Below are 230,686 nucleotides of genomic sequence, written 5' to 3' on the forward strand. Positions count from 1 at the left end.
CTTAGCTGTCATCGATCCAGTGACAAGGATGGGTACTTTTTGTATTCCATGGGCTTCAAACAGCTCTGTCATAGATTCAAAGTGCTGTTTTGCTAATACTTCCGTAGGCACCATAAGAGCTCCTTGATAGCCGTTATAAGCTGCCTGGAGAAGAGCAAGGATTGCAATGATGGTCTTACCAGATCCAACATCACCCTGAACCAGACGGTTCATTACCTGTCCACCGGAAATATCTCCATACACTTCTTTCAGTACCTTTTCCTGAGCCGTTGTAAGGGAATAGGGAAGACCTTTCTTTATCTCTTCTACATCAGGAGAAAGCTGCAAGGAATATTTGCTTTCTTTATCCTCTCTTTGCTCCTTAAGCCTCCTGACTGCCATCAGAAACAGGAAAAACTCTTCAAATACCAGACGTTTTCTTGCAAATAAAAGTTCCTTTCGGTCCTCCGGAAAATGTATATGATCAATGGCAAAATTATATTCAGCCAGCTCATGCTTTTTTCTTAAATCTGCCGGCATAAAATCCCGGATCATCTTGCGATTCTCCAGCGCCTGCTTTACAGCTCTTACCACCGTTTTATTACTAAGACCTTTCGTTTGCCCATAAACCGGCTGCATAGAATGAACAATCTGTTCATAGGCCTCTTCTGTAAATACCTCCGGCTGTTCCATGGTGAGACGTCCGCTTTTCTTTACAATTCTTCCTCGAAAGACAGCTCGCATACCAGCCTTAAGCGTCGAGTGGAGATAAGGCATGTTATACCAAGTTAAAGCAACAGATCCAGTGGGATCCGATAAAGTTGTAGTAATTACCTGGATATGGCTATAACGTTTTACATCCGGCGTTTTATGGAGCATTCCCACCACGGTCATAACTTGGTCCGGTTTTAAATCTCCCATTGGAGACGGTTCTTCATAGGTATCATATGCTCTTGGATAGTATTCCAGTAGATCTTCTATTGTCTCTACCCCAACTTTATAAAATAATTTTCCGGTTTTTTCCCCAATTCCCTTTAGTGTATCAATGGGTTCGCGGTTCATGAAAACATTCACCTCCAGGTTCCTTTTTAAATAGCAAAAATCCGGCCAGGCGGAATCCCGTCTGGCCGGGAAATAAAGTGTTTTTATTCTACTGAAATCAAATAATAATAAATGGGCTGCCCGCCAGAATGAAGTTCAACTTCACAGGCAGAGAACTTTTCCTCTGCTTTCTCTTTCAGGACATTCGCATCATCTTCGTTTACATCTTTTCCGTAGTATATAGTCACCAGTTCAGATTCTTCCTCTACCATTGAAACAAGAGAATGAAGGACTGTGGATTCTATATCCTTTCCAACTGCAAGAATACCTTGGTCTCCCAAAGCCATGATATCGCCTTCCTGGATCTCTATGTCATCAATCACAGTGTTGCGTACCGCATAAGTAATCTGTCCTGTCTTCACTCTGGACATCTCTTCTATCATGTTTCTCTCATTGTCTTCCGGAGAAAGTTCCGTTGCAAAATTTATAATTGCAGTAATTCCCTGAGGAATGGTCTTTGAAGGAATAACAATAACTTTTTTATCCTCTACCAGCCCTCTGGCCTGCTCAGCCGCCAGGATGATATTCTTGTTATTCGGGAAAATATAAACGGTATCCGCATTCACACGGTCAATGGCGTTTAACATATCTTCCGTACTTGGATTCATGGTCTGACCACCTTCAATCAAGTAATCTGTTCCGATACCACGGAATATCTCATCCAACCCTTCGCCTGCAGAAACAGAAATGAAGCCATAAGGTTTTCTTGGCTCTTCTTTCTTTTGTCTTTCTGCTTTTTGTTGCTCTGCCAGTTTTTCTGATTCTTTAATTAATTTCTCCTGGTGTTCTTCTCTCATATTGTCAATCTTCATTCGAGACAAAGAACCATATGTGAGAGCCCTTTGAATGGCAAGGCCAGGGTCATTGGTATGAACATGAACTTTTATCAGGTCATCGTCTGAAACAACCACCAAAGAATCACCTATGGTCTCCAGATAGTCCTTAAATTCAAGTTCTGCCTTTTCGTCGTATGATTTTTCCAAATTAACAATGAATTCAGTACAATAACCGAATTTGATGTCAATATCTCCCAGGTGTGCCGTCTCTGATCTAGTTTGGAACAGCTGGCCGCTTCCTTCTACAGATAAATCAATTTCTTTTCCCATAAGGGAATCAAGAGCTCCCTTAACTACCTGCATAAGTCCCTGCCCGCCGGAATCTACAACTCCAGCTTGTTTTAAAACAGGCAGCATCTCAGGAGTCTGACTCAGAACATAATCTCCGTGTTCAATCACCTTCTGACAAAATTCGATGATATCTTCTGTCTCAGTTACCAGTTCAGATGCTTTATCAGCCATCCCCTTAGCAACGGTAAGAATCGTACCTTCCTTCGGCTTCATAACTGCTTTATAAGCAGTTTCTGTTGCTCTTACAAAGGAATTGGCTAAAACGGTTGTCGTCACCTGCTCTGTACCGGAGATCTCTTTTGTAAAGCCTCGAAACAACTGGGATAAAATTACCCCTGAGTTTCCTCTAGCTCCTCTTAAAGAACCGGAAGAAATAGCTTTTGCCAATGTCTCCATGGTAGGATCTTCAATGGCGGCAACTTCTTTGGCCGCTGACATAATTGTCATGGTCATATTGGTTCCGGTATCTCCATCCGGCACTGGAAACACATTTAATTCATTAATCCATTCTTTCTTTGCTTCCAGTCCTTTTGCACCTGCCAAAAATGCTTTCTGCAGCATCTTAGCGTCTATATACTTCATACCCACAGGTAGTTTCCTCCTTAATCAATCACTCTTACGCCTTCAACATAGATGTTAATTTTATCTACTGTCATTCCAGTGAATTCTTCTACTTTGTATTTTACACTGTCAATCAGATTATCAGCCACTGCAGAAATACTGACCCCATATGCAACGATTACATGAAAATCAATCGTAATATGGTTGTCCTGGATGTTCACATTGATTCCGTGAGTCAGGCCTTCTCGCTTTAAAAGCTTAACGAGTCCATCTTTCATGCTGACGGCCGCCATACCGACAATACCGAAGCATTCTACCGCAGTAGTTCCGGCATACATAGCGATAACATCAGGGCTTACCTGGATTTCGCCCAGTTTATTATTGATATAACCCTTCATAGTCTCTACCTCCGTTCTTTCTGTCTCTTTTGATTATACATTATTTTTCCAAAAAAAGAAACAAATTTTTATTTTTCACTTGCAAATCAATGTGTTTTCTGTTATTATACACTTGTTGTGGATTTTTCAATAAAAAAAGTCCAAGTTACTTTTAAGGAGGTGCAATCATGGCTAAATGTACTATTTGTGAAAAAGCTGCTCACTTTGGCAACGCAGTGAGCCATTCCCATAGAAGATCCAACAAGATGTGGAAAGCAAATGTAAAGTCCGTTAAAGTAAAGGTTACAGGCGGTACTAAGAAGATGTACGTATGTACTTCCTGCTTAAGATCCGGATTAGTAGAAAGAGCTTAATCGAGGGAAACTCCTGACTGTTTCAGTCAGGGGTATTTTTTTATTTAAAAGATATAATTTTTAAAGGGGGATGGTTTGTATTTAAACCAAGCCCCCTTTTATATTTTATGGCAATGTTCTCTCAACAACAGAACAGGTTATATCCCAATACCAGACATCCAATGATAAACAAAATCGTAACAATTGTTGCCGGGATAAAAAGCAGGATCGCCATACCTGCTCCGAAGCAGAACAGCATAAGTCCGCATACTCTTCTCATATCATCCCTCAATTCATTCAGCTATATGATATCCTATGCGGCTTATCCCCTACTTATGACTCTTCGTTTTCTTTCTCCTGTGCAGCGGCCATTTCCTCTGCAACTTTTAATGCATCTGAAGAAACTTCTTTTGATCCTCCGGTAAACTTATTCACAAAATCAGGAACCATGTCCAAAATCTTTGTTACTGCATCCTGCTGTTTAATATTCACCAGCTTTGTTACTCCATTTTGAATAATAAGAACCGCACTAGGGCTCATCTTTGCATGCATTCCACCTGCACCACGCTGTTTTGCGTTCTCTGCAAAGGAACCAGCAGCCATACCGCAGGTCACATCCACCAAAGGAAGAATAATTGCGTCATCCACCTTTACTGCATCTCCTACTACTGTTTTCGTTGCTACAAAGGCATCCATCCCTTTAAACAGGGCCTCTACCGTAGATGTAAAATTATTCTCTGCCATCGAAAGCAATTCCTCCTTTATCGAAGCCATTTCTTCAACATCATCCTGAAATTTTTATCCATCAACATACGTGATCCTATCAACAGTGCTGTGCCTATTCGAATTCTTCCACGGAACGTTCCTTCCGCCTGAAAAATAGCCTGGTCAAACATAGGATACAAATTAAGATGTTTATGGACGAATGGATATATTACGCTGGAATACATCAGCACTTGACCAGTCAAATACGGGTCATCAAAACCAAATGTAATGCTGCCTTTTCCCTTTAGGGGGAGAATGTGACGAATTAGTTTTTTCCCTTGTCTCAGAAATAGTTTAACGGTTTTCTGGTTCTCCTTGCTGGAAATCCAGGAAAAAATTTCATTTTTTTTCTCTTTTACTGTCTTTAGTGTATCACAGACTCTACGAAAAAAAAACTTAAGTTTTGTAAAAAAACGAAGTATTCTCCTCTTTCCTTTTTCCCATAAGGAAGTAAAAAAGAGGGGCTTCTTTGTCTTCTCTTCATCATCAATCGATTCAAACATCTCCGGAAGCTTCTGGATTTCACTCTGAACCTTTTCCTTTGCCTCTTTGGCATCTTTTAGCGGTTCTGGTTCGATTCTCTCCATAGCATGAACCAAGATATCTTCTGCTTCTTCTAGTTCTCGATCCAACTTTTTAGGTTTCATAATACGAAATCCAAATAATCGTACGGTCATCGTTAAGTCTTCTTCATACCGAAACCGTATAGAAAGGATATGTAGCAACCAAGAGATGCCGGCGCTTCCCCTTCCTTTCTCGTAATAAGAACCAGATCCATGATATCTTACAGGTACAAAAAGCACAGCCAGAAGAACTGCCAAAAGAAGTCCCAGTATGACCAGTAAAATAAGTCCTAATATTTTTAATATCAATAAAATTATATGAAGCATGGACACCTCACACCTTACCGGCTTCCTCATCTAAAAAGGCAGATAAATCGAAGCCACCTGTTATCCGGTACATGTCATGAACCATACGTCCGGCCACCTCCAATGCCTCCCAATAATCAGCTGCTATGCCTAATATAAAAACCTCTTCTTGTCTGAAAAAAGGGGCAAATAATTCCGCAGTGGGGTAGATATCAAGTATATTATTCCCATTTGAAGCGGGCATAATCACATAAATATCTGATTTTGGCTTTGATTTTCGAATTCCCTGTATGATTTTATACCGTTTCTTCTTGGCCTTTTCGCCTACGTACAGACGGTCAAACCAGCTTATTTTCATCATCCATCAGCTCTTCCAATAATTCCTTGCAGGTTTCTTTTTCCGCCTCGTCCAAACAGCTTGTAAGGCTTCCTGTGATATACGATTGAATTTCATCAATAGAACCGAAATACACGGGAAGGTCTGATAAAACCTTCGCCATTATGGCACGTACCACCTGTTTTGAAGATCCGGCAAAAACATCTTCCAGTTCCTTTAAATACGCACCTGCTTCTTTTTCCAGAGAAAGACGATCTACTAAAACTTCTTCCTCTGTCTTTTCAGACTCTTCCTTAGAAGATAAGCATTTTAATTCAGCAAAACTGCTCCCAGACATAAGAATGTCTACGTTTGCTGATTTTATATAATGGGGATTGGAATACCATTCCTCATCCGCCTGCGGAAGTTCAATCTTTAGATACTTCTCATATAAAGTTTCCTGTCTGCCTTCCATCTGGGTGAGCTTAAGGAAAATTTCATCAGAACCAAAAGAATCCTCTTCTTTAGAAAAATTATGAAGAATCTCCTTTACAACGGAAGAATATAATTCCTCTTCTTTTACATCCACAACCGCTTCCGAACCTGACAAAATTAGGACACAAAAATCATTGACGATCTCCTGAAGCATCACGTAAAATCCAGATTCTTTCGTAAGTCCTTCTGAAACAGTTCCCAGATTATCTATTGCATTTTCATAGCTTTCAGCTGTCATTTTCTTATAGTCAATACTACGCAGCTGCTCCAAAAGTTTATAAAACTCCTGGTATCCATGATCCATATCTTTTGGAAGTCGAGTCATAGATTCAGTACGAAGTGTATACATCATATCTTTAAGGCTTTCCATGGGGGAGCCAATATATACCGAAAGGCCCTCCATTACAAGGCTGAAAAACTTCTGCTTTGTAAGTCGAACGGGTAGCTGTCCTATCACTTCTTTGATTCTTCCATTCATAACAGCTGTCTCACTGGATCCTGTAATATACTCCAATAGACGTTTTGCGAATGCATCATCATGAATTGAGCTTGCAGGCATTACTTTAAACTTTCTTTCCAGACGGTTTAATACGTACTCAAAAATCTGAAAACAATCCGCATAGGAAGTCATCACTTCAACTTTACGGGTAATATCTTCTCTAAGAGCTAGCACTCCCTCTAAAACATCTTTACCGGAATAATAATCAGAAAGAAGCTCATTTAGTCGTGTGCTGCAATCAGAAACATGTTCAGAAACACGAGGTTCCTCAGCGATAGATTCAAATAGAGTATAATAATTTAGCACTAGCCTTACATAAGAGTATTGATATGCTGTAGTCATCTGTTTTTTCAGTAATCGGGTATCCAAATTTTATCTCCTCTCGGATTTTATCAGGTATTGTAATTGGAAAGGATGGAACGCCGTAATAAATCTAGAGCCTTTACAACAGACTGTTCTCTGATTTTTTCACGGTTTCCTTTAAAGTGATATTCTTCTACTTTCACTTTATCCTTCAGATAGCAAGCAATATATACCAGACCAACAGGCTTTTCACCTTCGGAAATCGGTCCTGCAATTCCTGTTACTGCAATGCAAACATCTGCACCAGTAGCAAAAACTCCGCCCAGTGCCATTTCTTTCGCGGTCTGCTTGCTGACGGCACCGTATTGTTTCAGAGTGCTTTTATTAACATTCAAACGTTTTCTCTTTGCCTTATTGGAATAAGTCACAAATCCCTCTCGAAACACCTCGGAAGCTCCTGATACATTGACAATACGGCCTGAAATCAATCCTCCTGTACAGGATTCTGCTGTTGTCACGGTTAACTCATGCTTTTTAAGAAGACGAACTACCGCCATTTCGATGGTTTCCTCTTCTTTCGTGGTAAACACATCGTTGCCAAAGCGATTTTTAATCTCTTTTACAACGGGTTTTAAAAGTTCCTTTGCTTCCTCTTCATTAGAAGCTTTGGCAGTGATCCGTAAGTGGACCTCTGCCGTCTTCGCATAGGTTGCAATGGTGGGATTTGACTGTCCATTAATAAGATCTAAAAGCTTGTCTTCTACTTGACTCTCTCCCTGACCACATAGCTTGATCATCTGAGAGCGAATCACTTCCGGCTGACGTTCCTGCAAATAAGGAAATACCTGTTCTTCAAAGAGTGGCTTCAACTCACCGGGAGGTCCAGGAAGTAATATTGCTGTCTTTCCATCTTTTTCAAGAATGAGTCCAGGAGCTGTTCCATTATGGTTTTCTAATACTTTGGCCCCCTGAGGAACCAAGGCCTGTTTCCAGTTATTATCCGGTATTTCTTTATAAATACTGTTCTTAAAATATTCTGTGATGAGGTCTCTTGTGTGATCATCCTCTTCCAAGGAAGATCCCATGACCTCTGCACAAACTTCTTTTGTCAGATCATCCTCCGTAGGTCCAAGACCACCGGTTAGAATCACGACATCTGAACGGTCCAGGGCAGTTTTTAACACCTGGGACAAACGCTCCCTGTTGTCTCCGACTGTCACCTGATGATACATGGATAAACCTAAAAGAGCACACTTTTCTGCTAGATACTGGGTGTTCGTATTTACAATATTACCGAGCAAAAGCTCTGTTCCAACTGAAACCAGTTCGACAACCATAATGATTACATACTCCCTTCTGTAAGAACCTTATAATTCTTTACGATATAATCAATGAGTGATACGATCGTAAGGATGACTGCCAGCCAGACAAATACAACTGTTACCGGCGTTAACAACGGTATATTCACCATAAGAAGAACGGACATGATCATCTGGGAGGCCGTTTTAAACTTACCCCATTTGCTTGCTGCAATGACAATTCCATTATCAGAAGCTACCAATCGAAATCCACTAATGATAAATTCCCTACTTATGATAACAATAACGACCCATGCCGAAAGCTGATTTAACGCCGTAAAACAGATAAGTCCTGAACAAACTAAAAGCTTATCCGCTAACGGATCCATAAACTTTCCGAAATTTGTTACCAGTCCATATTTTCTTGCAATCATTCCATCCAACAAATCCGTAAAACTTGCGACAATAAATATAGCAGCTGCAATCCAACGGTAATTGACATTGGTACCACCCTCTAGCAGAAGAAATAAAACAAAAAACGGAATCATGATAACCCTTAAAATCGTTAGCTTATTCGGTAAATTCATCTTCCAACTCCCCCATCAAATCATATTCCATAGCTCCGGTAACCCGAACCTTGGCAAAATCACCTGACATCAATTCCACACCTGTCTGGACAAATATCATTCCATCCACGCCAGGGCAATCCATATAAGTACGCCCTACATAAGCATTTTCATCTGCTACTTTGCCTTCAATCATAACTTCTACCGTCTTTCCGACCATAGACTCAGAATGATCTAAGGAAATTTCCTGCTGAAGTTCCATGATTGCATCACGGCGTTCTTCTTTCACTTCTTGATCTACGTGATTAGCAAAACCTGCCGCTGGTGTATCTTCTTCTGCTGAATAAGCAAATACTCCTAAACGCTCAAATTCCAACTCATCTACGAATTCCATAAGCTCCTCGTGATCTTCCTCTGTTTCACCTGGGAAACCAGAGATTAAAGTGGTACGAAGTGCAATATCAGGTATCTCTTTGCGAAGCTTCCCTACAATTTCTCTAAGCTGATTTTTCGTAGTTCTCCGTCCCATGAGCTTTAAGATACGATCGCTGGCATGCTGGATAGGCAAATCAAGATAATGACATATTTTTTCTTCTTCTTTTATTGTCTGAATCATCTCATCTGTAATTTCCTCAGGATAGCAATACTGAACTCTAATCCACTGAATCCCTGAGATACGGCAAAGTTTCTTTAACAGTTCAGGAAGAGATTTCTTGCCATATAAATCCACGCCATAAAGTGTAGTTTCCTGGGCAACTAAAATAAGTTCCTTTACGCCCTTACTTGCCAATTCCTCTGCTTCTTTTAAAAGTCGTTCCATCGGAACACTGCGGTAATTGCCACGCAAAGTAGGAATGATACAGTAAGTACAATGCTTATCACAGCCTTCTGCAATTTTCAGGAATGCATAATGCCCTCCAGTAGTAAGAACTCGTCCTGTTTCCATCTCAGGAATCCCCTGAAGATCGTGGAAACGCTGAACATGTTCTACGCCGCTTAAAGCTTCTCTTAATACATTGGAGATCTCATCATAGGTGGAGGTACCAAGAATTCCATCGACTTCTGGTATCTCATCAATAATCTCCTGTTTATATCTCTGAGCAAGGCAACCAGTTACAATAAGTGCCTTACAATTTCCGTCTATCTTTCTTTGAGCCATCTCTAAAATGGTATTAATGCTCTCTTCCTTCGCATCTCCGATAAAACAACAGGTATTAATTACAATAACATCTGCCTCATGTTCATCGTCAGTAAAGGTATATCCGTCTTTATTTAAAAGGCCCAGCATCATCTCGGTATCAACCAGATTCTTATCACAGCCCAGTGAAATACATAATAATTTCATCTTAAAACTCCCGTCGTAAATATTTGTATATGAGAAAAGCCATCTTCCAAAAGGGAGACGGCCTTTCTCTTAATTATCGTCTTCTTCTGTTGCGTCCGCTTCGCTTAAAATCTTTACTTGGCCTTCGTACAACTCCTCAACGGCAATAGAAAGCGGTTTTTTACCGTAACCTGGTACGCAGGGCTCTGAACCAGCGATAATCTGTCTTGCTCTTTTTGCAGCTGCGATCACAATAGAATAACGGCTCTGTACGACAGGAGCATCTCCTGGTACAACCTCACTGTTTATTACATTAATTAAATCTGAATAAGATGGATGTAACATCTTTGTTCCCCTCTCTAAATCACTATATTTTCTTCAATTCTTCCCGAATCTGAGATAAAAACGCACCATTATTGGATGCCCGGTTATGCTGGACCTGTATCATCTGGTGCATTGCTTCTACACAAGTTTCTATTTTTTCGTTAATAAGGATATAGTCATAAGCCTCCATACCCTCCGCTTCTTCCGCAGCCCTGCGAAGTCTGGCATTTATTACTTCCATACTCTCTGTGCCTCGACCGATAAGCCTGCGTTTGAGTTCCTCTGCGCTAGGAGGCATCACAAAAATTAAAATAGTCTCAGGAAAACGTTCTTTTATTTTAAGTGCTCCCTGTATTTCAATTTCCAGAATTACATCCTTGCCCTTTTTCATCTGATTTAAAACATATTCTTTGGGAGTTCCATAAAAATGTTTTACATACTGAGCATACTCAATCAGGGCATCTTTTTCAATCATATCCCGGAAGTTTTCTTCTGTCACGAAAAAATATTCACGTCCATCCGTCTCCCCTTCTCTTGGGTTTCTGGTGGTTGCAGATATAGACAGTGCATAATTATCGTACCGTTTCAGAAGCTCTTTCATAAGAGTTCCTTTTCCTGCTCCTGAAAACCCAGATACAACTGCCAACATTCCTTGCTCATTCATGAGTCTGTTACACTCCCTATTCAATATTCTGGATCTGTTCTCTGACCTTTTCAATCTCGGTCTTTAATGTAATGGCTTTGTCAGAAATCTCCAAATCATTGGCCTTAGAAAGAATGGTATTGGCTTCTCTGTTCATCTCTTGTGCAATGAAATCCAACTTTCTTCCCACACTTGTGCCAACTCCCAGTTCAGACCTGGTATTCTCAATGTGGCTTCTTAACCGGACGGTTTCTTCATCCACACAAATTTTATCAGCAAATATCGTAACCTCTGTGGCAATTCTTCCTTCATCAATGGAAGCGCCTGACAGCAGTTCCTTTACCTTGTCCTCAAGCTTTCCACGATACTCTTGCAAAATCCTTGGGGAGCGTTCTTCAATAAAGTCCAGTATCTCCAGCATATTACCCAGCTTTTTCATCAAATCATTACAAAGGGTCTCCCCTTCGGTAATCCTGGTCTCTACAAAACGCTTTGCAGCCTCTTCAATGGTTTCAGAAAGAAGTTTCCACATCTGATCTTCATCTTCTGTCACTTCATCCATGGTAAGAACCTCTGGGCATTTAGCCAGGGTAGATACCTTAATATCATTTTGGATTCCAAACTCTTTCTCCATCTTTGTAAAATGATCCATATATTCAGCAGCTAGAGCGCTGTTATACTTTAAACACAGCTTATTCTCTGTATAATCCTCATAGCTGATAAAAACATCAACCTTACCCCGCTGTATATAATTCTTTAACAGATTTCTAATTCCTGTTTCAAAGAAATTAAACTTTTTCGGCATCTTTACGCTTAAATCCAAATATCTGTGATTTACAGCTTTCATCTCGACGGAAATTTTATATTCATCCGTGACGGTTTCATACCTGCCGAAACCTGTCATGCTCTTAATCATTGCAAATGCCTCTCTTTCGCCATAGATATAATCCATTATAAGTCATATTAAAAAACAAGTCAATTGGTTTTAAATTTTACACAACAGTGTTTTTGTGGTATACTATCTATATTTTAATCAGACTTTCACCGGAGGAAATAATACAATGGCTTTAGACGGAATTGTAATGGCTAATCTTGCAGCAGAAATGAAAAACCGGCTGGAAGGCGGAAAAATCGCTAAAATCGCCCAGCCGGAAAAGGATGAACTGCTGTTTACTATTAAAAATCAGAAAAATACATGGAGGCTCCTAATTTCAGCTAGTGCCAGCCTTCCACTTGTTTATTTTACAGAATCCAATAAGCAAAGCCCCATGACTGCGCCTAATTTTTGCATGCTTTTACGCAAGCATATTGGAAACGGTCGAATTCTAGGCGTAAGCCAACCCGGTCTAGAACGTATTCTATGCATGGAAATCGAACATTTAGACGAACTTGGAGATAAACGGGTTAAAAAGTTAATAATAGAGATTATGGGAAAGCACAGCAATATTATCTTCTGCAATGAGGAGGGAATAATCTTAGACAGCATCAAGCACATATCTGCTCAGGTGAGTTCCGTTAGAGAAGTCCTTCCCGGCAGAACTTATTTTATCCCTCAAACTACAGAAAAAAAAGACCCACTGTCCATTACCCAAGAAGAGTTTCAGGAGGCAATGAGCAGCACGCCTGCCCCCATACAAAAAGCACTGTATCTAAAACTCACTGGCTTTAGTCCAATTATGGGACATGAACTTTGTCACATGGCCTCCATTGATGCGGACCATTCTGCGAATGAGATGACCGAAATGGAGATGGTTCACTTATATCGTACCCTTTCTCATGTAGTTTCAGATATTCATCAGGCGAATTTTTCACCTAATATCATTTACCGTAATGAGGAGCCAGTTGAATTTTCCGCCCTCCCTATGTCATGCTTTCAAAGTGATGAGTATCAGGCAACTCCCTTTGAATCCATCAGTTTACTTTTAGAAACTTATTACGCCACTAAAAATACGATTACAAGAATTCGCCAGAAATCAGTGGATCTTCGTAAAATTGTCCAGACCGCATTAGAGCGAAACTATAAAAAGTTCGACTTGCAGGAAAAACAGCTTAAGGATACAGAAAAAAAGGATAAATACAAGGTCTATGGAGAGCTTCTAAATACCTACGGATATGAACTGTCCGGTGGAGAGAAAAAGCTGACCTGCCTCAATTACTATACCAATGAAGATATTACTATCCCTTTAGATGATCAACTATCCGCAAAAGAAAATGCAAAGAAATATTTTGATAAATATAACAAGTTAAAACGTACCTTTGAAGCCGTCACAGAACAGATTCGCGAAACCAAACAAGAAATTGATCATCTGGAATCCGTAAGTGCTGCTCTTGACATTGCATTAAAAGAAGAAGATTTAGTGCAAATTAAAGAGGAACTGATGGAGTACGGCTATGTTAAACACCGCCGTGCAGGTGACAAAAAGCCCAAGGTAACCAGTAAACCATTTCACTATATTTCCTCTGACGGCTTCCACATCTATGTAGGAAAGAATAATTACCAGAACGAAGAACTTACCTTTAAGGTTGCAACCGGCAATGACTGGTGGTTCCACGCAAAAGGCATTCCAGGTTCCCATGTCATCGTAAAATCTGAAGGCAAGGAGATACCAGACAGATTATACGAAGAAGCCGGAGCCCTAGCCGCCTATTATTCCAAAGGCCGGGACGGCGATAAGGTAGAAGTGGATTATATTCAGAAGAAACAAATTAAAAAAGTAACCGGAGCGGCACCTGGTTTCGTGATTTACCACACCAATTACTCTATGGTCGCAGAACCCAAATTAATTTTGGAGGAAGTTTAATATACGGAATGTAACACTCCAAAACCAAAAGAAGCGCTTGAATGTCTTATTTCTCATTCAAGCGCTTCTTGTTTCATTCTTCTTGGGTTTCATTCTTCTTGGTATTGCTTAGTTACATCATTTTTCTATTTCGTCTTCCCCGTAACCTGGAATGATTGAAAGGAAGGAACATCATCAACAATTGCAGCTACTTTATAACGGTATTCTACTGCCGATGATAATTCTGAATCCTGATAGGATCGAGCGCTTCCCTCAAGTGTTTTAATCTGTTTAAAGCTTTGTCCTGGCTCTGCCCTATATACGGCGTAGCCAGACACCTCGTGACCATATTTACCATCGCTAGCTGCATTCCATTCTAATTGAATAGTCTGAGCATTAACTCCTTTTGCAGTCACTTCTGGTACTTTGATTCCACCCGATAACAAATAACTTAAATTAGCAGGCTGATTATAAGCAGTATTCTGCCATGCAACACCCTCCCGGTAAGCACGATCGGTCAAAAGACAGGGAACCCGATAGGTGGTTTCTATGGGTGTGCTGTAAATCCTTACCTTATTCTTATCTTGTGCATCCCTTACAATGATTTCTTCTCTCCAGTCTCCAATTATATCTGCCACAAGACACGCATTGCCTTTTGTCCCATTGTTTAGCATAGTGCCATTCATTTGTATCAGGATATCTGATTTTTGATTCTCATAATCCCACTTCTGAACTTGAGGAATTAACTGTGTGGAGTTATTGGAATCAAAGAGCTCCATCAGTAGATCCCCATCCCAAAAAATGGAGAAATTCTGACTTGGCTTTTTGCCTTCTTCATAAATCTGCTGTCCTTTGACATTGTAAGTGATTGCCTTAATCGACGCCCACATCTCTGCACCGGGATACCTAGGATCTATATCTGCGGCAACGCCTCGTCCGGTGTCCTGACCATATTGATACCCCCATAAAATCTGACCTGTTTCCGCATCATGAAGCTCCACGTGGTACCTGGCATTTTTTTCTTCATGCACTTGAAATACTTCCAGCTTGCCGTCGTCATTCCAGTCACTGACATGCATGGCATCTCCATGGCCTAGTCCTGTGGTATATTTCGGTTTTCCATTATGATCAACCGTCAAAGAACCATATATGATTTCGTCCTTTCCCTCCCCATCCACATCATTAATAGAAAGATTGTGATTTCCCTGACCAGCATATTTATCTCCTGTTGGGACGTCAAACAACCACTTCTTCGTAAGCTTACCATTTTTTAAATCCCAAGCGGCAATGGCTGTTCTTCCGTAATATCCTCGGCAAAATACAGCGCTGGGATTGGTACCATCAAGATAAGCAGTCGCTGCCAGAAACCGATCCGGTCGGTTTGCATATCCCTGTGGCTCTGGATTTCCTTTGCTGTCCAGTCCCCACATAGAAGTGTCCCAGGTCCCTGTTGCTGCATTATAAATTCCCCGGGAAGGCAAATAAGCAGTCGTATCAATAATCATACCTGTTCTGCCGTCAAAAGCAGTTAAGAACTCTTCTCCTTTTACAATGCGTCCGATTCTTCCGCTAAAACTACGAAAGTCATATTTGTCACTAATTTTATTAGTAGGAAGAGCTTTTGAATTGACAGCTCCTACGTGTCCGGTTTCTTTCAGATTACCATTCACATTCTGGTATGAAGTAGAACCATCAGCAGTCTTTAATAATACCTCAGCACATCCGTCTCCGTCATAATCCCATACTTGAAACTGGGTATAATGAGCGCCAGAACGGATATTGACTCCTAAGTCAATTCTCCACATCATGGTTGCTACCCCAGTACTTGTATCAATATCGTAGGCATCTAGAAAGGTCGTTCCTGTATACCCATCAATTGAGTTATCCTGAGCATTATCCGGATACCATTTAACAATGAGCTCCAAACGTCCATCTCCATCCAAATCTCCTACGGACATATCATTTGCTGAATAATTTGTAATAGAGCCGTCTGGCATGGTTTGTGATTCCGGAGCCTTAAGACTTAATTCTATGTATTCCTGATTCCAAGCCAGAGCTGTTTGACCTATACTGAATTTCCCGGTGTTGTCCTGTAATTCGTAACTGTCTCCTGCTTTTCCCTGCTGATCAAAATAATTCGTAATAACACCACGATATATCTCCTGGCCATTTCTCTTTAGTATAAACTCCGCTCCCGCCCCATCTTCTTGGTAAAACCGCCAACTCACCAGAACTCCTTGATTGGTTGTCACTGCTGTAAGTGCCCTGTCTGAAGTATTTTCCAATCCTCCGTGCTGCTTTGCTGGAAATAAGCCTTCTGCATTTGCATCCATTCCAGATGATGCACTTACAATAAACAAAACACCGGCCAATACGATGAATCCTTTTTTTAATTTCTTCTTTAAATACATCTCTTCCCCTCCATAATCATTATTTTCCCCTTACCACGATTTGAATAAGAAGTATCCCCGATACACCTTCCCCTCCTCCTTTCACTATTGTAACTATAACTTGGGAATCTCCTGGAATAATTCTAACATTATGGCGAAATATCTGTAAATAATCATTATGTAACGCAATAAATGTGCGTATATATCAGGTTAGAAAGAGTCAGTTATCATAATAAGAACCTAAAAAAATCCCTAACAAGTAGCCTTACCAAGGATACACTTGTTTGGAACAATAAAATAAGCAGGCCACAAGAAAGAAATCACCATTCTTTCTGTACCTGCTTTATATCGTCCCGAACTATCAAACCTTCTTTATTAATTATCAAAGTATTCTACAATAGCCTGTCTCCCGGGAACGTTGGTTATCACCTCAATATAGTATTTCTCTGGAATCAAAATTTTCCCTTTGCGTTTGGACAAGATTTTCTTCTCCGCAGAGGTAACATTCTTTTTATCTTCCAATCTGAGAATTTTCCGAAATAAAGACCTTCTCATTAATACGTTCTCCTAATCCCTTTTACCCTATGTACCCAAAGCAAAAATCCTAACAATATCTTGATCCAGCAAATTCATACAGCCATAATCAGCGGTACGAAACAATGGATACAATTACGATTACACGAAATAACTTATAAAATAATGTTAACATTGACTTAATGTCAATCTAACATTCATTTCCCCCTTAGTTATTCCGTGTAATCTAAAATTTCACATCAAACGGCTACTCACACCGTTTGAGATAATCAAGCTTTTTCATCATTCATGGTCTTCACCACTTTTTACATACTCATACCGAACATTTGCCTATACAAACTTTTACCGCTTCTGAAATCCGTTTAAATCCATTATTTTGCATCTTTAGCTTTTAATACTACTTCCGGGATTTTTCTTTCATAAATTCCAGCAGGAATACTTCTTCCTACAGAATTTAAGGACACCTTTACTAAAGCCTTCTGAACTCTTTCAATCAATGTTTTCTTCATCCCTTGTATTCTCCTTCTAAATTATTTTTATTTTGGGGAAGCAATGTCAATACTTCCAAAATAACTGGAATCATAATCAGTTCTCTCAATGATGGGAAAAATGTGGATAGAGCCATCAAAACGATCAATATTACAAAAGAGAAAATCTTTTTTTGTAAGATATCCTGAGAACTGAAATATTCAATGTTAATGGTACGAGGAACACAAAGCCATATAATCAATACAGAGGCTGCAAAAATGAGAGGCAGCACGGAAATATGCATATTTATGTAAGTATCCGCCAAAAGCGAAGTTGCCCATATCAGCATCATACTGAAACCGCAGCCTAGCCCCGTTCTGGCATGAATTCCGCCAGCCTGAAGTCTCAGACCACAAAAGGACGATAATATAATAAATGTATCAAAGCCTTTGCCAATTAGGATACCCATTAATTGAATCAGCGCAAACTTTAAAATATTATCCAGCAATAATTCCATTCCATATTGAATCACTTTGTTTTCGTCCTGACTTTTTGGATTTATTTTGTTCATCCAATTACAAAATCCGACAGCAATTCCTGTAATACTCATAATGATCACCACCACTAGATGATATAGTATCATATTTTCGTTTGAATGAATGTTTTTGAAGTTTTCGTTGGTTTTTTCTTCTTAAGCGTTAGATGTATACTTTGTGCAAACAATTTCCTTTACTTTCCAATTACAACAGAGTAAAATATATATACTTACTAGCGAGGGGAAACATTATGACTTATTTAATCTATACGCTTACCGGCGGCTTATGTATTTATTTTTCCAGTGTGCATTTGCTTCCTAACAAATTGACGAACGCCAGAAAACTTTGTATATTTATGTACGCTTTTGGCAGCCTGTTTTTATTCAATAGAATCTACGGACAGGCCAGTACATACATTACCTTTGTGGGGATCTTATTGCTGATTTATATCTTTGCAAAAGAGCCTTATTTAAACATGGCATTTTATTTGTTTGGTTATCTTTATACCATAGCATTCAATTATCTGTTTATGTGGGCGGCTGGCTTTATCCTTCAGATGGATATGCAGGATCTTCTGACTCATGATATGCTAAATGTTATTTTTTCTATCACCTACAGCATATACTGCGGCATTTCCACAAAATTCATTGGCTGGTACATACACAAAAAGCTGAATATAACTCAATACTTAACAAATCCGCATTTGTTAAAGGCCATTTTCATTGACCTTTTTATTTTAGTGTTCTTTTATATTTTCAATTTCTCCTATGGAGAATACTTAGGTTATAACTTTGGTGTCATTGCATTAAACGGAATCATCTTTCTTTTACTCTTTGCAATCACGGTTTATCTTATGTATTCCATCTATAAGGCCACTATGGGAGAACAGGCTAACAAACATCGTATGGCACAGTTTGAAAGCCTTCGCCTTTATACGGAACGTTTGGAAACTTCTTATGGAATCATGAGAAAATTCAAGCATGATTATATGAATATTTTAAGCACAATGTCAGGATATATGGAAGAAGATAATATGGATGGACTGATGAAATATTATGGAGACCGAGTTCTTCCCATAAGCCACGCATTTGCCGAATCAGATACAAAGCTTGGGGCATTGTCTAATATTAAAAATACCGCATTAAAAAGCCTACTTTCTTCAAAATTCATATATTCCATGGAAATTGGAATAAAAGCAGAAATCGAATTGACGGAATCAATCGAAACAATTCCCATAGATGCTTTGGATCTTTCCCGAATCATTGGGATCTTTATGGATAACGCCATTGAAGCGGCTACGGAAACAAAAGAAAAAGAGCTGATTTTTTGTATGTTTCGCAAGGATGAGGATCTTTACATCATCATAAGAAACACTTCTCCTGCACTGGATCATCCCGTATCGGCACTTCCCGGCCAGGGGGTCTCTTCTAAAGGCATGAACCGGGGAATTGGCCTTTATAATGTGGCAATGATTTTAGGTAACTATGATAATGCCAACTGGAACACAACATATGAGGAACCTTATTTCACACAGGAGATAATCCTAAAGCCAAATGTTACATAGGGAGTAAAAAATGATACATATATATCTTTGTGAAGATGATAATAGACAATTAACACGTTGGAAAAATACAGTGGAAAAGTATTTGTTGATGAACTCTACTGAATCTCAACTTTACTGTGCTGCCTCAAGTCCTGCCGAACTTCTTTCTATCCGCAAAAAATCCACGGTTATCGGACTATATTTTTTAGACATTGACTTGCAGTCCGATAAAAATGGAATCGAACTTGCTCAGGAAATACGCAAATACGATCCCAGAGGGTATATTGTTTTCGTCACAACACACAGCGAAATGGCGGTTCTTACCTTTCGTTATAAAGTGGAAGCTATGGATTTTATAGTAAAAGATGAAATCAAAACACTTCCTGACCGAATCTGTGACTGCATTAAAAATGCAGAAAACAACTACAAGACTCAATTAAACGCTTCCAATCGCCTGCTCTCTGTAAAAGTGGATAAAACGTCTCTGATTTTCGATCAGGATGATATTGTTGCAATTACAACCTGCGAGGAAAACCATAAGATAATGATTCATACGAAAAATGGTGTCCGTCAGATGGCCGGATCCCTAAAAGAGTTAAACGCTATTTTAAACTCTACCTTCTTCCAATGCAGCCGCTCTGTCATTGTGAATCTAAGGCATGTACTAAAATATTCAAAGGAAGATGCCGTTTTAACCATGGATAACAAAGAAACTTATAATGTTTCCATACGTATGATGGGCAAACTACAAAAGGCTTTAAAGCAGATTTAGATAAATCAAAAGGGCACCCCTATAAGTCAACTAAACTTGTAGGGAGTGCCCTTCTGTATTTCTATCTTTTCCTTACCGAAATGTATCTATTAATTCGAATGCATTAACAGCCATCGCCATATGTGCCCTTAGACTTCACTAACTTTGGACGATATCCTTCAGCTGTCAAAGCGGCCATAATAGTATTTTTATGATCTGTTCCAAACGCCTCCAAGGTGATGCGAAGTTCCACAGCCGAATTTCTGTTAATTGTAATAAACTGGTTATGCTCCAGGCGGATTACATTGCCTTGTTCCTTTGCAAGAAGAGCGGACACTTTTGCAAGTTCTCCTGGCTTGTCCGGAAGAAGAATGGACACTGTAAAGATTCGATCCCTCTGAATTAAACCTAATTGAACGATGGAAGCCATTGTGATCACATCCATATTTCCACCGCTTAAAATGGAGACGATTTTCTTATTTTCTACCTTCATATGCTTTAAAGCTGCAACCGTAAGAAGTCCTGAGTTCTCCACTATCATTTTATGATTCTCAACCATATCAAGGAATGATACGATGAGCTCAGAATCCTCTATGCTGATGATTTCATCTACATTATCCTGGATATATGGGAAAAGCTTATCTCCTGGACATTTTACAGCGGTACCATCAGCAATTGTATTGACATTGGGAAGGGAAACTACCTTACCCTGGCGTATGGATTCCTGCATGCAATTAGCCCCTGCAGGTTCTACCCCGATAATCTTGATTTTTGGATTTAACATTTTAGCCAAGGTGGAAACACCGGCGCATAAACCGCCGCCTCCAATGGGAACCAAAATATAATCAACGGTAGGAAGCTCTTTGACTATTTCCATAGCAATGCTTCCCTGTCCGGCAGCAACATCTAGATCATTAAATGGATGGACAAATGTCAGTCCACGCTCATCCGCCAGCTTGTAAGCGTAATCACAAGCTTCGTCGAAAACATCACCTTCTAATATAACTTCTGCACCATACCCCTTGGTTCTGTTCACCTTCATAAGAGGAGTGGTAGTCGGCATAACGATGGTAGCAGGGATTCCAGCTAATTTTGCCGCATAGGCAACTCCCTGTGCATGATTACCGGCAGAAGCAGTAATTAATCCTTTGGCTTTTTCTTCCTCGGATAAGGTGCTAATCTTATAATAAGCTCCACGCACCTTATATGCACCTGTATACTGCATATTTTCCGGTTTAAAATACACTTTATTGCCGGTCTGAGCAGAGAAATATTCACTGTGTACCAGCTTGGTTTCCAAGGTTACCTTACTTACGACTTCTGATGCTTCTTCGAACTTTTCCAATGTCAACATATTTAAGCCTCTACTTTCTCATCTGCGTGAAACAATGCATTCACAAATTCGTTTGCATTAAATTTCTGTAAGTCATCGATTTTCTCCCCAACCCCAATGTATTTCACAGGAATGCCAAGTTCCGACTGAATGGCAACGGCAATTCCTCCCTTAGCAGTGCCATCAAGCTTCGTAAGAATAATTCCAGTAATATCTGCAACTTCCATAAACTGTTTTGCCTGGACAAGGGCATTCTGGCCGGTAGTTCCATCTAAGACCACCAGAGTTTCTCTATAGGCATCTGGATATTCCTTGTCGATAATCCGGTTTATCTTCTTAAGCTCCTCCATCAAGTTCTTCTTGTTGTGGAGACGTCCTGCTGTATCACAGATGAGCACATCTGCCTGTCTTGATTTTGCTGCCGCTACAGCATCAAAAACCACCGCTGCTGGGTCTGAACCCTCCTGCTGTGCAATAATATCCACTCCGGCTCTTCTGGCCCATTCTGTCAGCTGCTCAATGGCTGCCGCGCGGAAGGTATCTGCAGCTGCTACAATCACTTTTTTTCCGTCGTCTTTCATCTGCCCTGCAAGTTTTCCAACAGAAGTTGTCTTTCCTACTCCATTGACACCGATTATAAGTAAAACGGATTTGCGATTCTCAAATTCGTAAGCATTTTCACCAAGATCCATCTGTTCTCTGATGCTATCCATAAGGAGCTGTTTGCATTCGGATGGATCTTTGATTCCCTGCTCTTTTACCTTTTTCTTTAGATCTTCTACAATGGACATGGTCGTCTGGATTCCCAGATCGCCCATGATGAGAATCTCTTCAATTTCTTCATAAAACTCTTCATCAATAGCCGAGAAGCCGCTGAAAATGGAATCCACGCCGGCGATAATGTTATCCCTTGTCTTTTGAAGTCCAGCAACCAGCTTCCCAAAAAATCCCTTTTTCTCATTCATAGTCGGTCTCCTTAACTTTCTAAATCTTCTTCAATCAGATTTACTGATACAAGCGTTGAAACGCCTTTCTCCTGCATGGTAATACCATACAGGCGGTCCGCAGATACCATGGTACCACGTCTGTGTGTAATTACGATGAACTGTGTGTTTTTTGTAAGCTTATGCAGGTATTTTGCAAAACGGTCTACGTTAGAATCATCTAGAGCCGCCTCAATCTCATCCAAAAGACAAAATGGGGATGGCTTTAAGTTCTGAATGGAAAAGAGTAATGCAATGGCAGTAAGCGCCTTTTCTCCACCCGAAAGCTGCATCATGTTTTGAAGTTTTTTACCTGGTGGCTGAGATATGATCTGGATTCCCGCCTCCAGAATGTCTTCGTCCTCAACCAGTTCTAGCGTTCCACGACCGCCACCAAACAATTCTTTGAATACCTTATCAAATTCTGCCCGGATTTCTCGGAATTTTTCTTCGAATTGCTTTCTCATTCCTGAATCTAATTCATCAATGATCTTTAACAAGGTTCCTTCCGCTGATACAAGATCATCGTACTGGGTCTTCATAAACTCATATCGCTCAGAAACTTCCTTGTAATCCTCAATTGCATTGACATTGACATTGCCTAGTCCTCGGATTTCATCCTTTAAAGATGCAATTGCACGCCTAATGTCTGGAAGAGACGTCCATTCATGATTCCTTAAAACTTCCGCAGAGGAAAAGGTTAACTCATATTCATTCCACATATAGTTTACGTGGCCTTCCATGCGTTCATTCAATTTTTCTTTCTGGCTTTGAAGACGGAATAATTCCTTATCCAAAAGACTAATATTGTTGGTCATTTCCTCTCGTTTTTGGAATAATTCCTTTTGCTCTTTTGTTTTGGCTTCTTTTTTTGCAGTGTTTTGATTGATGGACTGCTCCAATTCTTCCCCACTCGCTTTTACTTTATCAATTTGACCTTTTAATAGCTGAATTTCTTTTTCTTTTTCTTCAATAATAAGCTGGGAATCTTCGGATCCACCAGAAAGCCCTGAAAGTTCTTCCTCCAGACGATGAGTCTCTTCTTTGATACGTCTTAAGTTTTCCTTTTCAAAGTCATCCTTTTGTTTTAGGCCCGAAGTTTCAAGCTGAATAGCTGATAAATCCTTATAAAACTGCTCTCTATCTAACCTTGCTTTTTCAAGTCCCGAATTGAGCACTTCTAGGTTATCACCGGTATCTCGGTTTTGCTTCTCTACTGTCTCTACAGCAACAAGAAGTTCCTGTTGGTTCACTCCGATTTCCCGAATCTGTACTTCTAGCTGTATATTCTCTCGTTCCAGATCTCCGTAGGATTCCCGGATTTCCAACTTTTTATCTTCAATCCTTTTTAGATTAATCCGAACCGTGTTCTGCTTTAAGTAAAGATTCTGCTTTTCTACACGAATTAGATTTAGCTCTTCCTTGCTTTCAGAAAGCAAGCCTTCATTCATGACCAGTTCCTTCTCGAGATGCTCTACATCAGTAAGAGCCTTACTGCAGCGTTCTTCTAGCTCTTCGATTTCTCTTTTTCTACCAAGAAGATTGCTGGTATTTTTAAATGCACCACCGGTCATGGAACCGCCTGCGCTTAATAACTCACCTTCTAAAGTAACAATACGAAGAGAATACTGGAACTTTTTCGCAAGAGAAATGGCATGATCTATGGTGTCTACAACTACGACACGACCCAGAAGATAATTCATGAGGCCTTCATACTGCTTATCCGCTTCCACTAGGGTACTGGCAAGTCCCAGGACACCGGGTTCCAATAGAGCCTTTTCTTGTTGCGCAGAATTTTTATTAGATATATTAGTAAGAGGTAAAAAGGTAGCTCGCCCAAAACGATTCTTTTTTAAATATTCGATTAACTGCTTTGCAGTCTGGTCAGAATCTGTAACTATATTTTGTATGCTTCCACCCAAAGCGGTTTCTATGGCAATCTCATATTCCTTAGGAACTGTGATTAAATCTGCCACTACTCCGTGAATTCCCTTGATCCGGTCTCTGACTTCCATCACCTTTCGGATGCTTCCGCCATAACCTTCATACCGTTCTGCAAGGTTTCTTAAAGATTCCAGTTTGGAGTAGCTGGTATGATACTCCTGCTGTTTATCGTTTAAGTTTTTATTCAGCCTTTTAACCTGGATTTCTAATTCCTCGGTCTTAGTCTCACATAGAGACTGGGCTTCTTCTCGCTTAATAATTCCTTCATCGATCTCATCCGCTTCTTTTTGCAGATTTATAAGCAGCTCGTCCTGCTCTGATTCATCACTTTTGAATTTTAAAAGCTTCTGACATACTTCGGAACGACGGACATTCACCTGCTCAAGCATTGCCTCATAGCGCTGCTGTCTGGCTGTGAGAGATCCTTTATCACTTAAAAGATCCATCATGCGGCTTTTACCTAATTCCATCTGATGTTCAAGTGACTTAATTTCCTCATCCTCGGCTGCAAGAACACGTTCTGCTTCCTTTAGCTTCTCCATGGCGGAAAGAACCTGACTGGCAATTTCTGTACGTGCTTGCAGGTAGGATGCTTCTTGCTCCTGTCTTGAAGTTATCTCTGCATGGATGGATTTGATTCGACCTGCGATATGCTCGGTATTCATATGTTCCGTATTGATCTGTTCCTTCAATACGTTAATTCGCCCTTCCAGACCACTAATCTCAATATCGGAACTATTTTTATCATTCCTCAGTTCAGTGATGGATTGGTCTAACTCTGATAAATATGTATCCAGGGCATCATATTGTTCTCGTATTCCCTGGGAAATCTGTTTCACATCTTCTAAATCTTTGGCAACAATGGTTTCCTTGTCTTCATTTTCCTTAATCTGAATACGAAGTCCTTCCGTTTCCATTAAAAACTGGTTCACATCATATTTCTTTAATTCTTCTTTCAGACGCAGATATTCTCTGGCAGCTTCTGATTGCTTTGCCAGCGGGCCTACTTGTTTTTCAAGCTCAATAAGGATATCATTGAGTCGGACCAAGTTTTGTTTTTCGTCTTCAAGCTTCTTCTGAGCAATTGCTTTTCGTCGCTTGAATTTAACGATACCTGCAGCCTCATCAAATAATTCCCTACGTTCTTCCGGTTTTCCGCTTAAAATCTTATCGATCTGTCCCTGTCCGATGATGGAGTATCCTTCTTTACCGATTCCGGTATCATAAAACAGCTCATAGATATCCTTTAGTCGACAGGCACTGCCGTTAATCATATATTCACTTTCACCAGAACGATAAACTCTTCTAGACACCGTCACCTGATCATAATCAATGGCCAGTTGCTTATCCGAGTTATCCAGAGTAATGGCGACATAAGCAAACCCTTGTGGCTTACGGGTTTCAGTTCCAGAAAAGATTACATCCTGCATACTGGAACTTCGAAGCTGCTTTACCTTCTGCTCACCAAAAACCCAGCGCACCGCATCGGCAACATTGCTTTTCCCACTCCCGTTAGGTCCAACAATGCCGGTAATCCCATTATGGAAATCAAATATGATTTTATTGGCAAATGATTTAAAACCCTGTATCTCAATACTTTTTAAATACATAGTTCACGCCGACAAACTTAAAAAAGCCTGCCCTTTCTTTGTTTTTTGGACAAATGTATTGTCCTTAACGCGCCTTATCCTTTTTTAGTGCGAGAATACCATGGTAAGCAGCTACCTGTTCTGCCGCTTTTTTGGTTCTGCCAATTCCTTGTCCAATCGATTGATTTCCAACGAGAACCTGCGCCTCAAATAATTTGTTATGATCTGGTCCTTCTTCCCGTAACAGTCTATAAGTCAACGGTTCCTCCGTCTGACTTTGTACGATTTCCTGCAAGATAGTTTTGCTATCATAAAAGAGCTGCTTGTGTTCCAGATCATTCATAATAAAACGCAAAATGAACTCTTTTGCATTAGCAAAACCACCGTCCAGGTAAATAGCTCCTATGAGAGCTTCCATTGCATCAGACACGATTGAAGCACGTCCTCTTCCTCCGGTCGCCTCTTCTCCTTTTCCTAAGAGCAGATATTCTCCCAGCTTTAATTCCTCTGCGCAGTATGCCAGAGTGGGTTCACAGACTATGCTCGCCCGTATCTTGGTTAAATCCCCTTCTGGCTTGTTGGGATACTTGATGTAGAGACAGTCACTGGAGAATAATTCCAGAACCGAATCTCCCAAAAACTCTAACCGCTCGTTGCATTCCAGCTTATTTAGGCGGTGCTCATTGGCATAGGAACTGTGGGTCATGGCCTGTGTCATCAGATGCTTGTCTGAAAAACGATAGCCGATCCGTTCCTCCAAATCTTTTAAATTCCTACTCATATTTATCCCTCTTTCCCAATTATGAAAGAAGGTGCTGCGGACAGACCCTACGGTCCCAGCAGCACCCACATCTATTAATTTAAAGCATTCTTGATCTGATCTACTGCATCGCTGACACTAACAATGTTTTCTGCTACTTCAGTTGGAATCTCAATATCAAATTCCTCCTCAATGCCCATAATGATCTGGAACACATCAAGGGAATCAGCTCCAAGATCATCCACGAATGTGGAGTTAATGGAAACCTCTTCCGGCTCAATATTTAATACCTCTGCAATAATTTTCTGTAACTTCTCAAATTCCATTTCTTTTCCTTCCTCTCTCCTATTCTTGACTTCCTTCATTCACCGATTTAAGACTTTCTCTTATCTTATCATTAATTCCCTGTTCTTTGAAGGCTACACACTGAAGTATGGAGTTTTTTACTTCTACCGCTTTAGAATTTCCGTGGGTCTTTACAACCAGACCATTAAGCCCCAACAGCGGTGCTCCGCCGTATTGGGAGGCATCAAATGATTTCAATGTTTCCTTCAAAGCGGGCTTTACAAGCAAAGCTCCAATCTTGCTTCTTAAGCTTCCCATCATACCGCTCTTTACCTTGTTAATTAAGGTTGCGCCCACTCCTTCATAAAGCTTAAGGATTACATTTCCTACAAATGCTTCGCAGACGATGACATCTGCTCCGCCATGCGGAATTTCTCTGGCTTCGATGCTTCCGGTAAAATGGATGTCTTCGCATTGTTTTAACAGCGGAAAGGTTTCTTTCACAAGCGCGTTTCCCTTATCTTCCTCTGCGCCAATATTGACGATAGCAACTCTCGGATTCTTAACCCCCATAACGTGTTCCATATAAATGGAACCCATTCTTGCAAACTGTACCAAATGGGAGGCCCTTGCATCTACGTTCGCTCCGCAGTCAATCAGCAGGGAAACACCTTTTTCTGTAGGAATCAGCGGGGCTAACGGCGGTCTTTCCACACCTTTAATCCGGCCAACAATCACTTGGCCGCCAACCAGTATGGCGCCTGAGCTACCTGCCGATACAAATGCGTCCGCTTCCTTTTGTTTTACCAGATTCATTCCCACAACTATAGAAGAATCTTTCTTCTTTCGTATGGCATTAACCGGAGCTTCTTCCGTCTCGATTACCTCTGTCGCATTTACTATCTGTATCTGATCTTTCTCATACGTATGCTTTGAAAGTTCTTCCGATACAATATGCTCTATCCCTACTAAGAGAACCTGGATCCCTTTATTCGCATTCACAGCTGCCACAGCACCTGCTACCATCTCTGCTGGCGCATGATCACCACCCATGGCATCTACAGCTACTTTAATCATCATGATTCCCCTTTCAAGTCTTCCTAAGATAATCTATTACATAATATACTAAATATTATTCTATAAATCAATAATAAATTGAGAAATTTAAAAGCTGTTATTAAAACTTAGAAAATATAGAATTTAAATATAGGTTTCCAGGCCTTAACAAATGGTTTTAAACTTTTAAGAAGACATCTTTTTTTCTACTTTTTTCATTACAATTATATATGCAATCCCCGTAAATAAAGCCGCACTGACCCAGGCTGCAGGATCACCAGCACAGGATAAGGGAAAGCTTACAAAACGAATTGCAAATACTGCCATTACCAGGCGGGCAATCAGTTCCACGACACCACCCATCATCGGAAGGAATCCATAACCGCAGCCCTGCATGGTATTTCGAAAGATGAAAATGGTACTAAGAGGAATATAAAACACCGCACATAAATAAATGTAGGTCTTTGCCCAAGGAAGCATTGCTGAAACATCAACATCTCCAGAAAAGAACAATAAAAGAGCATGAGGCAAGGCTAAGCATACTACAATCGAACCTACAATCGCATAAATAAATTCTGTACCCAGAGCCAGGCGTACCCCCTTCTTGATTCTTTTGATATCTCCTTTACCATAATTCTGGCCGGTATAGGTTGCCATCGTCTGGCCCATTGCCATCATTCCCTGCATGGCAATATTTTGGAACTTGCTTGCAGCCGTAAATGAAGCAACTGCCGTAGAACCAAATAAATTAATGGCAGACTGCATGATCATCGTACCGGAAGCTGTAATTCCAAACTGTAGTGCCATTGGGATACCCACAGAAAGCTGATGCCTTGTATCGGTCCAGTTAAGCCTCCAGTGATGCTTTAAAGGAGCCAGCCCAGGGGCTTTCTTAAAGATATAATACAAGCATAGAATTGCAGATATAGCCTGTGATATATTGGTTGCCCAGGCTGACCCTGCTACCCCCCATTGAAAGGTAATTACAAAGAGCAAATTAAGCAAAAGATTCAGTGCGGAAGAAAAGGCAAGGAAATAAAGGGGAACTCTGCTGTTTCCCACTGCCCGAAGAAAGGAGGAGAACAAATTATAAAATACGTTTGCAACAATACCTATGCAGATGATTGATATATATGTCAACGCGTCTGAAAAAATATCATCCGGAGTGTTCATAAGCCTTAAAAGAGGCTTCATAAAGAGCAGACTAATACCTGTCATAAATACAACTACAAACAAGGACAAAATAGTTCCATTCGCCACAGAATGTTTGGTTCCTTCTCCATCGCCAGCTCCAAATCGTTGGCTGGTTAGAACCGTAAATCCGGTACTCATTCCCTGAGAAAAACCAATCACTAAAAACATAATGGTTCCTGTTGATCCAACCGCCGCAAGTGCTCCTGGGCCTACAAAACGACCAACAATAATGGTATCCACCATATTATAAAGCTGTTGAAAGATGTTGCCTAAAAAAAGTGGCAGCGTGAATTTTAGAATAATAGGGAGCGGGCTGCCTTTTGTCATATCTGTTTCCATTGTTTTTCATCCTCTTTAATAAAAAGTACTCTATTTTTAGCAGTGCTAACGTATTTTACCACGTTCCAATCTGCTTGTCACCGTTATTTTAGAAATAGCGAAAAAACAGTCACATTGCTTACTGATTAAGCCATGTAACTGTCTTTTTCTGCCTCTGTTTTAACTCTTTAACGCTTGTGACTCTTTGTCATATATAGAGCGAAACCATGCTCCAAAGCGTTTGTTTATAAAATGAATGATATTACCTATGGTAAAGAAAGCTACCACAGTTCCAATTCCGATACCGATGATCTTACCTGTGGTCATCATACTGATCACAACAGTTATAGCTAGCATAATGCCATCATAAAGCCATTTTGCCCGTCCAAAGGGAAGATTTGTAATCGAGGACAAAGCTTGTACTCCACCATCTGGAGGATTTGGTACGAAGTCCATATTAACTACCATGCTGATTCCAACTGCGATACAGAGAATAGCCAATACCAAAAGAGTAATTTTCATGGTCATATTAGGATTTGTTATAATGATAAATTTATTATAAAAATCTACGATCCAACCAAACACGAAAGAAAATGGAAATTGAAGAATTACTTTAATTTTTATTTTACGATAAATAATGCATTGAAATAGTACATCTGCAAGATAAACTACGGTACAAGCGGTTCCAAGTGACATGGTACTGATCTTACTAATAACAAACGGAACCGAATTGGTTGTAGAAACTCCCAGAAAACATTTTGTATTTAATACAACTCCCAGTGCCAGTAAAAGAACACCAATTACATAGATCGCTATACGCTGCGCCAACTTATTATAATTCATAGGAATACCCCTTCAATTTTAATGATTTGAAATTCATTTCATATGTGATAGATTTATGACTGTTTGTGCTTAGACTGGCGCAGTTTTCGGTGATCTGCCCATATTGTTTCAAACCAGTCGTTTTTTTGTGGAACAGGAGAGACTACTTGCGTAAAGCTGACGAAGCGATTTTCTTGCTTCTTTGTAATAAGACGATAATTTTGGTCTAAGGACATAGTCGGCAGATATCCATCCGAATCTCCTTTTACCAGACAACTACCCCTGCTGCCAAAAATCGCTGCCGACTGTTCCATTGCCTCTAATACAGCGCACTGGGTCACAATCATATCATATGTTTTTAATAAGATAGGAAGGGTTCGGACACTTGGAACCTTGACCATTTCTTTAAAGTGAGTCCGATAGGTTTCCACCTTTCCTCGAAGATCAATCAAATCTCTTAGATTACGAACCTGGGCCGCCACCCGAGACATGGCATTTTGAAGATCTTCTTTCACTTCCAGGGCGTTGTTTTCCTCTCCTATCATGCTTAAGAGGCTGTTGCCAATCTCTTCTACCAGCTTACCCGGTGATACCTTCCATAACGATGGATCTGGAATACATTCCTCACTGGTAAAGGAAATGTACTGTGCTGCCCTCATAGACCCTACCTGAGTGGAATTTAACGCAGAGCCACCTGGTCGGTGTACCCCAAACGTTCCTGCTGCCTCTCCTGCCGCAAACAGCCCTTTAATAGAAGTCTCCCAATTGGCATCTACCTGTATGCCACCATTATGATGCTGGGCACAAACACTGATCTCCAGCATTTCTTTTCCTAAATCAATATGGTGATTTTTATAAAGTTCAATGGCAAGAGGATTCATATGATTTAACCTCTCAATTGGGGTACCAAACAGCGCATTAGATTTTTCCAGGTATGAATGCGCCTCCTCTGATAGAATATCAAAGCCGCCTTCTAACCCAGAAGGATTATGCATAAAATCCAGATACACTTTGCGACCCTTCATTGCAGTCTCTTCATAGACACACAAATCAATTCTTGACGATGCATCCTTTTTGCTGGCATCAAATGGCCATTGATATCCTTTTAAAAACACCAGATTCATTGCCTCTTCACGGCTCATATAATCGGTCAAAAACTCTCGTTCCACGCCATCCTTATCTATGGATACATAACGTGGCAACACCTGCTGATACGTTCCTGATACATTCCAGCGAAACTTAATGGAGGCAAGTCCATACTGCCATTCCTGAAGATTTGCACCCCAGGCTCCTACATCAAGGAGTGCTCCTGACATGCCGGTATGACCTGCCGGATACACCACATTTTTATAACAGGCACTTGGTCCTCCCGTACACCAGATCACATGATTGGCGGCAACGACCACAAGTTCCAGTTGGTTATCCGAAAGCTTTTCTTTATTTAAGCAGACAATTCCGCGTATCTTATTGTCTTCTTCATAAATTTGAAATGCCAACAATTCATTTAATATAGGAATTTTCTTTCTCTTTACCGACTCCTCCAGTGCTTCTGTCATATAGCGGGAGGTAAGGGGACCTGCGGAGGTCGCACGCTGCCGTGGATCATGATCTGTCTTGTAGCCGGTAAATACCCCGTATTCATCTGTGGGGAAATCTACTCCCAAGTTAGCCAGCTTATAGAAACAGCGTAAGGAATTGGCAGCTTCCGCTAACGCAATCTCTCCATCTACCCCTTCGCCATCGTATAAGGTCTGTGCCATCTCATGTACAGAATCATTTTCATGAAAGCCTACCGAAAGCTTATAATAGGTTTGCTTGTCACTTCCCGTATTCCGGGAGGTCCCCATGCGGATTCCTTCTGTTAACAGGGCAATACTCCCCCGTCCCAAATCATATAACCAGTCAACTGCATTGTAAGCTGCTGCACCGCTTCCCACTACGACTGTATCGTATTGTAAGAATTTATAACTTGCTTTCTCCATTGTGCACCTCTGCTTAAAGTCGTTTGATGTGAAAGCCTCCATCCACATCAATGTAGTTTCCTGTGGTGTATGGGAATTTCCCTCCTGCAAACGCGCTTACTGCCAATGCCACATCCTCCGGCACTCCCCAGCGGCGGATTGGAAATACGCCATCCTCAATCATCTTCTCGTATTTTGATTGTACTGTACTTGTCATATCGGTTAAAATGACACCTGGTCTCACTTCATAGACAAGAATTCCTTCACTGGAGAGACGGTCTGCATACAGCTTAGTCAGCATGCTGACACCTGCTTTGGAAACACAGTATTCCCCGCGATTAACAGAGCTTACTTCTGCGGAACAGGAAGAAACATTAATTATGATCCCTTTTTCCTCCTGCTGGGTCATCTGATTTGCGACAAGCTGAGTCAAAAACATATTTCCCCGAAGATTGATACCCAGCACATAATCAAAGCTTTCCTCGCTCATCGTCAGTAAATCCGCTCTTACTTTAGGCGCAACTCCTGCATTGTTGACCAGTAAATTAATTTTCCCATAATGGGAGACACTCATCTTTACGATATGAATTCTGTCTTCCTTGTTGGAGATATCTCCTGTCACATAAAGGTAATCTCTTTCATTTTCATCAAACCATTTTAATTGTTCTGCATACGCTTCTTTTTCACGCGTTCCAACAATTACCACGGAAAAACCATCTTCTGAAAGCTGCTTCGCAATGGCTAGTCCAATTCCACGGGTTCCTCCGGTTACGATTGCTGTCCTTGTCATCTGACTCCTCCTGTTACCTTATTGCTGTTGCCAAAGCTTCTGCCGCTTCTCTAGCTTCTCTAGCTTCTCTAGCTTCTCTATACTTAGGAACGTAAACTTTTGAATCTCGAACAACACATCCGGTACTTCCATGATCTCTCATGATCTGAGTACATTTGCTGCAGCTTACGCAAACTTTTTTAGAATCCATCTCACCCGTTGTTAAAATGTCATGAGCTGCATCTGGATATGCGAAACTAGAACGGCCAAGACCAACCATACTACAGGAATGGGACTTAATATTGGCTGCGGCTACATTTGGGATATACTTGCGAAGCCAGCTATAGCCATTTCCGATTATTGGTACATCACCTGCTGCCTCTTGGGCTATCCTGGTGTATTCAAATATTTTTTCAAGGATTGAAAGCTGTGATTCCTCCGGTTCTGGTACACCTAGACTTGGGATATCAAATGGCCGTCCAAACTGAGGATAAACAAAGTAAGGATTGCTGGATGAAAGCGCAAACACATTGACACCGGCTTTTACCAGCATCTTAATCAGCGCCACTGGCTCTGTACTGTCAAACTTATAAATATCTTCTTTGTCACATCCAAATCCGTATGGGTATGGATGAACATCAAACACATTTAGCCGACATCCAATAATAAAGTCACTTCCAACGGCTTTGCGTACTGCTTCCACCGTCTGAACCAGAAAACGGCTGCGGTTTTCCAAACTTTCACCGCCGTATTTCCCTTCTCGGGTAAATCCTCCAAGTAGTTCACTTAACAGGTATTTGTGGCATGCCTTAATGTCAACACCGTCATATCCAGCTTCCTTGGCAAGCAAGGCAGATGTAACATACTTTTCTGTCAGAGCATCCAGATATTCATCTGTAACGACCTGATCATCGCTAAATACCCCGCTTCGTTCATCTAAGAGAGGATCACGGAAAGCCACCATTGGGGCTCTTGCATCACCTGGACGACTATAACGACCGGAATGAGTTAACTGAAGAATATGAATCAGGGATATATCATTTGCTTCTTTTGCAGCTTCTCTGCTTTCTTTTAAAAATTCCTTAAAAGAGTCCAAATTTTCATTTGTAAGCATTAAGGATTGTGGGTTTGCTTTTCCTTCTTCTACGACTGCATTGGCTTCCCACCAAATTAAACTAGATCCACCTGTTGAAAATCTCATATAACGACGTTTGGTAAGCTCAGACATAGAACCATCTGGATTGCTGTCACAACCTTCCATTGGCAAGATTGCCATTGCATTTGCTGTTTTTAGATGACCTACTGTAACATTGTTCTTAAGGGGGGATAGGTCCTGTGTTAATTCGATGTTTACATTTTGACTTTCAATATCCTGTTTGAATTCTTCCAATGACTTGTACCGAAACATTTTGTGCTTTGCCATGCTTGCAACCTCCAAAGTTTAACTATTTATGTGGCTTAATTATAAAAAATTTCATTCACATTAGCTAGACAATAAATTGTTCCATAATACACTTTTCTTGTTTACTTGTTGCATTAATACATTTTTTTAGTTGACTTCCTTTAAAAAATGGTTATAATTTACAAACAGCCTATATCATCTTTGACGATATATTTTGCTGATGGTATTATCTACTAATGTTATCTGTAGCAATCATTGTATAAAAGGAGGATGCTGGTATGGGAGAGAATAATTCCACAACACAAATCGGAACCATTCATTCTAAGGATTTCGCTCATGCCTATTATGATGAAAGCCATCGTAATGCAGCACTTACAAGACACCACCACACCCAAAATGAAGTCATATTTGTAAAAGAAGGACAATGTACGTTTGACATAGCAGGTGAATCATACACCATTAGAAAGAATCAAATTTTACTAATCAGCGCACTGGAAAATCACTCTACCCATTCCATGTGCAGACCTTACCATCGATACGTATTTGTATCATCTATGGACTTATGTTCTGACTATATTCATGATCCAGTAATGGCTTCTGCCTTTATTCGCAGCAATCATTATCGCGGCGTAATTGATCTTACTCAAGAAACTGCCGATGAAATTGAGGGTTATTTTAAAATCCTGGTATCGGAAACAGCCAATCATAAAATAAAGTGGAAAGAACGATGTGCTACCACTCTTTTTAATATATTAATTTTACTATACCGCGACAATCCAGAACTGTTTATAATCGAGAAAAATCCGGAGGATTTAAATGTTATATTTTCCATCAAGGATTACATTGACCATAACTACAGCCAGCCATTAAGCCTGGAATCTGTTGCACAGCATTTTTATATCAATAAATATTATCTTTCTCATCAGTTTAAGGAGATTGTTGGATACGGATTTAAGAAATATATTCAGCTTATTCGTATTAATAAAGCGAAAATACTTTTGCAGAATACAAATCTTACGGTTAATGAGATCTGTACTAAAATCGGATATGATAATATCAATTATTTTATCCGTTTATTTAAAGAAAAAGAAGAATTGACGCCATACCAGTACCACAAGATGTATTATAAAAATTATTCTTTGTAGAAAATTCATTCAGACATTGCAGCCAAACACGAATAGTGATAAAATATAGTTAACCCACTCACATATTAACCATATCACACAAATCAGAAAGGCAAAAAGATGTCAGATGATTATATACGGGTATCTGGCGCTAGAGAGCGGAATCTCAAAAAAATAAATGTCATGATACCCAAAAAGAAAATCACTGTTTTTACAGGCGTATCTGGTTCTGGTAAGTCATCTCTAGTATTTGATACAATAGCGGCGGAATCACAAAGACAATTAAACGAAACTTACTCCAGTTTTATTCGTCATCGGATGCCTCACTACGGAAATCCTGATGTAGATATTATTGAAAATTTATCCGTGGCCTTTGTTATTAATCAAAAACGTTTAGGCGGCAATTCCAGGTCAACGGTAGGAACTGTCACTGATATTTATTCATTATTACGACTTTTATTTTCACGAATTGGAGAACCCTTTGTTGGTTATTCTGATGCTTTTTCATTTAATAATCCTGCTGGCATGTGCAATGGCTGTCAAGGGCTAGGCAACATTGAAGCTGTTGATATTAAACGGCTGTTAGACTGGAATAAATCATTAAACGAAGGGGCTGTCCGCTTTCCCACATTTGAACCTGGTGGCTGGAGGCTGACTCGCTATATTCATTCAGGTTTTTTTGATAATGACAAAAAAATATCAGACTATTCTGATAAAGAAATGGAACTACTGCTTTATGCTGATGGCATTAAGGTGAAAAGTCCCGCTCCACAATGGCATAAAACCTCATTATATGAGGGGTTGATTCCTCGTATTGAACGAAGCTTTCTTAAAAAAGAAGATGGTGAAAAAGTCAAATACAACAAAGAAATTGAATGGTATGTTATAAAACAGGATTGTCCCCATTGCCATGGAACACGTCTAAATGAAAACGTTTTGTCCTGCAAAGTAAATGGTAAAAACATTGCTGAATGCGCAGATATGCAGATAAACGAACTTTTGCATTTTATCCAATCCGTCCATGCTCTTGTTGCCCTACCAATTGTATCTGAATTGGAGAACCGACTTAAGCACATGGTATCTATTGGACTAGACTATTTGAGTTTAAGCAGAGAAACCTCTACCCTTTCAGGCGGAGAATCTCAAAGAATTAAAATGGTCTGTCAATTGGGCAGCAGTCTGACAGATCTTACTTATATTTTTGATGAACCGAGTATAGGACTTCACCCCCACGATATCAGTAAAATCAATGACCTTATGAAACTGCTTCGCAACAAGGGCAATACAGTTCTTATTGTAGAGCATGATCCTGATATGATTAAAATTGCAGACCATATTATCGACATGGGGCCAGGAGCCGGAGCACTTGGAGGTGAAATCGTATACCAGGGAGATTTAAGGGGCCTAAAAACTTCGGCCACACTGACAGGAAAGTATTTATCACACCAATCTCAGTTAAAACTTCACAAACGAATTCCAAAAGGCTGGCTCTCCATTTATAACGCAGCGCTGCACAATCTAAAAAATGTTTCCGTTGATATCCCCAGAGGGGTATTGACTGTGGTAACTGGTGTTGCCGGATCAGGAAAAAGTACACTTATCAATGAAATACTCCCCCAGTTTTATCCTGAGACCATTTTTATAGACCAGAAAGGAATTCAAGGGTCAAAACGTTCCAACTTAGCAACCTACACTGGCATTTTTGATACCATCCGTAAACTATTTGCAAAAAAGAACGGTGTCAGCGCAGCTCTGTTCAGCTTCAATTCACAAGGCGCCTGTCCTGGCTGTAAAGGTCTTGGGGTTGTCTATACTGATCTGGCATTTATGGATACAATAGCTTCGGAATGTGAAGTATGCCATGGAAACCGCTACACGAATAAAGTACTAACTTATCAGCTAAGAGGCAAAAGCATAGGCGATGTACTTGGTATGACGGTATTAGAAGCCTTGGATTTTTTTCAGGAAAAGGAAATTGTTACGGTACTAAAACGGCTTTTGGATGTTGGTATTCCCTATATTACTTTAGGGCAGCCACTCAGCACTCTTTCCGGTGGTGAACTGCAGCGTATAAAGCTTGCTTCTGAGCTTGAGAACGGCGGGCAAATTTATGTTCTGGACGAACCATCAACGGGTCTGCATATGGCTGATATAAAACAGTTGACCGAAACAATGAACCGTCTTGTAGAACAAAATGCTACCCTTATTGTCATTGAACACAATTTAGATATTATCTGTCAGGCCGACTGGATTATTGATATGGGACCATATGCAGGACAACATGGTGGTAAGATTATGTTTTCAGGTTTGCCGGAGGATTTAATTCATTGTAACGATTCCTTGACAGGGAAATACCTGAAAGATTATATCAAAAAATGATAGGAGGTAAGTTTCATGTCAATAAAAGAATTAGAGGAAGGTTATATTCCCTTTCAATGTATGATTGTATCAGATTCAAATCGTTTTAATGTGGAAGGCGTTTCAACTGCACAATACAATATACTTGATCTTTTAAATAAACAAGGCCCTAAAACCGCTAAAGAGCTTGCTGAGATAAGGGGTATTTCACAATCCGGCATATCAAAATTAACAAAGCGCCTGTTAGAAAAAGATTATATTGTCCAGGAAAGGCAGTCCAATGACCGACGTTCCTACAATATTATGCTTACCAGCCAGGGAAGTGCCTTTTTGAGCCGTGTTGAAGACTTCGGAAAAGAAATTATGAATTTAATAGAAGAAGCTTTGACACCGGAAGAGGTTCACTCCTTTTCTGAGATGTGCAAAAGGATTACCAATTTGTACGCCAAAAAGCAATAAACATTCTAGTCAATACGTAAACAGGCGTAAGAATGGCGTAGCTTTACGCTGTGCCATTCTTACGCCTGTTATCTGTTTTAATCCTCTTTTGTCACTAATTTATCCACGTTCTCAGCAGTAACCAACTCATTATCCAAGATCACATATTTTTCTACCGGTTTTCCTTCTAGATAGTCGTAAGCAGCATTCATAATTGCTTTTCCAAGAAAGAAAGGCGGTTCCGCAATCGTAGCTTCTACCTTATCAGCTTTAATGGCTTTGATCGTGTCGTCAATGGCATCACAGCCAATCATTGTAATCTCATCAAGTCTTCCTGCTGCCTCCACAGCTTCTAATGCCCCAAGAAGCATTTCATCGTTAGCCGCATACAATCCGTCGATATGGTCATTGGCCTGCAATATATTTTCCATTACACTCATTCCCTTGGCTCGGTCAAAATCTGCCACCTGGCAGGCAACGATTTTCATATCAGGGTTCTGGCTAATAATCTCATTAAAACCTTTTGAACGGTTCTGAGCCACATTGGTTCCCATAATACCCTGAATCTCAACAATAGTTCCTTTCCCTTTCAACGTATCAACAAGATACTGGCCTGCAAGCTTGCCTGACTTTACGGCATCGTAACCAATATGGGAAACCACCTCTCCACCACTGGCCTCCCGGTCCATGGTAAGCACTGGGATACCAGCCTCATTGCAAGCTTCAATGGAAGATACAATGGCATCGGAATCACAGGTGTCAATGATGATGCAGTCTGGCTTTTTGGTAATCAGATTTTCCACATCCTTCATCTGTATCGTAGGATCATCTTGAGCATCCGTAATATAAAGCTCTACCCCAAGCTCATCGGCGGCCTTTTGTACACCACTCTTCACGTCTACGAAAAACGGATTTGTCTGGGTATTCATAGCAAGTCCCACCACATACTTTTTATCCCCTGACTTTGATCCTGTTTTTGCTTTTAATTCATCTGCCTTTCCAGCAGTCGTATCCGTTACCGCTGTTTCCGTTTTGGTAACAGCCGTTTTTTCTGTACTGCATCCCCCTAGTGAAACAAGGGCCATTCCTAAGAGTATTGCTGCTGCCACATAATTTCTTTTCATCATAGCGCTTCCTTCCCTTCTCCATACATTATAATAGTTTTATTTACCCTGCTTTCGCAGATAAATCCTTCACCTTCTTATCCACCAAAACTGCAATAAGTACGACTGCACCTTTTACGATATTGGTCGCATGTGGATTTACATTCATGAGAGTAAGAATATTGTCAATGATACCCATAATCATGGCGCCAATTACCGTTGGAAGAACAAACCCGGTTCCTCCACTTAAACTGGTTCCCCCAAGAATAACTGCTGCAATGGCATCCATTTCAATTCCCTGTCCACTGGTGGACTGGGCAGATGAAAGCCTGGCTGTTAATACCACTGCTGCGATACCGCTTAAAAATCCATTCATTACATAAGCCATCCATTCTGTTCTTTTCACAGAAATACCAGATAGTCTAGCCACCTCCCTATTCCCCCCAAAGGCGTATATGCTGCGGCCAAAGCTTGTCTGCGTCAAGACATAGTGAGCCAACAAAAATAAAAGTATAAGAATGATAACAGGCACCGGAACCCCAAGAACCGATCCCTTTCCTATAAATTTATAAGAATCCACCTTAACCGGAATGGGTGATCCTTTTGTATAGATTAAAACACAGCCTCGAAGCAAGGTCATCATGCCCAAGGTCGCAATAAACGGAGGAATTCCGCACTGAGAGATGAAAAATCCATTGACTGCCCCGCAAGCGATTCCAATGGCCATCGCCGTAACTACAGCCAAAGCAGTATTACCAGTAGACGCAAGTACACCGGAAGCCACCACGCCAGAAAGTCCTAGTATCGAACCAACGGACAAATCAATGCCTCCCGTCAGGATTACAAATGTCATGCCACATGCAATAATTCCAGCAACCGTAACCTGCTTGAACACATTAAATAAATTAGACACACTTAGAAAGCTTTCCGATAAAAGTGAAGCGAAAATACAGATTACAACCAATATCAATAGTGACCGATAGATATTAACCTGATTGACTAACCTTTTTTTAATTTCCTGATTCATGTTTATTTACCCCCCCAGACGCATGCGCTAATATTTTTTCCTGATTTATCTCCTGCTTGGAGACATTCAAAACCAGTTGTCCCTCTCGCATGACTAGAATCCGGTCGCTGATTCCGATTAATTCCGGAAGGTCTGTGGAAATCATAAGGATACTTTTTCCGCATTCCGTCAGCTTGTTTATTATGCTGTAAATCTCTGCCTTCGCACCTACATCTACCCCTCGTGTTGGTTCTGCCAAAATCAGGATATCAGAATCAGCCTCCAGTACCTTTGCAAAAACTACCTTCTGTTGATTTCCACCACTTAACTTTCCGGTTAGCTGCTGGTCAGAGCTGATTTTAATATTAAGTGCCTTCACCTGCTCCTGTACGCATTTCACTTCAAGCTTTTTATTGAGAGAAAATCCCCTTGTCAGCTTTTTTAAGGAAGACATGGAAATGTTCTCTCTGATGCTCCTAATTAAGACAAGTCCCTCTTGTTTTCTATCATCAGAAACAAATCCAATCCCTTCCTTTAATGCCTTTTTAGGGGAAGTGCAATCCTTTTTATCTCCGTTTATGTAGATCTCGCCACTCTCCATAGGAATTGCCCCATATATTAATTTGGAAAGTTCAATAGCACCGGCCCCCAATAAACCAGTGATTCCTAAGATTTCTCCTTTATGAAGCTTTAAGCTGACTCCATGGACACCAGGACCATTTATATTCCTGGCTTCAAAGACCACTTCCTTTGGAACATAATCTCGTGTCGGATATAAATTTGATACCTTTCGCCCCACCATCATGGATACCACGTCCTCATAGTCCGTCTGCCCAATTTCTTTTGTTGCCACAAATTTTCCATCCCGGAATACGGTGAGTCGATCTGAGATCTGAAAGATCTCATCCATGCGGTGAGATATGTATATAACAGAAATTCCTTTTTTCTTCAGTTCCCCAATTGTTTGAAATAAAATCCGGATTTCTTCTTCAGCCAGGGCCGCGGTAGGCTCATCCATTATAATGATTTTTGCTCCAATGGTCAGGCATTTTGCAATTTCTGTCATCTGAGCCTCTGCCACGGAAAGAGACTTCACCTTTGCTCTCGCTGAAAATGACAAACCCAACCGCTCTAAATGCTCCTGTGCCTCCTGGTTTAGGCGTTTCCAGTCCACCTTCCCTGCCCGGTTGACTGGCAGCCTCCCAAGATACATGTTCTCAGCCACTGTCAGTTCCGGGATCATATTGAATTCCTGATATATCATAGCAATTCCATGTCTTTTTGCATCCTTTGCAGAATGAAACACAACTTCTTTCCCATTTAGATACATGGCACCGGAAGTATATGGCTGCGCCCCTGCAATAATTTTCATTAAAGTGGATTTTCCCGCCCCATTTTCTCCACATAGGGCGTGAACCTCCCCTTCCCTGATTTCTAGATGCACTCCATCTAATGCTCTGACACCAGGAAAGGTTTTAACAATGTTTTCCAGTTTTAAAACGTACCCTTCTCCCATTTAACGTCACCAATCCCCTTTGCTTTTTCTTAATATGCGCAGCCAGAAATTAAGATTACATTGGTATACCCGGTAAATTCTCCTGTCAAAACAATGGCTTTGGCTTCCTCCGTCATCTTTTTTAATTCCTTATGAGGAATATATTCCACGGGGATGCCCTTAGGTAAAAGAGCTAGGGATTTTTCATGAAGCTCAGGGCTTACGATTAAAGCTTCTTTTGCAAAGATAGCTTTTTCCGTGATCATATATTTTTCAATTTCTTCTAGTACCTCCAGATACTTTGGACATCCCGGCTTCCAGCCCAAATCCACCCGCTCGACTCCTTTTGGTATGGGCAGCCCTGCGTCTGCAATTACAAGCATATCCATATGACGAAGCTCTGCCATCACCCTTGCAAGTTGTGGGTGGAGTATTCCTGTTTTTAGCATAAGATCCACTCTCCCTTTCCCCGCTCCTTCATAAAGGCATCCACCTCTTCCCTTTCAGGCATAGACAATGTAGTTCCCAGCCTCTGTACTGAAATAGCGGCAAGTGCATTGGCAAATTGTGAGGCTTCCCATAAGTCCTTTCCTTCTGACAGTGCTGCCGTCAGCCCTCCATTAAAAGCATCTCCAGCTCCAGTGGTATCCAGTGCCGTTACCTTGTAGGCCGGAAGAAAACCTCTCTTATGAGGGGTAGCAAGGAATACACCACTGCCTCCCATGGTGATCAGTACATTCTTGACACCTTTTTTAAAGAAATAGTCTGATGCTGTGCTGGCGCTTTCCACACCATGGACTTTCGTGCCCGTTAAGATTTCAGCCTCTACCTCATTGGGTGTAATCAAGTCCACCCGACTTAAAACGAAATCACTTACTGGCTGAACAGGTGCCGTATTTAAAATGATGCTTACCCCTCTTTCGTAAGCCATATCTACGATTTTCTCTACGGCTGAAACATTTGTCTCAAGCTGGGTTAACAAGTATTTCGATTCTTCCAACAGATCAGCCAGGGATTCCACCTCCTGATCTGTAATCTTACCGCAGGCTCCCAGTACTACTACGATTTGATTCTGCCCCGTATTTTCATCTACCAGGATTAGTGCGCTGCCGGTTTCTGTTTCATCGGTATGAAAAATCCGCTCTTCATTCATTCCCAGATTTTTCATGGTGCTTAAGGCTAACTCTGCAAAAGCGTCACTGCCTAGCTTTGTTACCATGGTAACGTCTGCCCCTGCTTTATGAGCTGCTACTCCCTGGTTAAACCCCTTTCCCCCAGGCCCCATCTGAAAGACACTTCCCTTTACAGTCTCTCCAGGTGCTGGAAGATGAGGACACCTTCCCATGAGATCTACTACGAAACTACCAAAAACTGTAACCTTATTCCCCATACCTTTTCTCCTTTTTAGAGCAGCAAGATACCATTCCCCGCTCCAATTCTATCTGCGCCTGCTTCTATCATTGCCAGCGCTTCTTCTCTTGTGCGGATTCCTCCACTGGCCTTTACCTTTGCTCTTGTACCTACGGTTTGCTTCATCAAAGCCACATCTTCAACCACTGCACCATTTGTGCTAAAGCCTGTAGAGGTTTTCACAAAATCTGCACCAGCCTCAACGGAAAGTTCACAGACCTTTACAATCTCTTCTTTTGTTAAGAGACAGGTTTCCAAAATGACTTTTACAACTCTTCCCTGAGAAGCCTCTACTACCCCTTTGATATCGTCTCTTACCAAATCATAATTCTGATCTTTCAATGCCCCGATGTCGATCACCATATCCACTTCAGTGGCACCAGCGTTTACCGCTTCCATGGCCTCATAAGCTTTTGCCTTGGCAATCATAGCACCAAGAGGAAATCCTACCACACAACAGACTCCCACTTCACTGCCCTTTAATTCCTCCGCTGCAAGGGGAACCTGACAGGTGTTGACGCAAACCGATGCAAAGCCGTATTCTCTGGCTTCTTTGCAATATTTTTTAATGGTATCTGTGGTAGTATCCGCCTTTAACATGGTGTGGTCTATCATACTTGCTAAATTCATCATCTTTCTCCTAACGTTTCAGTCATTGGTTTATAGTATCCTCCAATATGTAACCGGTTACATATTGGAGGAAAAATAAACTGCTTCATGCAGCTTATTTTATGGTTTCAGATCCGCGCAGTACCACTTGATATGGAACGTACATCTTTTCTCCGGTACTTTTGCTTTCTTTGCGAGATAACTTGTCAATGAGCATGCTCATAGCCTCATACCCCTGCCTTTTTGCATCTCGCTCTATGGTGGAAAGTTTGTAATCAATGATTTTAAGGGATTCTATCTGATCAAACCCAACGATGGAAATATCCCTTCCAAGTTTCAGTTTATGTTCTGTTAGATATTTAAGGACTCCAAGACTTGTCTGGTTATTGGAAGCAAAGATTGCAGTTGGCGGATCAGGCAGCTCTAACAAAACCCTGGTCTGTTCGTAGGCTTTCATAATCTTAAAATCTCCGGAGACCACATATTCCTTATTAAGCTTTATGCCGTGATCTTGTAAGGCAGCTTTATAACCTTTAAAGCGATCCTTTCCAGGCATGGAAGAGCTTGGGCCTTTGATAATAGCAATTTTTTTATGTCCAGCGCCAATGAGTGCCTCCACTCCCTTGTATGCCGCTTCGACATTTTCAACAAATACACCATCAAAGTTGGAATTTTTAATATTTCGGTCAACTAAGACTACAGGAATCCCCTTATCTTCAAATTGAACCAGCTTATCTCTGGTCTCCATATCAAGCTCAGATACCGGAGTAATAAGAAGTCCGGAAAGCCTCTGCCGTTCTGCAAACTGCAGGCATTGATGCTCTCTTTCTAGCATCTCACCAGTATCATACAAAACAATGTTATACTGAGAACCGGAAGCCATCTCTCCCATTCCGCTGATAATGCTTGAAAAAAACTCATTGGCAATATCCGGGACAATCACTCCTATGCTGGAAGAATCATTGATGCTTAAACTTCTAGCGATTGCGTTAGGGACAAAGTTGGTTTCTTCAATGGCGGCCAATACTTTCTGCTTTGTTTCCTCCTTTACATATCCAGACTCGTTAATTACTCTGGAAACTGTTGCAGAGGAAACTCCTGCCTTCTTTGCTATATCCCGTATGTTCATGTATGACTCTCCTTTGTGTAACCGGTTACACATATAACATTACCATATATTATTTCTGATGTAAAGTATTTTTGTGCAATATTGCAGATGGTTTCAAATCAAGCCATACCTGACATACAATTAACGCAAGCACAAATATTTTATTCGTAAATGCTTAAATCCTTTTAACATTAATAACCCACCTTAACGGCTACTAGAATAATTTTTTCTTGTATAAAACAAACCCAACTATGCTACTAATAATTACTGAGAACCCAACTATAATCCAAAACGAATATTGTAGTGTTAGTGGCATAACAACATTCATACCAAAGAAACTCGATATCATAGTAGGTATTGCCATTACTATTGTTATTGATGTTAATACTTTCATAACTATATTTAAATTATTTGAAATCAACGAAGCAACAGTACCCATAGTCCCAGATAGTACATTACTATATATATGTGCCATCTCTATCGCCTGCTTGTTCTCGATCATTACATCTTCTAAAAGTTCTTCATCTTCTGGATAATATTTCACATATTCATACTTCATCAACTTCTCTAAGACCATTTCATTTGATTTCAATGATGTTGAGAAATAAACTAAACTCTTTTCTAATTGTAGCATCTTTATTAGCTCATTGTTTTTCATTGATTGATATAAATGTTGCTCCAAATCACTACTTGTTTTGTCGATGTTACGTAAATAGTATAAATAACAATTTGCGTTTTTAAGTAGAATTTGCAAAACAAATCTTGTTTTAAATTGCGTACAAAATGTTGTAATCCTGTTATTTTTAAAATCATTAAGTAGGATGTTATCTTTGAGACATACCGTAATTATCAAATGATTCTTTAAAATAATTGCAAGAGGAATGGTAATATATAATACTTTTCCAGCTACACTTTCAACAATTGGTATATCTATTGTTATCAATGTTTGATCATTCAAAGTTTCAATTCTTGCTCTTTCTTCTTCATCCAATGCTGCTTTTAAAAAATCCATTTCAACGTTTAAGCTACTACTTACTCTATCCAGTTCCGCACCACTTGGATTCACTAGATTTACCCAAGAGCCTTCCTCAAACTGATTCGTAAGTAGTATTTTTTTATTTACAGTTTTTAAAATTTCAAGCATTAAAGAACACCTCCTTAATTTCTATACTGAAGGAATCCTTTCTTATACTCCTATAAAACGAGCAGAATGGAAAGTTCCTTCAATTATGTTATACGTGATTTTATTACTACTATCTGCGTCACTTTCCATTTTCTCATCTCCATTAATATGCATGATAGGATTTCTTATAAGGAGTTACCAACGTCCATATGTTAATCCTAACTTTTTAATTAATTTAAGCATTTAAAATGCTCTCAAATTCGCTTCTTGTTTTATTCATGCTCTTGAATCACCAACAAATGCTTCAATATCTTTTCTCTGATTCCGATCCAAAGGACGATTCCTACCACAGCAGTTATTCCTTCTGATAGGGTCATAGCCCAAATAACGCCATTCACAGCAAATAGCATATTTCCAATAATAAGAATTGGTATAAAAATTAAACCACGAAGGATTGACATTACGGTTGCTTGAACAGCCGTTCCAAACGCCTGGAATATTCCTGTAAATATACCTGATAATGCAGCAAAGACGGTAGAACAAAGCTGTGCCATCAGAATTCGTTGTCCAATACCAATTACCTTTGGATCAATGCTAAAGATTCCAATAACCTGTGATTTCAAAGCTAGCAAAATTACTGACATTGTTATTATAATACCAAGCATATACATGATAGTTTTCTTAATAATTTCCATTAATCTCTTGTTGTTTTGCGAAGAATATGCATAAGCAATTAAGGGAACAGTTCCCATGGCAAAGCTCATGCTAATAAAATCAATAATCTGAATGATTCTCTGAGAGATACCAAATCCAGCCACAACACTATCCCCATAAATCATCGAATAATTGTTATATAATAGACTGGTGATTACCATAAACCCATCTAATAAAAATGCTGAAATACCAACTTTGAGGATATTCGCAAAAATCTCCTTACTAGGCTTAAATTCTTTTATTGATATACTCTGAACACTACTTTTTTTCTGAAGGTAATACATATACCAGCCTACTGATGTAACGTTACCCAGAACTGTAGCTAATGCAGATCCCATAACATTCATGTGAAGTACAAAAATAAAAATCGGATTCAATACAATATTGATTACAACTCCTGATATCATACCGATCATCGATGCTGTGGATGCTCCCTCAGCCCTAACTGCTTCTTCGAGAGATATACTGGCAATGACAAAAGGTGAACCAATTACGAACATCAAGAGATAGTTCTTCGTATGAACAAACGTCTCTCCGTCAGCTCCTAATATTCCCAAAATGGAGGATAAAAATGGGAGACAAATTGCCATAAAAACAACACCAATAATCATTGATGACCATAAATTAATGGAACTGACTTGTTTGGCACGGTCAATGTTCTTTTCACCTAAAAGTCTTGAAATGAATGTACCTGAACCAACACCAAACAAATGTCCAAATGCCATCAAAACACATGAAAACGGTAATGCCAAAGTCACGGAAGCCATCATTGCAGTATTATTCAGCTTTCCAATAAAATAAGCATCTGTAATATTATAAATGATGGTAGCAATAAAGCTTAACATCATTGGGATTACCATGTGCATAATCGCTTTTGAAACAGGTGCCTTCTCTAAATAATAAAGTGATTTTTCATCTATATTTTCCATAATAAAAACTCCTTTCTAATCATTTTGCGCAAAAATTGGCGCAAAAAAATAAAGGCGCTGACCTTATATGTCATTTGCGCAACGCCTTTACATCGTATGCTACTAAACTGATTACTCGTAATCTGATTCTCTTCATTGTCCGGCAGGATTATATCCATAATTATGATTCATCTCATGCCGCGAATCAAATTGACTATTCCTTTTTCTTCTACCTTAGAATCGAGGATCACCTAATCCTTCAAACGGATTTCTACCTCGCGCGCGAAGATCAAAATCGGGCTCTGAATTTTCATCCTCCACCTGTGTCTCTAAAGTCATAATAATTCTATCCAAATAACAACTCAAATTTTGTTGTTCTTCCTCATTTAAACATTCAAACACCTGGTCGAAGCTAAATTCCGGTTCAGATGATTCTGCTGTTGCTTCTTCTCCTTCTTTTGTCAGCTTGATGTTTAATACTCTACGATCTGTTTCCGATGGTGTCCTACTTATATATCCCTTCTTTTCAAGTTTTGTGAGAAGCTCCCCCATTGATTGTGGCCTCATTTCAAGTAAATATGATAATTCCTTTTGGCTGATTTCAGGTTTCATTTTAAGGATGCTTAAAATTCTTCCCTGTCCTTTACGAGGATCTGCCATCGGTCCAAAATTCATATGGTTTTGTTGGTGATATTTATGAAGTAGCCACTCAACACGTGTTAATTGCATAATTAGATCAAATTTCTTTTCTTGCATATACACTCCTCTTTTATTACATAAAATTTTAAAAAGGTACCTTACATATCTGTATTATACGGGTACCTTACTAATTTGTCAACATATTTTTTTAAGGTACCTTATTATTATTCCTGCACCTTCAACACTGAATACGAAAATACCATTAATCATAGCCAATACATTCTATATAAGCAATTCAACCTGAATGAAATCTCCCATTTTGCTGCTACATGCTCCAGTTTTTTCTTGGCAATGTACGTTTGAGCAATGCCTGCGGTGCCGGCTGTAATGGCCAGAATCTTCATAACTTTTCCCTTCTTTTTTAAGTTACTTCCCCGTATTGTTATGGAAAATTTAAAAAGGAATATGGAAACGGTAATTTTTTTGGAAAAGATTGCACAAAATCAAAATTAAGGCTTGTAATTCATACCAAAAAGGTATAGTATTATTATGAAAGGTTAGTTAGCATGTTCTAACCCTGTAATTGCCTGAAATAAGGCATAAAGGAGGCTGAAAAATATGAGCAAACCATTGCTTGAAATAGTAGATTTATGTGTATCTGTTGAAGATAAAGTAATTTTAGATGGAGTAAACTTAAAAGTTAATCCGGGAGAGCTTCATGTCCTCATGGGCCCTAACGGAACCGGAAAGTCCACCCTTGTTTCCACTGTTATGGGAGATCCAAGGTTTACCATAAGACGGGGTAGTATTTTATTCGAGGGCAAAGATATTACAGAAGAGAAAGTAGATGCCAGGGCAAGAGCTGGACTCTTTTTATCCTTCCAGGTTCCCGAAGAGATTCCTGGTATTACACTGGAAAACTTTCTCCGCACTGCTAGAGGGGCAGTTGACGGCCGCCAGCCTAAGATCCTTTCTTTTCGTAAGGAGCTGATGGAGCAAATGGAGGCACTGGATATGAATCCGTCTTACTCTGAGCGTTATTTAAACGTAGGATTTTCCGGAGGCGAGAAGAAAAAAGCGGAAATTTTACAAATGCTTATGCTTCATCCCAAGCTAGCATTATTAGATGAAACCGATTCTGGCCTAGACGTGGATGCGGTACGAACAGTGACCAAAGGCATCCGCACTTTCTCAAACAAGAAAAACGGCTTATTTATCATTACCCACAACGCTAAAATCCTAGAAGGTCTTGACGTAGATGTGGTTCATATTCTGGAGGGCGGGCGCATTGTCCGAACTGGCGGAAAGGAACTAATCTCCATGATTACTAACGATGGATTCGGCGCACTGGAGAAGGAGGGATGAGGCCATGAAAGACTTTAATCACGAAAAAACTCATGTAAGCGAAGTTGACCGAAGCATTTATGATATAAAGGACAAAGTAGACTCTTCTTTTGAAGTGAACTCAGGCCTGACTTCCGACATCGTTTCAAGGATATCTCAGGAAAAAAATGACCCAGAATGGATGCGACTCTTCCGCCTTAAGGCTTTAGAAACCTATCATAAGACTCCACTGCCAATATGGGGACCTTCCCTTGATGGACTTAACATAGAAGACATCGTTACTTATGTCCGTCCAAAGACCGATATGCGTACCAACTGGTCTGACGTACCGGACTATATTAAGAACACCTTTGAGCGACTGGGCATTCCAGATGCAGAGAGAAAATCTCTAGCAGGCGTTGGTGCACAGTATGACTCAGAAGTGGTTTATCATAGTATAAGGGAAGAAGTAGCTGCTCAGGGTGTTGTTTATACAGACATGGAAAGTGCTTTAACTGGACCTTATGCCGAAATGGTACGTAAGCACTTTATGAAACTGGTCCCTCCCTCAGACCACAAATTCGCCGCACTTCACGGTGCCGTTTGGTCCGGAGGCTCCTTTGTTTACGTTCCCCCAGGTGCTTCGGTGGAGATTCCTCTCCAGTCTTACTTTAGACTGAATGCGCCAGGTGCCGGACAGTTTGAACACACCCTTATCATTGTAGATGAAGGAGCCTATCTTCATTTCATTGAAGGATGCTCTGCTCCAAAGTACAATGTAGCGAACCTTCATGCAGGATGCGTCGAACTTTATGTAGGAAAAAATGCCAGACTCCGCTATTCCACCATCGAAAACTGGTCTAAAAATATGTTTAACTTAAACACCAAGCGTGCAGTGGTAGAAGAAGGCGGAACCATTGAATGGGTCTCTGGATCCTTTGGATCTCATATCTCCTACTTATACCCCATGAGCATTTTGAAAGGGAAAAATTCCCGTATGGAATTTACCGGAATTACCTTTGCCGGTGAAGGACAAAATCTGGATACAGGAGCCAAGGTGCTTCATTCCGCACCCAATACCACTTCACATATCACCACCAAATCCATCTCAAGAGATGGTGGAGTATCCACTTTTCGAAGCGCGATTACTGTTACCCCGCAGGCGTCAGGCAGTAAATCATCCGTATCCTGTGAATCCCTGATGCTTGACAGCATCTCCAGGTCAGATACCATTCCTGTCATGGATATTCAATGTGATGAAGTGGATATCGGACACGAAGCTAAAATCGGTCGCATCAGCGAGTCAGCCATCTTCTATCTTATGAGCCGGGGACTTTCTGAAGAAAATGCAAGAGCGATGATTGTAGGTGGCTTTGCAGAACCCATCGCAAAAGAACTACCGTTAGAATATGCCGTTGAGATGAATAACTTAATTCATCTTGAAATGGTAGGAAGTATTGGTTGAAAGGAGGAACTGGATCATGAACGAAAAAATAAACATACTGCCGGTTCCCACCTGGAACCGTATGGGCGTCAATTGGGCAGAGACAAGAGCCGAACTGCCTAAAAAATCCTTACCAAAAGGGAAAAAAACACCTTATGCTAATTTCATTCCCCAAGGCATACAAAGGATAGAGGAGCTTCCCTCTGAGGTAGCAAAGATCTCCACCGGAATGGGCTCCAATTACGATGACTATATCCTGGATAATGCCGATAAAACCTGTTTTATCCATGTAAATACCGATGTAAAAGAACCACTTGTTATAATAGAGCAAATAGATCCCTCCTCTCCTGCCAGCCGGACTCACTTTGGTATTGTTGCAGAGAGAGACAGTCACCTTACCATCGTACAGATACTAAAAGGGGATGCTATCGATGGCGCTGCCATGAGTTTAACTCAGATTCTCGCCAAACCAGGCTCTTTTGTCCGTCTGATTCAAATCCAACTTTTAGGCGCTCAGAGTCGAAGCTGGGAGGCCGTAGGAGCACGAGTGGAAGGAGGAGCCAAGGTAGAAGTGGTTCGTGCCGTTCTTGGCGGCAGAGTAGCTGCCTGCGGATCCCTGATAGAGCTGGTAGGACCAAAGAGTGAATACACCTTAAGCGCCGCATATTTTGGTCACGAAGCTCAGTATCTGGACTTTAATGATACTGCGGTACATTTAGGCACAGAGTCTACAAGTGATATGTACACCTCTGGAGTACTGGCTGATAAAAGCAGTAAGATTCTTAGAGGGACTATTGATTTTCGCAGCGGTGCCGTTCGCTCGGTAGGCCATGTAAATGAAAATGTACTTTTACTAGACCCAACTGCACGCAACCGCACTGCCCCACTTATACTCTGTGGAGAAGAACAGGTCGAAGGCCAACACGCTGCCACTCTTGGCAGATTTGATGAAAAACAGCTTTACTATCTCTGTTCCAGAGGGCTTACTCCCATTCAGGCAAAGCGACTTATGATCGAGGCCCGTTTCATGCCGGTACTTGATTTGCTTCCGGATGAAGACTTGCGCAGGGAAATTCTTGAAGACATCGAAAGGAGGCTTGACCACCATGAAAATAATCCGGGATGATTTTCCTATCCTTTCTGTTTTGGAAAACGGAAAGCCCTTGATTTATCTTGATAATGCCGCCACCACATCAAAGCCTTTGGCCGTGTTAAATGCAGTGGAGACATATTATCGAATGGACAATGCCAATCCTCACAGGGGCGTCTACGAACTAGGCGCCCGTGCCACAAAAGCTCATGAGGATTCCAGAAAAATCGTTGGTGATTTTTTAAATGCTTCTTCTGATGAAATCGTTTTTACCCAGAATGCCACGGAAAGCCTGAATTTGATCGCTTATAGCTACGGGATTGAATTCTTAAAGAAAGGGGATGAAATCGTCCTCTCCGTGGCGGAGCATCACAGCAATCTGGTTCCATGGCAAAGAGTCTCTAAGATAACAGGAGCAAAACTAGTTTATCTCTATCCAGACAACATGGGACATCTAACCGAAGAGGAACTGGATAAAAAAATCACCTCTAAGACCAGACTGATTGCGGTCGCCCAGGTATCCAATATTCTTGGCATAGAAATACCCATAGACTCTATTGTACGACGTGCACGCAATGCAGGTGCTGTTGTGGTTTTGGACTGTGCACAGAGCATTCCTCATATGATCGTGGATGTAAAAGCTCTTGATGTGGATTTTGCCGTTTTCTCTGGTCATAAACTTTATGCTCCTATGGGAATCGGAGTGCTATATGGAAAAAAAGATCTTTTAGATAAGATGCCCCCATTTTTAACAGGGGGCGATATGATAGGAAGTGTTCATGAACAGAGCTCCACCTACGCAGAAGTACCCCGCAGGTTTGAAGCTGGCACTAGAAACGTGGGGGGAGAGGTTGGTCTGGCTGCTGCCATAAACTACTTAAATTCACTTGGCTGGGAGAACATTAAAAATCATGAAAAAGAGCTCATGACACAAGCCCTGAAAGGATTAACTGATATTCCCCATATAACCATATATGGAGACCCCTCTCCTGATAAACGCCATGGCGTCATTTCCTTTAATGTAGAGGAGGTCCACCCCCATGATACCGCTTCTCTTCTGGATTCAGATGGGATTACTGTCCGTGCAGGACACCACTGTGCACAGCCTCTTATGGAATATTTAAAAATTAATTCATGTGTGCGTGTCAGCTTTGGAATTTACAATACGAAAGAAGATGTTGATATCTTTATAAATAGTTTGAAAAATGTAAGGGGGTTGATGGGCTATGGATCTTAAAGCTTTGTATAATCAAATTATTGTGGAGAACAGCAGAGCTGTTCACAATCGCCATAAAGTGGAGCATGCAACCGCAGTCTTAGAAGGTGTCAATCCTAGCTGCGGCGATGATATCACCTTGGAGCTTAAAGTCTCTGACGGAATTATAAAAGACGCCGGCTTTACAGGTACCGGCTGTGCTATCTCACAGGCTTCCACATCCATGATGATCGATTTGATTACAGGAAAGACTGTTGAGGAAGCAAAAAATTTTCTGAATCTCTTTTACGGCATGATAAAGGGCGATATTACCGATGACGACCAGTTGGAGGTCCTAGACGATATTGTTTCGTTAAAGGGAATCTCCCATATGCCAGGTAGAGTTAAATGCGCTGTGCTTGCATGGCATACTCTGGAAGAAGCCCTAGACGGAAAAACAGAATCAAAAGGCTGCTCTGACGGAGAATTATAAAAGTTATGCTCTGATTTGGCTCAAACGACCAGATCAGAGCATTTTTATTTACCCTCAGCCTATCCAAATAAAGATAACAAAACACCTGCTGCCACCGCAGATCCTATAACACCAGCTACATTAGGACCAATGGCATGCATCAGCAGAAAGTTAGCTGGATTTGCCTTCTGCCCTTCTATGTGAGATACTCTCGTAGCCATAGGAACAGCGGAAACTCCAGCAGAACCTATTAAAGGATTGATCTTACCTTTCGTTGCCCAATACATCACCTTTCCAAGCAACAATCCCCCTATCGTACTAAATATAAACGCGAACAAACCTAGACCGACAATCATAATCGTCTGAGGACGTAAAAAGGTCTCTGCATTGGCTGTGGCCCCTACCGTAACACCTAAAAAGATTGTAACAATATTAATCAGGGAATTTTGAGCTGTTTCGGATAAGCGCTCCACAACCCCAGATTCCCGAAACAGGTTCCCAAGCATGAGCATACCAATAAGAGGCGCCACCGAAGGAAGCAAAAGCACACATAAGATGGTAACAATCACCGGAAAGCATACTTTTTCAAGCTTTGAGACTGAACGAAGCTGTTCCATCCCTGTCTCCCTCTCCTTTTTCGTGGTCAAAAGCCGCATAATGGGAGGCTGGATTAAAGGAATCAGAGCCATATAGGAGTAAGCTGCTATGGCAATGGCAGGAAGTAATTCCGGGGCAAGCCTTGATGCAATGAAAATAGCAGTGGGTCCGTCAGCTCCTCCTATGATTGCTATTGATGCTGCATCTGAAGGCTGAAAGCCCAAAGCGCTTGCAAGAACAAAAGCAACACAGATTCCGAACTGGGCACCAGCTCCTAAAAACAGGCTGCTCGGACGGGCGATTAGTGGTCCAAAGTCAGTCATAGCCCCAATTCCTAAGAAAATGAGGGAAGGATAAATCCCTAACTTCACGCCCTGATACAGATAATAAAGAAGACCTCCTGGTCCTGTAACATAACCAGGCTCAGACATCAGGCCCGTTAGGGGCAAATTAACCAACAGCATTCCAAAGGCAATGGGCATCAGTAAAAGAGGTTCAAACTTCTTGACAATCGCAAGGTAAATCAGGAAGCAGGCCATTAGAATCATCATAACTTGCTGCCAGGTAAGCGCAGCAAATCCTGAAGATCCCCATAATTCTCTTAACGCATTTAAAAACATAATTATTCTCCTCTTTCAATGATTCAGATTTTCATATTAGCATCCGACGACAATTTCCCCTGCTGAATCTTTTTCAGCAAAAATGAAAACAATCGGATAGACAAATACAGGCAAAGCAATACAAAAAACACTACTGCCAGTAAAAACAATGACACACTTACACTTTCTAATAAATCCATACATTTAATCTCCTTTTTATGCAGATTTTAGTTTCGGACACAAAAAAAGGGCAGGAACTTCCAACGAAGCCTCCACCCTAAAAGCAACAATTCTTGAAAACAGACATCAAATACATAAACATCTGTCCAACCGGATCAGTCATATTTAATTCATCCTATCATACCGTAGGATTTTAAATTTGTCAACATGCCAAAGCCGGTCAGCCCTTAACTGCACCAGTCGTAAGTCCATCAACAATCTGATTGCTGAATATACTGTATACCACAACCGTAGGAGCAATTGCTATGATGATTGCAGCAAACATCTGAACATAGTTTGTTGCATATGGTCCTACGAAAAAGGTCAAAGTAACCGGCAATGTCTTTTTTAGATTATCTGAAATAAATACCATTGCAAGCAACAGTTCGTTCCAGTTACCAATAAAAGTCATAAGCCCTGCAACAAACATACCAACTCTTGCCAACGGAAGACAAATTCTTATAAAACAGCCATAGATTGAGCAACCGTCAATGCATGCCGCTTCCAGCAGCTCATTTGGCATACTTTTAAAGAAGCCGACCATAAGAAATACCGTAATGGGAAGAGAAAACGTTATATATGGTATAATAAGACCGATTAATTGATTGGTCAGATTCCAACTTGAAAAACGGACAAAAAGAGGAATCAATACACAGTGAACCGGTACCATCATACCAATCAAAAAATACTGCATAAGATAACGCATGATCTTTAATCTCATTCTTGCAATGGCAAATGCTGCCATAGAACCAATTAACAGGCTGATGAACAATGCTGCGGTACAGACAATCATGGAATTTAAGGTCGCAAGTCCCAGCTTACCATTTACCCAAGAAAATATATAATTTCCTAATTGCAATACCTGAGGAATGGAAAATGGATTCGTCAGTACTTCCCGGTTGGTTTTAAAGGAAACACTGAGCATCCATAGCAAGGGAAGAAGATAAATCAGTGCAAGAATGACAAGACCTAAATATATAATAACATCAACTATGGTAATCTGTTTTTTCTTCTTTACCAATTCATTTGTTTTCATTCTGCCACCTCCCTTAAGCCTCATAAGTTTCAACTTTTATGCACTTGCTGATTACAACTGTCATGACCATACATAAGATCAGTAAGACAATGGAAATCGAACTGGCATATCCGTATTTAAAAAATTTAAATCCTTGGGTATACAAATGAGATGCCAAAACCTCTGTTGTGTGGTTTGGTCCACCTTGTGTCATGTTGTAGATCAAGTCAAAAAACTTCAAGGAACCAATGCAATTTAAAGAAAGGGTGGTAACTAGCATAGGCCGAATAAGAGGAAGCGTAATATGTATAAAAGCTCGGGATTTCGATGCTCCGTCAATATAGGAAGCTTCGTAAATATCTCTTGATATTCCACTGATCTGCGCCATATAAAGCATCATTGTCTGCCCTACATATTGCCAGAGTGCTACAAACCCAATGACCCACATAGGAAGTGGAATCAGTCCTTTGGTAGCAAAAAGCCAGTTTGGTCCCTGAACCCCAATCATACCTAAGAGTTGGTTTAATCCTATCTTAGGATTTAATAAAAACGCCCACAAGAGTCCAAGCGCTGCGGAAGACAGTACGCAAGGAAGATAATAGATATTTTTAAAAAGGTTTCTTCCCCATTTAAGATTTGTTAATATGACAGCAAGAAATAACCCTATTACCTGTTGCGTGATACCAGAAAAAACCATAAAGAATATCGAGTTTTTCAAAGCAGTTTTCATTGTTTCATCACTGGTAAACATATATATATAATTCTTTAGTCCCACGAAATCTGGTTTCGTAAGCCCCGTATAATTACAAAAAGAATAATAGATAACCTGAATGATTGGAACAAATAAAATCAGTGTAAACAAAAGGAATGCCGGTGCAAGAAATATAACTGCTGCTTTTTTATCTTCCAATAACTTGTTCATGTAATATCCCTTTCCTTTCAAAGCGAAGGTATACGAATGTATTTCTGCACCGTATACCTTCTAATATCCTATGATTTATTTCTTCCAGACATTTTTTGTATAAAAATCCTGAACCTTTTGGAATGCTTCTTCTGGAGTCGCATTACCAAGATAGATATCTACCATTGCATTATCAAAGAAATCTCCTGCTTCAACGCTAGCTAAAGATTCATTGTAAAAGCCTAAGGTTCCAGTAACAGTCTTCATCATATCACTGATATAAGCAAACTGCTTTGGTGCTTTATCAAAATCGATCTTTACAGCAGTTACAGGAATCTTACCTGCTACTTCAGCCGTGTATCTCTGTGCAGTATCATCTGTAAACATCTTCAACAAAGCAAGGGAAGCTTCCTGATGCTTTGTAGATGAACTCATAACCAGGTTATCCGTCTTAACAATCATACGGTTAGGATTTGCTCCGCCTTCAATACCTGGAAACTGGAAGATACCACATTTGCTTTCAAACTCAGGATTGTTGCCGTTGATCTGAGCAATAGCCCAAGATCCCTGTACCAGCATTGCTGCTTCTCCATTGTAGAAGTTAGCAGTTGCCTGATCATTGGAATCTCCAGCAGCAGAGTCCTGGAAATACTGGGACAGTTCTTTTAACTTCGTTCCTGCATCAATAAAGCTTTTATTCGTCCAGTCAAGCTTACCTTCATTGACAGCAATCAGATTATCTGGACCGCCTTCTCTATCACAAAGATATCCAGCGATCATGGATAAACACCAGGAAGTACCTGCAGAACAGGAAATTGGTGTGTAGCCTGCTTCTTTAATCTTCTTACAAGCTTCGATTAAATCGTTGTAATCCTTTGGTACCTCTACTCCTGCCTTTTTAAAGATCTCTGTATTGTAAAATACACAGGCTGCGGCAAAGTTTGTAGGAACCGCCATAATTTTTCCGTCATATGTAATACGCTCAAAAATACCATCGTTAAATGTTTTATACCATTCAGATTCTTTGTTTTTCAGAATATCTGTTAAATCTGCTGCTACTCCTACATCCACATACTGGGTAAGGTTTGGTCCTGGATCACAGATAAATACATCAGGTGTATTCCCTGCTGCAACCAAAGCATTCAGCTTGGTATAGTAATCCTCCAGATTGCTTGTAACAACATTACAGTAGTATTTCCCCTTATACTGTTCATTGAAGCGATCAATGACCTGCTTGTACCCTTTAGTAATGAGATCCTCAGTCGCATCCAGGTTGTCCCAGAACATCCATGTAATCTGCTCTTCCGTACCAGTTGCTTTTACAGTTGCAGCACTACTTTCTGTAGTACCACCTGCCCCCTGGGTAGCTCCGGTATTTGTTGAAACCCCACAACCAGAAAGTGACCCAATTACCAGTCCTGCTGCTAAGAAGCCTGAAATGAATCTTTTCATCATACCTTTCTCCTCCATGACTCACATATTTCATGTTTATTTGATAATTTTACTTTAACAGAAATCACTTGTTATTTCTTTAAAATTATTGCCTCTACATTATCAATTATTGCTATCATTTACTTTTCATATATATTATTTTTTTATGTTTTAGATATCACCAAGGATATTGAAAGAGGTTTTTTATGCTTTTTCACAATATATCGATTATTTGCTGTTACAATTTGCCTTTTATTATTGTAATTTTGACATATGCACCTTATAATATTTTTATTACTACAAGCAATTATTTATTGCTGTTTTTATAAGGAGTTGTAAAATGATAGAGAACCTGAGAGGAATACACGAAACAGTTAATTACAAAGAGTACACTAACATTCGCCTCTATGACAATTCAGAGGCTGAGAATTACCCTGCCCACTGGCATACTCCCCTGGAGATCATCATGCCCATAAAGAACAATTATTCCGTGGTCTGTGATACCCATACCTTTGAATTAAATCCAGGAGAGATTATTTTAATCTGCCCAGGAGTGATTCATTCTTTAAAGGCACCTAAGGCTGGACGAAGAATTATATTTCAGGCAGAACTTCCCATGTTTAACGAAATAAAGGAATTAGAATCCATTCTCACCCTCCTAAGCCCCACCTTGATTATCACGCCACAGGCATTTCCCACCATCCACGAAAAACTTCACCACTATATGTTGGAAATTACAGAAGAATACAAAAAAGACATCCCCTTAACAGAGACAAAGATCTATTCTTCCCTGTTAGATATGTTTACCCTTATCGGACGCAATCACACAGAGCAAGTAAGTTTATTGGATTCCGAAAATATCAAACAGAAAAAATACACGGAAAAATTCATCTTCATCTGCAGTTATATCAGCAGCCATTGTACCGAAGATTTGTCACTGGAAGAGGTGGCATCCCTGGTGGGATTTAGCAAATATCACTTTGCACGGCTCTTTAAGCAATTTGCTAATATATCTTTTTATAAGTATGTAAACAAAAAGCGAATAGCCACTGCCGAAACACTACTGATCAATCCTCATATTACCATTACTGAGGTTGCTCTTCGTTCCGGTTTCTCAAGTCCATCCGCTTTTATTCGTATGTTTAAAATAGTGAAATCCTGTACCCCAACCGAATTTCGCCGCATGTACAAAGACAGCTAATCCATAAAGTCAAGATAAAGGGTACCAAACGCTGCAGATCGGGATGACTCTTTATGAGCAGAGGCTGCATATACACCTATGGTGCATCCGGTAAAGCCACCTGCCAGCTCCGAACAAAGTTCTTTTAGCTCAATGGAGTCTGCTATCACCCGCTGGTCTGCTTCCACACAGAGCTGTTGGTCTTCCCCTTTTAAGTAAATAGTATGAATCTTGCCTGTCACGGCAGTTCTCCCCCACTCACTCACCTCTTCGCCACTCCGCTTTATAATAACCGCCTCATTGACACCAGCGGTATTCTTTACTACAGCTTTTACATAATGGCTTTCATCGTAAAAATAAACTAGCCCTGCCTCTTCCCCATCCATAAGATCAACCTCTAACTCCACCCAGGCTTCAAAACTTCGAGACAAAAGCCTTGTACAGATAAATGAAGGTACGGAATGATCTTCTATGGTGACTGTCTTAAAAGGAAGGAACAACCGCCCCCGCTCAATTCTCTGAGGTAGTGTGGTCGGATTCTCTCTTAATCCAAGACACCTCATGTCAAGAGGATACGTCCATAGAATATCTCCTTTGCCCACTGGTTTTGTCTTATCCGATCCTGGTAAGAATAACATCTTTTGCTGTTCCATAATTTTCCCCACCAAAGGATTTACCACAGGCCAGTCTTCTTCCCATTTAACTTCAGCTAAAAAAGTCTCTCTGCCAAGCTCTGCACAACCGTTCTTTGGCCTTGTTCCCAACATGACCATAAACCAGTCCCCACATGGACTTTCCACCAGATCACCATGTCCAATGCATTGTATGGGATAAGAGTGCCCCAGATGACGGTGGGTTAAAACCGGGTTATGTGGACAGGATTCATAAGGACCAGATACAGACAAGCTTCTAGCCACAACAACGCTGTGATCATAAGCCGTCCCACCCTCAGCTAGCAATAGATAGTAATAATTGTCTTTGTGATAGAGATGGGGGCCTTCCGCCCAGATCGTATGTTTCATGCTTCCATCAAAAATACTGACAGGCTCTCCAACCAGTTTTCCTTCTTTCAAGTCAAGCTCCTGAATCCATATCTCGCAGTCACCATAATAAGCCGCATTTTCTTTCGCTCTCTGCCCCACGTAATAGCAAGTTCCGTTATCAAAAAATAGACTGGGGTCAATACCTGGCGCATCCTTTAAATAAATTGGATCAGACCACGGTCCTTTTGCATCGTCTGCAATCACATAAAAGTTCCCTCCGCCAGACACATTGGTACAGATAACGTAAAACTTCTCATTATAATAACGAATGGTTGGTGCGTACAATCCCTGAGATACCCTTACACCCTTTAAGCAGAGCTGTTCCTCCCGCTCAAGTACATGACCGATCTGTTGCCAATCTCTTAGATTATTGCTTTTGAAAATCGGAATTCCCGGTGCATATGCAAAGGTGGAATGAACCATATAATACTCTTCTTTCACCCTACAAATGGACGGATCCGGGTAAAACCCCTTTTGGATGGGATTTGTAATTGTTATCATATCAATTACCTTTCTCTCAAATCTGAGCTTACATGCACGTTGTTAAAAACGGTTTCACGGGAAGGCCTGCTTCATTAAATAGATTTACTTCACAATAACCCTCTTGTGCAAATAAGATTTCTAGGGGCTCCTCAGATAATGATTCAAAGGTAAGGGCAACTTTTGTATCAATTTCACATTCCTTTATTTCTCTAATGCATTCTCTCTGTCTCACAATCAGGCTTTTGATTTCACGCCCTTTTAACACAAGATTTTCGCCAGTATTTGAGAAATGGAGAATCAGTTTGTTCTCTAATCTGTCTACTTTTATAAATTCTGGAGATTCGCAAAGCAAATCCTCCCCATAGATCTTTCCACGCGCCAAAAGTGCCAGTCTTTCCCCAACTTCAATTTTCTCCTTGGGGTGAATATCCTCGTACATTCCCAGATCCATAATAGAAACCATGTATGCACCTGGCACATTTTTAGATACCATTTCTTGTCGTGCTCTCACCGCTGGATAGTCATTACCATCAATCCCTAACCATACACCAAATGGTGCAAGTTGAACAAAAAGGAAGGGAAGATCATCTTGCCAAAGCTTTCTCCAGCACTCAATCATGCTTTCAAACGTGATATCATAGATATCCGCATGCCCTGCATCGGATTCCCCTTGATACCACAGGACCCCCTTTACCGTAAATGGCGCCAGCTTCTTAAGCATGGTCTCATAAAGACCTGATGGACGGTAATGATGGTAAGGTCCTAGTGGAACTGCAGGATCACCGGCATTTCTTTCCATCCATTCTTTCTGATCCAACTCATTCATACCATACATCATGGCTCTCCAGTCAATCTGATGTTCGTAAGAATCTTCAAATGCCCATGCCACTATGCTCTTTTTCTTTATCTCTTCTTCTGGAATGGAAGCCATTGCCTGCTGATATTCCTCTTTGAATACATTTAATGGTTCTTCCTCAAAGCAGGACCAATCCATCCATGCACATGCTGGTGTCCCGCCCCAATTACACCCAATGATGCCCACTGGAACTCCGATCTCTGGCTGTAAGGATCTAGCAAAAGAATATCCTGGCGCAGAAAATGTTTCCCATTGGTAATCATGTTCTAAAAACCAGATTCCTGAATCAGTAAAATCCCTGTCCTGACCTTCATAAGCGATTCTTTTGCAATTAAACATATGTATATCATCGTTTCTTTCCCACTTTTTCACATCATTCCAATGAGCATCATATCTTAAAAAATATTCCATATTGGACTGACCCGCGGCGATATAAATATCTCCAATGCTTATATTTAAAATGGTGATTTCAGGAGCTTCTTTTTCGTCCACGTAAATGGTAAGTGTCTCTCCCCTACTTGCACTCTGCTTTGGAATCTCACAATAAAATTTATCCCCATTTACCTCTGCTTTTACTTCCTCTTGACATAGACAGATACGTAATCGTTCTGCCCCACTTACAGAGCCCCATACTTTAATCGTTTTATCCCTTTGAAGCATCATTCCATCTTGAAAGATTTCAGGTAATTCTATCCGTGCCATATATATCCCCCTTGGTAAAGATATCAAACTAATTTCCTTCATTGTAACATAGATATATTTTTATCAAAACATAATACTTGCTCAATTTTTATAAATAAGCGCACAGTTTTACACCATTTTAGGCAATTAAAAAAGCCGCTACCCAATAATGGGTAACAGCTTTCTTTTCATCATTTTTGTTCAGGTTCCGCATATTACGAAAACTGATTAAACAAAACTTGAATTAAGCTTCAACGCTGATGATTTCTTTCTTGTTATAAGAGCCACAAGCCTTGCATACTCTGTGAGGCATCATAAGCTCATTGCACTTACTACACTTCACTAAGTTTGGAGCGCTCATCTTCCAGTTTGCTCTACGTTTGTCTCTTCTAGCTTTAGAAGATTTGTTCTTTGGACAGATAGACATGGTTACACCTCCTTAAACTGTTTAAAAATATCCTGGATGACTGCCATTCTAGGGTCTGTAGGCCTAACATCGCAGTCACAATTCTCATGATTGAGATTTGTTCCACATCTATTACAAATCCCCTTGCAGTTTTCACTGCAGAGAACTTTCATAGGCAGGTTCAGTATGAGTTCATCACAAACCAACTGGTCTACATCCAGATTATAACCACTAACATATGGTTGTTCATCAAGAACATCTACACGCTCCTCCTCTGATTCACTTAAGTCAATCGTACGGATAATATCAAAAGCCAAATCAATAGGCACAGGATCTAAGCAGCGATCACATGGAATGATAAGGGTAAGCTCTGCTTTCCCTTCGACTTCCAGTTTTTTGCCGCCCAAGTTTATGATTCGCAGTATAACTGGTTTCTCAGCTACTACTTCACCATGACCGCTTGGCCAATGATAGACTTTCATCTCGATATCTGGCGTATAAGTTTTCTCTTTCCCATCAAGGGTAAACAACTCTGTTAAATTAATAAGCATATTAGTCTCCTAATACGCACCTATGTAATTATACATAGGCGCGCACTATTTGTCAACAAAATATTTCCATATATGATGCTACATCACTAGGATGCACCACTCAATCCTGGTTTATACGAGAGCCTTTGTTTCTCTTGCAATTGCAAGCTCTTCGTTGGTAGGAATTACACATACCTTAACCTTAGATTCTGGTTTGGAAATCATGTTGTCAAATCCTCTCTTGCTATTAGCTTCTTCATCAATAGCAACGCCAAGATATCCAAGATAAGAGCAAATTTCAGATCTGATTGGTTTATCGTTCTCGCCTACGCCTGCTGTAAATACGATTGCGTCAACGCCGTTCATAGCTGCTGTGTAAGAACCAATGTATTTCGCTACACGGTAAATATATGCTTTGATAGCAGTGTCTGCAAGATGATTTCCTTCAGCCTGAGCCTTCTGAACATCACGGAAATCGCTAGAGATACCGCCGGACATACCAAGGATACCGGATTTCTTGTTTAAGATATCAATAACTTCAGTAACTGTCTTTCCTTCTTTGTCACAGATGAACTGTACAACAGCAGGATCGATATCACCACTTCTGGTACCCATAATGAGTCCTTCTAATGGAGTTAAACCCATGCTTGTATCAACGCACTTGCCACCGATGGAAGCAGAGATGCTGGCACCGTTTCCTAAATGACAAACGATAACTTTACCATTCTTCTCGTCAAGGCCACAGAACTTTAAAGTTTCTTTGGATACATAGCTATGGCTTGTACCATGGAAGCCATAACGACGAATGCTGTATTTCTCAAAATACTCTGTTGGAATTGCATATAAAGCAGCTTTCTCTGGCATACCCATACCGAATGCTGTATCAAATACAGCTACGTTAGGAACACCTGGCATAGCAGCTTCACAAGCTTCAATACCCATTAAGTTTGCAGGGTTATGAAGAGGGCCTAAATCGAAGCAGTCACGTACTACTTTCTTTACGTCTTCTGTTACTATAATAGAATCACTGTAGATTGTTCCTGCATGGAGAACTCTGTGACCTACTGCGGAAATCTCACTTGTATCTTTAATTACACCAAATTCAGGATCAACCAATACATTCATAACGTGTTCAATAGCGATGGTATGGTTTGACATATCTTCTTCAATTGTCTTCTCGCCTTTTCCTTCTGCCTTATGAACTAACTTAGAACCAGGGATACCAATTCTTTCACATAAACCTTTTGCTAATACTCCCTCATTCGTCATATCGATTAGCTGATACTTCAGGGAAGAACTTCCACAGTTGATTACTAAAATTTTCATAAAAATATAATTCTCCTTCGATTTTTAAACGATTTCGCCGTGCTGTTCTCTACCGCAGCCTGCTGCGTTAGATTCATCGGTGTCAATATGCATTGCTAGGGCGTAGGTTTCGCTTACACGAACAACCACATCTCCAAAAACAAGGCTTCTGCCATCAGTGTCAATTTTTACAGATACGATCTCGCCGTTCTTTACGCCGAGCTGTTCTGCATCTGCAGGTGTTGCGTGGATATGACGTTTTGCAGCGATAACACCTTCTGCAATATCAATCTCACCTACTGGTCCAACGATCTTGCAAGCACCGCTTCCAGCAATATCACCGGATTCTTTTACTGGAGCTGCAATTCCAATGGAACGAGCATCTGTCAGGGAAAGTTCTACCTGAGTTGCTTTTCTTACTGGTCCTAAGATAGAAACTCCTTTGAACTCACTCTTAGAGCCAACGATTGTTACTCTTTCTTCACAGGCAAACTGCCCTGGCTGGGATAATTCTTTCTTTTTAGTGAGTTCATATCCCTTACCAAATAAAATCTCAAGATGCTCTTGAGATAAATGTACATGACGAGCTGATGTTTCGACAATAAACTTCATGTTTCGATATTCTCCTGTTCTCTTCCTCAAAGTTTTAAATTAACTCTCACTCTATTCTATGAGCATTCCTGAAAATTTTCAAGTAGAGAGTTGAAATAATTTGCATTTTTTGCAAAACAATAGCATAATAAGGTATAAAATATAGAAAAAAGGACTATTTACATGGAAAATCATACCAGTTTCAACGTCGTTGGTATCATTGCAGAGTATAATCCCTTTCACAGCGGACATGCATATCATATCAAAAAAGCCAAAGAATTATCACAGGCAGACTACTGTATCGTCGTAATGAGCGGAGATTTTGTTCAAAGAGGTGCCCCCGCAGTATTCGACAAATACACCAGAACTGCCATGGCACTTTCCTGCGGTGCTGATCTTGTAATTGAGATTCCGTCCCTCTTTGCAACCAGCAGTGCGGAAGATTTTGCTGCCTGCAGCATTGCTTTACTTGACCGTCTTGGAGTCGTTCAATCAGTCTGCTTTGGAAGCGAATGTGGAGATGTCAAAAAACTTTCTGCCATTGCCTCTGTATTAGCGGAAGAAACGGAGGAGTATAAAGAAGCACTCCGCACGGAATTAAAAAAGGGCGCAAGCTTTCCTCAGGCGAGAACTCAGGCTTTGATTTCCTGTGGGAGTCTAGAAGACGAGGAAACCTCCATACTATTGTCTCCCAACAATATATTGGGCATTGAATATTGCAAAGCCATACACAGGCAAAATAGCAGCCTTTCTCCTCTGACGATTCAACGAGCAGGAAGTGGCTATCATGATCCCATTGTAAATCCGGATCAATTTGGCTCCGCCACTGGAATCCGTAAATTACTAAAGGAAAAGGAAGATAATCAAACCAATAGCGATTCAATGTTTTTACAAATTCCAGATTCTGCTAGACAGATTGCAGAAAATAGTTTTCCCTTGTTTCCCGATGATTTCAGCTCGCTGTTAAATGCTGCTCTCCTTCGATTGTCCATGGAAAATCTCCCCTTTGAACCTTATGCCGATGTCTCTGTGGAGTTAGCTGCAAGGATAAAAAAACAACTGCCAGATTTTCTCCCATTTGAGGAAAAAATAAGCAGTTTAAAGACCAGACAATATACCTATACACGAATTAGCAGAGCCCTGCTCCACATTATCTTAGGGATCACCTCTGAGCAGATATCATTAGGGAAAGAAGCTGGATATGCCCCTTATGCAAGAGTTTTAGGGTTTAAAAAAGCCTCTAAAGATCTGATGGGACAAATAAAAACGAGAGGGAGCATCCCTCTCATCGCCAAGACAGCTGGTGCAGAATCAAATCTATCCGAATTGGCTGGCTCTATGCTCCGGAGGGATTTTTACTGTTCCCATATCTATCAAACTGTCCTTCAGAATAAATATCATATTAATAATAAGAATGAATTCACCCGCTCCGTCATCATCTTATGATGGCGGAGTTATAAATGCACAAATGGAGTCTTTATATAGAAGAAAGCGTGTTTTTGGAACAACAATCCCCTGATCCCACATGGCAAGAAGCTCATGAAACGTAACAAACTTAGCATCTACCACTTCTTCTGGCTGTAGGGTCAAATCCTCCACGGAAACCTCCTGGCGGGTAATGTATGTATCCACAAACCGGTCTTTACACTGGATGGTATGAATCAGATTAAGATCTTCCTCCCTGACATGAATACCAGTCTCTTCGGCTAATTCTCGTACCGCACCTTGAAGGCTTGTTTCTCCTTCCAGTACGGATCCTCCACTGCATTCCCACATCAAGCCATAGGCTTTCTTTGGATGTCTTCTGGTAATTAAAACATTTCCTAATCCATCTACAACCCAAATATCAGAAATAAGGTGATACTCTCCCTCTTCCATGGGGACTCCTCTAACGTGAGTCTTACCAGTTTTTCTTCTGCCTTCATCATAAACGTCCCAAAGCTCCATCAGCCATTCCTCCTGCCATAAGCATCAATCCATATGGTTAAAAGTTCGTTCCATTCCAGCCCCAGTGTTCTACTTCTTCATATTTAATATATATCTTATCTTGAGAGATTCCAACAACATCTCGGTAAATCTTGCTAATTTCTTCGGTCAAGCGATCATAATCACGATCGGTTGCGTGCCCAAATATCTTCACCTCAACAAAAGCCATCCTAGTATTGTTCTTTCCTTTAAAGTAAAGGGAACAGTCATCCTCAAGATTTACCATCAGCCAATTTTCAGACTTTCCAGGTATCAGGCTGATTGCTTGGCCAAGTTTTGTCTTTAAAACCTCTTTTGCCTCATCGGATAACGGAACATTCACTTTTGAATTAATAAAAGGCATGATATACCTCCTTCATTTAAATAGTTTCCTATATCAAATTATATCATACACGGATGAAATTTTCTATCTTTCCAAGCATTACACTTCTTTTTCTGCGAAAAGCCTTGGCAAGGTCAGATTACAATTAAGAGACTCCATGATTTTCTTCATCTCGTTTTGATTATCCTTTTTCTCACCCTGTTTTACCCCACGGATCAAAATGTTTTTTGGAGTATGTTCCATATCAACGAACTCTAGTATCTGAGTACGGTATCCCTGGTTTTCTAATATTTCAGCCCGCAAAGCATCGGTATAAAGTGCAGCCATCCGCTCTTTTACAATTCCGTACTGAAAGATGGGGGCCATCAAATCATTTTTCATCTGACGGTTCAACTCATGCTGACAGCATGGAACTGATAATATGACAGAAGCACCCCAGTTCACTGCTTTAAAAAGTGCATAATCGGTAGCCGTATCACAAGCGTGAAGAGTTACTACCATATCTACATGATCTACCCCTTCATAAGAAGCGATGTCTCCATGATAAAAATTCAGCTTATGGTATCCATATTCTTCTTTTAACTGGTTACATTTATCGATGACAGTTTGCTTTAGATCCAATCCGATGATACGAATAGGATAACCTTTTAACTCATGAAGATAATAATACATGGCAAAGGTTAAATAGGATTTTCCACAGCCAAAGTCAATGATTACATTTTCTTTGTCTGAATGCAGCTTCGGCAGGATATCCTCTATAAATTCCAAAAACCGATTAATCTGGCGAAACTTATCGTATCTGGATCTGACAATCTTACCTTCTTCTGTCATAACTCCCAGATCCACAAGAAATGGGACACGGATTCCTTCTTCTAAGATATAGCTTTTCTGTCTATTATGTTCAGGTACAAAAGAAGCAGCTTCCATCTTAGGCTGCTGCCGCTTCTCCTTTATGCTCAATGTGCCTTTTTTACTGACCAAAACTCTCAACTGGCCCTTATTAGAGTCAAGCTCCATTTGCCGTAGCTTGTCCTCTAGCAGATCCGCCAGATAGTCTGAGCACTCCATGACTGAGAGATTCTTGTGAAATGCCTGATTTCCAATCAGCTCTTCCGCCTGAAATACCACATCGCCCTTTAGGCGGAGGGGACGTATCTTTACTTTAGAGATCCCCTCTTTGCCTACCGGATTACTGACTACGATACGGAGCAAGGCTTCGTCAAGATATTTCTGGGCAGTATGAATTAAATGTTCTCTTTCTTTTTGTTCCATCTAATCAAGCCTTTCCTTTCTCCTTATTACAAAACTTTTTATGGCTAACGCTTAAAAGCTTAGTTTTTAAAACTATGGATAGGAGCAGGGATTCTTCCCCCTCTGCTTATAAATTTCTCACAGGAGTATTTATTTACAGTCATAACTGGTGCATATCCAAGAAGACCACCAAATTCCACGGTTTCTCCTACGGACTTTCCAATTACCGGAATAATACGTACAGCAGTAGTTTTCTGGTTGATCATGCCAATCGCGGACTCATCTGCTATGATCCCGGAAATCGTAGAAGCCGGAGTATCTCCAGGAATTGCGATCATATCAAGTCCTACAGAGCATACACAAGACATTGCTTCCAACTTTTCTAAGTTAAGAGCACCCATGGCTACTGCATCAATCATTCCCTGATCTTCACTGACTGGTATAAATGCACCGCTTAATCCGCCGACATAAGAAGATGCCATAACGCCGCCTTTTTTCACCTGATCATTTAATAATGCAAGAGCTGCGGTTGTTCCAGGAGCACCAACACGCTCCAGACCGATTTCTTCCAGTATCTCTGCAACGCTGTCCCCAATAGCAGGAGTCGGAGCAAGAGAAAGATCAATGATACCAAAAGGTACATTCAAGCGCTTAGAAGCTTCCTGGGCAACAAGCTGTCCCACACGTGTAATCTTAAATGCAGTCTTTTTAATTGTCTCACAAAGAACCTCAAAATTCTGTCCTCTTGCAGATTCAATGGCAGTTTTAACAACACCTGGACCACTTACACCTACGTTGATAATGACATCCGCTTCCGTAACACCGTGGAACGCTCCGGCCATAAATGGATTATCATCCGGCGCATTGCAAAATACAACTAGTTTGGCACAGCCAAGAGAATCGATTTCCTTTGTCTCTTCTGCGGTTTCAAGTACAATCTTACCCATAAGAGCTACGGCATCCATGTTGATACCCGCCTTAGTGGAGCCTACATTTACAGAGCTACATACCCGATCCGTACATGCAAGCGCTTTTGGTATAGAACGGATTAAAAGCTCATCAGCAGTGGTCATTCCTTTGCTTACCAGCGCAGAGTATCCACCGATAAAGTTAACCCCCACTTCCTTTGCTGCACGGTCTAGAGTCTTAGCAATGGTCACGAAATCTTCCGGTTTTTTGCATGCGGAGCCACCTACCAATGCGATAGGAGTTACAGAGATTCGCTTGTTTACAATAGGGATCGCAAAATCTTTCTCAATTTCCTTTCCAACGGAAACAAGATCCTTCGCAACTGTTGTTATCTTACGATATATCTTTTCATTTACTGCATCTAAGTCGCTATCACAGCAGTCTAGAAGGCTGATACCCATGGTAATCGTGCGCACATCAAGCAGCTCCTGCTCAATCATCTTATTGGTTTCGTTCACTTCAAACATATTTAACATATCGGGGACCCATCCTTTTCTTATGCCTAGCTGTTCATTAGATTCGGTGCATTTTTGTAAATATTTCTTCTCTCTGGCATTTAACCTTTACACCAATCTCATCACCAAGCTGTTCGAGTTCATCAGCAATCGCTCCAAAGGACTTTAAGGAATTATCCATATCAACAATCATCATCATATTGAAGAATCCCTGTACGATAGTTTGAGAAATATCCAAGATATTTACCTGATTGTCCGCCAAATATGTACAGATTTTTGCAATGATCCCAACGGTGTCTTTTCCAACTACAGTAATAATCGTCTTATTCATAATGCTCTCCTCTTTGCTTATATAGTGATTATTTCCGATATCTGATCCCTTTTTGCAACAGCGATGGAAAAATCAGATGCCTGAAATGGGTTATCGCCTTCTGTGATTTCCAGCTTTACCGTCTCGTAAGCCAGCTCCTCATAGTTATTTTCTTTGCTCAAATGGCCAAGCAGAATCTTCTTCAAATTAGCATGGAGAAGACAGCTTAATAGCCTGCCTGCATTTTCATTGGACAAATGTCCATGATCTCCCATAATCCTACGTTTTAAATAATATGGATATGGTCCTGCCTGGAGCATGTTTACATCGTGGTTGGACTCCAAAAGAAGAGCATCCAGTCCCTGAAGATTTTCAATAATATACTGGTCAAAGTGACCCATATCCGTAGCCACTGCCACCGACTTATGTCCGTGCTGCACGCGATAAGCCACTGGATTTGCCGCATCATGGTCAATCGAAAACGGCTTTACATCCAAATCCCCTAACTGAAAATCTACATCAGGGTGTATGGCACGAAAAAGTTCTTGGGGATATTCTCCCAGACTCTTTTGCTTTGATATTTCCTCTAAAGTTTCTTTTGTTGCGTAAATAGGGACACCATACTTTCTGGCGAGAACTCCAAGTCCCTTTGTATGATCGGAATGCTCATGAGTAATTACAATTCCTGTCAGCTCGCTTCCTTTGACACCGACTTCATTTAATCCCTGCTCAATCCGTTTGTTGCTAATACCTGCATCCACCAGGATATGGGTGGTGTCAGAGCCTACGTAAATGCAGTTTCCACTGCTTCCACTTGCAATGCTTACCAGTCTCATGATTCTCTCTGTCCCCTGTTATTCAATATTTGCGCCAGCTGGTTCCTGATCTCTTCAATAGAACCATCATTTCTGATGACCCGGTCGCAACGGGCCAGATATTCTGATTCGGCAGCCTGACTCGCCATGATGCGCTCCGAGTGCTCCTTTTCATAACCCCTGTTTTCAAAAAGTCGGCGAATTCTTACTTGTTCTGATGCATAAACATACCACATTTCATCATAACCAATATCCGCTTTTTCACCCATAATTGCAAATTCTACCACAATAAGCTTCTCTTGGGAAGAAGAAATTTTACCCTTTATGAATTTCCATACAAGAGGATGTATAATTCCATCAACCGCTTTCCTGATTCGGTCGTCCTGGAAAATGCATTTAGAAAGAATTTGCCGGTCAATTGAGCCATCTGGCTTTAAGATATTCTCTCCTAAAGCCTTGGTGATCAACTCATACCCTTCTCTTCCTTGCTCCATTAATTCCCTGGCAACCTCATCGGCCTTTATCACTTGTGCGTTGTATTCATTATTTAATATAGAAAGAACCAGGCTCTTTCCTGCGCCTACCCCACCTGTTAATCCGATTACTCTCATGTTCTTTCACCAGTTCCTTATTTTGCGTCAAACCATGATTCACCCACGTTGGCTTCCACCTCAAGGGATACGTCCAAATCTGCCGCATGGATCATCTCATTTGTCAAAAGTTCTTTTACGTCTTCAAGTTCATCTTGATACGCTTCAATTAAAAGTTCATCATGGACCTGAAGAACAATTCGTGACTTTAATCCCTGCTTTTTAAGCGCTTGATCCACCCGTATCATGGCTATCTTTATAATATCTGCTGCCGTTCCTTGTATAGGAGAATTCATAGCTACTCTCTCTCCAAAGGACCGCTGCATAAAATTCGATGATTTTAACTCTGGCACCGGACGTCGTCTGCCAAACATACTGACGGCATAACCGCTTTCTTTTGCCTTAGTCACCAGTCCATCTAAGAAGGATTTTACTCCTGGATAGGTCTCAAAGTATTTTTCGATATATTCTGAAGCTTCTTTTCTGGTGATGCTTAAGCCCTCGCTTAATCCAAAAGAGCTAATTCCATATACAATTCCAAAGTTTACTGCCTTAGCATTCCTTCTTTGTAGCGTTGTTACTTCATTTAGAGGAATGTGAAACACTTCTGATGCAGTGATGGCATGAATATCCTCTGCCTGCTTATACGCATTGATGAGACGGGAATCCCCGGACATATGAGCCAATACCCTAAGCTCGATCTGAGAATAATCGGCATCTACAAAGATACAGCCTTCCTTAGGAACAAAGACCTTTCTTATTTCACGCCCTAGCTCCATTCGAACCGGTATGTTCTGTAAGTTTGGCTCCGTACTGCTGATTCTTCCGGTTGCAGTAATGGTTTGATTAAAGGTTCCGTGAATCCGCTCATCTGGACCAATATAAGTTGCAAGTCCATCTGCATAGGTTGAATTCAATTTTGTCAATTGTCTGTAATCTAAAATGAGGCTTACCACCGGATAATCCGATGACAACTTTTCCAGCACATCAGCCGCTGTGGAATAACCTGTCTTTGTCTTTTTGCCCCCTGGAATCTTCATATGATCAAAGAGCACCTCACCAAGCTGTTTTGGGGAGTTGATGTTAAAGGTTTCTCCCGTTTCTCCATATATCTTTTCTTCCAATTCTTTAATCCGTATCTTTAGCCTATCTCCGTATTCCTTTAACCGCTCTCTTTCTACCTGAATACCAGCTGTCTCCATGGAAAAAAGGCTATAAATCAAAGGCATCTCAATCTCATGAAAGAGTGTTTCCATCTCCTCCCGCTTTAAGGCTTCTATCAGTCGCTCTCCACAAAGATAAGCTACATAAGACAGATAGCAGACATAGGAAACACCATTCTCCCGGTTATCAATCATCGCACGTGAAGTGGTAGCTTTTCCTATGAGATCTACTTTCGACGGAACCGTCATATTAAGGTAATCCTCTGCCAGATCTTTGTAGGTGTAAGAATCCTTTAATGGATTGAGAACATATCCTGCAACGCCAGCATCAATCACTGAGCTGCCTGCATCCAGTTTTAAATAGGGAAGTTGACTCTTTAGATCAAGAACCGTAACATGTCCTGATTTTTTACAAATTTCCTCTGCCTTGCCAGCCAGATAATCTCTGCTTAAAAGTCCTTCTGGAAGGATGCAGTAAGAATCTGTTTCCCCAAAGCATAGAGACAGGGCTGATATTGCTTTATCCTCAATGACAAGCTGTAAACCCAGACGATCTGCTGATATACATTTGGAAAATATGTCTTCGGCCTCTGAAAGATCAGTGACTACATGAAAACTAGCAGATACGGAAGATTCATTTTCATCATCTGGAAATTCTGCTGGAACAAAGTCCATATCCATAATCTCCTGAATCTCAGCTTCTGAAATGGATTTCGTAAAATCTAGACATAGTTCACAGTCCTCCTTTAGAATAAGAGACGTTTCCTCCTTACGAATCTTGTCCTCAAATGTCTTAAGGATATCTTTGATTCTAAGAGATTCTACTTCTTCTAAATGTTCGTATAGGTTGGAAACGCTTTCAAACTGCTTGATTAGCTTGCAGGCAGTTCTTTCTCCTAGTCCTTCGGCTGTTAATAGAGCAAAGACTTCCTTTAGTAACTTTGGCTTCATTCCGTATTCGTTCTGAATGTCTTCTGTGCCATATGTCTTTAAAAAAAGACCTTCTTCTCCCATTGCCGGAACCTGAATGGTTACATGCTCTGCCGCCGTTTGTAAAAGCCTTCTATCTTTGGTGATTAAGGTTATATCACTATCTTCCTCGCTGTGTTTTTTTGCAAGAGAAGCAAGGATATCAGAGGATTCATACCCTTCCTTTACAAGAACCGTCGCCTTTAAAGACACCGCCATCTCTTTTAACCGTTCCTCTTGTGCCTTAAGTTCCTGTTCCACTACAGGACGACTGTTAACGCCAGAAGAGAAGGCTATTGCCAGATAATCTGCTTCCTTCTTTTCTAAAATCGTCATCAAAAGATTTCGTACTCCATTGGCTCCATCAGCCGGAAGACTATAAAAGGCCTCCTTTATCATGCTGCTTCCATCTATTAAAACAATTCGTTTTCTGCTCATTTGTTCTCCTATCATAATAAGCCCTGCTGCATCCAGATCCTGCATTGCAATAGGACAGTGATTATCAATGCCATAACACTTAATGTGGTCACGGAATACCTTGCTATCTTTATAAGTCTTACAGCCTGGATTCTTTGTCTGGACTGCTCGATGGCGGCTTCAAGAGCGCCTTTTATATTATAGTTCCCAGTTTCGGAGTCAAGCTGTCTAATTCCCACTTCTACAGTGAAATAAATTTCCAGTTCATCGCGACAGCCCGGGCAGGATTCCATATGTTCCAGAAATTCCTTTAGTTCTTCATCTGTAAGTTCATCTCTGATATATGGCATGACGAGACGCTCAGCTTCTTTGCATGTCAAAATCCTGACACCTCCTTAACAATATCTTTCATCTATCATACAATATATTTTACCTATTTACAATTTAATAATCATAAAAAACACTTGCCAAATGGAAAATCCTATGATAGAATAATCATCGTTGCAGAGAAAAGCCGATGTGGCGGAACTGGCAGACGCACTGCACTCAAAATGCAGCGGACAACCTCCGTGCCGGTTCGAATCCGGCCATCGGCACTCTATATTGGGCGAAAAGAAACCATTCTATTAGACTGGTTTCTTTTTTTTGCAATATACAGGGATTCTCACATTCTTTTTTCCATAGTTTCATAGTTTATGATATACTGATTGTGAATGTGAATAACAAGAAAGGTGGTAATTATCATATGTATCGTAAACAGCTTTTCTTTTTTTCTGCCTGCTTTATCTTAATCTTAACTGGATGCACACAGAGAAATTATATCAAAGAAGTTCCACCTCAGACCTCTTCTACAGAAAGCCAGGCAAGCTCTATTGTAATCAGGGACTATTCAGAAAAGCCCGTAACTCATCCCGGGATCACCACCTCTATAAAATCTTATAAAGACAAAAACATCTCCATCCAATACCCTGCTATCTCCAACCTAAAAGATAAGAACAAGGAAGAGAAAATCAATCAGCTTCTAAAAGAGAATGCACTTAGCTTAATACATATAAATTCCATTGATCCCATAAAAGACACCGTTATTATAGATGCAGAGATTATCTCCGCTGACTCCAAACGGATTACAGCCGTTTATACCGGTACCTTTTATGCAGAAGGCGCAGCTCACCCCCTCAATTTCTTTTACACCAACACCGTAGACTTAGAACAGGTTAAAGATTTAGGACTTACAGACTACGCAGATCCTGAAACTCTGGCTAAATATGTTCTTTCCGACCAAGTGAATTTTTACAATGCATCTCCAGAACTTACGGAAGCCCTTATGGAGGCGAGAACTCAAATGGATCTTAACTCCTATGTAAAAATTTTCCAGGAAGCTGACTTTCCTATTAAAACAAAGATGCCTGATGGGACCCCTGCTTTTCCTGATTCCTTTAGCTATGTGGACAAAGGAAATATCATTTTTTCCATTCCTGTTCCTCATGCTTTGGGGGATTTTGCCCTCGTTTCCTATACTCCTGAGACAAAATAGGAAAACTAGTTGCTATTTACTCCTTTCTTTGATAAAATAGGACGAAAAATAAATTGAAATGGAGTCGAAAAATGAGTAATAAAGAAAAACTCACTACCCGAGATTATCTGCTCAGTATTCAGCATCTGTTCGCCATGTTTGGCGCAACCGTACTGGTTCCTTTGTTGACTGGTCTCAACCCATCGCTGGCACTTTTTTCTGCAGGCGTTGGTACCTTAATATTCCACTGCTGTACTAAATTTAAGGTTCCTGTGTTTCTTGGTTCTTCCTTCGCATTTCTGGCGGCTCTTACTACAATCATTCGCCCAGAAGGAACCGTGATTCCAGAGAACGTACCTTTAGCACAGGGTGGAATTATTTTTGCCGGTTTTGTCTATCTTCTCTTCGCCCTTCTTGTTTACATCGTTGGATCGGACAAGATCAAAAGGGTATTCCCTCCGGTTGTGACAGGCCCTGTCATCGTTGTTATCGGAATTAACCTCGCAAGCACGGCAATTAATGATGCTACCGGCAATTTAAGCCTTGCCGACGGATTGACTCCAACCATAGCATTAAACCTTGGAATTGCCATGTTCACCCTGCTTGTTGTAATCCTCTGTTCCATCTTTGCACATGGATTTTTTAAGCTAGTTCCTATTCTGATTGGAATTGCAGCAGGTTATTTGTTGTGCATAATTTTAGGAGGCCTAGGACTGTTTCACATGGATTATTCTGCGATTACATCAGCAGCCTGGATTAACATTCCTTATGTGACCAAGGACTTAAACGGGGTAGGTTTTATGACGGTTCCAAAATTCAGCCTGGGAGCCATTTTATCCATCGCACCAATTGCCTGTGTAACTTTTATGGAACACATCGGTGACATTACTACCAATGGAACCGTTGTAGGGAAAGACTTCTTAAAGGATCCTGGTCTTCACCGCACTCTTATGGGCGATGGAATTGCAACCCTTTTTGCAGGATTTATAGGCGGCCCGGCGAATACTACTTATGCGGAAAACACCGGAGTACTTGCTACTACCAAGAACTACAATCCAAGGCTTCTTCGTATTACTGCAGTATTTGCTATTATTTTAGGTTTGTTTGGAAAAGTGGGCGCAATTCTTCAGACGATACCTGGTCCTGTCAAGGGTGGTGTTGAAATCATGCTCTTTGGTATGATTGCTGCCGTTGGTATTCGCTCTCTTGCTGAATCTAATTTAGACTTCACACACAGCAGAAACTTATCCATCGTCGGACTGATCTTAGTGTTTGGCCTTGGATTTGGTCAGATCGGCGGTCTTAATGCAGAAATCGGTAGTGTAACTCTAAACATTTCAGGCCTTTTCATCGCAGTTGTTGTAGGTGTCCTTATGAACCTAATTCTGCCAGAAACACCTGATGCAACTAGTGATTCAAGAAAGGATAAATAATATTATGGATTTTTCAATGGACAATATAACTATTTTTACCCACCCGCTGATTCAGCACAAGATCTCTATCTTAAGAGACAAAAAGACCGGAACCAATGAATTCCGCGCCCTCATTGAAGAAATTGCTATGCTTATGGGATTTGAAGCATTAAGAGATCTTCCTTTACAGGATGTCGAGGTGGAAACTCCCATTGAAACCTGTATGACTCCTATGATTGCTGGCAAGAAGATGGCAATTGTACCGATTCTCCGCGCAGGACTTGGTATGGTTAATGGTATTCTTGCTCTGGTACCTTCCGCAAAGGTAGGACATATTGGCTTGTACCGCGACGAAGTAACTCACGAGCCTCACGAGTACTACTGCAAGCTTCCAAGCCCAATTGAATTAAGAACTATCGTTGTCACAGATCCTATGGTTGCTACTGGTGGCTCTGCTGTCGAAGCAATTAATTTCATTAAAAAGTATGGCGGTAAGAATATTAAATTCATGTGTATCATTGCAGCTCCAGAAGGCTTAAAGAAGCTTCAGGATGCTCACCCTGACATCCAGATCTATGTTGGACATCTTGACCGTGGATTAAATGAAAACGCTTATATCTGTCCAGGCCTTGGCGATGCAGGGGACCGTATTTTCGGAACAAAATAATTATACTTTCATATAAATCATAAAGAGAAGAGAGACCGTTTCCAAAGGAAACAGCCTCTCTTCTCTTTATCTATAGACTCTTACATAGATTTATAATTTTTTATTCTTCTGTTACAGCCTTCTCTACAACTTCACCCTGATTTTTATAGATGGAGTTAGCATCCACACAAGTTCTTACACAAGAAAGAGGATAAACACTGGATTTTGGTCCGATAACAGTTCCTGGATTTAAGATAGCTCCACAGCCAATTTCTGCATAATCTCCGATGATAGCACCGAATTTCTTAAGACCAGTTTCAATATCTCCATCTTCTGCATGTACTGCAACCAGAGATTTATCAGTTTTAACATTAGAAGCGATGGAAGAAGCACCCATATGAGACTTATATCCTAAAATGGAATCTCCTACATAATTAAAGTGAGGAACCTGAACACCATCAAAAAGAATGGAATTCTTAACTTCTGAGGAGTTTCCTACTACTGCAAATTCTCCAATGATAGCGTTTCCTCTGATAAATGCACAATGACGAATCTGAGCACCTTTACAGATAATAACGTTCTCACCCATACATGCTGTTGGTGGCAAATTAACAGATTTATGAATCCATACAGCCTTTCCAACATGAACAAATTCATCTTTAGGAAGACGCTCTCCTAAAGAAACAATAAATTCGCTGATTTTAGGAAGAACTTCCCAAGGATATGTTGTCTGCTCAAATAATAATTTGGCTACAGTATAATTCGTATCAAATAGATCTTGGTTTGTCATATCTTCTTTTCTCATTTTTGTAATCTCCTATTTTTCTTTAATATAATTAGCTGCAGCTTCGTCAAACACACTACGTAGATCATAGTGATTATTGAGTTTAAGCACCCCTGCGGTGCGGCCGGCAACAAAATTCTCTAATTTTTGCATATACTCTTCAGAGGTGATAGATCCCTCAGAAACATAAGTAAGACCTTTTTCCCAGCTTGCCGTAAGTTCTGGATTCAATAACTGCTTTATGGAGGCATTAACCACATCATAGATCAGCTCTCCCAGTAACGTCGGCGTAATTACCTGAGTTTTCCCATTCAGAGAAAGGTAATTAATGTTACATAGCTTCTTTAAGATTTCAGCTCTGGTCGCACTGGTACCGATGCCACTTCCCTTGATCTGGGCCCTTAGTTCCTCATCCTCTATCAACTGTCCGGCATTTTCCATAGCTAGAATAACGGAACCGGAGGTATAGCGTTTCGGCGGGGAGGTTTCCCCTTCTTTAATGACAAGTTCCTTAATAGGAAGAGTCATGCCCTTCTTCAAGGTTCCAAGCATGGCGACAAAAGCTGGGTTATCCATGTTTTTTTGAGGCACATCCGGATTGTTTTCATCTGAATTACCCTCAGCGGATGAGTTCCCCTCTGCTTTATCTTCTTGGGCTTTTTTCTTGTTGCCTGATACATCAGCAATCTTTAAGTAACCCGCCTCCAGCATAACCCGGAAATTGGAATAAAAATGCTCCTTGTCCACTACCAGTTCCAATGCATATTTCTGATATATTGCAGGTGGATAAAAAATGCTAAGAAATCTCCTGGTAATGACCTCATAGATTTTATATGTTAGGGGGGAAAGACTCTTTACAGCCCCCATACCCTGACCGGTTGGTATTATGGCATAATGATCGGTGATCTGCTTATCATTGACGTATCTGGTCTTTTCAATGTTCCGATAGGAACCCTTTTCCATAACCTCTGCTGCCGCTTCGGAAAGCACTTGAAATCCCTTTAATCCTCCGATGTTCTTATGGATTTCCTTCGCCACAGCGCTGGAAAGAACTCTGGCATCAGTTCTGGGATAGGTGACAAGCTTCTTTTCGTAAAGCTCTTGTACCACTTTTAAGGTTTCATCAGGACTGATCTTAAACATCTTTGAGCAGTCATTTTGAAGCTCTGCTAAGTTATAGAGAAGTGGAGGATTCTTGGTTTCCTTTTTCTTTTCTATAGAAGCAACCGTTCCCTCTAAAGGCTCTGTAACCGATAGAATTGAAATTAAGTCTTCTGCATATTTGCGCTCTTTAAAACCATTTTCTTTATAAAGAAAAGGAGATTCGAAATATTTAGACCCTGGAGCGCTTTTCCACTCACCTTCAAAGTCCATCTCATCTTTTAAGAAGGTTCCGACAACGCGGTAAAAAGGTGTTTTCACAAACCCCCTCACCTCTCGTTCCTTTCGGATTACCATTCCCATAACACAAGTCATGACTCGTCCAACGGATATGACCGTATTTTTCCCACTCCGTAAATAATTCGAAATATGCTGTCCATATCTTAGTGTGAGCAATCGTGAAAAATTAATTCCCATGAGATAATCTTCTTTTGCTCGCAAATAAGCAGACTCGGAAAGATTGTCATATTCAGATTCATCCTTTGCTTCCCGGATTCCTCTTAAAATTTCATCCTCTGTCTGAGAATCGATCCATACCCTTTTTTGACTTTTTTCATTTACCCCCGCCATTTGGGCAACCAGACGGTATATGTATTCTCCCTCCCGACCGGAGTCAGTGCAGACATAAATCACATCTACATCCGGGCGATTGAGCAGACCGCTTACAATTTTAAACTGCTTTTCAACGCTGGGGATTACCTCATATTTAAACTCTTTTGGAAGAAATGGAAGGGTGGATAGACTCCATCGCTTAAATTTCGGATCGTAGCTTTCTGGATAACTCATAGTCACCAAATGGCCTACGCACCAGGTAATAATTGCCTGATCAGACTCGATATATCCGTCGCTACGCCTTCCCTTTACTTTCAGAGCATTAGCAAACTCCTGCGCTACACTTGGTTTTTCTGCAATGTATAACGATTTCGACATATATCTCCCTACTGCTCTTTAATAGTAACCCGACTATTATAACATTAAAACTTACGAATAGCAAATTTTTGACCATTCAAACCAATTATACCATTGAAAAATAGGAATATCAATGGTGCCAAAGTTTACGATTTTATTAAATGAAATGTCGTTTCACGTTAAGCTCTTTTTTTCTGATATTCTGATAAAATGACGGAAGCAAACATAAGGATGCAACCTACCAAAAGCTTAGGGGTAACCACTTCTCCAAGAAATACCACGGAAAATCCCAACCCAAATACCGCTTCAAATGATAATATAATGGAAGATGTATTGGGGCTTAAGTGTTTCTGTCCCACATTCTGAAGAAGAAAGCAGATCATCGTACTGAAAATCCCAAGATATATCAATCCAATGAAAATGGAGCCTTTGATAACAGTAAAATCCTGTGTGCCTTCCAAAATCGGTGCCAGAAACCAGCTAAGGATTGCAGCTACGACCATCTGGATCACAGTCAACCTCACTGGATCGTAATGCTCCGTGTATCGGTCAACAAATACGATATGAAATGCAAAAAAGAGACCACAAAAAAGTGTCAGCAGATCACCTATGTTTATGGACAAATCACCTTCCAAGGAGATGAGTCCTAGACCAAACACTGCAATTACAGCGGCGCCTATATTATTTGCGGTGGGTCTTTTTCTATTAAAAAACCAGTGCAGAAAAGGTACTAATATTACGTACAAAGTAGTAATAAATGCATTTTTACTGGCGGTCGTGTATTTCAGGCCATAAGTTTGTAGCAGGTAGCTGACAAACAAAAATATGCCCAAAAGGCTTCCGCTTAGTATTTCTCTTTGAGTTACCATCTTGATTCGCCTAAAAAACACTGCAACCAATGCAATTGATGCTATGGTAAAACGAATCGCCAGCAGATATGTTGGAGAAATGATATCGACTGAATTTTTCATTACCACAAAAGCACTTCCCCAGATTATGGTGGTTATAATAAGTCCAACCACTGACAATGCCTTAATTCCTTTTCCATCCTGTATATTCATATGTACACTAACAAAGTCCTTTCACATAAATCCAGGGGCGCAGCAATCTGCGTCCCTGGATTCGTATTCTGTATGATATTTATTCTGCTATAGCAAATTTATAAATTGTAACTGTCTGATATTCCTCTCCCGCTTTTAATAATGGAGAAGGAAATTCAGGTTTATTGATAGCATCGGGATAATACTGGGTCTCAAAGCAGTAACAGCATCGTTTTTCATAAACGGCACCGCCCTTACCTATCATGCCATTCTTTAAAAAGTTGGCTGTGTAAAATTGCATCCCCGGCAGGTCTGTAAACACTTCCATGCGGATACCTGTTTTATCAGATTCTGCTGCAGCACATAAGGAAACTTCTCCTTCTGGATGATTGAGCACCCAGTTATGATCAAAACCACCACCAAATATCAACGCCTCATAATCTTCATTTATATCCTGTTCAATCGGCTTCATCGTGGTAAAATCCATGGGAGTTCCTTTTACTGGTGTAATCTCTCCGGTGGGTATAGAGCCTTCATCTGCTCTGGTATATGTATCCGCATCGATCCAGACACGCTGCTTCATCGCATAACCGCCGTCTTGCCCATCAAGATTGAAGTAACTATGGTTTGTAAAATTGGCCAAGGTATCCTGATCGCAAATCATATGATAGGAGAGAATGAGACTGTCCTCCTGAGTCAGAGTATAGGATGCTGTAATAGTTGCATTTCCTGGAAATCCCTGATCTTTGTCCGGTGAGAAAAGTGAGAAGCTGATCTTTGTGCCTTCCTCTGTCTCTTCCACTTCAGTTTCCCATAGACGGGAGTGATAAAGATCGGAACCACTATGAAGATTATTCACTCCATTGTTGGCCTCTATGGCATATTCTTTGCCGTTGATTGTAAATTTCGCATTGGCAATCCGGTTGGCACTTCTTCCAATGGGTGCCCCAAAATGAGGGGGATTTTCAATGTATTGGGATACAGTATCATACCCTAATACTACATCGGTCTTCTTCCCTTCCCGGTCAAGTACGAACATACTCACCCAGACTGCACCTAAATCTGTAAATGAAGCAGAAACTCCATTCCCATTTTCAAGTGTATACAAATACACTTCTTTGCCATCCGGCATGTTTCCCCATAGTTCTTTTTTGTATGCCATTTTGCTTCCTCCATATACCTTTTCCTAAAAGCCCCTTCAAAAAAGGGGCTTCATGGTCTTATTTTTTCCCGGCTGTAATGTATCCCTTTGCCGTTAAAAGTTCAGCACTGAGAACGGCACCACCTGCAGCCCCCCGAACTGTGTTGTGGGACATTCCCACAAATTTATAATCATAAACGGTATCCTCACGCAGACGTCCTACGGAGATTCCCATGCCGTTTTCGTAGTCCACATCAAGGGTAATCTGAGGGCGATTTTCCTCATCCATATACTGAATAAACTGCTTTGGTGCGCTTGGAAGCTCCAGCTCTTGTGGAAGTCCACTAAAGCTACGGATACGGTCAATTAACTCTTCTTTGGAAACCTTTTTACGGAATTTCACAAAAACCGCTGCTGTGTGGCCGTTTAATACCGGGATGCGGATGCACTGACAGGTTATTGCTGGCTCGCTTGCCTTTATAATCTGTCCGTCCTCAACCTTTCCCCATAGGCGCAGAGGCTCCTGCTCACTTTTTTCTTCCTCACCACCGATAAATGGAATCACATTTCCTTCCATCTCCGGCCAATCCTTAAAGTTCTTTCCTGCACCAGATATGGCTTGATAAGTAGTGGCTACTACCTCATAAGGCTCAAATTCCTTCCAGGCAGTAAGCACTGGAGCGTAGCTTTGGATAGAACAGTTGGGCTTAACTGCAATAAAGCCTTTTTCCGTGCCCAAACGTTTTCTCTGGTCTTTGATCACTTCAAAATGCTCTGGATTAATCTCTGGAACTACCATAGGTACATCAGGAGTCCATCTATGGGCACTGTTGTTGGATACAACAGGTACTTCTGCCTTTGCATAAGATTCTTCAATTGCCTTGATTTCCTCTTTTGACATATCAACTGCACTGAATACAAAATCAACTCCAGCAGCCACTGCTTCCACTTCATTCACATTCATAACTTTTAAATGCTTCACAGATTCCGGCATAGGTGTTGTCATCTTCCAGCGGTCTCCTACAGCTTCTTCATATGTCTTTCCGGCAGAGCGTGGACTTGCTGCTACTGTCACTACTTCAAACCAAGGATGATGTTCCAGCAGAGAAATAAATCTCTGTCCTACCATACCGGTCGCTCCCAAGATGCCAACTTGCAATTTCTTTTCCATCGCTTTCTCCTCACTTCTATTCAATTTGTAATATCCAAATATGCTAAATTCTTAACTATCCTATAACAAATCGAAAGAAAAATCAATATTTATTCGCGATAAAAATACATTTGTTCGTACCACGAAGACATTTCTTCAAAATGTACTTCGTGGTAACGTACTAAAGACGAACTTTACTACCTTTTCCATCCCGCTTACCAGCCTTTAACCGGTTTAGGTGTACCTCTTTTTCTTTATATAAGATCACCGGATCTTCCCCTAAAAGATAAATTTCTTCCAACTCTTCTCCAGGAGACAACTTAATCCCTCGGAATCCTCTGGCATTCTTCTTCATCTCAGATATTTCTTCCACTCTAAACCGCAGGAATATACCTGTTGAAGTCTGAAGCACCACATCTTGTTGCTGCTCTAAAATCTGTATACTAATCACGGAATCATCGTCTTGAAGCTTTGTCGCTGCCACCGTCCGGTTATTTGTCTCAAACTCTTCTCCTGGTACCAGCTTAATAAGGGCCTGTTTTGTTGCAAACAGGAATTTGCGCCCTTTTAATCCACCCGCTTGAGATAAGTATATGATGTTTTCCTTTGTTCCGTCAAACTTACTTAAATTCTCAACAGGTGTCCCTTTATCCCTGAGTTTTCCTACAGGAACATCAAGCACTTTTATCTGATATAAGTTTCCTGTATTGGTGAAAATACAAATCTTATCCGTATTGAAACAGTTTACCACATACTGGCTCTCGGTTTCAATTGTTTCTTTGTTTCTTTCATACGTATTCTTATCAAGAATTTTGCAATAACCAAACCGGTCCATGACAAAAGTAACTTCCGATATGGAAACCGCTGTTTCGTCATAAACCGCTTCTTTGCCATCCTCAATTACAGTTCTTCTAGGTGTGGAATACTCCTCTTTTATGGCCTTAAGGTCGTCTTTAATCACGACATCCATGTTTTTTCTGTCGGAGAGTATTTTTTCATACAGAGCAATTTTCTGAAGAGTCTCTTTAAATTCCTTCTCCAATTGAAGGATCTCCAACCCAATCAACTTATAAAGGCGCATTTCCAATATAGCGCTGGCCTGCTTTTCGGTAAAGCAAAGCTTCTTTGCATCTTCATCAAGCCCACTGACCCGGAATTTGATATTGGATACATCGCCAGTCATAAGGCAATTTTTTGCATCCTTTAAGTTCTTTGAACCTCTTAAAACTGCAATGATGAGATCGATGATATCACAAGCTTTAATAAGACCTTCTTTAATCTCTTTTTTCTCTAGTTCCTTGCTTAAAAGAGCCTTGTATTTTTTCGTGGCATTTTCATACTGAAAATCCAGAAAGTTCTTCAATATCCCTTTTAAATTCAAGATTTCTGGTCTGCCGCCTGCAATGGCCAGCATATTGACGCCAAAGGTATCTTCCAGCTTTGTCTTCTTATAGAGAATGTTGCGGATCTTTTCTACATCCGCATCCTTACGCAGTTCCAGTACAATTCGAATTCCATCTTTATTGGACTGATTGGAGATATCCACAACGTCCGTAAGCTTTTTGCTTTCTACCAAATCAACAATGTCTACCAGGAATTTATTAATCCCAGCACCTATCATGGTATAAGGGATTTCCGTAATCAGCAGCTTGTCTTTATCGGCTTTCCTTTTTCCAAGTTCCACTTCAATCCGACCACGAAGTTTGATCTTTCCCATACCGGTTTCATAAATAGCTGGCAAGTCACTTTTGTTTGCTATAATGCCCCCCGTAGGAAAATCAGGACCAGGAAGATATTCCATCAGCTCCTGCACTGTTATCTCAGAATTATCGACATAAGCCATGACTGCATCAATGACTTCTCCCAGATTATGAGAGGGGATACTGGTACTCATACCTACCGCAATTCCCTCAGCGCCATTTATTAAAAGATTGGGCACTCTCACCGGAAGAACTTCCGGCTCCTGTTCCGTCTCGTCGTAGTTAGGTACGAAATCCACAGTCTTGTCCAGATCCCTTAAATAAACTTCCTCTGTAAACTTCTCAAGCCTTGCTTCCGTATAACGCATAGCCGCTGCTCCGTCCCCTTCTATGGAACCAAAGTTTCCATGTCCATTGACCAGGGGCATTCCCTTTTTAAATATCTGGGACATTACTACAAGGGTTTCATAAATGGAACTGTCACCATGGGGATGATACTTACCCATGGTATCACCCACGATACGCGCCGACTTCCTATGGGGCTTATCATGGTTTAAACGAAGTTCACTCATATCATATAATACACGCCGCTGAACGGGCTTTAATCCATCTCTGGCATCCGGGATCGCTCTAGCTGTGATAACGCTCATGGAATAATTCATGTAGCTCTTCTGCATCACCTCGGAATACTCTGTTCTAATTATTTTTTCTGCCATATTTCCTCTCTTTTGTCCATCTTTTCAGGACATCTAGGTATCCCTGGAAGGGGTTTCTCTCTTTTTGTCCATGTTCTCAGGGCATTTAGGTATCCCTGGAAGGAATTTCCTCTCTTTTGTCCATCTTTTCAGGACATCTAGGTATCCCTGGTAGGGGTTTCCTCTCTTTTGTCCATCTTCTCAGGACATTTAGGTATCCCTGGAAGGGGTTTCCTACTCCTTATGCATCAATTTCAGCTTCATCTGCATGCTCGTAAATAAACTTTCTTCTGGGGGCAACTTCACTTCCCATGAGCATTTCTGTAATTTCAGAAGCCATACGGGCATCTTCAATTTCTACCAGCTTAAGCACACGCCGATCCGGATCAAGAGTAGTTTCCCAAAGCTGTTCTGCGTCCATTTCTCCAAGACCTTTATAACGCTGGAGAGTAAAATCTCCCGAATGAGCTTTGCGATATCGCTCCAGATCTTTCTCATCATAGAGATACTGTTCCGCTCCTCGTTTAGGAATGACCTTAAATAAAGGAGGCATGGCGATATACACATGTCCATCGTAAATCAAATTTGGCATAAACCGATATAAAAAGGTTAAAAGAAGGGTATCAATATGACTTCCATCTACATCAGCATCCGTCATTAATATGATCTTATCGTAACGCAGCTTAGTAATGTCAAAATCATTGCCATAGCCTTCTGAAAATCCGCATCCAAAGGTGTTAATCATTGTTTTTATCTCAGCATTGGCCAGAACCTTGTCTATAGAAGCCTTTTCTACATTTAAAATCTTGCCTCGGATAGGAAGAATGGCCTGAAACTGACGGTTACGGGCTGTCTTTGCAGAACCTCCAGCAGAATCTCCCTCTACAATGAAGATCTCACACTTTTGTACATCCCTGCTTTCACAGTTTGCAAGCTTTCCGTTGCTGTCAAAAGAAAACCTCGATTTAGACAACATGTTTGTCTTTGCCTTTTCCTCGGCTTTTCGAATCTTTGCGGATTTTTCGGCACAGCTAATCACTGCCTTTAACACTTCTAAATTACGGTCAAAATATCGTTCAAGTTCCTCACCTGCCACGGAAAAAACTGCTTTCGTGGCATCCGCACTTGCAAGCTTTGTCTTTGTCTGCCCTTCAAAGATTGGATCTGGATGTTTGATCGCTACGACAGCCGTCATACCATTTCTGGTATCAGCCCCTGTAAAGTTAGTATCCTTTTCCTTTAAGATCCCCAGTTCCTTTGCATAACTGTTAATCATCTGGGTAAAACGGGTCTTAAAGCCAGCCAGATGGGTTCCGCCCTCCTGAGTAAAGATATTATTACAAAATCCCAGTATGTTTTCCTCAAAAGTATCAACGAACTGGAGTGCTATCTCCACCTCAACTTTATCAACGGTCCCTTTAAAATAGATGGGATCGTGCATCTTATCTTTCCCATCATTTAATTCTTTTACATAGGCAACGATTCCCTCAGGTTCATGATATACAACCGTCTCTTCTTCGCTTCGCCTTTTATTCACATAAGTAATCCTCAAGTTAGGGTTTAAATATGCGGTTTCATGAAGACGGCTTTTAATCCAATCTGCTTTAAAATATGTCTTCTCAAAAATTTCTCCATCCGGAAGAAAGTTAATCTCTGTTCCGGTCGCTTTTGTCTTGCCTAACGTAGGAAGCAGGCCATCCTCCAGATCTACCGTTGGTATGCCCCGCTCATATGCATCATAATGAATCAGACCGTTCTTATATATTTTAACTTTCATGTGGACAGACAGTGCATTCACAACAGAGGAACCGACTCCATGAAGACCGCCACTGGTTTTATAGGCATCATTGTCAAATTTACCACCTGCATGAAGGGTAGATAAAACCACACGCTCAGCAGAAACGCCTTTTTTATGCATCTCCACGGGGATTCCTCGACCAGAATCCTTAACTGTACAAGAGCCATCTGTCTCTAGCGTCACCCATATCTGGTCACAGTAACCAGCAAGATGCTCGTCCACCGCATTATCTACTATTTCGTAAATTAAATGATTTAATCCTTTTGTCCCTACACTGCCTATATACATTCCAGGACGTTTTCGTACCGCCTCAAGGCCTTCCAATACGGTAATGCTTTCCGCATTATACTGCGTTTTCGCCATGATACTCCTCCACATTTCGTATAATCAAACTCCATTATACAATGCTTTTTCCATTTTTGGCAAGTTACTAACATTCTTTTTCCATTTTTTGTAAATATCTATTGATTTCTTTTAGATTCTTATGATATAATCATTAATGGATTAAAACCATTAAGCAGATATAGTTCATTGGTAGAACATCAGCTTCCCAAGCTGAGGAGGCGGGTCCGATTCCCGTTATCTGCTTCTTTTTTTGCCCTGACATACGCAAGGAACCCCTTGTGCACGTCAGGGTTTTTTAGTTCCTTTTTCAAAATAATAATTTCATTCGACTTATCTAGATAGCATCGCCTACCAAAACACATATATTAGTATAAAACACAATGATTGGTGACGAATCAAATGTCTGATTCATACGACTTAAATGTTACTCCGGTTACTTCTTACACTCCCACTTTTCCACATGATTACGGCCCAAACCCATTTATTATTGATCTGAGCAAAGATGCACAGCAAAATGATTATTACCGTTCAACCCTGTGGACAGGAAATCAATTGCAGCTTACATTAATGAGCATTCCTGTACATGAGCTTATTGGCATGGAAGTACATCCTGATCACGATCAGATTATACGAATCGAAGAGGGGGTAGGTCTAATCCAATTCGGGGAAAATAAATTCTCACTGTATGATCAATATCTGGCATTTTCGGACTATGTCGTTTTTGTACCTGCTGGCACATGGCACAACATTGTTAATATCGGTAATGAGCCGCTTAAAATATCATCCATCTACGCACCCCCCAATTATCCAAGGAATATGCTGCAGGAAACAAAAACATCAGAACCCGTTTTAGGAAATACGCTTTAAGAGATCGCAGTAATTGCGTTATACTGGCAGTTTTCCTCAGAAATGCAAAATCTTATTCAAGTTTTTTTACTTAACTAAAATTATTAATGCTTTTCAAAAAAGGACTGCACTTAAAGCGCAGTCCTCTTATTCTTCACATCCTACATGATATGAAATCCTTTTTCTTCTATTACAAGCATCCGATCCATCTGAATGTCCTTTATGACAATGAATCGGTCATTTCGCAGTTCCTGAATTAGTTTTTCTATCCCATTTTCGGTTCCTTGGAGTTCCATTTCTACACGACCGTCATCCAAATTTTTAACCCAGCCTGTGATACTAAGGCTAGGCGCAAGATACCTCACCCGGTATCGGAACCCTACCCCTTGTACTCTTCCGCTGACACAAATTCGTTTACGAACAGTTTCCCCGATCATTCGCACCACCTATTCCCCTGTATCTACAGGCATCAAACATTCATCTTCCTTTTCGATAAGCATCTGCTCAAATTCCTTGATTGGCATGGCTTTGGAAAAAACGTAACCTTGAATCACATCACACCCAGCGGATTTTAGAAATTCAACTGTTTCCACATATTCTACGCCCTCTGCGATGGTCTTAATCTTTAACTCTTTTGCCATATTTATAATATTAGAAATTACAATACGTTCTCTGCTGATATCACTGCTTTTTCTAAAAAACATAATGTCCAACTTAAGAACATCAATTTTTAAATTCTTTAACAAGTTCAAGGAAGAGTAACCAGAACCAAAGTCATCGAGGGAACAGACAAATCCTTTTTCATTAAGCCTTTTTACCAGACGATTAAACATGGCATCATCATTGAGCAGGACTGTTTCCGTAAATTCCAGCTCCAGCAGTCCATCAGGTATCTCGTACTTATTTTTGATTTCTCCATAAAAATCCACAAAATCTTCCCGAAGCATTCCTATCTTTGATACATTAACAGCAATATTTACAGGAGGTCTGCCTGCCGCTAAGTAATTGTGAAGCCACTGACAGGATTTCTCAAACATATATCGGTCAAGAAGTACAATCTTGCCTGCCCGTTCCATGATTGGGATAAACTGGCCTGGCGGTATGGTTCCTTTTCTTGGGTTCTCCCATCTTACAAGAGCCTCTCCTCCCACAATTCGATTCTCTTTTTGGATGGATACCTTTGGTTGAACAAATATTTTAAACTCCTGGTTGCGCAGCGCCCGGTCGATTTCTGATTCCAGCTCAGATTCAAACAGGACGCGGTTCCTGATTTCTTTGTTATAGAATCCAAATGGATTCCCCGGTAGACCTTTTACATTCTTCTGTGCAATATTGGCTTTATCTACAATCTGATCGATGGAGAGTTCTTCAACATCAGTTTCTTCAATACAATATGCTCCCATACTTAGTTCCATGGGAATTTTTTTATTATAGGGCAGATAGCGATCTTGAAATAAGGTAACAAGCTTTTGAAACCATTCCTCCATCTCTTCTCTGGTTTTATATTTATAAAGCCCAGCAAAATTATCCGCTGATATTCTACAGTAAAGAGTATCAGGCCCACCATAATCACGAAATAAGTTTGCAAGGGAAATTAAAACCTTATCCCCCTCCTCATATCCTAATATATCATTCATAAATTTGAACTTTTTAATATCACAGTACCACACTGCATAGGTTTCTGACTTCTCCTTTCGCAACTTTTTTTCCATCTCGTGCTTAAAAGAAGAATAATTTCTGGTTCCGGTGACGCTGTCCCCATAAGCCAGCTTTATTAATGTTTTTTGATTTTTATTGATGATTAAAAACTGGCGATAGAAAAAGGAAAGAAACAAAACGCAAGATAACAAAATCATGACTCCCACCCCGATTGTCATTTCCAAATACCTGACGTAAAAATTGGGTTGTGGAAAGACATTAAGGAGATACCAGTCATTGACCCCTAAAGGCATTACAACCACAGTTTGTCTCTTCTTGTCCTGGGTTTTGATATTAAAAGAAGCCTGTTCATTGGCCTTTATTGCTTGTTCTATCTGGGTTCTTATTTTCGTTGCTTCTATAATGGAATAATATGCCCGGTTAGAACCAGCAACCTCTTTTCCCTGTTTATCAAGAATCACAAGCAGGCCTTCTCCTGCTAGCGCCATGGTGCTAACAATATTACTGAGAATTTCACCCGTGTTTTTAACATAAATCATTCCGATGGCATGGTTTGTATCATCTCTGACAGCCACTTTATAGCAGCCTTGGACACTATCCCCTGCTTTCTGACTATCATTGTCCATAAAGCCTATCTTCATAGAAGGGTTTCCTTCATTTATTTTATCTATGATACTATTAATTCCATCTTTACTATGTATTCCGCCTAAGCCAAAACTTACGGATAACCCGCTCAGGATTTTAAGTTCTTCCTCAAGCCTGCTTTTTATTGTGGATTGATTTTGTTTCGCTGCATTATAAAAATAGGTAATTTTCTCCTGTTCATTCTTCTCCATCATATAAATTAAAAATGAAAAACAACTTATGGTGAATGCCAGGCAGAGAAGTACCGGAATAAGCATATTTTTCTGTTTCATATTCCAATTTTCCATCTTTTGCATATATGCTGACTCCTCAATTTTAAGCATCTGACCCAATAACTACTAGTTTCATTATAGCTTTTTATGGAAGTTTTAGCAATCTTTATGTAATCTTACTTATTTCAGGAAAAAGCATTGATTTTCCGAAGATTAGATGTTATAATATCAAAGGTTTTGATGCTATATCATTAACCGGATTGCTTCCGTAGCGCAGTTGGTAGCGCAACGCATTCGTAATGCGTAGGTCGGGGGTTCGAGTCCCCCCGAAAGCTTTCACAGGAAACCTTGATTATTCAAGGTTTTTTCTATTTTATACACACTTTTTTCTTTCTTACTCTCTTTGTTTTCCATTTATTCCGGCTGATATCCCACTAGATTCCCTAATGTAAGGCGTTTCTTTTTCATGTTTTATGTACCTGTAAAAGCTGTATTTTTTATCAGCACTTCTGCCTCCCTCTTTATTTACTATAAAGTATGGACGTTTATTAATGTCTGATGTTAAGTTGCGCTTATCAAGCACACAATCATCTCCTATAAACATCATGGTGGCAAATGTTCTGCTTGTAAACTGACAATCCCATTTTAAACACAATGTTGTCTCCGAATTCTGCGAGGTCTACGCCTGCTGCAACCACATAAAATACCATATCACCAAATTTGAGTTTTCAATATTTCTCGAATTTATCCTTTTTTCCGTTATATGAGCAATAAAATAAGCCCCATTAAAGGACTAGTCTACAATTTTAATTAGTTAGCGAAACATAGTAGGAAAGAAGCACCCTAATTTAGAATACTGCTTTCATGCTTAAATGCATTATTTATTATTAATTACCCCATATAACAAAACAAAATGGGTGCCCAGCAGGATCAAGCATAGTGACCCTTCCTAATTTTGAAAAATAATTAGAATTACAAAATTATGAATCTGAACTTGAGCACTTAACGGTTAAGTACAGATTACCAAATCGAATCCTACAATAATAATCCAATGGATACACTAATTTATATGCAGTTAGATTTACTTAATTAATTGGAATTTATTTATATTTCGGATATTCAGGAAGTAGGTCTATTAATCTGCTTGTTCTTCCTTCTTCGTCAAGCAAAACTAGAATATTCTCTACGTCTCCCCCCAAATGCATCATAAACTCACGGCATGCTCCACAAGATGGAATTACTTTCCCATCTTTATAAACAGACACGATTCTAGCAATTTCACTTTCCCCGTTTGTGAGCATTGTACCTATTGCATTTCTTTCTGCACACATACCAAGCGACCCATCTGTATCTATGCATATTCCTTTATATATATTACCCTTCTTTGTCAATAATGCTGAAGCAACGCTTCCCACCCACATTTTACTTGAAACACCATATGGATTAATCACATTCATTGCTTCTTCATATAACATTTCCCATTTTTCATCCATACTTTTATCCTCTATAAATACCGATTTTTAAAATTAATGATACACCAATAACTACTAACTATCAATATTTTGATGGAAGTTAATTTAGAAAGTACTTTTTACTGGTCAGAATTTTTTTGTTAAATTAAATATTCTTTTCATTGACTATGAAAAGTGCTAATATAAAAATAAATATAAGGAATCCATGGGAGGAAGCAAATATAATGGGAGATTCAAGTAAATTTGCAAGTATAACAGAATATAATGTTTTTATGTCTGCTTTAGGTCTATTATTCGTTTCTGAATTTGTGATATGGTTTTTAGCATCAAGAGGGAGCCGGGACCATTCCAAAAAACGCTCTGATAATGGAACTTTCTGGCTACTTATTTTGGGGTGGGTTAGCAGTATGACGGCAGGTGTCTTTTTTAGAAGTCAAGGAGTGCCACAGTTTATGAGAAATTGGCTGCTTCCACACGTTACTTTTTACATTGGAATATTCTGTATTGTTGTAGGTGTCGTAATACGTTGTACAGCGGTGTTGACTTTGAAACGTGCATTCACGCTGTCAGTTCAGACAACTGCTGATCAACACCTCATTCAAACAGGACTATATCGCATTGTTAGAAATCCGGCCTACACAGGGAGTATTATTAGCTTATTAGGGGTGTCTCTCGCATATCTCCATGTTTTAGGAATTATTAGTGTTTTCGTGATTTGCTTCATTTGCTACGGAATTCGAATTCATATAGAAGAGAAAGCAATGCTTAATCAATTCCAACAAGAGTTTGAAGAATATTGCAATCATACAAAATACCGCCTGATACCAGGTATATATTAATTGAATCTCAGTTTGCTTGATTAAATTATTGCATAAAAAAACTACTAACGTGATATCAAAGTTAGTAGTTAATAAATTATTAAATCTAATTATGCTCTAATCATTTTGAGTATTTTGTATAAAATAATTCATTTGCCTTTTCGGTAAATAATGTTGGATTCCATTGTATATTAGCATCGAAATCATTTAAGGTAATTGCTGCAAGTAAATAGTCTTTTAATGGTAGCCTATCCTTTACTTTAGCAATATGTAAACCATCTCGAATTATTATTCTATCTGTAAACATTTTCCTTACATCAAAATACAGTCTTACACCAGGAGTATAAATTATATGGGGATCGATACAAACGTATCCAAGATTACGTGAATTTACAACAAGCTCCCCGCAACCATTAGGAATATCTAACATAATATAGTCGGAATAATCTGCCGGTTCCATCATTGTTTTCAATCCTATTTCAGTTACTAATTTATTCTTTTTGCCCAGCATATTTGGGGAGAGTAATGCTTTTTCTTCTTGTATCAACTTCCACGCAGATAATGTCGTACTATGTACCATATATTTTTCATCTGTTTCACGATACCCAATCTCATGAGATGTTTTACTATATTGTTCAATTAAACTTTCTGAATCCATTCCTTTGCATACTTTTAATATAACATTTCGCTGATAAAATAATTCGTAATTAAGAAAATCAAAGAAGCGCAAAAATTCTTTATCAGCATTAGGACAAACTCTTAGTACATGTAGTTTTGCATTAGGGTAGACATTGGTAAAAAACGTTATATCTAAATCATAAATAAACGCTGACCATTTATCGTCATATGTACCATTTATTGTGAAAGGATTTATATCCGTAGGATACCAAGTCGAATCTGCTAAATAAATCATTTCTTCACCTCGTAAAATGTAAATATAAGTAATTCAATCTTGTTTCAGTATAATCTTATCTCAAAAACTACTAACTATCAATATTAAGTTTTCAATGTACAGTAACTGATTAAATCCTAGTTTCTCAAATCATATAGACGGTTTTACTTTTTCCTGCTATGTAATAGCAAAAATCATACTATCCATTATTGCAACTTCTTTACTATTACTGCATTTAGAAAAACTATTGTATTTCTCCGTAACTTTTTGTTTTTCAAAAAGTTACATATGACTATTAATAATTTACAATCAGTGTTACAATAATTGATAACAAAAAATGATACAATAGTATATTCGAAAAATATTTACCTAATTGGAGGGATACCCCGTGAATAAGATTTCAATTAAGCAATTGTCTTTGGATGATACAAACAAACTTTTTGATTTTGAGGTAGAAAACCGTTCTTATTTTAAAACGATTGGATTGTCTCGTAGCGACGTCTATTATGATCCTAACTCGTTTCAAGAAATTCTAAAAAGCTTAGTGGAGGAACAAGAAAAAGGAGTTGCAACTGCAGCTGTAGAACAAGTTCTTAGACAAGCTAACTTAGTACATAAATTGCATAGAATTGAAGCTGGAACCTCTCCTCATAATATTGGTTCTCAAATTGTTCTAACTAAAAACGGCTTTCACTTTGTCGGAACGTATACCCAGCATATTTCCAATGGTGATGACTGGACTGATAGTATACTTTTTGAAAAAGTTATAGACTAAAGAAAAATCTAATGTTTGATAATAGTAAAAACAGAATAAGTAAAGTGGAATTATTAACTACCATATTAAGTTGATAATTCTTTTTTTATTTAATCATACTGAAAGGCTAACCTTCTATTTACCTCATAAAAAGCCATCACCTTCTCTAAACTCATCCATCTCTTTTCCCGATTCTAAAAATCCAAACAATGTAACACTCTGCAGATCCCCCATTTTAGCATCATAAAGCATACCTCTGAATACATCTGCAAAATATAGTATTGACATTCTAATCAAATGGCTGTATCATTGTATTAAATCACTAATACAACAGAACAAAAGGAGGTCGCATTATGAACTGGAAACTGACTGAAGACCGACCAATCTGGATACAGCTTGTGGAACAACTCACCATGCTCATCGTATCTGGCATATACGAATCCGGTTCGGCGGTGCCAGCGGTGCGCACGCTTGCTACCGAAGCAGGAGTAAATCCCAATACGATGCAGCGCGCATTAGCGGAACTAGAAAACCGCAAGCTTGTTGAAACACGCCGTACCGCAGGTCGAATTGTTACCGAAGATTTATCGCTCATACTAAGTATTCGCAAGGAGTTAGCGTATCAGCGCACGGCTGAATTTTTTACATCCATGCATGCACTGGGCTATACAGAGGAACAGACACGGGAGCTGCTTGCAGCTTGGAATAAAAAGGAGGAATCAGTATGAATCAGGAACTCATTACCGCACGTGGCTTGACCAAGAGCTACGGCACAAAAACTGCAATTGATCACATTGACTTATCCGTTGGGCATGGTCGTATTATCGGACTTTTGGGACCTAATGGTTCTGGTAAAACCACTTTTATTAAACTCCTTTGCGGACTTTTACACCCCACATCTGGAGAATTAAAGATAGATGGTCACTCTCCTGGCGTTGAATCAAAGGCAATCATTTCATACCTGCCTGACCGTATGTATTTTGCTGATTGGATGAGAACCTCGGACCTGGCAGCTTTCTTTGCTGACTTCTATGCTGATTTTGACCGCACAAAAGCACTTGAGATGTTTAAATCTCTTGGAATTGGGCAAAACGACCGGATTAAGACCATGTCAAAGGGAACCAAAGAAAAGGCACAGCTTGCACTGATTATGAGCCGCAAAGCACAGCTTTATCTTCTTGACGAACCAATTGGTGGAGTAGACCCCGCAGCACGGGATTTTATACTCAATACCATTTTGACCAATTATAATGAAAATGGTACCGTCTTGCTTTCTACCCATTTAATTTCCGATATTGAACGGGTGCTGGATGAAGTTATTTTCCTGCAGAACGGAAAAGTCGTACGACATGACACCGTAGACAACATACGTGAGCAGGAAGGCAAATCCGTTGATCAGCTCTTCCGTGAGATTTTCACGTATGGCCACTAAGGAAAGGGGGAATAAGAATGTTTTTTAAACTATGTAAATACGAATTCAAATCCATTTTGCGGACACTGGTACCCATCTATTTGGCTGTTATAGCCGTATCTTTTATTAACATGTTTATGGGTGTGGGCTCGTTATCAAACGGATATTATAATAATTTAATACAAAATATTAGTTTTGGAAAAGACATTTTGGGTCTGTTTCAAACAGTCTCTATGTTTGCTTACTTTGGGGTAATGGTTGCTTTGAGTGTACTGACTCTTATCGTAATTATTCAAAGATTTTATAAGGGATTGCTTTGCGACGAAGGTTATCTTATGTTCACTCTCCCAGTTAAGCCTTGGCTACTCATTGCAGCAAAAGGTACCACAGCCCTTGTAATGACTGTTGCCAGCGGCATCACCGCAGGAATATCCATTTTAATGCTTTTGATCGGTGCATTAGGCCCTGTTGACTTTTTCGCTGCAGTGGCCTCCCCGGAACTATGGCTGAAAATTGGTCAGTTGTTTCAGGCCGTCCCATCCTGGCCTCTCCTTATGTTAGAGGTACTTGTTTTAATCATATTCAGTGGCTTTTCAAAACTTTTTCACTTATACTTTTCTATGTCACTAGGTCATTTAGCAAACAGGCACCGCATTTTAATGTCTGTAGTGGCATATATAGGAATCTCTATGGTTCTTAGCTTTATCAGTGGCTTTTTCATGATTATGGCAAATAGTATTCCTTTCTTCCAAACATTTTTTAATTCAATTAATTTTGATTCTGGAATAAGTGGATTTACCGCAGCCATGCACCTAGTTCTTATTGCTTCTATTGTAGCATGTGTGATACAAAGTGCGATATTCTTCTTTGGCTCAGAGCGGATTCTTTCCAAATACCTTAATTTAGAGTAATATATAAAATGGGCGAACTGAAAAGCGTTGCTCACAACCACTATAAAGAAGGCATCTTTAAACAATTCTATCTGTTTAAAGATGCCTTTTCTTTTACTATATATTTCATTTATTTCGTTATACCTGCTCTTCTCCTACTGACACTGACTGGGATATTTATGATCCTCTGAAGGGGTTTCCATACCATACCGGCAATTGTAAAATCAATCATGCTGTGAATGATAGTTCCTACCCCTACCAACAAAATAACCGAAGTCAGATACCCCTTATCATAATATGCATTGGACATATGATTTCCCCAGTAAAACAGGGTAACTACAGTTACTTCACTGACCGAATGAATAACAGCCATTAAAAGGCCAAATAACACAGAACCTTTTACACTACTTAGAAGCCTAGGATTTTTCTTAAGCATAAAGGAGCCAATAACAACAAAGACAATGTGAGACAGTGCTCTTAATACAACAGCAATTGGATAGATACCCGCCAACAAAAACCCCAAAGCAGATATAAGCGCAACGGAAATCGCAACATAAGGAGATATAAACATTGCTATAAATATTGGAACATGGCTTGCCAAGGTATAGGAAGCAGGTTCCAGTATTAATTTGGGAGCAAACATTGGTATCACAATTCCAATTGCTGACAGTGCTGCTGCAATTGTCATTTTTTGAATTGAATTCTTACTGTTCATAGGATTCTCTCTCCATTCATTCTCTTGGTAAGACGCATTAACTTCTCACGTGTAACGTCAACTGTCTTGTCAGTCAACTGAATTGTATTATATAAAACTTGAGAAACAATGTCAAGTCTTCTTTGGCTTATTTCCTTATGGGATTTCATCCGCTAGTGTCCATTCATTGCCACAAGGTCAAAAAAAGAGACGTCCTAAGACGTCTCTCATAGAAATTAATACTTTCCTAACTTCATATGTCCTGCAAGCTCTGTTTTGCATCTCTGTTTAATAACCCATGCTTCATCCTTTGCCTGAGTAAAAGCAGATACACATTTCGGATCTAAATTATCCTCAATGCCTTCTTTACTCAATGCAATGATCTTTTCTGCCAATGTAATGACTTCCATATGAATGGCATTGGTACGATCAGAGCGGTAAATTTTTTCTGAATCTTCCTCGCTGATTGGCTCAAACTTGTCTGCACCTACCATACACTTAGGACATTTTTCTGGAGCAGTTTCCCCTTCATAAACATAGCCGCATACTGTACATCTGAATAATTTCATAAAAACATGCCTCCTTAATTGAAAAATATTGATCATCTTCCGATCAATACTAGTATTACTTACAATGAGGCTTTTGTCAATCTCTGGAAGAGATTATTTTCTAGAATTTTAGTTCAACAAAGTAGTAACTTCGATATAGGTGAAAGTATTCTTACCTCTTTACAAGATTTTGTCCAATGGCTGTATCTCTCAGGGCCTGTATTTCGGGGATTCTATCCCTTCTTCTTTTTGCATATGACAAACCGCCAAACTGAGTAATTTTTAATTTACTTCAATTTGAAGTCTTAGGATTCCTGCCGGGTATTACTGTCATATAACTCCTAGTCCATAGAGTCTACATTCATAAGGCTGCAGGGTAATTGAGTCCCTTTCCGCTTCCTTGTAGTTGTCGATTATTATTTGACTGCCGGTCAATGTATAAGGAACCTCCAAATCACTCTTTTCTTCCGATAGATTGCAGACAATCAAGTACCCTTCTCCTTCATATTCTCTAGTGTATGCATAAATACTTTCACTTTCTTCCATGAGTAAAGTATAGGTCCCGAAGAGTAAGGCAGGAATTTCTTTTCTGATACAAATTATTTTCTTGTAGAAGTTTAATATGGAATCCTCATCTTGTAACTGAACTTGTACATTTAACCATGTGTAATTTTGATTTACTTTCAGCCATGGCGTACCTTCACTGAATCCGCCATTTAACGTATCATCCCACTGCATCGGTGTTCTGGAATTATCCCTAGTTGTATTCTTAAGAAACTCAAAGGATTCCTCTGGGCTCATTTCTTTTTTTATTCTTGCCTGATAACGGGCTAATGAGGGTTCATCCCGAAAATCTGATGGAGACTCATAATCCGCATTTACCATGCCTATTTCTTGTCCCTGATAGATAAAGGCTATTCCTTTTTGCATAAAGTACATTAATGCCAGGCACTTACCACTTTCTATAAAATAACGGTCAGGAGAGCCAAACCTGCTGATACTTCTGACCAAATCATGATTTTCCATGACAAGCCCAACATTTCCCACGTCCTTGGTTGCTTGCTGCCATCTGGTCAACGCTTTCTTTAGCTTGATTAACGAAATTTTTCCAGATTCCGTCTCTAAATTCCATAGGTTCAAATGATCGAATTGGAACAGTGAGTCAAAGACTCCCTTCCCTTGGGAGATCCATTCCTTGACCTCTTCTATGCGAACCCCATTGGCTTCTGCTACGGTGAAAATATCATATTTTGCAAAGGTATTTTCTTTCAATTCTCTCAGTAAATCTAAGATTCCCGGCTGGTTCATATGCTTGTCAAAAGAAGAAACATACTTTTCCCCATTGAGGTTAGGCATATCTGTTAAATCTGGCTTATGGATGTGGGTAATGGCGTCCACCCGAAAGCCATCAATCCCCTTATCCAGCCACCAACAGATCATATCATATACAGCTTTTTTAACTCCGCTGTTCTTCCAGTTGATATCCGGCATGGTTCTGCCAAACGTATGTAAGAAATACTGTTTTGTGTTTTCGTCATATTCCCAGGCAGAACCCCCAAAGATACTCTCCCAGTTACTTGGTTCTTCCCCGTTCCTTGAGTCGCGCCATATATACCAATCCCTTTTAGGGCTATCTTTTGAGCTTCTAGACTCAGCGAACCACGAATGCGCTGAGGATGTATGATTTACCACCAAATCAATAATTACCCGTATTCCGAGGGCGTGGGCTTTCTCCAAAAGCTCATTAAAATCCTTCATTGTTCCGTATTCTTTTTGAATATCCTGATAATCACTGATATCATAGCCATTGTCATCGTTAGGTGAGAGATAAAACGGGCAGATCCAGATTAAATCGATTCCTAGCTCAGCAAGATAGGATAATCTTCTTATAATCCCCTGTAAATCTCCCACCCCATCTCCATTGCTATCCTGAAAGCTTCTTGGATAAATCTGATAAGCGACTACACTCTCCCACCAGGCATGCGTTTGTGTCATGTCTTTCATAATAACCTCCATTCACCAAAGTATCAATAACTTTATGGCCTGTTCTTCTTATGCCAAAAGATACATAATTCCCTCATATGGCCTCAGTAAATTCTCCCGGCAATCATCATAGTTAGACAATTCCCACGCCTTTTTACCATTTAGTTCATAAGGCAGCTTATAAGGAGTATTTTTACCATAGAAATTACATATCACCACAAGTTTATGCTGCCCCAGTGTCCTGGTATATGCAAAAATATTTTCATCGTTCGGAAAGAGTAGCTCAAAATCACCATAAACAATTACGTCGTTTTCTCTTCTCAAACAAATCAATTTCTTATAGTGGGAAAAAATAGAATTTTCGTTATTGACCTGATTTTTTGCGTTAATCATTTTATAATTTGGATTTACCCCAATCCACGGTGTTCCTGCACTAAAACCTCCGTTTAATTCAGCCGTCCACTGCATGGGCGTTCTTGCATTGTCTCTGCCTTTCGCATAGATGGATTCCATGATCTCTTCATGAGAATATCCCTGATTGAAACGTTCCCGGTACATATTGAGTGTCTCAATATCCATATAATCAGAGAGATCAGAAAATCTCACATTGGTCATACCCAATTCTTCTCCCTGATAGATATAAGGTGTCCCTTTCATGCCATGTAAGAGCGTTGCCAGCATCTTGGCACTTTCTACTCTGTATTCTTGATCATTCCCCCATCTGGATACAATTCTTGGAAGGTCATGATTATTCCAGAATAAGCTGTTCCAGCCATTGTTGTCAAAGCAGGTCTGCCACTTACTTAATACCCGTTTTAGATCCACTAAATCAAGCACCTTCAAGTCCCATTTATCCTTGCCCGGAATCTGATCCAGCGATATATGCTCAAACTGAAATACCATACTGAGCTCACTGCCGTCAGAATTGGAATACAGCTTAGCTGTTTCTGGCGTTGCGCCCCAGCACTCACCAACAGTTAATAAATCTTTATCACCAAAAGTGTTCTGATTCATTTCTTTAATATAAGGATGAAGCATTGGACCGTTGCTTGTGATTTTTTTGTTTATCTCTTTTCCGATCAGCTCAATCACATCCATTCGAAAGCCGCCAATGCCTTTCTCAATCCAAAAATTCATAAAATCATATACTTCTTGTCTGACCTTTGGATTCTCCCAGTTTAAGTCAGGCTGTTTCTTACTGAACAGATGCAAGTAATATTGACCGGTAATTTCATCCCATTCCCATGCACTGCCAGAGAACACTGAACCTAAATCATTGGGCTCTTTACCATCAACCGCATCTCTCCAGATATAATAATCTCTGTAAGGATTGTCCTTGGACTTTCTAGATTCGATAAACCATTGATGCTCATCGGAGGTATGGTTTGCCACTAAATCCATGAGAATCTTTATATTTTTATGATTTGCCTTAACCAAAAGCTCCTCCATATCCTTAAGTGTACCGAATTCCTCCATAATATTTTTATAGTCACTGATATCATAACCATTATCATCATTGGGAGAAGGAAAAACTGGGCTAAGCCAGACAACATCTATTCCCAGGTCGGAGAGATAATCCAACTTTTCAATAATCCCTCTTAAGTCGCCAATTCCATCCCCATTGGAATCATAAAAGCTTCTGGGGTATATTTGATATACGACCGAACGATGCCACCATTTTCTATTCATGTCAATCACCAAACCTTTCATTATGTACCAAGACTTTGTAACAATGGCTGCTCCTCGTTTTCTTTCTGTTCCAGTTTAACAAATACACGAAGCAGTTCGCTTACGCTCCATGCCTGTGCAAAACATCCCTGTGAAATCGTAGGATTATCGCCATCATAGATTTCCGCAATCTGTCCAATACACCCTTCTCTCATACAAGCCTCCAAGACGGATAACTGTTCCTTTATTTTGATACGTGCCCTCAAGTCGTAATCGTGAACCTTTAAGTAGGCAAGATAATATGCACCCAGAGGGAACGCCCAAACCGTTCCCTGATGATATGCCATATCCCGGTTAAAAAGAGAGCCTGAGTAATGGGACTTAAAGTCCTTATCAAACTTGCTTAAACTTCTTAATCCGTAAGGAGTATAGAGTGTTTCATACACTTTATTGACCACTTTAATTTCCGCATCACGATCCATGATAGAAAAAGGCTGTGACACCGCCCAGATCTGGTTACAGCGAACCTGATTATCCGCTGCTTCGCCTGACACCAGATCCTTTAGGCAATTCTCCTTCTTATTCCAAAACTTTTCCAGAAAGCTCTTTCGCACCAGATCAGAAAGTTCTTCATAGGATTTCTCTGGCATTTTTAAAAGCCTTGCAAAATAACCCATGATCTTTAAATCATTAAACCAATACGCATTGATTTCCACCGGTTTCCCATGTCTTGGTGTAGGAAGGATATCACCAAAGCGAACATCCATCCAGGTTACTTGCTCTAATCCGCTACCTGCCGTGATTAAGCCGTCATGATCCATCTTGATATGGTAACTGGTTCCCCTCTGATACCATTCAATGATATCTTCCATCGTGGGATATGCTTCTTTTACGAAGTCCAAATCATTACTTACCAGATAATATTCGTACACTGCGCCGATAAACAGAAGAGATGCATCCACCGTATTATATAAGGGGTCATGTCCTCCTTCCGGAAACATATTCGGCATCAGTCCTTTATCCTCATATTTCATAAAGGTATAAAAAATACTTTTAGCTTCCTCAAAACGCCTAGTAGCGATACAGCAGCCGATCATAGCAATCATTGTATCCCTGCCCCAATCTGCAAAGAACGGATATCCTGCCATTAACGTTTTCCCTCTTGTGGAATCACGTTCCACCAGAAATTGATCCGCACTTTTTACCAGCTGCTTTGCCAACTCGTCTTTCACGCCGGATTGTGTGATTAAAAGCTTCTGCCGCTCTTCTTCCTGACTGAAATAATTTAATATTTCTATCTTCTCATTGATCGGCTCTGTACTATAAATAAGATTTAAGGTTCCGTTAGAACCAGGGTGGACGGAAATTGTGATACTGTGATTATGCGCTGAGACACCGATTGCCTCCCTCCCGTCTCGTGCATCATAACCATAGTATAGATCTTTTTCATATTCTGTCTCATGTTCTCTCAAACTGCCATTGGTTTTACAATATAGCATCAGCCCATTACTTTTAATCACATTATCCTTGATCCTGAATTCCTGATTACGATTTAAGGTTTCTCCTTTGGATACGAATTGCATATGGGGTGTAACTGTTAAAATCACCTCAGTGTCCATGTAATTTGTCATCTCGTATTTCAGCACTACAGAATTTTCTCCCTGTACCAAAACCAATTGCTTTTTAATCTCCACACCTTTTACTTGATAAATCCAGATGGGATAATCTTCAAAGCTGAATTGATTTAAATAGCGATAACCTGTTTGATTTTTTGTATGGTTAACAAATTCCTGGCTGGATAAATTATACTTTTTATTGCATACCGAAAGTTGCTCTTCCATTCGCGTTATCATGTGATATCTTTGATTCGGAGCTACCATACAAGCCATTAGTAAAGCATGATCATTTCTGGTGTTAGAACCAATTTCAGTTAGCGAGGAATAACCACCCAGACCATTGGTGAGTAAATAAGAATTCTCCTGTCCTTTGTCCATGGTCTTCCAGTCATGCTTTCCGTAAATAAATTTCATTTTGTCCTCCGGTCTATTTTAATGTTCTTGCCGTTCAGAATTACCCTTTGACAGCACCTGATACTCCCTCCACATAGAATTTTTGTGAAAACAAAAAGATAAGTGCAATTGGAATTGAGATTAATACACAGCCTGCAAAGAACTGTGTATAATAATATTCCACAAATTCTTTCTCCAGCATGGTCCATAAGCCGATCGCAATAGTATAATACTGTCTGTCCTGTCCCAATATTACCTTGGCAAAAATATAGTCCACCCAAGGTCCCATAAAAGAAGTTAAAAGTGTAGTAACAATAACCGGTCTGGAAAGAGGAATTGTAATTTTACGAAATACCTCCCACTTAGTTGCACCATCGATAAAAGCAGCTTCATCAATTGTCTTCGGAATGGTATCAAAAAATCCCTTAACGACCAGATATCCCAGTCCCGAACTGCCTGAATATACCATAACCAAAGCGACTAATTTTAGAGGACCTGCCTCTAAAAATCCAAATCCCTTTAATATATAGTAAACTGCATACATTGACATGAAACCCGGAAACATACCAAGTATCAATGCAATATTCATCATCTTTTTACGCATTCTGAATCTTAGCCTGGATGTTACATAAGCAACACATAAAACAAAAAATGCGGATAATAAGCAAGAACATATTGCTACGATTAATGTGTTAAAAAACCATCTTTCATAGTTTAAATTGCTTGCCGAATCAAATAATTTCTTATAATTGTTCAATGTATATCCTCTTGGCAATATATAGCTCTTATAGGTGCCGCCTTCTGCACGAAAAGAGGTCAGTATAACAAAGAAAATCGGCAGTACCCATATGAATCCCAGAATTCCCAAAAATATATGAACAATGGTATTATGAATGAATCGCCTTCTTTTTAAAGATTTTGTTTTTCTCTTCATTATTGGAACGCCTCCTCATCTTTATAGGAACCTGTGTGGCGATAAGTTAATAAAGATAATATTGCCAGTATTATAAAGACTACAATCCCGATAACGGCACCTAAATTGTAATCCTTATTCGTAATGGTCAATTTATACAACCAGGTTACTAACAGATCTGTTTTACCAGCATAATAGTATTCCAGCGATTCCGGTCCGCCGCCTGATAATAAAAAGATTACGTTAAAATTATTGATATTTCCGACAAAGGAGGTAATTAAATATGGTGTTGTGATAAACAGCATATAAGGTAATGTTATTTTAAAAAATATGACAATTGCATTGGCGCCATCCACCTTTGCAGCCTCATATAAATCTTTGGGTATATTTTGCAAAATACCTGTTGTCGTTAACATGGAAAACGGAACACCGATCCAGACATTAATACAAATAATTGTAATCTTAGCCAGTGTCGAATCAGTAAAAAACGGAATCGCCTCAGTCGGTCCAATAATACCGATATTACGCAGCATTGCATTCACTGGACCGTTAGTGTTGAAGATCGTTCTCATGGTAAGTAACGATACAAACTGAGGTACTGCGATGGACATGATAAAGATAAATCTCCAAAACTTTTTATATCTAGTACCTTCGCGATTGATTACAATCGCTAACAACATTCCGAAAATGTAACAGGAAAATGTAGCAAATACTGCCCATATGATAGTCCAGTTAAGTACCGGCCAGAATGTGTTAGATAATGAGCCGTTTTGGGCAAACATTGCCGAAAAGTTTTTAAATCCAACCCAGTCAAAGAGATTTCCCGGTGTTTGATGGTTTTTATCGTAGTTCGTAAATGCAATTAATATCATAAAAACAAGGGGAACAATCGTGAAACATAAGACACCTGATACCGGTAAAAACAAAAGGGATTTATGTAAGTTTTGCTCCTTCAAAGATGCCAAATCATCTTTGAAGGAGGGAATTGCTTCGCCGTATTCTATTTTTTTCTGTGTTACATAAGCACTTCTTACAGATGTCATTGCAAAAAGCGCAAAACCAAGAGTCAGAAATATTGTTACAACACCATAGAGCAAACATAACATGGAATTATCCCCTGGTACATATTCATAAATCTGCTTTGCTTCATTAAAAGCCTCTGCCTGAACACCGGTTCCTAATGTTATAAAGTCTGCAATGGAATTGAAACCAACTGTGATCATATAATAAATATAAACAATTTCTACAAATAACATAAGCAAGCCACGGATAATTTGTTTATGCACTAAATTACCTAACCCAAATACTAGGGCGGATAATTTTGTTATCCCATTTCCTTGAATAAAAGAAGCAATTCCCCCTATATCACGAAGCGATGTATTAATATTTGACTTTTTTCCCTTCCTGCGAGCCATGATCCAATCCTCTCTAAACTATCTGTGAATTTCTGTCAATAGTTTTTTTATTCTACCTTTAATGTAGCTACAAACGTATCTAACTTTTTCTGTACATTCTCTTTGTTTAGCTCACCAGTTTTGATTTCAGTTGCAATGCCAACAGCATTAGACCAGTATTTTGAGGTGAATTCTACGGATGTAGGCTGCATAACAGATGCCGTATTTACTTCGTCTACGATAACCTTTGCCACTTCATCCGCCTGTAATTCTTCGGATTGTCCTGCCTTAAGATTGGTAGGTACCTGACCATTCTTTTCAAATCGTTCTAACTGCATCTCTTCGCTCCCGAGATAAGCTGCGAATGCTACTGCTACAGCAGGATTTTTTGACTGAGAGTTAACACCAATTGCTTTGGAACCATAGAAGCCTTTTAACTGATAGTCCGTTCCGTCTGGATTAAAAGTTGGGATTACTGCCAAACCTAAATCATCGCCTAAAGCCTCCTTATAAAGATTATAGTTCCAGGAACCATCAAACCAAGCACCTATTCTGTGATCTGCTGTTAATTCGGATAGAGAAACATCATCTGCAAATGCTGTTTTAGGGTTATTTATTAAGTCGATCAAGTAATTTGTTACAGCGACACCGGTCGGATTATTCCAGTTAGCGCCAGCTGCAAAATCTGTCTGGCTTTCACCATAGATTGTTAAGTCTGCTCCGTAGTACCAGGCGCCTAATTTCCAGCCGCCAGCGGGGTCAAAGCAGAAATTGTAGACTTTATCACCTGTATCTTTCGTCATAATGCCTTCAACGGATTTTATGTCTTCTGCGCTTAACAATGATTTATCATAATACATAATGAAGGTGTTATGAGTAAAAGGAATCCCATAGATTGCATCGTCTTTTGTCACTGTTTTTACAACAGATTCCCCCATGGTGGATTTAACCATTTCTTCTGTGCTTCCGCCAAGTCTTGCAATAGCTCCAGCATTGATTAACTCATTTAACTGGTCACTTGCAAAGAAGAAGACATCACCGGCGGTTGATACATCTTTTAATATCTCATCTTTTAAAGTATCTTCCCCTTGTGTTTCAACATTAAATCTAATATTCCATTCAGGATGTAGTGCCTGAAAAGATTTTGTCATAGAATCCAAGGTTCCTGTTTGAATTTGATTTTCGGGGGCCCAAATTTTTAATGTTACAGGCTCTGCTTCTCCCGTTTTGGTTGTGGCTGATTTCATAGGTCCCGGAGTTGTACCATTGCTTGTGACATTCTTACTGCATGCAGAAGAAGATACTACCATTGCAGCGACCATAAGTAAGACTAACAAATTTCTCTTCATAAAATACCTCCCCTTAATAAATAGTTTTGATTTTCATCATTCATAGTTTCTATCATAAATCAACAGTTTTCTTCATTGATTCACAACCAATATTATTAAATTATAAAACTTATAACTTCCAAATGTCCTGATTATAGCCCTTGATTGTTCTGTCGGAGGAGAAATACCCAGCACGGCTGATGTTCTCCAACATCAGCTTTGACCATTTGACACGGTCTTCATAATCTTCAACGATTTCTTCCTTTTTCGAGATGTATTCTCTCAAATCCAGTAAGGACATGAACCAATCCTTTGAAATAAACTCCTGATGTAAGCGTTCCAGATTCTCTTTTTTACCAACTTTCATCAGGGTATCGCTTACAATAAAGTCAACCAAATTATGGATCAATGCATCTTTTTTATAAAAATCTTTTGATACATAATCTCGATTATCGTAATGAGCAATGACTTCTTCACTGGATTTTCCAAAGATATAAATATTATCTTCCCCAACCAACTCTGCAATTTCCACATTGGCACCATCCATTGTTCCTAAGGTAATTGCTCCGTTTAACATGAACTTCATATTCCCTGTACCACTGGCTTCCTTGGAGGCCAAAGATATCTGTTCAGATATCTCACAGGCAGGAATCAGCTTTTCTGCTAACGTAACATTGTAGTTCTCAACCATGACTACGTTTAGATAAGGATTTACTTCCGGATCCTTAGAAATCACATCCTGCAAACATAAAATCAGATGAATAATATCTTTGGCTATAATATAAGCAGGAGCTGCTTTTGCACCAAATATGATTGTAATCGGTGTTTTGGGCTTATTGCCTTTTTTGATCTCCAAATATTTATAAATAATATACAGTGCATTCATTTGCTGTCTTTTATATTCATGTAAACGCTTGATTTGAATATCAAAAATGGAGTTTTCATTAATCTGAATTCCCTCTGTCTGCATTAAGTATTCTTTTAGTACTTTCTTGTTCTCGTTTTTTATCTGAAGCAATGTATTTAATACTTTGCTGTCTTCTTTAAACGCCAACAGCTTCTCCAATTGTCCTGCATCCTTTTTAAATCCGTCACCAATCAATTCGCTGATATAAGAGGTCAATGGATAATTGCAATGCATAAGCCAGCGCCTGAACGTAATACCATTGGTTTTGTTATTGAATTTCTGTGGATATATTTTATAAAAATGATTGAGTTCATTTTCTTTTAAGATTTCCGTGTGCAGGGCTGCAACACCGTTTACACTAAAACCGTAATGGATATCGATGTGAGCCATGTGCACACAGTCCTCTTTGTCGATGATATATACGGACGGATCATCAAATTTACTTCTGACTCTTTGATCCAGTACTTTAATAATTGGAAGCAGATGAGGCACTACTTTCTCTAAATACCTAATTGGCCATTTTTCCAAAGCCTCCGCTAAGATTGTATGATTGGTGTAGGCACAGGTCTTTGAAACAATCTCAATTGCTTCCTCCATGTCAATTCCCTTTTGTATCAGTAAACGAATTAGTTCAGGAATAATCATGGTAGGATGGGTATCATTGATTTGAATTACCGCATATTCATTTAAATCCTTTAATGAACTTCCTTTCTTTTCACATTCTTCAATAATCATCTGTGCTCCATTGCTTACCATAAAGTATTCTTGGTAGATTCTGAGCAATTCCCCTTTCTCATCACTGTCATCTGGGTATAAGAACAGAGTGAGATTTCGCCTGATATCCTCTTTATCAAAGAAAATCCCATCCCCTACTATGGATTCATCCACGGTATCAAGGTCAAACAGATGAAGGTGGTTGGTACGATTCTCGTAACCAGTTACTGCAATATCATATAACGTTGAAGTGACTGAAAAATCTTTGAAGAGAACCGTATAAGAAGTGTCTCTCTTCGTTAACCAGCTATGTTTGGTAATCCATGGATTGGTGGTTTCTTTTTGCAGATTCTCTTTAAATAACTGACGGAATAACCCTAAGTGGTAATTCAAACCGATACCGTCACCGTTTAATCCCAGGCTGGCAATGGAATCCAGAAAACAAGCTGCTAATCTTCCCAGACCTCCGTTTCCCAAAGACGGTTCTAGCTCTACATTTTCGATTTCTGTAATTGATTTACCATTTTGAGCCAATTCCTCTCTCACTTCATCGTAAATCCCCAAGTTGATTAAGTTATTGGATAATAACTTACCAATCAAAAATTCAGCGGATATGTAGTAAACCTTCTTCTTACTCTCTTCCCCTTTCTTTTCATCTGCCATGCTTTTTGTCATTTCCAAAAGTGCCAAGTAGATTTCTTCATTGCTGCATTCTTGAAGTTTTTTCCCGTATCGATCTTGTACTGATTTTCCTAACATTCTAACTACCATACCTTTCACTAATACCTGCCAGCCTCCAGCTGCAAGTACAAAATTGGGTGTTCTATTTCTTACTTCACACCGTTCCTTACTTCCTAAGCAGCAATCACGCTTACCGATTACTATTTTGTATCAGCTCTTTGATGCCACTAATTTCCTGTTTGAACTCGTCAAAGCTTTTTAACTTCCATTCCCAGTTAGGGGACCCCAGTGTACCCGGCGTATTGATTCTTCCTTTGTTTCCTATGTCAATCACATCCTGCATGGGAACAATGGCAATGTCTGCAATGCTGTCAAATGTCAATTTAAGAAAGCGCTTTGAAATGGCATTATCCTTATAACCAAGCTTTTCTAATGCGTTTCTGATTACAGCCTGTGTTTCTTTCACCTGTGAATCATACCAGCCGCGAATTGTTTGATTATCGTGGCTTCCTGTATAAATCACCATATTACGTACATCTTCAAAGTCATTGTTATTTTCCTCGGGATCAAAAGTAAACTGTACAATCTTCATTCCCTTTAATCGATAATGATTCTTTAATGCATGAGCTTCTTTCCTTAAATTCCCCAAATCCTCTGCAATGATTTCAAGCCGGGGGAATTTTTCTTTGATTAAATCAAACACTTCATAACCAGGTGCCTCAATCCAATTTCCTTCAACTGCAGTATCACAGGTAGCAGGAATCATCCAATAGGTATCAAATGCCCTGAAATGATCAATTCGAATGTAATTAAAAAGTTTACTGTTATATGCAATACGATCAATCCAAAAGCTGTAGTTGGTTTCCTTTAAGTACTCCCAATCATAAATCGGATTCCCCCATCTTTGCCCTGTTTCACTAAAGTAATCCGGCGGTACTCCTGCGATAAATACAGGCTTTCCGTCTGAATCCAGTAAGAAGCATTTTTGATTTATCCATACATCCAAAGAATCGATTCCTACATAGAACGGAATATCTCCCATAATCTTGATACCATGATTGTTGGCATAACTCTTTAATTTCATCCATTGTTTGTAGTATTGGTATTGTACAAACATCTCATAATTAATTTCATTGCTGTAAGCAGAAATGTCATACTTTTTATCTTTGATCCATTCTTTTTGTTCCAAGCTCCATTCATTCCAACATCTTAGGTGATTCTGCTTCTTTAAGGTAATAAATACTGCATATAAGTACACCCATTCCTGAGCGGCGAAATCTTTATATTCTTTCGTCGGTAAGAAGCGATCAAATGCTTCCTTTAAATAAATGCCTTTGAATGCCCTTACTTTTTCATAATCCACACAAGAGCTGTGCTCCATAAACTTGGGCGGTTCTTTCCTTAATAAGCCTTCTAAAAACAACTCTTCCAAGCTGATATAAATCTCATCCCCCGCAAAGGAAGAGTAGGGCTGATAGGGCGAATTACCATACCCCAAGGGATTTAACGGCAGTACCTGCCATATATGAAATCCACCTTTTTCCAATAAATCTATTAATTCATAACTATACTTTCCCATATCTCCAATTCCATGATCGGATGGCAATGACGATAAGGGCAAAAGCATTCCCGCTTCTCTCATATAACAGCTTCTCCTTTTCCTAGTTAATTTGCTGCAATACGCTCGGAAAACGGTTTCCGAGCTTTGAAAAAAAATTATATTAATGTTATTCCTATTTCTGAATAACATCCATATAATTAATTTTACATATCTCATAAGGTATCAGAACATGTCTGCCAGTTTCTCCATTAAGCAATTTCTTGAGTTCATCAAAAGCCTGCTTGGACTTTCTGCTAAAATCCTGTTTCACCGTATTCATCTCAATCTGTGTATATCCCATTAATCGAATGCCATCAAAACCGCATACAGGACGGAATAAATCCATCTCCGTCAATGCAAACACCGCACCGATAGCCATTAAGTCTGATGCACATACAACCACATTGATCTTGGAAGCATACTTTTGTGTGATCTCTCTTGCTTTATATTCATTAAAATCACCATACTTTATAATAAGTTCAAAATGGTACTCTCCCTGCAGCTTCTTCATGGCTTCTAACCTTCGGTCCGTTATATATCCGCCTGCACCACCCGCAATATAAAGTACGTTATTAATGTAATCATTTTCATCAAAAGTCTTCTTTGCTACATCATACTGTGCCTGAAAGTGGTCAATGGATACAGATGAAGTTCTTGCATTAGTGATCGGAGAATCAACTAAAACGCAAAAAAACTCTTGCTTCTCAATAATTTTATATATGTTCTTATTCTCTATGGATAAATTATATATAATCAAACAATTAATCCTTTGGGATTTCAAAAAATTAGTAACCTCTTGGTAACTCATCTCCTCAAACTGAGAACTAAAAAATGTCACCACTTCTATGCGATATTCTTTTGCTTTTTCAAAAGCGCCTGTCAAGTGCTGCATATTGATTTCTTCGACAAACTCGCTATTATGTCGGATATCAACAATCAGTCCTACCCGGTTAAATTCCTTTTTAGAAAGGGATACTGCAACTGAGTTCGGCACATATCCTAACTCTTCAACAACTTTCTCCACCTTTAATCTAGTCTCTTCACTCACCAGAGAATAATTGTTCAAAACCTTAGATACTGTAGATTTTGCTACTCCTGCCTTTTTCGCTACATCGTTTATAGATACCATCAAATTGCCTCCTGCGGAAAACGGTTTCCTATTTCTTAATATACAATTCTTTATCCTTTTTGTCAATGCATTTTTCATATTTTTCATAATCATATCGTCCTATATTGTATTTTTTTGTAACAATATATAACATTTTAGATTCTTCCATTCTTAAGCACTACAAGCAACTCCACATTTTGACTGTAGAGATCCACTTCTTTATTTTAGTTTTTTCTAGAATTTTCCTCTATTATTCGAACATATATTCGAATATAATAAAAACAGAGGTGGTCATATGGACAAAGTAATTTTTCACATTGATGTAAATTCAGCATTTTTAAGCTGGGAAGCCGTATACCGACTGCATCATCTTGGTGGTAAGCTAGATCTGCGGGAAATACCGTCTGCGGTCTGCGGAGATACGGAAAAGAGGCACGGTATCATTCTGGCAAAGAGCATACCCGCAAAAAAATACAATATTAAAACGGGGGAGGCTGTGTGGGAGGCCGTGAGAAAATGCCCTGACCTGACTATGGTTCCTCCAAACTACAATCTATATCAGAAATCCTCGGAAGCCTTTCTTCATCTTTTAAAACAATATTCCCCTTCCGTGGAACAATACTCCATTGACGAAGCCTTTGTAGATATGACCGGGACAAATTCCTTATTTGGAACACCCACAGAAGCAGCTGAGGATATGAAAGAACGAATTTATAAAGAATTAGGCTTCACTGTAAACATCGGTGTTTCCAACAACAAAATTTTGGCTAAGATGGCATCAGATTTTAAAAAGCCCCATCGAGTTCATACGTTATGGAAAAGTGAAATCCAAACAAAGATGTGGCCCTTACCGGTATCGGAACTGTTTTTCGTAGGTCGTGCTACCTTTGCAAAACTCCACAACCTAGGAATTAAGACCATTGGAGAACTGGCTCAAACAGATCCTTCTATCCTTAAAAATCATTTTGGCAAGCATGGAGAAGTTATCTGGTCCTTTGCAAACGGAATTGATTTTTCCGCCGTAGAGCCAGACCCTCCTCCTAACAAGGGATACGGAAACAGCACTACTATTTCCTTTGATGTCACCGATTCCAACACAGCCAAATTGGTCCTTTTATCTCTGGCGGAAACCGTGTCCGCAAGACTGAGAGAGGATGGCGTAAAAATCGGTGTTGTATCTGTGGGCATTAAAAATTACAACTTTGAATACTGCGGACACCAGAAAACCCTTGGCGCGCCCACCGATATAACAAAAGAGATCTTTGAGACCTCCTGCCAGATCTTTGATGAAATGTGGGATAATGTGCCAATACGCCATTTGGGCATTCACACAAGTCGAGTAACCAGCGAGACCAACCGCCAGTTGAACCTATTTGATAAAACAGATTATGAGAAGCTAGAACGGCTTGACAAAGCTATCGATGAAATCAGAAAACGTTTTGGTACAGACAGTATTAAAAGAGCCAGCTTTGTACAGACCAAGGCCGTTGATCATATGAGCGGGGGTGTCAGCAGAGAAAAAAGAACGGTGAATTATAGCAATGAAATAATTATATAAGAGGTTGGATATATGGGTAAATTCGGGATCGGAACCAATGTAAAAGATATTGACAGCGGTGCAATTAGGGGAAAGCTGTATCACATTGCCTGCAAAGCGTGGTTTACTTCCACTTGCACCCCCATCCCTTTAAGTTTTAAGTTTGAAGGCGAAGATGGAATCATACAGACCGTCTCCTCTTTAAATATCAAATATACAGAAGATAAAAATTATTCTGGCATCCCGTCAAAGGAATATGAATGTGAAGCTATAATAGGCGGCATTCTATGTAGATTTAAACTGGTTTTTTATATGGAAGCTTGTAAATGGATCATGGTGATTTAATTGGGTAAGAAACAGGCCCTTTGAATCTGGAATTATTCCAGTCCCAAAGGGCCATTTTACTTTAAACACTATACTTTTAATTCTGGGAGCCCTGCAATAGACGTAAGCAGGGACATGATGCCGGCAAGGGCGGCCGTGGAGCCCACCAGTGCCCAGTCAACGCCTGAAATCACTGCAGTTGTTCCAATGGCAGCTACGGCTGTCTGGGCCATGGTTTTAATCGCCCGGATTCCTGCGGCCCGGATCCATCTCTTCCAATATTCCTTATCCATTTACTTGTCCTCCTTCTCTACTGATATTTTATGCTCTAATATAAAATATGCGCTTGATCAGGGGACTAGCACCATTTAATGGGGAAACATGTCCCTGGTCTGTATAATTGCTTCTAGATCCTTATAGATAGTTCCATTCCAGCTCCCCGGTTCTCATTTGGTCGAATGGAAAATCCAAACTTTTGGTAAAATTCTTCTTTCCCTTTGGCAGCAAAAAGTCCCATGGTCAAATTTGTCTCTGGAATCCCGTGCTCCTTTGTATAGGCAATCAATCGTTCCATTATGGATTTTCCGATGCCCTTTCCCTGATATTTAGGAAGAATAACAAGGTCCTGAACATAACATATTAAAACTCCATCACCAACTAGCCTTCCCATTCCAATCACCTGACCCTGATCCATTACCGCAATTGTACACAATGAGTTTTTTAAGGCATCTTGTGCTTGTTGTTCCAATAGTTCTCCCCAACCTGCAGATACTCTCAATCGAACAAAATCCTTTGCAGTCAGAATATTCTCTTTTATCTCATACTCCATAGGTCAGCCCCTTAAAATTTTTGTCATTTTATCGCATGATAATGTCATTTCATTTTCTTGTATTTCATACACTTCTGCTTTATGATATCCATGAGAAAGATAGAATTGTATTGCCCGGTTGTTGGCTGATAAAACTTCTAAAACACAATACTTACACCCTTGCATCACCATTTCGGCTTCGATTTTCTGATAAAACAAGTGCCCGATGCCAATGCCAATGTATTGAGGCAGCAAATAAAATGCATGCCATTGTGCAAATCGCTCATTTCCATCATCGGCAGTTCCAAACACAGTACTTCCAATCATTACCCCATCAAGTTCTGCAACAAGGCAGGTGTCACCGCTCTGCACGCTCTCTTGTAAGATTGGCGCCCAGTGGTCCGATTTTAGTGAGGACAGATATTCATCCTCCATAAGCCCTTTGTAAGCAGATACATAGCTGACCCTGATTTGTTCGCTAAGCATTTCAATTTCATCTAGGGCAGGTACACGGTATTTTATGTCCATTTACTCCTCCGAAAAAACTGTTATATTAATGGCAGACACACAGGTAAAAATCCATTTGAGGATTTTCATTTTTCAAACAGGAAAAGATGTGACTCTCATGAAAAGTCAGCATTCTATGGTGGAGAGAATTTTAGCTATTATTTATTCATTCCTGCAATAAATTGATTTTCTTTCACTGTGGCTTGTACCCAAGCAGGCCGAAAACCACTTTTTATTGCATTCCTCGTAGATTTCAAATTTGACCATGCACAGCAATAAAAAGGTACTATTTCCATTTCTAATAACTGAGTGGCTAAGTTACTGGTAAGGCTAGAGGCGATCCCCTGTTTTCTATACTCCGGCAGAACATCAATCCCTATTTGCCATAAGGTATCGCAATCAGCCGAACACGCTGCAAGTCCAATAAGTTTCCCATGATCAAACGCACCAACTGCCAACTTGTCCCGTTGTGGATCACTTTGAGTCAACGCGTTATTCCATTGAGGAAGATAATACTCAGTCAATTCCTCCGGATGCATAAGCTTCGTTTCATACCCACAGGAAAGACGTTTTAAGGAGTTCATGTCTGGTAAAAAATATTCTGCCATAAAACAAACATTTAAGTCAAAAGGTTTTAGCTTTTCAATGAGAACAAGCAGGTTAGGCGTCTCAAAGCAATGTTCAACAGGATACTTTTCTATGTACTTTTCCACAATTTCTTTTAGTTCTTCAGAAACAGAAGCCACAATGTTATTGCCATAGGAAGTCAAATCACAGTGAAATGGTAATTTCAAATATCTTCTGGCATCCGGATTTTTTCCAGAGAGCACAATTTTATTATCTGCCCTCATAAAATCATCCATAGAACAATTGCTGTCAATTGCAGACTGTTGCATCGCAATTTCAATAATATCTTTATTTCTCATAGTACCCCTTCCATAAGTGATACAAGAAACTCTTTTGTATCATCTACTTCGTAATAAGCCACTCTTTCGCCTTCTCAAGATCATCAATACATGTCATGGCAAATAGAGTGCTTGTCTTTCTTTTCTTAATATAGTTTTTCATTTTTGCTGTTAATCCCACAAAAACCACTTTTCTGATTTGCTTCTTTAAGCCCACAAACCCTTCCACGATCAGTTCTAATATTTCAAGGTCAACATCTGACTCATCTAGTACAACCGCAAGAAAAGAGCTGGTGGATGGTCTGCCAATATTTAATAAATCCTGATGAAACTTTTCTTTTAGCAGTTCTTTTTTATCATAGAGAGAATCCAAGTGTTCACACCAGATCTCTCCTCCATTATAAGATAAGGAAAACGACTTTTTCTTTAAACCAACTTCATATCTTTCCATTCATTTTCTCCTGTTCTATCTTTTATTCCTCCAGCTCTGCAGTTCAATGATATTTCCTTCCGGATCTTTTGCATAAACAAATACCGCTTCTATGTCATCCGGATATTCTGCTGTAACAACCTCACCGACTTTTCCTCCTCCTGCGCGTATGATTTCTTCTAAAACCATTTCCACATCATCTACTTCAAACGCAAGGTGAGCTATACCAGGCCGGTTGATTTCTGCAATTACAGTATCTTTAATTGTATCATAAGAAAAGATCTCCAGTGTCGGATGGTCGCTTCCATAACCAGGCAACAGTAGATGCTCTCCAACAATATGAGCATCCTTTAGATTCGTAAGCTTATCTAGCCACTCTCCTTTTAAGTCCCTTTTTTCGTCGATGCTCTGACAATGGAGGACTTTCTTATAAAATGCAATTAGCTTATTTGGATCTTTCGCAATTATATTGGTATGTACATATCGAAACATATTTTTCCTTTCATCCATAAGTTATTAGATTTCTCGTAATCGAAACATTGAGAACTCATTTAATGATGGTTGATGACCACCATCAAAAGTAAAATCTTCAAGCCCACTTTGGCTAAAGAAACCAATCTCAAGCTTTCCCTCAAAGTACTCACCATCAATTTCCTGGGACAAATGCCACGCGATCTGACGGGAAAAACTATCTGGCCCAACACCTTTGCCTCCAATTGGTAATTTACCTCTGACTTCAGGATTCTCTTTATCCACTAATATGGCAATCTGATAAGCAGTTAGAAAACATCGTTCTCCATTATATTTCCCACTGTTAGAATTCCTCTCGTTTTCTAGTAACGCCTTTACAATTGGTCGAGTTTCAATCCAATCTAACATATTTTTCTCCTTTTCTATATTAAATTATTATTTATAGTTTTATTTGATCGAAATTTAGAGGCCCCAATTTGGATTATGAAAGAAGATTTTGGATTTTTAAAGCATATACGAAAATGTTATTTCATAGATCAACGGTAGTACATTGGTTATTAAAAAAGATAAATGTAAATTATTGGTATCATTTCATTTTATCAGCAAATAAATCAACTATCAATATTATATTTTAAATATATGATACTATGATACATTTGACACCAACTTTTTGTCCAACATATCATGCCCGACTTCGCTTGTTCTCCACTAAAGTTACTCGGCTCATAAAAACCACTCTATAGGATTCGTATATGTAATACTTTCATACATATAAAATGCGCCCAGCCGGAGCCGAGCGCATATCTAGATAATTATCAATTATAATAAATCGCTTATGGAAAAACATCAATTTTAAAGCAGTGATATATGAATAATTAAATACATACTGATTTAATTAACACTGACCCTTATTATCGATAGAACAAGAAGACGCATAACTTTCTAAATCCTCATTCTCCGTAGGCAGATCAACAAACTCTCCTATATCAAAGGTTTTTTCACCATTTTCCAGTATAAAGAATGGGATTCCAATCCTGCCAGAATCCTTAATTTCCTGAAAAATAGTATCATTATCACGGTAAGCTAAAAACTCCTTTAATGTAGCCGTGTCGCCTATGATATTTTTATATTCAAGTTCAATATGTTTAAGTGCTAATAAGCTTTTCTTGGATTTTACACAATCAGGACAAATTTCTGCCCCGTACATAGTTATCTTCATATTTGCCTCACATTCTGCATCAGTAGTAAATGCTATTCTTTTTGTTATTGTTACCCTATTATTATAGGCTTACTCCTTCATCACGTCAATGTGATATATAGCTAATACTAGCGAAAACAATTCCTATGACTCTAATAATCAGTGAAACCGGATCCATTTCAGCGGAACAAATTTTCTTCCTTCATCAATTCCTAGTTTTTTATTTACATAGGCTAAATACAACAAACTTGGGACATTATCAAAGTGAGAAATAGCATCGGCATCGGCAACACACAATTCTTCTATTGTTATTTTTGAGTTTAATACACTCCCTCTGTGATTCCTAATACATTGCTGGATAAGTTTGATTCTATCTATATCATAATTAAATTTCTGTATATGATAAAAGCACCCTATGCCAAAGTGGTTTGATGGCAATTGGCACCTACCTCGACTTCCTCGCATAAATATTTTATAATATCATCTCGCATAATGACCTCTCCTAGTTCTATCGCTCTAATGAAAAATGTACCATTTTAATATTTCCATCCATTTCTGTACCATCCACTATAAAACCACATTTTTCTGTATAAAACTTTATGTTCTCCTCTTTGTCCGCAGGGGTTATCAAAGTTATCTTCTTCCAATCTTTATATAAGTCTAACAAATAATGAAATGCCTGTTTTCCAATTCCTCTACCTTGATATGTAGGGATAACGCAAAGACAGCTCAAATAATAAACTCCCTTTTCTTTGATATCAACGGAAATGACCCCAACAGGATTATCTTCATAAAAAGCAATTAATTTGGGGAACTTTTCAATCGATGCTTCCATTTGTTCTTTGGTTTTCCCATAAGCAGGACATTCTCCGTATTTTATTAAATCATCATAGAATGCTGCATTATAAATTTCTACTATTAAATCTGCATCTTTCTTACTAGCCTTTACAAACCTCAATCTCATAACTTTCCTTTCATATACAAATTACGATATACTTATATGTAGAACAAAATATCTACCAACTAACAATATTGTTTATATAGTATACGGTAATTCATCAGCTCTTAACTCACTTGATCTTTATTAACAATAAGATGATATTTAGTATTTTTATCCCAAATATAAAACTAAATATTGTCAATCCATATATCTTAAGATTTCATCAAAGCTATTAATATGGTAATCTGCATATTTTTCAATTAATTCTTTTTGATCTTTTGATTTACAATCTAAATACTCAGTAAAAATAGTTTTCATCCCTACACTTCGAGCACCATATAATTCATTTGATCCACCATCCCCTATAAAAATACTTTCTTCAGGCTTTACGTTCAACTTCTTCATAGCAAATTGATAAATTTCCGCTTCAGGCTTTACCATTCCTACATCACACGAGAATAATGCCAGATCAAAAAGTTCAGACAGCGGAGAATCATTCCAATATTTTATATCAATTACATCAGCATTGCTTATAATGCCTAACTTGATGCCACTTGCGCGAATTTTCTGGAGAATCTCCAGAATCATATTGTCCACTATTAATAATGCCTTCTTCATACGTTCTTCCCGTTTCTCTAAAATGACCTGTTTTTGCAACTCCGTCAATTTATATGGCATCCTATTAACTATTTTATCAATGATCTCTCTATCATTTTTTATCTTGCCTTTCGCTCTTTCATCATATAATACATTGTTTTCGGCATACCCTTCCCATTCAGATAACGATATACCAATGACATCATTTTCATTTTCGTTTAAATATCCAGGATAAACTAAAGTAAAAAACAAATCAAAAAAGATTGCTTTTGTCATCTATTAACACCCCCTTGAATTCCATATTTTTACTTATATTAGTAAGAAATTCTATTATAAAAAACTACTAACTAATATTATCAGCTAGTAGTCTATGTTAACTTCTATTAAATAGCCATATACTTATTCATGTTTTCTATGGTTTCATCTAGAGAAATGCAGTCTGCATACCTTTCATTCCACATAAATTCATTATAATACTTGTAACTATCTTTCCCACTTAAATACTCATTGTCAATTGTTGAGTTAGCATTAGCTGGAACTATCATATGAAATCCATGCTCAAAGCCACACTTTATCGTAGCATCAATACATTTGTCTGTCTGTAAACCTACAACTATGATTTCTTTCTGATTTTTATTTTTCAAATATTCCAATAGACCTGTTCCTTTAAATGAACTGTTTACATTCTTAATAAATACTTTATCATTACCTAGAGGCTTAAAGTCATCATAAATTTCAAAACCTTCTTTGCCCTGAGTGAGATCAGTTCCACTTCCATTATCATGGACAACGTAAATAACCTCGATTTTGCTTTCTCTTGCTGTACTGATTATATCCTTTATATTCTTAATGAAATTTCCAAGGTTGTATAGTTGATTATTAACAAGCAACTTTTGTGTATCCACGACTAATAAAACCATTTCCTAAACCTCCATTGCCTCAGCAAATATCTATATAGATAGAATATAGATATTTCTACTAGCTGTCAATATATAATGTCCGACCTACATAAATGCATTGAATTTCACTTTTTCAACCAACCATCATATTAACCATTTTGAACTTCCTCTTTTTGATATATGAAGATTTTTTCTTCCCTATCAATAATATCACATACTCTCTCGGTCCAAGGTGAACAAAAAGCACTGGCTCCGAATTCAAGCGGCGACAATTATTACAATGGAAATTATAGACGAAATCACCATATTCTTCGATAACAATTTCAATAGCAACACAAACGCAATGAATAATTTACTACCATTTATAATCGTCGTTATATACTTAAATTAAAAATCAAGAGGTTTCTATCTATGGCCGCTTATTTTCTATTAATTGTACAGATAATTGGAATATTTATTGTTCTTTACTCTCAAGCTCTTGCAGATTACTTATTAAAATCTCAGTTTTCTAGATTTACTACAACAAAAACTACCAGCTTAATACTGATAGTTAGTAGTTTTATGATTTTTCAATTATTTTTCTCGTCTTAAAATTTCCTTTGGCGGCTCTATTTCATATGCAAGTGTATGTTCGGTAAGTTCCGAAAGAAGTTTAAGCTTTTGGTTCACAATCGGCCGCATACAATTTGGCAAGTGCTCTTGATGTGCTCTGTGAATTGCTACACATTCTTTACAATTCCCATGATATCTGCAAGCCTTTTTGCATGAGCAATGATCACTTTCTCTATATTCTTCTCGGAATTGTGCTGCAAATTCTTCCTGAAGCTTCAATCCCTCTGCTCTGTTTCCTCGATGAAAAGCAATCATAGCCTCTTTCTCTTTTTCATTTCCATCTATAATCATAATGACTCCACCTTAGTAATTTTTATATAATTATAATTTTAACTCAAATTCTACCAACTATCAATATTAAGTTTTCAAAGTACAGTAATCCGTCAAATAGCAATTTAAGCAACGAACCATCTGTTGGAATTAGTTTTTTATGCTCATCAAATTTATATGTTTCGGAATCACTTGGTATCGTTTCACTCCGGATTGCGATCGCTGCGGCTGACATACCCTACCATAACAGCATATAGCAGTGCCGACTTGCCAGTCACAGTGCCGTCTCCCTTTAAACCTGTAATAGAACAGGGAAATATTAGATTTGTTGTGGTTGTCGCACAACTGGAGGGCACTTTTTTTATGTAAGGGAAGATGGAATTATTGGTATTAGTACTAGGTACAATGGAACAAATCCAGGTGCAGGTCATATGTATGCAGGTTGTAGTTATCGGAGTAGATGATCATTTAAGGCGTGTTTTACCAATTTGAGTCTCACGGAATGCCAATGGAAAGCTCATGTTTAGGTTCGGATTTGTGATATTTTTAATCAATACTATTTTCCTTAACCCTTGCTTTCCCCCATTCATTAATGATTTCAAGGGCAGGAAGAATGTATTTGCAGCTTTCCGTAATAGAATATTCTACATGCGGAGATGTTCCGCAATACTTTTTTCTGGTCACCAGTCGATGCTGCTCTAAAGCTTTCAGTGATCGGGTTAGCATAATATTTGTAATTCCAACAAGATGACGCTTGAGTTCATTATAACGCATGCTTTCAAAGCGAGAAAGTTCCCATATAATTGCCAACCGCCATTTTCCCCCTAAGATATCAAGCGCGCGTATGACTGGACATTTTTCTGGGTAATATGGTTCTATTTTATCAGACTGTTTTTTCATGTTATATCGAATCCTTTCATTTAAGAAACAAAAATGTGCGTACTTCTTTTTTACTTCCTTGCCGTTTATAATCATTATTGTAAATGGAAACAAATAAGTCAACCCTGAATAGGAGGAAAAAAGATGGACTATAACGATATCATTTACACAAGGTATTCTGTTCGAAAATTCAGTGATAGACCAGTGGAGAAGAACAAACTAAACAAAATATTGGAAGCAGGCAGGATTGCTCCCACTGCTGGAAACCGACAGCCACAGCGGATTGTGGTTATTCAAGGTGGAGATGCATTTGAAAAAATGAAGCTGTGCACACCATGTCATTTCAACGCCCCATTGCTGCTTCTGGTTTGTTATGATCAATCCGTGGAGAATAACAATCATTACGGAGATAAACGGCCCTACGGACAGGTTGACGCAAGCATTGTGCTAACACACATGATGCTAGAGGCTCATAATTTAGGTCTTGGTACCGTTTGGGTGGGCCTTTTCAATCCTGATCTGTTGCGGGAGAATTTCAATATTCCAGCTCATTATGAAATACTGAGTTTGATGCCGATTGGCTACCCGGCTCCGGAGGCTGAACCCAGTAGCATGCACAACCAAAAATTTGATCTTACACATACGGTGTTTTATCGCTCATTTAAAAAGGAAATTAATTAAAAGCATTTCTAAGCTAAAAAGGAGATGGATACTCCGTTTTGCAAGCTATTGGACATAAACTTCACAGTAAGCTTAAATGACATATTATGAGCATAATGTGAGGCCACTAATGAAAACGGAAGAAAACTACTAGCTATCAGTAATTAAGTTAGTAGTTTTTTTATGCAGTATTTTAGTCAAGAAAATTGCTATTTAACCAATTAACACAATCATCTAATTTGCTCTTACCTCAAATCCTTCCTCCATTGCTATAGGTTTCGTGGTTTTTTGTATGCCACAGAATTAATTTTAGTAACATAATTGACCACTATATTAGTAAGCTGCAAAAAACCAATAACCAATATTTCGTCAAGATGTTTTTCTTTAATTGCTTTCTCTCTCATTTGTTTAAGAAAAGCAAGTCATAAAAGAGCAAGTTTTCTTTATATTCTGTATAAACGCTTTGATTAGCTGTATCTAATAATAATGAATCAATTATTTTTACACCCATTAGTGCAAAATCCCTCCAAACTAGTAAGTCTGGAGGGATAACCGAATTATAAAAGCACAGAAAACTTCACTAAAAAATCCCGTTTTTTATTTGGTAACTGTTTCTGTATTGACATCCGCCCCTTTCGTAGCTTCTGTCTCCTTTCGTTGTACATCTTCACCTTGATTTGGCTGCGTTATGGACTCAATTGCCTGTGCGGTAGTAGAAGGCTCAGAAATATGCTGTAAGGATACTCCAAGTTTATCCAATGTAATGAATTTGAGCAGGGTATCCATGACAGTACTATTGCCGCCGGAGCCGTTTTCGCTATTCCCCATCTGAACAACTGTTTTAGGAACAATATCGACCGTAGTATTTTTAATGGCATCAGCCAACTTATCCGTAACCTCCTGAATGACGCGGAATTCAGCGCCGCCATAAGCTTTGACCTGTGCCTCTATGGCCTGCGCCTTTGCTAAACCTACGTTTGATTCCTTGAACGCTTCCGCCTCGCCTTCCAGCTTGATTTTGGATGCATTGGCTCTTGCTAGCGCAATGATCTGGTTGGATTCCTCCTCGGCTCGACTTGCAAGAGCTGCACCATTGTTACCTTCAATTTCAATCTGAATTTTGGATTTGGTGAGGAAACTCTGCTGTTCTGCAATTGCCTGCGCTTCACGCAGAGATTTTTCGCTTTCCGCTGCGGATTGCTGTTTTTGGTAGGTGACCCTTTTTTCTTCGGCGATCTGTCGTTCCCTAAGCTGCATTAAAATGTTTTCAATTTGGGTATCGGCTACTGTGGTTTTAGGCGTGCCAATTAAAACTTCCTCCAGTTGAAGATTATATTTATCAAATTTCTCCCTCATTTCTAAGACTGCACGCTCACGAATGGCACTACGTTCCTGTATCAGTTCGATAAGAGTTTTTGTCTGTGCAACATCTTTAAAATATGCGCTGACCAACGGATCAAGAGACTGGTTTACCAACATTCCGATATCGCCAAAACGCTGAATGACCCATGGTGCTTGCTTATAGTCAATATGCATTACAACTGAGAGTGGCAGTGAGGGCTCAAATGCATCCTTGGTGATAATATCCACTTCCGTAAGGTTTTCATCATACTTATGATCGCCAGTTTCAGTTTTGTTCCATTTTAAGATGATATTGGTTGTTGGAACAAGTACAACTTTACCAGCATCAGTATTAAAAGCATATTTTCCGGGCATCAGAGGCTTTTCAAGTACACCTTTAGAGCCAACGCTGACAAGTTCTCCATGCTTATAGTTCTCTCCCGAGGTATCCACTCCCTCACGGCCAAAGAAAGAGACCACAACGCCCACAAATCCAATGGGAACGACTGTTTTAGTCCGGAATTCAACAGTAGCGAATAGGCGATTAATGTAATAGGTACCATCCGTTAAGACCTGAATCTGTTTCCCTCGCCTTCCACCAAGCTCCAGAAATTTCTCTGGGTCCTGAAAGCTCGCATGCTGTTCGCCCATATCTGGAGCGATAATCTCCCCTTGCTGAATAGACGTTCCATCATGCACTGTGACTATGCCCATCATGTCACTGGACTCATTACTTCTGCCCATGATTATCACAGGTGTAAACCCGTTCCTGTCAGCCAGTGTTTTCTGCATACTGACCAATTCGTTCTGATCCTGCTTGAAGTTGCTGGAGATAGATTTGATGTAATTGGGGGTAATTACAATAAACTGAGCCAAATTAATTGCATACGTCCCTTCCCTCAAAATGCCCCTCTGTGGACCACGCTGTCCGCCGTTTTTAAGGAATCCTGAAACATCCTGAAAATTATTTGCTTCCTCCACAATACGACCCAGAGTTTGCACCGGGGCGAGTGGAGAACCATCACGGGCGAATAAATAGGCAATCTGTCCCTGCGGAATTGTAATAAGGGGGTATTTATGTATTTTGTACATCAGAACCGACTTAAAATGGATGCCACCACGCAGCAGTCCAGGCGCATACCCTGCTTCACCATTTAGAGCTATAATAGAATCCTTAAGAGAACCCTTTGGACTCCACCATTTTTCTACTACAGCTACCTCATTAGAACTGATCACTCTTAACCCCAAAATTTTGAAAATAAGCAGGTAAAACAGTACAACTATTCCCACTGAAATACCCGCTATCGTTAGCCATTGTTCCATAAATAATTCCTCCTAATCTAATTTTGTTGATACATTAATAATGGCTTGTGGTAAAATATATTATGATAGAAGCTATGTTACCAGGCCTTAGAATACTCTCAGATATAAAATACCGATAAAAATAAAAGAACAAAAAGCAGTAGCCACTTTGTCTGGTATGAGCCAGTTGAATCGTGGTTTTGCTCCGTAAATCTTAACAATCAGGAGAAAAAACATAAGGGATCTCTGCTTTTAACACAAAATCTCTCCTTTATTCTATAAGACGATTAATCAGCGCTATATATTCTTTGCTCCTAGCTAGACTCAACTCGCCATGCTTCATACCAGGGTATTTACACAACCGAGCATGAGGAAGAATACTTATCAGCTTTCTAGCCGACTTATCCATAATTCTCATCTCTTTTCCACCAATAATAATCATTACCTTTGCTTTTGAGTACTTAAGTCCAACCGGTACCTTGTAGCCAACATTACTTATACTAATATTCACCAAAGATTCTTTTGACATGTTTTTACTGTCGTTAAAGTATTGATTAAATAAATTTTTATTGATGTAAAGAGCCTTTGCCTGCAATTTTGCAAACCATTTATATCGTATAAGTCCATAAAACATTCCACTGCTCTTAGCTAGAAGACGTGTCAAACTGCCAGGAGGAATCACCATCGCGCTTTCAATAACGGCGTATTTTGCAATATCCATTCTCCGTGAAAGAACAGCAATGATGATTTGACCTCCTAAAGACAAACCGCATAGGGCATGCACATTTCCATTGATATTTGTGTCAATGTACTGTAAGAGCTTTTGAGCAGATTCTTCTATACTTATAAAAGTTGTTTTTCCATCATCACCATGTCCGTCTATAATTGGAGTCACAACATGGTATTTCTCTTTCAGTAGAGGAATTATATCTGTAAAAGCCCACCAGGAAAGCCCTCCGCCATGTAACAAAATAATTGTAGGTAGCGCTTTATCACCAAACTCTCTAAATATCATTTCTACACCTTCACCCCTTCGCCTACCTAATATACGGCCGTACTAATAAATGGCATATAAGAATAAAATATCACAACAGTGTGGCGATATTTTTACACTCCGACAAGTTACATTATTCTTATTATTATGGATGTTAGTACAGAATAAAGTTTGTCTATAAGCATGCACGCCGAATTAAATAGCTTTAAATAAAGCTATAACCATTGTAATGGGATACGTCAATTTTTTCTATATCCTTAATGCCATATTACTCCTTATGATACCAAATATCAATATTCTTTTTCCAGTGTGTACATTATCAAAAAAATAACTCTCTGTTTATTTGATTTATGACAATAAAAACCTCCAACTCAATACTGATCGTTATTAGTTTTCTTTACATTTTTATTTATCAGCTTTACATTATACCCATAACAAGAATCTGATTAGACAGATTGAACCTATATATTTAATAATTCTCGATATATAAATTCCTTCCTGTTCTTATCAACAATATATCAATTACAACGGTGCTTACATATAATAGGTAGGTATTGCTTCAACTCTTTAGAACATATACTATAATCATTTATAAATCCCTATCATTTATACTTCACAGTTTTTTCACATGCCGTACAAACTTTATTTACAAGTTCTACAAACTTTTTTCATATCTTTCCTATATACTTAAATCATAAACAAGAGCAACCCCAAAACTTGTTTTAATGAAAAACTTTTTTTCATAACTCGCCGGTGAAACCCACATTTCACCGGCTCCTCCCTTTTTAAAGGGTTTTTCTGTTTATCTTCCTCCATTTCCCATCCTCTCCTAAATCAATAGTCCTTGTAGGTTTTTTCGCTACTTTGCCATTAAAGGTAGTAATTATAAGGAAATGACCGTTGCAAAGATACACGTTCTATTATAGAATAGGAGACGTGCCCAAAGCATACGCAAATCTGGAGGATATATTACATGAAGAAAAATGCAATCGTAGGACAATCCGGTGGTCCCACCGCTGTAATCAACGCAAGCCTTTACGGCATAATTAAAGAAGGAATGGCTCACGAAGAAATTGGCCGGGTTTATGGCATGATTAATGGCATCGAAGGCTTCATGTCCGGTAATTATATGGATTTATCAAATGACTTAACCGCAGAAGAACTGGAGCTGCTTAAATTAACTCCTGCTGCTTATTTGGGTTCTTGCCGCTATAAGCTTCCGGATGATCTCTCTTCCCCATTTTACCCTGCTTTGTTTGAAAAGTTTCGCACCATGGAGATTGGATACTTCTTTTACATTGGCGGAAATGATTCCATGGATACCGTAAGTAAACTTTCTCGTTATGCTGCCCATCATCAGAGTGATATCCGTTTCATTGGAATCCCTAAAACAATTGATAATGATTTAGTACTTACCAACCATACCCCAGGATATGGCAGCGCTGCTAAATATGTAGCAAATACGGTCCGAGAAATCGTACTGGACGCTTCTGTTTACCAGCAGAAATCAATCACTATCATAGAATTAATGGGTCGCCATGCAGGTTGGCTTACTGCAGCCAGTGCCTTGGCAAGAAAATTTGTAGGTGATAACCCTGTACTTATCTACCTTCCTGAATCAGATTTTGATTTTGAACAATTTGCTTCCGATGTAGAATCCGCTTTAGCAAAAAGAAATTCTATCATTATCTGTGTATCCGAAGGTCTCTCAGATTCCCATGGTAAATTTATTTGTGAGTATGCGGATGAAGCCCGCTTAGATACGTTCGGTCACAAGATGCTGACAGGAAGCGGAAAGATGTTGGAAAACTTTGTAAGAGATCGTTTCGGCGTAAAGGTACGTTCTATAGAGCTAAATGTCAATCAGAGGTGCAGCGGCATGTTGGCATCTGCAATCGACATTGAAGAATCCGTACAAGCAGGTACCGAAGGAATAAAAGCCGCCTTAAAAGGCATCACAGGAATGATGATTGCTTTCAATCGCACTGCTGATTCACCTTATACCATGGAATGCGTTACTGTAGACGTAAATGAAGTATGTAATAAGGAAAAATTATTCCCTGATGAATGGATCTGTAACAACGGATCTGATGTTACAGAAGAATTTTTCCATTACGCACTCCCCCTTATTCAGGGCGAGCCAGAAAGAGCCATGGAGAGTGGCCTTCCAGTTTACCTTTACAGACATAATTAAGCAACAAAAAAGGATTGCATTTCTTGTCCATAATTATATGGGCTAGGGTTGCAATCCTTTTGGGTTTCAATACAAATGAAAAATAAAACATTATTTATATTTTTGTAATAATATTCTGCATTTTTTTACTGCATGTCTCATATATTTTAAATAAAGCCTATTTTATTTTAAAAAGCACCTATGGGAGCAAGTGAAAATGAATGAAGAAATGTTTTTAGACCGCATTCCCTGCGGCTTACTGAAGCTAAAAGCCCAGGAGCCTTTTTCAATCCTCTATTGTAACCAGACCATCAAGACCTGGTTCTGTCCGCACGCCTTTTTAGAAGATCTTGTCTGCGAAGCGGATTATGAGGCAATCGTTTATGAAGTCAAAGACCGACTTAAAAGTAAGATAAATCGGTTTGCTTTAGAATTTAAGGCAAGAAATGAAGAATCTAGTATCTGGCTATCCATTGATGCCAATTATGTTTTGGAGGAGGACTTTTTATACTGTGCTGTTACAGATATTACGGATTTAAAGAAGTCCCAGGAGCGCTTACGGCTCAGAGAAGAACAATATCGCCTTGCAACTCAACATTCCAGTTGTCTCGTCAGCATTTACGATATTACTTCTAGAACCATCTCTCCTACCCCGGAATTTTCTAGAAATTTTCCATTCCCCTACGCTCAATCTCTATCTCCTGAATTCCTTATTGAAAATGATATTGTGCATAAGGAAAGTGTGGATGATTTTCTTGAGTTTTTTCGATCAATGGAGGCTGAAAAACCGGAAGGAAAGTGCATTGTTCGTCTAAAAACCGGTGGCAAATTCTGTTGGTTCTCCACCCGTTATTCTCTTGTATTCACTGATAAAAAAGCTCCTATCCGCAGCATCATCTCTTATCAGGATATCACCGATGAGTACGAAAAAGAGCTGGCCTACCAAAGGTGGATGGAGTACATGAATGAACAGAAACGAAATTGCATTGGTTACTATGAGTACAACATTAAGTTTGATTTGTTTGAAGAAATCATTGGTGAATTACAAACCAAACTGCCAGATTACGCATCCAATACCTTTTCTGAAATCATGGGTTTTGTCGCTGAACAGTTTATCTATGAGGAAGATAAGGAAATGTATCTGAAGTTTTTTAATAAAGACCAACTTCTCCATCATTATTATAAAGGGAATCGTTCTCTACATATAGAACACCGACGTATTCGGTCAAATGGCAGCATCTTCTGGGCACTTGGAACCGTTCAGATTGTTTGTGACCCTTATACGGACTCGATCAAGGCCTTTATTCTAATCAAGGATATTGATGATACCAAACGGGAAGCAATCTCTTTGCAGGAGCTATCAGAACTGGATTCCCTTACAGGACTCCTAAACCGGGCAACCGCCATAAGATCCATTTATCATACTTTTAAAAACTGCCCTACCCATCATATCCTCATAATGCTTGATATCGACCGTTTCAAGCAATTAAATGACAGCTACGGACATCAGTTTGGTGACAAGGCATTGCACAGGGCTGCTTCCAGATTAAAGTCTGCATTAAGGCGAGAAGACATATTTGGGCGTCTGGGAGGAGATGAATTTATTATCCTCTTAAAGGATGTATCTTACAGCATAGACTTATATACCAAGCTGGAGGATTTATGCAATCTTATTACAAGTGCCCTGGAACCAGAAGTACACATCTCCGGGAGTTTGGGAACCGCTGCGTACCCAGAGGATGGAACCAGCTTTGAAGAATTATATGAAAAAGCAGATATTGCTCTCTATCATGCGAAAAAGCATGGACGAAATCAATACGCTGTTTTTGAGCCTGGAATGAGTATGAAGGAATGTTGAATACAAAAAAGTCCTTTGGTCTAACCAAAGGACTTTTTCGTATATGCAGAAGAAGGGACTTGAACCCTCAGGGTATTACTACCACACGGACCTGAACCGTGCGCGTCTGCCAATTCCGCCACTTCTGCGTCTTAGTTGTATGAATTTAATAACTAATTCCTACAATTATAGTGCTACACACCCAGTAAATAACCATGTGCTTTTTGTATTAAAACTATCTTATCTGGATAAAAAAAAGAACCCTTAATAAGGATTCCAACTTTTAATGCGGGAGATGGGACTTGAACCCACACGATCATACAACCACAAGATCCTTAGTCTTGCCTGTCTGCCAATTCCAGCACTCCCGCACGTCATTTTACAAAACCAGACAGCCATGACACTCTGTAAGGTTTCATGCAGAAGAAGGGACTTGAACCCTCAGGGTATTGCTACCACACGGACCTGAACCGTGCGCGTCTGCCAATTCCGCCACTTCTGCGTTTCGTTGTTATCTTTCGCGACAACAATAGCTATTATAGTATACAAGCCCTGTTATGTCAATATGTTTTTTTCCATTTTTTTTCAAATAGTTTTTTGTATGAATTTTTCAAAAAATATTGACAATTATGCCAAAGGATGATAAGATTACCTTCGTTGCGCGGGAGTGCTGGAATTGGCAGACAGGCAAGACTAAGGATCTTGTGGTTGTATGATCGTGTGGGTTCAAGTCCCATCTCCCGCATTTTTAGTTTTCTATTGACAAACCTCTTAATTGGGGTATAATAGATGATGTATTCCTCGATAGCTCAGTTGGTAGAGCAAACGGCTGTTAACCGTTAGGTCGTAGGTTCGAGTCCTACTCGGGGAGTTTTAATCACACTTAAGGTGTGATTTCTTTATTATAAAAGCTGCTGTAAAAGAAAAGGTCAATGTAATTGACGCTATCACTTCTTTATACAGCAGCTCTTTATATTTATGGCAATTGGTATATTTTTTTCAGACACTGAATAATATTAAACGTACATACCTGTCAAGGTAGTACTTAGGTGTTTACGGGCACCCATATTATCGGGCGGAAGGTCTCTATCTCCTGTAGATCTTCCGCTTCTTTTAAAATCAGCAGTCACAATCATCATTATTGTTATTCCAATTGTTATCCCTATTGTTATCCCAATTATTATCCCAATTGTTATCCCTATTGCCTCCACACCTGCGACAGCCATCCCAAAAGCCTTTCCAGTAAGCTCTTTTTCTTTCCTCTTCACAATCATGATCGTTATCATTGCAACCGTCATGATTCCAGTTGCCACAACCATTGTGATTCCAATTACATCTATTGTTACAAGAACCCCAAAAACAGCCCATACATTACACCTCTTTTCTTTTTAATTATACCTTATTGTATGAAATCGGCAGACAAGATGTGATTCCATGTCATGTTGCGTGAAGTATGACAATAAAATGAATTTAATTTTTCATTAACTGCTTTGGCTCCACTTCATATATTATAAGTATGAATAATAAAAAAAGGATGTAATAATATGCCCCCATTCTCCCCTAATAATAATTCAACAGGAGGCCCAATGCCAATGGGTCCACCTCCTTCTACGCCACCTCAGAGACCGGCTCAGATGCGTTCAGGAACCAAAATGGTGGACGCCGGCTCTATCAGATATTGTATTGGTAGATTCACTTATGTTTGGATGCGTAACGGCCAAGAATTCTGGTTTTTCCCCATCCAAATTTGGAGAAACAGTGTGTCAGGCTTTCGTTGGGACAGAAGATTTGGCTGGTCTTATACAGGAATTTCTTTAAACCGAATTGATATGTTTACCTGCTCCCGCTAAATCAGAAAAGCCAACCCATAGAAATGCCTGTTTTATTTATACAATATATTCCGATCTATTTTGGCAGAAAAAAATGTTATCTTTCGTTTAATCATGCTCTTCCCTGCAGCTAACAGTCACGCTAGAAAACTGTTTATTCAGAGAGGAGCATAGTTTTTTTAATAGAAGATTGCATGGTCGAACCGCTATCTACACGAAGTGCCTGACCCGTCACATAGGAAGAGTCATTGCTTGCCAAATAAACATACGTGGTGGCAAGCCCAACTGTATTTACTCTGATTCCTTTTGATACCAGAGTACTATATTTTCTTTATTCAAATTCATAATAAAAACCGATTGACAAACTGTATTAGATAAATTATAATGAAGCAAATAAATAATAATATATTGCCGCCGGGCAATAAAGTAAGCATTCAGATATCATGTCGTTAGGCCATTGAAGACATGATATTTGAGTGTTTTTTCATTTATAGGAGGATATAAAAATGGCTTGGGTATTTTTGTTTATTGCAGGTATTTTTGAAGTATTATGGGCTACTTTACTAAAGCTATCCGATGGCTTCAGTAAAGTAGGATTTACCGTTGGTACTATTGTGGGAATGATAATTAGTTTCTTCTTTTTATCGCAGGCAACTAAAGTATTGCCTTTAGGTACTGCCTATGCAATATGGACCGGAATTGGAGCAATCGGAGCCACCATTGTTGGAGTACTTATTTTCAACGAGTCAATGACTCTGGCAAGAGGTTGTTTTGTCATCATGCTATTAGTGGGTATTATAGGTCTAAAATTTACATCAGCACATTAATTTACAGAAAAATCCGTTTAATTATATGCCGATGATCAGAATTTAGCCAATTTACATTTTTATGCTGAGAGTAAAAAGAATATCATGAATTCAAAAAAAGACGGTCATCAAATCTTTAATGCCGTCTTTTTATGTTGCCATCTTCTGATATTATAGCATTTAGGATTCATAATTAACTTTGTCTTCCTACGCAGAACGATATTTCTATGTAACATATGCAACATAGTTCTCGCACACTTATCTTCTATTTTTATAATTCCATGACCATATATCCTCATGTTAATTATACTAATGTTTTAATCATAATTATATCCGTCTGCTTCTCCTCTCCCATGCTAAAAGAATGGGCACCACTTGGGATAAATCCCATTCTTTTATAAAATGCTAGTGCATTGTGATTCTCCTCCCACACTCCAAGCCATATACATCTCTTATTAAGACTCTTGGCTACCTCGAAAGCTTTATGAATCAAATGTTCTCCAAGCTTTTTTCTTTGATATTTAGTCCTTATATAAATCCGTTCAATTTCAAATGCCTCGTCACCCATTCTTTCAGTTTGGGAATCATCTGTATTAATCTTCAAATATCCTGCAGTTTCGTTATTGTAACAGATAAAATAAAAATCCGAAAATTCATTAGCTAATTCTTCTTTAAGCTTCTCTGTACGAAACGCTTTATCAATATAGTTTTTTATGTTTTCAGGTGAATTCTGAGATTTAAATGTATCTACGAATGTTTCTATGCCTATTTCTTTAAGTTCATCTAAATTTTCATGGTTGATCTTTTTTATACTTATCGCCATAGTAATTTGCTGCTCCTTGATTAAAATATTAATATACTCTCTTTTTTCCTTTTTTCACATTTTTCCAGTCTACTTCAATATTCCTTCTGGCTCTGCACAATAGCTGATAGAACATTTCTGTTTCTTCTTGTGTAAATCCACCTAATGCAACCTGGTTAGAATGTGTATTCTCCCGGATAATAAAAGGAAAGGCATTTAAACCTTTATTCGTTGGATAAAGTTTCTTGATTTTTTTATTCTCTTCATCATTCTTTCTTACAATGAATCCATTGATCTCAAGCTTTCTGATTGCACGTGCTGCGGTGGCCCGGTCAACTTTTATTAAATCAGCTAATTTTTCCTGAATTATGCTTGGGTTTTCACAAATTCGGACAAGATATAAATATTGACCCTTGGTTAAATCAAGTTCCTTAAATTCTATATTGCTTATAGAATCCAGAGCTCTGGATATCATCCCGATTTCTCTTAAAATTTCTGCCATTATTTAATCTCCTGATCCTAGTGCAATTCTATATTTTTTATTATATATTATTATTATTGCAAATGCAACAAAATCATCTCTGCCATTTCTTACTAAACCTGCAATAACTGGCATATATAAAACATTTTACTATATTTTCATTCAACACAAAAATATATATGAGAGAGTCATGAGCACGATTTACACGAAATCAAACTTTTATGTTGTTAAATGTAATTTGATTATGGTACTATGATCATGTAACATGAATCAAACAACAAAAATAAGCCAATTCATATCTTGGATTGGGGAATTATAATATGTAGAGAAAGGCAATCAGATATCATGTGTGGTAGATACTATATAGAGATTGATAATGCAGAATTACGTTCTATTTTAGCTGAAGTTGAGAGAAATACAGCTATCAAGGGCGGCGAAATATATCCAACCAATATTGCCCCGGTATTATCTCCGGCAGGAACCATAACGACAATGCGCTGGGGCTTTCCAAAGTTTGATGGGAAAGGTGAAATAATTAATGCCCGAAGCGAAACGGCCGCAGACAAAAATATGTTCCGGCGTCCATTTATTGAGGGGCGTTGTCTGATACCAGCTAGCTGGTATTATGAATGGGAGAAACGTGGAGATAAGAAAGTAAAATATGCTTTTATGAATTCAAATAAAGACCCCGTATGGATGGCAGGGCTGTCTAAGACAGACTTAAATACAGGGATTTCCTATTATGTTGTTCTGACGCGTCCAGCCTGGTCAGGAATCTCATTTATCCACGACCGGATGCCAGTAATCTTACCAAAAGAAATTCATAAAGATTGGCTTTTCGGACACGATCCCATAACTACTATGAAGGGCGCCATAAATGAAGTCAGTTATGAATTGGCATAAGTATCACGTTTTTTATGTTTCCAAGATACTTTAAATATATTTCATAACCTTATCTCTGCTTGAGCTTCTTATCATGTCAAGCGCATCGGAACTCAATCGGATTTGTCCGAATAAGAAAGAGACGCCGTTAATGACCTCTCAATTGTTCTTATTATGAATCGTTATTACAATAACTGCCACTACTACGATTGCTATAATTAGTAAAATAATACTTGAAAATCCAAACATTGCACCCCTCCTTATTTCTTTACACTTACACGATTTAAGTAAGAAAAACACCTATCGAACCTTAGTCGATAGGCGTTCCCTAAAAGGAGAAAAACAAACAGGTTGGCGTCACAGTTTGAGATCTACTAAATACTTTTTAAAACAGCGACTACATCTTATTATAATAGAATATTTTTATCTATATATAAGGAATCAAATTATTTTGCCGCCCATATTTCAATTTCTAACTTTATCTCTTCTAATCCTAATGCATTTACATATGCAATAGTCATTGAAGGGGAGGGATCACCAAAGAAGTCATCATATACGTTATAAAAGTAATCCCAGTCAATCGTTTCTGTTGACCATATATTAACCTTAACGACATGATCTGGTGTTAAATCTATGCTCTTTAATAGATTAGATATATTTAAAAATGTATTGTTTACCTGTTGATTGAATTCATCCGGGAAGTTACCATCTATATCTGCTCCAACTTGTCCAGAAAAAGTGTAAAATGCTGCATGAGGCTCTATTTTTGTTATGTGAGTATATTTCCCCACTGCCCTGCTTACTCCTGAAGAATCTAATCGACTAACAACATTATTATTCATTTTAAAAAATCCTTTCTGTATTGAGATAAAATAATTTCTACCCCTATATATTGTTATATTATATAGTTATCCTTTGATAGAAATTTATTTATCGAAAACAGAAATGGAATGTTTATTATTTTCAATATTTTTATTATATAAGTACTTTTTCATTCCGGCACCTCCTGTGACACACATTATATCTATTAAAAATGATTTTGTCAACAAACCCAATAGACCCCTTAATCGAGAGTTCATTTTCTTGTTTTCGCAACACCACAGGAGAATCATATCAAAGCTTATAATTGTATTGTCACCCATCGGAAAAAGTTTGATTATTACTATCACTTAAAGAAAGTAGGTTTCCATGAAAAATTTCCTTAAATTCGAATGTTGCCCTCTAAGTATGTTTACGGTTTTTTTACTGGGTATAATTATTGGTTTTATCATATCTCCGATTAAGAAAGGCGTGTATTTCGGTAATAGAGATATTAATTATTGAGGGATATCCATTTACCCTACTTCAGCTACTCAATCAGTTAAAGCCAACCAAAGCATCTAAGTCCTTGGTGTAATTTAACGGCGTTTATAACATATGTGAATTGCCCCTATATTGCAAATCAAACTTCACTCATTTCTACCCATTTTAAGACGACAAAAAAACCTCGTAAACACGAGGTTTCCGAGGTCAATATATAAGATTAAGCCACTTTAGATTTTGCAAGTTCTGCTAACTTTGCAAAGCCTGCTGCGTCATTAACAGCCATGTCAGCTAATAATTTTCTATTCAAATCTACGCCAGCGATCTTTAATCCGTGCATAAATACACTATAGGATACGCCATTGATACGAGCTGCTGCATTAATACGAGCAATCCATAACTGTCTGAACTGTCTCTTTCTTTCTTTTCTGCCTGCATAGGAGCTAGTTAATGCTCTCATTACGGACTGTTTTGCTACTCTATACTGTTTGGAACGAGCGCCTCTGTAGCCTTTAGCCATTTTTAACACTCTATTATGTTTTTTCTTAGCGTTCATACCGCCTTTAATTCTTGCCATCGGTTTTTCCTCCTTCTTAACTTAAAATCTTATAGATATGGTAAGATTTTTTTCATTACTTTTGCGTTAGTTGCGTCTGTAACAATATCTTTTCTAAGGTTTCTTTTTCTCTTAGTTGATTTCTTAGTTAAGATGTGAGATTTGTAAGCTTTGTTTCTTACAAGCTTTCCTGTTCCTGTAACTTTAAAGCGCTTTGCAGCTGATTTGCTTGTTTTTAATTTAGGCATTGTATTTTCCTCCTTGATAATGTTTTATTAGCGTTTTGCGGATAAAAACATAACCATGCTTCTTCCTTCCACTTTAGACGGTTTGTCAATTGTAGCGATATCAGACAACTTCTCAGCGAAATCCTCTAAAATATATCTAGATTTTGACATGTGTGCCATCTCACGACCTCTGAAACGTAAGGTTACCTTAACTTTATCTCCCTTTTCGAGGAACTTCCTTGCGGCGCCCATCTTTGTGTTCAAATCGTTTGTATCAATATTAGGAGATAAACGAACTTCTTTCATTTCGATTACCTTCTGTTTCTTTTTAGCTTCTTTGTCTTTTCTTGCCAGCTCGTAACGATATTTTCCATAGTCAATTATCTTACAAACAGGTGGTTTCGCGGTCGGAGCAATCTTAACCAAGTCAAGCTCTGCTTCTTTTGCAAGTTGCATCGCATCTATGGTTGCCATAATTCCCAATTTTTCTCCGTTTTCACCAATCAACAGAATCTCTTTATCTCTGATCTGTTCATTAATCATTAAATCGCTAATAGTCGTGCACCTCCATAATATAGTGTGTGTTGGTCGGATTCACATTGCTTGCCAATAGGCATAAAAAAAAGTAGATAGACAACGCTATCCACCACCAAAGTCTCTACACAGTACACCTATGTATCAAAGGCTATGAACCAGGGACACTTACTCGTGCCGTGGTGAGGCGGATACCTACTTTCCTGTCTGTTGTTTCCACAACTTATATCATAATACAATAAAACCGACCTTTTGTCAATGTTTTTTTCATTTGCTTTGTGTGAAAGAAAATATGCTTGAAATACGTCTCACAAAAAGCTACCATCTAGTATGTGTAAATAATGAAAAGGAGATACTACTATGTGGTTTATTTTCGCAATCCTCTCTTCTATCTTTGCCGCTCTTACTTCTATTCTGGCAAAACTAGGGATCCAGCAAGTTAACTCAAATCTAGCTACTGCGATCAGAACTTTAGTGGTCGTAGTCATGGCATGGGGAATCGTATTTCTTACTGGCGGTACAAGTGGAATTTCAGCGATCAGTAGGAAAAGTTGGATTTTCTTAATCTTGTCCGGACTTGCTACGGGAGCTTCCTGGCTCTGCTATTATAAAGCACTCCAAATCGGCGAGGCTTCTAAGGTGGTTCCGGTTGACAAATTCAGCCTTGTTCTCACCATTCTTTTGGCATTTTTAATTCTTCACGAACAAATAACCTTACATAAACTAATAGGAATATTGCTTATCACGGCAGGAACCTTTGTAATGCTTCTATAACTAATGCAACGCTTCTATAACTAATGCAACGCTTCTACAACTAATGCAATACATATAATCTAGTATAATGCTTTTAATTAATCAAAAAAAGATGCGCCGGCAGCTATTCCTATCGCATCTTTTTTTCTTTTTTATCGAGTTTTAAATGTGGCACACTCAGTATGCTCCGACTGACTTGCTCCATCTCCTGCTATGCCAATATGTTCTGCTGAACAATGGCGTCCTTCATTATAGGTACAATTTACAGCTTCACAATCTACCTCTAGACGGCTTTCTGGGGTTTTGAACAGGTTGCGGAAGGAACCATCCTTGTTTTCATCAAAGCTGCCACAGCAGGTATCGTAGGTATCTTTTGCCTGAGACCCTTCTACAATAATAGCAGATTTACAACAGAAATTGTCAGAGTTGTGGAGACAATTCGTCACATTACAATCTAGTTTTGTCATAGCATATTTCCTCCTGGCATTCTTATTGAGATTTTCTTTCAGGAAGTAGTATGTGCAATGGGGAAGGAAACTATTCTCACGAATAATCTCCTTTCCCATTCCCTTTTATAACAAATTGTTTATTTTGCTTCTTCAACCACATTTACTTTTTTAATTTCTTTTGTACGAATTTCACGGCTGATATCATCCATAAAATCTGCCAATGGACGCTGTCCCTCGTCTCCGTTAAAGCGACTGCGGACGGATACTACGCCTTCCTCTTCTTCCTTCTGGCCTACAACCAGCATATAAGGAATCTTTGATAAACGGGCCTCACGAATCTTATAACCAATTTTTTCAGCACGCTCATCAATCGTTGCCAAAATTCCATTGTCTTTCAATTGAGAAACAACCTTCTTTGCGTAATCTTGATATTTCTCAGAAATAGGAAGTACACGTACCTGCTCTGGACATAACCAAGTAGGGAATGCGGCCTCATATTTTTCAATTAGCCAAGCAAGAGTTCTTTCATAACATCCAATTGATGTTCTATGAATGATAAATGGACGTTTCTTTGTTCCATCCTTATCAACGTAGCTCATATCGAACCGCTCTGCAAGGAACATATCAAGCTGGATGGTAATCATTGTATCTTCCTTACCGTACACATTCTTCGCCTGGATATCAAGCTTAGGGCCGTAGAATGCAGCTTCTCCTACTGCTTCTGTGTATTCAATTCCGATATGATCTAAAATCTTACGCATCATATCCTGAACTTCATCCCACATCTCTGCATTTCCCATATAGTGATCCGCTTTATCTGGATCCCACTTGGACATCTGATATGTTACATCTCCTTCAAGACCAAGAGTTGAAAGACAGTATTTTGCTAAATCCACACAACCTTTGAACTCTTCTTCAATCTGATCCGGACGAACGATCAGATGACCTTCTGAAATCGTAAACTGGCGGACACGTGTTAGTCCATGCATCTCTCCAGAATCTTCGTTACGGAACAACGTTGAAGTTTCACCGTATCTACAAGGAAGGTCACGATAGGATTTTTGACTTTGTTTGTATACATAATACTGGAATGGACATGTCATAGGACGAAGAGCAAATACTTCATCATCCTTTTCCTCATCACCTAAAACAAACATGCCTTCTTTATAGTGATCCCAGTGATCAGAAATAACATATAAATCTTTCTTAGCCATAAGAGGAGTCTTTGTTCTCATATAGCCACGCTTCTCTTCTTCATCTTCAATCCATCTTTGTAGTGTCTGAATGATCTTTGCGCCCTTTGGCATCATAAGAGGTAGACCCTGGCCAATAACATCAACGGTAGCGAAAAGCTCAAGATCCCTTCCCAGCTTATTGTGGTCACGGTTCTTAATGTTAGCTAAATACTCCAGGTACTCGTTTAACTCTTCCTTCTTTGAAAAAGCAGTTCCGTAGATACGTGTGAGCATGGCATTTTTTTCACTGCCTCTCCAGTAAGCGCCAGAGGAGGAAGTCAACTTAAAGGCTTTAATTGACTTTGTACTCATCAGGTGAGGACCTGCGCACAGATCAGTAAAATCGCCTTGGCGGTAGAAGGAAATCTCCTCGCCTTCTGGAAGATCCTGAATCAGTTCCACCTTATAAGGCTCACCTTTTTCTTCCATGAATTTGATAGCGTCTTCTCTTTTAAGGGTATAGCGTTCAATCTTTTCCCCTTCTTTAATAATCTTCTTCATCTCTGCTTCTATTTTATCAAGATCTTCTCTTGAAAAAGAAGGAATGTCAAAATCATAGTAATAACCATTTTCAATTGCTGGCCCAATGGCAAGTTTTGCTTCAGGGTAAAGTCTCTTAACTGCCTGAGCTAAAATGTGACTTGCTGTATGACGGTATGCAGAAAGTCCTGCCGGATCATTTACAGTTAAAATACTTAAATTGCAGTCGGTTGTTATAACTGTCCTTAAATCTACAACCTTTCCATCTATTTCGCCTGCACAGGCATTTCTAGCCAGGCCTTCGCTGATATCAGATGCGATCTCGATCACTGACATTTCATTTGCGTATTCTTTGATTGAACCATCTTTTAATGTAATCTTCATTTGCCCTACTCTCCTTTGCTTTGTTCATAATCTAATAAATAAAAAAAGTCCCTTCCCATATGTTTCCATACAGAAAGGGACGATTTAATCATAATAAATCGCGGTTCCACCCTAGATTGAGGGGACAATAATGTCCAAACCACTTCATTTGATGATAACGGAATCACCGTTCCCGATTAAGGGACGCTCCAAGATGGTTTTCTCATTACATTCCTGTAAAGCACTTTCACCAAATATGCTTCTCTCTGGACTTTCCTGCAATGATACTGTTCTTTTCAACGCGTTTCCAATATTGTTTTCTATGTTTTGATTATAGCATGGTTAAGCATTTTGTCAAGATACATGATAAAATTTCTTATAACAGTACAATCAGAGCAATTGTAATTGCAACGATACTGATGACGATAGACAGAGAGTTAATCGCACTCGCAGTTCCCACATCACCCTTTAATGCTCCCGTAAAAGCAGGTGCCACAGACGATACAGGACCAAGGCTTACAATAGCAAGAGCCCGGCGTATCTCGATGTCGAAGGGAGCCAAGAAATAAAATGCCACGGATACGAGAATTGCTATCAAATACCGGCCACTAAGAATCTGAATAATTTTAGCTAATTTTTCTTTTTCCATACGTATTTCAAATCCAATACCAAGCATCAATAACGCCAGAAAAGCATTGGCTCCTCCCGCTGTATCAGAAAGGCTGATAATGATAGCAGGCAGCTTAATATTTAATATGCTCAAAATCGTCATAATGACATAAGTATCAAAAGGTACAGAGGAAAAAAGTTTTTTTATCATCTTAAGTAGTGAAGGTTTTCCATCTTCACCGATTACCATTCCCGCTAAAGAATAGGTAAGACCTGTGCACATAACAGAATTGCCTGCATCGAAAAGACTCGTGACTGCAAACCCCACCGGACTTAAGAAGCTTTGGACGAAAGGCATAGTAAAATTACCCACATTGTATCCTGACATATTGAGCATTGCAAAGGCTTTGTCTTCTTTTCCCCGTTTTAAGTTCATGACATAACCTGCTACTATGGTCATTATATTACACAAAATTCCGATTATACAGATAAATAACAAAGATGTTTCCATCGTTATCTTGCTAAAATTAGAAATAATGGCTGCCGGAAGGGTAATTTTAATGACGATTCTGGAAATTAAATAAAAGTCTTTGGCTTCAAAAAAACCTGCTCTTTTAAGCAGATAGCCAATTATAATAATTGCAACAAACGCAACCGCTTTTGTAATCACTGCTGCCATACGTAACATCCTTTTTGCAAGTATTTCCCCAAAAGATTCCGGTGGTGCAAAATGCCCCACCGGATAAGTTTTTATGGATTTATTTTACTTCAACGATCCAGCCTTCTGGTCCGCTTATCTCTCCCAGCTGAATTCCGGTAATGGTATCGTAGAATTTCTGTGTCAGCTCTCCGATTTTACCTCCGCCAATTGGCATTCTGTCGTCTCCAAAACGAAGTTCTCCAACTGGTGAAATAACGGCTGCCGTACCCGTTCCAAAACATTCCTCCATGGTACCATTCTTCCCAGCTTTTACTATTTCATCAACTGAAATTTGTCTTTCCTCAACCGGAATGCCCCACTCTTTGCAGAGAGAAATTACGGAATTTCTAGTTACACCTGGAAGGATGCTGCCATTTAAATCAGGGGTTACTACCACTCCATTAATCTTAAAAAATATGTTCATGGCTCCAACTTCTTCAATGTATTTGCGGTGAACACCATCTAGCCAAAGAACCTGAGAATAACCTTCGTCATGAGCTTTTACCTGGGAAGCAAGGGAGGCTACATAGTTTCCACCTGTCTTTGCCTCACCAATTCCGCCCTTTACTGCTCTTACATATTCATCTTCAATCCATATTTTAACAGGATTGAGGCCACTTGCGTAATAAGCACCTACGGGAGATAATATGATCATGAACTTATAGGTATAGGAAGGTCTAACGCCCAAAAATGGATCGGTAGCGATCACGAATGGTCTGATATAAAGAGAGGTTCCTGGTTTTGTCGGAATCCAATCCTGATCAACATTTACCACTGCCTTTAAAGCATCTAGAAATACATCTTCCGGAATTTCTGGAATGCAAAGACGACTGTTGCTTCGGTTGGCACGCTCAATATTTTTATCCGGGCGAAACAGCAGTACTCTTTCATCTTCTGTCTTATAAGCTTTTAATCCCTCAAACATCTCTTGCCCGTAATGAAAGACCATACAGGACGGCTCCATCTCAAGCTTATGGTATGGTACAACTCTTGGATCATACCAGCCTTTTCCTACTTCGTAATCCATTTCAAACATGTGATCCGTAAAAATAGTGCCAAATGTTAAAGGATTGTCATTGCCTGGTTTTTCCTTGGGGCAAGTTGTTTTCTCGATTCTGATATTCTGCATGTTACTCTCTTCCTCTCCCTTACCGGCATATCTGTCAGTTTTATAATTGTTTATCATTATGTTCCAAAAAGCGCAGACTGTCAAGGAATTTCAGGGCATATGCTCTATCGAAATGGAATCAAAAGTATAACCCTAAGTTATATAAGTCAATCCAGCCCCTACAATGATCCAGTTACCGTTTGTTTCTGTTTCATTTTTCTGTCAAGCTCTCTCCAAACAGTAAAAAACATGGTTAAAAAGCAAGCTCCGCCTCCGATAACATTGGATATTGGCTCGGCCATAAAGACTCCTGAAGTTCCATTGGAAAGAAGTATGGGGAGTAGTATAATTAACGGAGCCACAATAATGACTTTTCTAAAAATCGAAAAGAACACCGCTTGCTTGGCTTTGCCTAACGCTACAAATATGGATTGACCAGCAAACTGCAGAGACATAAAAAAGAAACCAAAGTAATAAATACGCATGGCAGGGACTCCTGCCTGAATCACTTCAGGATCATGATTGAAAATACGGATAAAAAATTCTGGATAGCCATGAATCAGCCCCCAGACTGCCGTCGTATAGATAATAGGGATTACCGAAGTAAATACAATGGCCCGTTTGACTCTTCCATATTCCGATGCTCCATAGTTATACCCCATCACTGGTTGGGCACTGTTGGTTATTCCCCTGACTGGCATAGAAATAACTTCACGTATGGAATTGATGATGGTCATGACACCTACATATAGATCTCCTCCATACTGCTGAAGAGATACGTTGTACATGACTTGTACTACGCTATTGGTGACTGCCATTGTAAATCCAGACATACCAAGACTCATTATACTCCTGACCCGGTACTTATCCAACCGGAAGCAGGAATACTTTAGCTTTAATATTGCTTTCTTCCCTGTTAGAAATCTAACCGTCCAAACAGCAGAAAGAAATTGGGCGATTACAGTAGCAAGGGCAGCACCTCTAACCCCCATATCAAGGGTAAAAATAAAGATAGGATCTAAAATGATATTGACAACCGCTCCCATAAGCACTGTCATCATTCCGACAGTTCCAAATCCCTGGGAATTAATAAAGCTGTTCATACCAAGACCTACCATAACAAATATAGTTCCCAGAAGATAAATTTCTGCATATTGAGCCGCATATGGATAAGTAACATCGCTAGCCCCAAACATATAAAGAAGTGGTTTTTTAAAGATCAGGCCAAGTACGGTGAGTATGACACCAAAAGCAAGCATAAGAACAAAGGAATTTCCCATGATTTTCTCTGCTTCCTCTTCATTTCCTCTTCCCCGTTCAATGGAGCATAGAGGTGCACCACCCATGCCAAACAAATTTGCAAACGCCATTACAATTGACGTAATAGGAAGGCAAAGTCCCAGGCCAGTCAGTGCCAGTGTTGCATTATCAGGGATTCTCCCTATAAATATTCTGTCTATGATGCTGTAAAGAACGTTAATAAGCTGAGCCAATGTCATAGGAATTGCCAATTTCAATATGTTACCAACTATATTTCCTTGTGTAAAATCATTCTTTGAATTGCTCATTTGTCGATCGCCTTTCGGGTTACTCTACATACAGCTTTTATTTTCCCTCAATCATATCATTTGAACTTCATTTTTGCATCCAATTTTTCCTTAATATTTGTTTATATCTAGAAGAAAAAAGAGCCCAATTCATTGGCTGAAACGCCATGATTGGACTCCTATTTATATTCCTATAAAAGCCTGTGAATAAGTAGTTCCTTTGGTCCAGGAAAGGCTAAGAACAAACACTTCTTTACATGAGTGATTGATAGAGGCTAATGATATCTTCTAGGCTGGCTTCCCTTGGGTTTCCGGGAGCACAGGCATCTGCCACTGCTGATTCTGCAAGGAATTTAACATCTTCCTCTTTCACGATATCCTTTAGATCAGCAGGAATTCCCACGTCAGAGGAGAGCTGTCTCACGGCCTCAACTGCTGCATCTCGATACTCCTCGCTGGTCATGCTTTTCGTATGTTTCACTCCCATCGCCTTTGCGATATCCCGGTATTTCTCACCTGTTTCACTGGCATTAAATGCCATAACCGTTGGCAGCAAAATGGCATTTCCAACACCGTGGGGAGTATCATATACCGCTCCCAGTGCGTGGGCCATGGAATGCACAATACCAAGGCCGCAATTGGAAAATCCCATGCCTGTGATGTACTGGCCCAATGCCATTCCTTCTCTGCCCTCAGATGAATTTTCCACGGCACCTCTTAAGCTGTTTGCAATCAACTCTACGGCTTTTAAATTAAACATATCTGTAATAGGATTGGCACCCTTTGTAAGATAACCTTCAATCGCATGAGTCAAAGCATCCATACCAGTCGCTGCAGTTAACCCCTTTGGCATAGTGGCCATCATATCTGGATCTACAACGGCAACTACAGGAATATCATGAGGATCCACACATACAAATTTACGTTTTTTCTCTACATCCGTAATAACGTAGTTGATGGTAACTTCCGCTGCAGTACCTGCGGTGGTTGGCACAGCAATCATTGGTACACTTGGGTTTTTGGTAGGGGCCACTCCCTCCAGACTTCTTACATCGGAAAACTCTGGATTTGCGACGATAATGCCAATTGCTTTTGAAGTATCTATAGAGGAACCTCCGCCAATGGCAATAATATAATCGGCTCCTGACTTTTTATATGCTTCCACTCCACTTATCACATTCTCAATGGTGGGATTTGGCTTGATATCAGAAAAAATTTCATAATCCATTCCGTTGTCTTCCAGAATTTTAGTAACCTTAGAAGTAACATGGAATTTAATTAAATCTGGATCAGAAGAAACAAATGCTTTTTTAAAACCTCTTTTTTTCACCTCTCCTGGGATCTCCAAAATAGCCCCGGCACCGTGATAGGATGTCTCATTTAATACAATTCTGCTTACCATGATTATCTCTCCTTTTTACTGTTTTCCCTTTACAAACGTCTAGTATTTCTGTTATTATTTTAACAAAATATGGCAAAAAAATAAAGTTACAATCCTGATATAATGTAACATATGTTACATTATATCAGGATTGTAACTTTTCTTCTGTCTATTATTCCAATAATTATACTAGCCCCGCTTCGGCAAATACAGTTTTTAGTCCGGGAGGCATAGCCTCAGTTAAGCTCTGTGCCATCTCTCTTGGAGTTTGCTTCATGCCAGATAAAACCCATTTAACCGTCATATAAACGGATCCCTGGCAGTACATCTCTAAAAGAAATTGTATGTCTTTGGAAAGGGGTTCCTTCCTTTTTCGAGTCACAAGCTCTGTATAAAAGCTCATAATCAGCTCAAAATCATGTTCCTTTAAAGAATTATAATCATCAGAACGAAATGCCTCTGTAAAGAAAATTTGTTCTTTTTTGATGAACTCAAATTTCTCACATAGACTTTGACACACCGTCTTATCTACCCCGATTTGGGCAAAGGATTCTAAAACTAGCTTATCAAAATACCAGTTTATCAGATCATACTTGTCCTTAAAATTCCGATAAAATGTTTGCCTAGTCATCCCACATCCGTCAACAATGTTTTGGACCGTGATTTTATCCACATGTCTTGTTTTCATGCACTCCTTTACAGAATCTGCCAGACGATATTTGGTTTTCTCTGTTTTATTATGATTCTCTGCCATACTTCGACCCAGCCCTCTCACTATTATGGTTTATTTTACCATAAATTTGGCAGTATGGAAATACAAACCTAGATACAATGCCGGATAAAATCCAGTTAACCTACATTTTCTTTTCCTTCTACAAACATGAGCAGAAACGCGACAATCAACAAGCCACTAGAAAACCAGATGGTTTTTTCAGCAAAAAACGGAGTCAAATAACAACCAGCCGCCGCTCCTATGGCAAAGAATAAAATAATTCCATAATAATGGATACTTTTTTCCAGACTTTCTTTGTCCTTTGTTTGGCGGTAATGGTAAAGCATCTCCGTAGCACTTCTTAAATTTCCGATGCACATGGTGCTTGCATAAGCATTTCCTTTGATCTTTCGAAAGGTCTGTACCTGCATGGCGCAGACAAAGGAAATGGTAATATTGGCGACTGTATCCATAGAATGAGGAAAAAAACCTACAGAAAACAGCATCAGTATCTCGATTAATATAACCACCTGCCTCCAGTGAATGTGTTTATATTCTTTAAAAAGCCCGCGTATTGTTTCTGAAACATAGATTCCGGTCACAAAGGCCAGAACTGGTAACAGATACCGAAAGGCCGTGTTCCAGTCCCCATCCATGATATGATATCCCATGATCACAATATTTCCAGTTTGTGCATTGGCAAAGACCTTATCTCGGAAATAATATGTGTAGGCATCCTGAAAGCCACCGGAAAGCGTAAGAAGTAATGCGGTAGGCACCGACTCTGACACTTGTCCCCTAACCCATTCTTTTATCATTTGTATCACCAGCCTTTCAGTAGTTTAATATACCACACTTCTTATTTAATGGGAACTTGGAATTCCAAAATGACAAATTTCCTGTAGTTCTGATCAAATATGGCATTTTATTCGTATCTTTTACTACTTATATGATTTATGCTTATTTACACATAAGATTAGATTGTACAAAAGGAGAAAAAACATGTCACCCAAAGCAACTTTATCCGCCAAGGATGAAAAATTCCGTCATTTTGCATTAAACGATAACATATGGAAAGTCGTCCTTTACGTGGGTGCCCCTCTGGCCTTATATCAGAGCCTAAACCAGCTTTTTAAAATATTTGACGCTATGATGGCAGCTCATATCAGTGCAACTTCTGTTTCAGCGGTTGCCTACTTATCCCAAATTAACATGACCTTATCTGCTTTAGGAGGCGGCCTAGCCATTGGTTCCAGTCTAAAGATCAGCGAGGCATATGGAGCCGGAGATTTTGAACTAGTGAAAAAACGGGTTAGTAGTCTGTTTGCCATGTGCGGCATACTAGGCGCAGTCATCTTGCTGATCCTTATTCCTGCCGCCCCTCAGTTTCTTAAGCTTGCTCGCACCCCTGAGAGTTTTATTTCAGAAGGAACTCAGTATTTTCGCTTGGAACTGGTTGGCATGGTAATCAGTTTTTTTAACAATGTCTACATGTCGATTGAACGGGCCAGAGGAAATTCCAAAAGAATCTTGCAACTTAACATGGGCGTTATTGCCGTTAAGCTGTCCTTGACCGCATTGTTTGTATACGTATTGCATGGGGGAATTAATATGATTTCTATCGCAACTATTATATCCCAATGCCTTCTTCTGGCAGCAGCCATCGTGAATCTGAATCAGAAGGATAATGCCTTTGGATTTTCTATTCGCAGCATCAGTTTAAAAGCTGTCGTTACAAAGCCCATGATTGTCCTTTCCATTCCGGTTATGATAGAAAAAGTGGCTTTCTCTTTTGGAAAGGTTATCATAAATTCTATGAGCACGATATATAATGCCTTAACAGTAGGTGCCCTGGGGATATCCAACAACATCGGCGGCATTACCACTATGCCTCAGATGGGATTTCAGGAAGGAGGTTCTGCCATCATCAGCCAGAGCATGGGCGCAGGAAAACCAAAACGTGCAATTAAGGCCTTTGGCTGTATCTTGCTCATTAATATTATGCTTGGCGCTGTACTCATGTCCTTATCTTTATTGTTTCTAAAGCAGATCAGCGGATTGTTTGCAGGAGATGACGTGGAATTTGGTAACATGATAGCTTCCATCTACCGCTATGAAGCATACGGTGCCATTCCTCTTGGGATTAACTCTTCCGTACTCGCCCTTTTGTATGGATTTGGAAAAACTAAAATCACTCTTACTATCAACTTCTGCCGAGTATTTATATTCCGAGTCCCCATTCTCTGGCTTTTACAAAATTTTACGAACCTTGGAAGCGTTAGCTTAGGAATTGTTATGGCAATCAGCAATACCGCTACCGGTTTAATGGCTCTTATCATCGGTATTATAGAGATACGCAGGATCTGTCGGCAATATCAAATATCCTTTTCTCGATTTCCTTTAAATAGAGAAACAATATTTCAAAATAAATGACTTTATAACTTATAAAAAGCAGGACGTACTTCCTGGCCTTCTGGCCCTCGGTAGCACGTCCTGCTTTTATTCCCACAACACTATTTCCCCCAATGAAAGGGATTCTGAAACTTTGATTATTCTTTGATTGGATGATCCTTTAAAGCGTAGCTTTAAATCTTTATTCTCCAGTTGGAATTTCCCGTCTACCATGACATCAAAACAAGAAAGCAGTCTATTTGTCTCTGGCAGACGTAAATTCATATCCCCTGTGATATCCCTATCAAAATCATACCCAGTATAACACCAGATGGTCTTTTCCGGAAAACGTTTTTTTATCTTTTCCACAAGGGGTACAAGGGCCTTTTGGTTTTCTGGATGCATAGGCTCTCCTCCCAAAAGAGTGAAACCTGTAATATAGGTGTGATCCAGATATCCAAGTATGGTTTCTATGGTCTCGTCTGTAAATTCCTGACCATATTGAAAGTCCCATGCCTCTGCATTAAAGCAGCCCTCACAGTAGTGGGTACAGCCGCTTACGAACAAAGAAACTCTTATTCCCGGTCCGTTAGCCACATCCGTAGGTTTTATGGTGGCGTATTTCATAACCTACCTCCTACAGATGAAGAACTCTTGATTTTATTTCTTTTGTCTTACCGGTATTCCAGAAATTTTCTCCTAGATAACCACAAGTTCTTCTGGTTACATTCATGCGATTTTTATCCTTATTATGGCACTGAGGACATTCCCATTCCATATCTTCGTTAATGATGATTTCTCCATCGAATCCGCACGCCTGACAATAATCGGATTTTGTATTAAATTCCGCATACTGAATGTTGTCATAGATAAACTTAACCACGTCTTCCATGGCTTCCAGGTTATGAGCCATATTGGGCACTTCTACGTAAGAGATAGAGCCACCAGAGGAGATCTTCTGGAACTGACTTTCAAAGGTGAATTTAGTAAAGGCATCAATATTCTCTCTCACATCCACATGATATGAGTTGGTATAGTATCCCTTGTCCGTTACATCCGGAATAATTCCAAAACGTTCCCGGTCAATTTTAGCAAACCGGTAGCAAAGAGATTCCGCAGGGGTACCATAAAGACCAAAACCAAGTCCGGACTCATCTTTCCAACGATCCACGGTTTCACGCAGATGATTCATAATACGAAGGGCAAAGTCTTCTCCCTCTTTCGTCGTATGACTCTTTCCTTTCATAAGCTTGGTTGTCTCGTAAAGTCCGATATATCCAAGTGAAATGGTAGAATACCCATCAAGTAACAGCTTATCTATGGTCTCACCTTTTTTAAGCCTTGCGATCGCACCATATTGCCAATGAATCGGGCTAACATCGGAAAGAGTCCCTTCTAAGGATTTGTGTCTGCACATAAGAGCTTCATAAGCCAGGGCCAGACGGTCCTCCAGTAGATTCCAGAATGTCTCTTCTTCCCCATTTGAAAGAATTCCAAGCTGTGGCAGATTTAAGCTCACCACGCCCTGGTTGAATCGTCCTTCAAACTTATAATCGCCGTTTTCATCTTTCCATGGAGATAAAAAGCTTCGGCATCCCATACAGCTAAATACATTTCCTTCGTAATATTCTCTCATTTTCTTAGCAGAGATATAATCTGGGTACATGCGCTTGGAGGAACACTTTACCGCAAGCTTTGTTATATGATCGTATCTGCCACCTTTTAAGCAGTTGCTTTCATCCAGTACATATATAAGTTTCGGAAAAGCTGGAGTTACATATACCCCTGCCTCATTCTTAATCCCTTCCAGCCTTTGACGAAGAACTTCTTCCACAATCAATGCATTTTCTTCTATGTACTCATCCTGGTCATCCAGACATAAAAACAGAGTAACAAATGGTGCCTGACCATTGGTTGTCATTAAGGTGTTAATCTGATACTGTATGGTCTGCACGCCAGATCTTAATTCATCTCGAAGGCGGATAGCAGCCATCTTCTCTACGACCTCTTTTGAAACCATATCGCCAAACTCTTCTTTGATCTGCTTACGGAATTTATTATTGCTCTTTCTTAAATATTTACCAAGATGACGGATGTCTACTGACTGACCACCGTATTGATTGCTAGCAACAGCAGCAATAATCTGAGTCATTACAGTACATGCGACCTGAAAACTCTTAGGGCTTTCAATCATCTTTTCATTCATCACAGTTCCGTTATCTAGCATGTCTCCTATATTAATCAGACAGCAGTTAAAAATCGGCTGCACGAAATAATCTGCATCATGAAAATGAATGGATCCCTGTTCATGAGCAAGTGATATTCTCTCGGGAAGAAGCATTCTTTTTGTTAAATCTCTAGAAACTTCTCCTGCGATATAATCTCTCTGAGTCGATGCCAAAATTGTATTTTTATTGGAATTTTCTTCTGCAAGTTCTTTGTTCTCATTCTTGATCAGTTTTAAAATAGACTCATCGGTAGTATTCGCTTTTCTAAGGAGCGCTCTTTGGTAACGGTATATGATATACTTCTTCGAAAGGGTGTATTTATTCCTTTCAACAAGGCTGCTTTCGATCATATCTTGTATGGTCTCAACACTGATCACATCATCTGAATGGTCTTCCACATAGTCCAGAATCGCGTTAATCATGTCATCTTCAGCTCGCTCAGAAGGCTCTACTTCCGCATTTGCCTTTCGTATCGCTTTAATGATCTTTGCCCTATCATAGTCCGCCATTCTGCCATCACGCTTTTGAACCTTAATCATTCCTGTCACCTTAACCTCTTCTATATTTTGTATACACAATTTTACAAACACAACATCTAGTGCTTTTTAATTATACACCACAAGAGGAAAAAGTAAAGAGGATTTTATTCTTTTAGTCAATAAAATTAGTCCACATCTTTTCTTCTTGTTCGGGAAGACTGATTCCTGCGGCTTTTCCGGCTTCCATACATTTTAGCATCCATGCCATATTTCTCCCAAGGATTCTCATGACCTGAAGTCCTTCCAAATCCTGCTCTACATCCTGAGGGGTTTTTCCGTGTACCATGTTCCAATAACGGGACGAAACTACAGGCATCTGGGATATGGTGAAATATTTATTAAGCGCATCGAAGGTAGATGTAGTTCCAGCCCGGCGCGCAGATACAACTGCTGCAGCCGGCTTAAATGCAAAATCTCTTCCCGCAAAAAACAAACGGTCCAGCAAAGAAAACAGAGAACCATTTGCAGAAGCATAATAAACCGGTGAACCTACCACCAGCCCATCTATCTGATCCACCTTTTCTAAAATTTCGTTGACCAGATCATCCCCAAATATACATCTGCCAGTGGTCGCGCATTTTCCGCATGCAATACAGCCATGAATCGCCTTATTTCCTATATGGAGGATTTCAGTCTTTATGCCTTCTTTGTTTAGAGATTCAGACACTTCCCTCAGTGCCCGGTTGGTACAACCTTCTTTGTGTGGACTTCCATTGATCAGCAATACATTCATAACCACTCCATCCTTTCATTCATTTAATAAACCCAATAAGTCTTCCCTGCTTAGATTGCTCAGGGATACGGTTCCCTCTGTGATGATCTGCTCTGCAAGATCCTTTTTGGAATCTTGTAGTTTTAAGATATTCTCTTCAATGGTACCTTTGGTAATGAGCTTAAACACAGACACTTGTTTTTCCTGACCGATTCTGTGAGCCCGGTCTGTCGCCTGATTTTGAGCAGCCACATTCCACCATGGATCAAAGTGTATTACCATGTCTGCCGCAGTTAGATTAAGACCTGTTCCTCCTGCTTTTAAAGAAATCAAAAACAGAGGGATCTCATCTTCCTTAAAAGAGTTAACCATGCGAATGCGTTCCTCTTTGGACGTTGAGCCTGTGAGTATATAATAGATCAGTCCCTCTTTTTTAAGCCTTTGGCTAATGATTTCAAGCATGGATGTAAACTGAGAGAAGAGGAGAATCTTGTGTCCCCCTTCTACTCCATTTTTCACAAGATCAATACAGGTTTCAAGCTTTGCCGACTCTCCGCTGTAATCGTGATAACAAAGATGTGGATCACAGCAGATCTGCCTGAGCCTTGTAAGCTGAGCGAGAATCTGGATGTTGTCTCTTCCCTGCCTTCCCTCCGAATTCTCCAGTTCCTTTTTCAGTTGGTAAGCATTGGCCGTGTAGATTTCCTTTTGTTTTTTATCAAAAGCAGAATAAACCACAGTTTCCAGTTTATCCGGCAATTCCTTTAGTACGTCTTTTTTTAATCTGCGAAGTATAAATGGCCCGATCAGACGGTGTAGTTTTTCCAGTGCCTGCCTCTCCTGGTCCTTGACAATAGGAAGTTCATACTCTTTTTTAAATCTCTGATAACTGAATAAGAAGCCAGGCATAAGATAATCGAACATACTCCAGAGTTCAGACAAACGGTTCTCAATCGGAGTTCCAGTAAGCGCAAACTTGCGGCGGGCATCAATACCTTTTACCGCCTTGGCACTCTGCGTTGAGGCATTTTTAATATACTGTGCCTCATCAATGATCTGAAAACGGAAGGATTTGCCTTCATAAAGTTCCGAATCCCTTTTTAAAAGATCATAAGAAGTAACCAACACATCATATCCTTCTGATGTTGCAAGAAGTTCTTCTCTCTCAGCCGCCATTCCTGCTACTGTCAGAACTTTAAGATCAGGTGCAAACGTGTGAATCTCATTTTCCCAGTTATACACGAGAGAGGCCGGACAAACAATCAAAGAAACAGCGGGCTCTTCCTTTTCTTTCTCATCCAAAAGCAGAGTTATGACCTGGATGGTCTTACCAAGACCCATATCATCAGCAAGTATGCCTCCAAAGCCATAATGATCTAAGGTACGAAGCCACCGGTAGCCAGTCTTTTGATATCCCCGCAAAATAGGATTAAGTTTTGCTGGAATCTCAAAATCGCTGTCCTCCACCGATTTCATCCCGCGAACCACTGCTTTGTAAAGCTGATCCCGGTAAAGAGTTATGCTGCTACCCTCTTTTAAAATACCATCTAAATAGAGGGCTCTATAGGCTGGCAAGCGAAATGTCTTGTTTTCTAAATCCGAAACGGATACAGCCAGATCCTGGACCAGTCTTGCAACAGAAAGAAGTCCATTGTCATCAAGATTGATAAACTCTCCATTCTTAAGACGATAATACTTCTTTTTTCTACTATATTCAGCCAGTAGCTTGTTTAGCTCAGATCCTGATAATCCTTCTGTATCAACATTTAGCTCCAGCCAGTTGCCAACACTTCGGATGCCTACCGATATTTTGGGAGGAGGAAGTATCTTTAACTTTTTGAAGGATTCTGAAAAAAAGACCTCTCCATAGGCCATGAATTCCGAGATTCCCTCTGTCAGCAGGTTGTAAACAGACTCCTCATCCCCTCGTATTGCAGGAAGAGAGGATTCATGCTCCTTATATTTAAAATATTTGGTTATAAGTTGGCTAATCCTAAATTCTCCAGGTACATCCCTGCAGACCGTTCGGGGAAGTCGTTCATCCTCTACCGGCTGAAACGAGTAATCTCCATAGGAAAGAGTTGGCTTTAATACCAAGCTGTTTGGACCCTCGGAATCAAATTCAAAACGAGCCTTAAGCTCTTCTGGCTTAAATGCTTCTAAATCCAGATTACCGGAATCAATGGTGCAATATGCAGCAATTCTTTTAAGTACTCGTTCATAAAACAGAGGCATATCCTTATTGTTCACCTCGATCTCATAGGTGGCGCCGAACCCCTCCGTCATCTGCTTAAAGAATATCAAAAGTGCCTCACTACATTTTGGGTCGCAGCAATATAAATACTGGGAATCTGCAAAATACAAATACCGTTCCCCTTCCAGTACCATTAAATCTTTGGAGATTGATACCAATACCCCTTCTCTACCTCTACGTCTGACGGTTACCGTTAATTCGGGAGACCGGTCCGTAACCGCAACCTGACGGCTTAGACCTTTGTGATCCTCTATTTCCAAAAAGCTTCCTTTCATAAGTTCAAAGAAGCGGTCCATACTCGTGCGACTCAAGGTCAAAAAGCGCATAACGGGACTCGCCGAAAAAGAAGTTTTCTGAAACTGCTCGTAATGTTCTAAGTAGGTATATATTACCTCCATAACAAATTCAAGCAGTGGCTGGCTATCCTTTTGAAATGCCTGGATGCTGTGATGAAAAGCCAAATTCTTTCCGTATTCTACATATGTGCCGCTTGCCACTGCCCTTACAAAGGCAGAAAGATCCTTTAACACGTAAAGACGGTCCTTACCCAGCTTAAACTCAAGCTTTATCTCTCTGCGGTTTGCTCTCATTGCAACAAAAAGCTTGACCTGATCGCCTTCTCCCTCGCTCATAATGCGGGAAACCTCACGATTGGTGTATTCTCTTATCATTGCCCTAGCTTGTTGGGAGGTAGTCACAATCCTGCCCTGATTCTCTGTCTCTTGCTCTTTATATGCTTGGAGAAGAGCCTGGCAGTGGGAACACATGCCACGGTAGGAATTCCCCTGTGCGCAGGAACAAGAGTAGTCAATTGCCTGACTACCCTTGATATGAAGACTCGCCTTATATTCAATTCCTTGATCTTCTACGACTGCTCTGACTCCTGATTCACCCTTCCAGAAAGCGCTTGTCGTCATGTGTGATACTTTCATAGCTCCTCACATCCGTTCACTGTTTACATACGCTCCGGTGCTTCAATGCCCAGAACATTGATGCATTCATTTAATACATTCTTGGTTAAACTAATTAAGCATATCCATGAAGCCTGGCGCTCTTTGTTTTCTTCTGAAATAATCTTTGTCTCATGATAGAACCGGTTGAATACATTGGCAAGCTCATAGACATACTGGCATATCTTGTGGGGAGCAAGCTCTGTAAAACTTGTTTCCATAATTTCGTTAAACCTAGAAAGTTGAAGCATTAAATCCTTCTCTGATCCAGAAATAGCCGGAAGAATTCTTGCTTCTCCCTCAAACTTGTTCTCCAAGCTCTGGTATTTTCCTAAAATGGATTTAATACGAACAATGGTATAAAGAATGTATGGACCAGTATTTCCTTCAAACGAAACAAAACGATCCATATCAAATATATAATCCTTGGAAGCCTGATTGGAAAGATCCCCGTACTTTAATGCAGCGAGTCCTACGATCTCTGATGTCTTTCTTGCTTCTTCTTCGGAAACATTACGGCTTTCCATGATTTTTTCATAGGCAGCCTGGCAAATATCTGTAATCAAAGTCTCAAGGCGCATAACTCCGCCATCTCTTGTTTTGAAAGGCTTTCCATCTTTACCATTCATGGTACCAAAGGTAAGGTGAGACATCTTTTTATCTTCTGAAACGAAACCTGCTTTTTTCGCGACACGGAAGACCTGAACAAAATGAAGTTCCTGACGTTTATCCGTGATATAAATATACCAATCAGGTTTTATATCTTTTTCTCTTTCAATAATTGTTCCAAGATCTGATGTAGAGTAAAGTGCGGCACCGTCAGATTTTCTTACAATACAAGGTGGCAGCTCCTTGGAGTCGCCTTCCTGTGCAATATCTACAACAAGCGCACCTTGGCTCTCGTATGCAAGCCCTTTATCTTCTAGTTCCTTAATTAATCCTGAAATGTAAGGCTCAGCGTGACTCTCTCCTTTCCATAAATCGAAGGAGACTTTGAGGTTGCCGTAATTCTTCTTTAAATCAACTACGGATACAGCAATAATATGCTGCCATATGGCGCGGTAAGGACGATAGCCGTTCTGAAGCTTTAGTGTAGCTTCATGAGCTCTTTTACTAAATGCTTCGTCTTCCTTTGCTTTTGCACTTGCTGCTGGATACATTTCCTCCAGTTCACTTATGGTAAACACTGGTTCTTTGGGATATTCACCCTCAAACGATTCATCAAAGTAAGAAAGGTCCGGTTTTCTGTCCCTTAACTCTTCAATAATCAGTCCCATCTGAAGACCCCAGTCACCAAGATGAACATCACCAATTACTTTATGGCCTAATAAACGTCCGTTTCTTTTTATCGTTTCACCGATAATAGCAGAGCGAAGATGGCCTACATGGAGAGGTTTCGCCACGTTGGCACCGCCGTAATCTACAACTATGGTCATAGGATTTTCTGCCCTTTCGCAGCCGGACTGTTCTGCGTTTACCATAGCATTCATATATTCTGCCAGATAGCTGGAGTCAAGCTTTAAATTAATAAATCCCGGCATAACTACTTCTGCAGCAGCAAATACTTTGTTACCGGCAAGCTTTGCCACTACTTCTGACGCAATATCAAAAGGTTTCTTTTTAAATGCCTTGGCTGCTGCCATAGCTCCATTACACTGGTACTCGCAAAGATCAGGGCGGTTAGAGAGAGTAACCTTTGCATAGGTTTCCTCATATCCACATTCTGCAAATGCAGCCTTCATCTGTGCTGTAATCAAATCAAGAATTTTATTCATTCGTTGCAAGTCTCCTTTATATCCAGAAATTTCTAAGCTAAATATTAATTATATTACAAACAGTCTTAAAAATCAAATTCTTTTCTATGTTCAAACGTTATAATAGCAAAAAAGACCGGGCAGCCCGGTCCTTTTTCATACGGATTAAACTCTGGACAGATATTCACCTGTACGTGTATCAATCTTAATCTTGTCATCTTGATTAACAAACAAAGGAACGTACACAACTGCTCCGGTCTCAACAGTAGCTGGTTTCGTAGCTCCCTGTGAAGTATCTCCTTTAAAGCCTGGCTCTGTATCTGTGATCACTAACTCAACAAACAACGGAGGCTCTATAGAATACACCTTACCATTATAGGAACATATCTTAACAGTCTCATTCTCTTTCACAAACTTTAATGAATCTCCAATTACTTCAACGCTTAATGCAACCTGCTCAAAGTTACTGGTATCCATAAAGTTATGAAGATCTCCATCCGCATACAGATACTGCATGTCTACTCTGTCGATTCTTGCCTGTGGGAACTTTTCTGTTGGGCGGAATGTGCGCTCTAAAACGCCGCCGTTTACCACATCTTTAATCTTTGTTCTTACGAATGCAGCACCCTTTCCAGGTTTTACGTGCTGAAACTCCATGATCTGATATACATTTCCATCGATATCCAATGTGACACCGTTTTTAAAATCACCCGCTGATATCATAAATGATATTCCTCCTTGCGTTTCACTTATTAACTTTTATATTTTATACTATAACAAACGCATTTTCAACCGTTTTTTGCAAATATCTCCAATTTCACTTGAAAGGAAGTCATCTTCCTGTCAAAAAGTCCATAGCTAACGCATATCCTTTCAGCCCAAGACCGACTACTTGTCCCGTGCATACGGGCGCTGTTACAGACAGATGACGAAATTCTTCTCTCTTATGAACATTGGATATATGCACCTCAATCTTTGGAATCTCCACAGATCCTAAAGCATCTCTTAATGCATAGCTATAGTGTGTAAATGCACCTGGATTAATAATAATTCCTTCCGTACCATTATGATAGGCTTCTTGAATCTTATCAATCAGGCCACCTTCATAATTACTCTGATATACCTCTAACTCATGATCCTCGTTCTTTGCTTTTTCAGCCAAAGTGGTAACCAAGAAATTGTAATCTTCAATTCCGTAAATGCCTTTTTCACGAATTCCTAAAAAGTTAATGTTAGGACCGTTTAAAACAAGAATTTTCATAGGTTTTCTTATGCCTTTCCTTTTTCCGGTCAGTTTTCTGGCAGACTTTTACGTTTCACTCAATTCCTATTATAACCGAAAATGCTGTACTTTAGCCCGGCAGAAGACTTTTCTCAATTGTTATTTGGCTTTCTTCTTATCTCTATGATAGAAGTATAATACAATAGCCTCCAAAGCCCTCTTTAACACAATCTGAATCTCTTCCTTTGGATTAATAGGCTTTACCAATATGTTATAGATTCCAGCTCTTTTTGCACCGTAAACATCTGTAAAGAGCTGATCCCCTACAAAAATCGTATCCTTTGTTGTTGTTCCCATTCGTTCCATTGCCTTTTTATAGCCGCCAATGCCAGGCTTGTTTCCCCGAAAGATATAGCAGGAGCTTCCTGCAGATTTCGCAAAGGAAGCCACTCTTGGTTCTTTGTTATTGGATAGGAGGCAGGTTTTAAGACCAATCTCATTCAAACGAATGAACAGCTCTTTTGCCCTATCATCCGCTGGTGCTCCATGAGGAACCAGAGTGTTGTCAATATCAAAAATCACACCTTTGATTCCACTTTTATATAAGCGTTCATAAGGAATGTCATATGCGGATACCACATCTTCATCTGGATAAAATGTCTTAAACATAATTCTCCTACTTCTTTAACAGTTTTCCTATCTCTTCTATAAACGTATTGACATCTTTAAATTCCCTGTATACAGAAGCAAAGCGCACGTAAGCCACCTCATCCACTTCTTGAAGTTTTTTCATAACAAGCTCTCCGATGACGGTGCTTTCCACTTCTTTTTCTTCACGGTTAAAAACTTGAAGCTCTACTTCATCAACCATGGAATCAATCTGTCCGGATGACACCGGCCTCTTATGGCAAGAATGCAAAATTCCTGATTCTATTTTAGATCGGTCATAGACCTCTCTGGAACGGTCTTTTTTAATTACCATGAGAGGCATGGTTTCAAGCTTCTCATAAGTAGTAAAGCGTTTGCCGCATTGTTCGCACTGTCTGCGCCGTCTTATGGAACTATTGTCATCCGCCGGTCTTGAATCAATGACCTTAGTATCTGCCTCGTTGCAAAATGGACATTTCACGCCTCTATCCTCCTGTCTTACGGTCTGTATTTTATTATGTATATCATAACTTACATTCCGCAGATTCGCAAGCCCATCTTCCACTATATCCCGCATTTTTCCGTCGCTTTATCCAGGTCAACATTTACAAGGATAATATCCGGCCCTACCTGTCTGATGTCACAGAAGGGAATCACATATTCTTTTTCTCTGACTAAAAAACCGCAAAAGCATCCAGGACCCGGGACGATAATTGCCAACAGACACCCCGTATCCATATCAAAATCTACATCGCCCACATATCCAAGTCGCCTGCAGTCACAAATATTAATTACTTCTTTTGTCTTGAGATCGGAAATGCGCATAGAAACACCTCCCACACTGCTTAGTGTATTCTATGCGCACAAAAACATGATGACACGGTTTTATCAATGATTTTCTTAAATCTGCATGGATTCATAAGAAGAATCCATAGGGCTTGCAAGTATTATATTCGTATTTTCTGCCTTAATATCCAGGTAGAATTCCGTAAAGGTACAATGGATATAAGGAAAGATCCATAAAAATCCGATACCAAAGGAACCATATCCAAGAAGTATCATTCCTGTAAAACTTAATGTTATGTAAAAAAATCGGCCTTTGTTCCCCTTCATTAATTCTACACTTTCCCTCATGCTTTGCAGTACGCCTTTATCTGTAGACTCCATGAGGATAAAGAAGGATTGAGAAAAATAAATAGAGCACATTAAGCTTCCTACCAAGAGGAGAAGATACATAAGTACTAAAAGCACAATCATGATAGGAATGAAATCTGTGATAATTGAAACTATGAGTACAATAAAGTAAGGGATACTAAGTACAATACTGATGAGCACAATCATAAAATAAAGACCTAAAAACTTCAAGGGCTTATTTTTCAAGGCAAATAACAAATCATATAATCCATACTTTTGATCCGTGCTTATATTATAGTACATCTTCATCATTCCCGGTAAGAAAAGTGCCATAACCGCTGAAATTACTACAGTGAAAATTATAATAGCCGCCTGCATTAGTACAAACCCTACTCCAAATTCACTTCCACCATAAAATAATGTTTCATTCGCAACGCCCAAAACAACTGAGACCATGAGAAAGATCATAAAGACTACACTCATGAGAGCACCAGCAATAAGCCCAGCACCCACACATATACCGTATTTGCCTTTCAACCTTTTTCTGGCTCGTAATTTAAGTTCCTTAGATGTAGTCTTCATCAAAACATACCTCCTCTGTCAATTAATCCAGCAACAGCCATAATGATAAGAACAAAAAATATGACTGACACCAGCACCAGAGATATGATTGAGGTAATAAGTCCACCCTTCGCATATCCTTCTAACCGTTCTTCTGTCTTTGAAAGCAATGCAAACATAATACCCAGGCTGCCAAATATCAAACCTCCATAAATACAGCAAGATGTAACGATACCTAAGATACCCATAACCAAAGAGACAAGAGCCAACGTACTTTGTGGGGCTTTCACTGGCTGACCGGCACCATTATGTTGATTCCAGTTTGTTTCTTCTGTCTTTAAGGTATCGGGATATGTAGTTTCTTTTTGGTCTGCAATGGGTTCATTGTTATAATTCATTTGATTTTCTTGATCCATAAAGTTTCAACTCCCTTTTGTAATAATATATAGATTATACAATAGATTAAGGTATCTGTAAATTCATTCATGATATTAAAAAAACGCCACGAGCCAGTTATTACCGGATCAATGGCGTTTCTCATGACTTTTTTAGAAAGAAGGAACCACAGCTCCATCATATTTATCATTGATGAATTTCTTTATTTCATCACTTGTCAGCACTTCTACAAGTGCTTTTGTTTTTTCATTGGTCTCATCACCGGAACGAACAGCAATAATATTGCTGTAAAGAGTTGCGGCAACAGAACCAGCATCTTCAATAGCCAATGCCTGAGAAACTTTTAAACCAGCTTCGATGGCATAGTTACCATTGATAACCGCAATGTCTACATCTCCAAGAGAACGTGGAATCTGAGCTGCTTCAACTTCAATAATCTTAAAGTTCTTATCATTTTTAACAATATCATTCTTAGTTGCTTCCAGCTCAACGCCTTCTTTCAGTTCGATCAGACCATTGTCTGCCAGTAAAAGAAGTGCTCTTGCTTCATTGGAAACGTCGTTAGGAACTGCAATCTGCGCTCCATCTTTAAGTTCTTCCAGAGTTTTTGTCTTTCCAGCATAAATTCCGAAAGGCTCATAGTGAATTGGAGCTGCACTTACAAGGTTTGTTTTCTTTTCTTCATTAAACTGATCTAAATATGGCTTGTGCTGAAAAAAGTTAGCATCTAAATCTTTGGAATCAAGAGCCAGGTTTGGCTGCACATAATCTGTGTATTCCTTTACTACTAACTCATATCCTTTTTCTTTTAAAGCATCCTTCGCTGCATTTAAGATCTCTGCATGAGGAGAGGGAGTCGCACCAACAACAATCTTCGTTAATTCACCAGATGCTTTGGTTTCGCCTGTTGCTTTTGTTGTTTCAGCGGAAACTGCCTCTGTCTTTGATCCTGCTGTTGTTGCAGCAGTAGATCCCTTACCTGAAGAACATGCTGTTAATGCACCAACTGCAAGAAGTGCTGCGGTAAGAACGTAAAATGATTTTTTCATAATTTCTTCCTCCTTAAACTTTATATGGTAACGCCTTTGGCGATTACTACTTAATTCGTTTATCACTGACTCTAGAAAGCTTCATACCAGCCTCCTGAATAATCTGTACGATAATTACAAGGATTGCAACGGTTATAAACATCATTCCTGTTTGATAACGGTAATAGCCGTATTTAATAGCGATATCACCTAATCCACCACCACCAACGAAACCTGACATAGCAGAATAACCAAGTATGGTAGTTACAGAGAGGGCCGCTCCCACCAAAAGAGAGGGCTTTGCTTCTGGCAAAAGAACCTTCCATATAATCTGTAAGGGAGATGCACCCATGGATTTCGCAGCCTCAATTACGCCCGCATCCACTTCTTTAAAGGATGATTCCACGACTCTGGCAACATATGGAGCCGAAGCGATAACAAGGGGCGGGATAACTGCGCTTGCACCCAGGGTGGTTCCTACTACCAACTTTGTAATAGGAATGACCATGATTAATAAAATAATAAATGGTACAGAACGAAGAAGGTTTATGATAATACCCAGAGTTCTCTGAAACCAAGGAATCGGATAAATTCCATCTTTATCTGTTGCAATCAGTATGATCCCCAATGGAATCCCGAATAAGTATGCAAAAAAGGAGGACGTAAATGTCATGTAAAGAGTCTCCCATACTCCTAATTTAAGCATGTTTAATGTAGTCGCATCTAATATCATAGACTCTTCACCTCCTCATGAGTTATCTTGGCTGTTTTTAAGTAATTTATAATGCGTTTCTGATCCAATTCATCTTCCGGAAGTTGAATTACCATTTGACCCATGGCAGTTCCGTTTATATCCTTTGTCTCAGCATGTATAATGTTTATAGGAACCTTGCAGGCAAGGATCATATTTGATAATACCGGCTCAAAAGAAGAACGACCATCAAAAGTTATTCTTACGTTCTTAGAGTCTCCAAATTGAATCACTCTTTCTGCCGCTTCTCCTAAGATCAGCTGTCGACCAATCTTTGACTTCGGCTCAGAGAATAAATCCGCTACGCTTCCAACCTCTGCAATGTGGCTCTGGTCGATAATTGCTACACGATCACAAACAGCTTCAATGACTGCCATCTCGTGGGTGATCACGATTACAGTAACTTCAAGAGTTTTATTAATCTCCTTCAATAAGCTAAGAATAGATTTCGTTGTGTTTGGATCAAGAGCACTGGTAGCTTCATCGCAAAGAAGAATCTTTGGCTTCGTCGCTAATGCTCTTGCTATGGCAACTCTCTGCTTTTGACCACCAGAAAGCTGGGATGGATAAGCTTTTGACCGATCGCTTAATCCTACCATCTCAAGAAGCTCCATAGCCCTGTCTACTGCATCTTTCTTTGAAACTCCTGCAATTTCCAGTGGAAAGCAAACATTTTGAAGAACATTTCTCTGGGCCAGCAAATTAAACTGCTGAAAAATCATACCCATAGACTGTCTTGCCAGTCTCTGTTCTCTTGGTCTCATGGCTGTAAGACTTTTATTTTCAAAAAGTACAGTTCCTGAAGTAGGTATCTCCAGATAATTAATACAGCGGACTAACGTACTTTTTCCGGCTCCGCTCAAGCCGATAATGCCAAAAATCTCTCCCCGTCCAATGGACAGATTAATATCATCCAAAGCCTTGATAGGGCCGCTGGCAGTATAAAATTCTTTCCCAAGCCCTACCAGCTCAATAATTGGTTCTGCTGAATGCATGTGTTAGTTTCCTTTCTTTTAGGTACAAAAAGGTCGCAAGTCCTGCACAGACTTGCGACCTTATAATCTCCGCGTTAGCTACTTTGCGAATTCAATCACAATCTATACAAATGAAAAATATCACCGGTTTTTTGCGCACTCTGACATACAACACATCATCATACACATGCCGTTCATCCGATCCATATTCATCTGCATAGCGTTTGAAAGATTCATGGCAGCTACTCCTTCCCTGATTCCTATAGTAAAAGTAGGAATTACTTCTGAGGCGTATTTTACGCTTTCTTTTTGTTTTTGTCAATACTATTTTAGAAATATTGGCAAAACAACTTTAAATTAGGAGCAAAGATCTACAATTACCTGTGCGAATATTTTTGCACTTACTACAAGCTCTTCTACTACGGCAAACTCATCCGCTCCGTGCATACGGTTATCAGTCTCTGGCATAGAAGCTCCAAACGCCACACCATTTTTCAGATCATGGACATAGGTACCACCACCCATGGAGATACATTCGCCTTTTCTTCCAGTATAGCTTTCGTAAGCGTTTAACAGGGTTTTTACAAATTCGGAGTCTCCATCTACATGATGAGGAGGTCTCATGGAATCATTATGAAGAGTGAAACCTTTGTCTTCCATATTCTTTTTCACTACCATAAGGACATTTTCTTCGTTTGAACAAATCGGACAACGGCTGTCAAATGTACCTACGAGGTCAGTATCTGTTACCTTAAGTAAACTAAATGCCAGGGTTAAGTTACCTGAAATTTCATCTCCCATTGCAATTCCAAGTGCTTTTCCTTTGGTATCACCGTGGGGAATCAGATCCTGGAGTCTTCGAAGCATGGTTACCTGAGGACAATCTGCCAATGGCAGCTTTAGTAAATAAAAGAGAAGTCCTGTTAATGCATTGTTTCCTTCATCAGGTGTGGAGGCATGAGCGCCCTCGCCAATGGCAGTGATCTTCGCATGATTGCCTTCCATCTGAATCTCATAACGGATTCCTGTTGAAACACTAACTTCTGCTGCAACCTTCGTCAAAACAGCTTCTTCCAATCCAGCAACTACAGCACTCACTTTTCCTGGAACCACATTAACTTTCAGCCCGGCCTCCAGTGTTACGATCTTAGGAAGTTTGTCTGATAATTCAAATTCTGTGGTAAAATGTCCGGCAAGACTGCCTTTTTCTGTATTCACAACAGGGAAGGCTCCATCTGGAGAAAACGTCATAGGGGCTTCCTTTTCTACGGAATAATAGTGAGCAATATCAGAACTACCGCATTCTTCGTCAGTACCCAGGATCAGGCGAACATTTTTACTCAAAGGAATATTTAATTCTTTTACAGCCCTAAGAGCATAAAGAGCAGCAACTGCAGGCCCTTTGTCATCAGAAGTTCCACGTCCAAAAATCTTTCCGTTTTTTACTACAGGGTTAAATGGTTCTGTCTCTTTCCAGCCTTCTCCAGCCGGAACCACATCAAGATGAGCCAAAATATCAAGTTGGGTTTCCTTATCATTTAAATCCATTGTCCCAACATAATTATCGTAGTTATTAATCGAAAAGCCATAAGATTCTGCCATGGTTAGAGCTTCCGTTAACGCTTCAAATGCTCCCGGTCCAAATGGCATTCCTTCTTTATAGGACATCTTTTCACTGTTAATGCGGCACAGAGTACAGATATCATCAAGCATTTCCTGCTTATGTGCCTCTATATATTCTTCAATTTCTTTTCTATACATAAAAACACCCCTTTTCTTTATTTCATCATTGACGCAAGAACTTCATTCACTACCTTGCCGTCAGCCTTTCCTTTTACCTTTGGCATCAGGACCTTCATAATTTTGCCTTTATCAGCAGGAGTTGGTGTCTCAATACTTAATTCTGCAAGTACAGAGATAACGATTTCTCTAATCTGATCCTCTCCCATATCCTCAGGAGCAAATTCTTTAAATACAGAAATACGAATCGTCGCTTCTTCTCGGATGTCATCTCTATCAGCAGGTGCCAGCTCATACGTCTCCTGAGTCTGTCTGATTTCCTTTTTCACAACTGCATTAGCCTCTTCTTCTGTGATAGGGGTATGGTCCTTTTTGTCAATCTCAAAGTTCTTCAGTGCTGCAAGGAGCATAGACAAACCATCTTTTCTCGGCTTATCTTTTGCCTTCATAGCCTCAACCATAGCTGCTCTTACTTCATCAATCTTACTCATCGTTCTTCCTCCTTAAAAATTTTATTTCACGGGTCATTCACTTTCAGGACCTAGTTATGGCCAAACTCAGAAAGCTTAAGTTCCGGATTGCGATCCAATACCATTCCAATACTCCAACTGTTAACAAATAATAGCAGTGGATTATCCTTTAAATCTTTAATCCGTTTCATATCGGATGTACCCTGAATCTTAGCAACATCGACTTCTTCTTTGTTTTCAATCCAGCGGATATATTCATATGGAAGCTTTTCTAGTCTTACTTCCACGTTGTATTCATTTTCCAGACGATACGTGAGAACTTCAAACTGGAGTTCTCCTACTACGCCCACAATAATTTCTTCCATACCAGTATTAAACTCCTGGAAGATCTGAATGGCACCTTCCTGAGCAATCTGATTTACACCCTTGATAAACTGCTTTCTTTTCATGGTATCTATCTGGCGAACTCTGGCAAAATGCTCTGGGGCAAAGGTAGGAATTCCTTCGTATTCAAACTTTTGATTGGTTTTACACAGCGTGTCTCCTATGGAGAAAATACCTGGATCAAACACACCTATGATATCACCTGCATAAGCCTCTTCCACTATCTTTCTGTCCTGAGCCATCATCTGCTGAGGCTGGGATAAACGAAGCTTTTTGCTGCCCTGAACGTGATTTACTTCCATACCAGCATCAAATTTACCAGAAACAATTCTCATAAATGCAATTCGATCCCGATGGGCTTTATTCATATTTGCCTGAATCTTAAATACAAAAGCAGAAAAATCCTCTTCAAAAGGATCTACATACCCTGTGGTAGTAAGCCTTGGCAAAGGAGAAGTTGTCATCTGAAGAAAGTGCTGCAAAAATGTCTCAACACCAAAGTTAGTCAGCGCAGAACCAAAGAATACAGGAGATAGATCACCTCTGCTTACCCGGTCCATATCAAGCTCATCACTAGCTCCATCTAAGAGTTCTATATCATCTATAAGCTGACGATGGAAGGCATCACCAATTAAATCATCCACCCGCTCGTCTCCTAAGGTGACTTCAGTCGATTCCACTTCCTTTTGTCCGTTCATGGATGCCCGGTAGGTTGTAATGGTCTCTTTAAAACGGTCATAGACGCCTTTAAACTCTCTGCCGCAACCGATAGGCCAGTTGACTGGACAGGTACGGATTCCAAGAACGTCTTCAATTTCATCCATGAGTTCAAATGGATCTCTGGCTTCTCGGTCCATCTTATTTACAAAGGTAAAAATAGGGATATGACGCATCACGCATACTTTAAACAGCTTAATGGTCTGAGCCTCTACACCCTTAGATCCATCAATAACCATGACTGCAGAGTCCGCCGCCATAAGAGTACGATAGGTATCCTCAGAGAAATCCTGGTGACCAGGAGTGTCCAAAATATTAATACAGAACCCGTCGTAATTGAACTGCATCACGGAAGAGGTGACGGAAATACCTCTCTCTTTTTCGATCTCCATCCAGTCAGAGACTGCATGTTTTGCGCCTTTTCTTCCTTTTACAGTACCAGCAAGATTAATCGCACCTCCATATAATAAAAACTTCTCTGTCAGTGTGGTCTTTCCGGCATCCGGGTGGGAAATAATGGCAAATGTTCTTCTCTTTTTTATTTCTTCCGATATATTCACAAAAATAATTCCTCCAATTTCACGTTTAAGTCTTGTCTATTGTAGTATGATTCCAGTCATAAGTCAAGATTCACTCTTATAGAAGAAACCTTATTTTAACGAATGAATATCTCATCCAAAAGACGATGTGCTACCTCATCCTTTGTCATCATCTCAAGCTCTTGTTCCTTCTCTCTAGTTATGATGGTTACAATGTTGGTATCTGTACCAAATCCAGCTCCTGCCATTTTTAAATTATTAGCGACGATCATATCTATGTTTTTCTTATCAAGCTTTTTCCTTGAATTCTCCAACATATTTTGAGTTTCCATGGAAAATCCGCAAAGGAACTGCCCGTCCTTTCGATGCTTACCAAGCCATAATAAGATATCATCTGTACGTTCCAACTCAATAGACATATCTCCGTCTGTCTTTTTTGTCTTTTCCGTGCCGGCAGTCTTTGGCCGATAGTCTGCCACTGCGGCTGCCTTTATGATGGCATCCTGATCCCCATAGCAGTCTTTTACTGCTTCAAACATTTCCTTAGCACTCTTTATCTCAATTACTTTGGCAAAAGGCGGGTTTTTCGTATCTGTCTTTCCAGTTACTATGGTTACCTCAGCTCCTCTTAGATAGGCTGCTTTTGCAATGGCATATCCCATCTTCCCTGTGGAGTGATTGGAGATAAAGCGCACCGGATCAATGGCTTCTATGGTTGGACCTGCGGTTATTAAAATCTTCTTCCCACTTAAGTCTTTTTGACAAGCCACTTCTCTTTCAATATAATCATACAACACTTCAGGGTCTGGCATCTTACCGGCTCCTGTATCTCCACATGCTAAGTAACCCACGGCCGGATCAATGATTTCCATGCCATAGGAAGCGCAGATTCTTAAGTTATCTTGAACGATTGGGTTTTCAAACATATTCGTATTCATGGCAGGTGAAATGATTTTTTTACATTTACAAGCTAGTATTGTGGTGGTCAACATATCATCTGCCATCCCATGTGCCAGCTTTGCAATTACATTGGCACTTGCAGGTGCCACCATGACCACATCTGCTAATTTTGCCAAGGATACGTGTTCCACACTATATTGAAAATTCCGGTCAAAGGTATCCACCAGACACTTATTTCCTGTTAAAGTTTCAAATGTAATGGGGTTTATAAAATTCGTCGCATTCTGTGACATCATAACATGTACGTTACAGCCTTGTTTCATCAGCATACTAGCTAATGATGCAATTTTATAGGCTGCAATACTTCCTGTGACACCCAGAATGATATTTTTTCCTTTTAGCATAAGCGCCTCCCGTTGTGTTTCGACTTAAATTATGATATTCTACAGTATAGCATAAGAAAAAAAAGTTGGAAAGGAGTTCCCTCTATGATTTTAGCCATTGATTTAGGAAACAGCAACATCGTCATAGGAGGTATCGACAATACCAGAACTTACTTCGTAGAACGTGTCACTACCAATCATGGAAAAACCGAATTGGAGTATGCAGTTAATATAAAAGATATTATGGAGATTCATAACTATTCCGTATCTGAAATAGAAGGGGCCATTGTCTCATCCGTGGTCCCGCCTCTTACTGATGTGGTAATGTTAGCTGTTAAAAAAATAACAGGAAAGACCCCTTTGTTAGTTGGTCCAGGAATGAAAACTGGACTTAATATTAAAATGGACAATCCAAAGACTGTCGGCAGCGACTTAATCGTTGATGCCGTTGCCGCTTTAAAGGATTATCCCTCCCCTATTATCATCATTGACATGGGCACTGCCACTACCATATCTGTGATTGACCAGGCAGGAAATTACACTGGAGGTATTATTTTTCCAGGACTCCAGGTATCTCTTGATTCCTTAAGTAATAGGGCAGCCCAACTTCCCTATATCGGTTTGAATCATCCAACGAAAATCATCGGAAAAAACACCATCGATTGCATGAAAAACGGTATTCTTTACGGCAATGCCGCCATGATCGATGGAATCATCGATCGCATGGAGTCGGAATTAAAAGCACCCGTCAGCATTGTCGCTACCGGCGGACTAGCGTCTGTTGTGGTACCTTTGTGCCGTCATGACATTCCTTACGATGATGCACTTTTATTAAAAGGATTATTGATCCTTTATGAGAAAAATACTCAGGAATCGTCATGACCAAAAACTGGAAATAAAAATTCATCTTTCAGTCGTATAAAAGCCCTCATTTGAGTACATCATTTCTTTAGAGAATAAAGATGATGCGGAGGGAAAGATATGGCTGGATATAAAGTTGAAATTTGCGGCGTCAATACTTCCAAACTGCCTCTTCTCAACAACGAGGAGAAGGAAATCCTGTTCAAGCGTATACTTGAAGGGGATCAAAAGGCTCGGGAAGATTACATTAAGGGAAACTTAAGATTGGTTCTCAGTGTCATACAACGTTTTTCCGGCAGTAGCGAAAACGTGGACGATTTATTTCAAATTGGCTGCATTGGCCTGATTAAGGCAATCGACAATTTTGATATTACGCAGAACGTCCGCTTTTCCACCTATGCCGTTCCAATGATTCTTGGAGAAGTTCGGCGCTATCTTCGGGATAACAACTCGATCCGTGTCAGCCGTTCTCTGCGAGACACCGCTTATAAAGCTATTTATGCAAAAGAAAATTTAATAAGAAGAAACGCAAAGGAACCCACCCTCATGGAAATTGCAGAGGAAATTGGGGTTAGTAAAGAAGACATTACCTATGCACTTGATGCCATACAAAGCCCTGTAAGCCTTTATGAACCCGTTTATTCCGACGGTGGGGACCCTCTCTTTGTTATGGATCAGATCAGCGACAAGAAAAACTTAGAGGAAAACTGGGTAGAGGATATTTCCTTAAACGAGGCAATGCGACGCCTTCCAGAAAGAGAACGCCACATTATCGACATGAGATTTTTCGAAGGAAAAACTCAAACTGAAGTGGCAGAGGAAATCCATATTAGCCAGGCCCAGGTCAGCCGCCTGGAAAAAAACGCATTAAAAACCATGAAAAATTACCTCTCATAATTTCATAAAAACATAAGCCCACCTTTGAAACGAAGGCAGGCTTATCCTACATATTTAATATCCGGTCACTGACTTGGGTATGGTAAATTCTACAACGCCCATATAACCTGGTGCAACTTCATATTCATCAAAAACGATGACAATCTCGCCTTTCTCATTGAAATAATAACTTTCATCTCCTATTATTCCCTTAAAGCCCGCTACATCTCCATCCGATTTGCTAAAATAGATTTTAGAATCATCTTCTGCCATTTGTTTTTCCATCTGCATTTTAATATTATCGCTAATATTACTTAAGATCACATTATCTTTTTGGAGTAAATCGGCTAAGGAAATTACCTCACCAGAAGTTTTATCAATGGTAAAGATTTTTACGTATTCTGCCCCGCTTGCCATAATAACTGTGGTATTAATTCTCAGGCTAAGATATTTGGTATTATCCGTCACCACCTCATATCCAGAAGTAACGGAATAATGCCCACCATCTGTAAGATCATCTGTTATCTGCTTTTCATATTCCCCAATGAATTGATTTGCATAATCTTCAATGGAGCGGTTAACGCTGGTATTATCTTTTTGATCCATTGAAACTTTAGGAATTTCTATCTTGGCATCATAACGATCGCTGCTGTCTTCAAATGTACGGAACGTCACAACTTTGGCGATTGCAGAAATAACGGGGATATCTTCCATTGCATTGGCTGTAACAGGGCTTGCATTTGCCATTGTTGCGATTATTGAAACTGCTGCTGCGGTTGTGAGAACGGATCTCTTTGTTATTTTTATCATAGTTGTAATCCTCTTTTCTTTTTTTCCTTTTTGAATACCTTCCAATACAGCATTATGGGCGGAACTTGGTACTGGAATCTCTTCGTAACTTTTTTTCAGATTAGATAGTGTATCTTTCTCTCTATATTCCATTATAACGGCTCCTCTCCTAAACCAATTCTGGTTCCAGTATTACCTTAAGCTTCTTTAGCGCCCGATAAAGCCTGCTCTTTACCGTACTTATGTTCATTTCCATAATCTCAGATATCACTGCCTTTGCTATTTCCTTTGGTTTTTTTATACAAAAGGCTATCATTACCATCAAAGTGCTGACCACAAGATAGGTAATCACCATTTCAAGCCAAAGGGGCAACAAAGAAAACGCGGCGACAAGAACAGCCCATGCAGCTCCTAGAACTGCCCCAAGAATCATTCTCCACCAGATAAGACGATATTTCAGTCCTCGTCTAACTATGGATAATACCAGCAAATCCATGGTGAAATTAATAAAGAACAACACGTCTATGTACAGGTTTATTTCCGTTGCTGCATTCACCTCCTGCCCTGTACGAACATTATAGCCAGTATATCTTTCAGAATTTGTCAAAACCATGAAGATAATTCCTCTTTTTCATCGTCTTTTTCCATCCCACTACGTCATATGCTGACATATTATTACATCAAAAACTTGTCTCCTAGGCTAACCCTGCACCTCACCCCCTATAAGAATCCCCCTTAAGTGCAAAAATAAAGAGTCTGGCTTGCCAGACTCTAGCGCTGACACGCTACTACGATAGTGGAAATTTTCCTTATGCGTGTCATGTGCATCCCGCCCGGTAGGGCTTTTTATGTAATAGGACGTGATTTCCTATTACATAAAAAACAGCCAGACACGGCATTATGCCACGTCCGACTGTTTTCACCAAACCAATTTATATTGTCGATTGTTTATCACAGGTTTAAGAAAGCTGAGTTAGTCTTTCTTTCACCTGCTCCAACATCTGGGTATACTTTTGAAGCTTACCCTTTTCTTCTTCAATCTTTTCTTCTGGAGCCTTGCTTACGAACTTCTCGTTATTCAACATTCCATTCACACGGGCAAGTTCCTTGCTTAAGCGTTCTTCTTCTTTCTTTAAACGCTCTATTTCTTTCTCAATGTCTACCAGCTCTGCAAATGGCATATAAATCACGGCCTGATGGATCACTGCTGATACTGCATCTTCTGATATTCCGTTCTTATCTTTTTGCAAGCAGACTTCACTTGCATATCCAAGAGTAGCGAAAAACACTTTGCTTCGTTCAAAGATAGTAAGAATTTCCTGATTCTCAGATACAACGTAAACTTTTGCCTTTTTGCTAGGTGGAACATTCATGGAAGTTCGCACATTACGGATTCCTCTAACGGCTTCCTTCATGGTCTCTACCGCATGCTCCTCATTCGCAAAGTTCCAAGATTCTTCGTAAACAGGCCACTGAGAAATCATGATAGACTCCTCTTCATCCTGAAGATTACAAAAGATCTCTTCTGTCAGAAACGGCATATATGGATGAAGAAGCTTTAATGACTGGATGAGTACTGTCTTTAGCGTCCAGATGGCTGCCGCTTTCGTAGTATCTTCATCATTCCATAATCTTGGTTTTACCATCTCAATATACCAGTCACAGAATTCTTCCCAGACAAAATCATAAACCTTTTGCAGGGCGATTCCTAGCTCATATTTATCAAGATTTTCCGTTACATCTTTTGCTAGGGTATTCGCCTTTGATAAAATCCATTTGTCAGCCATGGTGAGTTCATCCATGCTAGCATCGGCTTTTGGTGCCTTCTCAATGTTCATCATAATGAAACGAGACGCATTCCATACTTTATTGGCAAAATTTCGGCTAGCTTCTACTCTCTCCCAATAAAAACGCATATCATTGCCGGGAGCATTTCCTGTAATCAAGGTCATACGAAGAGCATCGGCACCGTATTTTTCAATGACTTCCAAAGGATCAATGCCATTTCCTAAGGATTTGCTCATCTTACGTCCTTCAGAGTCTCTAACCAGACCGTGCATCAGTACCGTATGGAATGGAAGCTTTCCTGTTTGCTCGATTCCTGAGAATACCATACGGATTACCCAGAAGAAAATAATATCGTAGCCGGTTACGAGCACATCTGTTGGGTAGAAATACTTCAAGTCCTCAGTCTCATTTGGCCAGCCCAGAGTGGAAAATGGCCATAAGGCGGAAGAAAACCAAGTATCCAAGGTATCTTCATCTTGAGTAAAATGAGTGCTTCCACATTTCGGACAAACATCAGGCATTTCCTTATCTACAATGATTTCCTTACATTCATTGCAATAATATGCCGGAATCCGGTGTCCCCACCAAAGCTGTCTGGAAATACACCAGTCACGGATATTCTCAAGCCAACGAAGATAAGTCTTATCAAAACGCTCAGGAACAAAGTTTAAGCTACCGTTTTTTAATGCCTCAATTGCAGGTTTTGCCATTTCTTCCATCTTTACGAACCACTGCTGTTTCACTAGAGGCTCTACTGTGGTTCCACAACGGTCATGGGTTCCTACCGCATGGGTATGAGGCTCAACCTTTACCAAAAGACCAAGTGCATCTAAATCCTTTACCATGGTTTTTCTGGCCTCATAACGGTCCATACCATGGTACTTGCTGCCTGGTAAATCAATGGTTGCATCATCATTCATAATGGTAAGTTCTTTAAGATTATGTCTTTTGCCCACCTCAAAATCATTGGGGTCGTGAGCTGGAGTAATCTTTACACAGCCAGTTCCAAAGTCCTTATCTACGTAAGAATCTGCAACCACAGGAATCTCTCGATCTGTCAATGGAAGCTTAAGCATCTTTCCGATCAATCCCTGATAACGCTCATCTTCAGGATTTACAGCCACTGCAGTATCTCCAAGCAGTGTCTCAGGTCTTGTGGTCGCAATCTCCACAAATTTTCCCTCTTCTCCTGCAATGGGATATTTAATATGCCAGAAAAATCCATTCTGATCTTCATGCTCTACTTCTGCGTCTGAAATGGAGGTCTTACAAACTGGACACCAGTTTATAATTCTGGACCCCTTATAAATATATCCTTTCTTATGAAGACGAATAAAGACTTCCTGCACGGCTTCGGAACAACCCTCATCCATGGTGAAACGCTCCCTATCCCAATCTGCGGAGGATCCCATCTTATGAAGCTGATTGATGATTTTGCTGCCGTATTCTTCTTTCCAATCCCAGCATTTCTCCAAAAATCCATCTCTTCCAAGATCAGCTTTATCAATGCCTTGCTTTTTCAAACTTTCAATGACCTTTACTTCCGTCGCAATTGCTGCATGGTCTGTACCTGGCTGCCATAGGGCCTCAAACCCTTGCATTCTTTTATAACGGATTAGGATGTCTTGCATTGTATTATCAAGTGCATGCCCCATATGAAGCTGTCCTGTAATGTTTGGAGGCGGCATTACTATTGTGAACGGCTTTTTATCCTTGTTTGGTTCTGCGTGGAAATATTTTTTATCAAGCCATTTCTGATAAAGCTTTTCTTCAATCCCTACTGGATCATAAGTCTTTTCCAACTCTTTCATCTTCTTCTCCTTCATAGTTCATACAGTTTTTAATCAATAAGAAAAGCCCCTTGCATCCTAGGATGCAAAGGGCGAATCGTCGCGGTACCACCTTTATTCCATGGCACAAAAGGCCATATCTCTTAAGGCTTTTAACGCTGCCATGCGTGAAGGCTTACTTTCTAGTTTCAGCCTTCCGGTTCCAAAGCTACCTTCCGCACATACTTCCTTAACCGTCTTTCAGCCGATGGACGGTATTCTCTTTCAGGGTTATGAACGTACTCCTCTTCTTCTCAACCTTTTCTATATTTCTACCCATGCACTTAGGTATATACGTAAGTCCACAAGGTGTTTCCTTATACTTTGTAATGATAGTGTCTTTTCTCTGATTTGTCAAGACATAATGTTACGGTATTCCTGCTTCCATTTCTGTACAAGTTCTCCAGCACCTTGAAGACGTTTGATGGGATCTTTCTGAAACAGCTTTTCAAGCTCAAGTAAGCTCTCTGCTTTCCCGGCCTGTTCGCCTGCTTCCATTCGTTTCTGCTCGGATTCTTGCTTTAACTCCTCTGTAATGAGCACCGATAACCGTTCACTGATTACAAGACCGGGATTCCACTGAGAAAGATGGCAAATTCTCTTTAGCACCTCACTACTCTTTACTAAATCAAAGGATTTTAGATACGCTTGATACGCTTTATCTGTCATAAACAGTCTTGCATAGGAAGCGCCTAGATTGTTATAAACTTTTGCACGGAACACATCAGATCCACGGCTCGTCTTAGATAGCTCCAAGATCTTCATAAATTCAGTTGCTGCTTTTCCATATTGTTTTCTGTAAAATAAATAATCAGCCCTCTCTTTTAAGAATTCCGCCTCTGGCATCTTACGGTACGTAGAAAGCTTCTGACGAAAACGGCTCACCTCTCCTGCGTTGTAATAATCACATTCATGGAGAATTAAAGCCAACAGTTCATCACTGTCTTCCCCACTCTGTTGACACTTGATCAGTTTGAGCGCAAGAAATCCCATATCAAGATCGTCTCTGATAAATTCAATCAAAACGTTATCTACAAATCCCTCCATAACAAGGAGAGGATTGTTATAAATGGCATAACAAAGTTCCTGAGAAGAATACAATCGGACTCCCAGGCCTTCAAAATAATACGGATGTTTGACCGGCTCTTGACGGCAAAGCAATAAACTCATAGCATGACCTCTTGTCTTATTACAGTATCTGTGGCTGGAAACAGTTCTCCAAAGCCTTTATCTTTTAATACAACTGCCATGGTTTTTTCATCTAAAAACCCAAAGCTTATCCCCAATCTAGTGGTTCTGCTGGGACGTTTTGGAAAGCCCTCCAGATCAATCTTTATAAGACGTCTCTGTTTGGGATCCATAGGTGTTACCATGAATTCTACGTAATCCTGGTCATCCACAATCAAATCCACGCTGCTCTTTGATTCATACCAGTTATCTCCAGCCGCTGCAACGACTAGCTGACTTTCCCGCTCTTTATGAAGCACCCGTAAGGAAATGGTAGAATGAAGGCGTCCCTCACAAATACAGGTAAATGGATAAGGTGATTTTTCCTGGATATAATCCATCCCACGGAAAGCCGCTCCCCTAGCAAAAAGCTCAGGTTCCATAAATACCTTTCTGCGATGGCAGAGGAACTTCATAGAATCCGTTGCCCAATCATGCCGCTCAAAACCTTTCCCCGTAAGGAATAAGGATGAAAACAGTTTTTTTTGAAGCAGTCTGTCTGCACAGGAACTTAAGATCTTATCGGCCAATTTCCCACCGGATGGTGTATCCAGAATATCCAGGTTAAAACTCTCCTCTAACGCTTCGTCCTCCGCGATCACCATTAATTTACGAAGTCCTCTTTGCACCTTTAATTCATAATAATGAAAGGAATCCTCAGACAGGTCAAACACACCCACCTGATTGCTCCAAACTTCTTTCTTTTGGTTAAGAACATAATATACGAATGCTTCTGTATGGCTTATGATGTGAACCCGGTCCCTGGGAATTCCAAGGGCATCCGCGCAGTGCATAAGGGCATCCATGATTCTTGCATCTGCCTTTTGCAACGTAACAACCAATTGCTTTACTTCATCGCAGAAAAATTCCTCCATGGGAAGCTTTAATATCTTTTTCAAAAATGTTGTCAGAAGGCTAAGGCCTTCATATTTGGTGCCGCACAGAGTTGCAGTCCCTTCTTTTCTAACCATCTTTATCAGCTTGTCAACAATAATGCCTTCACCTACAAGCGTGCAGGCGTAGGCTTCCTCTCCCACATACCAGGCATCTTCATCCTTTTTTCGGCAGATTACCGTAGGAATGCACCATGATTTTTCTCTGTCATGGCAGCATATGCGGGTATAGGAATCACAAAGGTCAAGCCCTATTATCAGTCCGTCCATCGACAGCCCCCTTTATCTTACATCAGTGGAAATAATTCTTCTGCAGCAGCATTCTTTTTTAGATACTCCTGCATCCGTTTTTTTAACCCTACTTCGTCTTTTAAGCTCAAAGATAAGCTCATCTCATTTAAACAGGCGAATCTGCTGTCCAAATCTTTGGGGGATTCCCCTGTATCACAACTGATACTGCCTTCTTTCTTGATAATCCATTCTTCATCAATTAGCTGGCTGATCCGGTATTCCATAATCTCGCCTTCAAACAAAATCTTTTGTTTTACGAATACACCCTGATACATCCGGGCAATATCCTCACTGTGGAACTCTTCCTCATCCGGCAGAATTCTCACCTGCAAATCAATCTTGGAATCACGATCTGCAGAGTATTGGATCATAGCTTTATCAAGAATATCCTCAGGCAAGGAAGCGTACTTTGCCAAATCTTTAAAATGAGGAAATACATATCCCTCATCTAGTAAAAATGCCACAGTATCTCTGCAAAGCTCCTCCTGCTCTTTTGTGAGTTCAGAGAGTTTTGCATAATACTTAGAAACAGACAATAGATAAATCGTTGGCAAACGCCCTTTTATGGAAAAGCTCTTTACCACTGCTTCCAGATAAGCCAATACCTTTTCTTCCGGCTCTTTCTCCTCCATAAAATATTCCGTACACTTTATGGTTAAGTAGGCCTTTACGATATTGTCATTGGTTTCCTTACGGCCTTTATATAAATGGAACACCTTATCAAGCTTTGATAACGATCCGGAGAACATCATCTGAGCAGTCAGTCTTTCTTCTAAATCATTGGTTTCCACGTGTCCGGAAACCGACAACATCAAAATGTTATACATCTGTTCTGATAGACCATTATAATGTTCGCACAAATAGTCCAAAATAACACTGTCATTCTTTCCATCTTTAAATACTTCATAGGCCATGGATAAAAGAAGCGGATCTTCATCAAACAGTTTTTGTAGGATCATCTTTGTGCAGAGGCGGTAGAGCCGTTCTGTACCGATTCCTTCACAACCAAATTCTCGGATCATGCGGAAAGCCTCTTCCATGTGCCCGTTGTGGATTAAGGTATTGCACACACCAATTCGCTCCACTTTGGTAAGAACCTTCTTATCCAAAGTCAGAAGATATTTGGCACCCTTGCCGTCTTCTTCCGGTTCATCGGTCTGCTTTTGATAAAACTCAATCACCTTAGATAATAAAAGCCTCTGATAGTAGGGGCGCAACTTAGGATCTTCTAAGGTTGCCTCTAATATTTCCACTTCTTTTCTATCAGTGACTCCGTTTAAAATCGCCTTTTCGCAAGCCCTCAACCGAAGCATGGAATGCTCTGGATACAATTCAAAGCAACGTTCTTCAAGCTCAGGCCGATCCATAACCGGATCTTTTTTATAGGGAACATTAGCATACCGATTACCATACGCATCCTGGAATAAAAGAATACTGTGCTCAGAAAACAGGGGTACATAAGCAACCCCATCTTGAAGGAGAAAGGCATCCTCTTCCGTTAACTCTTCATAACAGATAATGACGTATTTCATCTTCTTATTGCTACATTCTACCCGGTAAGACCGAAGAATAGAAGGCAACACCATAGCCATAGGAAGATCAATCACATCCTTAAAAATCATCTTCTCATAGATGGAGGCCAGACGATTATCAATTCTTGAATCAAACAACTGCTCCGTAGCAAACTTTTCTATGGTACGTTCATAGGCCTGATATAATGGATCTGTTGGTTCCAGATATACCAAGACATTTTTATAAAGAACGGTTCTGCTGTAAAGATCCAGTTCATTCCCACCATAAGAAAAATACAATAGTACCTCCTTTGGCAGTAGATAGCAGTAATTCCTCGGAAGAGCATAGATATAATATTCATAAAGCCTTGTTAGGCTAATTCCCGCTCTAATCCCTTTTTCATACCAGGCAAAAGCCTCTGCCATACGGCATTCTCCCTTAATCAGGAGAGCACATATCGCTTCTAGAATCTCTTTTTCCTGATATTCTTCATAAAGCTTTACTAACATCCGGTAATGGAGACGATTAAAATACTTCGTTGTTAAAGTGAGTTTTGAAACTGCCAATGCCAGCTTTTTCTCAATCAGGCCTCTGCTTGCACCGTGGTAAAGAATCTGGAGCTCCATCGGTCCCACCATCCGAATCAAATCTGGGGCATCATTTAACACTTTGCAACTAGATACATAGAAAAACGGACTTCTCACACCTGCATCAAATTGTCTCTTTAAGATGGAAAAAAGAGCAGGCATATTATCAAACAACCTACTATCTAGTTTAATTAGTAACAAAAACAACCAAAAAAGCATTCTGTCTTCCTCTAGATATTTCTTCATGAGGCGGATCAGGGATTCTTTTTGATATTCATCTGGCTGCACCTTCAAGCGCAGATACTGATAATAACAATATATCTCTCGTTTTTCCTGGCGCTCATTTAAAATTTCATCCCGGCATTCATCAAGAAGTAGCGCTGCCTTTGAGGGCTTTCCCTGCAACAGACAGACATCCCCGCGAAATAGCTTATAAAGGCCTTTCTCGCCCTTCATCAATTCCAGCTCATCAAGGGCATTATCCATGTCGTCCCAAAGATCTTCTCCACTCTTTTGACCACTTTCCTCCAAAAGACGTAGTCGCAAAAATCGGCCGAAAGCCTCTTTTGCAAAGGCATCCTCCGCCGATATCCCTCCTCCGGGGTTTATCACCGCCGTAATCGGTATTATAAATCGATCTTCCATTCCGGTTATGATAATTCTTCCAGAATTCTCTCCCTGATGCATTCGTTCCGGATGAATCAGAAACGGCACACTGCACCGGTCGTCTTCAAAATCAAGTTCTCCAACCGATTTTTGGGGTAACTCTATAAAATCACAGTCCGTTGTCACTTCCAGGTTCACATAACCCCAACCGCTTCGGGTAATTAAAACCTGGTCACTTAAAACGTCTTCCAGCTCTCCAAATCTCCACACCTTTTGATCCACCGATAATTCCACCGATTTCTTCACTTTAAGTGCAGTTAAAAATTCTTCCAGTTCTTTTCGCCTGTCCGGCCTTCCCTTTAATCCATCATATATTGCCCTTATGTGGAGTTCATTCATAAAGGGAGCAGTTACAAAATCACGGTACTCAAATAAACGAAGTGCCGTGTCCATATCTTTTTTTGCAGCCTCCGCAAAATCCTCTACTGTCTTAAGATCACTTAATGCTTTCCCTGACGTCCCTAGTTCCACACGAAAAGAATAAGGGACTTCTCTCTCTCCGCCATTGGTAACCAGGTAAAAAGATCCCTTAATCACATCTCCATCTTCCAAGTAACTTCCGTTTATCTCATAGACCAGATGGTTGTATGTACCGCCAAATGCTCCGCTTAAGAGCCTGACGCGAAAATTAGAGGAATATGCAAGACCTTTTATGTGCAAATTATTCTCACTGGTAACAACAAGTTCCCGCCTTGTAGCCCCTCCTGAGCGCACCACATCATCAATTTCCGATGGGGTAACCTTTATCTTTGGAATCTCAGAATCAATGATGCCTTTTGCCAGCCTGTTGATTCGTTCTCTCATAGTGCCACCTATATATGTAATTTCCTTATATTATTCGCTTACTAAAAATTAATTACTCTATATTCTAACACATTTTCTATTGATTTAAAACCCTAAAATTGGTATGATATAATAAAAACTGTGGGAAAAAGGACAAACTGATTATGACAACCAACGAGAAAGCGTTATTACTGCATGAAGAATGGAACGGAAAGCTGGAAATAAATTCCAAAGTTAAGGTTAAAACCAGAGAGGATCTTGCCCTTGCTTATACTCCTGGAGTGGCAGAACCATGCAAGGTCATAGCCGAGGACCCGGAAGCTGCTTATCGCTACACCATAAAATCCAATACAGTTGCTGTGGTTTCTGACGGAAGCGCTGTTCTTGGTCTTGGAAACATCGGTCCACTGGCTGCTTTGCCAGTTATGGAAGGCAAAGCCGTACTTTTCAAGGAATTTGGAGGAATTAATGCAATTCCAATCTGTCTGGATACTCAAGATACAGAAGAAATCATTAAAACTGTTGTTCACATTGCTCCAGCATTTGGAGGAATCAACTTAGAAGATATATCTGCCCCTCGCTGCTTTGAAATTGAAGAACGGCTAAAGGAGCTTCTTAATATCCCAGTTTTCCATGATGACCAACACGGAACTGCAATTGTTGTTTTAGCTGGAATCATCAACGCTTTAAAGGTCACTGGAAAGAAGAAAGAGGAATGCCGTGTTGTTGTAAACGGAGCAGGTTCTGCAGGCGTTGCCATCACGAAACTTCTTTTAACCTACGGATTTTCTAATATCACCATGTGCGACCGCATTGGCATCTTGGCAAAGGGCATGGATGGTTTAAACTGGATGCAGGAAAAGATGACAGAGGTGACGAATCTTACCGGAATGAAGGGATCTTTGGCAGAAGCCTTAAAGGGAGCTGATATTTTTGTTGGTGTTTCCGCACCTGGTATCGTAACGCAAGAGATGGTTGCTTCTATGAATTCTGATTCCATTCTCTTTGCCATGGCAAACCCTGTTCCTGAAATTATGCCAGATCTGGCTAAGGCGGCTGGTGCCAGAGTTGTAGGAACCGGAAGATCTGATTTTCCAAATCAGGTCAATAACGTAGTTGTATTCCCTGGTATCTTTAAAGGGGCAATGGAGGGACGAGCTACTTCCATTACAGAAGAGATGAAACTAGCGGCGGCCACTGCAATTGCTGACCTTGTAGCACCTTCAGAGTTAAGTGATAACAACATCCTTCCTGAGGCTTTTGACCCCCGGGTGGCTGATGCTGTAAGTCTGGCGGTAAAGTCTCATATTCGTCAGGCGTAAAACTGGAGGATTGGTTGAAGGATTCTTTCATCAACCCTTTCTATTAAGGCGCAAAAAATGCGTCATTGGAGGTAACTATGCTGTCAGAACCTATGACCCTGTACAAACTAATGATTTTATATATGCTTAAACAGGTTAATTTTCCCCTGACTAGCGCACAATTGTCTAACTTTTTTCTAGAGCATGAATATACGACTTATTTTACATTAAACCAAGCATTGAATGAACTACTGGAGGCCAAATTGCTTTACGTGCAGACCAATCACAACAGCAGTCGCTATGAAATCACCAGAGAAGGAGAAGAAACTCTTTCTTTCTTTGGTAACAAAATATCACCTGCCATCATCAATGATATGGATGAGTATTTAAAGGACAACAAATTCCGTCTCCGCAATGAAGTCGGCGTTACAGCGGATTATTATAAATCCACTAGCCAGGAATATATCGTCCACTGCGAAGTACGGGAAGGAAAAAACTGTTTAATTAACTTAGAACTATCGGTTCCTGATAAGGACCAGGCAGAGATTATGTGTGACCACTGGAAATCAAAAAGCCAGGAAATCTATGCTTTTGCTATGAAATCGCTAATGAGCGGTTCCTGATAATCTGGAGGTCTGTGAAAGTTAAGGAGGAATTTTTTTGAAAAAGGTTCAGGTGAAACAAACGTGGTTTCAGACCATTCAGAAACATTATGCGTCTGTACGAAAGCAGCAAAATAAAAAGCTACTCCGAATTAAGATAAAGCTGTTTTTAACCGTTTTACTGCCAATCTTTATTCTAGCACTTACGGTTCAGGTGGTTCGCACCTTTATACAAATCAAGGTGCGAGATGTTTTCACAAAAACTACGAATCCTTCCAAAGATGAACACTTGCCCAAATAGCATTGGGTCTTGATAAGTTTAAGCTCTTGAAACATGAAAAGGGACGGTCTGAGTACATTACTTAGACCGTCCCTTAATTTTTATATCCTTTTAAAATTTGGCTTTTTGTCAATAGTTGGGGTGAGATTCGTATGAATCTTATCCCAGACTTTTCACGACGAAAAAACATCTCCTGTTTCGTTCATTGCATAAATAATCAAATTTCACCCTAGTATCAAATGTTTTAATCACCACTAACTAGGTTTCTTTCTTCCCCCCGCAAATAAGCAGCGATGTTCTCATAAACTTCCGACAGGCACCTTCTTCTGGATTCTACTGTAGCCCAGCCAATATGAGGCGTAATAATCAATCGGATGCTATCCTTGATCCTTAAAAGAGGATTATCTTCCCGCATGGGTTCTGCACTTAGGACATCTAGACCAGCTGCAGCGATCTCCCCTTCTTCCAATGCCCAGGCAAGTGCTTCCTCATCAATGATCTTTCCTCTTCCCAGATTAAGTAATACTCCTGTTTTCTTCATGGCTTTCAATGCTTTTTTATCCATAAGATTTTCTGTCTCTACGTTCAAAGGAGCATGTATGGAAATGATATCCGAGTTTTGCAGTAAAGCTCCAAACTCTACACGTTCATACGAAGAGTGATTGTTTTTTCCGGAGGTAGAATAATAAATAATCTGGCAGCCAAACGCTTCCGCAACTCTGGCAACCTCGCTTCCAATTTCTCCAAGACCAATGATTCCACATGTTTTTCCGTGAAGTTCATTGAACTTTTTGTCGAACCGGCTGAACACATCACTGGTTGTATATTCACCGGACTTTACAAAATTGTCATAGTAAGAAAGCTTTTCAAAGACATAAAATAAAAGGGCGAAGGTATGCTGCACGACAGACTTAGTAGAATAGCTTTTTACATTGGCCACTGCTATCTTTCTTTTATTTGTATAACTAAAATCAACGTTATTGGTTCCGGTGGCGGTAAGACAGATCAGTTTAACATTCTCTGCATGTTCCAGGAGTTCTTCATTCATTGGTATCTTATTGGCTACTATAATATCAGCTTCCCTTACACGCAGGGAATTTTCAACTGGATCAGAATTGTTATACTTTATTACTTCACCAATGTTATAAAATGGCGTGTAATCTACATCATCTCCTAATGAATCCGTTTCCATAAAGACTATTTTCATAAATAACCTCCGTTCCTTTTCTCGTTGTTTTCTGCTTTCTTTTTTAGCATACCAAAAAGGAGCCTGCTCCACAACTGTTTGTTCAGTTATTTTGCTTTAGCTCCTTATGGTGTTACCCCTGCATGAATCGGTTTAAAAATTCTTTCGTGGAACTCTTCTGAGGATTTCCAAATATATCTGCTGGGTTTCCTTCTTCCTCTATGACACCGCCTGCCATATAAACCACACGATTTGATACATCTCTGGCAAAAGCCATCTCATGGGTTACGATGATCATAGTAAGACCTTCACTCGCAAGAGTTCTCATGACCGCCAATACCTCTCCTACCATCTGAGGATCAAGAGCAGAGGTGGGTTCATCAAATAAAAGGATTTCCGGCTCCATTGCCAAAGCTCTGGCAATCGCCACTCTCTGCTTCTGCCCTCCAGAAAGCTGTCTGGGTTTTGCATTGATATAGGGCGCCATTCCTACCTTTTCTAGAAACATCATTGCTTTTTTCTTTGCTTCTTCTTTGTCTTTTTTCAGAACTTTAATCTGTCCCACCATGCAATTCTCCAAAACGGTCATGTTGTTGAACAGGTTGAAATTCTGAAATACCATGCCTACCTTTGTTCGGTATGACGGCACACTCACTTTCCTATCCGTTATGTCCACATCATGATACAAGATCTCTCCAGTGGTTGGAGTCTCTAAAAGATTGATGCATCGAAGAAGAGTTGACTTACCAGAACCAGAGGCTCCAATGATGCAAGTTACATCCCCAGCTCGAACAGAAAAATCAATATCTCTCAAAACAACATTCGTTCCAAAGGTCTTACTTAAGTGATGAATCTCTAATACTTTCTCGTCTGCCATTTATCTATCCTCCTTCTCTTTCGGATCTGGAAATCTTACCATACCGCTGGTATATGCAAGAGTATCGGTAGTAGCCAGATCGTAGCTGTCAGGACCATCCATCTTCTTTTCCCAATGACGCAGAATTCTAGAACAGGTAAAGGTAAGAATGAAGTAAATAATCATGGTGATGGTAAATGCTTCAAAATAAGTATAGTATGCACCTGCCACGCCCTTTGTCGCATAGAACAATTCTACCACGCCAATTACGGAAAGAACGCAAGTGTCCTTAATATTGATGATTAAGTTATTGCCAATTTGTGGCATGATGTTACGGATTGCCTGAGGCATAATTACATTTATCATGGTCTGGAAATGGGTCATTCCAATGGCTTTAGCACCTTCTGTCTGTCCTGGATCAATGGAGAGAATTCCGCCTCTTACTGTCTCTGCCATATACGCACCCGTATTTATGGATACGATGAAATAGGAAGCAAACACGATGGACATATTGAAATTAAAGAGTGCCGAGGAACCATAAAAAATAAACATGGCCTGTACCATCATAGGAGTTCCTCTAAAAATTTCCACATAAATATTAGATATAATCTTAACTGTTTTCAGCAAAAAACGTTTTGCAAAGCTATCATTTTTCGATACCGGAATGGTCTGAACGATTCCAACCGCAAAACCTATGATGCATCCGACCAGTGTTCCTACAATGGCAATGGCCATTGTCTTACCGGCGCCTCTCAGGAAGGAGGGACCGTATTCATGCAAAATAAATAACATTCTGCCTAAAAAATCTGATGGCAAAGACATATTACCTTCTCCTTTTCTTACTTTCATTCAGACAGAACAAGCGGCACGGAGATAAGAACGTTCTTGTCCCGTGCCTGCAAATTCTGATTTTCTTTTATTTGGTACTACTTTGAAAGAGGTTGAACAGAAATGGCTTCTTCCATTGTCTTGTCAAAGTCAGCCTTTGTCATCTTAGAAAGGACTCCATTAATAGCATCCTTTAATTCTGTATTGCCCTTTTTCAAGGAAATTCCGATGTTAGTATCCTCATCAGAAACTTTATAGTCACCGTCTGTTCCAGCAAAGTCAAGAAGTTTGAAATCAGGATATGCAATCAAAGCAGCTTGTCCAGTTGGTTTGTCTGTAACTACCAAATCACATCTTCCAGAGCTTAAAGCTACGAGCATCGCTGGTGCAGATTCCATCGCTGGCTGAATGTTAGCGTTAGGGACCTGAGGAAGGCAACTGTCATACCAGATGGTGTTTAACTGGGATGTACCAGTTGCACCGTCTAAATCTGATACGCTTTTCGCATTCTCATATTTGCTGCCACTTTTTACAAGAGAAACTATGGTTGCAAAGTAATAAGGATCTGTAAAGTCTACGGACTGCAAACGTGCTGAAGTGATAGACTGTCCTGCAATGACACAATCAACCTTTCCAGACTGTACAGCAGGAACCAAAGAATCCCAATCCAATTTAACAATCTCTAGACCGTATCCAAGTTCATCTGCAATTTTCTTAGCCATCATAACGTCATAGCCGTAAGCAAAATCAGAACCACCGGAAATAGGAACCGCTCCGTTTGCATCGTTTGGCTGTGTCCAGTTATATGGTGCATAGCTACACTCCATTGCAACCTTTAATACCTTTTTACCATCTGCTTCCTTACCAGCCGCAGTTGTTCCTTTATCAGCGCCACCACTACCGCAGGCAGTGAGAGCTGCCGCTGTAAGAGAAACTGCTAAAAGAGATAATGCTATCTTTTTTAATGTCTTTTTCATAACTGTTTTCTCCTCTTCTTGCCATAATGAACTCTATGTAATAAATAGATTCATTATAAAAAGATTTTTATTCCTTGTCAAGACTATTTGCAGAATCTGATATCAGCTCCCAGATTTCATCTCTTCCCTGTTTTGTTTCTGCAGAAAAAGGTATGACAGTCACATCGCTTCCGATTCCAAGACCAGTACGTACTATCTTGATATGCTTCTGTATCTGACTTCTCTTTATTTTGTCCAGTTTCGTTGCAACGATAACAGGCTGATATCCCTGAAATACAATCCAGTCATACATAGTCTTATCATTTACTGATGGTTCATGACGGATATCAATTAATAAAAACACGCACTTTAACATAGGAGAATTATGCAGATAATTTTCTATCATCTTCCCCCATTTGGCTTTCACTTCTAGAGCAACCTTTGCGTAACCGTAACCTGGAAGATCCACATAATATAATGCATCGTTAATGTTATAAAAATTTATGGTCTGGGTCTTACCTGGCTGAGATGAAATCCTGGCATATGATTTGCGGTTCATCAAAGCATTAATCAAGGAAGACTTTCCTACATTGGATTTACCTGTAAAGGCAAATTCTGGTTTCGTATTTTCTGGAATCGTACTTGTAATACCACATACCGTTTCCAGATCTACTGTTTTAATAATCATATTGTTTCCTTTCTATTCCTGGACAAAAGCCTCTGCTAAGACCTCTGGCATATGCTTCACGTAAATGATGGTAAGATTCCCGGTAATTTCCTCTGACAGTTCTAAAATATCAGGCTTGTTTTTAAAAGGAACCAAGACTGTTTCCACATGCGCCATACGTGCCGCCAGTATTTTCTCTTTTAGTCCACCGATAGGGAGAACACGGCCTCTTAAAGTCACCTCTCCAGTCATAGCCACTTTGGCTTTTACTTTACGATTAATGACCACGGAAAGCATAGCCGTTGCCATAGTGATGCCTGCCGATGGACCATCCTTAGGAACTGCTCCTTCTGGGATATGAAGATGAATGTCGTGTTTTTCAAAATAATTATCCGCTACCTTATATTCCGGGCATACGGAGCGAACATAACTAAGTGCTGTTCTGGCAGATTCTTTCATAACATCTCCCATCTGTCCAGTAAGAGAGAGGTTGCCTTTTCCAGGCATAACATTCACTTCGATCTGCAGGGTACTTCCTCCCACACTGGTCCAGGCTAAGCCTCTTACGATGCCTACTTCATCTTCCTCATTGACATCTTCAAACGTTACCTTTTCCTTGCCTAGATATGTTTCAAGACTTGATTCGGTGACCTTAATGATCTGCTTTTTGTTTTCTAGGAATTGTCTGGCTGCCTTTCGGTAAACAGACCCAATCCTTCTCTCCAGGTTTCTGACTCCTGCTTCCCTTGTATAGTTGTGAATGATTTTTTCAAGGGCTTTATCAGAGATATCGACTTGGCTTTCTGTCAGACCATTCTTTTCTCTTTGCTTTCTTACTAAGTAATTCTTAGCAATATGGAATTTTTCATTCTCTGTATAGCTGGTTACTTCAATTACTTCCATACGATCAAGAAGTGGGCCAGGTATCGTAGTTGTTGTATTTGCTGTCGCAATAAACAACACACTAGATAAATCAATAGGAACCTCCACGTAATGATCCCTAAATTTAACATTCTGCTCGCCATCAAGCACCTCTAAAAGCGCAGAAGAGGTATCACCCTTATAATCCCTGCTTACTTTATCTATCTCATCTAAAAGCATGAGTGGATTGCTTACTCCAGCCTGTCTCAAAGCTTCTGCAATTCTACCAGGCATAGCTCCTACATAGGTTTTACGATGTCCACGGATCTCTGCTTCATCCCGGACTCCGCCCAAGCTGATTCTGACATATTCTTTATTCAGGGCTTTTGCTACGGAACGGGCGATGGAGGTTTTTCCTGTTCCAGGAGGTCCCACAAGACAAATGATAGGGCTTGATCCTTTTTTTGTCAGTGTACGTACTGCAAGATACTCAATGATACGCTCCTTTACCTTATGGAGTCCATAATGATCCTCATTCAAGATATCTTCGGCATGAGATATACTGTTGTTATCCTTAGAAATTTTCTTCCAAGGAAGCTCTAATACGGTTTCCAAATACATACGAACCACATTGGCTTCCTGGCTGCCCCCTGGCATAGCCTTAAAGCGTTCAATCTCTTTTTGGATCTTATCTTTAATATCTTTGTCAGCCTTTAATGCTTTTAAACGTTTGCTGTATTCATCTGCATCCGTAAGAGGGTTATCCTCTCCTAGTTCTTCCCGTATTACTTTTAATTGTTCTCTCAGAATATAATCTTTCTGATTCTTATCAATTCTTTCTTTTACATGGGACTGTAATTCCTTTTTGACCTTTGTGACCTCAATGTCAGTTAAAAGGTGTTTCATGACAAGAGCATATCTTTCCTCGATCATTACACTTTCAAGCACATGCTGGCGCACCTGGTAATCCCAGGATAGCTGTACTGCTATCTGATCCAGCAATTCTCCAAGGTCAATCAACATCAAAAGACCAGGAATCACTTCTTTGGCAATTCTTTGATTTTCCTTTCCGTATGCGGAAAGTTTATCTCTAACAATTTCCATCATTGCCTGTCTTGTAACATCATCTATCATTTCGTCAAATCCCAGCACTGTCTCTATCTCTCCAACAAGCATAGGATCTTCATTTTCAAGAGTTAAAAGTTCTGCCCGTTCCAGACCTTCTACCATAACACGAATTACATTGCCAGGCATCTTTACCAACTGCTTAATAACAGCAACTGTACCGATGGAATGCAATCCCTCAATATCGGGATCATCTTCCTCTGAATCCCGCTGGGTTAAGAGACACACCTTCTGGTCTCCAACCATAGCTTTTTCTACAGCTGCAGCAGACTTTGGCCGGCTGATATCAAAATGTAACATCATTTTGGGTAGAACAGTCATGCCTCTAAGGGCAATAACTGGCATTGTGATTGTCTTTTGCACCATTATGTTCTCTCCTTTGCATTCAAAAAGGTGTTGCAGCAGTTTCCTCGCTGTAACACCTTCCCGACTCATGCAGGGATCTATGCGATCTCGCCTGTTTTATCTTTTCTAAGCTTTTGGGCCAACGATTTTCTGGGAACTGCAGTATCCCGGAAGACGATTTCTGGCTCGCCTGTCTTATCTACAACCTCTTTGGTGATTTTGCAGATACCAATGTTGCTATCGGAAGGGATTTCATACATCAGATCAGTCATAACACTTTCCATAATGGAGCGAAGACCTCTGGCGCCAGTTTTCCTCTCCACGGCCAGCTCTGCAATTCTCTCTACCGCTTCTTTGTTCAGTTCAAGTTTTACATCGTCAAGCTCAAACAGCTTCTGATACTGTTTTACCAAAGCATTCTTTGGCTCAGTTAATATCCGCACCAATGCTTCCCTGTCCAAAAGCTCCAAGGATACAGTAATTGGCACACGACCAATGAATTCTGGTATCAGGCCGAACTTAACCAGATCTTGAGGAAGTGTCTTTTTCAGCAAATCGTCAATATCTGTATTGTTCTTATCTACAATTTCCGCATTAAAGCCGATGGAACCGGCGCTTAAACGGCTTTCAATGATTTTTTCCAGTCCATCAAAGGCACCGCCGCAGATGAACAGAATGTTAGTGGTATTAATCTGTAAAAGTTCCTGGTGAGGATGCTTTCTTCCCCCTTGAGGAGGAACACTAGCAACCGTGCCTTCCAAGATCTTTAACAGCGCTTGCTGAACACCTTCACCGGAAACATCTCTCGTAATGGATACGTTCTCCGATTTCTTCGTTATCTTATCAATCTCATCGATATAGATAATTCCGTATTCTGCTTTGCTTATATCATAATCCGCTGATTGGATTAATTTCAAAAGAATGTTTTCTACATCTTCTCCCACATAGCCTGCTTCTGTCAGAGCGGTCGCATCAGCAATGGCAAAAGGAACATTTAACACCTTTGCAAGGGTCTGGGCAAGGTAAGTTTTACCGGAGCCGGTAGGTCCTAACATAAGAATATTGCTCTTTTGCACTTCCACATCTAATTTCTTTCTGGATGTGATTCTCTTATAGTGGTTATAGACTGCTACAGACAATACTTTTTTTGCGTTGTCCTGACCAATGACGTAACTATCCAGAAATTCTTTGATTTCCTTAGGCTTCATCAAATTGATATCAGCAAAATCAGGTCCTTCTTCTTCATGACTGTCAAATTCTTCTTCCAATATCTCTGCGCATAAATCAATGCACTCATCGCAGATATAAACGTTATTGGAACCGGCAATCAATTTCTTTACCTGATCCTGGGTTTTACCGCAAAAAGAGCATCGGATCTTTTCGTCAGTTCTGACCGGCATACATACACCTCATTCTTTCCTATTAGTTACTTATACTTAATCAGCATAAAGGTCCGCCCCAAGGGATTAGCGATTGTGGCTGTAAAGTATATCATCAATCAGGCCGTATGCCTTAGCCTCATCCGCAGTCATATAATTGTCGCGCTCGGTATCGCGTTCAATTACTTCAAACGGTTGGCCTGTGTTAGCGGCCAGTATATCATTCAAGCGTTTCTTTATCTTCAAAATGTTATCTGCTACGATTCGAATGTCCGTCGCCTGTCCTTTTGCTCCGCCGGAAGGCTGATGAATCATGACTTCTGCGTTAGGAAGTGCAAATCTCTTTCCTTTTGCTCCGCCAGACAATAGAAATGCACCCATACTAGCTGCCATTCCCATACAAACAGTTGAAACATCACATTTAATATAATTCATGGTATCATAAATTGCCATACCTGCGGTAACAGAACCGCCTGGGCTGTTAATATATAAATTGATATCCTTATTTGGATCTTCTGCTTCCAAAAATAACAGCTGGGCTACAATAACACTAGCTGATACATCGGAAACCTCTTCTCCCAGGAAAATAATTCTTTCCTTAAGAAGTCTGGAATAAATATCGTAAGAACGTTCACCCTTACTGGTTGATTCAATGACATAAGGTACTAAACTCATCTGTCTTCCTCCTGTCTCTCTTCTTTCAAAGCCGAATAGACTCCGGACAAAATTGCCAGGAATCTATCGGATAGAACTTTTATACTAATTTAGCTTCTGCAACAAGAAAATCTACTGCTTCCTGAACTGCAAGATCTTCCTTCATCTGAACGATACCGCTTTCTCCAAGATATTCCTTAACCTGGTCAACTTCCATGTTGTAAGCTTCTGCCATACCAGAGATCTCTTTTTCAACAGCTTCATCAGCTACTGTGATATTCTCTACTTTAGCTACTGCTTCTAAAACAAGTCTAGTCTGGATTCTCTTAAGAGCCTGAGGTTTCATCTGATCCTTTAAGGACTCGATTGTCATACCTGTAAACTTCATATACTGGTCAAGAGATAATCCCTGGCTCTGCATTCTTCTAGCGTAATCATTCACCATAGTATTTACCTGGCTTTCGATCATCGGCTCAGGAATCTCCATGGTAGAATTTTCAACAACCTTCTGGACTACATTGTCTTCGTTCTCTGTTGCTGCATCTTTTTCTTTTTTCTCTGCAAGCTTAGCTTTGATGTCATTTTTGTACTCTTCAAGATTCTCAAATTCAGAAACTTCGCTAGCAAACTCATCGTTTAACTCTGGAAGTTCTTTGCTCTTGATTTCCTTAACAGTTACCTTAAACATAGCTGGCTTTCCAGCTAAGTCAGTTGCATGGTATTCATTAGGGAAGGTTACATTTACTTCACAAGCTTCGCCAATTGACTTGCCAATTAGCTGCTCTTCAAATGTATCAATGAAAGAATGAGATCCGATGGTAAGAGCGTAATCCTCTCCTTTTCCACCTTCAAAAGTCTTTCCATCTACAAAACCTTCAAAATCAACAACAGTCTGGTCACCATCTTGAACTGCTCTGTCTTCCACAGTTACAAGTCTGGAATTCTGCTCCTGAACTCTCTTTAACTCTGCATCGATGTCTTCATCAGTCACTTCTGCAGAAGCTTTGGTCACTTCAATACCTTTATAATCGCCTAATGTAACTTCTGGCTTAACTGCAACGGTAGCGGTATAGATTAAGTTCTGTCCTTTTTCTACCTGTACAACGCTGATTTCTGGTCTGGATACGATATCCAATCCGCTTTCTTCTGCTGCACCAGCATATGTTGCATCAAGAGCCTCGTTTACTGCATCTTCGTATAAAACGCCTGCTCCATACATTTTCTCAATCATGGCCTGAGGTGCTTTCCCTTTTCTGAAACCTGGGATATTAAATCTGCCCCTATTCTTATTGTAAGCTGCGGTAAGAGCCTTATCAAACTCTTCTGCTGATACCTCTACCGTTAACTTAGCCATGTTCTTCTCTAATTTTTCTACTTGTAAACTCATCAATGGGTTCCTCCTTGAAATATATGTGAACCGCCATACCGACAGGGCGTTACACTTCAATTTAGCATTATACCATACTCGTCCTGTAAATTCCAGCGTTTTTTACGAATTCCTTAGGCTTTTCCTGAAAACTCTTGCATTTTCTTCACAATGTATGGATCCAGGGGACGAATCTCCATTTGTGGTCTGGCAATATAATATCCTTGGAAGAAATCAACACCAAAACTCATGAGAAATTCCAGCTCTTCTGCCGTTTCCACACCTTCTGCCAGCACACGGATACTGTTTTTTTCTGCAAAACCCATAAGGTTTTTCAAGATAATCTGGCGATTGGGATCTTCATGAATACGCCGTATCAAACTCATATCCATCTTTACGATATCTGGTCTCATATGAAGGAGGATGGCTTCACTGTTATATCCAGTTCCAAAATCATCGATAGCGGTAAGACCTCCCCATTGCCTTGCCATATCTTTTTTGCATTGCATGAAGGTCTGGCTGGCCGGCTCTCCTTCCGTCAATTCAATGACCACTCTAGAGAGTAGCTCTCCATAATGTTCTTCAAGCTCCTTAATCCCTTCTTTTGTCAAGCAGACACTTGCAATGGAATTAATAAATAGCTTTTCATCTTTTCCCAGCTGGCCGGCTTCAACCTCTGCCTTCGCCGCCCTCAATCCGGCAATCCAGGTAAGGATCTCCATCTGGGGAAGCTTAGCCTGGGCTCTTGTAAGATTGAGCACTTCACTAATCCCTTTGATGTTAGAAAATTCAGGCCTCATTAACAGCTCATATCCATAGATGATTCCTTCTCTTGTGGCTATGGGCTGAAAGGCAAAACGCACCTCCTTTTTATCCAACATCCGGTTGAGCTCTTCGCTGCCTGTGAGCATATAGGAATTGTGTTTGAACTCGGATATATCAAATTCCTTTACTACCCCTTTCACACTGTGCTTCACCATGTACATTGCAAAATCTGCATAGTTAAACAAGGCATCAAAATCTCTAGCATCATCTGGATACCAGGAAAGTCCTCCGGATACGCGGATTGGGAATTGATATCCACTTTCCATTTTCAAGGTGAATACCCTTAAATGCTTCATAAAATCCCGGACCGTCCTTCGGATCTCCTCTTTTTCCGAGCCTTTTATAAGCACTACAAATTCATCTCCGGAATATCTGGAAATAATACCTCCTTTTTCCAAAAATTTCTTTAAGCAGTTTGCAAACAGTACAATATACCGGTCTCCTTCGTCATGTCCGTATGTATCATTGATGTATTTTAAGTTATCCAGATCCCACATGATTACGGCAGCAACTTCATCCCCTATACCTTCGATTGCTGCCTCTGCCTTTTCCCGGAAAGCCCTGCGGTTATAAATTTCGGTCAAAAGATCTAAATTGCGTTCTCGCTCCAACTTTTCTTTCTCTTCCACATTAATGGTCACATCGGTACAGATTCCTAGCACGGTTCCTTTTTTCGATTCATCAAGGATAATTTCAATCCACTTAATGCCTTCCGGTCCCTCCAGACGCTTGAGTATTCGGTCACCTTTTAATTCTATTTCTCCAAAGGCCTGATTGAGAAGAGGTAAAAACTGTTCTATCTTGATATAACAATAGGGTTCTTTTATTTTCTCCCAACCAAGCATCTCATACAGAGATCTGCTACAAAATACTCGATTTTTCTCCTCTTCGTATTCAAATACTCCTACAAGAACGTTGGCATGTTCTAAAATCCCTGACATCTTAAAAGACGCTCTGTCTACATCCCGGTTGAGCATCTCGATGGTTTCTGTCAATTCATCTATTTCCTTAACATGTACCCGTTCCAGCGACAAACTTTTGCTTCCAGACTTGTTTCTCAATTCCTCCACCAGCCTGCGGATTGGCTCTGTTACGATTTTTCCTATTATATAAGCACCTAGAAGGCTAAATATAAGTGGCACAAGCATAGAGCTTAACAGCATGCGCCTTAAGGCATTATAAAAGGACAGAAGGTCTTTCTGTCTTGCCATACCTGCAATCACCCATTCATGCTCTCCATAAAGTCCTTCCGTTCCAGGAGTTTCAAGTTTACTTACGCTTGCGTACCACTTGGTACCCTCTAGTGATTTTAAGGAACTAATATTCTCTTTCAAATTGTCTTTATAATCAATTCTGGCGCTTTCATTAAAATACTGGTTGTAAAGATACCCTGATTGTGCAACTGGAACAATGGTATTCGTTCCCTTTTCTCGTATTCCAAGAAACCAGCATTCATTAAAGCTTCCACTCACCTGTTCTTGGCCAAGAATCTGCTCCAGTTGATTTACTGTCATCTCAAGACCGTAAACCCCTACTACGGTTCCATCCTCCAAGATAATAGGGACCGAGTAAGTAATAATTTGCATATCCTTAGGACTTAAGCGAAATGGCGAACTTAAATATGCATACCTCATGGTATCCTTTTTCTCCCCACGATTCTTAAATGCTGCTGCTAAAGGCTTCTGATAAAAATCAGCAGTCCCTTTTGCTCCGGCATCAAGAAAACCAAGTTCCCAGAAGGAATCCAGAGGAATGTTATATTTTTCAGCCAGTGAGGGCAGTCCCCGCTCCATTAACAGAGAAGAATTATCATTTATATATCCTCCTGGATTGGAATTGCGGATATAAAATCCCGCCCTCATTTCAGCTGGACTTTTAACAGCGGCGGGCCCATTTAAAACAAGGAATACTCCGGTGGCATTGCTTAAATGGAGCATCTCTATGGACTTTTCCATTATCTTGTCAACAATTAGACGATTCAAGTCGTAATCTGCAGATATCGCTTCTGGCTCTTGTTTTTCTTTCTTTAGAATTTCGTTAATCTCATCTGACATGAAACCAGAATTATTGAGCATCATGACCCAGTGATGTATGGTTTCTTTCTCAAATCCCTGCTTTGTATTATTTGTATTTTCAGTCAGTATGTTAATCTCATTCTTTTTTAATTTCGTGGAAACTCCGCCGAATAAAACTGTTCCGGCAATAATCGCCGCCTGTAATACCAAAAGAATAAGCAGCGGTCCAAGCAGTTGGGTTCGAATGGATTCACTTCTCTTTTTTTTCATGGCCTATTCTCCGATGATTGTCTCCAGCTGCTTCCTTGTATCCTGGTACCATAGATCGAAATTTTCATCTGATAAGTAATCAGAAACTGCATTTTCTCTGGAGATTCCCTGATCCATAAGAATTTTCACCTTCTCATAATCTTCTTTGGCTTTCACGCTCATAGAATTTTGCAGTACCTCCCTGGCCTTGTCCCCTCCTTGGAAGGGCTTTGTGGTATAGAGACGGTATCTATTGGCTGTATACAGACCAATCATAAGATTCTCAGATGCAGGACTCTTGTCACCCGCTTTTTCCAGAAATGGCTTTAAGGTCTCCTGGGTTCCTGACACCTTTTTCACAGGCAGATAACCAGAGCCTATGGAAAATTTCACATTGTTCTCCACGCTAGTAAACCATTTTAAGAATGTGGTCGCCGCATATTCCCTTCTCTCATCCGAACGAAATACCATCATTCCGGCTCCCTGCTGAACTGCATGGGGAATGGTTCCCTCAAAATTAGGGAGAGAATACAATTTGCTTTCAATGGAATAGCTGGTTCCGTCTTCCAGTGTTACAGAAGTCGGAAAATAAGAAATTCCACTGGTAGCTCCCACATACGCTGCCAGCTTACCAGTCTTTACATCATCACTTCTAAATTTGCCATATGTACCAAAATACCCATTCACATAAGGTACGTAATAATTATCCCAAAGTTTTCTCATGGTTTCTTTATCAAAATCCAGAACCGTCTTTCCATCTTGTGTACGAAAGATTTCATGACCAAGCTGCATGCTCCCCACGATCAAATAATTGGCAAATGCATCTCGTCCAAAAAAGGCTTTTCCATCATCTGGAGTTTCTGTTAAGCTGTCTGTCCACTTATAATAAGCTTCCGACACGCGTGCAATGCCCTCCCAAGTAGAAAACGCCTCATCCGTCATACCTGTTGCCTGTGCAAATTTATTAAAATCGGTTTGATTCACTGCTAGTATCTCTGTGGATTTTGCGATAGGAAACACTTTGATGCTGCCGACTTTATCAAACTTTCCTTCTTCCATATAGGCATCTACGTATTCCGAAATCTCTTCTGGTGTCAGGTAAGAACTGATATCTGCTGCAAGCCCCATCTTGTCAATCTCATACACTTTATCCGCGTAAGCAGAAAATACATCGGGCAATGGCTCAGAACCAATTTTCTTATTTATACTTTCATTGATTAGATTGCTTAACTCATCAATACTACCTTTATTGTACGCTTTGACAATGATTCCTTGTTTTCTTCCTTCATTCTCGTTAAAGGATCGTATCAAATTATCAAACTCTTCTTTTTGCACCCCATTATAGTAATGCCATACGGTAACACTTATGGGGTTTTCCTCTGATAGCCCATATGGGTCATTCTTTTGGCAGCCGGCCAAAAGGCTTAGGCAGACAGCCGCAATCAATGGCAGCATCCATATTCTTTTCATAGCTTCACCCACCTTATCACATAGGAATCTGATCGTACTGAATTGCCCCCTTGATTTTTCTTGCCTCTTCTTCACTGGCTAAGTACTTTAAGAGCTCAATCCCCAGGTCAAGTGCATACCCTAATCCCTTGGCTGTGGTAATAGTTCCGTCCGTAACCACGCCCTGACTTACATATTCTGCACCCTTAAGTTCCCCTTCAAAGCCCGGAAAACAAGTTGCTCTCTTTCCTTCCAAAAGCCCTAATTTCCCTAGAACACTGGGAGCCGCGCAGATAGCTGCAATTCTAGTGTTTTTTTCATAAGCCATTTTCAACACAGCTCCAAGCCCTTCATGAGCTTCTAAATTCTTTGTACCAGGCATTCCTCCCGGAAGAAATAACAAATCAGCATCCGAAAAATCGGCCTCTGAAAAATCCAGATCCGCCTGAATCTTTACTTTATGAGCCGTCACGACATCCTTTTTCCCGGTTACAGATACAAGCGTTACATCCTGGCCACCTCTTATTAATACATCGGTAACTGCTAGTAATTCTACTTCTTCTGATCCCTCCGCTATAAATGCATACACCTTTCCCATACTATTCCTCTCCTTTCAATTCTTTAAATTCATCCACCGTGGTGATTTTAATATAATCCACAAGATACTTTGTATCCGCGTCTTCCCCATTGATCATCTTAATTAAAGTATCTGCTGCCAGTCTGGCCTGGCCATCGTGATCATTTAATACCGTTCCCTCTATGTCTCCGGATTTAATGGCCTGTACAGTTTCTTGAAGCGCATCTACACCTACTAGATAAAGATCCTTACCTGGGACAAAACCTGCTTCCTTAGCGGCTTCCTTGGCACCCATTGCAATGGCATCGTTTCCACAAAATATGACTTCAATCTGCTTTCCATATTGGGCAAATGCTTCCTGAGCCTGCTTCTTTCCGTTCTCTCTGCCCCAATCTCCATTTGCCTCATAGAGCATTTCTGCTTTCATGCCGCCTTCAAACAGAGCCTTAATTGCATATTCAGAACGAAATTCGCTGTCTTCATTACCAGGTTCTCCTTTGAGCATAACATAGGAAATGATACCATCTCCGTTTAAATCCCCTTTATTAGGGGATTCTAATATAATCTCACCTTGATACGTTCCCGCCTGTCTGGAATCGGTTCCCACGCTGGAAACTGCCATCTGGTTTTCCTTCCACCGAAGCTGCTCCGCCTCTTTTGGAATCCGGTTTATAAATATCAAAGGAATCTTTGCCTGGTTTGAGGCATCTGCCAATTTTCCTGCTACGCTTGTATTTACGGGATTTACAATGATCCCTTTGCAGCCGTCAGCAATAAACTGACTCACCTGCTGGTTTTGAACTTCCTGATTACCACCAGCATTTCGCATCACTACCTCTGCATGGTAGGTCTCTTCCAGATATTGCTTTAGTTCTGAACGATACAGCTTCATAAAGGTATCGTCATAACGATATATGCTTACGCCAATCTTAGGTCCTTTTTCCTCTAAAACCTCGCCGCTCTCTGTTTCCGAGGCTTGTGTCTCTTTCCCTTCTTTGTGACCACCAAAGAAGTTGCACCCACAAAGTAGGAAAGTAGTTCCCATAATGAAAAAGGCTAAAAGAATCCTTTTTTTTGACCATTTCATCTCTATTTTTCTCCTGAATTTTACTGTATTTCTCATATTACCATGTTTTTCTTGATTTTGCCACATTCTTCTATTTTTTATCCAATTGTGTTATACTAACACCATTCGACATCTATACGATATCAGGAGGATCTTTCATGGAAATAGAACGCAAGTATTTAATTACAAGGCTCCCAGAGGGAGCCACCGACCATCCTTATCATCTTATCGAGCAGGGATACCTCTCTACAGAACCAGTTGTTCGCGTCAGAAGAGAGGATGACAACTATTATCTCACTTATAAATCAAAAGGACTTTTGGAGCGGGAAGAATACAACCTTCCTCTGACCATGGATTCCTACGACCATTTAATCCAGAAAGCGGACGGGCACATTCTTACGAAAAGAAGATATTTAATTCCAGTGGAAAATTCGGACTCCCTCACTATCGAGCTTGACATATTTGAAGCACGTTTTGAAGGACTGATGCTTGCGGAGGTTGAATTTGATACCAGAGAGGACGCGGAAGCATTTACTGCTCCAGAGTGGTTTGGAGAAGATGTTACCTTTACCGGAGAATATCAAAACAGCCGGCTTAGCAGGCTGCCATAAATAAAATGAAGCGAAGGCGGAATAACATAGTTATTCCACACCTTCGCTTCATTTTTATGAGACGGTACAGACGAAAGTCTTCCAGTCATACACGTTTTTTACTTCTTAGCAATATATTTTCTGATATCAAGGGCAATCGCTACTACGATTACAATACCCTGAGCAATGTACTGATAGTTGGTATCCACACCAAGGTACTGTAGACAGGTCTTTAAAATCTCAAACACCAATACACCAATTAAAACACCGGACACTTTACCAATACCACCGTTAACAGATACACCACCGATGGTACAAGCAGCAATTGCCTCTAGTTCCCAACCCATTCCCATGTTAACAGAGGACCCGCCAGATTTAGCACCTACTAGGAATCCACCAAGTGCATAAAGAACGGCTGCTGTTACATAAATAATGATCTTAGTTTTATTCGTATTGACACCGGAAACTTCAGCTGCCTGCTCGTTGCCACCAATGGCATACATATATTTTCCGTGAGGAGTCTTATTATAAACAAACCATATGATTAGTCCAATTGCAAGTGCGATTAAAAACAAGTAAGGAATCACACCAAACAGTCTGCCTTTTGCCACAACGGTATAAGCTGGGCGATAGCCTCCAATTGGAGTTGCATTGGTGTATACCAGACATGCACCGTATACAATAAGCTGCATACCCAGGGTTCCGATAAAGGCTGGTACCTTAAGGTATGAAATGACCAGACCATTAATTAGACCAAAGATGGCACAGACACCGATACAAATCAAAAGAACTACAAATACCCACCAAATTCCAAAATCAGGAAGATTAGGGAAAAACTTTCCACTATAACCTGGCTTTTGAAGCAGAGTTCCTGCAAGACAGGCGGAAAGTCCAACGATACGTCCGGCGGACAAGTCCGTACCTCTCGTAATCAGACATCCTGAGATGCCACATGCTATAATAAAACGGGGCGCAACATTTAGCGCTATATTTTTCAAGTTATCAAATGATCCGAAAGATGGCTGCTTAATTGCCGTAAAAATGGCTAGCAGGATGAGGACAACGATGATTCCATTATTGATAAGGAAATCCTTCATATTAATCTTCTTAGCTGTCATGACTTAACCTCCTGTTTGGAACTTTCTCCTATTTTATCGTTTATATCGAATTTCGTAGCGAACTCCATAATTTTTTCCTGAGTTGCTTCCTCATTCTCTACTTCTCCTGTTATACGACCACTGCACATAACTATGATACGGTTTGACATGCCAATCAACTCCGGCATCTCGGAGGATATCATAATAATGGATTTTCCCTGTTTTACAAGATCCACCATGATCTGATAAATCTCAAATTTAGCGCCTACGTCAATACCTCTAGTTGGCTCATCCATAATTAAAACGTCTGGGTTATTAGCCAGCCATCTGGCTATGATCACCTTCTGTTGGTTTCCTCCTGACAGCGACTGAATCTGAGTTTTGTCACTTGGTGTTTTTATGCTCAGTCTGGAGATACTGTCTTTAACAACCTCATCCACCTTTTTGCTGTTGATAACCATTGTTTTCGTATAATTCCGGTAAGAGGAAATTGCAGTATTGTCTGCAATGCTCAGGCAGCCGAAAATTCCATTGCCTCTTCGGTCTTCGGTGATCATTCCCACGGAATTATAAATAGCATCCTGAGGGTGTTTAATGTTTACTCTTTTTCCAAGGATTTCAATTTCTCCAGAGACTATGTTACGCATCCCAAAGATTGCTTCCATAAGTTCAGTTCTCTGAGCACCAACCAGACCCCCGAATCCTAATATCTCACCACGTCTCAGTTCAAAGGAACAATCTTGAAAGGACCGCTCGTGAATGCTACACAATTGGTTGACCTTTAATAAAACCTCATCGGTTCTATAATCATCCTTTGGAGGGTAAACGTTACCAAGTTCACGGCCTACCATCTGTTTTACTATATTTTCGTCTGTGATATCCTTTACCTGCCAGGATCCTACATAAGTACCATCTCGCATAATTGTGATATCATCAGCAATCTGTCTGATTTCTGCCATCTTATGGCTGATATATATCATAGAAACTCCTCTGGATTTCAAATCACGGATAATACGAAAGAGTGCTTCTACTTCATTATCAGTCAGAGAGGAAGTCGGCTCATCCAAAATTACAATCTTTGCATTCTGGCTTACCGCTTTTGCAATCTCAACTGACTGCATTTGTCCGATTGAAAGAGTTCCCAGCTTTGCTTTGGGATTAAACTCCATTTTGACATCCTTAAGCCATTTTTCTGCTTCCGCATTCATGACCTTGTGATCCACAATCTTTAATGGACCGAATTTTATGAGAGGATATCTACCCAAATACATATTCTCAGCAATGGAACGCGCCGGTACCGGCTGAAGTTCCTGATGAACCATAGCAAGCCCTTTGTTTAAAGCATCATCGGGGTTTGCGATATCCACTTTGTTTCCATCGATGAAGACATCACCTTCATCCATATTATAGATTCCAAAAAGGCATTTCATTAAGGTTGATTTGCCTGCACCGTTCTCTCCCATCAAAGCGTGAACGGTACCGGGACGTACTTTTAAGTTAATCTTATCAAGTGCTTTGACACCGGGAAAGGATTTACTGACCCCAACCATTTCCAGTCTATATTGCTCTGCCATCCCGTTTCTCCTTTCATTATTATTGTCCATGTTTTCCGGACATCTAGGTATACCCGTAGGGTGTTTCATTATTATTGTCCATGTTTTCCGGACATCTAGGTATGCCCGTAGGGTGTTTCATTATTATTGTCCATGTTTTCCGGACATCTAGGTATGCCCGTAGGGTGTTTCATTATTATTGTCCATGTTTTCCGGACANTTTCATTATTATTGTCCATGTTTTCCGGACATCTAGGTATGCCCGTAGGGTGTTTCATTATTATTGTCCATGTTTTCCGGACATCTAGGTATGCCCGTAGGGTGTTTCATTATTATTGTCCATGTTTTCCGGACATCTAGGTATGCCCGTAGGGTGTTTCATTATTATTGTCCATGTTTTCCGGACATCTAGGTATACCCGCAGGGTGTTTTTTGCTTTAAAAATCGGGTGTGCCTTACCGACACACCCGTTATTTGGTTGTTTTTATTTTTTCAATTTATTTAAGGTATCCTGAGCATTCTCTTTGGTAATCTTAATATAATCTACCATGTTTACGTTCTCAACTGTTTCTCCCTGTAAGAGTTTAGCAGCCATATCACTTGCTGTTTTAGCCTGTGAAAAATGATCGTTGAATACGGTACCAGTCTGCTTGCCATCGATTACGTTTTGAACCGCTTCGGTTAACGCATCTACACCAACTAAATAGATATCTTTATTTACTGTGCGGCCTGCAGCCTCGATTGCCTGTAATGCACCAAGTGCCATAGCATCGTTGTTACAGAAAATAACTTCGATCTGGTCGCCGTACTGTGTTAAAGCATCCTGTGCAATCTGCTGAGCTTTTGCCTGATCCCAGTCACCACGCTGCTTTAAGAGTTCTTTCACTTTTGCTCCGGATTCTGTAAGAGCTTTTACAGAAAATTCTGTTCTGTACTGAGCATCAACGTTCTCTGGATCGCCCTGGATCATGATATAGTTAATAACGCCATCGCCGTTAATATCACCTTTGTTAGAAGTTTCTAAAATCTCTTCTCCCTGATAGGTACCAGACTGTCTTGCGTCACAACCTACATAGGTAGCATTGATTTTCTCATCTTTCCATCTCTGCTCTTCTTCTGTATCTGGCTCACGGTTAATGTAAACAACTGGGATTCCTGCTGCTTTACACATATCTGTAATTTCTGGAGCGGAAGATGCCTGAACAAGATTTAAAATTAGTACATCATACTTCTGAGTAATGAAGTTCTGAATCTGATTTGTCTGCTCTGCCTGATCACCCTTACCATCCTGAATTACTACATTCTCCTTTTTAAAGCCAAGATCCTCTGTCAGATAACGCTGAAGTTCTGTTCTGTAAAGGGTCATAAAGTTATCGTCGAATTTGTAGATAGAAATACCAACTTTTTTACCTGCAAGATCTCCGCCTACTGCATCCTTTACTGCCTTTGCTGTTGTTTCAGCTGTGCTTTCATCTTTCTTTGTATCAGCTGCCGTAGTAGCCTCTGATGCTGCAGTAGTTCCTTTGGTGCCTGAGCCACCACATCCTGCCATAGAAAATACCATTGCTGATGCAAGGCCAACTGCTAAAACTTTTTTGAGTAATCTCATTAAAAAATCCTCCCTTTTCATTATAAAATGAGCGCGTTGATTATAAGCACTTTGCTTCATCAACACGCTCATTATATATTTTTTTTGTGCACTTTTCCATAAGATATTATTGGGTCATATATCGATTTTTTTAGATTATCCATATTTTCATTGGATTTTTTTATATTTTTGTGATTAGCTTCTAAAAACATTGTATTTTATTGCTGGTATACTGCTTTTTGTCCACATTCGTAATACTTGCCGTCCTTAAGAGTCACCTTCTCTTGAACATTTTCACCTAAGGATTCAGCGGCTGCAATTTCAAATATAATATGAGCATATTCCTTGCTGTCACATTGGACGGTTCCAAAAATCTTTCCTAATTGCAGTCCCTCTATGCCCTGAGGGGTGCCGTCAATCCCTACAATTTTAATTGGTCTTTTTATGTTGTTTCGTTCCAGAGCATCCGATGCACCAAGGGCCATATCATCATTATTACAGATTACCACTTCGATCTGGTCGGGATATTCGGATAACCATTGTTCCATCCAAGCAGAAGCCTGGCTTCTGTCCCAGTTGGCAATGCCTCCCGTAATCTTTTCCAGGGGAACTCCCCCATCTTTTAAGGTCTGTATGGACCACTCTGTACGGATTAAAGAATCCTGGTGGCTGTTCTCTCCCTCTAAAAGGACGTAGCTGACTTTTCCATCTCCATTTAAATCAAGGGAAGCTGGATCTTTTTTGTAAGCCTCCACTAATATATTGCCCTGCAAGATAGCGGTCTCTTTTGCATTGATGCCCACATAATAAAGCTTTTCCCACCGCCTCATATCTTCTTCTACTGGTTCCCTGTTAAAAAATACGACCGGGAGCTTGGCGTCCATTGCTCTACTTATAATATTGGAGGTCATGGAACGATCCACCGCATTTACGCAGATGGCATTATACCCCAAGGAGATAAAGCGATCTACCTGACTGTTTTGAGCATTTTGGTCTCCCTTTGCATCAACAATCTCCATGACCACCTTTACTCCGTTTGTCTTTTCATATTCCTTTGCCTGCTCCTCTAAATAAGTACGCAGTGTATTAATAAAGGAATCATCTCCCCGGTAAAGCGAAACCCCAATCCGGATGGATTTTTTATTTTCCGCTTCTTGGGCCCTAAAATTCTTATAAGTCACCCCTGCAAATATGAGTAATAAAACAAATGCCGCCGCAATTACCCCATGAATTTTTCTCATATACCTACCCCCCACTTAATCAATCGGATATAAGAGTTTCTCCAATCTACTCTCCCGTAGATTGGATTTATTAACATAATAAGATTCCAACATAATCTGCTCTTTTTCCTGTTTCTTGTGTATAACCTCTACCGCCTTCTGAATGCTGGTATAACCTGCATCAAACTGATCGATGGCTACCACTCCCTTAATAATTCCGTTGTCCAGCGCAGTTAAGATCTTGGTGGTGCTACCGATTCCATAAAGGCCGGCAATATAGTTTTTATAAACCGGACTTCCTGCTATAATACCTGCCACCTCATCAAGACTTTCCACATCAATCGCTGCAATTATCGCCTCATTGCTGTATGGATATACAGTTCCTTCAATCGTATTACGAAAGGTTTCTTTTTCCTTCTTCTCATAGATGCCTATGGAAAATCCGGATTCTTTTAAGACTGCAGAGAGCCCGTCATATATTTGTCTATTATACCCATAGTCCAGGCCTTCCGTGAAAATCCATACAGGCAGAGACGTTGTATGTTCCGACGCAATCGCTTTACCAAGCTTTTCCCCTTCCTCTTCATAATTTTGAGAAATACTACCGCGAACGTAATCATTGGCAAATACATCACCCAATACAATAACCGGGCTGCCTAGCACCATACCATCAAGCAGTCTGGCGCACTCCTCTGGCTTTGCAGGTGCAAGTATCACAGCGGATGCTCCGTCGTCAATTTCTCTTTTTAATAATTCCATCTGCTGAACGGCGTCTCCCTTTTCAAAAAGTGTGATCAAATTGACATCTACGTTGTATTCTTCAGACGCCTTGTCCACCCCTTTCCTAAAATTAGTATAATACTCATCACTGGTATCACTGATGATAATGGAGACTGGATAGATGTCTGTTTTCTTTTCCTTAATGATTAAATCTGTTGAGGATAAAAGAAACAGGATTACCAAAATTGCCGCCACCAGGCTCCATAATAATTTTTCCTGTTTTATCATATTCTTTTTTCCTTTTCCGAAACAGAGCCATATTCCGTTGCAGGAAGATGTATGGTAATCGTCGTTCCTTCATCTGGTTCTGAGCTTATGGTAAGCCCATATGCTTCTCCAAAATAAAGCTTGATTCGTTCATTGACATTCTTAACACCAATGCCAGATCCTTTTTTCGAGGTGCTGCCAGCCTGACCGGTGAACAAACTTTCTACCTGTTCTTTTGTCATACCAAGTCCATTGTCACTTACAGTAAAATAAAGGTCATCTTCAAGGCGATATACATTTATAATAATCTCTCCCTCTCCATCCATGAACTCCATCCCATGGTAGATGGCATTCTCTACTAAGGGTTGAAGGATTAACTTTAAGCTGGTGAGCTCCATACATTTCTCTTCCACGTGGATTTCGTAGGAGAATTTATTTTTAAATCGCATATGCTGGATCATTAAATAATTCCTCACATGCTCAAGCTCATCTTGAACGAGTATAATACTCTTTCCTTTGCTTAAACTGATTCGGAAGAAACGGGCCAAGGCTGTAACCGCTTTTACGGCCTCATTTTTTTGTTCATTTTCGATCATCCATACTATGATGTCAAGGGTATTGTATAAGAAATGTGGATTGATCTGAGATTGGAGCGCGTCAAATTCCTGTTTTCGTTTGGCTTCGTGTTCTGAAACGATGTCATCCATAAGAACGCGAATTTGTTTTGCCATATTTTTAATGGAATTACCCAAATGTTGAATTTCATAGGAACCGCCGATTAATACAGGAGTATCTAGATTTCCTTCCTCTAGCATACCCACGGATTTCTCAAGCTCTTTGATTGGATTTGTTATGCGCGATGAGATGTAAGAGTTTATAACGGCAAGAACCGATAAAATTAAGGTAATTAAAAATACAATAAACAGTCTAGTTTTAATGGAATTGAGGGACACCACATTTTTGGGGGTCACACCAACTACTTTCCAACCAGTGTAGCCGATGGATTTGACGGTTATGATCCTTTGTTCTCCTTCAAATTCCTCTCGGTGGTTACCATCCTTATAAGTAGCAGCCGCGAGATTGCTTTCCTTTAATCTACCGGAATCAATCAACTGCATCTTTGGGTGATATAAAATCTCTCCATCACTACTTATGAGATAAACGTAACCGTCTTTTCCAGTGGTCACTCCATCAAAAAGATGCTCCAGACCGGAATAACCCAAATCCACAAGCAAAACGCCCTGAGTGGTAGAGGTTCCCTCCGTTAGCTCAACGGCTCTTGATAGGGAAATCACCCACCGATACTGGTTCTCATTGATATCAAAGATATATTGAACATGCGGATAGGAAAAGTGCTGATTTTCTGTCTTTTCCAGCGCGTTCTCAAACCAATCTTCCTGGGTTACCTTGATTCCATTTTTCAGTCTGGCGGCAGGTACCGCCTCCACCATGGAACCTGACTGAGTGAAAAGAGCAATATTATCTACGTTATCCTTATTATTGTCGTACAAAAGGGTGATTTCATTTTTAATGGATTCCGAAGAAATATCTGCATTTTTAACGGCACCATAATAGAGGGAATCCGACAGCTTCATTACGGTACGGAGATAGGATTCCACAGATCTTGCCACTTGATTGATCAAGCTCTGGTTCTCTGCAATTACCTTTTCCGTAACCTGACTGGATAATCGCTGATATAAGGAAAAGGTAATTAATAAACTGGCTGCCAAAGCGGTCACGGTAAAATATTTAAAAATCGTATAACGGATGCTGTTATTCTTTTTTCCCATTACCTGGCTCCACGATATCTGGTGGGTGATACACCGAATTTTTTCTTAAACACATAACTGAAATAATTCTGTTCCTGGTATCCGACTTTTGATGCTATGATGTAAGTTTTGTCATCGGTCTTATTGAGCAGTTCCACTGCCTTATTCAGCCTTACATCGGTTAGATAGGCGATATAAGCCTGCCCTGTTTCTTTTTTGAACACCGTAGAAAAATAGGCTGGGCTCATGTGAAGATGGCGGCATATCATTTCTACTGACAAATCTGGATTCTGGTAATGATCCATAATGAACTGCTTAGCATCCTGGATCACCTGCCTTGTAGTCATATCCCGTTCTTGATTGATCAGGCGGTTTAGCTTACCTGCAATTTTAAATAACCACGAACTAAACTCTTCTATCTTTTTTAGTTTATCAAATAAGGCTATGGATTCAAGCTCTCCACCCATAATATCTTCAAGAGCCAGATCGTATTGCTGTATCATCTGGATGATGCTGTTTAAGACACCAATCATATAGACCTGCTGCTGACGGTAATGGACCTTGGCCGTTTTCATCTTTTCCATAATCTTCTTTACTGAGGATTCAATCTTTTCTTCTGGTCCAAATTTAATGGCTGAGATCAGTTCTCCTTCTGTCACACTGTCAAATTCCAATTTTCCAGATCCCACAGGCTCCATATCATTGATGTATATGGTACTTCCGGTTCCAGCTATGGCCTTGTAACCCAGAGCATCCACAGCAGATTGATAGGCCTTTAATATCTCTGTTATTTCTTCACAGCTATGCCCAATGCCTATGGTTACAGGGACTTTTAAGATACGCTTCGTCTCTTTGCAGATATCCCCAAGGACGTCTGTCAGCCCTGTAATGGAATTATCTTCATCAAGGGCCGCAATCACTACCATATCTGCTTCCGAAGCAGATTGAAAAAGGGCGAAGCGACAGTACCCCTCTAGCTTTTCCCTCACGACCTGCATAACAGAAATGGGAATGAGTTCTTCTTCGCTATGAAGGGAAATGGGTTCAACTACATCGCCTTCTTCCACATCAATGGCTACCAGTACCCATCTGGTTGCCCCAAGGATGGGGACATCGTATTCTTTTAATTTTTGCTCGATTAATTCTCTTTTTATATTTTTATGGACAAGTTCGTTAAAAAACTGTTCCCGAATAAGAGGAAGACTTTTTCGGTATTTCTCCCTTAGACGGCTTAAATTTCTTTTTTCTTCGATCTCTAAATCCAGATTACTCTTAATCCGTTTTAAAATGGAAGTCAGTTCCTCAACGTTAACAGGCTTTAGGATGTATTCTGTGACATTTAGTTTAATCGCCCTTTGGGCGTATTCAAAATCATCATAGCCAGAAAATATAACCACCTTCATGGAAGGATAACGCTGCCTTATTTTCTCAGCCAATAAAAGACCATCCATATAAGGCATTCGGATGTCCGTTAGCACCACATCTGGTTCTAATATCTCTATTTTTTCTAGAGCATCTTCCCCGTTCTCTGCATCTCCCACCACATGAAAACCTGCAGATTGCCATTCGATTTTCTTTATAATACTTTTACGAACTTCCTCTTCATCATCCACTAAAATTATGCTGTATAAGTCCATACCGTTTTACCCCTCATAAGAAACACTAAAATTTATACCTGATAAAGCAGAGCGTTTACAATGGCGGCCGCCACATTACTTCCGCCCTTTCTTCCACGAGCCACGATATATGGGATTCCCTCAAGAGATAGAATCATCTCTTTTGACTGCACCACATTGACAAACCCTACTGGAACACCAATGATGAGTCGTGGACGGATTTTCCCTTCCTTGATTAATTCATAAAGGCGTACCAAAGCGGTAGGTGCATTCCCAATGGCAAAAATACAATCTTTAGGCAAATTAGATGCCTTGTCCATGCTTGCACAAGCGCGAGTGGTTTCATTTTTCTTGGCATATTCCGCCACATCCTCGTCTGCCATATAACAGTCAACGGCACAATTAAGCCTCTTTAGAGCAGCCTTGTTGATGCCCGCTTTTCCCATGTTCGTGTCCGTGATAATCTGGACACCTTCTTTTATTGCCTTCAGGGCTATCTCGACAGCATGTGGAGAAAAAATCAGATTATCCGCATACTCAAAATCTGCTGAGGTGTGGATGACTCTTTTAATCACCAGTTCATTTTCAGGTTCCAGCTTTTTCTCACCAAGTTCCTGGGTAATGATTTCAAAGCTTCTTTTTTCTATCTCCTCGGGCAGAACCCGTTCTAATTCATACTGTTTCATTTGTTCCTCCATTGTTGTCATTTGTGTTGTGTTATCCCCATGATACGGTATATTTCTTCCATGTCAAGGCTCTCTCGCAGAATGCCTGCCAGACGTTCGTATTGTTCTTCCTTATATTCCTGATAAGATATTGCTTCAACGCCCCCTGAAATACCCTTCTTTTTCATCAAGCCTTCCGCCACAGCTTCCGCAATTCCTTCTTTATCAAAGATACCGTGAATATAGGTTCCGTACGTATTCCTTTTCTGACAGCCATCCATCTTTGCCAGATGAGAGCCAGACTGGCTTTCCAGTACAAAGGAAAGAGGAGGCACTGCACGGACTGTCTCTCCCATATGGATTTCATACCCCTCGACGTCTCTGCCGGAAAGTCCTGCTAACACTCCATCTACACTGGCAAACGCTCCAGCCACTCTTGTTCTTGTCTTTTCTTTTCCGAATACGGTTCTAACTGGCAAAAGCCCCATTCCTCGCACCTTTAAAGGCGCCAAATCCGTTTCCATTCCATGAGGATCTGACAGAGTTTCCCCAAGCATCTGAAAACCACCACAGATACCAAATATGGGCACACCTTCCGCTTCTAGCTTTAATATAGCAGCCTCAAGACCGTTTTGTCGCATCCACAGAAGATCTTCAATGGTATTTTTACTACCTGGCAGGATCACCAGGTCCGGCCTACCAAGATCTTGTGCTTTGTCCACATATCGAAGCTGTATTTCAGGCATAATAGAAAACACCTGAAAATCTGTAAAATTCGATATTCTGGGAAACCGTATTACCGCAATCTCTGCCTTTGTATGCTCCGTTCGTTCTGTACCTTCTAGATGAGATCCAAGGCTGTCTTCATCCTCTATATCCACATTCATGTAAGGCACTACACCTGCTACGGGGATCTTTAGTTTTTCTTCTATCATGGCAAGGCCAGGGTCTAGTATGGTTTTATCCCCCCGGAACTTGTTCACTATCAGGCCAACGATCCGGTCCCGCTCTTCTTGTTCCAGAAGCATAACCGTTCCGTAAAGTTGGGCAAATACCCCTCCCCGGTCAATATCCCCCACCAAAAGAACTGGGGCGTTAGCCATCTTTGCCATTCCCATATTTACAATATCATCTTTCTTAAGATTAATCTCAGCAGGACTCCCTGCTCCTTCTATTACAATGATATCATACTCATTAGAAAGCTTGTCAAAGGCTTTTTGAATCTCTGGAACCAGTTCTTTCTTGTAAGCAAAATACTCTCTTGCCGGCATGTTCCCTATGGAGATACCGTTTACGATTACCTGGGAGCCAACATCATTCGTAGGCTTTAAGAGGATCGGATTCATAGCTACTTCTGGCTTAACTCCTGCCGCTTCTGCCTGTACGACCTGGGCACGTCCCATTTCCAGACCTTCCTCTGTAATAAAAGAATTTAAAGCCATGTTCTGAGATTTAAAGGGGGCCACTCGAAAACCATCTTGTTTGAAGATACGGCATAAGCCTGCTACGATGAGGCTTTTCCCCGCATTAGACATGGTTCCTTGTATCATAATCGTTTTTGCCATCCTCTTATTCCCCTTTTTCCAGTATGGTTTTTAATATGGAAAGAAATTCTTCATTCTCTTTCCTTTGTTTTACGCAGATTCGATAATAAGTTCCATCAAGCCCTCTGTAATTGCCACAGGAACGTATGAGAACCTTATTTGAAAGCATCTGATGATATAAAAGTTTATCTTCTCCGATGGCTTCTTCTCTGGTATCTTGAAAGAAAATATAATTTGCCATGGAATTATAGACGTAAAATCCCAGAGAGGACAACTGACTTTTTAAAAATTCTCTCTCACTGGAAATAAGTTTCCTTGTATTCTTTACATACTCTGTTTCTGATAATGCCGCTTCTCCCGCTGCCTGAGCAAGAGATGACACACTCCATGGCTGGCGCAGACTGTGTATTCGGTCCAGTAGATTCCGGTCATAACAAATGCCATACCCCAATCGAATTCCTGCCATTGCATAAATCTTCGTAAATGCCTTAAGCAAAAAAACAGAGTGAAACTCCCGTTGATTCATAGATTCAAGGACCGAGTAACGTTGAGGTTCGTCAAGAAATTCGTTGAAACATTCATCCATCACGCAAAAAATCTGTTTGCTTTTGCAGTAGTCAAGAAGAACTTCCATGTCTTCCTTTAAAACAGCAAAGCCAGTCGGATTATTAGGATTGCATAAAAAGATCATACCAAACTGGATCCTGCTTTCTTCCATCCAGGAAATCAACTCCTGCACGTTTAGCAAAAAACCAGTTTCTTTTTTCAACTCATAATAAGTGATATTACAAGAAACGGTATGAAGAGCCTGTTCATATTCCAAAAAAGAAGGGGTAATTAAAAGCGCCTCCTCAGGTCGAACCGCGGATACTACCTGAAAAATTAGGTCCGCTGCCCCATTCCCGCATACAATTGCTTCTTCGGAAACACCATGAAATCCAGAAAGCTTTTTTCTAAGGGCTGATGACTGGCTGTCTGGATAACGAGAGGAATCCTCCACTGCATGGCAGATGGCCTCTCCCACCCTCTTTGGAAGTCCATAAGGATTAATATTTGCAGAATAATCTAGATTGACGCTATTGGTATAAATATCTCCACCGTGTTGGTATTCCATGTTTCTCTCCTGTATTCAATAAACAATATTAAGCGGTAAGGAAAAGTAGTATGACAACTGGAGCCAGAGCAAGAATATAAGTTACCGTCATAAGGTCATTGGCCCTGCGGATATCTATATATTCTACGGGCCTTATGGGATCTCCAATGGTTGGCTTTTCATACAATTTTCCAAAATAGTAAGCATTTCCTGCCAGCTCAATTTGCAATACTCCTGCACAGACGGATTCTGTCTGAGCTGAATTGGGGCTTTTGTGATGGAATCGGTCCCGTTTAAATATCTTAACTCCCATATTCCCGTTGTAAGGTTTTGTACCGTTTATGGTTTGTCTGGAAAAAAGCTGACACAAATATCCGGCAGCCATCATAAGACCTGCTGAAATTCTTGAGGGGATATAATTGCAAACATCATCAAGCCTGGCGGCTGTTCTGCCAAACCACAAGTAACGATCATTTTTATATCCAATCATGGAATCCATGGTATTGACCGCTTTATAAAGACAAATTCCAATTCCTCCAAAAAAAATCATGGAAAGTAGGGGAGCAATTACACCATCCGAGGTATTTTCTGCCACAGTTTCAATGGTTGCTTTCGCAATCCCTTCCTCAGAAAGGGATTTCGTATCTCTTCCTACAATCATGGAAACGGCTGTTCTCGCTTCCTCCACATCCCCATTTTTAAAGGCCGTTAAAACCTTCATACTTTCAGAGCGAAGAGAGCGCCACGCCATCATCTGATAACATATCAGGCTTTCCAATGCAAACCAAAGATAAGGAGATATTAAATAAGCACCGGTAAGTAAAAGTGCTGCGATTGCGCCTGTTATCAATAGCACGAAAAATACCAACCAGCGTCCGGCTAATCGCTCTCCTTTTTCCCCTTTAGAAAACCGTCCTCTGAAAGTTTTCTCCAGCTTGCCTATTAAGTTACCGATTCCACAAACCGGATGCCATAGCCATCTTGGATCTCCAAAACAAAAGTCCAACAAACAGCCCATAAGCACTGCCAATAAATGTAGTTGAATCATAGTCTCATCCCTTATATTCTCTATTTAATCCGTGTGGCAATGCCGCACACCAGACGGTATACTTCTTTTGACATCTTTGCTATACGCACAGAAGCTCTTCCTGCTTCTTCTCTCCACAGCCGATCTTCAAAATCCATGGGGACTATGCCACACCCCAGTTCATTGGTAATTATGATAACCTCAGGATTATCCCTTTCCAATGTAGTAATAAAGTCTTCCACACTGGTTCCATCTTTTAATATACGTTTTATGTATTCATGAAAATCGTGTATGATAGAATGATTCGAAGCCGCATCGAAGGAATCTGTCTTTCCTTCTGCCACCAGCTTTTTCATACCCTTTTCTCCCGCTAGTTCCATGGCAAAATCTAATTTCCCTTGCCACGCGCCTCCTATGATCAGTATCATATCCTGCCCTTTCTTATGTTTGCACCTTAAATGAGATGGGACACCAATGCAAGTCCAGCTAACAAGGCCAGCTCACAGATCTGAAGAAAATACCCAGCCAAATCTCCTGTCAGTCCCCCAAATTCTCTCTTTGCCATGGTGTAGTAATACCAGTACACCAAAGAAGCAATTATAATAGTAGCGGCGACGGCATAAAAACCACCAAAGTACCAGATGCCAACCACTGCCACAATTATATAAAGAACCATAACAATTCCTACCGTTCTTTTATGAGCCGCACCGGAAAAAGAAGCGGCTAGTCCACTCTTTTTTGCAAGAGGAAATGTAACCACTGCCAGACCACTTAATGCCCGGGTCAAAATAAATATCATACCAAAAGCCGCAATCATCTCAGACTTTAACTCTCCAAACGCTGTGACATAAAGAAGTAGATACACACAGCAACCAATAATGGCAAATGCACCTGTATGAGGATCTTGTAAGATCTCCAGTTTCTTCTCCCTTTCCATATGAGAGGATCTCGCATCTATGACATCGAGAAGACCATCCATATGGATTCCTCCGGTCACTAAAATAGGGAGTACCACCGGAAACAACCAGCCAAAATAAGGAGTATCAAATGAATTGCTGATTCTACAAACTGCTAGTTGTAAAATCCCAATGACTACTCCAATCAGAGGAAAAAAGCACATGGCATACTTCATCCGCTCTTTGGTCCATTCTACCTGTGGCATAGGAATTCGGGAATACATAGAAAATGCAATCACAAAACTCCCCAATAAATTCGTTATCATCTTAACTACCTGCCTCTTTCATAACCTGTTCCTACATTCGAACATTTGATTGTCCTTCAATTTTAAACATAAAAATATAATACCACACAATGCAGAAAATGTCATTTCTATTCCAAAGACGTGAAGTGACTTTACCTTTAGACGCAGGAGACAAAAAAGACAAGACCAATATATATCCCTAAAGTAAACAGTGTCTATATAGATAAACTGTTACTTTGGATCTTGGTCTTGCCTTTTCTTACCCTTAACTTAGTTATGGTATCATGTTCCCCAAATCAGGAAGTACCATAAGACTTCTCTTTAATATACCATTCATATAAGCGATGGTGATTCCGTAGTTGGTAAATGGTACACCAGCATCGTCTGCACATTTCCTGCGATATTCCATCTCTCTTTCATTGAGCATACAACCTCCACAGTGGATAATCAGGTCATAGGAAGAAATATCCTCTGGAAACTCTCTGCCGGAAGTAGTTTCGATGATTAGTTTCTTTCCGGTGAATTCCTTAAGCCACCGAGGCAGCTTTACAGTCCCAATATCATCGCACTGCCGGTGGTGGGTACAACCCTCGGAAATAAGTACTTTATCCCCGTCCTTTAAGTCGGAAAGAACAGAAACGCCTTTGACTGAATCCTCCAAAAAGCCCTTATACCTTGCCATTAAAATGGAAAAAGAAGTGAGGAGGATGTCGTCTGGAGTATCTTTATTCACCTGCTCAAAGGCCTGGCTGTCTGTGATAACAAGAGCTGGCTTCGTTCCAAGTTTACGAAGAGTCTCCTTTAGCTCCGTATCGCGTACGGAAATGGCTACTGCTCCCGCTTCTAAGATATCACGAATCGTCTGTTGTTGAGGCAATATAAGCCGTCCTTTGGGAGCTGCCGTATCAATGGGAATTACAAGAACCACCAAATCAAGGGGCTTTAATAAATCACCCACAATCTTCATCTTGGCATCTCCCGTGTGAACAAGCGCTCCAATGCGTTCCTTCAATTCATGGATAAATAGACCTTCGGTTGCACTGACAGCTAAACCATCTGAGTATTCCTGATTGCCGCTTTCATCACACTTATTATACGCTACCACGTAAGGTATTTTCTTTTCTACAAAAAGACGGATCAGTTCTTCATCAATTTCGGTTTTTCCTAGAGTTGCATCAACAACTAATACAGCACAGTCTGACCGGTTTAGGATCTGTTTTGTTTTTCTAACTCTCATTTCCCCCAAGGCTCCCTCGTCATCAAAGCCAGGGGTGTCAATGATTACTACCGGTCCCATGGGAAGAAGCTCCATGGATTTATAAACCGGGTCTGTGGTGGTACCTTTTATATCAGATACGACGGATAGTTCCTGTCCAGTCACTGCATTAACTACACTGGATTTACCTGCATTGCGCCGACCAAAAAAGCCGATGTGTACCCGTTCCGATGACGGTGTCTCGTTAAGTCCCATGCTTTCACCTCATTATTCGTAAGTGTATGTGTTAGAAACGGAAATCCCTGATGCCTTCTTCGATTTTATTTAAATGATCTTCGCAAATCAGTCTTACTTTTTCCTTTGGAATACGATCAAGTTCCGCTTCAATCAGTGTCTCTCCCACTTTTTTAGTTTCTTCTGAGGCATAATCCATTAAATATTCCTTTAATGTCATAAGGGCATTTGGCTGACAGCAGTTATGAATCTGACCGCTCTTTAAAAGTTTCATAAAACGATCTCCGGTTCTTCCCTCTCTGTAGCATGCCGTACAAAACGACGGGATGTATCCCATATCCATGAGCCAGCGCACGACTTCGTCTAAAGAACGCTGATCCGAAACATCAAATTGCTCTGTATCCGTTGGACGCTCTTCGTCCTGATATCCACCTACGCTTGTTCTGGAAGCACCACTTATTTGGGATACTCCAAGACGGAGGACGTTTTCCCTAACTGCCTGACTCTCACGAGTGGAAATAATCATTCCCGTATAAGGAACGGAAACGCGAATCAGGGCACATAATTTGGCAAAGATCTCATCATCAATCCCGTTAGCAAATGTAGATGGGTCAATATCATCCGCTGCTTTGATCCGGGGAACACTAATGGTATGAGGTCCTACCCCTTTTGCCGCTTCCAGATGTTCCGCATGCATCAAAAGTCCTGCAAACTCATACTTATAACGTTCCAGACCAAAAAGTACGCCTAATCCCACATCATCGACACCGCCATCCATGGCCCTGTCCATTGCCTCTGTATGGTAAGCATAATCATGCTTAGGTCCTGTTGGGTGAAGCATTTCATAGCTTTCCTTATGATATGTTTCCTGAAAAAGAATATAGGTTCCGATTCCTGCTTCTTTCAACTTACGATAATTGTCTACTGAAGTTGCAGCAATGTTAACATTCACTCTTCGAATGTCACCGTTCTTATGTTTGATGGAGTAAATGGTCTCAATGCATTCCAAAATATACTCTATTGGGTTATTCACAGGGTCCTCTCCTGCTTCAATGACAATACGCTTATGTCCCATATCTTGAAGGGCAACGACTTCTTTTCTTACCTCTTCCTGAGTCAGTTTCTTTCTTGCAATATGCTTGTTCTTTAGGTGGTAAGGGCAATAAGTACAGCCGTTAACACAATAGTTCGAGAGATACAAGGGGGCAAACATAACAATGCGGTTTCCGTAAAAGCCTTTCTTGATCTTCTCTGCCAAAGAGTAGAGCTCCTGAATCTTTTCAGGGATGTCACAGGCTAAGAGCACTGAAGCCTCCCGATGTGTCAGCCCCTTTAAACTTTCTGCTTTCTTAATGATCTCGTCGATCAGTTCCACATTGTTTTTGTTTTTTTCCGCATAATCAAGTGTTTCTAGAATTTCTTCGTGTGAAATGAATTCTTCCGCCTTCAGCGATTTTGGATCATACATATGTGACTTCCTTTCTTTAGGGTCAGCGTTTTGCTTCTCCCTCAGTGGTATATTACTTCATAGGACGTGAGCCCTTTGAAATACTTTTTATTGTGCTTTTTTATGAGCCACTTACTCCTTGGTAGGCTGTCTTTGAACTGATCCCTTTTAGCTTACCAATCTTACCAGTCAATGCAGAAATGGCGGTCTGTGCCCCATCCACCGCAATGCTGATGATACTCACACCTTTTTGAGGATATGGAATTCCCATACGCCCAATGATAATTTGCCGGTAATCATGAAGGATATCATTTAAAAGCTCTATGGATTCTTCCTCCTCCACTACAATCCCGATCACAGCAATTCTAGTTTCCATGTCTGTTCCTCCGTTTTTAACACTTCCCAGGGGCTTTTACAGAATAAGAAAAACCGCACCAAATTAAGGTGCGGCAAACAAAACAGTCCCCAAATGCCGAACCTTCCACCTCAAACAATGTTTTCGGTGTCAGGATGCTACTATGTTAAGATAATAACATAGTTGAGGATTTTTTTCAATTAATTTCCTTTGATATTTATCGGAATTCCAGCAACAACTTCAATGACACAATCTGCTATCTGGGCAAGCTTTTCATTGATCCTGGCCAGGGTTCTCCGGTATTCATTGGTCTGGCTGCTGTAGCTGTCTCCATCAGAAAAAACTTCATTGGTTACAATAGTGACATTTACAGTCTGGTTTTTTATCTGATGGATTCCTTTCAGGATTTCCTCCACGGTTTCATCGGGAGTTAATAAGATTTCTTCTTTTTCTCCAAGGCCGAAAAGCTCGTTGGATACAAGGTTTGACATGCACTCCAAAAGGACTACGGAGTTACGGTTCCCTTCTGAAACATGGAGGTCTTTTAGATTTCGATAGCACTCCACCGTTTCAAACCCTTTTTTTGCTCTCATCTGCCTGTGCCTGAGAATCCGTTTTTCACATTCTTCATCCCAGGGCTTCATAGTAGCAATATAAATCCGTGTTCCTTCTGATCTGCTGGTGATTACATTTTCTGCATATTCTGATTTTCCGCTTCCACTCCCACCTATAACCAAGGTTAGCATTATGCACCTCCCAAGGGCTTATACTCTTCAATCTTGATATCTTCAAAAGAGCTCATTCTCTGATAGATGTCTGATGCCATGGTAAGAAGAGGAATCGCCGCAACTGCACCACTTCCCTCTCCAAGGCAAAGACCAGCCTGAATGAGTGGGGACAGTTTCAGCTCATCAAGAACCAGCTTGCCTGCCGGCTCAGCAGACACATGGGAAGCAAGCATAAAATCACAGCAGCCAGGATGGATCTTTTCTGCTGCCAGTGCAGCCGCTCCAGAGATAAATCCATCCAATAGAATTGGAACCCGGTAGATCGCGCCTCCTAAAAAGACTCCGGTGAGTCCGGCTAGATCAAACCCTCCTACTTTAGAAAGGACATCCACTCCGTCCTTACAAGAAGGTTTATAGAGGTTTATCGCTTCTGAAATGACTTTCATCTTTCGGAGCAGACCCTCGTCACTTAACCCTGCGCCTCTTCCCGTCAAAAGCCTGGGATCCATACCTAATAACATAGACGTGACAGCGCTGCTTGTAGTTGTATTGCCGATTCCCATTTCTCCTGTGGCTATGAGCCGATATCCGGCATCCACCAAAGTTTTAACAAGAGAGATTCCAGTCTCAATTGCCTTTATGGTCTCCTGTCTGGTCATAGCTGGTTCTTTTGCAAAGTTTTTGGTGCTATAAGCCAGTTTTTTTCGAATTAAGGGATAACGTTCCCCTGATACAAGTTCTCTAGCAACACCTATATCCACAGGAAATACATCTACGCCGGCCCTCTCCGACATAATACATACACTGCTGTTTCCATTGGTCATGTTTTCGGTTACAACAGCTGTTACTTCCACGCCTGTTTGCGTAACCCCTTCTTCTACGATTCCATTATCACCACACATGATGACAAGTGCCCGTTTTTCTATATCCACCCTTGATGTCTGGCTAATCCCGGCTATTTTAATCAGGTCCTCTTCCAGCACACCAAGGCTATAGAGAGGTTTTGCTACGCGACTCCATCTGATACGGGTCATTTCCATGGCTTCTTGATCTAGTGGAGTGATTCCTGATAAGTATTGTTTTAATTCCTCAACCATATCATCAGACCTTTCCTGTTATGGGCTTTTCACAAAGCTCTTGCGACTTATAGTTTTTACAGGCATTCATAAATTGCCTAGGTAAGGACGGATTGGAAGGGTAGTAAAAATGAGGAAATCCTGCCATTAAGTGATTGGTTCCATGGACACAGTCCCAGCTTCTACTTTGACCAGGTTTTACCGCTGTCATATGATCTCCATTGTTTTCACTATCCCAATAGTGGAACTCGTGTCCCCGTATGGATTCTCCCTTTTTCAAAAAGGCGAGATCTTCTTTGGGATAGACCTCAATATAACCAAACCTTCCAAGCCGTTTGGTGGGAAATACTTTCCCACCAATGATTCCAGCCATTTTATAGGTACCGTCGTCAGTGCTAAGCTCTTCATGAAGATACATAAAACCACCACATTCCGCCAGTATTGGAAGAGAACGTTCATAGGCTTGTTTTATTTCAGCTCGCATAGACTCATTCTCTGACAATTCATTTGCGTGAAGCTCTGGATAACCACCACCAAGCAGCAGACCGGAAATTCCTTCTGGCAGTTTACTATCTTTGCATGGGCTAAATGGAACGAGCTTTGCTCCCATGCGTTTTAAAAGTTCCAAATTCTCCTGATAATAAAAGCAGAAAGCTTCATCCATCGCCACTCCAATGGAAACCTGATCTGCTTCTTTCTGGGATTCTGGATCAATATCTTCACCAAGATTAGAATTAGAAACAAATAGTGGATTTGCCTGACCTGCCAGTTTTAATAGCCCGTCTATGTCTAAGGTAGTTTCCATGATTTCAGCTAGACGTTTCAGTTTTTCTTTTAGGCCGCCTATCTCGGCTGGAAGCACCAGCCCAAGATGTCGACTGTCAAGACAAGCCTCGTCACACTGGGGAAGATAACCGTAAACCTTCACTCCAAGAGCTTCAAACTCTGGCACCAGACGTTTTGCCATCATCTCAGAGGTCCGATTTAAGATGATACCTGCAATGTGGCTATCATTCTTATACTCCAGAAATCCCTTTACAATGGCTGCCAGGGAAAGGCTTGCCCCCTTGCAATCCAAAATCAGGATTGCAGGAGCATCTATGGCACAAGCCACATCATAGGTGCTTGCCTGGGTGGTGTTGCCACCTACCCCATCGTAATAACCCATAACGCCTTCAATGACAGACAATTCTGCCCCCTCAGACAGTGATATAAACTGGTTTTTAACTTGTTCTTTCTCTAAAAAATAAGTATCCAGGTTCCCGCCTTCAATTCCCTGAACCTGCTTATGAAACATGGGATCAATAAAATCAGGTCCACATTTAAAGGAACGGCAGGACACGCCGCGTAATTGAAATGCAGTCAGCAGTCCACAGGTGATCATTGTCTTCCCACTCCCGCTTTTTGGTGCTCCAAGCAGAAGTCTGGGATAAGAATTACTCAACAGCCGCACCTCCTTCTCCTCCAAAAGAAATGACATACACAGGGTTTTGTCCCATCATCATATGATAAGGTCCGGCAGTCTTTCCCTTTGAAACTTGTACCTGAACAAATTCCGCTTCTATGGAATGTTCCTTTAGCCAGCTTAGTACTTCAGAGACGGATTCTAAGGCAAGTACATTTATAACAATTCTGACCTCTGGATTTTTATCAAAAATTGTTTGTAACACATCTCCCATAGTGCCTGACGTACCGCCTATGAACGCATGGGTAGGCGCCTCAAGATCTAAAAGTGCACTTGGTGCGCTGCCTTCTATTACAGTAATGTTATCTGCCGAGAACTTTTCTTTATTTAACTTTATTAACTCGATTGCTTCAGGTTTTTTTTCTATGGCATAAACCCGACATGTGGGAATCAGCCTGGCGGCTTCCACAGAAACAGAACCTGTGCCCGCTCCCACATCGTAAAGAATGGAATCCTGTCCCAGTTCCAGTTTTGAAAGAGAAACTGCTCTGACCTCACTTTTTGTCATGGGCACTGCTCCCCTGATAAAGACTTCATCTCTCATATTTTACCTCTCAATCCATACAGCCGATAGCACATCAAACTCACCGTCTTTTAAGGATACCGGCGTACCTGTGATAATACGTTCGTCAGAATAAGAAAGCCGTTCTCCTACAGAAAGTTTCACTTCGCCAAATCCCTCTTCGATGAGACGAAGGCATACCTGATTCACAGTATTCGTTCCATCCAAAAGGGCGAACACCTGATGGAATTTCTTAAGTTCCTCTGCCACATCCCCTTGTCTGCCGTGAAGGCTCATGAGTTTGGCATCCTCCCAGCCAGTTTTTAACTTGGAACACAAATAGGATACGGAAGAGATTCCAGGGAGAATTTCTGTTTCATATGTACTTTGATTGGATTCAGCCAAAAAGGCTTCCATCATCTTTTTTGCACCACTGTAAAATCCGGTATCCCCGGAATAAAGAATGACAATCTTCTTATACTCCTTATGTTCTTCCAGCCAAGGCAGGATATCGCGGCTTACATACCAAGGAATTTGTTTCACGCCTGGAATCATATCCTCAATACTCTTTAACATCCGGTCTGCTCCAAAAACCACCTGACTATCCTTTAATGCTTTCACTGCCTGTACCGTCATCTGCTCTGGTCCGCCCATACCGATCCCAATGAGGCAGACGTTTCTTATGGTAGAAGGATCCTCTTGTGATCCTCCATCTACCTGGACACCATCTCCTGCATCATAATCAAACAGAATCTCTTTGGCTTCCTTTAAGGTCATTCCGGTTTCTGCCATGGGCCTACCTACGACCAAAGATTTTATCTGACAAGCTTCCGCCGCTTTTATTTTCTCCTGAAATCCTCCGGCATTCCCAGCCTCTTTGGTCACCAGGTAACGGATATCATACTGCCTAATCATAGCCTCATTTAATTCCTGGGAAAACGGTCCTTGCATTCCGATTAGTCGCTTACCTTTTATTCCGATTTCCTCACAGGAAGAAATCACTGACACAGTGGGCAGGATTCTGGCATAAACACGTTCTTCAAAGGAATCCAAAAGAGTAAAACGGGCTAATTCCTTGCTTCCAGTGGTGACAAGAATATTACCCTCTTTTTCCTTCAAATATAAAACGGCTTCTTCCACAGAATCTACCCAGATCACATGTTCACCAGCTCCGCCATCTTCTTTATTAGTCAAGGATTCCCGAACCACCCGGATTCGTTTCGTTCCTGTTTTCTCACAGGAGGAGGCAATGTTTTTACTTACCACGGCTGCATAAGGGTGAGTAGCATCAAAAACAAGAGTGATCCCATTGTGATTGATAAACCGTTCCATCTCTTCCTCATTCATAGGAGTTTCCTGGATCAAAAGATAAGGGCTCTCTGGGAGCACCGTTTTACCATAACCAGTTGCAACACTGACCCAGGCACTCTTCTTTTGTTCATGACAGTATTCTGCTAGAAGACGACCTTCTGTGGTTCCGCCAAAAATCAGAATTCTACTCATTGCGGTATCCTCTTGGAGTTACCATGTTTCCGTGGATTTCTTTTGTCATGGAATTACCCATGTATACGGTGGTAAACATGTCTACAGAGGTATCCTTTAAGGTTTCTAAGCTTAAGACTGACATTTCTTCCTCGCTTCTTCCAACATTTCTTGCGATTCCACAAACGGTCTCAGGGTCTCTATACTCCAGCACAATCTCACAGGCTTTCTTTAAATAATCTGACCTTTTTTTACTGGAAGGATTATAGAGACAAATTACCATATCCGCCTTAGCTGACATCCTTAACCGATCTTCAATAAGCTCCATTGGAGTCAGAAGATCGCTTAAACTGATGATAGCAAAATCATGGCCAAGAGGGGCACCTAAAAGAGCTCCGCCACTTAAAGCTGCGGTCACACCGGGGACCATCTCGATTTCTACCTCGTCATCTGAAAGTTCCAAAATCAGTCCACTCATTCCATATACTCCAGAATCTCCGCTGCATACCATGGCTACTGTCTTTCCTTTTTTGGCTTCATCAAGTGCCATCTGACACCGCTGCTTTTCCTGACGCATGGGCGTCGTAAGCGTTTCCTTGTCCGGAAAATGATCCCGAATCAGATCTATGTATACAGTATACCCTACAATAAGTTCACATTCCTTTAATACATTGATTGCCCTGACTGTCATATCCTCATAAGAACCTGGGCCGATTCCGACTACATAAAGCTTACCTGTTTTTGTCATATTTTTACCTTCCAATCCCGGATCGCCGCTGCTACTGTTACTCCCTGGCAGGGTTGCTTCTTGATAAAAAGCTTACCACCACCCATTTCCTCAGCGCAGACAATAGCTGCCCGCTCACACACATTATCAACACCAGTAACTTGCTTTACAAAAGATGAAGAAGTAAATTCTCCTTTTGCCTTTGAAAGAACCTCCGCCGGATACGTAACAAACGAAATCCCATAATGGGATGCAAATTCGCAGATTCCCGGTTCCTCTTTCTTTATATCAATGCTGGCACATGCAGCAATACTTTCTTTGTTAATATTCCAATCCATAAGCACCTGCTCTACGGCAGATTTTATGGTTTCAAAAGGAACCCCTTTTCTGCATCCGATTCCTAGAACAACTATTTTAGGTACCAGCAACAGGGAGTCAACTCGTTCTTCCCCAGGGTGTTTTTTAACACTTATATAAATAGAAGGAGTTGTAGATACATCTTTTAATAAGCCTTCCGGAAGATTTCCTTCTACCGGAAAATCACTAAAAAGTCCTACCTCTTCCCCCTTTAATAAGGAGGCAGATATCTCCTTAATTTTTTCCAAACGGGTAATAAAAAGTCCCTGCTCCTTTGCAAAAAGATCCACTGCAAATTTTCCATGATTGTCCGTTGCCGTAGTTATAACAGCTTGTCCTCCGGAGAGAGCGGCTGCCCGTGTTGCCAGTTCATTGGCACCTCCTAAGTGACCAGATAATAAGGAGATGGAGAAGCGTCCCAAATCATCCAATACCACAATAGCAGGATCTTTATCCTTGCCTTTTAAGTAGGGGGCAATGGCACGGACGGCTATCCCTGTTGCCCCGATAAAGACTATTCCTTCTTTTTTGTCAAACTGCTCCCTGGTCCACTCCTTTAAAGAAGCGTTCATTGGCAAAAGGCCGCTTTCCTCTGATCCAAATCCTTCGCATACATCTCCAGACTTTGACAGTCCCTCCATAAGCCTTACACACATTGCGGCTCCAGCCTTAGTAAAGCAAATCAGGGAAATATTCATAATTTCTCACCGGTTCCTTTTCGGTACTCTGTGGTAAATTCGGAATCATAAAGCTTAGACCGCTCGTAATTGGTCTGAGCCACTGCATTTCCTACCACAATGAGAGCTGTCTTTTTGATGCCCCACTTTTTGGCATTCTCATCAAGAGTGGCAACGGTGCAGACCACGGTTTTCTCTTCTTCCCAGGTGGCTTTGTATACGATTGCTGCCGGAGTTTCGGGAAGATACCCGCCCTTAATCAATTCATCAGACAGTGCCGAAAGCATACCAGTGCTTAAAAATATCACCATGGTGGCACCATGAGAAGCAAAGGAGGCGATGGATTCTCTCTCCGGCACTGGTGTTCTGCCCGCCATACGGGTAATGACTACGCTTTGGCTTATCTGAGGAAGAGTGTATTCTATCTTAAGAGCAGAAGCCGCTCCGCAAAAAGAACTAACTCCAGGACAAACTTCATAAGAGATACCTCTAGCATCAAGTTCATCCATCTGCTCTCTTATGGCGCCGTAAAGACTTGGATCTCCTGTATGGAGCCTTACCGTCATTTTCCCTTCGGCTTCCCCTTGTTCGATTGTGGAAATCACTTCTTCCAGAGTCATTTTAGCGCTGTCATAAACCTGACACGTTTCTTTCCTATAATCAAGTAAAAGAGGGTTCACTAAGGAACCTGCATAAATAATCAAATCAGCCTTTGAAAGAAGATCTTTTCCTCTAACTGTTATAAGATCCGGCGCACCCGGACCTGCTCCAACAATATGTACCATATTTACCTCACAATCAGCAATGAATAATAGCCAGCAGTTTCCGGTATTTCATCCAGACTTTTATAAATCCGTTCCTCTTCCATACCACAATTTTCTACCATGACCGCACTCAAACCGTTTTTCTTAATCTCTTCTTTTACTGCTTCGATCTGTCTTCCTGCTTTCATCAATACCTTGACACCTGGTAGCTTTAAGGCATCTGAAATCTGATAAGAAGCCGGTATGATATGAAGCTCCTCTGATCCTGTCACCAAGGAAAGATCTAGCCTTGCCGCAGCTGCGCAAAAGGAAGGAATCCCGCTTACTAAGCGAATTTCGTACCCTTCTTTTACAACCCGCTCCGCTAAATAAGCAAAGGTAGAGTAAATACTCACATCTCCCAGAGTCAGAAAACCTACATCTTCTCCTAGCTGCAACCGCGCGATCACGGCATCTGCTGCTTCCTCATGGCTTTTCCTCAATGCTTCCTGATCTTTTGTC

At 40.1% G+C, this 230,686-nt stretch carries 214 protein-coding genes, 8 tRNA genes, 1 pseudogene and 3 other annotated features (2 of these 226 only partly in view); of the genes and pseudogenes, 44 read left to right on the forward strand and 179 right to left on the reverse strand.

Annotation, left to right across the window (positions count from 1 at the left end; translation table 11 throughout):
- The 3 genes from recG to BET01_RS19060 all read right to left on the reverse strand — a co-directional run.
- Positions 1–1,041: the 5' portion of an ATP-dependent DNA helicase RecG gene (gene recG, locus BET01_RS19050; RefSeq protein ID WP_120198466.1), read on the reverse strand. It extends 1,011 nt beyond the left edge of the window; 1,041 of the gene's 2,052 nt are visible here — the first part of the coding sequence; its start codon is at positions 1,039–1,041; its stop codon lies beyond the left edge, outside the window.
- 83 nt (positions 1,042–1,124) lie between these two features.
- On the reverse strand, positions 1,125–2,795 hold the full coding sequence (locus BET01_RS19055; protein ID WP_120198467.1) for a DAK2 domain-containing protein: 1,671 nt from the start codon (positions 2,793–2,795) through the stop codon (positions 1,125–1,127).
- 14 nt (positions 2,796–2,809) lie between these two features.
- Positions 2,810–3,166 (reverse strand): Asp23/Gls24 family envelope stress response protein, encoded by a 357-nt coding sequence (locus BET01_RS19060; protein WP_120198468.1) that lies wholly within the window; start codon positions 3,164–3,166, stop codon positions 2,810–2,812.
- A 167-nt stretch (positions 3,167–3,333) separates the two neighbouring features.
- On the opposite strand from BET01_RS19060, the gene rpmB reads away from it, so the two are divergent.
- Positions 3,334–3,519 (forward strand): 50S ribosomal protein L28, encoded by a 186-nt coding sequence (gene rpmB / locus BET01_RS19065; protein WP_120198469.1) that lies wholly within the window; start codon positions 3,334–3,336, stop codon positions 3,517–3,519.
- Positions 3,520–3,640: 121 nt separating this feature from the next.
- On the opposite strand, the gene BET01_RS21780 is transcribed toward rpmB, so the two are convergent.
- The 11 genes from BET01_RS21780 to BET01_RS19115 all read right to left on the reverse strand — a co-directional run bounded on the left by BET01_RS21780 (position 3,641) and on the right by BET01_RS19115 (position 11,816).
- Positions 3,641–3,778: a hypothetical protein gene (locus tag BET01_RS21780; RefSeq protein ID WP_013272624.1), complete on the reverse strand. Its 138-nt coding sequence runs from the start codon at positions 3,776–3,778 to the stop codon at positions 3,641–3,643.
- A 53-nt stretch (positions 3,779–3,831) separates the two neighbouring features.
- Positions 3,832–4,242 carry a GerW family sporulation protein gene (locus BET01_RS19070; protein WP_120198470.1) on the reverse strand — a complete coding sequence of 137 codons (411 nt, stop codon included), beginning with the start codon at positions 4,240–4,242 and terminating at the stop codon, positions 3,832–3,834.
- Positions 4,243–4,259: 17 nt separating this feature from the next.
- Positions 4,260–5,153: a hypothetical protein gene (locus tag BET01_RS19075; protein WP_120198471.1), complete on the reverse strand. Its 894-nt coding sequence runs from the start codon at positions 5,151–5,153 to the stop codon at positions 4,260–4,262.
- 7 nt (positions 5,154–5,160) lie between these two features.
- Complete coding sequence (locus BET01_RS19080; protein WP_243117278.1) at positions 5,161–5,493, reverse strand: hypothetical protein; 333 nt, start codon at positions 5,491–5,493, stop codon at positions 5,161–5,163.
- Positions 5,471–6,811: a hypothetical protein gene (locus BET01_RS19085; RefSeq protein ID WP_120198472.1), complete on the reverse strand. Its 1,341-nt coding sequence runs from the start codon at positions 6,809–6,811 to the stop codon at positions 5,471–5,473. The genes BET01_RS19080 and BET01_RS19085 overlap by 23 nt, the downstream gene beginning before the upstream one ends.
- 23 nt (positions 6,812–6,834) lie before the next feature.
- Positions 6,835–8,082, reverse strand: a complete 1,248-nt coding sequence (locus BET01_RS19090) for a competence/damage-inducible protein A (protein WP_120198473.1) — start codon at positions 8,080–8,082, stop codon at positions 6,835–6,837.
- 5 nt (positions 8,083–8,087) lie between these two features.
- A complete protein-coding gene (gene pgsA / locus BET01_RS19095; RefSeq protein WP_120198474.1) occupies positions 8,088–8,630 on the reverse strand; it encodes a CDP-diacylglycerol--glycerol-3-phosphate 3-phosphatidyltransferase in 543 nt (180 codons plus the stop codon).
- Positions 8,614–9,954 carry a 30S ribosomal protein S12 methylthiotransferase RimO gene (gene rimO / locus BET01_RS19100; protein ID WP_120198475.1) on the reverse strand — a complete coding sequence of 447 codons (1,341 nt, stop codon included), beginning with the start codon at positions 9,952–9,954 and terminating at the stop codon, positions 8,614–8,616. The genes pgsA and rimO overlap by 17 nt, the downstream gene beginning before the upstream one ends.
- Positions 9,955–10,023: 69 nt before the next feature.
- Positions 10,024–10,278, reverse strand: coding sequence for a DNA-directed RNA polymerase subunit omega (gene rpoZ / locus BET01_RS19105; RefSeq protein ID WP_120198476.1), 255 nt, complete (start codon positions 10,276–10,278; stop codon positions 10,024–10,026).
- A gap of 22 nt (positions 10,279–10,300) precedes the next feature.
- Positions 10,301–10,921, reverse strand: a complete 621-nt coding sequence (gmk, locus tag BET01_RS19110; protein ID WP_120198477.1) for a guanylate kinase — start codon at positions 10,919–10,921, stop codon at positions 10,301–10,303.
- A gap of 16 nt (positions 10,922–10,937) precedes the next feature.
- Positions 10,938–11,816: a YicC/YloC family endoribonuclease gene (locus tag BET01_RS19115; protein ID WP_120198478.1), complete on the reverse strand. Its 879-nt coding sequence runs from the start codon at positions 11,814–11,816 to the stop codon at positions 10,938–10,940.
- 145 nt (positions 11,817–11,961) lie between these two features.
- Here BET01_RS19115 and BET01_RS19120 point away from each other — a divergent pair, with 145 nt between their 5' ends.
- On the forward strand, positions 11,962–13,701 hold the full coding sequence (locus tag BET01_RS19120) for an Rqc2 family fibronectin-binding protein (protein WP_120198479.1): 1,740 nt from the start codon (positions 11,962–11,964) through the stop codon (positions 13,699–13,701).
- 125 nt (positions 13,702–13,826) lie between these two features.
- Here BET01_RS19120 and BET01_RS19125 read toward each other — a convergent pair whose 3' ends face one another.
- The 4 genes from BET01_RS19125 to BET01_RS19140 form a co-directional block, all read right to left on the reverse strand.
- A complete protein-coding gene (locus BET01_RS19125) occupies positions 13,827–16,091 on the reverse strand; it encodes a rhamnogalacturonan lyase family protein (RefSeq protein WP_243117279.1) in 2,265 nt (754 codons plus the stop codon).
- A gap of 354 nt (positions 16,092–16,445) precedes the next feature.
- A complete protein-coding gene (locus BET01_RS19130) occupies positions 16,446–16,625 on the reverse strand; it encodes a hypothetical protein (RefSeq protein ID WP_120198480.1) in 180 nt (59 codons plus the stop codon).
- 350 nt (positions 16,626–16,975) lie between these two features.
- Complete coding sequence (locus BET01_RS19135) at positions 16,976–17,113, reverse strand: exodeoxyribonuclease V subunit alpha (protein WP_120198481.1); 138 nt, start codon at positions 17,111–17,113, stop codon at positions 16,976–16,978.
- Entirely contained in the window at positions 17,110–17,682 is a 573-nt protein-coding gene (locus BET01_RS19140) for an accessory gene regulator B family protein (RefSeq protein ID WP_158585104.1), read from the reverse strand. The genes BET01_RS19135 and BET01_RS19140 overlap by 4 nt, the downstream gene beginning before the upstream one ends.
- 176 nt (positions 17,683–17,858) lie before the next feature.
- On the opposite strand from BET01_RS19140, the gene BET01_RS19145 reads away from it, so the two are divergent.
- Both BET01_RS19145 and BET01_RS19150 read left to right on the forward strand, forming a co-directional pair.
- On the forward strand, positions 17,859–19,172 hold the full coding sequence (locus BET01_RS19145) for a sensor histidine kinase (RefSeq protein ID WP_158585105.1): 1,314 nt from the start codon (positions 17,859–17,861) through the stop codon (positions 19,170–19,172).
- 10 nt (positions 19,173–19,182) lie between these two features.
- Positions 19,183–19,923: a LytR/AlgR family response regulator transcription factor gene (locus BET01_RS19150; protein WP_120198484.1), complete on the forward strand. Its 741-nt coding sequence runs from the start codon at positions 19,183–19,185 to the stop codon at positions 19,921–19,923.
- Positions 19,924–20,026: 103 nt separating this feature from the next.
- Here the strand turns inward: BET01_RS19150 and ilvA are convergent, their stop codons facing one another.
- The 11 genes from ilvA to BET01_RS19205 all read right to left on the reverse strand — a co-directional run bounded on the left by ilvA (position 20,027) and on the right by BET01_RS19205 (position 34,339).
- On the reverse strand, positions 20,027–21,256 hold the full coding sequence (gene ilvA / locus BET01_RS19155; RefSeq protein WP_120198485.1) for a threonine ammonia-lyase: 1,230 nt from the start codon (positions 21,254–21,256) through the stop codon (positions 20,027–20,029).
- 2 nt (positions 21,257–21,258) lie between these two features.
- A complete protein-coding gene (ftsY, locus tag BET01_RS19160; protein WP_120198486.1) occupies positions 21,259–22,200 on the reverse strand; it encodes a signal recognition particle-docking protein FtsY in 942 nt (313 codons plus the stop codon).
- 11 nt (positions 22,201–22,211) lie between these two features.
- Positions 22,212–25,772, reverse strand: a complete 3,561-nt coding sequence (gene smc / locus BET01_RS19165; protein WP_120198487.1) for a chromosome segregation protein SMC — start codon at positions 25,770–25,772, stop codon at positions 22,212–22,214.
- Between the two features lie 64 nt (positions 25,773–25,836).
- Positions 25,837–26,532 carry a ribonuclease III gene (rnc, locus tag BET01_RS19170; RefSeq protein ID WP_120198488.1) on the reverse strand — a complete coding sequence of 232 codons (696 nt, stop codon included), beginning with the start codon at positions 26,530–26,532 and terminating at the stop codon, positions 25,837–25,839.
- A 74-nt stretch (positions 26,533–26,606) separates the two neighbouring features.
- Positions 26,607–26,837, reverse strand: a complete 231-nt coding sequence (gene acpP / locus BET01_RS19175; RefSeq protein ID WP_120198695.1) for an acyl carrier protein — start codon at positions 26,835–26,837, stop codon at positions 26,607–26,609.
- Between the two features lie 19 nt (positions 26,838–26,856).
- Complete coding sequence (gene plsX / locus BET01_RS19180; RefSeq protein WP_120198489.1) at positions 26,857–27,873, reverse strand: phosphate acyltransferase PlsX; 1,017 nt, start codon at positions 27,871–27,873, stop codon at positions 26,857–26,859.
- 165 nt (positions 27,874–28,038) lie between these two features.
- The gene (locus BET01_RS19185; protein WP_120198490.1) at positions 28,039–29,385 is read right to left on the reverse strand and encodes an MATE family efflux transporter; all 1,347 of its coding nucleotides are present in this window, start codon (positions 29,383–29,385) and stop codon (positions 28,039–28,041) included.
- Positions 29,386–29,544: 159 nt separating this feature from the next.
- Positions 29,545–30,207 carry a YczE/YyaS/YitT family protein gene (locus tag BET01_RS19190; protein WP_120198491.1) on the reverse strand — a complete coding sequence of 221 codons (663 nt, stop codon included), beginning with the start codon at positions 30,205–30,207 and terminating at the stop codon, positions 29,545–29,547.
- A 53-nt stretch (positions 30,208–30,260) separates the two neighbouring features.
- Positions 30,261–32,168, reverse strand: a complete 1,908-nt coding sequence (locus BET01_RS19195) for an FAD-dependent oxidoreductase (RefSeq protein ID WP_158585106.1) — start codon at positions 32,166–32,168, stop codon at positions 30,261–30,263.
- Positions 32,169–32,181: 13 nt separating this feature from the next.
- Positions 32,182–32,937 (reverse strand): 3-ketoacyl-ACP reductase, encoded by a 756-nt coding sequence (locus tag BET01_RS19200; protein WP_120198493.1) that lies wholly within the window; start codon positions 32,935–32,937, stop codon positions 32,182–32,184.
- A gap of 13 nt (positions 32,938–32,950) precedes the next feature.
- Positions 32,951–34,339, reverse strand: a complete 1,389-nt coding sequence (locus tag BET01_RS19205) for an oxidoreductase (RefSeq protein ID WP_120198494.1) — start codon at positions 34,337–34,339, stop codon at positions 32,951–32,953.
- Between the two features lie 257 nt (positions 34,340–34,596).
- Here BET01_RS19205 and BET01_RS19210 point away from each other — a divergent pair, with 257 nt between their 5' ends.
- The 3 genes from BET01_RS19210 (at position 34,597) to BET01_RS19220 (ending at position 38,259) form a co-directional block, all read left to right on the forward strand.
- The gene (locus tag BET01_RS19210) at positions 34,597–35,463 is read left to right on the forward strand and encodes an AraC family transcriptional regulator (protein ID WP_120198495.1); all 867 of its coding nucleotides are present in this window, start codon (positions 34,597–34,599) and stop codon (positions 35,461–35,463) included.
- Positions 35,464–35,562: 99 nt separating this feature from the next.
- Positions 35,563–37,821 carry an ATP-binding cassette domain-containing protein gene (locus BET01_RS19215; RefSeq protein ID WP_120198496.1) on the forward strand — a complete coding sequence of 753 codons (2,259 nt, stop codon included), beginning with the start codon at positions 35,563–35,565 and terminating at the stop codon, positions 37,819–37,821.
- A 15-nt stretch (positions 37,822–37,836) separates the two neighbouring features.
- On the forward strand, positions 37,837–38,259 hold the full coding sequence (locus BET01_RS19220; protein ID WP_120198497.1) for a MarR family winged helix-turn-helix transcriptional regulator: 423 nt from the start codon (positions 37,837–37,839) through the stop codon (positions 38,257–38,259).
- A gap of 77 nt (positions 38,260–38,336) precedes the next feature.
- Here BET01_RS19220 and BET01_RS19225 read toward each other — a convergent pair whose 3' ends face one another.
- The 10 genes from BET01_RS19225 to BET01_RS19270 form a co-directional block, all read right to left on the reverse strand.
- Positions 38,337–39,362: a substrate-binding domain-containing protein gene (locus BET01_RS19225; protein WP_408610189.1), complete on the reverse strand. Its 1,026-nt coding sequence runs from the start codon at positions 39,360–39,362 to the stop codon at positions 38,337–38,339.
- Between the two features lie 43 nt (positions 39,363–39,405).
- Complete coding sequence (locus BET01_RS19230; protein ID WP_120198499.1) at positions 39,406–40,368, reverse strand: ABC transporter permease; 963 nt, start codon at positions 40,366–40,368, stop codon at positions 39,406–39,408.
- Complete coding sequence (locus tag BET01_RS19235) at positions 40,352–41,863, reverse strand: sugar ABC transporter ATP-binding protein (protein ID WP_120198500.1); 1,512 nt, start codon at positions 41,861–41,863, stop codon at positions 40,352–40,354. The genes BET01_RS19230 and BET01_RS19235 overlap by 17 nt, the downstream gene beginning before the upstream one ends.
- A gap of 29 nt (positions 41,864–41,892) precedes the next feature.
- Entirely contained in the window at positions 41,893–42,291 is a 399-nt protein-coding gene (gene rbsD, locus BET01_RS19240; protein WP_120198501.1) for a D-ribose pyranase, read from the reverse strand.
- Positions 42,285–43,232, reverse strand: a complete 948-nt coding sequence (rbsK, locus tag BET01_RS19245) for a ribokinase (protein WP_120198502.1) — start codon at positions 43,230–43,232, stop codon at positions 42,285–42,287. Before rbsK ends, rbsD begins: the two co-directional genes overlap by 7 nt.
- Before the next feature lie 14 nt (positions 43,233–43,246).
- Positions 43,247–43,882 carry a deoxyribose-phosphate aldolase gene (gene deoC, locus BET01_RS19250; protein WP_120198503.1) on the reverse strand — a complete coding sequence of 212 codons (636 nt, stop codon included), beginning with the start codon at positions 43,880–43,882 and terminating at the stop codon, positions 43,247–43,249.
- A gap of 94 nt (positions 43,883–43,976) precedes the next feature.
- A complete protein-coding gene (locus BET01_RS19255) occupies positions 43,977–44,990 on the reverse strand; it encodes a LacI family DNA-binding transcriptional regulator (RefSeq protein ID WP_120198504.1) in 1,014 nt (337 codons plus the stop codon).
- A 193-nt stretch (positions 44,991–45,183) separates the two neighbouring features.
- The gene (locus BET01_RS19260) at positions 45,184–46,113 is read right to left on the reverse strand and encodes a magnesium transporter CorA family protein (protein ID WP_120198505.1); all 930 of its coding nucleotides are present in this window, start codon (positions 46,111–46,113) and stop codon (positions 45,184–45,186) included.
- Positions 46,114–46,364: 251 nt separating this feature from the next.
- The gene (locus BET01_RS19265; protein ID WP_120198506.1) at positions 46,365–47,735 is read right to left on the reverse strand and encodes an MATE family efflux transporter; all 1,371 of its coding nucleotides are present in this window, start codon (positions 47,733–47,735) and stop codon (positions 46,365–46,367) included.
- 213 nt (positions 47,736–47,948) lie between these two features.
- Entirely contained in the window at positions 47,949–48,470 is a 522-nt protein-coding gene (locus tag BET01_RS19270; protein WP_120198507.1) for a MarR family winged helix-turn-helix transcriptional regulator, read from the reverse strand.
- Positions 48,471–48,971: 501 nt separating this feature from the next.
- On the opposite strand from BET01_RS19270, the gene sufC reads away from it, so the two are divergent.
- The 5 genes from sufC to sufU are packed head-to-tail and all read left to right on the forward strand — an operon-like array spanning position 48,972 to position 53,898.
- Positions 48,972–49,718, forward strand: coding sequence for a Fe-S cluster assembly ATPase SufC (gene sufC / locus BET01_RS19275; protein ID WP_120198508.1), 747 nt, complete (start codon positions 48,972–48,974; stop codon positions 49,716–49,718).
- Positions 49,719–49,722: 4 nt separating this feature from the next.
- The gene (sufB, locus tag BET01_RS19280) at positions 49,723–51,141 is read left to right on the forward strand and encodes a Fe-S cluster assembly protein SufB (RefSeq protein WP_120198509.1); all 1,419 of its coding nucleotides are present in this window, start codon (positions 49,723–49,725) and stop codon (positions 51,139–51,141) included.
- 16 nt (positions 51,142–51,157) lie between these two features.
- A complete protein-coding gene (locus BET01_RS19285; protein WP_120198510.1) occupies positions 51,158–52,246 on the forward strand; it encodes a SufB/SufD family protein in 1,089 nt (362 codons plus the stop codon).
- Positions 52,227–53,447 (forward strand): cysteine desulfurase, encoded by a 1,221-nt coding sequence (locus BET01_RS19290; protein WP_120198511.1) that lies wholly within the window; start codon positions 52,227–52,229, stop codon positions 53,445–53,447. Before BET01_RS19285 ends, BET01_RS19290 begins: the two co-directional genes overlap by 20 nt.
- Positions 53,437–53,898 carry a Fe-S cluster assembly sulfur transfer protein SufU gene (sufU, locus tag BET01_RS19295; protein ID WP_120198512.1) on the forward strand — a complete coding sequence of 154 codons (462 nt, stop codon included), beginning with the start codon at positions 53,437–53,439 and terminating at the stop codon, positions 53,896–53,898. The genes BET01_RS19290 and sufU overlap by 11 nt, the downstream gene beginning before the upstream one ends.
- Positions 53,899–53,957: 59 nt before the next feature.
- Here sufU and BET01_RS19300 read toward each other — a convergent pair whose 3' ends face one another.
- The 5 genes from BET01_RS19300 to BET01_RS19315 all read right to left on the reverse strand — a co-directional run bounded on the left by BET01_RS19300 (position 53,958) and on the right by BET01_RS19315 (position 58,663).
- A complete protein-coding gene (locus BET01_RS19300; protein WP_120198513.1) occupies positions 53,958–55,094 on the reverse strand; it encodes a sodium ion-translocating decarboxylase subunit beta in 1,137 nt (378 codons plus the stop codon).
- 23 nt (positions 55,095–55,117) lie between these two features.
- Positions 55,118–55,273 carry an OadG family protein gene (locus BET01_RS21665; RefSeq protein WP_158585107.1) on the reverse strand — a complete coding sequence of 52 codons (156 nt, stop codon included), beginning with the start codon at positions 55,271–55,273 and terminating at the stop codon, positions 55,118–55,120.
- Between the two features lie 67 nt (positions 55,274–55,340).
- Positions 55,341–55,405 (reverse strand) — a sequence feature (sodium ion sensor (DUF1646 type); this cis-regulatory element may regulate processes involved in with the transportation of sodium ions).
- Between the two features lie 68 nt (positions 55,406–55,473).
- The gene (locus BET01_RS19305) at positions 55,474–56,328 is read right to left on the reverse strand and encodes a carbohydrate ABC transporter permease (RefSeq protein ID WP_120198514.1); all 855 of its coding nucleotides are present in this window, start codon (positions 56,326–56,328) and stop codon (positions 55,474–55,476) included.
- Positions 56,329–56,341: 13 nt separating this feature from the next.
- Positions 56,342–57,229, reverse strand: coding sequence for a carbohydrate ABC transporter permease (locus BET01_RS19310; protein ID WP_120198515.1), 888 nt, complete (start codon positions 57,227–57,229; stop codon positions 56,342–56,344).
- Between the two features lie 75 nt (positions 57,230–57,304).
- On the reverse strand, positions 57,305–58,663 hold the full coding sequence (locus BET01_RS19315; RefSeq protein ID WP_243117280.1) for an ABC transporter substrate-binding protein: 1,359 nt from the start codon (positions 58,661–58,663) through the stop codon (positions 57,305–57,307).
- Positions 58,664–58,979: 316 nt separating this feature from the next.
- Between BET01_RS19315 and BET01_RS19320 the strand changes: the two genes are divergently transcribed.
- Entirely contained in the window at positions 58,980–59,840 is an 861-nt protein-coding gene (locus BET01_RS19320) for an AraC family transcriptional regulator (RefSeq protein WP_120198517.1), read from the forward strand.
- Here BET01_RS19320 and BET01_RS19325 read toward each other — a convergent pair.
- From BET01_RS19325 to BET01_RS19350, 6 genes are all read right to left on the reverse strand, one after another.
- The gene (locus BET01_RS19325; protein WP_120198518.1) at positions 59,837–61,363 is read right to left on the reverse strand and encodes a glycoside hydrolase family 43 protein; all 1,527 of its coding nucleotides are present in this window, start codon (positions 61,361–61,363) and stop codon (positions 59,837–59,839) included. The genes BET01_RS19320 and BET01_RS19325 overlap by 4 nt on opposite strands.
- Before the next feature lie 28 nt (positions 61,364–61,391).
- Complete coding sequence (locus BET01_RS19330; protein WP_158585108.1) at positions 61,392–62,903, reverse strand: sialate O-acetylesterase; 1,512 nt, start codon at positions 62,901–62,903, stop codon at positions 61,392–61,394.
- A gap of 223 nt (positions 62,904–63,126) precedes the next feature.
- Complete coding sequence (gene rpmF, locus BET01_RS19335; RefSeq protein ID WP_120198520.1) at positions 63,127–63,309, reverse strand: 50S ribosomal protein L32; 183 nt, start codon at positions 63,307–63,309, stop codon at positions 63,127–63,129.
- Between the two features lie 2 nt (positions 63,310–63,311).
- A complete protein-coding gene (locus tag BET01_RS19340; RefSeq protein ID WP_120198521.1) occupies positions 63,312–63,839 on the reverse strand; it encodes a YceD family protein in 528 nt (175 codons plus the stop codon).
- A gap of 111 nt (positions 63,840–63,950) precedes the next feature.
- Entirely contained in the window at positions 63,951–65,144 is a 1,194-nt protein-coding gene (locus BET01_RS19345; protein WP_120198522.1) for an acetate/propionate family kinase, read from the reverse strand.
- 24 nt (positions 65,145–65,168) lie between these two features.
- Positions 65,169–65,735, reverse strand: a complete 567-nt coding sequence (locus BET01_RS19350) for a PduL/EutD family phosphate acyltransferase (RefSeq protein WP_120198523.1) — start codon at positions 65,733–65,735, stop codon at positions 65,169–65,171.
- A gap of 162 nt (positions 65,736–65,897) precedes the next feature.
- On the opposite strand from BET01_RS19350, the gene BET01_RS19355 reads away from it, so the two are divergent.
- Positions 65,898–67,160, forward strand: a complete 1,263-nt coding sequence (locus tag BET01_RS19355) for a nucleotidyltransferase (protein WP_120198524.1) — start codon at positions 65,898–65,900, stop codon at positions 67,158–67,160.
- Here the strand turns inward: BET01_RS19355 and BET01_RS19360 are convergent.
- The 9 genes from BET01_RS19360 to BET01_RS19400 all read right to left on the reverse strand — a co-directional run bounded on the left by BET01_RS19360 (position 67,155) and on the right by BET01_RS19400 (position 75,341).
- The gene (locus tag BET01_RS19360) at positions 67,155–67,661 is read right to left on the reverse strand and encodes an NUDIX hydrolase (protein WP_120198525.1); all 507 of its coding nucleotides are present in this window, start codon (positions 67,659–67,661) and stop codon (positions 67,155–67,157) included. The genes BET01_RS19355 and BET01_RS19360 overlap by 6 nt on opposite strands.
- A 37-nt stretch (positions 67,662–67,698) precedes the next feature.
- Positions 67,699–68,043 carry a phenylpyruvate tautomerase MIF-related protein gene (locus tag BET01_RS19365; RefSeq protein WP_120198526.1) on the reverse strand — a complete coding sequence of 115 codons (345 nt, stop codon included), beginning with the start codon at positions 68,041–68,043 and terminating at the stop codon, positions 67,699–67,701.
- Positions 68,044–68,121: 78 nt separating this feature from the next.
- A complete protein-coding gene (locus BET01_RS19370) occupies positions 68,122–69,294 on the reverse strand; it encodes a class I SAM-dependent methyltransferase (RefSeq protein ID WP_120198527.1) in 1,173 nt (390 codons plus the stop codon).
- 59 nt (positions 69,295–69,353) lie between these two features.
- A complete protein-coding gene (locus BET01_RS19375) occupies positions 69,354–70,718 on the reverse strand; it encodes a PFL family protein (protein WP_120198528.1) in 1,365 nt (454 codons plus the stop codon).
- 37 nt (positions 70,719–70,755) lie between these two features.
- The gene (locus BET01_RS19380) at positions 70,756–71,028 is read right to left on the reverse strand and encodes an ACT domain-containing protein (protein WP_120198529.1); all 273 of its coding nucleotides are present in this window, start codon (positions 71,026–71,028) and stop codon (positions 70,756–70,758) included.
- Positions 71,029–71,045: 17 nt separating this feature from the next.
- Complete coding sequence (locus tag BET01_RS19385; protein WP_120198530.1) at positions 71,046–71,843, reverse strand: MBL fold metallo-hydrolase; 798 nt, start codon at positions 71,841–71,843, stop codon at positions 71,046–71,048.
- Positions 71,840–72,433, reverse strand: a complete 594-nt coding sequence (gene coaE / locus BET01_RS19390; RefSeq protein WP_120198531.1) for a dephospho-CoA kinase — start codon at positions 72,431–72,433, stop codon at positions 71,840–71,842. The genes BET01_RS19385 and coaE overlap by 4 nt, the downstream gene beginning before the upstream one ends.
- Before the next feature lie 17 nt (positions 72,434–72,450).
- Positions 72,451–74,982, reverse strand: a complete 2,532-nt coding sequence (gene polA / locus BET01_RS19395) for a DNA polymerase I (RefSeq protein WP_120198532.1) — start codon at positions 74,980–74,982, stop codon at positions 72,451–72,453.
- Between the two features lie 11 nt (positions 74,983–74,993).
- The gene (locus BET01_RS19400; protein ID WP_120198533.1) at positions 74,994–75,341 is read right to left on the reverse strand and encodes an anti-sigma factor family protein; all 348 of its coding nucleotides are present in this window, start codon (positions 75,339–75,341) and stop codon (positions 74,994–74,996) included.
- A 133-nt stretch (positions 75,342–75,474) separates the two neighbouring features.
- On the opposite strand from BET01_RS19400, the gene BET01_RS19405 reads away from it, so the two are divergent.
- From BET01_RS19405 to upp, 4 genes are all read left to right on the forward strand, one after another.
- Positions 75,475–75,557 (forward strand) — tRNA-Leu (locus BET01_RS19405).
- Between the two features lie 149 nt (positions 75,558–75,706).
- Entirely contained in the window at positions 75,707–76,495 is a 789-nt protein-coding gene (locus BET01_RS19410) for a polysaccharide deacetylase family protein (protein WP_120198534.1), read from the forward strand.
- 71 nt (positions 76,496–76,566) lie between these two features.
- Positions 76,567–77,907, forward strand: coding sequence for a uracil-xanthine permease family protein (locus BET01_RS19415; RefSeq protein ID WP_207667661.1), 1,341 nt, complete (start codon positions 76,567–76,569; stop codon positions 77,905–77,907).
- A 16-nt stretch (positions 77,908–77,923) separates the two neighbouring features.
- Positions 77,924–78,553, forward strand: a complete 630-nt coding sequence (upp, locus tag BET01_RS19420) for a uracil phosphoribosyltransferase (RefSeq protein ID WP_120198696.1) — start codon at positions 77,924–77,926, stop codon at positions 78,551–78,553.
- A gap of 100 nt (positions 78,554–78,653) precedes the next feature.
- On the opposite strand, the gene BET01_RS19425 is transcribed toward upp, so the two are convergent.
- The 7 genes from BET01_RS19425 to BET01_RS19455 form a co-directional block, all read right to left on the reverse strand.
- Complete coding sequence (locus BET01_RS19425; RefSeq protein ID WP_120198536.1) at positions 78,654–79,337, reverse strand: LbetaH domain-containing protein; 684 nt, start codon at positions 79,335–79,337, stop codon at positions 78,654–78,656.
- Positions 79,338–79,349: 12 nt separating this feature from the next.
- Positions 79,350–81,407: a DNA topoisomerase gene (locus BET01_RS19430; protein WP_120198537.1), complete on the reverse strand. Its 2,058-nt coding sequence runs from the start codon at positions 81,405–81,407 to the stop codon at positions 79,350–79,352.
- A gap of 158 nt (positions 81,408–81,565) precedes the next feature.
- Positions 81,566–82,447, reverse strand: coding sequence for a DMT family transporter (locus BET01_RS19435; protein ID WP_120198538.1), 882 nt, complete (start codon positions 82,445–82,447; stop codon positions 81,566–81,568).
- A 79-nt stretch (positions 82,448–82,526) separates the two neighbouring features.
- Positions 82,527–83,588, reverse strand: coding sequence for an aldose epimerase family protein (locus tag BET01_RS19440; protein ID WP_120198539.1), 1,062 nt, complete (start codon positions 83,586–83,588; stop codon positions 82,527–82,529).
- Positions 83,589–83,646: 58 nt separating this feature from the next.
- Positions 83,647–84,738, reverse strand: a complete 1,092-nt coding sequence (asd, locus tag BET01_RS19445) for an aspartate-semialdehyde dehydrogenase (protein WP_120198540.1) — start codon at positions 84,736–84,738, stop codon at positions 83,647–83,649.
- Positions 84,739–84,898: 160 nt separating this feature from the next.
- Positions 84,899–87,133, reverse strand: a complete 2,235-nt coding sequence (locus tag BET01_RS19450) for a DNA gyrase/topoisomerase IV subunit A (protein ID WP_120198541.1) — start codon at positions 87,131–87,133, stop codon at positions 84,899–84,901.
- Between the two features lie 220 nt (positions 87,134–87,353).
- Positions 87,354–89,273: a DNA gyrase/topoisomerase IV subunit B gene (locus BET01_RS19455; protein WP_120198542.1), complete on the reverse strand. Its 1,920-nt coding sequence runs from the start codon at positions 89,271–89,273 to the stop codon at positions 87,354–87,356.
- A gap of 154 nt (positions 89,274–89,427) precedes the next feature.
- Here BET01_RS19455 and BET01_RS19460 point away from each other — a divergent pair.
- Both BET01_RS19460 and BET01_RS19465 read left to right on the forward strand, forming a co-directional pair.
- Positions 89,428–89,498, forward strand: a tRNA-Gly gene (locus BET01_RS19460).
- A gap of 156 nt (positions 89,499–89,654) precedes the next feature.
- Positions 89,655–90,122, forward strand: a complete 468-nt coding sequence (locus tag BET01_RS19465; RefSeq protein ID WP_120198543.1) for a cupin domain-containing protein — start codon at positions 89,655–89,657, stop codon at positions 90,120–90,122.
- 140 nt (positions 90,123–90,262) lie between these two features.
- Here the strand turns inward: BET01_RS19465 and BET01_RS19470 are convergent, their stop codons facing one another.
- Together BET01_RS19470 and BET01_RS19475 are read right to left on the reverse strand one after the other, a co-directional pair.
- Positions 90,263–90,538, reverse strand: coding sequence for an acylphosphatase (locus BET01_RS19470; protein ID WP_120198544.1), 276 nt, complete (start codon positions 90,536–90,538; stop codon positions 90,263–90,265).
- A gap of 9 nt (positions 90,539–90,547) precedes the next feature.
- A complete protein-coding gene (locus BET01_RS19475; RefSeq protein ID WP_158585109.1) occupies positions 90,548–92,701 on the reverse strand; it encodes a bifunctional diguanylate cyclase/phosphodiesterase in 2,154 nt (717 codons plus the stop codon).
- Positions 92,702–92,879: 178 nt separating this feature from the next.
- On the opposite strand from BET01_RS19475, the gene BET01_RS19480 reads away from it, so the two are divergent.
- Positions 92,880–92,952 (forward strand) — tRNA-Thr (locus BET01_RS19480).
- A gap of 59 nt (positions 92,953–93,011) precedes the next feature.
- On the opposite strand, the gene BET01_RS19485 is transcribed toward BET01_RS19480, so the two are convergent.
- Positions 93,012–93,272 carry a hypothetical protein gene (locus tag BET01_RS19485; RefSeq protein WP_120198546.1) on the reverse strand — a complete coding sequence of 87 codons (261 nt, stop codon included), beginning with the start codon at positions 93,270–93,272 and terminating at the stop codon, positions 93,012–93,014.
- A 445-nt stretch (positions 93,273–93,717) separates the two neighbouring features.
- Positions 93,718–94,110, reverse strand: a complete 393-nt coding sequence (locus BET01_RS19490) for a cytidine deaminase family protein (RefSeq protein ID WP_120198547.1) — start codon at positions 94,108–94,110, stop codon at positions 93,718–93,720.
- A gap of 203 nt (positions 94,111–94,313) precedes the next feature.
- On the opposite strand from BET01_RS19490, the gene BET01_RS19495 reads away from it, so the two are divergent.
- Positions 94,314–94,928 carry a methyltransferase family protein gene (locus BET01_RS19495; protein ID WP_158585110.1) on the forward strand — a complete coding sequence of 205 codons (615 nt, stop codon included), beginning with the start codon at positions 94,314–94,316 and terminating at the stop codon, positions 94,926–94,928.
- Positions 94,929–95,028: 100 nt separating this feature from the next.
- On the opposite strand, the gene BET01_RS19500 is transcribed toward BET01_RS19495, so the two are convergent.
- Positions 95,029–95,820, reverse strand: a complete 792-nt coding sequence (locus tag BET01_RS19500) for a hypothetical protein (protein ID WP_120198549.1) — start codon at positions 95,818–95,820, stop codon at positions 95,029–95,031.
- Between the two features lie 367 nt (positions 95,821–96,187).
- Between BET01_RS19500 and BET01_RS19505 the strand changes: the two genes are divergently transcribed.
- The 4 genes from BET01_RS19505 to BET01_RS19520 all read left to right on the forward strand — a co-directional run bounded on the left by BET01_RS19505 (position 96,188) and on the right by BET01_RS19520 (position 98,875).
- Positions 96,188–96,574 (forward strand): GNAT family N-acetyltransferase, encoded by a 387-nt coding sequence (locus tag BET01_RS19505; protein ID WP_166428748.1) that lies wholly within the window; start codon positions 96,188–96,190, stop codon positions 96,572–96,574.
- 332 nt (positions 96,575–96,906) lie between these two features.
- Positions 96,907–97,281 carry a GntR family transcriptional regulator gene (locus tag BET01_RS19510; RefSeq protein WP_120198551.1) on the forward strand — a complete coding sequence of 125 codons (375 nt, stop codon included), beginning with the start codon at positions 96,907–96,909 and terminating at the stop codon, positions 97,279–97,281.
- A complete protein-coding gene (locus BET01_RS19515) occupies positions 97,278–97,985 on the forward strand; it encodes an ABC transporter ATP-binding protein (protein WP_120198552.1) in 708 nt (235 codons plus the stop codon). The genes BET01_RS19510 and BET01_RS19515 overlap by 4 nt, the downstream gene beginning before the upstream one ends.
- 17 nt (positions 97,986–98,002) lie before the next feature.
- Positions 98,003–98,875, forward strand: coding sequence for a hypothetical protein (locus tag BET01_RS19520; RefSeq protein ID WP_120198553.1), 873 nt, complete (start codon positions 98,003–98,005; stop codon positions 98,873–98,875).
- 109 nt (positions 98,876–98,984) lie between these two features.
- Here BET01_RS19520 and BET01_RS19525 read toward each other — a convergent pair whose 3' ends face one another.
- The 11 genes and pseudogenes from BET01_RS19525 to BET01_RS19575 form a co-directional block, all read right to left on the reverse strand.
- Positions 98,985–99,569 (reverse strand): hypothetical protein, encoded by a 585-nt coding sequence (locus BET01_RS19525; protein WP_120198554.1) that lies wholly within the window; start codon positions 99,567–99,569, stop codon positions 98,985–98,987.
- Between the two features lie 452 nt (positions 99,570–100,021).
- Positions 100,022–100,117, reverse strand: a pseudogene (locus BET01_RS22450) (rubredoxin-like domain-containing protein); the annotation flags it as partial.
- A gap of 309 nt (positions 100,118–100,426) precedes the next feature.
- Complete coding sequence (locus tag BET01_RS19535) at positions 100,427–102,100, reverse strand: glycoside hydrolase family 13 protein (RefSeq protein WP_243117281.1); 1,674 nt, start codon at positions 102,098–102,100, stop codon at positions 100,427–100,429.
- A 48-nt stretch (positions 102,101–102,148) separates the two neighbouring features.
- Entirely contained in the window at positions 102,149–103,768 is a 1,620-nt protein-coding gene (locus tag BET01_RS19540; RefSeq protein WP_120198698.1) for a glycoside hydrolase family 13 protein, read from the reverse strand.
- A gap of 20 nt (positions 103,769–103,788) precedes the next feature.
- Positions 103,789–105,777, reverse strand: coding sequence for an amylo-alpha-1,6-glucosidase (locus BET01_RS19545; RefSeq protein ID WP_120198556.1), 1,989 nt, complete (start codon positions 105,775–105,777; stop codon positions 103,789–103,791).
- Positions 105,778–105,817: 40 nt separating this feature from the next.
- Positions 105,818–106,690: a sugar ABC transporter permease gene (locus BET01_RS19550; RefSeq protein WP_120198557.1), complete on the reverse strand. Its 873-nt coding sequence runs from the start codon at positions 106,688–106,690 to the stop codon at positions 105,818–105,820.
- On the reverse strand, positions 106,690–108,084 hold the full coding sequence (locus tag BET01_RS19555) for a carbohydrate ABC transporter permease (RefSeq protein WP_120198558.1): 1,395 nt from the start codon (positions 108,082–108,084) through the stop codon (positions 106,690–106,692). The genes BET01_RS19550 and BET01_RS19555 overlap by 1 nt, the downstream gene beginning before the upstream one ends.
- 47 nt (positions 108,085–108,131) lie before the next feature.
- Positions 108,132–109,412, reverse strand: coding sequence for an extracellular solute-binding protein (locus BET01_RS19560; protein WP_120198559.1), 1,281 nt, complete (start codon positions 109,410–109,412; stop codon positions 108,132–108,134).
- A gap of 109 nt (positions 109,413–109,521) precedes the next feature.
- Positions 109,522–111,783, reverse strand: coding sequence for a glycogen/starch/alpha-glucan phosphorylase (locus BET01_RS19565; RefSeq protein ID WP_120198560.1), 2,262 nt, complete (start codon positions 111,781–111,783; stop codon positions 109,522–109,524).
- A 100-nt stretch (positions 111,784–111,883) separates the two neighbouring features.
- Positions 111,884–113,335, reverse strand: coding sequence for a 4-alpha-glucanotransferase (gene malQ, locus BET01_RS19570; RefSeq protein WP_120198561.1), 1,452 nt, complete (start codon positions 113,333–113,335; stop codon positions 111,884–111,886).
- 91 nt (positions 113,336–113,426) lie between these two features.
- Entirely contained in the window at positions 113,427–114,422 is a 996-nt protein-coding gene (locus BET01_RS19575; protein WP_120198562.1) for a LacI family DNA-binding transcriptional regulator, read from the reverse strand.
- 274 nt (positions 114,423–114,696) lie between these two features.
- Between BET01_RS19575 and BET01_RS19580 the strand changes: the two genes are divergently transcribed.
- Positions 114,697–115,959: a Y-family DNA polymerase gene (locus BET01_RS19580; protein WP_120198563.1), complete on the forward strand. Its 1,263-nt coding sequence runs from the start codon at positions 114,697–114,699 to the stop codon at positions 115,957–115,959.
- 12 nt (positions 115,960–115,971) lie between these two features.
- Complete coding sequence (locus tag BET01_RS19585; protein ID WP_120198564.1) at positions 115,972–116,283, forward strand: hypothetical protein; 312 nt, start codon at positions 115,972–115,974, stop codon at positions 116,281–116,283.
- Between the two features lie 68 nt (positions 116,284–116,351).
- On the opposite strand, the gene BET01_RS19590 is transcribed toward BET01_RS19585, so the two are convergent.
- The 14 genes from BET01_RS19590 to BET01_RS19660 form a co-directional block, all read right to left on the reverse strand.
- On the reverse strand, positions 116,352–116,555 hold the full coding sequence (locus BET01_RS19590) for a holin (protein ID WP_120198565.1): 204 nt from the start codon (positions 116,553–116,555) through the stop codon (positions 116,352–116,354).
- A 113-nt stretch (positions 116,556–116,668) separates the two neighbouring features.
- Entirely contained in the window at positions 116,669–117,091 is a 423-nt protein-coding gene (locus BET01_RS19595) for a GNAT family N-acetyltransferase (protein ID WP_120198566.1), read from the reverse strand.
- A gap of 3 nt (positions 117,092–117,094) precedes the next feature.
- Positions 117,095–117,598: a GNAT family N-acetyltransferase gene (locus BET01_RS19600; RefSeq protein ID WP_120198567.1), complete on the reverse strand. Its 504-nt coding sequence runs from the start codon at positions 117,596–117,598 to the stop codon at positions 117,095–117,097.
- Positions 117,599–117,735: 137 nt separating this feature from the next.
- Positions 117,736–118,503: a GNAT family N-acetyltransferase gene (locus BET01_RS19605; RefSeq protein WP_120198568.1), complete on the reverse strand. Its 768-nt coding sequence runs from the start codon at positions 118,501–118,503 to the stop codon at positions 117,736–117,738.
- 43 nt (positions 118,504–118,546) lie between these two features.
- Positions 118,547–118,933, reverse strand: coding sequence for a hypothetical protein (locus tag BET01_RS19610; protein ID WP_120198569.1), 387 nt, complete (start codon positions 118,931–118,933; stop codon positions 118,547–118,549).
- Positions 118,934–118,948: 15 nt separating this feature from the next.
- Entirely contained in the window at positions 118,949–119,404 is a 456-nt protein-coding gene (locus BET01_RS19615; RefSeq protein ID WP_120198570.1) for a VOC family protein, read from the reverse strand.
- Between the two features lie 24 nt (positions 119,405–119,428).
- Positions 119,429–119,791 (reverse strand): hypothetical protein, encoded by a 363-nt coding sequence (locus BET01_RS19620; protein WP_120198571.1) that lies wholly within the window; start codon positions 119,789–119,791, stop codon positions 119,429–119,431.
- Positions 119,792–120,278: 487 nt separating this feature from the next.
- Complete coding sequence (locus tag BET01_RS19625) at positions 120,279–120,602, reverse strand: glutaredoxin (protein ID WP_120198572.1); 324 nt, start codon at positions 120,600–120,602, stop codon at positions 120,279–120,281.
- 487 nt (positions 120,603–121,089) lie between these two features.
- The gene (locus BET01_RS19635; protein ID WP_120198573.1) at positions 121,090–121,545 is read right to left on the reverse strand and encodes a GNAT family N-acetyltransferase; all 456 of its coding nucleotides are present in this window, start codon (positions 121,543–121,545) and stop codon (positions 121,090–121,092) included.
- A 174-nt stretch (positions 121,546–121,719) separates the two neighbouring features.
- Positions 121,720–122,394 (reverse strand): HAD family hydrolase, encoded by a 675-nt coding sequence (locus BET01_RS19640; RefSeq protein WP_120198574.1) that lies wholly within the window; start codon positions 122,392–122,394, stop codon positions 121,720–121,722.
- Between the two features lie 107 nt (positions 122,395–122,501).
- The gene (locus tag BET01_RS19645; RefSeq protein ID WP_120198575.1) at positions 122,502–123,038 is read right to left on the reverse strand and encodes a cysteine hydrolase family protein; all 537 of its coding nucleotides are present in this window, start codon (positions 123,036–123,038) and stop codon (positions 122,502–122,504) included.
- 112 nt (positions 123,039–123,150) lie between these two features.
- Positions 123,151–123,369, reverse strand: coding sequence for a GFA family protein (locus tag BET01_RS22615; RefSeq protein WP_456298621.1), 219 nt, complete (start codon positions 123,367–123,369; stop codon positions 123,151–123,153).
- Positions 123,370–123,590: 221 nt separating this feature from the next.
- Positions 123,591–123,920 carry an LPS biosynthesis protein gene (locus BET01_RS19655; RefSeq protein WP_120198577.1) on the reverse strand — a complete coding sequence of 110 codons (330 nt, stop codon included), beginning with the start codon at positions 123,918–123,920 and terminating at the stop codon, positions 123,591–123,593.
- Positions 123,921–124,445: 525 nt separating this feature from the next.
- Positions 124,446–124,799, reverse strand: a complete 354-nt coding sequence (locus BET01_RS19660; RefSeq protein WP_120198578.1) for a winged helix-turn-helix transcriptional regulator — start codon at positions 124,797–124,799, stop codon at positions 124,446–124,448.
- Positions 124,800–124,922: 123 nt separating this feature from the next.
- Between BET01_RS19660 and BET01_RS19665 the strand changes: the two genes are divergently transcribed.
- Complete coding sequence (locus BET01_RS19665; RefSeq protein ID WP_120198579.1) at positions 124,923–125,459, forward strand: nitroreductase family protein; 537 nt, start codon at positions 124,923–124,925, stop codon at positions 125,457–125,459.
- 576 nt (positions 125,460–126,035) lie between these two features.
- On the opposite strand, the gene BET01_RS19670 is transcribed toward BET01_RS19665, so the two are convergent.
- Entirely contained in the window at positions 126,036–128,102 is a 2,067-nt protein-coding gene (locus tag BET01_RS19670) for an SPFH domain-containing protein (protein ID WP_120198580.1), read from the reverse strand.
- Positions 128,103–128,352: 250 nt separating this feature from the next.
- Positions 128,353–129,096: an alpha/beta fold hydrolase gene (locus tag BET01_RS19675; protein ID WP_120198581.1), complete on the reverse strand. Its 744-nt coding sequence runs from the start codon at positions 129,094–129,096 to the stop codon at positions 128,353–128,355.
- Between the two features lie 952 nt (positions 129,097–130,048).
- On the opposite strand from BET01_RS19675, the gene BET01_RS19680 reads away from it, so the two are divergent.
- Positions 130,049–131,269: a 6-phosphofructokinase gene (locus tag BET01_RS19680; protein ID WP_120198582.1), complete on the forward strand. Its 1,221-nt coding sequence runs from the start codon at positions 130,049–130,051 to the stop codon at positions 131,267–131,269.
- Positions 131,270–131,465: 196 nt separating this feature from the next.
- Entirely contained in the window at positions 131,466–133,106 is a 1,641-nt protein-coding gene (locus tag BET01_RS19685) for a sensor domain-containing diguanylate cyclase (RefSeq protein ID WP_120198583.1), read from the forward strand.
- Between the two features lie 44 nt (positions 133,107–133,150).
- On the opposite strand, the gene BET01_RS19690 is transcribed toward BET01_RS19685, so the two are convergent.
- From BET01_RS19690 to BET01_RS19700, 3 genes are all read right to left on the reverse strand, one after another.
- Positions 133,151–133,234 (reverse strand) — tRNA-Leu (locus tag BET01_RS19690).
- Between the two features lie 138 nt (positions 133,235–133,372).
- Positions 133,373–133,456 (reverse strand) — tRNA-Leu (locus BET01_RS19695).
- A gap of 47 nt (positions 133,457–133,503) precedes the next feature.
- Positions 133,504–133,587: transfer RNA gene (locus BET01_RS19700), tRNA-Leu, on the reverse strand.
- A gap of 159 nt (positions 133,588–133,746) precedes the next feature.
- On the opposite strand from BET01_RS19700, the gene BET01_RS19705 reads away from it, so the two are divergent.
- Both BET01_RS19705 and BET01_RS19710 read left to right on the forward strand, forming a co-directional pair.
- Positions 133,747–133,830 (forward strand) — tRNA-Leu (locus tag BET01_RS19705).
- A 53-nt stretch (positions 133,831–133,883) separates the two neighbouring features.
- Positions 133,884–133,956: transfer RNA gene (locus BET01_RS19710), tRNA-Asn, on the forward strand.
- Positions 133,957–134,101: 145 nt separating this feature from the next.
- Here BET01_RS19710 and BET01_RS19715 read toward each other — a convergent pair.
- Positions 134,102–134,404 (reverse strand): hypothetical protein, encoded by a 303-nt coding sequence (locus BET01_RS19715; RefSeq protein ID WP_158585111.1) that lies wholly within the window; start codon positions 134,402–134,404, stop codon positions 134,102–134,104.
- A 267-nt stretch (positions 134,405–134,671) separates the two neighbouring features.
- On the opposite strand from BET01_RS19715, the gene BET01_RS19720 reads away from it, so the two are divergent.
- Both BET01_RS19720 and BET01_RS19725 read left to right on the forward strand, forming a co-directional pair.
- Positions 134,672–134,935, forward strand: coding sequence for a hypothetical protein (locus BET01_RS19720; protein WP_207667662.1), 264 nt, complete (start codon positions 134,672–134,674; stop codon positions 134,933–134,935).
- Between the two features lie 485 nt (positions 134,936–135,420).
- Positions 135,421–135,741, forward strand: a complete 321-nt coding sequence (locus BET01_RS19725) for a DMT family transporter (protein WP_120198586.1) — start codon at positions 135,421–135,423, stop codon at positions 135,739–135,741.
- A 283-nt stretch (positions 135,742–136,024) separates the two neighbouring features.
- Here the strand turns inward: BET01_RS19725 and BET01_RS19730 are convergent, their stop codons facing one another.
- A complete protein-coding gene (locus BET01_RS19730) occupies positions 136,025–136,543 on the reverse strand; it encodes a GNAT family N-acetyltransferase (RefSeq protein ID WP_120198587.1) in 519 nt (172 codons plus the stop codon).
- 28 nt (positions 136,544–136,571) lie between these two features.
- Positions 136,572–137,024 (reverse strand): MarR family winged helix-turn-helix transcriptional regulator, encoded by a 453-nt coding sequence (locus BET01_RS19735; RefSeq protein ID WP_120198588.1) that lies wholly within the window; start codon positions 137,022–137,024, stop codon positions 136,572–136,574.
- 324 nt (positions 137,025–137,348) lie between these two features.
- Here BET01_RS19735 and BET01_RS19740 point away from each other — a divergent pair, with 324 nt between their 5' ends.
- Positions 137,349–137,906, forward strand: a complete 558-nt coding sequence (locus tag BET01_RS19740) for an SOS response-associated peptidase (protein ID WP_120198589.1) — start codon at positions 137,349–137,351, stop codon at positions 137,904–137,906.
- A gap of 425 nt (positions 137,907–138,331) precedes the next feature.
- On the opposite strand, the gene BET01_RS19745 is transcribed toward BET01_RS19740, so the two are convergent.
- The 4 genes from BET01_RS19745 to infC form a co-directional block, all read right to left on the reverse strand.
- Positions 138,332–138,727: a RidA family protein gene (locus BET01_RS19745; protein ID WP_120198590.1), complete on the reverse strand. Its 396-nt coding sequence runs from the start codon at positions 138,725–138,727 to the stop codon at positions 138,332–138,334.
- 680 nt (positions 138,728–139,407) lie between these two features.
- Positions 139,408–139,764 (reverse strand): 50S ribosomal protein L20, encoded by a 357-nt coding sequence (rplT, locus tag BET01_RS19750; RefSeq protein ID WP_120198591.1) that lies wholly within the window; start codon positions 139,762–139,764, stop codon positions 139,408–139,410.
- A 29-nt stretch (positions 139,765–139,793) separates the two neighbouring features.
- Positions 139,794–139,991 carry a 50S ribosomal protein L35 gene (gene rpmI / locus BET01_RS19755; RefSeq protein ID WP_013272956.1) on the reverse strand — a complete coding sequence of 66 codons (198 nt, stop codon included), beginning with the start codon at positions 139,989–139,991 and terminating at the stop codon, positions 139,794–139,796.
- Between the two features lie 27 nt (positions 139,992–140,018).
- A complete protein-coding gene (gene infC, locus BET01_RS19760) occupies positions 140,019–140,513 on the reverse strand; it encodes a translation initiation factor IF-3 (protein ID WP_120198592.1) in 495 nt (164 codons plus the stop codon).
- Positions 140,514–140,864: 351 nt separating this feature from the next.
- On the opposite strand from infC, the gene BET01_RS19765 reads away from it, so the two are divergent.
- Entirely contained in the window at positions 140,865–141,278 is a 414-nt protein-coding gene (locus BET01_RS19765) for an EamA family transporter (RefSeq protein ID WP_120198593.1), read from the forward strand.
- A 131-nt stretch (positions 141,279–141,409) separates the two neighbouring features.
- On the opposite strand, the gene BET01_RS19770 is transcribed toward BET01_RS19765, so the two are convergent.
- The 8 genes from BET01_RS19770 to BET01_RS19805 all read right to left on the reverse strand — a co-directional run bounded on the left by BET01_RS19770 (position 141,410) and on the right by BET01_RS19805 (position 150,659).
- Positions 141,410–141,724, reverse strand: coding sequence for a DUF1540 domain-containing protein (locus BET01_RS19770; RefSeq protein ID WP_120198594.1), 315 nt, complete (start codon positions 141,722–141,724; stop codon positions 141,410–141,412).
- Between the two features lie 119 nt (positions 141,725–141,843).
- Positions 141,844–143,805: a threonine--tRNA ligase gene (thrS, locus tag BET01_RS19775; protein ID WP_120198595.1), complete on the reverse strand. Its 1,962-nt coding sequence runs from the start codon at positions 143,803–143,805 to the stop codon at positions 141,844–141,846.
- A 72-nt stretch (positions 143,806–143,877) separates the two neighbouring features.
- Positions 143,878–144,093 (reverse strand) — a binding site (T-box leader).
- A gap of 67 nt (positions 144,094–144,160) precedes the next feature.
- Positions 144,161–145,072: an AEC family transporter gene (locus BET01_RS19780; RefSeq protein ID WP_120198596.1), complete on the reverse strand. Its 912-nt coding sequence runs from the start codon at positions 145,070–145,072 to the stop codon at positions 144,161–144,163.
- A gap of 79 nt (positions 145,073–145,151) precedes the next feature.
- The gene (locus tag BET01_RS19785; RefSeq protein WP_120198597.1) at positions 145,152–146,222 is read right to left on the reverse strand and encodes a branched-chain amino acid aminotransferase; all 1,071 of its coding nucleotides are present in this window, start codon (positions 146,220–146,222) and stop codon (positions 145,152–145,154) included.
- A 158-nt stretch (positions 146,223–146,380) separates the two neighbouring features.
- On the reverse strand, positions 146,381–147,769 hold the full coding sequence (locus BET01_RS19790) for an MATE family efflux transporter (protein WP_120198598.1): 1,389 nt from the start codon (positions 147,767–147,769) through the stop codon (positions 146,381–146,383).
- Between the two features lie 232 nt (positions 147,770–148,001).
- Positions 148,002–149,150, reverse strand: a complete 1,149-nt coding sequence (gene fucO / locus BET01_RS19795; protein WP_120198599.1) for a lactaldehyde reductase — start codon at positions 149,148–149,150, stop codon at positions 148,002–148,004.
- A 163-nt stretch (positions 149,151–149,313) separates the two neighbouring features.
- On the reverse strand, positions 149,314–149,883 hold the full coding sequence (locus tag BET01_RS19800; RefSeq protein WP_120198600.1) for a TetR/AcrR family transcriptional regulator C-terminal domain-containing protein: 570 nt from the start codon (positions 149,881–149,883) through the stop codon (positions 149,314–149,316).
- A gap of 95 nt (positions 149,884–149,978) precedes the next feature.
- Entirely contained in the window at positions 149,979–150,659 is a 681-nt protein-coding gene (locus BET01_RS19805) for a YoaK family protein (RefSeq protein ID WP_120198601.1), read from the reverse strand.
- Positions 150,660–150,843: 184 nt separating this feature from the next.
- Here BET01_RS19805 and BET01_RS19810 point away from each other — a divergent pair, with 184 nt between their 5' ends.
- A complete protein-coding gene (locus BET01_RS19810) occupies positions 150,844–152,274 on the forward strand; it encodes an MATE family efflux transporter (RefSeq protein WP_120198602.1) in 1,431 nt (476 codons plus the stop codon).
- A 66-nt stretch (positions 152,275–152,340) separates the two neighbouring features.
- On the opposite strand, the gene nrdG is transcribed toward BET01_RS19810, so the two are convergent.
- From nrdG to coaBC, 19 genes are all read right to left on the reverse strand, one after another.
- The gene (gene nrdG, locus BET01_RS19815) at positions 152,341–152,859 is read right to left on the reverse strand and encodes an anaerobic ribonucleoside-triphosphate reductase activating protein (RefSeq protein WP_120198603.1); all 519 of its coding nucleotides are present in this window, start codon (positions 152,857–152,859) and stop codon (positions 152,341–152,343) included.
- Between the two features lie 10 nt (positions 152,860–152,869).
- Positions 152,870–154,999, reverse strand: coding sequence for an anaerobic ribonucleoside-triphosphate reductase (gene nrdD / locus BET01_RS19820; protein ID WP_120198699.1), 2,130 nt, complete (start codon positions 154,997–154,999; stop codon positions 152,870–152,872).
- A 112-nt stretch (positions 155,000–155,111) separates the two neighbouring features.
- Complete coding sequence (locus BET01_RS19825) at positions 155,112–155,732, reverse strand: flavodoxin family protein (protein ID WP_120198604.1); 621 nt, start codon at positions 155,730–155,732, stop codon at positions 155,112–155,114.
- A 15-nt stretch (positions 155,733–155,747) separates the two neighbouring features.
- A complete protein-coding gene (locus BET01_RS19830) occupies positions 155,748–158,897 on the reverse strand; it encodes a DEAD/DEAH box helicase (protein WP_120198605.1) in 3,150 nt (1,049 codons plus the stop codon).
- Positions 158,898–158,920: 23 nt separating this feature from the next.
- A complete protein-coding gene (argS, locus tag BET01_RS19835) occupies positions 158,921–160,690 on the reverse strand; it encodes an arginine--tRNA ligase (protein ID WP_120198606.1) in 1,770 nt (589 codons plus the stop codon).
- Positions 160,691–160,834: 144 nt separating this feature from the next.
- Positions 160,835–161,392, reverse strand: a complete 558-nt coding sequence (efp, locus tag BET01_RS19840) for an elongation factor P (RefSeq protein ID WP_120198607.1) — start codon at positions 161,390–161,392, stop codon at positions 160,835–160,837.
- Positions 161,393–161,501: 109 nt separating this feature from the next.
- The gene (aroQ, locus tag BET01_RS19845) at positions 161,502–161,930 is read right to left on the reverse strand and encodes a type II 3-dehydroquinate dehydratase (protein WP_120198608.1); all 429 of its coding nucleotides are present in this window, start codon (positions 161,928–161,930) and stop codon (positions 161,502–161,504) included.
- A 120-nt stretch (positions 161,931–162,050) separates the two neighbouring features.
- Positions 162,051–162,560: a YqeG family HAD IIIA-type phosphatase gene (locus BET01_RS19850; RefSeq protein WP_120198609.1), complete on the reverse strand. Its 510-nt coding sequence runs from the start codon at positions 162,558–162,560 to the stop codon at positions 162,051–162,053.
- A gap of 7 nt (positions 162,561–162,567) precedes the next feature.
- Positions 162,568–163,020, reverse strand: coding sequence for a transcriptional regulator NrdR (gene nrdR / locus BET01_RS19855; protein WP_120198700.1), 453 nt, complete (start codon positions 163,018–163,020; stop codon positions 162,568–162,570).
- An 83-nt stretch (positions 163,021–163,103) separates the two neighbouring features.
- Positions 163,104–163,364, reverse strand: coding sequence for a PRC-barrel domain-containing protein (locus BET01_RS19860; RefSeq protein WP_120198610.1), 261 nt, complete (start codon positions 163,362–163,364; stop codon positions 163,104–163,106).
- A gap of 75 nt (positions 163,365–163,439) precedes the next feature.
- The gene (locus tag BET01_RS19865) at positions 163,440–164,255 is read right to left on the reverse strand and encodes a DUF975 family protein (protein WP_120198611.1); all 816 of its coding nucleotides are present in this window, start codon (positions 164,253–164,255) and stop codon (positions 163,440–163,442) included.
- Positions 164,255–164,650, reverse strand: coding sequence for a DUF4190 domain-containing protein (locus BET01_RS21915; RefSeq protein WP_207667663.1), 396 nt, complete (start codon positions 164,648–164,650; stop codon positions 164,255–164,257). The genes BET01_RS19865 and BET01_RS21915 overlap by 1 nt, the downstream gene beginning before the upstream one ends.
- A 132-nt stretch (positions 164,651–164,782) precedes the next feature.
- Positions 164,783–165,679, reverse strand: a complete 897-nt coding sequence (locus BET01_RS19875; RefSeq protein ID WP_120198612.1) for a MetQ/NlpA family ABC transporter substrate-binding protein — start codon at positions 165,677–165,679, stop codon at positions 164,783–164,785.
- A gap of 46 nt (positions 165,680–165,725) precedes the next feature.
- On the reverse strand, positions 165,726–166,391 hold the full coding sequence (locus BET01_RS19880) for a methionine ABC transporter permease (protein ID WP_120198613.1): 666 nt from the start codon (positions 166,389–166,391) through the stop codon (positions 165,726–165,728).
- The gene (locus tag BET01_RS19885; protein WP_120198614.1) at positions 166,388–167,404 is read right to left on the reverse strand and encodes a methionine ABC transporter ATP-binding protein; all 1,017 of its coding nucleotides are present in this window, start codon (positions 167,402–167,404) and stop codon (positions 166,388–166,390) included. The genes BET01_RS19880 and BET01_RS19885 overlap by 4 nt, the downstream gene beginning before the upstream one ends.
- A gap of 336 nt (positions 167,405–167,740) precedes the next feature.
- Positions 167,741–169,144, reverse strand: a complete 1,404-nt coding sequence (locus tag BET01_RS19890; RefSeq protein WP_120198615.1) for a Sapep family Mn(2+)-dependent dipeptidase — start codon at positions 169,142–169,144, stop codon at positions 167,741–167,743.
- Between the two features lie 17 nt (positions 169,145–169,161).
- Positions 169,162–169,614: a GatB/YqeY domain-containing protein gene (locus BET01_RS19895; RefSeq protein WP_120198616.1), complete on the reverse strand. Its 453-nt coding sequence runs from the start codon at positions 169,612–169,614 to the stop codon at positions 169,162–169,164.
- 50 nt (positions 169,615–169,664) lie between these two features.
- Complete coding sequence (locus BET01_RS19900; RefSeq protein WP_120198617.1) at positions 169,665–171,254, reverse strand: peptide chain release factor 3; 1,590 nt, start codon at positions 171,252–171,254, stop codon at positions 169,665–169,667.
- Positions 171,255–171,349: 95 nt separating this feature from the next.
- Complete coding sequence (gene coaBC, locus BET01_RS19905) at positions 171,350–172,537, reverse strand: bifunctional phosphopantothenoylcysteine decarboxylase/phosphopantothenate--cysteine ligase CoaBC (RefSeq protein ID WP_120198618.1); 1,188 nt, start codon at positions 172,535–172,537, stop codon at positions 171,350–171,352.
- An 84-nt stretch (positions 172,538–172,621) separates the two neighbouring features.
- Here coaBC and BET01_RS19910 point away from each other — a divergent pair, with 84 nt between their 5' ends.
- Both BET01_RS19910 and sigG read left to right on the forward strand, forming a co-directional pair.
- Complete coding sequence (locus tag BET01_RS19910) at positions 172,622–173,398, forward strand: type III pantothenate kinase (protein WP_120198619.1); 777 nt, start codon at positions 172,622–172,624, stop codon at positions 173,396–173,398.
- A 99-nt stretch (positions 173,399–173,497) separates the two neighbouring features.
- Entirely contained in the window at positions 173,498–174,274 is a 777-nt protein-coding gene (sigG, locus tag BET01_RS19915; RefSeq protein WP_120198620.1) for an RNA polymerase sporulation sigma factor SigG, read from the forward strand.
- A gap of 54 nt (positions 174,275–174,328) precedes the next feature.
- Here sigG and BET01_RS19920 read toward each other — a convergent pair whose 3' ends face one another.
- The 6 genes from BET01_RS19920 to BET01_RS19945 all read right to left on the reverse strand — a co-directional run bounded on the left by BET01_RS19920 (position 174,329) and on the right by BET01_RS19945 (position 184,639).
- Entirely contained in the window at positions 174,329–175,195 is an 867-nt protein-coding gene (locus BET01_RS19920; protein ID WP_120198621.1) for a DUF3298 and DUF4163 domain-containing protein, read from the reverse strand.
- 16 nt (positions 175,196–175,211) lie between these two features.
- Positions 175,212–175,655, reverse strand: coding sequence for a sigma-E processing peptidase SpoIIGA (locus tag BET01_RS19925; RefSeq protein WP_120198622.1), 444 nt, complete (start codon positions 175,653–175,655; stop codon positions 175,212–175,214).
- A 346-nt stretch (positions 175,656–176,001) separates the two neighbouring features.
- Entirely contained in the window at positions 176,002–178,641 is a 2,640-nt protein-coding gene (locus BET01_RS19930) for a valine--tRNA ligase (RefSeq protein ID WP_120198623.1), read from the reverse strand.
- Between the two features lie 64 nt (positions 178,642–178,705).
- Positions 178,706–178,924: a binding site (T-box leader), on the reverse strand.
- Positions 178,925–179,013: 89 nt separating this feature from the next.
- Positions 179,014–179,829 (reverse strand): hypothetical protein, encoded by an 816-nt coding sequence (locus BET01_RS19935; RefSeq protein WP_120198624.1) that lies wholly within the window; start codon positions 179,827–179,829, stop codon positions 179,014–179,016.
- Positions 179,826–181,049, reverse strand: a complete 1,224-nt coding sequence (locus BET01_RS19940) for a DUF5716 family protein (protein WP_120198625.1) — start codon at positions 181,047–181,049, stop codon at positions 179,826–179,828. Before BET01_RS19940 ends, BET01_RS19935 begins: the two co-directional genes overlap by 4 nt.
- Before the next feature lie 17 nt (positions 181,050–181,066).
- On the reverse strand, positions 181,067–184,639 hold the full coding sequence (locus tag BET01_RS19945) for a DUF5717 family protein (protein ID WP_120198626.1): 3,573 nt from the start codon (positions 184,637–184,639) through the stop codon (positions 181,067–181,069).
- A gap of 143 nt (positions 184,640–184,782) precedes the next feature.
- On the opposite strand from BET01_RS19945, the gene BET01_RS19950 reads away from it, so the two are divergent.
- The 3 genes from BET01_RS19950 (at position 184,783) to BET01_RS19960 (ending at position 186,822) form a co-directional block, all read left to right on the forward strand.
- Positions 184,783–185,940, forward strand: a complete 1,158-nt coding sequence (locus tag BET01_RS19950) for an NAD(P)-dependent malic enzyme (RefSeq protein WP_120198627.1) — start codon at positions 184,783–184,785, stop codon at positions 185,938–185,940.
- A 77-nt stretch (positions 185,941–186,017) separates the two neighbouring features.
- Positions 186,018–186,542 (forward strand): DUF4364 family protein, encoded by a 525-nt coding sequence (locus BET01_RS19955; RefSeq protein WP_120198628.1) that lies wholly within the window; start codon positions 186,018–186,020, stop codon positions 186,540–186,542.
- A gap of 37 nt (positions 186,543–186,579) precedes the next feature.
- Complete coding sequence (locus tag BET01_RS19960; RefSeq protein WP_120198629.1) at positions 186,580–186,822, forward strand: hypothetical protein; 243 nt, start codon at positions 186,580–186,582, stop codon at positions 186,820–186,822.
- A 223-nt stretch (positions 186,823–187,045) separates the two neighbouring features.
- Here BET01_RS19960 and BET01_RS19965 read toward each other — a convergent pair whose 3' ends face one another.
- The 13 genes from BET01_RS19965 to BET01_RS20025 form a co-directional block, all read right to left on the reverse strand.
- Complete coding sequence (locus BET01_RS19965) at positions 187,046–188,008, reverse strand: D-2-hydroxyacid dehydrogenase (RefSeq protein WP_120198630.1); 963 nt, start codon at positions 188,006–188,008, stop codon at positions 187,046–187,048.
- Positions 188,009–188,120: 112 nt separating this feature from the next.
- Complete coding sequence (locus BET01_RS19970) at positions 188,121–188,864, reverse strand: amino acid ABC transporter ATP-binding protein (RefSeq protein ID WP_120198631.1); 744 nt, start codon at positions 188,862–188,864, stop codon at positions 188,121–188,123.
- Positions 188,865–189,659, reverse strand: coding sequence for an amino acid ABC transporter permease (locus BET01_RS19975; RefSeq protein ID WP_207667664.1), 795 nt, complete (start codon positions 189,657–189,659; stop codon positions 188,865–188,867). It lies immediately after the preceding gene.
- A 110-nt stretch (positions 189,660–189,769) separates the two neighbouring features.
- Positions 189,770–190,648 carry a transporter substrate-binding domain-containing protein gene (locus BET01_RS19980; RefSeq protein WP_120198633.1) on the reverse strand — a complete coding sequence of 293 codons (879 nt, stop codon included), beginning with the start codon at positions 190,646–190,648 and terminating at the stop codon, positions 189,770–189,772.
- 67 nt (positions 190,649–190,715) lie between these two features.
- Positions 190,716–191,315: a ribosome biogenesis GTP-binding protein YihA/YsxC gene (gene yihA, locus BET01_RS19985; protein ID WP_120198634.1), complete on the reverse strand. Its 600-nt coding sequence runs from the start codon at positions 191,313–191,315 to the stop codon at positions 190,716–190,718.
- Between the two features lie 12 nt (positions 191,316–191,327).
- Entirely contained in the window at positions 191,328–193,646 is a 2,319-nt protein-coding gene (gene lon, locus BET01_RS19990; protein WP_120198635.1) for an endopeptidase La, read from the reverse strand.
- 77 nt (positions 193,647–193,723) lie between these two features.
- A complete protein-coding gene (clpX, locus tag BET01_RS19995; protein ID WP_120198636.1) occupies positions 193,724–195,025 on the reverse strand; it encodes an ATP-dependent Clp protease ATP-binding subunit ClpX in 1,302 nt (433 codons plus the stop codon).
- A 66-nt stretch (positions 195,026–195,091) separates the two neighbouring features.
- The gene (clpP, locus tag BET01_RS20000; RefSeq protein ID WP_120198637.1) at positions 195,092–195,679 is read right to left on the reverse strand and encodes an ATP-dependent Clp endopeptidase proteolytic subunit ClpP; all 588 of its coding nucleotides are present in this window, start codon (positions 195,677–195,679) and stop codon (positions 195,092–195,094) included.
- Positions 195,680–195,758: 79 nt separating this feature from the next.
- Complete coding sequence (gene tig, locus BET01_RS20005; protein ID WP_120198638.1) at positions 195,759–197,045, reverse strand: trigger factor; 1,287 nt, start codon at positions 197,043–197,045, stop codon at positions 195,759–195,761.
- A 113-nt stretch (positions 197,046–197,158) separates the two neighbouring features.
- On the reverse strand, positions 197,159–200,134 hold the full coding sequence (locus BET01_RS20010; protein ID WP_120198639.1) for a GGDEF and EAL domain-containing protein: 2,976 nt from the start codon (positions 200,132–200,134) through the stop codon (positions 197,159–197,161).
- Between the two features lie 3 nt (positions 200,135–200,137).
- Complete coding sequence (locus BET01_RS20015) at positions 200,138–201,583, reverse strand: extracellular solute-binding protein (protein WP_243117282.1); 1,446 nt, start codon at positions 201,581–201,583, stop codon at positions 200,138–200,140.
- A 16-nt stretch (positions 201,584–201,599) separates the two neighbouring features.
- Positions 201,600–202,160: a DJ-1 family glyoxalase III gene (locus BET01_RS20020; RefSeq protein ID WP_120198640.1), complete on the reverse strand. Its 561-nt coding sequence runs from the start codon at positions 202,158–202,160 to the stop codon at positions 201,600–201,602.
- Between the two features lies 1 nt (position 202,161).
- Positions 202,162–203,226 carry a galactose ABC transporter substrate-binding protein gene (locus BET01_RS20025; protein ID WP_120198641.1) on the reverse strand — a complete coding sequence of 355 codons (1,065 nt, stop codon included), beginning with the start codon at positions 203,224–203,226 and terminating at the stop codon, positions 202,162–202,164.
- Positions 203,227–203,363: 137 nt separating this feature from the next.
- Between BET01_RS20025 and BET01_RS20030 the strand changes: the two genes are divergently transcribed.
- On the forward strand, positions 203,364–203,816 hold the full coding sequence (locus tag BET01_RS20030; protein ID WP_120198642.1) for a CYTH domain-containing protein: 453 nt from the start codon (positions 203,364–203,366) through the stop codon (positions 203,814–203,816).
- A 98-nt stretch (positions 203,817–203,914) separates the two neighbouring features.
- Here BET01_RS20030 and BET01_RS20035 read toward each other — a convergent pair whose 3' ends face one another.
- The 25 genes from BET01_RS20035 to cobI all read right to left on the reverse strand — a co-directional run.
- Positions 203,915–204,913 carry a galactose/methyl galactoside ABC transporter permease MglC gene (locus BET01_RS20035; RefSeq protein WP_120198643.1) on the reverse strand — a complete coding sequence of 333 codons (999 nt, stop codon included), beginning with the start codon at positions 204,911–204,913 and terminating at the stop codon, positions 203,915–203,917.
- On the reverse strand, positions 204,910–206,466 hold the full coding sequence (locus BET01_RS20040) for a sugar ABC transporter ATP-binding protein (protein ID WP_120198644.1): 1,557 nt from the start codon (positions 206,464–206,466) through the stop codon (positions 204,910–204,912). Before BET01_RS20040 ends, BET01_RS20035 begins: the two co-directional genes overlap by 4 nt.
- A 463-nt stretch (positions 206,467–206,929) precedes the next feature.
- Positions 206,930–208,054, reverse strand: a complete 1,125-nt coding sequence (locus BET01_RS20045; protein ID WP_120198645.1) for a galactose ABC transporter substrate-binding protein — start codon at positions 208,052–208,054, stop codon at positions 206,930–206,932.
- Positions 208,055–208,251: 197 nt separating this feature from the next.
- Entirely contained in the window at positions 208,252–209,274 is a 1,023-nt protein-coding gene (locus BET01_RS20050; RefSeq protein ID WP_120198646.1) for a galactose ABC transporter substrate-binding protein, read from the reverse strand.
- 15 nt (positions 209,275–209,289) lie between these two features.
- Positions 209,290–210,261 carry a substrate-binding domain-containing protein gene (locus tag BET01_RS20055; protein WP_120198647.1) on the reverse strand — a complete coding sequence of 324 codons (972 nt, stop codon included), beginning with the start codon at positions 210,259–210,261 and terminating at the stop codon, positions 209,290–209,292.
- Complete coding sequence (locus BET01_RS20060) at positions 210,258–212,030, reverse strand: sensor histidine kinase (RefSeq protein ID WP_120198648.1); 1,773 nt, start codon at positions 212,028–212,030, stop codon at positions 210,258–210,260. The genes BET01_RS20055 and BET01_RS20060 overlap by 4 nt, the downstream gene beginning before the upstream one ends.
- Entirely contained in the window at positions 212,030–213,646 is a 1,617-nt protein-coding gene (locus BET01_RS20065; RefSeq protein WP_120198649.1) for a response regulator, read from the reverse strand. The genes BET01_RS20060 and BET01_RS20065 overlap by 1 nt, the downstream gene beginning before the upstream one ends.
- 32 nt (positions 213,647–213,678) lie before the next feature.
- Positions 213,679–214,311 (reverse strand): precorrin-8X methylmutase, encoded by a 633-nt coding sequence (locus BET01_RS20070; RefSeq protein WP_120198650.1) that lies wholly within the window; start codon positions 214,309–214,311, stop codon positions 213,679–213,681.
- A gap of 17 nt (positions 214,312–214,328) precedes the next feature.
- A complete protein-coding gene (locus tag BET01_RS20075) occupies positions 214,329–215,855 on the reverse strand; it encodes a cobyric acid synthase (protein ID WP_120198651.1) in 1,527 nt (508 codons plus the stop codon).
- Between the two features lie 4 nt (positions 215,856–215,859).
- Positions 215,860–216,948, reverse strand: a complete 1,089-nt coding sequence (locus tag BET01_RS20080) for a pyridoxal phosphate-dependent aminotransferase (protein ID WP_120198652.1) — start codon at positions 216,946–216,948, stop codon at positions 215,860–215,862.
- Positions 216,949–216,976: 28 nt separating this feature from the next.
- Positions 216,977–217,975, reverse strand: coding sequence for an adenosylcobinamide-phosphate synthase CbiB (cbiB, locus tag BET01_RS20085; RefSeq protein WP_120198653.1), 999 nt, complete (start codon positions 217,973–217,975; stop codon positions 216,977–216,979).
- 20 nt (positions 217,976–217,995) lie between these two features.
- Positions 217,996–218,382 carry a bifunctional adenosylcobinamide kinase/adenosylcobinamide-phosphate guanylyltransferase gene (locus BET01_RS20090; RefSeq protein WP_120198654.1) on the reverse strand — a complete coding sequence of 129 codons (387 nt, stop codon included), beginning with the start codon at positions 218,380–218,382 and terminating at the stop codon, positions 217,996–217,998.
- 26 nt (positions 218,383–218,408) lie between these two features.
- Positions 218,409–219,176 carry an adenosylcobinamide-GDP ribazoletransferase gene (locus BET01_RS20095; protein ID WP_120198655.1) on the reverse strand — a complete coding sequence of 256 codons (768 nt, stop codon included), beginning with the start codon at positions 219,174–219,176 and terminating at the stop codon, positions 218,409–218,411.
- A 253-nt stretch (positions 219,177–219,429) separates the two neighbouring features.
- Positions 219,430–220,626 carry a [FeFe] hydrogenase H-cluster maturation GTPase HydF gene (hydF, locus tag BET01_RS20100; protein WP_120198656.1) on the reverse strand — a complete coding sequence of 399 codons (1,197 nt, stop codon included), beginning with the start codon at positions 220,624–220,626 and terminating at the stop codon, positions 219,430–219,432.
- A gap of 31 nt (positions 220,627–220,657) precedes the next feature.
- Positions 220,658–222,073 carry a [FeFe] hydrogenase H-cluster radical SAM maturase HydG gene (gene hydG, locus BET01_RS20105; protein WP_120198657.1) on the reverse strand — a complete coding sequence of 472 codons (1,416 nt, stop codon included), beginning with the start codon at positions 222,071–222,073 and terminating at the stop codon, positions 220,658–220,660.
- A gap of 100 nt (positions 222,074–222,173) precedes the next feature.
- The gene (locus BET01_RS20110; RefSeq protein ID WP_120198658.1) at positions 222,174–222,428 is read right to left on the reverse strand and encodes a TM1266 family iron-only hydrogenase system putative regulator; all 255 of its coding nucleotides are present in this window, start codon (positions 222,426–222,428) and stop codon (positions 222,174–222,176) included.
- 179 nt (positions 222,429–222,607) lie between these two features.
- The gene (locus BET01_RS20115) at positions 222,608–223,153 is read right to left on the reverse strand and encodes a bifunctional adenosylcobinamide kinase/adenosylcobinamide-phosphate guanylyltransferase (protein ID WP_120198659.1); all 546 of its coding nucleotides are present in this window, start codon (positions 223,151–223,153) and stop codon (positions 222,608–222,610) included.
- On the reverse strand, positions 223,153–224,232 hold the full coding sequence (cobT, locus tag BET01_RS20120; RefSeq protein WP_120198660.1) for a nicotinate-nucleotide--dimethylbenzimidazole phosphoribosyltransferase: 1,080 nt from the start codon (positions 224,230–224,232) through the stop codon (positions 223,153–223,155). Before cobT ends, BET01_RS20115 begins: the two co-directional genes overlap by 1 nt.
- A gap of 4 nt (positions 224,233–224,236) precedes the next feature.
- Positions 224,237–225,655, reverse strand: a complete 1,419-nt coding sequence (locus BET01_RS20125; RefSeq protein WP_243117283.1) for a cobyrinate a,c-diamide synthase — start codon at positions 225,653–225,655, stop codon at positions 224,237–224,239.
- Positions 225,648–226,220 carry a precorrin-6Y C5,15-methyltransferase (decarboxylating) subunit CbiT gene (gene cbiT / locus BET01_RS22190; RefSeq protein WP_243117284.1) on the reverse strand — a complete coding sequence of 191 codons (573 nt, stop codon included), beginning with the start codon at positions 226,218–226,220 and terminating at the stop codon, positions 225,648–225,650. Before cbiT ends, BET01_RS20125 begins: the two co-directional genes overlap by 8 nt.
- A gap of 3 nt (positions 226,221–226,223) precedes the next feature.
- A complete protein-coding gene (gene cobK, locus BET01_RS20130; protein ID WP_120198661.1) occupies positions 226,224–227,681 on the reverse strand; it encodes a precorrin-6A reductase in 1,458 nt (485 codons plus the stop codon).
- Positions 227,674–228,408 carry a precorrin-3B C(17)-methyltransferase gene (cobJ, locus tag BET01_RS20135; protein ID WP_120198662.1) on the reverse strand — a complete coding sequence of 245 codons (735 nt, stop codon included), beginning with the start codon at positions 228,406–228,408 and terminating at the stop codon, positions 227,674–227,676. Before cobJ ends, cobK begins: the two co-directional genes overlap by 8 nt.
- Positions 228,405–229,442 carry a cobalt-precorrin 5A hydrolase gene (locus BET01_RS20140; protein ID WP_120198663.1) on the reverse strand — a complete coding sequence of 346 codons (1,038 nt, stop codon included), beginning with the start codon at positions 229,440–229,442 and terminating at the stop codon, positions 228,405–228,407. The genes cobJ and BET01_RS20140 overlap by 4 nt, the downstream gene beginning before the upstream one ends.
- Positions 229,439–230,206 (reverse strand): precorrin-4 C(11)-methyltransferase, encoded by a 768-nt coding sequence (cobM, locus tag BET01_RS20145; RefSeq protein WP_120198664.1) that lies wholly within the window; start codon positions 230,204–230,206, stop codon positions 229,439–229,441. The genes BET01_RS20140 and cobM overlap by 4 nt, the downstream gene beginning before the upstream one ends.
- A gap of 2 nt (positions 230,207–230,208) precedes the next feature.
- On the reverse strand, positions 230,209–230,686 hold the 3' portion of the coding sequence (gene cobI, locus BET01_RS20150; RefSeq protein ID WP_120198665.1) for a precorrin-2 C(20)-methyltransferase. Its footprint extends 200 nt past the window's final position; the window shows 478 of its 678 coding nt (coding positions 201–678); its start codon lies beyond the right edge, outside the window; the stop codon is at positions 230,209–230,211.

The sequence above is a fragment of the Lacrimispora algidixylanolytica genome (assembly GCF_003609635.1).
GTDB lineage: Bacteria > Bacillota > Clostridia > Lachnospirales > Lachnospiraceae > Lacrimispora > Lacrimispora algidixylanolytica.

What these genes read in the sequence shown, in the direction of transcription:
- BET01_RS20020 (WP_120198640.1), bottom strand. Translation starts at nt 202,160, where the DNA reads ATGGGAAAGGTGTATGCATTTATAGCGGAGGGATCAGAAGAAGTAGAA.
- nrdD (WP_120198699.1), bottom strand. Translation starts at nt 154,999, where the DNA reads ATGATTAAGGTTCAAAAGCGTGATGGCAGAATGGCGGACTATGATAGG.
- BET01_RS19895 (WP_120198616.1), bottom strand. Translation starts at nt 169,614, where the DNA reads ATGAGTAAGATTGATGAAGTAAGAGCAGCTATGGTTGAGGCTATGAAG.
- BET01_RS19940 (WP_120198625.1), bottom strand. Translation starts at nt 181,049, where the DNA reads ATGGACGGACTGATAATAGGGCTTGACCTTTGTGATTCCTATACCCGC.
- rnc (WP_120198488.1), bottom strand. Translation starts at nt 26,532, where the DNA reads ATGAGTAGGAATTTAAAAGATTTGGAGGAACGGATCGGCTATCGTTTT.
- BET01_RS19325 (WP_120198518.1), bottom strand. Translation starts at nt 61,363, where the DNA reads ATGATAACAATTACAAATCCCATCCAAAAGGGGTTTTACCCGGATCCG.
- BET01_RS19780 (WP_120198596.1), bottom strand. Translation starts at nt 145,072, where the DNA reads ATGGCAGCAGTGATTACAAAAGCGGTTGCGTTTGTTGCAATTATTATA.
- BET01_RS20065 (WP_120198649.1), bottom strand. Translation starts at nt 213,646, where the DNA reads ATGGACTTATACAGCATAATTTTAGTGGATGATGAAGAGGAAGTTCGT.
- asd (WP_120198540.1), bottom strand. Translation starts at nt 84,738, where the DNA reads ATGGAAAAGAAATTGCAAGTTGGCATCTTGGGAGCGACCGGTATGGTA.
- BET01_RS19930 (WP_120198623.1), bottom strand. Translation starts at nt 178,641, where the DNA reads ATGAAAGAGTTGGAAAAGACTTATGATCCAGTAGGGATTGAAGAAAAG.
- BET01_RS19305 (WP_120198514.1), bottom strand. Translation starts at nt 56,328, where the DNA reads ATGAAAACAAATGAATTGGTAAAGAAGAAAAAACAGATTACCATAGTT.
- BET01_RS19745 (WP_120198590.1), bottom strand. Translation starts at nt 138,727, where the DNA reads ATGAATAATAATGTTGTTAGTCGATTAGATTCTTCAGGAGTAAGCAGG.
- yihA (WP_120198634.1), bottom strand. Translation starts at nt 191,315, where the DNA reads ATGATTATTAAAACAGTAGATCTGGAAACGGTATGTGGTATTACAAGT.
- BET01_RS19715 (WP_158585111.1), bottom strand. Translation starts at nt 134,404, where the DNA reads ATGGTTGTGGCAACTGGAATCATGACGGTTGCAATGATAACGATCATG.
- rbsD (WP_120198501.1), bottom strand. Translation starts at nt 42,291, where the DNA reads ATGCTAAAAACAGGAATACTCCACCCACAACTTGCAAGGGTGATGGCA.
- BET01_RS19725 (WP_120198586.1), top strand. Translation starts at nt 135,421, where the DNA reads ATGGCTTGGGTATTTTTGTTTATTGCAGGTATTTTTGAAGTATTATGG.
- BET01_RS19130 (WP_120198480.1), bottom strand. Translation starts at nt 16,625, where the DNA reads ATGAGAAGGTCTTTATTTCGGAAAATTCTCAGATTGGAAGATAAAAAG.
- BET01_RS19435 (WP_120198538.1), bottom strand. Translation starts at nt 82,447, where the DNA reads ATGAATATACAGGATGGAAAAGGAATTAAGGCATTGTCAGTGGTTGGA.
- BET01_RS19310 (WP_120198515.1), bottom strand. Translation starts at nt 57,229, where the DNA reads ATGAACAAGTTATTGGAAGATAAAAAAGCAGCAGTTATATTTCTTGCA.
- pgsA (WP_120198474.1), bottom strand. Translation starts at nt 8,630, where the DNA reads ATGAATTTACCGAATAAGCTAACGATTTTAAGGGTTATCATGATTCCG.
- BET01_RS19125 (WP_243117279.1), bottom strand. Translation starts at nt 16,091, where the DNA reads ATGTATTTAAAGAAGAAATTAAAAAAAGGATTCATCGTATTGGCCGGT.
- BET01_RS19935 (WP_120198624.1), bottom strand. Translation starts at nt 179,829, where the DNA reads ATGAGTTTATTGCTTTGCCGTCAAGAGCCGGTCAAACATCCGTATTAT.
- BET01_RS20115 (WP_120198659.1), bottom strand. Translation starts at nt 223,153, where the DNA reads ATGCTAACCTTGGTTATAGGTGGGAGTGGAAGCGGAAAATCAGAATAT.
- rimO (WP_120198475.1), bottom strand. Translation starts at nt 9,954, where the DNA reads ATGAAATTATTATGTATTTCACTGGGCTGTGATAAGAATCTGGTTGAT.
- BET01_RS21780 (WP_013272624.1), bottom strand. Translation starts at nt 3,778, where the DNA reads ATGAGAAGAGTATGCGGACTTATGCTGTTCTGCTTCGGAGCAGGTATG.
- BET01_RS19070 (WP_120198470.1), bottom strand. Translation starts at nt 4,242, where the DNA reads ATGGCAGAGAATAATTTTACATCTACGGTAGAGGCCCTGTTTAAAGGG.
- BET01_RS19830 (WP_120198605.1), bottom strand. Translation starts at nt 158,897, where the DNA reads ATGAAAGTATCACACATGACGACAAGCGCTTTCTGGAAGGGTGAATCA.
- BET01_RS19720 (WP_207667662.1), top strand. Translation starts at nt 134,672, where the DNA reads ATGCCAATGGGTCCACCTCCTTCTACGCCACCTCAGAGACCGGCTCAG.
- BET01_RS19380 (WP_120198529.1), bottom strand. Translation starts at nt 71,028, where the DNA reads ATGAATAAGACGATTATTACTGTAGTTGGAAAAGACACCGTTGGGATC.
- BET01_RS21665 (WP_158585107.1), bottom strand. Translation starts at nt 55,273, where the DNA reads ATGGATTTATTAGAAAGTGTAAGTGTGTCATTGTTTTTACTGGCAGTA.
- BET01_RS19890 (WP_120198615.1), bottom strand. Translation starts at nt 169,144, where the DNA reads ATGTATAGAAAAGAAATTGAAGAATATATAGAGGCACATAAGCAGGAA.
- BET01_RS20030 (WP_120198642.1), top strand. Translation starts at nt 203,364, where the DNA reads ATGGAAATAGAACGCAAGTATTTAATTACAAGGCTCCCAGAGGGAGCC.
- BET01_RS19805 (WP_120198601.1), bottom strand. Translation starts at nt 150,659, where the DNA reads ATGATAAAAGAATGGGTTAGGGGACAAGTGTCAGAGTCGGTGCCTACC.
- BET01_RS20040 (WP_120198644.1), bottom strand. Translation starts at nt 206,466, where the DNA reads ATGGCAGAGCAATATAGACTGGAAATGGTTGGGGTCAGTAAATCCTTT.
- BET01_RS20060 (WP_120198648.1), bottom strand. Translation starts at nt 212,030, where the DNA reads ATGGGAAAAAAGAATAACAGCATCCGTTATACGATTTTTAAATATTTT.
- BET01_RS19865 (WP_120198611.1), bottom strand. Translation starts at nt 164,255, where the DNA reads ATGAAGACTACATCTAAGGAACTTAAATTACGAGCCAGAAAAAGGTTG.
- BET01_RS19970 (WP_120198631.1), bottom strand. Translation starts at nt 188,864, where the DNA reads ATGGCAGACGAGAAAGTATTAGAGATTCATCACTTAAGTAAGACCTTT.
- BET01_RS19645 (WP_120198575.1), bottom strand. Translation starts at nt 123,038, where the DNA reads ATGGTTTTATTAGTCGTGGATACACAAAAGTTGCTTGTTAATAATCAA.
- BET01_RS20025 (WP_120198641.1), bottom strand. Translation starts at nt 203,226, where the DNA reads ATGAAATGGTCAAAAAAAAGGATTCTTTTAGCCTTTTTCATTATGGGA.
- BET01_RS19200 (WP_120198493.1), bottom strand. Translation starts at nt 32,937, where the DNA reads ATGACAAGGACAGCAATCGTAACCGGAGGAACCCGTGGAATTGGACTA.
- BET01_RS19550 (WP_120198557.1), bottom strand. Translation starts at nt 106,690, where the DNA reads ATGAAGAGAAAAACAAAATCTTTAAAAAGAAGGCGATTCATTCATAAT.
- rpoZ (WP_120198476.1), bottom strand. Translation starts at nt 10,278, where the DNA reads ATGTTACATCCATCTTATTCAGATTTAATTAATGTAATAAACAGTGAG.
- clpP (WP_120198637.1), bottom strand. Translation starts at nt 195,679, where the DNA reads ATGAGTTTAGTACCTTATGTCATTGAATCAACCAGTAAGGGTGAACGT.
- BET01_RS19475 (WP_158585109.1), bottom strand. Translation starts at nt 92,701, where the DNA reads ATGCAAAAGATGGAAAATTGGAATATGAAACAGAAAAATATGCTTATT.
- BET01_RS19385 (WP_120198530.1), bottom strand. Translation starts at nt 71,843, where the DNA reads ATGAGACTGGTAAGCATTGCAAGTGGAAGCAGTGGAAACTGCATTTAC.
- BET01_RS19205 (WP_120198494.1), bottom strand. Translation starts at nt 34,339, where the DNA reads ATGGCAAAGCACAAAATGTTTCGGTACAAGTCATTGGAAGAATTCAAA.
- BET01_RS19660 (WP_120198578.1), bottom strand. Translation starts at nt 124,799, where the DNA reads ATGAAAAAACAGTCTGATAAAATAGAACCATATTACCCAGAAAAATGT.
- BET01_RS19145 (WP_158585105.1), top strand. Translation starts at nt 17,859, where the DNA reads ATGACTTATTTAATCTATACGCTTACCGGCGGCTTATGTATTTATTTT.
- BET01_RS19360 (WP_120198525.1), bottom strand. Translation starts at nt 67,661, where the DNA reads ATGGAGCTTTGGGACGTTTATGATGAAGGCAGAAGAAAAACTGGTAAG.
- lon (WP_120198635.1), bottom strand. Translation starts at nt 193,646, where the DNA reads ATGGTGCAAAAGACAATCACAATGCCAGTTATTGCCCTTAGAGGCATG.
- BET01_RS19450 (WP_120198541.1), bottom strand. Translation starts at nt 87,133, where the DNA reads ATGGCAGAAAAAATAATTAGAACAGAGTATTCCGAGGTGATGCAGAAG.
- BET01_RS19265 (WP_120198506.1), bottom strand. Translation starts at nt 47,735, where the DNA reads ATGGAAAATATAGATGAAAAATCACTTTATTATTTAGAGAAGGCACCT.
- BET01_RS19425 (WP_120198536.1), bottom strand. Translation starts at nt 79,337, where the DNA reads ATGAGAAAAGAAGATATGACAAACCAAGATCTATTTGATACGAATTAT.
- BET01_RS19885 (WP_120198614.1), bottom strand. Translation starts at nt 167,404, where the DNA reads ATGCATTCAGCAGAACCAATTATTGAGCTGGTAGGGCTTGGGAAAGAA.
- BET01_RS19345 (WP_120198522.1), bottom strand. Translation starts at nt 65,144, where the DNA reads ATGAAAATTTTAGTAATCAACTGTGGAAGTTCTTCCCTGAAGTATCAG.
- rpmI (WP_013272956.1), bottom strand. Translation starts at nt 139,991, where the DNA reads ATGCCTAAATTAAAAACAAGCAAATCAGCTGCAAAGCGCTTTAAAGTT.
- BET01_RS19600 (WP_120198567.1), bottom strand. Translation starts at nt 117,598, where the DNA reads ATGGACATAAAATACCGTGTACCTGCCCTAGATGAAATTGAAATGCTT.
- BET01_RS19525 (WP_120198554.1), bottom strand. Translation starts at nt 99,569, where the DNA reads ATGAACAGTAAGAATTCAATTCAAAAAATGACAATTGCAGCAGCACTG.
- rbsK (WP_120198502.1), bottom strand. Translation starts at nt 43,232, where the DNA reads ATGGGGAATAAGGTTACAGTTTTTGGTAGTTTCGTAGTAGATCTCATG.
- argS (WP_120198606.1), bottom strand. Translation starts at nt 160,690, where the DNA reads ATGAATAAAATTCTTGATTTGATTACAGCACAGATGAAGGCTGCATTT.
- BET01_RS19150 (WP_120198484.1), top strand. Translation starts at nt 19,183, where the DNA reads ATGATACATATATATCTTTGTGAAGATGATAATAGACAATTAACACGT.
- BET01_RS19565 (WP_120198560.1), bottom strand. Translation starts at nt 111,783, where the DNA reads ATGGTAGTTAGAATGTTAGGAAAATCAGTACAAGATCGATACGGGAAA.
- efp (WP_120198607.1), bottom strand. Translation starts at nt 161,392, where the DNA reads ATGATATCAGCGGGTGATTTTAAAAACGGTGTCACATTGGATATCGAT.
- BET01_RS19635 (WP_120198573.1), bottom strand. Translation starts at nt 121,545, where the DNA reads ATGAGATTGAGGTTTGTAAAGGCTAGTAAGAAAGATGCAGATTTAATA.
- BET01_RS19495 (WP_158585110.1), top strand. Translation starts at nt 94,314, where the DNA reads ATGGGAGATTCAAGTAAATTTGCAAGTATAACAGAATATAATGTTTTT.
- BET01_RS19075 (WP_120198471.1), bottom strand. Translation starts at nt 5,153, where the DNA reads ATGCTTCATATAATTTTATTGATATTAAAAATATTAGGACTTATTTTA.
- coaBC (WP_120198618.1), bottom strand. Translation starts at nt 172,537, where the DNA reads ATGCTAAAAGGAAAAAATATCATTCTGGGTGTCACAGGAAGTATTGCA.
- BET01_RS19620 (WP_120198571.1), bottom strand. Translation starts at nt 119,791, where the DNA reads ATGTTAGATTGGATTGAAACTCGACCAATTGTAAAGGCGTTACTAGAA.
- infC (WP_120198592.1), bottom strand. Translation starts at nt 140,513, where the DNA reads ATGATTAATGAACAGATCAGAGATAAAGAGATTCTGTTGATTGGTGAA.
- BET01_RS19770 (WP_120198594.1), bottom strand. Translation starts at nt 141,724, where the DNA reads ATGACAAAACTAGATTGTAATGTGACGAATTGTCTCCACAACTCTGAC.
- cbiT (WP_243117284.1), bottom strand. Translation starts at nt 226,220, where the DNA reads ATGAGAGATGAAGTCTTTATCAGGGGAGCAGTGCCCATGACAAAAAGT.
- cbiB (WP_120198653.1), bottom strand. Translation starts at nt 217,975, where the DNA reads ATGATTCAACTACATTTATTGGCAGTGCTTATGGGCTGTTTGTTGGAC.
- polA (WP_120198532.1), bottom strand. Translation starts at nt 74,982, where the DNA reads ATGAGCAGAAAACGAATTGTTTTAATAGATGGAAGCAGCATGATAAAG.
- BET01_RS20035 (WP_120198643.1), bottom strand. Translation starts at nt 204,913, where the DNA reads ATGACAGCTAAGAAGATTAATATGAAGGATTTCCTTATCAATAATGGA.
- BET01_RS19255 (WP_120198504.1), bottom strand. Translation starts at nt 44,990, where the DNA reads ATGAACATACGGGATATAGCAAAGAAGGCAGGAGTTTCCTCTGCAACA.
- BET01_RS19605 (WP_120198568.1), bottom strand. Translation starts at nt 118,503, where the DNA reads ATGAGAAATAAAGATATTATTGAAATTGCGATGCAACAGTCTGCAATT.
- BET01_RS19880 (WP_120198613.1), bottom strand. Translation starts at nt 166,391, where the DNA reads ATGATATTAGATGCGACTACATTAAACATGCTTAAATTAGGAGTATGG.
- BET01_RS19655 (WP_120198577.1), bottom strand. Translation starts at nt 123,920, where the DNA reads ATGATTATAGATGGAAATGAAAAAGAGAAAGAGGCTATGATTGCTTTT.
- BET01_RS20140 (WP_120198663.1), bottom strand. Translation starts at nt 229,442, where the DNA reads ATGAATATTTCCCTGATTTGCTTTACTAAGGCTGGAGCCGCAATGTGT.
- BET01_RS19115 (WP_120198478.1), bottom strand. Translation starts at nt 11,816, where the DNA reads ATGATTAAGAGCATGACAGGTTTCGGCAGGTATGAAACCGTCACGGAT.
- BET01_RS19545 (WP_120198556.1), bottom strand. Translation starts at nt 105,777, where the DNA reads ATGAAATTTATTTACGGAAAGCATGACTGGAAGACCATGGACAAAGGA.
- BET01_RS19790 (WP_120198598.1), bottom strand. Translation starts at nt 147,769, where the DNA reads ATGAGCAATTCAAAGAATGATTTTACACAAGGAAATATAGTTGGTAAC.
- hydG (WP_120198657.1), bottom strand. Translation starts at nt 222,073, where the DNA reads ATGTATGATCCAAAATCGCTGAAGGCGGAAGAATTCATTTCACACGAA.
- BET01_RS19590 (WP_120198565.1), bottom strand. Translation starts at nt 116,555, where the DNA reads ATGGATAAGGAATATTGGAAGAGATGGATCCGGGCCGCAGGAATCCGG.
- malQ (WP_120198561.1), bottom strand. Translation starts at nt 113,335, where the DNA reads ATGAGAGAAGCGGGAATGCTTTTGCCCTTATCGTCATTGCCATCCGAT.
- BET01_RS19950 (WP_120198627.1), top strand. Translation starts at nt 184,783, where the DNA reads ATGACAACCAACGAGAAAGCGTTATTACTGCATGAAGAATGGAACGGA.
- cobM (WP_120198664.1), bottom strand. Translation starts at nt 230,206, where the DNA reads ATGGTACATATTGTTGGAGCAGGTCCGGGTGCGCCGGATCTTATAACA.
- deoC (WP_120198503.1), bottom strand. Translation starts at nt 43,882, where the DNA reads ATGAATTTAGCAAGTATGATAGACCACACCATGTTAAAGGCGGATACT.
- BET01_RS19670 (WP_120198580.1), bottom strand. Translation starts at nt 128,102, where the DNA reads ATGGAACAATGGCTAACGATAGCGGGTATTTCAGTGGGAATAGTTGTA.
- tig (WP_120198638.1), bottom strand. Translation starts at nt 197,045, where the DNA reads ATGAGTTTACAAGTAGAAAAATTAGAGAAGAACATGGCTAAGTTAACG.
- BET01_RS19440 (WP_120198539.1), bottom strand. Translation starts at nt 83,588, where the DNA reads ATGGCATACAAAAAAGAACTATGGGGAAACATGCCGGATGGCAAAGAA.
- BET01_RS19215 (WP_120198496.1), top strand. Translation starts at nt 35,563, where the DNA reads ATGTCAGATGATTATATACGGGTATCTGGCGCTAGAGAGCGGAATCTC.
- BET01_RS19510 (WP_120198551.1), top strand. Translation starts at nt 96,907, where the DNA reads ATGAACTGGAAACTGACTGAAGACCGACCAATCTGGATACAGCTTGTG.
- acpP (WP_120198695.1), bottom strand. Translation starts at nt 26,837, where the DNA reads ATGGAATTTGAGAAGTTACAGAAAATTATTGCAGAGGTATTAAATATT.
- BET01_RS19685 (WP_120198583.1), top strand. Translation starts at nt 131,466, where the DNA reads ATGAATGAAGAAATGTTTTTAGACCGCATTCCCTGCGGCTTACTGAAG.
- BET01_RS20080 (WP_120198652.1), bottom strand. Translation starts at nt 216,948, where the DNA reads ATGGAATACCAACACGGTGGAGATATTTATACCAATAGCGTCAATCTA.
- BET01_RS19800 (WP_120198600.1), bottom strand. Translation starts at nt 149,883, where the DNA reads ATGGCAGAGAATCATAATAAAACAGAGAAAACCAAATATCGTCTGGCA.
- BET01_RS19735 (WP_120198588.1), bottom strand. Translation starts at nt 137,024, where the DNA reads ATGGCAGAAATTTTAAGAGAAATCGGGATGATATCCAGAGCTCTGGAT.
- BET01_RS19320 (WP_120198517.1), top strand. Translation starts at nt 58,980, where the DNA reads ATGATAGAGAACCTGAGAGGAATACACGAAACAGTTAATTACAAAGAG.
- cobK (WP_120198661.1), bottom strand. Translation starts at nt 227,681, where the DNA reads ATGAGTAGAATTCTGATTTTTGGCGGAACCACAGAAGGTCGTCTTCTA.
- BET01_RS19490 (WP_120198547.1), bottom strand. Translation starts at nt 94,110, where the DNA reads ATGGATGAAAAATGGGAAATGTTATATGAAGAAGCAATGAATGTGATT.
- BET01_RS19765 (WP_120198593.1), top strand. Translation starts at nt 140,865, where the DNA reads ATGTGGTTTATTTTCGCAATCCTCTCTTCTATCTTTGCCGCTCTTACT.
- BET01_RS19430 (WP_120198537.1), bottom strand. Translation starts at nt 81,407, where the DNA reads ATGTCGAAATCGTTATACATTGCAGAAAAACCAAGTGTAGCGCAGGAG.
- plsX (WP_120198489.1), bottom strand. Translation starts at nt 27,873, where the DNA reads ATGATTAAAGTAGCTGTAGATGCCATGGGTGGTGATCATGCGCCAGCA.
- BET01_RS20010 (WP_120198639.1), bottom strand. Translation starts at nt 200,134, where the DNA reads ATGAAAAAAAAGAGAAGTGAATCCATTCGAACCCAACTGCTTGGACCG.
- BET01_RS19080 (WP_243117278.1), bottom strand. Translation starts at nt 5,493, where the DNA reads ATGATGAAAATAAGCTGGTTTGACCGTCTGTACGTAGGCGAAAAGGCC.
- BET01_RS19375 (WP_120198528.1), bottom strand. Translation starts at nt 70,718, where the DNA reads ATGTTAAATATGTTTGAAGTGAACGAAACCAATAAGATGATTGAGCAG.
- cobT (WP_120198660.1), bottom strand. Translation starts at nt 224,232, where the DNA reads ATGGTTGAGGAATTAAAACAATACTTATCAGGAATCACTCCACTAGAT.
- BET01_RS19535 (WP_243117281.1), bottom strand. Translation starts at nt 102,100, where the DNA reads ATGAAAGACATGACACAAACGCATGCCTGGTGGGAGAGTGTAGTCGCT.
- BET01_RS19235 (WP_120198500.1), bottom strand. Translation starts at nt 41,863, where the DNA reads ATGGGAGAAGGGTACGTTTTAAAACTGGAAAACATTGTTAAAACCTTT.
- BET01_RS19965 (WP_120198630.1), bottom strand. Translation starts at nt 188,008, where the DNA reads ATGAAAATAGTCTTTATGGAAACGGATTCATTAGGAGATGATGTAGAT.
- BET01_RS19945 (WP_120198626.1), bottom strand. Translation starts at nt 184,639, where the DNA reads ATGAGAGAACGAATCAACAGGCTGGCAAAAGGCATCATTGATTCTGAG.
- BET01_RS19190 (WP_120198491.1), bottom strand. Translation starts at nt 30,207, where the DNA reads ATGAATTATAATAAGTTGGCGCAGCGTATAGCGATCTATGTAATTGGT.
- BET01_RS19120 (WP_120198479.1), top strand. Translation starts at nt 11,962, where the DNA reads ATGGCTTTAGACGGAATTGTAATGGCTAATCTTGCAGCAGAAATGAAA.
- BET01_RS19740 (WP_120198589.1), top strand. Translation starts at nt 137,349, where the DNA reads ATGTGTGGTAGATACTATATAGAGATTGATAATGCAGAATTACGTTCT.
- thrS (WP_120198595.1), bottom strand. Translation starts at nt 143,805, where the DNA reads ATGAAGATTACATTAAAAGATGGTTCAATCAAAGAATACGCAAATGAA.
- BET01_RS19135 (WP_120198481.1), bottom strand. Translation starts at nt 17,113, where the DNA reads ATGAAGAAAACATTGATTGAAAGAGTTCAGAAGGCTTTAGTAAAGGTG.
- BET01_RS19285 (WP_120198510.1), top strand. Translation starts at nt 51,158, where the DNA reads ATGAACGAAAAAATAAACATACTGCCGGTTCCCACCTGGAACCGTATG.
- BET01_RS19540 (WP_120198698.1), bottom strand. Translation starts at nt 103,768, where the DNA reads ATGAATAGAAAATGGTGGCATCGTTCGGTCGTATATCAAATATACCCC.
- BET01_RS19415 (WP_207667661.1), top strand. Translation starts at nt 76,567, where the DNA reads ATGAGTAATAAAGAAAAACTCACTACCCGAGATTATCTGCTCAGTATT.
- BET01_RS19680 (WP_120198582.1), top strand. Translation starts at nt 130,049, where the DNA reads ATGAAGAAAAATGCAATCGTAGGACAATCCGGTGGTCCCACCGCTGTA.
- BET01_RS19730 (WP_120198587.1), bottom strand. Translation starts at nt 136,543, where the DNA reads ATGGCGATAAGTATAAAAAAGATCAACCATGAAAATTTAGATGAACTT.
- BET01_RS19225 (WP_408610189.1), bottom strand. Translation starts at nt 39,362, where the DNA reads ATGAAAAGAAATTATGTGGCAGCAGCAATACTCTTAGGAATGGCCCTT.
- BET01_RS20075 (WP_120198651.1), bottom strand. Translation starts at nt 215,855, where the DNA reads ATGGCAAAAACGATTATGATACAAGGAACCATGTCTAATGCGGGGAAA.
- BET01_RS19290 (WP_120198511.1), top strand. Translation starts at nt 52,227, where the DNA reads ATGAAAATAATCCGGGATGATTTTCCTATCCTTTCTGTTTTGGAAAAC.
- sigG (WP_120198620.1), top strand. Translation starts at nt 173,498, where the DNA reads ATGGCTGGATATAAAGTTGAAATTTGCGGCGTCAATACTTCCAAACTG.
- BET01_RS19610 (WP_120198569.1), bottom strand. Translation starts at nt 118,933, where the DNA reads ATGGAAAGATATGAAGTTGGTTTAAAGAAAAAGTCGTTTTCCTTATCT.
- BET01_RS19090 (WP_120198473.1), bottom strand. Translation starts at nt 8,082, where the DNA reads ATGGTTGTCGAACTGGTTTCAGTTGGAACAGAGCTTTTGCTCGGTAAT.
- sufB (WP_120198509.1), top strand. Translation starts at nt 49,723, where the DNA reads ATGAAAGACTTTAATCACGAAAAAACTCATGTAAGCGAAGTTGACCGA.
- BET01_RS19955 (WP_120198628.1), top strand. Translation starts at nt 186,018, where the DNA reads ATGCTGTCAGAACCTATGACCCTGTACAAACTAATGATTTTATATATG.
- BET01_RS19500 (WP_120198549.1), bottom strand. Translation starts at nt 95,820, where the DNA reads ATGATTTATTTAGCAGATTCGACTTGGTATCCTACGGATATAAATCCT.
- BET01_RS19220 (WP_120198497.1), top strand. Translation starts at nt 37,837, where the DNA reads ATGTCAATAAAAGAATTAGAGGAAGGTTATATTCCCTTTCAATGTATG.
- BET01_RS19860 (WP_120198610.1), bottom strand. Translation starts at nt 163,364, where the DNA reads ATGCGCATTTCCGATCTCAAGACAAAAGAAGTAATTAATATTTGTGAC.
- BET01_RS19210 (WP_120198495.1), top strand. Translation starts at nt 34,597, where the DNA reads ATGGGAGAGAATAATTCCACAACACAAATCGGAACCATTCATTCTAAG.
- BET01_RS19910 (WP_120198619.1), top strand. Translation starts at nt 172,622, where the DNA reads ATGATTTTAGCCATTGATTTAGGAAACAGCAACATCGTCATAGGAGGT.
- BET01_RS19785 (WP_120198597.1), bottom strand. Translation starts at nt 146,222, where the DNA reads ATGCAGAATATCAGAATCGAGAAAACAACTTGCCCCAAGGAAAAACCA.
- hydF (WP_120198656.1), bottom strand. Translation starts at nt 220,626, where the DNA reads ATGGGACTTAACGAGACACCGTCATCGGAACGGGTACACATCGGCTTT.
- sufU (WP_120198512.1), top strand. Translation starts at nt 53,437, where the DNA reads ATGGATCTTAAAGCTTTGTATAATCAAATTATTGTGGAGAACAGCAGA.
- BET01_RS20050 (WP_120198646.1), bottom strand. Translation starts at nt 209,274, where the DNA reads ATGAGAAAAATTCATGGGGTAATTGCGGCGGCATTTGTTTTATTACTC.
- BET01_RS20045 (WP_120198645.1), bottom strand. Translation starts at nt 208,054, where the DNA reads ATGAGATTACTCAAAAAAGTTTTAGCAGTTGGCCTTGCATCAGCAATG.
- BET01_RS19465 (WP_120198543.1), top strand. Translation starts at nt 89,655, where the DNA reads ATGTCTGATTCATACGACTTAAATGTTACTCCGGTTACTTCTTACACT.
- BET01_RS20055 (WP_120198647.1), bottom strand. Translation starts at nt 210,261, where the DNA reads ATGATAAAACAGGAAAAATTATTATGGAGCCTGGTGGCGGCAATTTTG.
- upp (WP_120198696.1), top strand. Translation starts at nt 77,924, where the DNA reads ATGGACAATATAACTATTTTTACCCACCCGCTGATTCAGCACAAGATC.
- BET01_RS19850 (WP_120198609.1), bottom strand. Translation starts at nt 162,560, where the DNA reads ATGTTTAAGACATTTTATCCAGATGAAGATGTGGTATCCGCATATGAC.
- BET01_RS19595 (WP_120198566.1), bottom strand. Translation starts at nt 117,091, where the DNA reads ATGGAGTATGAGATAAAAGAGAATATTCTGACTGCAAAGGATTTTGTT.
- BET01_RS19980 (WP_120198633.1), bottom strand. Translation starts at nt 190,648, where the DNA reads ATGAAAAAGACATTAAAAAAGATAGCATTATCTCTTTTAGCAGTTTCT.
- nrdG (WP_120198603.1), bottom strand. Translation starts at nt 152,859, where the DNA reads ATGAAATACGCCACCATAAAACCTACGGATGTGGCTAACGGACCGGGA.
- rpmB (WP_120198469.1), top strand. Translation starts at nt 3,334, where the DNA reads ATGGCTAAATGTACTATTTGTGAAAAAGCTGCTCACTTTGGCAACGCA.
- BET01_RS20070 (WP_120198650.1), bottom strand. Translation starts at nt 214,311, where the DNA reads ATGAAACAGTATGAATTAGAACGGGTTCTGCCCGAGGAGATAGAAAAA.
- BET01_RS19560 (WP_120198559.1), bottom strand. Translation starts at nt 109,412, where the DNA reads ATGAAGAGAAATTTGTTAGTCTTACTTATGGTCGCTGCAATGGTAGTA.
- BET01_RS19520 (WP_120198553.1), top strand. Translation starts at nt 98,003, where the DNA reads ATGTTTTTTAAACTATGTAAATACGAATTCAAATCCATTTTGCGGACA.
- ftsY (WP_120198486.1), bottom strand. Translation starts at nt 22,200, where the DNA reads ATGAATGAGAAAAAGGGATTTTTTGGGAAGCTGGTTGCTGGACTTCAA.
- BET01_RS19350 (WP_120198523.1), bottom strand. Translation starts at nt 65,735, where the DNA reads ATGAAGTTTATTGTCGAAACATCAGCTCGTCATGTACATTTATCTCAA.
- BET01_RS19810 (WP_120198602.1), top strand. Translation starts at nt 150,844, where the DNA reads ATGTCACCCAAAGCAACTTTATCCGCCAAGGATGAAAAATTCCGTCAT.
- BET01_RS19315 (WP_243117280.1), bottom strand. Translation starts at nt 58,663, where the DNA reads ATGATGAAAAGATTCATTTCAGGCTTCTTAGCAGCAGGACTGGTAATT.
- ilvA (WP_120198485.1), bottom strand. Translation starts at nt 21,256, where the DNA reads ATGTTGACATTGGAAAAGTTCGAAGAAGCATCAGAAGTCGTAAGTAAG.
- BET01_RS19195 (WP_158585106.1), bottom strand. Translation starts at nt 32,168, where the DNA reads ATGGAGAAAGCAAGTTATAAATTCTTACAATACGATACAGTCGTAGTG.
- BET01_RS19470 (WP_120198544.1), bottom strand. Translation starts at nt 90,538, where the DNA reads ATGATCGGGGAAACTGTTCGTAAACGAATTTGTGTCAGCGGAAGAGTA.
- rpmF (WP_120198520.1), bottom strand. Translation starts at nt 63,309, where the DNA reads ATGTCTATCTGTCCAAAGAACAAATCTTCTAAAGCTAGAAGAGACAAA.
- smc (WP_120198487.1), bottom strand. Translation starts at nt 25,772, where the DNA reads ATGTATTTAAAAAGTATTGAGATACAGGGTTTTAAATCATTTGCCAAT.
- BET01_RS19925 (WP_120198622.1), bottom strand. Translation starts at nt 175,655, where the DNA reads ATGGTTTTGACAAATTCTGAAAGATATACTGGCTATAATGTTCGTACA.
- BET01_RS19410 (WP_120198534.1), top strand. Translation starts at nt 75,707, where the DNA reads ATGTATCGTAAACAGCTTTTCTTTTTTTCTGCCTGCTTTATCTTAATC.
- sufC (WP_120198508.1), top strand. Translation starts at nt 48,972, where the DNA reads ATGAGCAAACCATTGCTTGAAATAGTAGATTTATGTGTATCTGTTGAA.
- BET01_RS19555 (WP_120198558.1), bottom strand. Translation starts at nt 108,084, where the DNA reads ATGGCTCGCAGGAAGGGAAAAAAGTCAAATATTAATACATCGCTTCGT.
- BET01_RS19330 (WP_158585108.1), bottom strand. Translation starts at nt 62,903, where the DNA reads ATGGCACGGATAGAATTACCTGAAATCTTTCAAGATGGAATGATGCTT.
- BET01_RS19455 (WP_120198542.1), bottom strand. Translation starts at nt 89,273, where the DNA reads ATGGCGAAAACGCAGTATAATGCGGAAAGCATTACCGTATTGGAAGGC.
- fucO (WP_120198599.1), bottom strand. Translation starts at nt 149,150, where the DNA reads ATGGTAAGCAGAATTGTATTAAATGAGACATCCTATCACGGTGCCGGG.
- BET01_RS19675 (WP_120198581.1), bottom strand. Translation starts at nt 129,096, where the DNA reads ATGATATTTAGAGAGTTTGGTGATAAAGCGCTACCTACAATTATTTTG.
- coaE (WP_120198531.1), bottom strand. Translation starts at nt 72,433, where the DNA reads ATGAGAGTAATCGGATTAACAGGTGGGGTAGGCGCAGGAAAGAGCCTG.
- BET01_RS19875 (WP_120198612.1), bottom strand. Translation starts at nt 165,679, where the DNA reads ATGAAAAAATCATTTTACGTTCTTACCGCAGCACTTCTTGCAGTTGGT.
- BET01_RS19300 (WP_120198513.1), bottom strand. Translation starts at nt 55,094, where the DNA reads ATGTTTTTAAATGCGTTAAGAGAATTATGGGGATCTTCAGGATTTGCT.
- BET01_RS19185 (WP_120198490.1), bottom strand. Translation starts at nt 29,385, where the DNA reads ATGGAAACAGATATGACAAAAGGCAGCCCGCTCCCTATTATTCTAAAA.
- cobJ (WP_120198662.1), bottom strand. Translation starts at nt 228,408, where the DNA reads ATGACAAAAACAGGTAAGCTTTATGTAGTCGGAATCGGCCCAGGTTCT.
- BET01_RS19260 (WP_120198505.1), bottom strand. Translation starts at nt 46,113, where the DNA reads ATGCTTGAAATTTTAAAAACTGTAAATAAAAAAATACTACTTACGAAT.
- BET01_RS19515 (WP_120198552.1), top strand. Translation starts at nt 97,278, where the DNA reads ATGAATCAGGAACTCATTACCGCACGTGGCTTGACCAAGAGCTACGGC.
- BET01_RS19575 (WP_120198562.1), bottom strand. Translation starts at nt 114,422, where the DNA reads ATGGTATCTATAAACGATGTAGCGAAAAAGGCAGGAGTAGCAAAATCT.
- BET01_RS19230 (WP_120198499.1), bottom strand. Translation starts at nt 40,368, where the DNA reads ATGAATCAGGAAATTAAAAAAAGGTTAGTCAATCAGGTTAATATCTAT.
- BET01_RS19060 (WP_120198468.1), bottom strand. Translation starts at nt 3,166, where the DNA reads ATGAAGGGTTATATCAATAATAAACTGGGCGAAATCCAGGTAAGCCCT.
- BET01_RS19355 (WP_120198524.1), top strand. Translation starts at nt 65,898, where the DNA reads ATGGAAAATCATACCAGTTTCAACGTCGTTGGTATCATTGCAGAGTAT.
- rplT (WP_120198591.1), bottom strand. Translation starts at nt 139,764, where the DNA reads ATGGCAAGAATTAAAGGCGGTATGAACGCTAAGAAAAAACATAATAGA.
- BET01_RS19825 (WP_120198604.1), bottom strand. Translation starts at nt 155,732, where the DNA reads ATGAATGTATTGCTGATCAATGGAAGTCCACACAAAGAAGGTTGTACC.
- BET01_RS19920 (WP_120198621.1), bottom strand. Translation starts at nt 175,195, where the DNA reads ATGGAATATAGAGAGAAAGATACACTATCTAATCTGAAAAAAAGTTAC.
- BET01_RS19370 (WP_120198527.1), bottom strand. Translation starts at nt 69,294, where the DNA reads ATGGAACAAAAAGAAAGAGAACATTTAATTCATACTGCCCAGAAATAT.
- BET01_RS20015 (WP_243117282.1), bottom strand. Translation starts at nt 201,583, where the DNA reads ATGAAAAGAATATGGATGCTGCCATTGATTGCGGCTGTCTGCCTAAGC.
- gmk (WP_120198477.1), bottom strand. Translation starts at nt 10,921, where the DNA reads ATGAATGAGCAAGGAATGTTGGCAGTTGTATCTGGGTTTTCAGGAGCA.
- BET01_RS21915 (WP_207667663.1), bottom strand. Translation starts at nt 164,650, where the DNA reads ATGGATCAAGAAAATCAAATGAATTATAACAATGAACCCATTGCAGAC.
- BET01_RS19665 (WP_120198579.1), top strand. Translation starts at nt 124,923, where the DNA reads ATGGACTATAACGATATCATTTACACAAGGTATTCTGTTCGAAAATTC.
- clpX (WP_120198636.1), bottom strand. Translation starts at nt 195,025, where the DNA reads ATGCCGGTCAGAACTGACGAAAAGATCCGATGCTCTTTTTGCGGTAAA.
- BET01_RS19640 (WP_120198574.1), bottom strand. Translation starts at nt 122,394, where the DNA reads ATGACAAAAGCAATCTTTTTTGATTTGTTTTTTACTTTAGTTTATCCT.
- BET01_RS20095 (WP_120198655.1), bottom strand. Translation starts at nt 219,176, where the DNA reads ATGATAACGAATTTATTGGGGAGTTTTGTGATTGCATTTTCTATGTAT.
- BET01_RS20110 (WP_120198658.1), bottom strand. Translation starts at nt 222,428, where the DNA reads ATGGAAACTAGAATTGCTGTGATCGGGATTGTAGTGGAGGAGGAAGAA.
- BET01_RS19580 (WP_120198563.1), top strand. Translation starts at nt 114,697, where the DNA reads ATGGACAAAGTAATTTTTCACATTGATGTAAATTCAGCATTTTTAAGC.
- BET01_RS19140 (WP_158585104.1), bottom strand. Translation starts at nt 17,682, where the DNA reads ATGAGTATTACAGGAATTGCTGTCGGATTTTGTAATTGGATGAACAAA.
- aroQ (WP_120198608.1), bottom strand. Translation starts at nt 161,930, where the DNA reads ATGAAAATTCTTGTTTTAAACGGTCCTAACATTAACTTTTTAGGAATT.
- BET01_RS19625 (WP_120198572.1), bottom strand. Translation starts at nt 120,602, where the DNA reads ATGAAGATAACTATGTACGGGGCAGAAATTTGTCCTGATTGTGTAAAA.
- BET01_RS19365 (WP_120198526.1), bottom strand. Translation starts at nt 68,043, where the DNA reads ATGCCTTTTATTAATTCAAAAGTGAATGTTCCGTTATCCGATGAGGCA.
- BET01_RS19615 (WP_120198570.1), bottom strand. Translation starts at nt 119,404, where the DNA reads ATGTTTCGATATGTACATACCAATATAATTGCGAAAGATCCAAATAAG.
- BET01_RS19340 (WP_120198521.1), bottom strand. Translation starts at nt 63,839, where the DNA reads ATGCTTATTAATTTAACAGAGTTGTTTACCCTTGATGGGAAAGAGAAA.
- BET01_RS20090 (WP_120198654.1), bottom strand. Translation starts at nt 218,382, where the DNA reads ATGATACTGATCATAGGAGGCGCGTGGCAAGGGAAATTAGATTTTGCC.
- BET01_RS19585 (WP_120198564.1), top strand. Translation starts at nt 115,972, where the DNA reads ATGGGTAAATTCGGGATCGGAACCAATGTAAAAGATATTGACAGCGGT.
- BET01_RS19270 (WP_120198507.1), bottom strand. Translation starts at nt 48,470, where the DNA reads ATGCAAGAAAAGAAATTTGATCTAATTATGCAATTAACACGTGTTGAG.